A 168,162-nucleotide genomic window follows, 5' to 3' on the forward strand; every position below is an offset into this window, starting at 1 on the left:
CGTCGCGCCCCCGGAGGACACGACCGGGGACGTCGACCGGGAGGCCCGTCCCACCTCCGCCGCCCACCCGTCGGCCGCCGACACGGTCGCCAGCGGCCCCGCACCCGCCGCCGTCGCGACGGTCGCGCCCGCCGGCACGCTGCCCGGGGTCCTGACCGGTCCGCTGCCCGACGGCGACGTCGTCGTGCCCGACTACCCGCCGCAGGAGCACCTGCTCCCGCCGGCCCCCACGTCCCCCGCCGTGCAGGTCGCACCGTTCGACACCGCCCCGCTGCCCGTGTCGCCCGCCGAGGCCACCGGAGCACCGCTGACGCCCCCGACCGACCCGACCCACCCCGCCGTCACGCACCCGGTCGCGGCACGACCCGCTCCGCCGGCCGCCCCGGTCGTCGGGCAGCCGCGCTTCTCGGTGCCCGGTCTCGAGCACGTCGTCGTCGAGGGCACCGAGCCGGAGCCCTCGGGACCGATCGGATACCGGACGCCCGCGCGCTTCGCCCGGCAGCAGGCACCGCAGCCCGTCGTGACCGACCCCGCGACGACGCCGTTCGACGCGATCATCGCTCCGCTGGCACCGACTCCGCAGTCACAGTCGCCGAGCACCGCGGACGGCTCCGCCGCCCCCGCGGACACCGCCACGGCCGACGACGCAACCGAGACGCCGTCCAAGGCCCCGACCGAGGCCGAGGCGGAGGCGAGCGAACCCGACCAGGGTGCGACGGGCCTCCCGGCCGCGGGGCGTGCGTCCCGTGACCGCGGCCGGACCGCGATCGGTGCCGCTCCGGCCGCCGTCCTCGGTGCGGTGACCGGCGGGGGTGCCCTCGGGCTGGCCGCCTGGTGGTCCACCGCCCCGGCGACCCTGCACGCCACCGGGCTGGTGCTCGGTGTGCTGGCCCTGATGCTCTCCGGGACGGCGCTGCGCAGTTCCTCGGCGGCGTGGCAGCGACCGGTCGCCCTGCTCGGCGCCGTGCTCGGCGGGGTGGGCACGCTCGTGCTGCTCTGGGCGCTCGCGACGGCGCTCCTGCCGCTCGCCGGCGTGACGCTGCCGGACCTCACCGGGACCGGCGTCGTGCCGACCGTCGCGCCGTAGGGCGCGGACGGATCCGCGTACGACACCGCGCGTCACACCGCGTATCAGACCGCGCGGACGACCCCGCGCGACAGGATCGCGCTCGTCAGGGCGTCGATCGGCTCCCGCTGCACCGTCGGGTTGGCGATGAGCACGTAGTCGACGGCGGGCAGGTCCGGCAGCGACAGGCGCTGCGAGACCTTGACGAGGTCGGCCGGGATGAGCGAGTGCGGGAAGACCGCGACGCCGATGCCGGCCCGCACGGCGGCGAGCACCCCGTTGACGTCGCGCGTGTTGCAGGTGATCCGCCACGTGCGCCCCGCGGCCTCGAGGGCGTCGATCGCCATCTGCCGGCTGATGCTCGGCGCCTGGTAGGCGATGAGCGGGACGGGTTCGTCCCGCTCGAGGGCGATGCCGTCCTGTGCCATCCACACCATCTGGTCGGTGGCCACGCGCGTGCCCTCGGCGGACTCCCCCGCGGTCTGCTTGATGAACACCAGATCGAGCTGGCCCGCGTGCACCCGGCGGAGCAGCGGCGCGGACTGGTTCACCGTGAGCTCGAGGTTCACCTGCGGGTGCAGGCGGCGGAAGTCGCGCAGGATCCGCGGCAGCTGGGTGATCGCGAGGTCGTCCGCCGCCCCGAAGCGCAGGCGCCCCCGGGTCGCCGCACCCGAGAAGTAGGCGTCGGCCGTCGCGTGCGCCGCGAGGATCGACCGCGCGAAACCGGCCATGGCGTCGCCGTTGTCGGTGAGCGCGACCCCGCGGGTGTCCCGGGCGACGAGGGTGCGGGCGACCGCCGTCTCGAGCCGCCGGACGTGCTGCGAGACCGTCGGCTGGCTGATGCCGAGGCGCTGACCGGCGAGCGTGAAGCTGCCGGTCTCGGCGACCGCGAGGAACGTGCGGAGCAGGACCGGGTCGAGCACGGTGGACCTCCCGTCGGGACCCGGTCGTCCGACCGGCCATTCGACTTCGCAATGGACTGATAGCCACCATAGGGGTGTCGAATGGGTCGGCACCACGTAGTTTCGCAGGGGAACGAAACCGCCCCCGACGATCCGGAGCCCCACCACCGTGAGTGCGTCACCGACGACCCTCCCCCCACCCACCGAACCGCTCCCGATCCAGGCCGACCGACCGCCGTGGCGCCACACGCTCATCGCCCTGTCCGTGCCGAACTTCCGCCTGTTCACCGCGACGAACCTCGTCGCGATGACCGCCGGGTGGATGCAGCGCATCGCCCAGGACTGGCTCGTCCTGCAGCTCACCGGGTCGGTGGCGCAGGTCGGCATCACCGTCGCCTGCCAGTTCGCGCCGATGCTGCTGTTCGGGCTCTGGGGCGGGGTGCTCGTCGACCGGTTCTCGAAGCGGGCGCTCATGATGATCACGCAGGGCGCCTTCGCCCTGCTCTCGGCGCTGCTCGCCGTGCTCACGCTGACCGGGGTGGTCGAGGCGTGGCACATCTGGGTCATCGCGTTCCTGGTCGGCGTGGTCACCGTGATCGACAACCCCGCCCGCCAGGTCTTCGTCACCGAGATCGTCGGGCACCAGCACCTGCGGAACGCCATCAGCGTGAACTCGAGCGTGTTCCAGCTCGGCGGCATGATCGGCCCGGCCCTCTCGGGTGCCCTCCTCGTCGCCGTCGGCGCCGGGTGGTCCTTCGGGGTGAACGCCGTCGCCTGCGTCGCGGTGGTCGTGACGCTCGGGTTCCTCCGCACCGCCGACCTGCACCGGACACCGCCCGCGCCGCGCTCGAAGGGCCAGCTCGTCGAGGGGCTGCGCTACGCCGTGCGGAAGCCGACGATCCTGGTGCCGGTCGTCCTCATGGCGTTCTTCTCGGTCTTCGCGCTGACGATGCCGGTGCTGCTGTCCGCCTTCGCCTCGGAGGTGTACGACGTCGGCGCGGGCGGCTACGGCGTCTTCAACTCCGCGGTCGCCGTCGGTGCGCTGGCCGGGGCGCTGCTGTCGACCCGGCGCGCGGTCGTCCGGCTGCGGACCATCGTCGGCGGGGTCTTCTGGACGGGCGTGCTGCTCGTGCTGTCCGGCTCGATCCCGGTGATCGCACCGTTCACGGCCGCCCTGGTGGCCGTCGGCATGTCGCAGCTGCTCTTCATGACGGCGTCGAACTCGCTCGTGCAGCTGTCGTCGAACGTGGCGATCCGCGGTCGGGTGATGTCGCTCTACGTGCTGGTGCTGCTCGGCGGCCAGGCGATCGGCGGTCCGGTCATGGGCCAGGTCGTCGACCACTTCGGGGCGCACGTCGGGATGGTCGTCGCCGGTGGCGTGCCCGCGGTGGCGGCGGTCGTCGTCGGGCTCGTGCTCGCGCGGCGCGGCGGGCTGCACCTGGCGGTCCGGATGCGGCACCACCTGCCGGTCCCCGCGATCGTCGGGCACCGGTAGCGCAGCGCGGCGCGCTGCGCGCCGCGCGCTGTGGCGGCAGGACCAACGGGAGGTACGTCGCGCCACGGAAGGACGTGACGCGACGTGCCTTCCGTGGTGCGGGAGCACGCCGCACCACCCGCCGGACGGGAGGCGCGGTGCCGGGCCGCCCCGCGCCTCCCGTCCGTCAGCGGTGCGGCCGCGACGTCGCTCTGCCCCGGACCGGACCGAACCACGGAACCGACGTTGAACCAGCCGCGGAGACTGGTTCGACGTCGGTTCCGTGGTTCGACGACGCCGCTGGCGGGGCGGCGCCGGGGGCGTCAGTACGCGACGCCGAAGCGGGCGCGGTGGTGCGCCGGGCGCTCGACCTCGTCGACGACGGCGATCGCGTAGTCCGCGCCGGAGATGTCCGAGTTGCCCTCGGCGTCGGTGAGGAGCAGGTCGTCCGTCGTGCGGTAGGTGCCCTTCCGCTCGCCGGGGTTCCAGCTGCCGAAGGCCGCGGCCGGGCTCACGTAGAACCAGTCGACGTCGCCGGCGTAGTCACCCGCGCGGAGCGCCTCGAGGATCTTGCCGTGGCTCTTCGCCTCGGGCTTGACCTCGTCCGGGAACTCGGCCGTGTCGACGAGCGCCGGGCCGCCCTCGGCGACGAGCAGCGAGCCCGCGCCGCCGACGATGCCGAGCCGTGCTCCGGCAGCGGTCGCCGCGTCGACGAAGTGCTGGAACTTGTCCTTGAGCTCACTGCCGTCCGCCTGGACCGCCGACAGCGAGACGATGACGACGTCGGCGTCCTTCGTGACGTCGGCGACGAAGGAGGCGTCGAAGGCGTCGCCCTGCGCGAGGGTGAGGCCCTCGGCGGCGTCGAGCTTGGAGGTGTCGCGGGCGACGGCGGTGACGGCGATGCCGCGGGCCAGGGCCTCGCGGACGATGGCGGAGCCGGCGTACCCGGTGCCGCCGAAGACGACGATGCTGGTCATGTGGGGTCCTCTCGTGACTGGTGCACCCGACCGTACTCGCGTTACTCTCTCCGGGGAAGTAGGCACCTGTCGGTGCGTAGCGGAGGTCACGATGTCAGCGCTCGAGTACAGCCCCTACGCGGCGGACTGCCCCTCGCGGCAGCTGCTCGACCGCATCGGTGACCGGTGGAGCGTGCTGACGATCGGCTCGCTCGTCGACGGACCCCGGCGCTACTCGGCGATCGCGACCCGGGTGCAGGGCGTCTCGCAGAAGATGCTGACGCAGACGCTCCGTGCGCTCGAGCGCGATGGGATCGTGACGCGGACCGTCTTCCCCGAGATCCCGCCGCACGTCGAGTACGAGCTGACCGAGCGCGGCCGGTCGCTCCGCGCCGTGCTCGCGCCGCTCGAGGACTGGGCGACGTCGCACATGTCGGACGTGCAGGACAGCCGCGACGCCTACGACGCACGCTGACGACGCACGCTGACGACGCCCGCTGACACCGCCCGGCCGACGACGCGCGCGGCCGTCGTCCGCTGACCGTCCCCCGGAAGACACGTCGACGCCCGATGGTTGCCTGGTGGCATGCGATCGATCGTCTACACGAAGCCCGGTGACAGCAGCGTCCTCGACCTGGTCGAGCGGGAGGTCCCGCGGCCCGGCCCCGGCGAGGTCCGCGTCCGCGTCGTGGTCTCCGGCGTGAACCCCACCGACTGGAAGGCCCGCGCCGGCGGCACCTACGGCGACGGCCTGCCCTTCCCCGAGATCACGCCGAACCAGGACGGCGCCGGCGTGGTCGACGCGGTCGGCGAGGGCGTCGACACCCTGCACGAGGGCGACCGCGTCTGGCTGTACATGGCCGCCGCGAGCCGCCCGACCGGCACCGCGCAGGAGTACACCGTCGTCCCGGCGTCTCGTACCGTCACGCTGCCGGACGGCACGAGCTTCGACGTCGGCGCCTCGCTGGGCGTCCCGGCGATGACCGCCCACCGCGCGCTCACCACCCACGAGGACGGCCCGAGCCGACTGGCCCCCGGTGCGCTCGCAGGCCGGACGGTGCTCGTCGCCGGCGGCGCCGGAGCCGTCGGGCACGCCGCGATCCAGCTCGCCCGTTGGGCCGGTGCCACCGTCGTCTCGACGATCAGCTCCGACGCCAAGGCCGCCCTCGCCACCGCCGCCGGCGCGCACCACACGGTGAACTACCGCGACGAGGACGCCGCCGCCCGCATCCGCGAGATCGCCCCCGACGGCGTGGACATCGTCGTCGAGGTCTCGATCCCGCAGAACGCGCAGCTCGTCGCCGACGTCCTGGCGAACCACGGCGTGGTCTCGATCTACGCGAACAACGGCGGTGACGACGCGACGCTGCCGATCCGTCCGAACATGTCGGTCAACGCCCGCTACCAGTTCCTGCTGCTCTACACGATCGGCGACCGCGCGCTGTCCGCAGCGGCCGAGGACGTCACGGCCGCGCTCCGCGACGGCGTGCTGCCCGTCGGCGAGGATGCGGGGCTTCCCCTCGTCCGCTTCGCGCTCGAGGACACCGCCACCGCGCACGACGCCGTCGAGGGCGACGCGGTGGGCAAGGTGCTCATCGACGTCCAGGGCGAGTAGCGCGTCGGACGGGAGGCGCGTGGCGGGATCGCCACGCGCCTCCCGTCCGTCTGCCGGTCACCTGGTAAGCAGGACCCATGACCGACGTCGCCACGCCCACGCCCGGAACCAGAGCACTCGTCCTCGGCGGAGGCGGCGTCGCCGGCATCGCGTGGGAGGTCGGGGTGCTCTCGGCCCTGCAGGACGCGGGCGTCGACCTCGACGCCGCCGACCTGGTCGTCGGCTCGAGCGCCGGCAGCGTCGTGGGCGCCTTCGTCCGCGGCGGCGGCATCGCCCGTGCGTACGAGCAGCAACACGCGCCCGTGCCGAGCACCTACGTCGAGCCGGAGCGGATCGGCGGCGAGGACTTCCAGCAGCGCCTGGCCGCGGTGCTCGCCGGGGCCACCTCGGAGCAGGACGCCCGGGCCCGCCTCGGCGCGGTCGCGCAGCAGGTCGTCACCGGGCAGACCGACGACGAGCGCACGGCGACGTTCAGCGAGACGCTGCCCTCGCCCGAGTGGCCGGAGAAGCCGCTCGGCGTCACGACCATCGACGCGGTCGACGGCACGTTCAAGGTGCTCACCGCGACAACGGGCGTGCCGCTCCCCCGCGCCGTGGCCGCGAGCTGCTCGGTGCCGTTCGTGTGGTCCCCGGTCCGGATCGACGGCGTACCGCACATCGACGGCGGCCTCCGCTCGGCCACGAACGCCGACGTCGTCGCCGGACACGAGCGGGTGCTCATCGTCGCCTGCGGGCCCGAGGGACCGTCGCCCCTCGGCCCGTGGCTCGACCTCGCCGTCGAGTCGCTCCGCGCGGGCGGGAGCTCGGTGGAGGTCGTCGTGGCGGACAGCGGGGCGCAGCACGCCTTCGGCGACAACTCGCTGTCGCTGTCGACGCAGGCGCCCGCGGCGACCGAGGGACGCCGGCAGGGTGAGGCCGTGGCCGAGGCGATCGCCGCGTTCTGGGCCTGAACCGCTCCTGGACCGGTCCCGGACCACTCGCCCACCGATCCGGTCCGGGGCTGTTGCAGGGTGCACGTCGCCCCGTAGCGTGAGGTCATGACGACGCCGTTCTCAGACCTGGACCAGTTCATCGCACTCCCCCGCGTGGACGGGATCGCGCTCAGTCCGGACGGGCAGCGGATCGCGCTGACGGTGAGCACGCTCGCTCCCGACGCCACCGGGTACCGGCGCGCGGTGTGGTCCGTCGCCTCGAGCCGCGACGGCGTACCCGTCCGGCTCACGCGGAGCGCGAAGGGCGAGTCCGGCGCGTCGTTCACCCGGAACGGCGACCTGCTCTTCGTCTCCGGCCGGCCCGACGCCGACTCCGAGGACGACACCGCGCAGCTGTGGCTGCTGCCGGCCGCGGGCGGTGACGCCCGCCCGGTCACCCGTCTGGCCGGCGGCGCCGACGGCGTCGTCGCGACCGCCAGCGACGCCGATGTCGTCGCGATCACCGCCGACCTGCTGCCCACCGCCGCCGCCGGAGAGCGCGTGGGCGTCGTGACGCGGGACGCCGCGCTGCGGAAGCGCCGTGACGACGCGGGGGTGCACGCGATCCTGCACGAGACGTACCCGGTCCGCTTCTGGGACCACGACCTCGGGCCGGCCGAGCCGCACGTCCTCGCGCTCGACCTGGGCGACCTCACGGAACCGATCGCGGCCGAGCCCGCGACCGGCGTCACCACCGACGCCAGCGCCGGACGTCCGTCCGACGCTCCCGCGCCCTACCCGGCACACCTGCCGGAACCGCTCGACGTCACGCCGGCGCCGGGTCGCTCGCTCGACCACGTGTCCGGTGCGCTCACGCCGGACGGCCGGACGCTCCTCGCCGCCGTCGGGGTGCAGACCGAGCGCGGCCACCGGAGCGTCATCGTGTCGATCGACGTCGACACCGCGGCGCGCACCGTGCTGTTCGACGAGCCGGACACCGACCACGAACTCCCCACGCTCTCGCACGACGGCACCACGATCGCCTGGGTCCGCACGGTCCGCTCCACCCCCGCGGGCGCGAACAAGCAGGAGGTGTGGACCGCCGGCATCGACGGCTCCGGTGCCCGCCGGATCGCCGAGGGCTGGGACCGCTGGCCGTCCGAGCTCGTGTTCGCGCCCGACGACGGTGCGCTCCTGGCGGTGGCGGACCAGGACGGCCGCGCGCCGGTCTTCCGCATCCCGCTCGACGGCGGCGCCGTCGTGCAGTTGACCACCGACGACTGGGCGTACTCGGGTCTCCGCGTGTCGGCCGCGAGCGGTGTCGTGGTGGCGCTCCGGGCCTCCTGGGCGGCACCGCTGCACCCGGTCCGGATCGACGCCGACGGCACGGTGACCGCCCTGCCGACCCCGGCGCCGCTGCCCACGGTCCCCGGACGGCTGGAGGAGGTCGAGACGACCGCCGCCGACGGCGCTCGCGTCCGCGGGTGGCTCGTGCTGCCCGAGGGCGACGGTCCGCACCCGCTGCTGCTCTGGATCCACGGCGGCCCCCTCAACTCGTGGAACCAGTGGTCGTGGCGCTGGACCCCGATGCTCGCGGCGGCGCAGGGGTACGCGGTGCTCCTGCCCGACCCGGCGCTGTCGACGGGCTACGGACTCGAATTCGTCAACCGCGGGTGGAACGCCTGGGGTCAGGCGCCGTACACCGACCTGATGGCGATCACCGACGCCGTGGTCGCCAGGCCCGACGTCGACGAGACCCGGACCGCGGCGATGGGCGGATCGTTCGGCGGGTACATGGCGAACTGGATCGCCGGGCACACCGACCGCTTCCGAGCGGTCGTCACGCACGCGAGCCTGTGGGCGCTCGAGCAGTTCGTGGGTACCACGGACACGTCGCAGTACTGGCAGTCGATCTTCGACGAGCAGGGGATGCGGGACAACGACCCGCACCGGTTCGTGGCGGACATCACGTCACCGATGCTCGTCATCCACGGTGACCGCGACCACCGGGTGCCGATCGGCGAGGGACTCCGGCTGTGGTCCGAGCTCGCCGAGCACCACGCGGCGGCGGACGGCACGATGCCGCACCGGTTCCTGTACTTCCCGGACGAGAACCACTGGGTCCTCAAGCCGCAGCACGCGGTGGTCTGGTACCAGACGGTGTTCGCGTTCCTCGGGCAGCACGTGCTCGGTGAGGAGTGGGAGCGGCCGGAGCTGCTCGGCTGAGCAGAGCTCGGGCAGGCGGACCACTGTCCCCCGCGCCCCGTCCGCGACATCGCACGTGTCGATCGACACGTGCGATGTCGCGGGAGCGGACCTCCGCCTCAGACGAACGCGGCCTCGCCCGTGATCGCGCGCCCGACGATGAGCGTGTTCACCTCGCGCGTGCCCTCGTACGAGTAGATCGCCTCGGCGTCCGAGAAGAACCGCGCGACGCCCTTGTCGAGGACGATGCCGTTGCCGCCCTGCACCTCGCGGCACCACGCGACGGTCTCGCGCATCTTCGCCGTCGCGAACGCCTTCGCCATCGCCGAGTGCTCGTCCGCGCCGACGCCCTGGTCCTGCATTGCCGAGGCCTGCGTGCACAGGGCGATCGAGGCGGTGATGTTCATGAGCGACCGCACGAGCAGGTCCTGCACCATCTGGTGCGCCGCGATCGGCTTGCCGAACTGGATCCGGTTCCGCGCGTAGTCGAGCGCCGCCTCGTACGCGCCGATGGCGATGCCGATCGCCTGCCACGCGACCTCGGTCCGGGTCAGGCGGAGCACGGCGGCCGTCGTGCGGAACGAGTCGGCGCGCTGCAGCCGGCGCGACTCCGGCACGCGGACGCCGTCGAGGACGATGTCGGCGTTCTGCACGGTCCGCAGCGCGATCTTGTCCTCGATCTTCGTCGCGGTGAACCCGGGGGTGTCCGTCGTGACGAGGAAGCCCTTGACCTGCTCGTCGGCGACGTCCTTCGCCCAGATCACGACGACGTCGGCAAAGGTCGCGTTGCCGATCCAGCGCTTCTCGCCGTCGAGCACCCACGTGTCGCCGTCGCGACGAGCGGTCGTCCGGAGCCCGCGCGCCGAGTCGCTGCCCGACAGCGGCTCCGTCAGGCCGAAGGCACCGACGACCTCGCCGCGCGCCATCCGCGGCAGCCACTCCTGCTGCTGCTCGTCGCTGCCGCCCACGGCGATCGAGTTCATGGCGAGCCCCGACTGCACGCCGATGAACGTCGAGACGCCCGCGTCGATGCGGCCGAGCTCGAGTGCGGCCCAGCCGCGGTACACGGCCGAGTTCTCGAACTGCCGCACGAGCGGGATGCTCGGGCCGTACATGCCGAGCTCTGCGAGCGGAGCGATCGTCTGCACCGGGAACTCGGCCCGGGCCCAGTACTGGTCGGCGATCGGTCGGACCTCGGCCTCGAGGTACGCGCGCAGCTGCCCGAGCGACTCCCGCTCACGGGCCGTGAGCCCCTCCTGGAACCGGTAGAAGTCGGACTCGAGCAGGGGCGTGTCAGTGATCGACGTTGACATGGGAGCAACGATGCATCATTCTCGAAAACGTTGCAAGACCGGCAGCGGCACTCAGGGGGAACGGTGAGCAACCAGGCACTCGGCACACTCGGATCGGCGCTCGTCCCGAGCGCGCTCGCGGCCAGACTGGAGGCCCACGGCGACTCCCAGCGCGCCTTCCGGTCGGCGCGACGTGCGTTCATCGACGGGGCCAGGATCGACATGGGTTCGCTCGCGTCGTCACTCGGCGTGGACCGGACGTCGCTGTTCCGGTGGGTCGGCAACCGGGATCAGCTCCTGTCGGAGATCCTCTGGTCGTTGGCCGTCCCCACGCTCGACGCCGCGGGTCGCGCGGCGTCGCCCGCAGGCGCCGCCCGCATCGTCGACGTCCTCGACCACTTCACGGCGGACCTCATCCGGGCGCCGTACTTCCGCGCGTTCCTCACGCGGGAGCCCAGCCGTGCCCTCCGGCTCCTGACGACCACCGACAGCGACGTGCAGCGGCGGTTCGTGGCCGTGGTCGCGACCGTCATCAGCGCGGAGCAGGAGGCCGGCACCTTCGCCCCGGCACCGCTGTCCGCGGAGGAACTCGCGCGGTTGCTCGTCCGGGTCTCGGAGTCCTTCACGTACGCCGACCTGATCTCGGGCGACACCCCCGACCCGGCTCGCGCGCGGGCGACCTTCGAGTACATCCTGCGGCCCTGACCGGGTCCGCAGCGCAAGGACCGGCGCTGCGGACGCGGTCGGGAACGTCACTTCTGCGCGGCGAGCTCCAGGTTGATGTCGTCCGGGTCCTGGACCGACAGGATGACCATGCCCGCATCGCCGAGGTCGGTGACCTCGCCGTGCTCGATGCCCGCGGCGTCGAGTCGCTCGGCGGCTGCGTGGAGCTCGTCGACGGAGCCGACCACGAAGCTCACGTGGTCGAGGCCGACCGTGTCCGGGTCGAAACGCTGACCGCTCGGTGCGACGGGGCGCAGGCCGAACAGCTGCTCGCCGACCGGGAAGATCGCACCGCCGTACAGCCGCTCGCGGTCCTCGGTGATGCCGGGCTCGTCGATGTGCTCGCTGAAGTCCATCGCCGGTGCCGTGCCGAACAGCTGCTCGTAGAAGGCCTTGCTGCGGTGGATGTCGGTGACGGTGACCCGCACGTGTGCGAGGCCGAGGGGCTTGACGATCTGTTCGCTCATGCCGTCGAGCCAACGCCGGGCACCTGGGCGGCGGCGGGAGTCGTGCGGCTACCGGCCAGCGTGCTCAGTCGTCCTGGCGAGCGGGGTCCGGACGGGGCGCTGCGAGTTCGAGGTTGATGTCGTCCGGGTCCTGCAGCGAGAGGATCACGAGGCCGAACGGTTCGAGGTCCGTGACCTCGCCGTGCACGATGCCCGCGGCGTCGAGCCGTCCGACGGCCCGGTGGAGGTCGTCGACGGACGCCACGCGGAGGCTCAGGTGATCGAGGCCGACGCGGTCGGGGTCGAAGCGGTCCCCGGCCGGGGCGACCGGTCGGAGCCCGAGCGTCTGCCCGTGGAAGGTGAAGGAGCAGCCGCCGTAGGTGCGCCACGGGTCGTCGCGGACCGTCGGATCGTCGATCTGGTCGCTGAAGTCACTTCCGGGGGCCGTGCCGAACAGCTGCTCGTAGAACGCCTTGCTCCGCGCGATGTCGGTCACCGTGAGTCGCACGTGGGAGAAGCCCCGCGGCTCGACGATGCCGTCACCCGTTGTCTCCGACGCGCTCACCGGAAGCCCGCGGTGTCGAACACGTGGCGCGGGAGTCCGTGGCCCGTACAGCGGTCACGACGGCGGACGCCGCGGAGGACGTCCCGCACGTGGTCGCCGCAACCGGTCCACGAGGTCTTGCCGCACACCGGGCACTGGACGGACTCGCACATGCCCGCCACGGTACGCAGCGGCCTACCGGAGCGACCGGCGGAGGCGCCCCCTGCACCGCTGACGGTCCGGAACACGCACTCGGCGCCGTGGGCGTCGCGCAACGAACCAGGAAGCCGACATCGAACCAGCGGGCGGTGCTGGTTCGATGTCGGGTCCGTGGTTCGACGCCCGCTGCGGACCGTGTCCGATGCGGACCGTGTCAGATGAGCGCGTCGGTGAGGTGGTTCGGCGTGCCGAAGCGGTGCGCGGTGATCGACACCGCCTGCTCGCGGAGGAACGGCAGCAGCTCGATCCGGCCGGCCTCGGTGACGGGCTCGCCGTACACCGCGACGTCGGGACGCCCACCGATCGCCGTCATCAGCGCCGCGTTGTCCCCGCCGACGAGACGCACCCGCGTGGACTCGCCGCGCGCGATGCGGCGGGCGAACGCGTCGTCGGTCTGCCCCTCGGCGACCGAGCGGACGTTCGGCAGCGCGCGGATCGCGGACGCGACGGACGACGGCAGGGACGCGGCCGTCGAGACGTCCACGGTCGTGCCGGCGCGGAGCGCCGCCGCGACCACCCGGACCAGGTCGGCGGCCGAGGACTCCTCCGCCGACGCGAGCCGCACGTGGACGCCGGGGTACGGCAGGTACCGGGCGATGTTCCGCTCGGCACTCAGGGCCGACACGTCGACCGCGGCGCCGAACAGCGTCGACCAGGCCTGCTCGTCGGACGCCGTGGCGCGGTCGAGCACCTCGGACGAGACGCCGGTCGCGCGGACGAAGGACCGCACCGGCGACGACACCGCAGCGCCGCTCGACGCCGTCGCGGACGTCCAGGACCCGAGCCCGAGCAGGTAGTTGAGGCCACCGGCCTTGGTGCCGGCACCGACGGCCGACTTCTTCCACCCGCCGAACGGCTGGCGACGGACGATCGCGCCGGTGATGCCGCGGTTGACGTAGAGGTTGCCCGCCTGGATGCGGTCGAGCCACGTGCCGATCTCCGAGGCGTCGAGCGAGTGCAGGCCCGAGGTCAAGCCGTAGTCGACCTCGTTGACGATGTCGATCGCCTCGTCGAGGGTCGACGCGGTCATGATGCCGAGGATCGGGCCGAAGTACTCCGTGCGGTGGAAGGCGGACCCGCGGCGCACGCCGTCGCGGACACCGGGGCTCCAGAGCGTGCCGGAGTCGTCGAGCCGCTCGGGCTTGACGGCCCAGGTCTCCCCCGTACCGAGCGTCGTGAGCCCCTCGAGCAGCTTGCCGGTCGCGGGCTCGATCACCGGGCCCATCTGCGTGGTGGGGTCGGTCGGGTACCCGACCGTGAGCGACGAGACGGCGTCGAGCAGCTGGGACCGGAAGCGGCGCGAGGTCGCGACGGACCCGACGAGCACGACGAGCGACGCCGCCGAGCACTTCTGCCCCGCGTGCCCGAACGCCGACGCGACGACGTCCTTCACGGCGAGGTCGAGGTCGGCCGACGGGGTGACGATGATCGCGTTCTTGCCCGAGGTCTCCGCGAGCAGCGGCAGGTCGGGGCGGAACGACCGGAAGAGCTCGGCGGTCTCGTACGCACCGGTCAGGATCACGCGGTCGACCTGCGGCGCGGCGATCAGCTGCTTGCCGAGGTCGTCCTCTGCCACCTGCACGAAGGCCAGGACGTCGGCAGGTGCCCCGGCAGCGTCGAGTGCGGTCTCGATGACCGACGCCAGGACGGCACCGCAGCGCTCGGCGGGCGGCGCGGGCTTGAGGACCACCGCGGATCCGGCGGCGAGCGCAGCCAGCGTCGACCCGGCGGGGATCGCGACCGGAAAGTTCCACGGGGGCGTCACCAGGGTCAGGGCGGCGGGCGAGAAGGCGGCGCCGTCCACCTCGTCGAGCTGCGCGGCGAGCTCACCGTAGAAGTGCGCGAAGTCGATCGCCTCGGACACCTCGGGGTCGGCCTGGTCGATGGTCTTGCCCGCTTCGGCCGCCATGACCTCGACGAGTGCGGCGCGGTTCGCCTCGAGTGCGTCGCCGATGGCGTGCAGCACTGCGCCCCGCGCGCTGCCGGACCACTCTGCCCAGGACGTGCCGGCGGTGCGGACGCGGTCGAGGACCGTGGTGAGCTGCGTGGCGGAGGTGAGCCGGGCCTCCCGGACGCCGCGCTCACCGAGCGTCGACGACGCGACGCGGGCGGTGATCGCCGCGCCCCACTCCCGCACCTCGGCGACCGACGGGTCGCTGTCCGGGGTGTTGTCGAAGTGTCCGGGGCGCGGTCGCTCGACGGCCGCGTAGCGGTCGGCCACACGGTGCGCGGGCGGGGCGTCGAGGCCACCCGGCTGCGCGAGCGGCGCGAGGGAGTCGCGGAAGCGCGCTTCCTCACGCGCGAAGAGCCGCGGCGAGGACGCCAGCGAGAACACCGCGGACATGAAGTTCTCCTGCGACGCGCCTTCTTCGAGGCGGCGGATCAGGTAGGCGATCGCCACGTCGAACTCGCCCGGGTGCACGACCGGCGTGTAGAGGAGCAGCGAGCCGACGGTGCGGCGGACGGCCTCGGCCTGTCCCTGCGCCATGCCGAGCAGCATCTCGAACTCGATGCCGTCGCGGACGCCGCGCTCCCCGGCGAGCAGCCAGGCGTGGGCGACGTCGAACAGGTTGTGCCCGGCGACCCCGACGCGCACGTTCGCCACGCGCTCCGGCGTGAGTGCCCAGTCGAGCACGCGCTTGTAGTTCGTGTCCGAGTCCTGCTTGGTGTGCCAGGTGGCGAGCGGCCAGCCGTGCACCGACGCCTCGACCTGCTCCATCGGCAGGTTCGCGCCCTTGACGAGCCGCACCTTGATGTCGGCACCACCCCGTGCACGACGGGCCGCGGACCACTCCTGCAGCTGCTGCATCGCGGCGAGCGCGTCGGGTAGGTACGCCTGCAGGACGATCCCGGCCTCGAGGTCGGTGAACTCGGGCTCGTCGAGGAGCTTCGTGAAGACCGCGATGGTGAGGTCGAGGTCCTTGTACTCCTCCATGTCGAGGTTGATGAACTTGCGTGGGGTGCTCTGTACCGCACGACGGAAGAGCGGCCGGAGCTTCGCGATGATGTCCTCGACCGCATGGTCGAAGGCCCACGGTGAGTGCGGGTGCACGGTCGACGAGACCTTGATCGACACGTAGTCGACGTCGGGGCGGGCGAGCAGGCGCTCGGTGCCCTCGAGACGACGCGACGCCTCCTTCTCACCGAGGACGGCCTCGCCGAGCAGGTTGACGTTGAGCCGGACGCCGTCGCGCTTGATCTTCGCGATCGCCGGGCCGAGCTTGGCGTCGGTGGCGTCGACGATGAGGTGCCCGACCATCTCGCGGAGCACGCGTCGGGCGATCGGCACCACGACGTTCGGCAGCACCGGCGCCATGCCACCGCCGAGGCGGACGAGACCGCGGAGCGCCGCGGGCAGGAACCCCGGGGCGTCCGGGGCGATGGCACGGAGCTTGCGTGCGGCGACCCCGAGGTCCTCCGGCCGCACGACGCCGTCGACGAAGCCGACCGCGAAGGCGAGGCCCTTCGGATCCGCGAGCACGCCCGCGAGCTGCTTCGCCGAGCCGTCGACCGGGTAGGTCTCGGCCTCTGCCAGCCACTGCCGCACCAGGGCGACGGTCTGGTCGGCGAGGCGGTCGGGGACGCCGGCCCCGGCGTCGGTGACGGGGTGCTCGTGCAGGTCGGTCATGGCATCAGTGTGGAGCGGGAGACCATGAAGCGGAAGCGACTCTTCCTGATGCATACCGTGCAGCTGGGCTATCGTTTCGGCATGCTCGACGTCCGTCGCCTCGTCCTCCTCCGCGAACTGTCGATCCGGGGCACCGTGGCAGCCGTGGCAGAGGCGATGAACTTCACCCCCTCGGCGGTGTCGCAACAGCTCGCGGTGCTCGAGCGCGAGGCCGGCGTCCCCCTGCTCCGGAAGGCCGGGCGGCGCCTGCAGCTCACTCCCCAGGCCGAGGTGCTCGTGCAGGCCGCCGGCCACGTGCTCGACGTGCTCGACACCGCCCAGGCACAGGTCGAGTCGTCGCTGCCGACCGTCCAGGGCCGCGTGCGGGTGGCCGTCTTCCAGTCCGCGGCACTCGCCCTCATGCCGCACGCCCTCCACGAGATGGCCGTCGATCACCCGGACGTCCGCGTGGAGATGGTGCAACGGGAACCCGAGACGGCACTGCACGAGACGTGGGCACGCGAGTTCGACATGGTCATCGCCGAGCAGTACCCCGCACACACGGCACCACACCTGCCCGGGCTCGAGCGAGCCGACCTGACGACGGACGAGGTGCGACTCGCGCTGCCGCCGGTGGACACGGCCCTCGCCCCGGTGTCGTCGATCGAGGACGCCGAGGCGATGCCGTGGGTGATGGAGCCGCGCGGGACCGCCTCGCGGCACTTCGCCGAGCAGGTCTGTCGGCGCTGGGGCTTCGAGCCGGACGTCCGCTACGAGACCGCGGACCTGCAGACCCAGATCCGGCTCGTCGAGTCGGGCAACGCGGTCAGCCTGATGCCCGACCTGATGTGGACCGGGCGGACGACGACGTGCCGGCTGGTCGACCTGCCCGACCGGCCGCGACGGACCATCTTCACGGTGGTCCGGACGGCAGGGTCGTCGTCACCGGCGGTCCGCGAGCTCCGGGGTGCGCTCGAGCGCGCTGCGGCAGAGGTGGAGCGGTGACGTGCCCTGCAGGACGACGGCACTGACACGCCCTCCGGAGCCGTGACCGATCCGTGACCTCACGACCTGTCAGGTCCGGGCCACCACGGACACCTCGTCAGTGAGGGCACGTGCGTGCTCGTCCACAACGAGGGGGATCCCATGAAGCAGTCCTGCAGGTACACGCTCCGTCGCCACGCGGCGATCGGAGCCGCCGTCGCGATCGTCACCGCGTCGTCGGCGTTCGGGATCGGCGCCACGGCCGCGACCGCCGCCACCGCGGTCGCCGCTCCCGCCGCGAACTCGACCATCGCTGCGCCCGTCGCAGCATCCGCCGCGAGCCCCGCCGCCGCCGCAACCACGAGCTCTGCCACGGCCGCGGACCCTGCCGACAGCACACCGGAGACCGCGGCACCCGCCGACACGACCGGCGCCGGCACCGACACCGCTGCGCCCGACGCCGACCCCGCCGCCACCACCCCGATCACCTGGGCGGAACCCTCCTCCGAGGCAGCCCCGATCGTCCTCACCGCGACCGCCGGCCAGCCGTTCTCGCACACCTTCGTCGCCCAGGGCGGCGACGGCCCCCTCACCTACCGGTTCGAGCCGCGTCAGCAGGACACCGGCTGGCAGTGGGACGAGCAGACCGGCGTCCTGAGCGGCACCCCGACGAGCGCGCTCTCGTCGTCGGTGCTCTTCGAGGTCACTGCGACCGACCAGCACCGGAGCGCGGTCCAGTACGCGCAGGTGGAGGTCCAGCCGGCCGCCGCCGCGGGGGTGGCACTGACCATCGCCCCGCAGGACGACCGCTTCGTGTGGAGCGTCTACCTGGACGGCGTCGTCCACCAGTCGACACCGGGCGTGGGCGACGACACCGTCGTGCCCGCGATCACTGTGCGCGACGGCGAGACGCTCTCGTTTGCGGGCCTCGCCGTGGACGAGTACGGCAACCCGACCACCCCTGGTGACGACTACCCGCGGTCGACCGGCACGAGCACGGACGCCGCCGACAGCATCGTCTGGGACGACCAGTGGAAGGCGAACCGGGTCACCTTCTCCGGCGCCGGCAGCCGGACCGTGACCATCTCCGAGGGCGGCGTCTCGACCTCGGTCCCCGTCGTCGTCTCCGCTGCTGCCGAGGACGCGCAGGTCGCCGGCTTCGCGATCGGCGTCCTGCCCGACGACGGGTCCGACGACCGCTACGGCATCGTCGACGGCGTCGTGACGCGCTACGCCGAGGACGGCACCGCCGAGCAGGTCGATGCGATCCCGGCACGGCAGGGCGACCGCGTGCAGGTGCGTGCGATCGCGCTCGACACCGAGGGCAACCCGGTCGGCGACCACTCCGACCTCACGTTCACCAGCAGCGTCGCGAGCGACCGGATCGCGTACGACCCCGACGAGGCCGCGACCTGGATCACCTTCGACCACGCCTCGCCGCACGTCGTCACCGTCGCGTACCAGGGGGTCTCGGCAACGATCCCGTTCGAGGTCACCCCGGTCACGGCACCCGCCGCCAGCACGACGCCGACCGTGGGGTCCTCGACCCCGACCGCGTCGGGTCACCTCGCCTTCACCGGCGCCGACGAGTCCGGGCCGCTCGCCTGGGCGCTCGGTCTGCTGGCCGCGGGAGCCGGCCTGCTGGTCCACCGCATGCGCCGCCGTCGCGCCTGACCGACGCCATCCGTGACGGACGGGAGGCGCGGTGCACGCCCGCCCCGCGCCTCCCGCCCGTCGCGCCACCACGGAATCAACAGACCTGTGATAAACCCCAGGTCAGACCGCAGTTTCCGTCACCGCATCGCAATCGTGTACTCGTTCCACAGCGGGCCTTCCGGTCGTAGCGTCGTCCTCGGCGGCACCGCTCGCGACCCCGGCGGCGGTCAGCACCGCCGGCCCGGCCACCACCTCCGCTCCGTCCTCGACGTCGACGACGGCTCCCGACCAGGCGACGACGGACACGCCGTCCGCGATCGAGACAAGCCAGGCCACCACGGCGCCCGCTGCGGCTGACTCGCCGACCACGACGGACCCCGAAGCCGGCACCGACACCGCGAGTGCCGCGACCGGGACCTCCGCCACTCCGAGCGCCACCACCGGAACGTCCGGCACCACCGGGACGACGACCGGCACGGTCGCCGCCGCCCCACTCGCCTTCACCGACCCCGGCACGAAGGACGCACCCGTCGAGCTCACCGCGACCGTCGGCACCCCCTTCAGCCACACCTTCACCACGACCGGCGGCAACGGCACCGTCGCCTACGCCATCGGCGCGAACCCGCACACCGAGTACTCCGTGAACGTCGAGACCGGCGTCCTGAGCGGCACCCCGACCACGGCGGGCACGATCGACCTCGAGGTCGTCGCCCTCAGTGGCGGCACCCAGGTCAGCGACTTCGTCCGGCTCACCGTGGCGCCGTCACCGCTGGCGTTCACCGAGCCGTCGAGCGCCACCTCCCCGCTGCACCTCACCGCCACCGCCGGGACGCCGTTCTCGCACCGCTTCACCGCGACGGGCGGCTCCGGCCCGCTGGCGTACGCGATCCAGGACGCGCCGTCCCAGGACCTCAGCGTGAACGTCGAGACCGGTGTCCTCACGAGCACCGTCACGGAGGCCGGTACCTACTCGTTCGAGGTCGTCGCCCTCCGCGGCACGGCGACCGCGACCGCGTACGTCGAGCTCACCGTGCAGCCCGGCGCCCCGGCCGGTGTCGTCACCATCGTGGCGACCGGGAACGCCGACGGACAGGCGTGGTCCGTCGTGCCGGACGGGACGATCGAGCAGTACCCCGGCGGTTCCGACACGCCCCCGAAGCTGTCCTCGATCCCGGTGGACCAGGGCGGCTCGCTGTACGTCAGCGGCCTGGCGGTCGGCCGGTTCGGCAACCGCACCACGTCGGCCGAGGCCGCCGGTGGTGCGGTGCCGCGCTCGACGCTCACCAGCTCGGTCGCCTCGGACGTGATCACGTGGATCCCCTCGGAGCACGCGTCGAAGATCACCTTCCCGCACGCATCGGACCACCGTCTGACGATCAGCGAGGGCGGAGCGTCCACCTCGTTCACCGTCGCCGTCCGTTCGACGGCGACGCCGGCCACCGCGGTGTCCCACACGACGGGGACGACGACCACCGGCACGCCGGCCACGGGGACCCTCGCGTTCACCGGCGCCGACGAGACCGTGCCGCTCGCGTGGGCGATCGGCCTGCTCGTGTCGGGCGCTGCGCTCTTGCTGCGCCGACTGCGTCGCCGTCGAGCCTGACGACCCCGTCCCTGACGGACGCCGGGTCCGGTGCACCTCCCGCACCGGACCCGGCGTCCGTGCGGGAGACGGCAGCGCCCGTCACGTCCGCCACTTGCGGTCAGGTCTCTTCTCGCGCATGCGCTGCGCGCGCCACCCCTTCGATCCGAGGACACCCCACCTGACGGACGGGAGGCTCCCCACCAGCCGGTGGGGAGCCTCCCGTCCGTCCCGGCGCCGTCGCCCACACGCGCTGCGGGGCCGCGCAGACGGCCCCCAACACAGGTCACAATCCGGGCACGGAGCCCCCTGGAGGTCACCTGAACCTCTACGATCCGAGAACGCCGTGGATTCACGGCAGATTCTCACGATCCGGCACCCGACCGGACCTGATCCCTGGGGGACCCGTGCACCGCAGCACCTCCACGACCCGACGCGCCTGCGCGCTCGGCACGACCGTGGCACTCATCGGCCTGACGACCGGCCTGGGCGTCTTCACCTCGACGGCCGCCTTCGCCGTCGAGGGCGACGCACCGACGCCCGTCGTCGCCTCGGCGGACCCGACGCAGCCCGCCGCGCCGACCGACGCCGCCCAGCCGACGGACACCGCCACGACGCCGGCCCCCACGGACGCCGCGACCGCGCCGACGGACACCGACACCGCTGCGCCGGCACCCACCGGCGAGCCCACCGCCCCGGCGACCACGGCCCCCGCGGGGACGGTCGCCCCCGCCGGCGGTCCGGCCACGACGAAGGCCGCCCCGAGCGCCGTCGCCGCCACCGTGACGATCGTCGGCGACGCGAAGGTCGGCACGACCCTCCGCTACGACTCCACCGGGATCGGCAACCCGTCGAGCGCCGTCTGGACCGTCGACGGCGCCACCGTCGCCGAGGGCTCCTCGTACCTCGTCCCGAAGGAGATCGTCGGCAAGACGATCACCCTGACGGTGACGGGCGCGACCCCCGACCAGACCGCGACCGCCACCACGAAGGCCGTCACCGAGGACGTGCAGTCCGCCGACGAGACCGCCGCGGACGCACCGCTCACGCTGTCCCTCACGGCCGGCGAGGACCTCTCGCGCTCGTTCGCCGTCACCGCCGGCAGCGGCGACGTGACGTACTCGGTCGGGTACACCGACCCGTCGTACGCCGACCCGGACGACCCGGAGACGACGCCGGAGTCCTTCCTGCCGGACGGCGTCACGCTCGACCCGACCACCGGCCTGCTCAGCGGCACGCCGTACTTCGCCACCGACTCCGACTTCACGATCATCGCCTCGAACGGGACGTCGACCGCGACCGAGTACGTCCAGATCACGGTCGAGCCGGCTGCGGCCGTCGGCATCCTCGCCTGGGCCACCGACACCTCGAGCTCGGAGATCTTCGACGCGATCGACATCAACGGTGAGGTCAAGCTCGACCACCCGATCCACTCCTGGATCATCATGCCCGACGGCAGCATCACCACGATCACCCAGCCCGGCGACCTCGCCGCGGAGCCCACCTTCACCGACGGCGGTACCCCGACCGTGAAGCAGGGCGGGTCGCTCTTGATCGACGGTTCGCCCGTCGACGAGTTCGGCAACGCGACGGTGCAGCCCGACGAGGACGGCAACACGCCCGCGCCGACCGTCACGAGCGACGTCGCGAGCGACCAGATCGGCTTCGACCAGGAGGACCTCGTGGCGCGCGTCACGTTCCCGCACGCCTCGACCCACCACCTGACGGTGGCGCAGTCCGGCCTCTCGGTCTCCTTCCCCGTGACGGTCCTCCCGACCGCCGCGACGGTCGGCACCACGCCGACCGTCGTGACCCCCACCACGGGCCAGCTCGCCTTCACGGGTACGGACGCGACCGGCGCACTCCCCTGGGCCCTCGGCTTCGTCGCTGCCGGTGCCGGCCTGCTCGGCGCGGGCGTCCTGCGTCGCCGCCGCGCCCAGCGCTGATCCACCCGCTCCCGTCCGGTCCGTCCCTCGGCGCCGGACGGGAGGCTCCTCCCGCGGCCCCGTCGCGTCCCTCCCGGACGCGGCGGGGCCGTCCCGCGTCCGTGCGGCACGACCGGTCGGCCGCACGTCCGGTACGCCGGTCGCGCGACCGGTCCACATCGGTAGCGTGGGCGCATGCCCTCCCTGCTGCACATCGACTCCTCCGCCGACCTCACCCACTCGCGCTCCCGCGCGCTGACCGCCGCGTTCGCCGACGCGTGGCGCGCCCGCGGTCCGGAGTACACGGTGGTGCGCCGCGACCTGCACGTCGACCAGCTCCCGCACCTGGAGAGCTCCGCGCTGCACTGGGCGGTCGCCGACCGGACCGCAGAGGAACAGGTCGACCCGCAGGCCGACGCACTCCGGCAGGAGGTCATCGACGAGCTCCTCGCCGCCGACGTCGTCGTGGTCGGCGCGCCGCTGTACAACTACACGGTTCCCTCGACCCTCAAGGCCTGGATCGACCGCGTCCACGTGCCGGGGGTGCTCGCCGGTGGCGTCCAGCCCCTCGCCGGCCGACCGGTCGTGACGGTGGTCAGCCGCGGCGCGACCTACGACGCCGGCACCCCGACCGAGACGTGGGACCACGGCTCCCCCGTGCTGCACCTGATCCTCGGCACCACGCTCGGCATGAAGCTGTACCCGGTCACCGTCAGCGCCACCCTGGCCGACCGGATCCCGGACCTCGCGGCCCTCGCCGAGCACGCCTCGGCCGAGTTCGCCGACGCGCGCACGACGCTCGAGCGCCTCGCGACCACGGTCGTCTGACCCGACGAGCGGCACCGCCCGGCGTCAGGCCGGGCGGACCTCGTCACCGCGGCCGAGCAGGTCCACGTGGAAGGCCGTCTGCGTGAGGGCGCTCGCGAGCAGGAAGCCCGACATCGAGTCGATCCCGCCGCTGAACGGCACGCGGGACGCCACCTCGAACAACGTCGGCGACGACAGGTCGTCGAGCGCACCGGCCACATGACAGGTGCGCTCCTCACGGTGCCGGACGAGTGCGCGCACCCGGGTCACGACGTCGCGGAAGCGGTACTCGTGCCCCGGGCAGACCTCGAGGTCGCCGTAGCCCTCGAGTCGCACGAGCGAGTCGAGGTACTGCCCGAGCGGGTTCGCACCGGTCCGGCCACCCAGACCGATCCCGGAGTTGATCCGCGGCAGCACGTGGTCGCCGGTGAAGAGCAGACCGTCCTCCACGTCGACGAAGCACAGGTGGCCGGCGGTGTGCCCGGGGGTCCAGAGCGCCCGGAGCCCGCGGCCGGCGACCGGCAGGAGGTCGCCGTCCTCGACGAGCAGGTCGGCGAGGGGTTCCTCCGTCCGGCCGAGCCCGATGCGCCGCCCGCTCCCCCAGGCGGCGACCACGCCCGCGCGCAGGTCGTCCGGCAGGCCCCAGGTCGCGATGTCCGCGTCGTTCGCGACGGCGTCGTCGTGCTCGCGGCGCAGGGCCTCGACCTCGAGCCGGTGCATCGCGACCCGGGCGCCACTGGCACGCCGGATCGCTGCTGCCGCCCCGAGGTGGTCGGCGTGCAGGTGCGTCACGACCACGAGTCCGATGTCGTCGACCGACCGGCCGATGTCGCGCAGGCCGGCCCGGAGCACCTCCGGTCCGTCTTCGGACGCCCACCCGGGGTCGATCACCGTGAGCACGCCGTCCGCGCCCTCGACCACGTACGCCAGGGTCGCGTCCGCGACGCCGGAGCGGAAGGGCACCGCGATCGTCCAGATGCCGGGCCGGACCTCCTCGACGGGCGGCAGCACGCCGTCGTGGAGCGCGGCGGCCTGCACGGGACTGATCGGGTCCGGAGCCGGCGCTGCCGGAGGGGGCACGGTCGTCACGGCACCACCGTAGCGACCGCCGGTGACGCTGCGCAGGCGGCACCGCGCCTCCCGGCCCGACCCGGTGGGGACGGCCGAGTAGACAGGACCCATGGAGATCGCACCGATGCTCGCCAAGGCCGTCGCCACCGTCCCCGATCCCGACAGCGTTCGGGGCGGCCTGCGGTACGAGCCGAAGTGGGACGGCTTCCGCGGCATCGTCACCGTCGACGGCGACGACGTCGAGATCGGCAGCCGCGGCGCGAAGCCCCTCACCCGGTACTTCCCGGAGCTCGTCGACGCGTTCCGCGAGCAGTTCGGCGGACGCGACCACCCAGTCGTGCTCGACGGCGAGGTCGTCCTCCGATCCGGCGAGCGCGGCGCCGAGCACCTCGACTGGGAGGCCCTGTCGCAGCGCATCCACCCCGCCGAGTCCCGCATCCGCAAGCTCAGCGTCGAGACGCCCGCGCAGTTCGTCGCGTTCGACCTGCTCGCCGTCGACGGATCGGAGCTGGTCGACCTGCCCTTCGACGAGCGGCGGCAGCAGCTCGAGACCCTCGCCGAGGGCATGCGCGCCCCGCTCTTCGTGACGCAGACCACCCTCGACGTCGACCTCGCCCGCGAGTGGCTCACCACCTTCGAGGGCGCCGGCCTGGACGGCGTCGTCGCGAAGCCACGCGCGAAGCCCTACGAGCCGAACAAGCGCACGATGCTCAAGGTGAAGCACCACCGCACCGCGGACGTCGTCGCGATCGGGTACCGCGTGCACAAGAGCGGCTCCGGCGTCGGGTCGCTGCTCGTGGGGCTGTACGACGACGGGGGCGAGCTCCGGCAGGTCGGCGGGGTCTCGGCGTTCACGGACAAGCGACGGCGCGAGCTGGTCGAGGAGCTCGACCCCGTCGTGCTCCGGGATGCGGACGGGAGGCCCGTCACCGGTGACGGGGAACGCTCACGGTTCTCGTCGGGTCGCGACACGTCGTTCGTCCGGCTGGCGCCGGAGCGGGTGCTCGAGGTGCGGTACGACCAGATGGAGGGCGACCGCTTCCGACACACCGTGCAGTTCGAGCGCTGGCGGCCCGACCGGGACGCCCGATCGTGCGGGTTCGAGCAGCTGGATGTCCCATCTGCGTACGACCTGCGCGACGTGCTCCGCTGACGGTTGCACCGTTCACCTGTCGACCAATATGCTCACAGTAGTTAGGCTAACTAGCGACATCGAGGACGCGGCCTTCGGGTGCGGGGAACGGGAGCGGGACATGATCATCGACGGCATCAGCGACGCACACCGCGGCACCTGGTCCCGCCTCACCCGCCTGCACACGGCGAGCGTGACCCTCCCGATGCACACCTCGCGCGTGGCCGAGACCGACCGGCGCAGCGAGGACCTCACCGCGGCCTGACGGCTCAGGCGGGCGGGCGCGCTCAGGCCTTCTTGGCCCGTGACGGCTGCACGCGGGGCGGCTCCCCCGGCATCTTCGGGAAGTCGGGCGGGAACGGCAGCTCACCGAGGCCGTCGCCGAGGTCGCGCTCCCACCACGCGAGCAGCGGCGCGATGTCCCCGGGCTCGTCGTGCATCGTCTCCCAGGGGTCTCCGGTCGCCGCGAGGCGTTCCGGGACCGACCGGATCGTGAAGGTGGTCGGGTCAGCGGTGTCCAGTTCGTCCCACGTGATCGGCGTCGAGACGCTGGCGTGGGCGAGCGCACGCGGGCTGTACGCGCCCGCCATCGTCCGGTCGCGGTTCGCCTGGTTGAAGTCGACGAAGACGCGCTGGCCGCGCTCCTCCTTCCACCACGCCGTCGTCACCTGGTCGGGCATGCGCCGCTCGAGCTCGCGGGCGGCGGCGATCACGGCGTGCCGGACGTCGAGGAACTCGTGCTCCGGCTCGATCGGCGCGAACACGTGCAGCCCGCGGTTGCCGCTCGTCTTGATCCACGCCGACAGGCCGACGTCGGCGAGAACCCGGCGGAGCTCGTGCGCGACCGGCACCGTGTCGTGGAAGTCGGTGCCCGGCTGCGGGTCGAGGTCGATGCGGAGCTGGTCCGGGTGGTCGGGGTCACCGGCACGGCTGGCCCACGGGTGGAAGACGACGGTGTTCATCTGCGCCGCCCACACGGCGACCGCGGGCTCGTCGATCACCAGCTGCGGGTGCGAACGGGCGCTCGGGTACGTCACCACGACGTCGCGGACGTAGTCGGGCGCACCCTTCGGCGGGTTCTTCGAGAAGAACGAGTCGCCGTCGATCCCGGCGCCGTAGCGCTGCAGGGAGATCGGGCGGTCGCCGTTGGCCCGGACGAACGCGTCCCCGACGGTCACGAGGTACTGCGCGAGTTCGAGCTTCGTGATCCCGGGCTCCGGGAAGAGCACCCGCGACGGGCTGCTGATCCGGACCTCCCGGTCGCCGTGCGGCCCCGGGACCGTCAGCGTCGTCGCCTCGCTCGCCATGCAGCGGACGATACACGCCGGCGCCCTCCCCCGCCCCCTGCGCCTTCCCCCGCCTTCCCCCGCCTTCCCCCGCCCTCCCCCGCCGAGCGGGCCACATCCGTCACGCTCACCGCCGCCGACCGACGGATCACGCCCGGTCGGCGCACCACGGACGGCGCGTCCTGCCCGCTCGGCGACGGCTGTGGAACGGCGAGCGAGCGCAACCGTGCACGATGGAGGAGTGACGGCGTACCTCGGGGTGGACCTGGCGTGGGGCCTCGGCTCAGAACGGAAGCCCGCGAACGAGACCGGTCTCGTCGCGATGGACGCTGACGGAGCGATCACGGACGCCGGGTGGGCCCGCGGGGTCGACGCCGTCACCGACTGGATCGCGGAGCACCTCGGGCCGCGGACCCTGGTTGCCGTCGACGCGTCCCTCGTGGTGACGAACCCGACCGGGATCCGCGAGGCCGAGCGGCAGGTCGGGCAGCGCTACGGCCGGTGGAAGGTCGCGGCGAACCCGACGAACCTCGCGTCCGCAGCGAGCGCCGGCGCCCGGCTGCTCGACCGGCTGACGGACCTCGGCGTCGGGTACGTGTCGGACACCGCGGGAATGCACGCGCGGACCGGCCCGGCCGCGTTCGAGTGCTACCCGTACACGACGCTCGTCGGCGTCGAGGAGCTCGGCTACGACGTGGAGCGACCCCGCTACAAGCGCCTCGACCCGAAGGTGCCCGCCGCGGAGGCCCGAGCAGCGCGCGCCGCGGCCTTCGACGACCTCGTGCACCGGCTCCGGACGACGCCGCTCGACCCGCCGCTGTCGCTCGACTCCCACCCGCTCACCGCCGAGCTCGCCGACCCTTCGGTGCTGCACGGGCCGACGCACAAGCACCGGGAGGACCTGCTCGACGGCGCCCTGTGCGCGTGGACCGCCGCGTTCTGGGAGCGGCACGGCGACCGACGGGTGCAGGTGCTGGGAGGTGATCCGGCCCTCCCGTCCGACCCGGTCGACGACGCGGGCCGGAAGCCCGTCGTGGTGGCACCCGCCCGCCCGTCCCAGCGGCGACCCGCTGAGTAGGCTGACGACGTGAGCACCACCCCTGAACCCCTGCGCATCGGGCTGGTGTCGCTGCACACCTCCCCCGGCGACGAACCCGGCTCCGGCGAGGTCGGCGGCATGAACGTCGTCGTCCGTCACCAGGCCGAGGCACTCGCGGACCGCGGACACCACGTCGAGATCATCACGCGGCGCTCCGACCCGACGCAGCCGGACAGCGTGTCGCTCGTGCCCGGCGTCTGCCTGCGGTTCCTGTCCGCCGGCCCCGCGCAGCCCGTGCCGAAGGGCGAGCACGACGCGTTCATCGAGCCGTTCCGCCGCGGGCTCGAGGCACTGGGACCCTACGACGTGCTGCACTCGCACCACTGGTTCTCCGGCGCGGCCGCACTGCCGGTCGCCCGCGAGCGCGGCGTCCCGCACGTACAGTCCTTCCACTCGATCGCCGCCGACTCGGACACCCCGCTGTCCGAGGGCGAGCGCCCGGAGTCGGCCGGCCGGCCCGCCGGCGAACGGCTGCTGGCGCAGGAGTCCGACGCGGTCGTCGTGGTCTCGGCGGCCGAGGCGTCGACCGTCCGGGACCGCCTCGGCGGCCGCGACGACCGGGTCTGGATCGTCCCGCCGGGCGTCGACGGGTCCGTCTTCCGACCGGCGGCCGTCGGCGCGCGTCGTGCTGCCTCGCCGTACGTCGTCGCCGCGGCGCGCGTGCAGCCGCTGAAGGGCCTGGACCTCGCCATCGAGGCGGTCGCGGGCATCAGCCGGGAGGCACGCCCCACCCTCGTCATCGCGGGCGACGCCTCGAGCGAGGCGGGCGACCACGTGGCGGAGCTGCGTCGGCTCGCCGCCGCGCACGGCATCGCCGACCGCGTCACCTTCATCGGTCCGCAGTCGCGGGCCGACCTGGCGTTCCTGTTCCGGGGCGCGGCAGCCGTGCTCGTGCCGTCGCACTCCGAGACGTACGGCCTCGTGGCGCTGGAGGGTTCCGCTTCCGGCGTGCCCGTCGTCGCCGCGGCCGCCGGCGGGCTGCGCGAGGCCGTGGTCGACGGCGAGACCGGGGTGGTGCTCGAGTCGCGCGACCCGGCCGTGTGGGCAGCCGAGATCGAGCGCATCCTGACGGACACCGACTACGCCGCCGGCCTCGCCGCGGCCGGGCGGGAGCACGCCGAGCGCCTGAGCTGGGAGCAGTCGGCGGCCGGGCTCGAGGACGTCTACCGCCGGGTGCTCGGGCGGGCCTGATGGCCGACGGGAGCCCGTCGACGGCGGACGGTCGGTTCGACGGGTTCTGGGCGGCGCTCGACGCGGTGCCGGTGGCCGACGACGCCGAGGCGCTCTACGACCCCGGCACCCCGGACGGTCGGCTCCGTCGCGCGAACCTCGCGGCCTACCTCGAGCACGTCGGGACCACGGCGGACACGCTGCTCGTCGCCGAGGCCCCCGGCTGGCGTGGGATGACGAACACGGGCGTCCCGTTCACGAGCATGCGGGAGCTCGACGCGCTCGGGTTCCCGGTGCAGGCCCCGCCCGCGCCGACGGCTCCGTGGGAGGCGTCCTCGCGCGTCGTGCACGCCGCACTGTCGGACTGGTCGGGGCCGCTCCCCCTGGCGTGGGCGATCTTCCCGCACCACCCGTTCGTCGCGCCGGACCGGCTGACGAACCGGACGCCGCGGCCGGCCGAGGTCCGCGACGGCGCGCCGGTCGCGCTCGCGCTGCTGCGGACGCTCGAGGCCGACCGCGCCGTCCGCGTGGTCGCCGTCGGGCGGAAGGCGCAGGGGGCGCTCGCGCTGGCCGGCATCGAGGCCGAGGCCGTGCGGCACCCCGCACAGGGCGGCGCCGCGCAGTTCACCGAGCAGGTGCGGGCGCTGCGGCGGTAGCGGGCGCGGTCGCGGGCGCGGCGGGCTCGCGCCGGCCGTTCTGCGGCGCGGTCGCACACGACCTGCGACATCGCACGCGTCGTTCGACGAGCGCGATGTCGGACGATGCGCCGGCATCCGGTGCGGACGCACGGAGCGACATCACCCGTGTCGATCGACGCGTGGAACGTCGCAACCCCGCCGCCGACGACGACCGGGACACGGGCCGGTCAGGCGGACTGCACCTCGACGCCCTTCGCGGCGAGCCGATCGGCGACGTGCGCGGGCAGCGGTGCCGCGGCGTAGACGGTGGCCAGGGCCGGGAGGTCGAGCAGGTCGTCCCAGTTCTGCGGGTCGTACCGGTCGTCGGAGCCGTCCCAGCCGGGGTGCACGTCCTGCAGGACCTCGAGGTCGGTGTCGACGGTCAGCTCGGTCACCAGGGCCAGGTGCGACGGCAGGAGGTCGAGCTCGTCGTAGTACTGGCGCGCGCGGTCGTCCTGGCCCTCGACGTCCAGGTCCTCGCCGGTGTCCTCGTCCTCGTCGGGGGCGTACGGCTCGAGCACGTCGAGGTCGTAGCAGAGGACGTCGAGCACCAGCAGCTTCGCGTTGAAGTCGGCGAACTCGACGGGTTCTTCAGTGGTGTCGGAATCGTCGTACATGGCTCGGAGCGTAGCCACCGCCCCCTCGGAAGCGCTCGGCTGCCGCGCTACGGGCGTGTTGCGACCTCCGGGGAGGAGTCTGAGGAAGTTGACAGCGAGCCTCGAACCGGGAAAGGGTGACGCATGGCCACCACCAACACGGACCGCCAGCAGCAGGAACAGCCGACGCTCAAGCGCGTGCTCGGCCCCAAGCTGCTGCTGCTCTTCATCGTCGGCGACATCCTCGGCACCGGCGTCTACGCACTGACCGGGCAGGTCGCGGCCGAGGTCGGCGGAGCAGCGTGGCTCCCCTTCCTCATCGCGTTCGCGGTCGCACTGCTCACCGCGTTCTCGTACCTGGAGCTCGTCACCAAGTACCCGCAGACGGCGGGTGCCGCGCTCTACGTGCACAAGGCGTTCGGCATCCACTTCGTCACGTTCATCGTGACCTTCATCGTGATGTGCTCCGGCATCACGTCGGCGTCCACGGCGTCACGTGCGTTCGCCGCGAACCTCGGCGTCGGGTTCGGGCTCGAACTGCCGAACGCGGTCGTGATGCTGATCGCGATGGGCTTCATGCTCGCCGTGATGGCGGTGAACTTCCGCGGTGTCAGCGAGAGCGTGAAGACGAACGTCGTGCTCACCCTCGTGGAGCTGTCCGGGCTCGTGATGGTGATCCTCATCGGCTTCTGGGCGATCGCGGGCGGCAACGCGGACTTCTCGCGGGTCGTGATGTTCGACACCCCCGAGGACAAGTCGCTGCTGCTGTCGGTGTCCACCGCGACGTCGCTGGCGTTCTTCGCGATGGTCGGTTTCGAGGACTCGGTGAACATGGCCGAGGAGACCAAGGACCCGTCGCGGATCTTCCCGAAGGTGATGCTGACCGGCCTGGGCATCACCGCGGTCATCTACGTGCTCGTGTCGATCTGCGCCGTGGCGATCGTGCCCATCGGCGAGCTCGCGGGCAACGAGACGCCGCTCGTGACCACCGTGCAGACCGCCGCCCCGGACTTCCCGATCGCCGACCTGCTGCCCTTCATCTCGATGTTCGCCGTCGCCAACACCGCGCTGATCAACATGATGATGGCGTCGCGCCTGCTGTACGGCATGAGCAAGCAGGGTGTCCTGCCCGGCTTCCTGTCGCGGGTGTCGCCGACCCGTCGCACGCCGTCGACGGCCATCGTCTTCACGACGGCCATCTCGCTGCTGCTCATCGGCTGGGTCTCGCTCGACCCCGACTCCCCCATCGTCGTCGTCCTCGGCGGCACGACGTCGCTGCTCCTGCTGTCGGTGTTCGCCGTCGTCAACGCCGCGGTGCTCGTGCTCCGGCGCGACCGCGTGGAGCACAAGCACTTCCGCGCCGGGGTCGTGATCCCCGTCATCGGTGTCGTGACCTGCGTGTGGCTCGTGGCGCCGTTCTCGTCCGGACGCGACCCGCAGCAGTACCAGATCGCGGGCGCACTCCTGGCCCTCGGCGTGCTGCTCTGGGTCGTCACGTGGTTCACGCACGGCCGGAAGCAGGCCGAGAAGGCCCCGACCGGGTTGGTCACGGAGCCCACGGCGGTCGTGCACCGGGACGACGACCGCGATCCCGGCGGCTCCCGCGACTGACCGGCGGCGCGACCGCCCGACGGCGCGACACCCCCGATCGGGCGGGTGCGGTTCCCAGACGGTGCACCTACGCTCGTCGTGCTCTGCACTCGACGGGCCGCGGCACCACCGCCGGTCCGCCTCGCCCGGAAGGACCCCCGCATGCGCCGCGCCGGCATCACGATCGCCTCGGTGTTCGGCGCCGGCGTGGTCGCCGCCGTCATCGGCGTGGTCGTGGTCGTCGTCATCGCGGTGCACTCGCTCACCGGCGCCGCCCGCGAGGTCACGGCGGCCCCGGCGTGCCCCGAGAAGCCGTCGGTCACGATCGGCGGCATCGTGGTCCCCGCCGGTCCGGTCGGCGGCTTCTGCCAGGACCGCCTGGTGAACGCCGCCCACGTCATCGACGCCGCGCAGGCACTCGGCATCGGCCCGCACACCCAGGCGGTCGGGGTGATGACCGCGATCGGCGAGTCGAGCCTCGTGAACCTCGACCACGGCGACGCCGCCGGACCCGACAGCCGCGGACTGTTCCAGCAGCGCGACAACGGCGCGTGGGGCACCTACGAGCAGCGGATGGACCCGTACACCGCGGCGACGATGTTCTACACGAAGCTCGTGAAGACCCCCGGCTGGAAGACGATGTCGCCGACCGAGATGGCGCACGCGGTGCAGATCAACGCGGACCCCGACCACTACGCGAAGTTCTGGCCGGAGGCGAAGGCCGTCGTCGAGGGCCTCACCGGGCAGACCGTCCCGGACACGGCCCCGCAGGGCTGAGCTCGAGGTCGTCGGGCTCGTCGGCATCGAACACGCGGGTACCCCCGGCGTGCACGACAACCTGCGCACGCAGCCGCACGGCACGTTCCGCGAAGGCGCGGTCGCACGCCTCGACCCACTCCCGGTCGACGGGGAAGAGCCGGGTGGCGCCGGGGCGTTCCCAGACGAGCACGACCTCCGTCGCGGACTCGTCCACGCAGACCTCGGCCACGAGCGTCGCGAAGTCCTCGACGTGGTCGTCCGGCTGCAGCGGCAGGTCCGACACCGGCAGCAGGAACGGCACCGGGAGCGCCCGTTCGTCGAGGAACAGCACCCAGCACTGTCGTCGGAGCGGCTTCCCGACGACGCCCGTCACGAGGGCGACGACGTCGGCGTCGGTGCGGGCGGGTGTGGTGAAGAGGTGGTCGAGCACGTCGGTTCCGGTCATGCTCCGAGCATCGCGCCGACGCAGCCCCCGCCCAGCACACCGGCACCCGGTTGTGGACCGACGCCCTCAGCAGTCGGACTGTGCAGGAGGACGCCCGTCAGACACCGTGCTGCACGGCGCTGTCGACGAGCAGCAGGGCCCCCGAGAACACGACGACCTGTGCCGCGATGCCGACGAGCGCGACGGGCCACGCCCACCGACGCCGCACCAGTCGCAGCACGCACGCGACCGTCACCGTCACGAAGACGAGGGCCACGACGACCGGCCCCGCGTACACCACGGCACCGCCCAGCCCGACGTCGCAGGCGTTGCCCGGGGCCGAGCACGAGTGGAAGGCCATCGACAGGAAGACGATGCCGCCCGCGGCGGCCACCGACTCGACCGCCGACAGCACCAGCAGGACGACCGTCGTGACCACGTCGACGACGTGCCGGCGCCCCTGGAGGGTGTGCCGCGCCTCCCGTCCGACCGTCGGCGACCCCGGGTCGTCCCGCACGGCCGTCCCGACCGCGGTCCGCCGCCCGGACGCGACGTCCGGGTCGTGCGGCGCGGCCGGCCGGACCATCAGCGACGGGCGCCGGCGGAGCCGCGCGTCGACCAGAGGGCGGCCCAGATGAGGAGGGGCTGCCCGAACAGCCGGGCGACGCGCTTCTCGTCCGTGTCGAGGCCGAACGCGCTGCGGCGGTTGACCCACTGCGAGAGGTTGCCCGGGAAGATCACCGTGAAGAACAGCGCCGCGATGCTGCCGACGGCCTTCCGCCGACGGCGCGGCGCGAGCAGGATCGCGCTCCCGAGACCGATCTCCGCCACCCCGGAGGCGAGCACGGTCGTGTCCGTGTCGAGCGGCACGAAGTCCGGGACCTGTGCCCGGAAGTCGCGGCGGGCGAAGGTGAGGTGGCTCGTGCCGGCGAAGACGAGCGCGAGGCCGAGGAGGACACGGACGAAGGTACGCATGCGTCCACTGTGCTCGCTCGCACCGCCGCCGTCCGGCGTGGCGGCTGGGCCGGCTCCCCCGGCAGTCCCCCACGCTGGGACGCGCAGGTGCGCCCGCAGGTCGGTACATTCGGACGCATGGGAGCCGTCGCTCGGGACCACGAGCCACCCGCCGCGCTGGCGACGGTCTCCGTCCTGCTCGCCCCGCTGTCGCTCTGGATGGGCATCATCGTCCCCGCCGCGGACATGGCCCGGCACGTGTTCCTCGGTGCGGTCTTCGGCATCGTCGGCGTGCTGTGCGGCCTGCGGGCGGCCCGCATCGCCGGCCGGCGTCGGGCCGTGCGGGTGTGGGCCTGGGTGGGTCTGGTGCTCGCCGCGATCGGCCTGGTGATGATGGCCTGGCAGCTGCTCACCTTCGCCACGGGCGGCGGGTTCCCGCCGCCGTTCTGGTCGCCCTACGCGCGACGCTGAGCCGGACGGGAGGCGCGGGTCGTGCCCGCCACGGCCCTCACCACCCGAGGGTGCCCGGGCCGCCCTTGAACGGTCCGACCACGCGTGAGGTGATCCACCCGCCGTAGAAGTCGCCCTCCTGCGCCTGCACCACCTCGCCGCCGACCTCGCACGAGTCCATCGCCGACGGGTAGATCGCGACCTTGTCGCGGAGGTCCTCGTACCCCGGCTCCGGGGTCGGGTAGTTCCACGCGGCACGGGGTGCGACGACGCCGTCCCCGCCGACGACGTCGAAGTAGCGTGCTCGGCCCTTGAACTCGCACATGCTCGAGCCGTCCGCCGGGCGGAGCTCGACGCCCGCCATCGGCACGTAGTACACCGGCGGGTGCGAGGTCTCGAGCACGCGGACGGCGTCGGTGGTGTCGACGACGACCGATCCGCCGAGGCGGACGACGACCCGTTCGGGCACGGCCTCGACGGCGGGCGGGCGGGGGTAGTCCCAGACGGACTCCTGGCCGGGTCCGGGTTGGGTCCTCGATGTGGGGCGCATGGGGACGGGTCTACCACCGCCGCCGCAGGAGGAGCAGAGTGGGCGCGTGACGACGACGACACAGGGCATCTTCCGACGGAAGCCGATCGACACGATCGACGACGGCGCCGAGGGCGAGGGCGGCGAGGGCGGCCTGAAACGGCACCTCGGCCTCTGGCAGCTCACCGCGATCGGCATCGGCGGCATCATCGGCGCCGGCATCTTCACGCTCGCGGGCACCGTGGCGAACGGGGTCGCCGGCCCGGCGGTCCTCATCAGCTTCCTGGTCGCCGGCGTCGCCAGTGCTGCCGCCGCCCTGTCGTACGCCGAGTTCGCCGGGCTCATCCCGAAGGCCGGCAGCGCCTACACGTACGGGTACGCCGTGCTCGGCGAGGTCGTCGGCTGGTTCATCGGCTGGGACCTGCTGCTCGAGTACACCGCGATCGTGGCCGTCGTCGCGATCGGCATCTCCGGGTACGTCGGCTTCCTCGTCGGCCAGTTCGGCATCGACCTGCCCGCCTGGATGCTCGGCGCGCCCGGCACCGGTGACGGCCACGTGGTCGACGTCTTCGCGATCGTGCTCTGCCTGCTCACGGCCTTCGTGCTCACCCGTGGCATCCGCAGCGCCGCCCGCTTCGAACTCGTCGCGGTCGCCATCAAGGTCGCGCTCGTGGTGCTCATCGTCGTGCTCGGGGTGTTCCACATCAACAGCGCCAACTACTCGCCGTACTTCCCGTTCGGGTTCGGCGGCGTGATGACCGGCGCCGCGACGGTGTTCTTCGCCGTGTTCGGCTACGACGCCATGTCCACCGCCGCCGAGGAGTCCACCGACGCGCGGAAGCACATGCCGAAGGCGATCCTGCTGTCGCTCGGCATCGCGATGGTCCTCTACGTCCTGGCGACCCTCGTCCTCACCGGGATGCAGAAGTACACCGACATCGACCCGGCCTCGGGCTTCTCGTCGGCGTTCGCGTCGGTCGGGCTCGGCGGCGTCGCGAACGTCATCGCGATCGGGGCCATCGTCGGCATCGTGACCGTCCTCGTGACCTTCATGCTCGGAGCGTCGCGCGTCTGGTTCTCGATGAGCCGCGACGGGCTCATGCCGGCCTGGTTCGCGAAGACCGACCCGAAGCGCCACGTGCCGACCCGGGTCACGTGGATCCTCGGCATCGCGTCGGCCGTGCTGGCCGGCCTGCTGCCGATCGGCATCGTCGCCGAGCTGACGAACATCGGCATCCTGCTCGCGTTCGTGGTGGTGTGCTCGGCGGTGATCGTGCTGCGCTACCGCCAGCCCGATCTCGACCGGCAGTTCCGGCTGCCGTTCATGCCGGTGGTGCCGATCATCGGGGTGGTCGCGTCGCTGTGGCTCGTGACGTTCCTGCAGTGGGAGACGTGGGTGCGCTTCGCGATCTGGTTCGCGATCGGGCTCGGCGTGTACTTCGGGTACTCGCGGAAGCACAGCAAGCTGGCGGCGCCGGAGGGCTGAGCGGCTGGGGCGGCTACTCCGCGACGACCCACACGTGCTGCGCCTCCCACCCGTCCGGCACTGAGTCGCGGTACGCCGCGAGCGCCGCCGTGTAGTTCGGACCCGACGCCCCGTGCTCCCGCGTGGCCGTCGACCGCGCCGTCGCCCGGATCGTGGTCTCCCCCGTGGCCTTGCTCTCGACGGCGTTCGTCTGCGTCAGCGCGAACCCGTCGAGGTCGAGCGCGGCGACCGCCGCCTCCTTCGCTGCGACCACCGAGGTCGCGTACCCCTCGGCCTCGCGCGTCTCGGTCGAGCGGATCGTGCCTCGCAGTGTCGTCACCGGACCAGTATGACCGGCCCGAGCGACCGCTCGGCGACCGGCCCGGTCGCGCTCAGGCGTCGCGCCGGTGCTTGCCCCTCGACGCCGTCGGGTCCGCCATCGGGTGGTTCCGGAACCAGCGGAGCAGCTCCCGCGGACGGCTGGCGTCGGCGCTGTGGTCACCCTGGTCGAGGAACGTGCTGAACCCCTCCGGCACCGCGACGCCGTCCGACTCACGGTCGTACGCCATCGACCACTCCGGGAAGCGCCGCGTGTGGATCGACTCCTCGACGAGCAGCCGGACCTCGTCGTGCCGGGGGTCCTCGACGATGCGTGAGTAGGTCGCCATCACCGCGTCGTACGGGCCCTCGAGCAGCTGCATGAAACGGCCACCGCGGTGCACGAGCATCCCGGACAGGCCGTCCTCGGTGTTCCGCGCGCGCGCGTGCTCGAGCACCGCCTCGAGTGCGTCCTCGTCGAACGGCTCGGTGGCGGAACTCATGTACACCAGTGACTGCAGCACGCCTCGATCCTGCCCCTTCCCGGCCGTTCGCGACGCCCCCAGATGACGGGCCGTGCCTGTCGGTCCCACCTGGCACGATGGGTCCGTGCCCGCCGCCCCGATGATCGACGCCGTCGACGTCATCCGCTTCGTCGGCCCGCAGACCTTCGGTCGGGCCCGTGACGTCGTCCGAGCGGGGCTGGTCGAGGACGCCACCTGGCACGACGACGACGGGACGGTCACGGCGTCCGTGTCAGGTTCCGCCGACGAACCGTACGAGCTCCGCGTCGAGACGACAGCCGCCCGCGGCGAGTTCGTCCGCCCGGTCCGCAGCACCTGCTCGTGCCCCCTCGGCGGCGACTGCAAGCACGTCGCCGCCGCGCTCCTCACCGTCAACGCCCGCGCCCTCGCGGCCGCTGCCGGACCCCGGACGAGCGCACCGGTCACCGCACCGGCAGCCCCGGACTGGAGGCACGACCTCGCCCGCCTCGCCGGTGACGACGACCGGGTGGTCACCCCGCAGGGCACGCCCATCGGGCTCCAGTTCGAGTTGCGTGACGCGGTCCCCGCCGCGCTCGCCTCGCGCGCACGGGCGGCCGGCCGAGCGCTGCCCACCCGCTCGCGGAGCGTCCGGCTCGGCGTCCGCCCCGTCACGCGCAGCGCCGCCGGCAACTGGGTGCGCGGGCAGCTCACCTGGGGCACGCTCCCTTACTCGATGAACCGGCTCGGCATCGCGCCGGAGCAGCATGCCTGGTTCCTGCAGTTCTCGGCGCTGCACCGGGCCGGACAGCTCGCCGGGCTGCCGGGCGAGAGCGACTGGGTGCACCTGGACGACTTCGGCAGTCCGCTGCTCTGGCCGCTGCTGCAGCAGGCACCGGGGCTCGGCATCGGGTTCGTCACGGGCAAGCGTGACGGCGGGGCCGTCCTCGGCGCCGAGGCCCGCGTGCTCCTCGACGCCGCCCGCCACGACGGTGCGCTCGTCATCGGGGCGAGTGCGGTCGTCGACGGCCGTCCGGTCCCCGAGGGTGCCGCCCGGACGATCGGCGACCACGGGGTCTACGCCTTCCGCGAGAGCCCCGAGTTCCACGTCACGCTGGCCCCGACGCCGTCGCCGGTCCCCGAGGACCAGCGTCGGATGCTCGTCGAGGGCACTCGCATCACCGTCCCGAGCGAGGCCGTCGACGAGTTCCTGGCGGACTGGTCGCCGCGCCTCCGCGGGGCGCTGGGGCTGGTCAGCTCCGACGGGTCGGTCGAGCTGCCCGAGCGCACCCCGCCGGAGCTCGTGCTCACGGTGACGTTCGAACCCGCACGGGCCCCGCGCACCGACGACCGCGTGCACCTGCAGTGGCGCTGGCACGTCGACGGGCGGAAGGACCCGGTCGCCCTGCACGGTCCGCTGCCCGACCTGTCCGCACTGCACGCCGCCGACGAGACCGAGTCGTCCGGACCCGGCGGCGGTCTGGCGTGGTTCGAGGACGGCACCGTCGAGGACGCCGACGCCGCCGTGTTCGTGAACGAGCTCCTGCCGGCCCTGCCCGGGCTCGGTGTCCGCACCGTCGTGCAGGGCGAGCCGACCGAGCACGAGCGGCTCAGCGGTCGACCGCACATCCGCGTCACGACGATGCCGTCCACCAAGCACGACTGGTTCGACCTCGGCATCTTCGTCACGGTCAACGGTCGGCAGCTCCCCTTCACGCCGCTGCTCCGGGCGCTCGCGAAGCGCGACCGGCGGATGAAGCTCGTCGACGGCTCCTACCTGTCGCTCGCCGACCCGGCGTTCGACCGGCTCAAGGAGGTCATCGAGGAGGCCCGCGAGCTCGACGAGTGGGAGCCCGACCAGCCGCTCACCGTGACACCGCTGCAGGCCGGCATCTGGTCGGAGTTCGACCAGCTCGCCGACGAGTCCGAGCACGACGACCGGTGGCACCGGATCGCAGCGGGCCTGCTCGACGCCACGCCCCCCGGTGCCGTCCCCGTGCCCGACACCGTGCACGCGGAGCTGCGGCCGTACCAGCACGCCGGGTACGCGTGGCTGCGGTTCCTGCGCGAGCACGGCATCGGTGGGGTGCTCGCCGACGACATGGGCCTCGGCAAGACGCTGCAGGTGCTCGCGATGGTCGCCGCCGCACGCGCCTCCGAACCGGACGGAGCACCGTTCCTCGTGGTCGCCCCGACCTCGGTCGTCGGCAACTGGGCGGACGAGGCGGCACGCTTCACCCCCTCACTGCGCGTGACGACGATCACGGCGACCTCGCTGAAGGACCACGCTCGCATCGCCCGCGCCGCCGCGGCCTCGGACGTCGTCGTGACGTCGTACGCGCTCCTCCGGCTCGACGCGACCGAGTACGCCGAGCTGCCGTGGTCGGCCCTCGTGCTCGACGAGGCGCAGTTCGTGAAGAACCCGCAGTCGCAGACGCACCGGGCCGCGGTCGACCTGCCCGCGCCGGTGAAGTTCGCGATCACCGGCACCCCGCTCGAGAACGGCCTCACCGACCTCTGGGCGCTGTTCCACGTCGTCGCTCCCGGGCTGCTGTCCTCGTGGTCGCGGTTCGGCGACGACTACGTCAAGCCGCTCGGCTCGCCGGACCTGCGGGGCGAGGCCCGCGCGGAGCTCACCGCCCGGCTCCGTCGGCGGATCCGACCGCTCATGCTCCGACGGACGAAGGAGAGCGTCGCCGCGGACCTCCCGCCGAAGCAGGAGCAGGTCGTCCGCGTGACGCTGGACCCGGCGCACCGCGCGCTGTACGAGCGGACGCTGAACCGGGAGCGCCTCAAGGTCCTCGACCTCATCGACGACCTGGCGCGGAACCGGATGATCGTCTTCCGGTCGCTCACCCTGCTGCGCATGCTCGCCCTGTCCCCGGCACTCGTGCAGGACGCCTCCGAGCCCGGCGACCCGGTCCCCTCGGCCAAGCTCGACCTGCTGCTCGACGAACTCGAGCAGCTCGCCGCCGAGGGCCGACGGGCCCTCGTCTTCAGCCAGTTCACGACGTTCCTGCGCATGGTCGCCGATGCCCTCGACGCCCGCGGGATCGGCTACGAGTACCTCGACGGCTCGACCCGGAAGCGCCCGCAGGTCATCGACCGCTTCCGCACCGGAACGGCGCCGGCGTTCCTCATCTCGCTCAAGGCCGGGGGCTTCGGGCTGACCCTCACCGAGGCCGACACCGTGTTCGTGCTCGACCCGTGGTGGAACCCCGCCGCCGAGTCCCAGGCGGTGGACCGGACGCACCGGATCGGCCAGACCCGCTCCGTGAACGTGCAGCGCTTCATCGCGGAGGACACGATCGAGGAGAAGGTCCTGGCCCTGGCCGCGAAGAAGGCCGAGCTGTTCGCCACGATGATCGACGACGACGCCCTGTTCGCCGACGACCTGACCGCCGAGGACATCCGCTCCCTGCTCACCTGACGCCCGGTCCGGGTTTGCACATGCGACATACGAATGCCTTGGTGACCGGCCGAGGACCTCGGTACCGTCGCGCCATGCTCGTCGAACCGATCCTGAACGTCGTCCCGCCGCCCGTCGATCCGCGCCACGGCCCGAGCGCGGACCCGCTGATCGACCTCCGCCGGTCGGGCGTCGTCGGACACGATCCAGCTCGCGGCGTCTCCGTCTTCCGACTCCTCAACGGCAACGAAGTCCTGCTCGGCGGTTCCTCCGGTGGGAGCCGTGGCACCTGGTCCCACGGGCCGGAGGGCGATCGCACCGACGAGCCGGCGCCGTGATCGTCCTCGACGCGAACGTCGTCATCGCCCTCCTCGACGAGGACGACGGATCGCACGAGCGGGCTCACGACCTGATCGACGACCACGAGTGGGACGAGTTCTGCACCTCCGCTCTGACGCTCGGCGAGATGCTCGTGCGGCCCGCCGAGCGCGGCCACGCAGACCGTGAGCACGGGGCCGTCGAACGGCTCGGCGTCACCGTCCTCCCGGTCACGAGCAGTACCGCCGTCGCGGCTGCACGAGTCCGAGCCGGGCGGCGGCTGCAGATGCCCGACGCGATCATCCTCGCGACGGCACGCGCCGCGGGCGGGCAGCTCGCGACGTTCGATCGGAAGCTGCGTCGCATCGCCCGCTCCGAGGGGGTCGTCATCGCCGAGCTGTACGACGACGGCGGGCCCGGACCGTTCCCGGTCTGAGCCCGCCGTCGTTCGGATCGTCAGCCGGCGAGGCCGTCGATGCGCGTCACCTCGTCGCTCGAGAGCTCGAGGTGTGCGCCCGCGGCGTTCGACCGGATGCGCTCCGGGTTCGACGACTTCGGGATCACGACGAACTCGTGCGCCACGTGCCACGCCACGATGACCTGCGCCGTGTCGGCGTCGTGCGCCCGGGCGATCTCGACGAGCGTCGGGTCCTGCAGGTTGCTCGCCTTGAACGGGCTGTAGCCCTCGAGCACCACACCGCGCTGCTGCAGACCCGCGGCGACCTCGGCGTCGTACTCGGCCGGGCTCCAGCGGATCTGGTTGACGGCCGGGGTGGTCCCGGTGGCCTCGGTCAGCTCGTCGATCTGCGCCAGCGAGTAGTTGCTCACGCCGACGGCGCGGGTGAGCCCGTCGGCCTGCGCCTGCACGACCTGCTCCCATACGTCCGGACGGGCCTCGCCGTCCGGCGGCCAGTGCACGAGCCACAGGTCCAGGTGGTCGAGGCCGAGCTGGTCGAGGCTCTCCTCGATGGTCTGGCGCACGCGGTCGGCGTTGTCCGGCGGCAGCTTCGTCGTGACGAAGACGTCGTCGCGCGCCAGACCGGCCGCGGCGAGCGCCTTGCCCACGCCGCGCTGGTTCGAGTAGCCCGTGGCGGTGTCGATGTGCCGGTAGCCGGCCTCGAGCGCAGCGCCCACGGCGGCGGGCGCATCGGCGTCGGGGATCTGCCAGGTGCCGAAGCCCAGGAGCGGCATCGACCCACCGGCGACGGACACGGAGGGGTTCGCATGATCGGTCATGCCCCGTGTCTACGCCGCACGGCCCCCGGTGCTCGGAGGCACGTCCCGGAGCGGACAACCGGGTCCGGTGCGCCGTGTCCCGCCCGGCTCCGTCGGTGCTCGACGGCAGGATCGAGGGCGGTCCGTCAGGACCGGTCCCACCGCACCGCCGCACCACCGCATCAACGAAGGCTCCATCCATGACGTCGAACCGACGCCGCACTCGCACCCGCTCCCGCACCCGCACCACCCTCGGCACGCTCAGCGTCGTCGTGGCCGTCGTCGTCCTCGGCGCGGTCCTCCACGCCGCCGGTCCGGTCGACACCGACGCCGACGCCGCGCAGGACGCGACCCGCACACCGGCGGCCGCCCTGACGAGCAGCGGCGACCCGTCGGTCGGCGCGGGCGGCGGGGCGGGGGCGAGCAGTGCCTCCCGGCCGGCGACCGACGCGACCCGCACGACCGGCGCGACCGGTACCACCGCCACTGCCGCGGCAGCGGACGCCGCTCGACGACAGCTCGCGCTCCTGCCCGTCAAGGGGAAGGCGCCCGGGACCGGCTACGACCGCGAGGAACGGTTCGGTACCGCGTGGCTCGACGTCGACCACAACGGGTGCGACACCCGCAACGACGTCCTCGCCCGCGACCTGAGCGGCGTCGAGCGGCAGGGGCCGTGCAAGGTCCTGCGCGGGACGCTCGTGTCGCCGTACACCGGCGAGCGGGTGGACTTCGTGCGCGGCAACCGCACCTCGACCCTCGTGCAGATCGACCACGTCGTCGCGCTCGAGAACGCCTGGCGCACCGGCGCGCAACAGCTGTCCCAGACCGAACGCGAGGCCCTGGCGAACGACCCCGCGAACCTCTTCGCCGTCGACGGTCACTCGAACGCGCAGAAGCGCTCGGGCGACGCCGCGACCTGGCTCCCCGCGGCCACCGCGTTCCGCTGCACCTACGTCGAGCACCAGGTCGCCGTGAAGACCACCTACCGGCTCTGGGTCGCACCGGCGGAGCGGGACGCGATGGAACGGGTCCTCGCGCGCTGCTGACATCGGGCCTCCTGGACGACAGGTGTAGCGTAGATAACAAGCTGATGCAGACGCATCGACTTCACCGTCGAAGACCGCAGGAGGCCATCACCGTGCCCGACACCACCCGCTTCACCGACCGCGTCGCCCTCATCACCGGCGGCGGCTCCGGCCTCGGCCGCGCGACCGCAGTCCGCCTCGCCGCCGAAGGCGCGGCACTCTCCCTCGTCGACGTCTCCGCCGACGGACTCGCCGCCACCGAGGCCGCCGTCCGCGAGGCGACGCCCGACGCGCAGGTCCTCACCACCGTCGCCGACGTCTCCGACGAGGCCCAGGTCGACGCCTACGTCACCGCGACCACGGAGCGCTTCGGCCGCATCGACGGCTTCTTCAACAACGCCGGCATCGAGGGCAAGCAGAACCTCACCGAGGACTTCACCGCCGCCGAGTTCGACCGCGTCGTGTCGATCAACCTGCGCGGGGTGTTCCTCGGCCTCGAGAAGGTCCTCAAGATCATGCGCGAGCAGGGCTCCGGCATGGTCGTGAACACCGCCAGCGTCGGCGGCATCCGCGGCATCGGCAACCAGTCCGGGTACGCCGCCGCCAAGCACGGTGTGGTCGGCCTCACCCGCAACTCCGCCGTCGAGTACGGCCGGTACGGCATCCGCATCAACGCCATCGCCCCCGGTGCGATCTGGACGCCGATGGTCGAGAACTCGATGAAGCAGATCGACGCCGAGAACCCGCGCAAGGCCGCCGAGGAGTTCATCCAGGTGAACCCGACGAAGCGCTACGGCGAGGCGCCCGAGATCGCTGCGGTCGTCGCCTTCCTGCTGTCCGACGACGCCTCGTACGTGAACGCGACGGTCGTGCCGATCGACGGCGGGCAGTCCGCCGCCTACTGAGCGAACCCGGTCCGGCGGCGGACACGGACGGCTGACACGGACGTCAGGCCGCCTCGGCCGCCAGAGCCTCCCGCAGCCGGTCCTCGACGAGCGATGCGGGTCCGGTCGGTGCGAGGATCCCGGTGAAGACCCGGAGTTCCTCGTCCCGCTCGGCTCCGCCGCTCGTGAGCGCCGCGGTCATCGTCGCCGTCAGGTCCTCGAGCGCCCGGATGCAGGCGTAGCGGACCAACCGGCGCTCGTCGAGCTCCACCGGCCCGTACCCCTGGCGGAAGGCGGCGAGCTGCGCCGCGGTCGCGGGCTTGAACAGCACGCTGAACTCCACCAGGTGCAGGTCGATCTCGCGCGGACCGACGACCGCCTCGTCCCAGTCGACCAGCCGCAGCGAGCCGTCCGGCTCGACGAGCACGTTGCCGAGGTGCGGGTCGCCGTGGCACGGCACGGGCTCCCCGGGCGTCCTCGATGCCAGATCGGTCCCGCGCAGCAGCAGGTCGATCCGGGGGCGTGCCGCACGCCAGAGGTCGAGCACCGGATCCGTCCCGCCGACGGCTGCGGCGTCGAGCGTGCGGATCTCCGCGCGGTATCGACGCCGGCGACGGCGGATGCCCCGACGCGCGCCCTGCTGACGCGGCGGCACGGGGAAGGCGTGTGCGTGCACGTCGGCGAGCAGCGCGCCGTAGGCGACCCACGCCTCCAGTCCGAGCCCGACGGTGGCGGCGTCCTCGCCCTCCGACCAGCGGGTCAGTGCGAGCTTCCCGCCGGCCCGACGGCTGCGTGCGCGCCCGTCGGTCGTCGGCAGGACGGTCGGGGTGCCCTCGATGCCCGCGATGGCCATCGACGTGACGAGTCGCGTGCCGGTCCCCGTGCGGCGGGTGGTCCACTTCGCCGCCCAGGCCGTCCCCGCGTCGTCGACCACGCGCCAGACGACGGCCGAGGTGTCGGTGCCGCCGGTGACCTCCTCGATGTCGGCGACCTGCACGGCGAAGTCCTCGGCGAGCCAGTGCCGGGCGTCCTCGACCGTCGGGCGCGAGCCGGACGAGCCCTGTCCGGTGGAGCCCGAGCTCACCGGAGGCCGCTCCGCGACAGGCCCTCGACGAAGTAGCGCTGGAAGGCGAGGAAGAGCGCGACGATCGGCAGGATCATGAGCAGGTTGACCGCCATGATCGCACCGTAGTCCGACGTGTACTGCCCCTGCAGCGTGCCGACGATGCCGATCGGCACCGTGAACAGGTCCTGGTTGCCGGAGAGCGCGACGAGCGGCCAGCCGAAGGCGTTCCACTCCCCCATGAACGTCAGCAGCACGAGGACCGCGAGCAGCGGGCGGCAGAGCGGCAGCACCACCGACACGAACGTGCGGAAGCGGCCGGCGCCGTCGAGCTGTGCCGCCTCGATGAGCTCGTCGGGGACGGCGAGGAAGAACTGTCGCGCCAGGAACACCCCGAAGATCGCCGCGGCCTCGGGCAGGATGACCGCCCAGAGCCCGCCGTACAGGTGCAGGCCGATCGAGATGAAGAACTGCGGCACGATGATCGCCTGCGGCGGGATCATGAGCGTCGACAGCAGCACGAGGAACAGCGCGTTCCGCCCGCGGAACTTGAGCTTGGCGAAGGCGTACCCGGCGAGCAGGTTGCAGACCACCGTGATGACGGTCACGACGACCGACACGAGCAGCGAGTTCGCGAACCATCGCCACACCGGGAACTCCGCGAACGGGCGCACGAAGTTCTGCAGCGTGAAGTGCTGCGGCCACAGGTGCAGTCCGGGCGCGTAGAGGTCCGCGCGGGTCGAGAACGCGGTGAGCAGCATCCAGTACAGCGGGAAGGCCATCACCACGGTGACGATCACCGCGACGGTCAGGCGCAGCCAGAGCAGGCGGCCGCGACGCTTCCGCGGGGATCGGGTCGCGGTCGTGGTGGCCGCGGCGGCGGACCGGCCGGAGGCTGCGGCGCCGGTGTCCCAGGTCGAGGAGGTCATCAGTCCGTCTGGTCCCGTCCAGCGTTGAAGCGCCACTGCAGTCCGGTGATGAGGAGCGTCACGAGGTAGATCACGATGCCGACCGCGGCGCCGTAGCCGAGCAGCTGCGGGCCGTGCTCGTCGAACGCCACCCGGTAGGCGTACGACACCACCGTGGTCGTGCCGTAGCCGGGGCCACCGCGGGTCATCGCCCACACGGTGTCGAACACCTGGAACGAGTAGATGAGGTTCATCACGAGCAGGAAGAACGTCGAGGGACCGAGCAGCGGGAACGTGATGAGTCGGAAGCGCTGCCAGCCGCTCGCGCCGTCGGTCGTCGCAGCCTCCTGCACGGCGGGGTCGACGCCCTGCAGCCCCGCCAGGTAGATGAGCATGTCGAAGCCGATGCGCTGCCAGAGCGTCATGAGGATGACCGCGGTCATCGCCCACCCGCCGCTCGACTGCCAGTCGATCTGCGGCAGTCCGAGCGTCGCGAGGAACTTGTCGATGAACCCGTTGTTCTGGTCGAACATCCACGCGCCGAGCACGCCCGTCGCGACACCGGACACGACGAGCGGCAGGAAGATGATCGTCCGGAACACGGCCCGGCCGGGCAGCACCCCGTTGAGCAGCACCGCGATGCCGAGCCCGATCGCCATGCCGACCGGCACGGTGAAGAGCGTGAAGACGCCGGTGTTCCACACCGACTGCCAGAACACCGGGTCGGTGACGAGCTTGGCGTAGTTGCCGAGACCGGCCCAGCTCGTCCCGCCCAGCGAGTCGAGGTCCTGGAAGCTGATCACCAGCGCGTAGACGAGCGGCAGCAGCGTGAAGATCACGATGAGCACGACGTTCGGCAGCACGAAGGCCGAGGCGGCGGCCGTACTGGAGGCACGGAACCGCCCGGCGGACAGCCGCGGTCCGCGCCGCACGGCTCCGCCCGCCGTGGCACCGCCGATGCGCTCCGCTGCGCCCGTCATGCGGCCACCGCCTCGTCGATCGCGGTGCTGATCGATCGGATCGCCTGGTTGGTGCTCCGCCCGTGGAAGGCGAGCTCCAGCTGGTCCTGCAGCGCGGTGTTCACGCTCGCGAAGCCCGGCACCACCGTCTCGCGCACGGCCGTCTCGGTGATCGTCGTCGCCTGCTGCGTGAAGACGCCCATGACGTCGGGGCGCACCGCGTAGTCGAGCGGGGTGTCCGCAAGGCTCAGCAGCGTCGGCAGCTCGTTGGCCCGCTGGCAGAAGTCACGCATCTGGTCCTCCTCGACGAGGAACTTGAGGAACGCCGCGGCGAGCTCCGGGTTCTCGGTGTCCCGCGTCGCGACGATCGCGTTGCCGCCCAGGTCGGACGCCGCTGCCCGGTCCTGCGGCATGTACGTGGTGGTCCACTCGCCGCCCTGGTACCCGTTCGTGCCGTCTGCCAGCTCGGGCACCAGGAAGTCGCCGACGAAGGTCATGGCGACCGTCTGGTTGAGGAAGAAGTTGTCCGAGTAGACCGTCGTCTTGATCGTGTTGTTCGCCGGCACCCAGCGCTCGTCGAAGAACCGCTGCGTGAACGCCATCGCCTTCTTGCCGGCGTCGCTGTCCACCGCCGAGCGGGTCAGCTCGGGTGTCAGGAGCGAGCCGCCCGCCTGGTACAGGAAGCTCGCCCAGCGGTAGGCGCCGGCCGCCGTCCAGTCGTAGGCGAACGGGTACTTGTCGTCGGGCAGGCTCTTCCGGAGCTTCGTGCTGACGTCGGCGAACTCCTCCCACGTCCAGGCGTCCTCGAGCCGGTCCGGCACCGCACCGATGCCCGCTTCGTCGAGGGCCTTGCGGCTGAACGCGATCGCCGACGTGTCCGTCTGGTGCGGGACGCCGTACGTGCGGCCCTCGAACCGGACCGCGTCGTACAGTGCCGGCAGGAACGCCTTCGACTCCGCGGCGCTGAGGTACGGCGTCATGTCGAGGAGCACCCCGTGCGAGGTGTACTTGCCGATGCTCGTGTAGTCGACGCGGAAGACGTCCGGTGCCGTGCGCGACAGGATGCCCCGGTCGATGCCGGAGAAGAACCCGTCGTACGGCAGGGTCTGCAGCTCGATCGTCGCCTTCGGGTGCCGCTTCTCGAAGCCCGCCTTGGCCCGGGCGAACCCGGTGTTCTCGCCGTCGCTGCCGCCCCAGAACGCGAAGCGCAGGGTGCCCTCGACCTCACCGATGTCGGCCTTCGACCCGGGCGCCGCCGTACTCGGTTGCGGTCCGTTGTTCGCGACGCACCCGCTCAGGACGGAGGCGGCACCGAGCCCGAGTGCTCCTGCGAGGAGCGATCGTCGGGTCAATTGCGATGGTGACACGGTGCTCCTGACTCGGGGCGTGGACACTTGCTCGGACTGTAGACGCCCGCACCGACACCGGTGCCGCCAGTGCGCATTCGGCCTGCGCGCCGGTGCATGGGAGCATGGCGGGACATCACCTCGGAGGGATCGCGATGAGCAGCAACGAGACGACCGGGTCGGCCTTCGGGCGCGGCGTTGACAACACGGCGTCCACCGCGGCCGGCGAGCTGCGGAAGCGCATGGCCGCTTCGGCCCAGGGCTTCCTCGGGAGCGCGGCGTGGGTGCCGTGGAAGTCGGCGGACGACCCCGAGGGCGGCAGCATCGCGCACGTCATGATCCGCGAGCTGCCCTTCGTGCCGGTCTTCACCGACCCCGCCGAGCTCACCGAGGGCGTCCCCGGCACCGAGGCGCGGCCCGTCCGGATGGCCGAGCTCGTGACTGCGGTGCCGGAGGAGTTCGGCATCGTGGTGGACCCGACGAGCGCCGAGGCGGCGAACTTCCTGCACGCCGACGTCCTCGCGGGGATCCGGGCACAGCTGCGGGGCGACGTCCCCGTTGACGACGAGGACTGACGGCGGCCGCTCGGGCTGCTCGCTAGGCTGACGGCTTCGCACCGAGTTGGGGAGGAACTCCGATGCTGCTGCTCGTCGCACTCATGGTCGCCGTCGTCTACGTCGTGGGGGTGGCGGTCGTCGCGGCCGTCCTGATCCGCCGGCGGAACCGCGTGCCCGCTGCCGAACGGTCGTCGCCGGGGCTGCTCTTCGGCGTGCTGATCGCCGCGGTCCTCGTCGCGCCGCTCGTGTGGGCCGTCGCGAGCGTGACGATCACGGGGATCGCGGACGTGCTCAGCGACGTCACGTCCTGATCGGCGCGTGATCGTACCGGTCTCCCGCAGGCGGACCGGGATGCTCGACGAGCCCAGTTCTGGGGATTCTTCACCATCCGCTCGATCGGCACGATGGGAGCGTTGCCGAGACGAGGGGGCGCACGTGCCGTTGGGTGGACCCGGACCACGAGACTGGTCGCCGAACGAACCGACCACGCCGCCGTCGAGGACCCGCTGGGGTACCCCGCCGTTGTACGCGCCGTCCCCGCTCCTCACTGCCACGTCGACATCATCGGCGGGACGCCGACGGACCCGCCCGTGGGCGTTCGCCTCGCTCTCGATGCTGCTCGGCGCCGGGAGCGTCGTGCTCGCGCTCGTCGAGCCGCAGCACCAGGGTGTGCCGTCCGGCTTCATCGTCAGCACCATCGGCGTGACCGCGATCGCGACCGGCGTGCAGGCAGTCCGTAGAGCGCGGTGGGGCTCCGCCGTGTCGCGCACCTTCGGTCGTGTCGGCGCGATCCTCGGCGCTGGCGGATCCGCGCTCATGCTCTACGCGCTGCTCGCCTACGGCCTGACGACCCTGGGGGTCCAGCTGCCCGCGCTCTCCCTGCCGGCGCTCTCGTCGATAAGTGAGCCCGCGCCTCCCGACATCGCGGCCGATGCCGAGGAGGAGGTGTCGACCGAGCCCGACACCGCCGCCGCTGCTCCCGTCCCGGCAGCGGAGCCGACCATCGACGAGGTTCCGGCCTTGACCGTCGAGGGAGAACGCAACGTGCTCACGCAGAGCGCCGGGACCTTGTCGTACGTCATGCGACAGCACTTCCCCACGGGCCTCTACCCGACCGAGCTCGTCGTGATGCAGCAACCGAGCGGGCTCGCCCTCACCGACGGGACCGGACTGGCTCCGCTGCCCGAGGGCACAGAGGTGCTCTACTCGGTCGCCGCCGACCGCACCGCCTGGTCGGTCACGCTCGTCGGCGCGCAACACGGCTCCGTCGTCACGTACAGCTCGGCGGTCGGGACCGTGCAGGTCGGCTGACCGAACGATCCGGGCGTCAGCGCCTCGGCTGGACCAGCTCGATGAACCGCGACAGCAACGACAGCCCGCTGATCGACGGCGGCAACCCCGTGGTGAGCGCCGGCGAGTACACGAGGTACGCCGCCCACTGCGCCCGCGAGAGCGCCACGTTCAACCGGTTTGGCATGAGCAGGAAGTCGAGCCCCCGAGGGATGTCCGCCGCACTCGACGCGGCGAGCGACGTGATCGACACCACGGCCTCCCGCCCCTGGAACATGTCGACCGTCCCGACCTGCGTCCCGCGGAGGCCGGCGCGGTCGAGGGCCTCGCGGATGAGCGCCCCTTGCGCGTTGTACGGCGCGACGACGATGACGTCCTCGTCCGTCATCGGTCGCGAGACGTCCCCGTCGACCCACCGACGGCCGATCAGGCTCTGCGCGAGCTCGACGACCCGCGCGGCCTCTTCCTCGGACGACGTCGTGTTGCCGCTGTGCACCACGGGCACCGGGTGGACGCCCGGCTCGAGGTCGTCGAGGTGCCGCCCGCTGACGATCGATGTCAGCTGCCCGTCGTAGGACAGCCCCGACACCGCCGCGGTCAGCGCGGGCTCCATCCGCCGGGTGTGCGCGAGGAAGTAGCCGAACTCCGGCGGCAGCACGTGCTCCCCGTCCGCCAGCCACCCGAGCGCCGACTCGTCGACCGGCTCCGGGTGGGACCCCTGCGACACCTGCGGGAGCTGCTGCGGATCACCGAGCAGGAGCAGGCGCTGCGCGGCGATCGAGGACGCGATGGTCGGCGCGAGCGAGAACTGCCCGGCCTCGTCGACCACGAGCAGGTCGAGGGACCGTCGCTGGATCGTGCCCTCGTTCGCGAACGTCCACGCGGTCCCGCCGACGACTCCCCCGGTACCGGTCTCGGCGCACGACGACAGGAACGCCGAGACGGCGGCGTTGTTCTTCACCGGCGTCCAGGCGGCGGCCTCGAGCTCGTCCTCGGTCGCGCCGGACTTCGGCACCTTCACGACGCGGTCGGCGGACACACCGGCGCGCACCACGGACGACAGGAAGTTCTCCGAGGTGGCGTGGGACTGTCCGACGACTCCGACGCGCCAGCCGTGCTCGCGCACGAGCCGGGCGACGACGTTCGACCCGACGTAGGTCTTGCCCGTGCCGGGAGGGCCCTGGATCGCCAGGTACGACCGATCGAGCCCGAGCAGCGTCCTGACGACCGCGGAGACGGTGTCGTCACCGGCGGCCTGAGCGAGCGCCCCCCGCGGCGGGACCCGACGGAGCAGGTCGAGCGCCGGGTCGGGCAGCATCGACGGCAGGGCGTCGAGGACCTCCTGCCCCCACTCGGCGATCGCCTCGGGCTGCGGCTTCGCCCGGGGTGGGGCGGCCGGCGCGAGGGCGACCGGGAAGTCGTGGTGGGGCTCGCCGCCGCCGACCGGCAGGCTCTCCTTCACCATGACCTCGAACGCATCGCCGTTCTGCTCGGCGTCCAGCACGACCGCGCGAGCCGACGCGCCCTTCGAACCCGGCGCCGGAGCGGTGATCGACGGCGGGAGCGGGTCGTCGTAGACGAGGTGGGGCGTGCCTCCCGGCCGGATGCGCGAGCCGGGCGCGAGCGTCCCGGACAACCGGATCTCTCGTGACTGCGAGCGGGCGCGCGGCAGCGTGTCCCAGTCCCGCTCGATGGAGGCGCGCTCGACGACCAGGACGTCACGCGTGTCCGCCCAGTCGTCGACGGGGTTGCGGAGGCGGTCGAAGTGGTCCTGCCAGAAGGTCTTGGCCTCGCGGCGGTGGTAGTCGATCGCGGCGGCCGCGAGCGCCAGGGCCGTCTGGTCCGCGTCGCGGTCGAGGGGGTCGACGTCCGCGATCTCCGCGGCGAGGGCCGTGTACACGGGGTTCGGCTCGCGCTCGACGGGGATCGGCGGGAGGAGTTCGGCCTCGACGGTCGCGGGCTCGGACTGCGGCGGACGGAGCGACAGCAGCCAGTCGCGGAGCCGCAGGGTCGAGCGGCAGTCGTAGGCGTTGTAGTCGGCGACCTGGTCGAGCATCCGCTGGCCGGTTGCGGGGTCGCCGTTCCGGAGTTCCTCGATCGCATCGACGTACGCGGTGATGCTGTCGGCGGCGTTCGTGACGTCACTGAGGCGGAGGTCCTCGCCCATGTACAGCGGCTCGAGCTTCTTGATCGAGTAGCTGCGGCTGCCGACCACCAGGGCCTTGCGGACGATCGGGTACAGGTCGACGAGGACGCCGGCGCGGAGCAGGTCGTCGACGTCGTCCTCCCCCACGCCGTGCCGGGCGGCGAGGGACAGCAGGTGCGTCCGCTCGTACGCCGCGTAGTGGTAAATGTGCATGCCCGGGTGCTGCGCGCGGCGTTCCTTGACGAAGGCGAGGAAGTCGACCAGCGCCTGGCGCTCGTCGCGGATGGTGTGCGCCCAGAACGCGGTGAAGTCGGCGCGGTCGTCGACCAGGCCGAACAGGTAGTCGAGGCCCCAGTGCACGCCGTCCTCGGTGTGCAGGGGGTCGCCCTCGAAGTCGAAGAAGACGTCACCCGGATCGGGCTCCGGGATCGCGTCGAGGGCGCGGGGGTCGTGGAGTTCGAAGCGCGGCTTGGTCGCGTGGTTGCTTGCGTCGCTCGCGTCAGGTGCGGCCGCTCGGTTCTGCTCGGCTTCGGTCTCGGTCTGGAGGCGCGCCTGACGCACCAGCCGATCTTGCGTCGACCGCGACATGCCGGGCACGGCCGCGGTGCGGTCCGCCAGGTCGTCGATCGTCCGCACCCCCTGCCGGATCAGCTTCGTCCGCTGGTCGAGGCGCATGCCGGCGACGAGGACCAGGTCGCGGTGCTGCTGCACCTGGGTCTGGCAGATCGTGCAGCGGCCGCAGCTGGAGTAGCGGGAGTCGCCCCACTGCAGCTCCTCGTGCTCCTGCATCCGCTCGGCGATGACCCGTTCGAGCTCGGCGCGCTGCGTGCGGTACACCGGGGCGATGTCGGCCAGGTCGTGCGTGGTGGTCGTGCGGTCGCCGAGGACGAGGTGGACCTGTTCGCCGGTGGGGATGCCGTGCGCCTGCATCTGCTCGGCGTAGGCGGCGAGCTGGAGCAGGGCACTGATCTTGGCGTGGCGGGCGAGCTTGGTGTCGTAGACCTCGTATGCGCCGTGGTCGTTGCGGAGGATGAAGTCGGCGAAGCCGATGAAGCCCGGGTGCTCGGGGGTGGGCGGCTCGTGGAAGGTGGGTTGGTAGAGGACGTCGGCGCCCTTGTTGAAGGCGTCTCGCGCTTCGGCTGCTGCTCTGGCATAGCCTGCTGGGGCCGGTCGCTCGAACTCGACCACCTGGCGTGTCTGCTTGAGGATCTCGAGGTAGTCCAGCTCGTGCTGGTCACCCAGGCGTGCAGTGCGCTCGAGCATGTCGTCGTGCTCGTCGGGCAGCGGGCTGCCGCGATCGAGCTTGGCGTCGAGGCGGCGGAGGAACGCCCACTCGCAGGTCGCCCACGTGCTGAGGTCGCTCGGGCTGAGCAGGACCTGGCGGTCGGTGGTGATCTGCATGCGCTCCCCCTCGTCAGTTGCCGCGAGGAAAGCCTAGGGTCGGGCGCCGACACCGCCCATCCTCACGAATTTGACCCCGTCGAACCCGTCGCGGGAGGCGTGCAAGGTGCAGTCGACGGGCGAGCGGGCCCGATGTCAGCGCTCCCCCTCTCGGCGCCTGGCAGACGACGAGCGGCTCCTCAATCTCGACGTAGCGCGCGACGAGCACGACCTCGTACTCCCCGCCTTCGCTGTGTCGGTACCGCCCGAGACACATCCCTCACGCTTCAGCTAGTGGGCCGTCACCACGAGCACCGGATGCTCGCACCAGCCACGCCTCCCGGTTCAACCGCTCCGCCCGCACGTGCCGCCCCGTGACGTCGGATCGACGAGTTCGCCGTCGTGCACCACCACTGCACCCCGGACGAGCACGGTCTCCGGCCGCCCGGTGACCTCCATCCCCTCGTACGGCGTGTAGTCGGGGGCCCGGTGCAGCGCGTCGGCCGTGATCGTCCACGTCGCCGTGGCTCCCAGATCGCGATGTCTGCGTCCGACCCCGGCATAAGCGCGCCTTTTCCGCTGGTGCAGCCCTGTCTGGACTACAGAAATTTTCGACGCCGGCCGTCGACGCGGCTTAGCAGGCCAGTCTCTCTCCTCTGGTGGAGCCTCAGTAGAAAGGCAACGCGCTCACTTTCGCCCGTGAACGCCTGGGGCCGGTAGAGGCTGTCCACGTACTGATCGATGGCACGATGTGCCGCGCGAAGGTCCGCGGGCATGGTCCCCTCGTCGTACATCCAAGCCAGCGTTCGATCGTCATATCGGTGTCGGACCTCAAGTACGTCGTGCCCCAACTGCGCAAGTTGCACACGAGCAGCATCGTCCACGTCAGGGAAGACGAAGTTGTTGTAGACCACGTCCTTCGAGTAGCGGTAGCGGCTCTCAAGCCGACCTCCGATCGTTCGCATCCAGTCCATGTGGATCTCACTTGTCATGAGTGCGAAATCGGCCGGACTGGCGTCCGGAACAACGAGACAGCCATCCGACGCCACAACGCCGGCCTCGAAGAATCCCATCGGGACGTAACGACGGCGCTCCGATGATGTTCTGGGCACGAGGAGGAAACTCTCACTCGGTCGCTGGGTGATCTGCGCGAAGAGATGAGGGATTGCAGCAAGCCGCGGACGCGCAGAATCCGCCCGCGTGACGCGATTGGCTTCCACTCGCTGCACAATTTCGGGAACCGCGCGCCATGCGTGCTGCTCAACGCCGTCAAGCCAAAGGCAGTAGCGAAGCCTCCCATTAATGTACTCGCGGGAACCATAAAACGGGAGTAGCCAACCTTCTGCCTCCGGGTAGGCCCCTATCAATTGCTCCCGCTCGGCGACGCTAAAGATCAGGTTGCCATCGTCGGCCGCCATGTTTCCGAAGGCCATTCCGCGATGCCCAGAAATCTGCGTGTGTCGGTTCCCAACCACATATTCCGACCCCTCAAGCAGGTAGGGACTAATGGCGGTCACCTTCAGCTCAATTGGCTCGGCACCGTCGCCCCCATACGTGAAGAGTCGCTTCGGCTTCTCATCTCGGGCGGAAAATCCTACGATCACACAATCGACTGCGGCCTGGTCTGGAGCCTCGTTCTGCCAGTCGAACGTCTGGTGCGCGAAGTCGATGTGCACTCCGGCGTTGTAGAGCGGTCGCCACAAAATCGCTGGCTGCTCTCCCTGCGCAATTGAGTTCGTCGAGACGAGAGCGGCACGAATCTTTGGGTTCGCCGCCATCATTCGCGCGGCTAAGAGATACCACGCGGCGACAAAATCGAGAAAGCCTGCCTCGCGAATTCCATGCGCAACCGCCCGCAGCTCCGCCTTCTGCGTCTTGTCCATTTTCCGCGACCCGTAGAATGGAGGGTTTCCAACGATGAATGTGAGTTCATCAGCGGGAACCACATCATGCCAGCCGATGGTCAGCGCACTGCCGAGGTGGATAGTCGGAGCGATCCGGATCGGCAGACGGTCCGGTGCGAGTCCGAAGTCCTCTGCCATTCGCTGGTTGGCCAGGTGGTCGACGAGCAGCATCGCGGTGCCCGCGATGCGGGCCGGCCACTCTTCGATTTCAATGCCGTAGAAGTGATCGAGACGGACCTTGAGATCGCCCGTGACGTCGAACGAGAGCTGCGCGTAATCCTTGCCCTTATCCTGCAGGTCGAGCTCGCGCTGCCGAAGCAGCAGCTCAAGCTCCAGCGCGCGAAGCTCTCGGTAGGCGACGATCAGGAAGTTGCCACAGCCGCACGCCGGATCGAGTATACGGATCTTGCCGAGCTCGTTGTGCAGCCGAGTCAACTGGGCACGATCGTTCCAGGCGCGTTCAAGTCGATCGCGCAGCCCGTCCATAAACAGCGGATTGATCGTCCGCAGGATGTTGGTCTCGGTCGTGTAATGCTCGCCGCCGCCTCGACGGTCGGAGCGATTCTTGACGGTTTGGAACATCGACCCGAAGACGGCTGGCGAGATGACAGACCAGTCGAAGTCGCCGGCATCGATCAACTCGGCGCGGAAGGCCTCGGTAAGCCGACCCATCGTAAACTCGTCCGTAAACAGGCCGCCGTTGACGTAACGGAACGCGCGAACTGCTTCCGGCAGGTCCGCTCGACGCTTCTCGTGGCTGAGCGCTTCGAACAGCGCGCTCAAGTCGTCCGCGAGCGTCTCGTTTGTGGTGTCGTCGACCAGGAATGCCTGGAACTGGTCCGGCCGCCCCGAGTGCTTCCACATGCCAGAGTCATCGGCGAAATAGAGAAACAACAGGCGAGCGAGAAGAAGCGTCGAATTGTGCTGGTCCCATCCCGCCGCCTCGAGCTCGGCGTACAGCGTGCTCATGAGGCGGGCTGCCTGGGCAGCGGTTGTCTCGGCTTCGTGATCGAATGCCCCGCGCATCCGCGTCAGGAGGTCAACGAGGGTGATTTCCTCGTCGAAACCGACGGCGATCGCCTCAAGTTGACGGACGAGGCGCGCATCGCGGTCGCCGACTCGGCGCTCGTGGAGTACGAGCTTCGCGTTCGCGCCGCCCATCTGGGCCCGCCTCGGCCAGCGCCACGCCTGGCTGTGCTTGTCGGCGAAGATGAGAAGTCGCTCAAAGTTCTTCGTCCCAACAGCCTGATCAATCTGCCGTTGAATTGACCGCGACGGCAGCCCGTCGTGGAACCAGACACGAAGCCCTTTGAAGCCCGCGACCTGTGTCAACGAGTGCGCGCCGTCCTCGACCTCGACACTGAGTTCGCCCTGGTCTGGATTGCCCCAGCCGAGATGGTCCACGAAGAGGTCGCGGAACTCACGGCGGTCGACGAGACCGAGCAGCACTGCGCTGTCCACTATTGGCTCACCCCCATGGTGCTGACGATGCGGATCGAGTCGCTGCCGGAACGGTGCTCGATGACCAGCTTGCCCTCGCGCGCCAACGCTGCAACGCGGTTGGCCAGCTCGTCGTCTGAGGCGCCGTTGCGGAGCGCATTCCGCAGCCTACGGTCGGCTTCATTCGTGAGCGGGTGCTGGTAGAGCAGGTCAAGCGCTGCCGAGGCCTCGGGGCCGAAATCGAAGACGCTCTCGCCGAGGCGCTTCCAGATCTGGCGTCGCACTCCGCGAAGTCGACCCGCGGCGATGGCCGGATTGGCCAACGGTCCGCGCACCAGCGCCCCCAGAAGTTCGTCATGATTCGCGAGGCGCTCAATGGGCGGCTCGTCGGGAGTGCTCTCAAACAAGCGCAGTGTCTCGAAGCCCGTGAGCAGTCGCATTTCGCCGTTCGACGTCGTCCAGCCAAATCCGTCAATACCTGCCTCCGTACGCACATAGCAGGCGACGCCGTCTTCGACGTCGCTGATGCGGCGCGTCCGGGTCGCATCGATGAGGTCGGGCAGCCGGCGTGCGCGCTCGGCAGCTTCCGGCGTCTGCTGCAAGGCGTTGCTCCAGTACTGGAACGCGAGGCTCGCGGCGTCGATGTCCTCGACATCGTCCACTTCCTCGAGTGTGCCATCGTAAAGGTCAGTTATTGTCCGCACTTCGTCCTCCGAACCGAAGAACTGCTCGTCCGACCCGAAGGCCTGTGCGTTCTGCTGCAACCGATCGGCGATGCGCTTACGAAGCGACAGGACGTCATTCAGCGAGCCGTGGAAAATCGAGTAGAGCAGCACCTCAGGCGCTTCCTGGCCGACACGGTCGACACGACCGGCCCGCTGAATTAGACGCACGATCGCCCACGGCAGGTCGTAGTTGACCACGATGTGGGCGTCCTGCAGGTTCTGACCTTCACTCAAGACGTCGGTCGAAATCAACACCCGCAGCTCGTCACCAGCGCCCAGGGCGTCGGACTTGCCGCGGAGCTTGTTAGACTGCGGCGAGAAGCGGCGCGCAAGCTGTGTCGGGTCCTCCTCACCACCCGTTGCCGCCTCCACCGCATCGACGCCGAACGATCGAAGAGCGGCGGCAAGGTAGTTCGCGGTGTCCTTGTACTCCGTGAAGACCAACACCTTCTCGTTCGGGTGATCCTCAGTGATCAGCTGCGCGAGCGCTGCAAGCTTTGAGTCGCGCTCAATTGCCCACGGGCCGTAACTATCGAGCAGCGCAGCCAGCGCCTCTGTGTCAGCCGCCAATGCGTCGCGGAGCGCTGGCGTGAACAGCTCCGGTCGCACCCACGTGATGTACCCGGAATCCGCGTCGACCAGCGCTTGGTAGCGCTGCGCTACAGCGTCTCCGAGCCGCTCGGTGGCATCGACCTCGTGCTCGATGACGTCGTCGTCATCGAGCAGGTCTTTTTCTTGGATCGTGCCTGCGGGAAGCGGCAGCCCGTTGTCAATCGCTAACAGAAAGAGCTCGTTGCGGGCGATGTGGCGGCGGAGCGACAACGTGAAGGCGTAGCCGCCCGACGACAAGCGCTTGTAGAGCGTGGTTCGCACGAACCCCGCAACCTGCCCACGCGCCCGACGCAGGTTCTCGACCACTTGCTTGTCATCGTCCGACCACTCAGACTTTCGCTTCTCATCGACGTAAGCGATCAGGGAGTACCGCGGCAAGATGAGGTTCTGGAGCGTGTTCAGCGTGACGTCGCTGACCATCAGCGCGGCCGGGTCCTGGCCTTCGAATGGATGATCGATGGGTCGCGCCACGCGGTCCGGGAACCGGAACTTCGTGCCATCGGCGAAGCGCAGGAACTTCAATCCATCGTCGTCAGTCTCGGAGTAGTTGTTCTTGATGAATGACCTCGTGCGGCGCACGAGATGCTCACTCATGAGGCGCTTCCAGTCGTCCGGATCCTCAGAGCGCTTGAACGCTTGCAGTGTCGTCACCTTGCCATCAACGCGGTCGGCGAGCTTCGGATCCGCAACGAGGGCATTCACCGGAGAGATACCGAGATCTTCGTCGGGCTGGATGAAGAGGCCGAGCTGATTCGCCACATCCTCGAAGCGGCGGTTGTACGGCGTCGCCGTCAGGAGCAAGGCTTTCGCACCCACACGATTGAGGTACTCGAGCACCGCCTGGTAGTCCCGGCGCTTGTCGTTCCGAAGCGTGTGCGACTCGTCGACAATGACGAAGCGGTAGCGACTCATCGTCGGCAGCACCGTGTGCGCCTCGGTGTAGGAGACAACCCTACCCGCCACCTCGTAAGCGTCGAAGTAGTCCTCCCACATCTGCTTCAGGTTCTTCGGGCAGACCACGAGCGGCAGGTAGCCGTGCTCCTCGCGAAGCATCAGCGCGACAGCCACCGCAGTGATGGTCTTGCCGAGCCCCACGACATCCCCGAGCATTGTGCCGCCGCGGGTCACGATCCGGCGGGCGAGCGTGCGCACCGCAGTCGCCTGGTAGTCCAGCAGCTCGGATTGCACCTCGAGCGGCACCGAGTATTCGTCCTGACCTTCGCGCACGTCGCGTGACAAGTCGTAGCAGAGTTTGAGGAACACCTCATAGGGCGGTTTGGGCTGCACCGATGCCCACGACTCATCGAGGAGCGTCAGCAAATCAGCGGTGACGACCCGGCTCTGCGGGTCATTCCAGCGAGCTTGGAACCAGGCTGCCAGGTCCTGACCGCCGCCGAACGAGTCCGGTACGTCGACGTTCAGTTCGAGGTTGGAGTTGAGTCCGGGCGCTGTCAGGTTGCTGCTGCCGACAAACCCCATGATCGGCGAGTTGAGATCGTGCCGATGGAAGATGAACGTCTTGCCGTGGAGCGGACGCCGGGTGAATACCTTCACCTCGACCTTTCCGGACTCGAGATGCTCACGGAGCGCGGCGAGCGTCTGGCGGTCCGTTGCTGTCGGAGCACCGCGCATGAGCTGAACTCGGAGATGCTCAAGAAGCTGCGTCTTACGCTCCTTCGAGATTTGCGCGTCGGCATCGGGACGAGGCTGCCCGTCGACTGTCGCCTGGAGCTGATCGAGGGTCTCCTCTTCCGGGCCGGCGAACACCATGCCGATGAGGATGCGCGCAACGGGCGCCCCCATCGCTCGCTTCGCCGCGACGATCTCGTCGAACTCGCTCCAACCCCGAAGGTTGAAATACCCGACAGCTACGTCCATACGGTCGAAGTCCTGGAGTGTCGCTTGGAGGTGCTCACCGAGCCGAAGCTCGATGTTGTCAAAAATCCGGGTCAAGGCGCTCCTCATTACTCCCCGGCGTTCCGAGAAGGTGGTCGTTCCTCACGATACCGATGCCCACGGCCACCTCTGGGATTTACTTGAGCGTGGCGCCGTCGTAACTGCCCGACAACGCCAAGCGCTGCACCCTAGGCCCGGCAACCAGCAGGACCGCTGGCGCGCATCTGATGCTGAGCGGGTACCACGTGACTCAACGTCGGGCGTCAACGCGTAGGGCGACACCAGCTCATATCTGGTACGTCCGGCACGGCTCCCGCAACGCAACGGTCACGAAGCACCCGAACACCGCGACCACATGTCGACGAGTAACCCGGCCCCCGCGAGCGACCGACCACACTGCTCGATTGAAGCGCCCGACAACACGAACGCCGCCAACGGCAGGACCGCCGAGTACCAGTCGGTCCGGCGACTAGGGCAAACGACGGGCACGGGCGCTCCGACTGGGATCACCGTCACCCCGTCGAGCAGCCTCACCACTCGTCACAATCTCCCGACGACGTCCGCCGGCACTGCCGGTAGTCGCAGCGGGTCGTAGCGATCAGCACGAGCCTATTCTCTGCGATGTCCTCGACGTAGTCGTCGAACGAGATCTTGACCGGCGGCGGCTGCCCGCCCCGCCGCGTGAGTTGGTCACCGATCCGCCACCGACCGCGCACGAGCGGTAGCGCGTCGTTTGGCGTCTCGTGCCCCCGCAGCGCACCACCAGCGAGCGCCCGCGAAGCCTGCCGCTCGAACGCATGCGCCAGCGCGGGTACGAGGTCCTCGTCGTCCGCGAAGCCGAAGTCCTCGTCCCCTCAGATCGCGCTTCACGCTCGCGCATAGCCGAACTTCGAGCAAAGCCGCCGCAACAGTGTCTTCGGCCGGATCCACAGGTCGAGACCTGCGATCCAGAGGACGCCGACTGGTCGCACGCCGCTGACGCGGTACACGTCGGCGAAGAAGGCCGGTGCGATGTCCGCGATCCGCGAAGCGACCAGGCCGGTTGCGACCTCGCGCGCCATCCGGTGCGGCGTCAGTTGGTCGGCGTCCCGCAACTCAAACCGGCGGGGTCGACATCTGCGGCCCCGTCGGCGACGGAGGGCGTCGCCTGGCGATACAGCGCTGCCTATCCTTAAGGAGGCTACAGGTCCACGCCCTCGCCGTAGTACTGCACCGTCACGAGCGACAGGATCTCGTACCGCCACGCGTCGGCGATGCCGCCGTTGTTGAGTTCGCGCGTCAGGAAAGACGGGTCCACCTTGGCGCCGTGGTCCGAGATGGCTGCGTCGGGACCGCGCCGCAGTTCAGCGCGGTCATCCTGGAGGCGCTGAGTCGCGACTCCGCCAGCCAGCACCTGGTCGACGGGGCTGCGCTCCGGGTGCCGCGCTCAGCAGCGTGACCGGCTGTGTGCGACCGCTACTCACCACCCTCGCGCTTCTCCGGCAACCTCCGCTCTCCCCCGTCCCTCTCCCGAAGCGCCCGCTCTGCGATGTCCGCAGCGATCTTCCCCGTGGCGAGCCGAGCGCGACCGATCGCCGACGACCCGAAAGCCTTCGCGGCGTCCAGGCCTTCGGAGCTCTCCTCGACAGCGCGGTCACGGAACTCCCCGACGGCCTGCAGCCAGCGTTTGGCATCCGTACCCTTGTGCCCCTGCCCAACCCCGATCCGCTCGTGAAACATGCCGACAACAGCCCCGACCTCGTTGCTCGCTCGCACCACGGCCCGAGCCGGGATCGGCTGCAGCAGCACCTTCGAATTGGCCCGCGACACCGCGGCGTCCATCCGCTCGATCAGCTGGCTAGTGGTCCCGGCGATCCGCTCGATGCGGTTCTCGCGGATCGCCTTGAGCGCGAGGCGCTTCTGGGTCGCATCCTTTGGTGCCGCGTCGAGCACGCGGTCGAGTTCGAGCACGTCGAGAGTGTCCTGCAGCTGCAGGCAGTGTGCGATCACGGCGAGCCACTCACGCACCTTCGGCTCGATGGCCTCTGTCGCGTCCGCCAACTCCCCCAACTTCATCTTCTTCTCAAGCTTCTGCGCCAACCCGTCGAGTTGTCTCAGCGCGTAGGCCTGGGTCCTAGCAAGCGTCGCGGAGGTCCCCTGCACCTTCGACCAGGTGACCTCGTCCACGCGACCGGCGGAGGTTCGGCCGGTCATCGCGTCCTCGATGACGAAGTCCACCCCGATCATGTCGGCGAGGACTGCGTCCTGCTGGTTGCGTAGGACGTCCTCGACCTTCTCGTCGATCACCTCGAGGTACTCGCCGAGCCGGTCGATCGACTTCTGGAGTGCCATCTGGTTCATCATCGTGCCGATGCTGGCAATCGTCGTGGGATTGAGCATCGAGCCGACCGACGCGAATTGGAGATTGGCGACGAACTTGCCGTCAGCCGCCTTGGCCATGCCCATGCTCAGACCGGTCTGAAGGTTCTTCGTCAGGCCGAACTTCTTGGCGATGGCAGCGGATTCGTCGGTGAGTTGCACCCACTTCCCGGAGCTGGCCATGCCAGCGGCGGTGATCTGCCCGAGGCTGCCGAGTGTGGTGAGCGGCAGGTCCGACACCGCTGGCGAGCCGGTGTCGCCGAGTCCTTCGGTGCGCAAGAACTGTTCGACGGCGGAGGGCGCACCGATCACGGCGATCCCGTCTCCGTCGCCGACGAGCTCGATCTGGTCGGACATCGTGGGCTCCTTGTCGTTCTCGGTCACGCTGCGTGCTCCTCCTCGGTCGTGCGATCGAGCACTTGGTCGACGAACCAGCGGAGCGCCTCGACTACACCATCTCTCGCCGCTTCGTCGGTCAGTACCTCGAGCGGGAAGGACGGCCGCTTGTCGATCCTGTTGTCCGGCAGATCGATCCCTGGGACGGCGTTCAGGTGATTCCGGAACTCCTGACGGAGCACGACGTCGTCGAACGGCGGCCGGACCCGGAGGTGCTGGAAGACGACCTCGACGCTGCCCGCGATCGGGTACACCGCGAAGGGCCAGTGCGACGGTCCGGTGGCGGTTCGTCGGGGAGCGACCACGAAGGCGCTGCTCTCTCGACCCCCGCCGAAGTCGATCGTGCCGCCGAGTTCGCGCCACGCGGCGATGAGCGCGTTGACAGCGTTCACGACGGCGGGCGGGTTCGCGCTCGCGAGTTGCCCGTGGAACGTCCCGTCGGCCACCGAGTCGGTCGTCGCCTCGTCCACGACGAGGCCGATGCGTTCGGCGAGCTCGGCGGTCGAGAGCCGGGCAGTTTCATCAGCGGCACCGTTCGCCCCGAAATGGAGTCCCTCTTCCTCGAGCACAGCCCGGGGATCGCGATCGTCGTCCGGATCGGGCCAGCGGAAGCCCGACGAGATCGTGCCGCCGCCCTGCAGAACGCGGTGCGCTCCGGAGATCGGCGTGCTGGCGAGGTGCACGCCGAGTGGGACCGGATGCGTCCCGACCAGCGACGCAACGTCGCCGTAGGAGGACCACCGTCCGGCCGGGATGGCCATGATTGCCTGGTGCACGAGGGTCCAGTCGCGTCCGGTGGCGACCGGCTCTGCGTGCTCGTTCGGACCGACCCACTGTTCGATGATTCGGTCTGCGAACCACTCACCGCGTGCGGTGATCTCCGGTCGTCCCCATCGCCCGGCCTCGAGGACCAGCTCGTTGAGGGCGGTGAAGCTGCTTCGTCGGTAGTCGGTCTGCTTCGCGGGGAATGGTCGATTGCTCAGCTGTGAGTTGTACCCGGTGAGCGTGAGGTTGCCGAGGGAGTGCACGAGCTGTTCGTGGAGCGCCTCGACCGTCTCGCCGTCCTCGAGGTCGGCCTCGAGTTCGGCGCGCCACTCGGGCGTGATCGTCTGCGGGAGGATGTGCTCGATTGTCGCCTGTTCGACGTCGACCTCTTCCCGCGGGTTGATCGACTGGCTGATCCACTTGAGGATGAGCTTCTGCTGTGTGCGGAGCCCGCGGAGGTAGAACGGCTGGGAGCGGACGGCATCGCGGACCTGCTCGTCGGTCGCGAAGTACTTCCGCCCCGTCGAGAAGTAGTCGAGCAGCACCCGGTCGACCGGCCGGTCGTCCAGCTCGCCGCAGGCCTGAAGGATCGTCCGGTTCAGACCCTGCCCCGGACGCCCGCCGATGGTCCGACGCACGATGTAGGACTCGATTGCGGCGAGCGCGCCGGCCACCTCCTCCGAGGAGCTGGTGCCGGCGGCACGGCGCGCGAGGAGACGCAACGTCAGGGGAACAGTGGTGGCGGAGCCCCACTCGGCGAGGTGCTGCAGGTGACGACGGACGGAAGGGTCCATCTCGCGAGACGGGTCGCGAACGAGGTCGAGGTACTCGGACAGGCGACTGAACCGCTCGATCTCGCGCAGGACGGATTCGTCGTCCATCTTGGCGAGGCGCGCCTGCTGGTAGCTGTAGATGTCGCCCTGCTTGAGCAGCGGCTCGTCGGCGACCGCGTCGAGCCAGAAGATCAGCTCCAGGTCGTTCACGCTCAGACGCTGCTGCATCGGGAGCCACCACGACGAGTACACCGACTCGCCCCGGGAGCCGAGTCGCATGAACAGGTAGTTCCGGACGAGGTCGCCCTGGGTGAGACGGAGCCCCGTGTTGTTCAGCGACTCGAAGATCCGGTAGACGTTGTCCTCGTCCCGAGCCGTGATCGAGACGAAGGATAGGCCACCGAGCACGGCTTCGCGAATGCGCTCGATGTCGTGTGGATCGTCTGGGTCGTCTGCAAGCTCGAGTTCACGTCGGAAGAACGAGTACGCATCTCCGACTCCGGAGAAGGAATCAGCGCCGACGGCGTTGTCGACGATTGCACGGAATGCGTCCCGATCCGCCTGCGTCGGCAGGAGCTTGAGGCGCGCGTCACCCGGCTTGAAGCGGTCGGCTATGTACTGCTCGTGGATGCTCTCGGCCAGCATCGGCTGATCGGGCTGGTGGGCCCGCAGGTAGTCGCGGAGCGCACACAGCAAGATCGTCAGCGTTGTCAGGCGTTGCTGGCCGTCAACGACGAGGAACTCCATGCCGGTCGGCACGATCGCACCAGTCGAGAGCACGAGTGATCCCATGAAGTGTGTGGCGCTTGGGTTGCTGCGACGCGTCTCTGCCAGCTCCAGGATGTCGCTCCAGAGGCGCTTCCGCTGGCGGACCTCCCAGGCGTAGGGCCGCTGGTACAGCGGCACCAGGTACTGCTTCGGACCGCCGAGCAGTTCCTGCAGCGTCGTCTCACGCACGTCCATGTGTATCCCCTCAGTCAGGGCGATCCTAGAGGCGAGGCAGAGAGTGCTCGTCCAAGCGCAGGCGGAACGTGACAAAACCGCAAACGTCGTGCGGAAGCCCGCTCGCACACACCTCGCCGTGGGGGCACCGCTTCGAGAACGACCCGACCGGTGTTGAGGCCCCATGGCATCTGCGCCCCGAACGGGTACTGCCGCTCCTCGTCACGACTCACGAGGATGTTTCAGTACCGCGCGCCCAGGGGAAGACGCCCGGTGCCACGAGCAAGATCCCCGTGGGAACCACCATGACGCTCGCCGGAGAATCGGCAGGTACCGAGGCCCGCCGCCAACGAGGCCTCGCAGCAGAGCACCGCCGCCGCGCCGACGACGCCGAGCGGACCGCCGCCCGCTACGAGATCGCCGAACGCACCGAGAGCGAGACCGCGCGCGTCCTCGCCCCGCTCGCCGGCATCGGCTATCACCTCCTCGCCGACCGCCGCTGGCCCGGCAGCCGCACCGCGCAGGTCGACATGGTCGTCGTCGGCCGTGCCGGTGTCTTCATCGTCGACACGAAGGCCTGGCGTGACGTCGCCGTCCACGACGACCGCATCACGCGCGGCCAGGAGGACGTCACCGATGACATCGCCCGTCTCGCCGACCTCGCGTACAGCACCGAGGCCGCCCTCGTCGACATCGGTCTCGCGCCCGGCGAGGTCCACGCGGTCGCCGCACTCGCCGGCCAGAAGAAGATGCACGCCAGGGTCGCCTCCACCGACATAGTCGGCGTGCACGACCTGATCGGACACCTCACGAAGCGCGGCGCACGGCTCTCCGCGAAGCGCGTCGACGAGGTGCTCGCCGCGCTCCTCGAGCACTTTCCCGTCATCGGCGAGGCACCGGCGGCACCGCAGCAGCTCGTCGTCCCCGCCCCGGTACTCCCCCGTGAACCGGCGCCGGTGCTCGACGACGAAACAGTCGACCACCTCCTCGACGGTGTCCTCGAAGCACCCATCGAGGACTGGATGGCGTTCCTCGATCCGGCACAGGCCAGGCTCGTCCGACGCAGCTTCAACGGCCCGGCACGTATCCGCGGCGCCGCGGGCACCGGTAAGACCGTCGTCGGCCTGCATCGCGCCGCGTACCTCGCACGCGCGACCGGCGGTCGCGTGCTGTTCACGACGTACATCAGCACCCTGCCGAAGGTCCTCGAGTCACTCCTCGAACGCCTCGCACCCGACATGGTCGGTCGTGTCGACTTCATGGGCGTCCATGCGATCGCGTCTCGCCTCCTGAAGGAACGCGGCATCGCGTTCCGCGCTCCTGGCCGGGAGGCCCAGCTTGCGTTCGACGACGCGTGGAACGCAATCCGCGCCTCTAGTCCGTTGCGGTCGTCGCGATTCTCGCGCTCGTACTGGGAAGACGAGATCAAGCACGTCATCAAGGGCCGCGGCCTGACGCGGTTCGACGAGTATGCGGACCTGGCGCGCGTCGGGCGCAGACACGGGCTCCCGCTGGAGACGCGACAGGCCGTCTGGGACCTGTACGAAGCGTACACGCGAGGGCTGCGCGACCGCCGGGCGCACGATTGGGAGGACATCGTGTTGCTCGCCCTCGACGCGTTGCGCGCGGTGCCGCTCGAGCGGTACGACGCGGTCATCGTGGACGAGGCGCAGGACCTGTCGTGTGCGATGGTCGAGCTGGTGCACCAGCTCGTGGGCGACCGCGCGGACGGGTTGACGCTCATCGGCGACGGGCAGCAGACGATCTACCCCGGCGGGTACACGCTCGGCGAGGTCGGCATCAATCTGTCGGGACGAGGCGTGGTGCTCGACGTCAACCACCGGAACACCGCCGAGATCCTCGAGTTCGCGAAGGACATGGTGGCGGACGACCAGTTCGTGGACATCGAGGGTCTGGACGGGGTCGGGGACGCGGTGTCCGACGTCTCGCGTTCCGGTGCTGCTCCGACGATGACGCACTTCACCAGTCGTGCGGATCACGATAGGGCGATGCTCGACCGACTGACCGAGGTCCTCCGGCTCGTCGGGACCGGCCACGGTGACATCGGCATCCTCACGGCGACGAACCGGCAGGCGAACGACGTCATCGAGGCGCTCGGGCGAGCCGGCGTCCCGACCGTCTCCCTGCAGCAGTACGCGGGTCGGACCTCCGACGCGATTCGCGTGGGGACCGTGAAGCGGGCGAAGGGGCTCGAGTTCAAGCAGGTGCTGCTCGCGCACGTCGACCCCCGGCTGCTCGACGCTGCCCCGGCCGAACCATCGGAGACCGAACGGGAGCGGCGGGAGCGTGGTCGCCGGGAGCTCTACGTCGGCATGACACGGGCACGAGACGGCTTGTGGGTGGGTGTCCGCACCGGAACGGGGAACAACCGATGACCAACAGGGGTTTCGCAGTGGTCGACCTCGAGACGACGGGGCTGTCTCCCAAGACAGGCCACCGAGTGATCGAGATCGCCGTCGTCCTCGTCGACGAACGCGGGCGGATCGAGCGCGAGTTCGAGACAGTCGTCAACCCGAACCGAGACCTCGGGCCCACGCACATCCACCGTCTTCGCGGAGCGGACGTCATCGGTGCGCCGACGTTCGCTGACATCGTCGGCGACCTGACCGATCTCCTTCAGGGACGGACGCTCGTCGCCCACAACGTGCGCTTCGAGGTCTCCTTCCTGCAGGCGGAGTTCGCTCGCGCCGGCGCGCCGTTCCCGTGTACGACGGACAACTCGGTGTGCACGATGCGACTCGCGAGCACTTTCCTGCCCGGTGCCGCGCGGAATCTCGCCGACTGCTGCTCCGCGTTCGACATCGACCTGGTCGACGCGCACGAAGCACTCGCAGATGCCCGCGCGACCGCTCGGCTCCTCGGCGCCTACATACAGGACCCCGCGGAGGACCGGCGACGCTGGGACGAACGTCTCGAAACCGGCGTGACACTCACGTGGGGACGCCCCCGAGCGAGTGGACCGGAGTGGCTGCCCCGACGCCGCGCCTCGGCCGCCCCAGCCACGAGCGCGTTGGACCGCGCGGTCGAACTCCTGCCGGCGCGCACCGACCACACCGAACAGGAGTACCTCGCTCTCGTCGACCGTGCCGTCGCGGACGGGTTCCTCACCATCGACGAATCAGTCGCGCTCGACGATCTCGCCCAACACCTCGGGATGCCGGCGGATCAGCGCGCCCGACTTCACCAGGAGTACGTGCACACACTCGCCCACGCCGCCCTACGCGACGGCGTGCTCGATCCCTCCGAACGGGCGCAAGTCGACCGTGTGGCCGAGCTGCTGCGGGTCCCGTCCGACGTCGTGCGGGCGGCGCTCGCAGGGTCCGCCGGTAGCCCGACGCAGTTCGGCACACCGGCCGCTGAGCGGCCGCTGCAGCTCGACGCAGCGACGATCGTCGTGCTGACGGGCGAGATGCGTCGCCCCCGAGCGGACATCGAAGGCGAGCTGCGCGCGCTCGGTGTCACCGTAGGCGCGGCGGTGACGAAGAAGACGACCCTCCTCGTAGCGGCAGACCCGGACAGCCTGAGCGGCAAGGCGAGGAAGGCGCGGCAGTACGGCGTTCCGATGATCGACGAGGCGACGCTCGACTCAGCGCTTCTTTCGGCCCGTGCCAGTGATGACGGCGGCTCATGGCAAGGTGAGTCGGTGTCGGCGGGGGTTTCCGTACAACCGTCGGCTGCTCCGGAGGCGCCGTTCACCGAACCGCGCTCACGACCCGCAAGAGAGGACGCTGCGATGACGAACGGCCCCGAGGACGTCGAGTACGTCGGAGCAGCGCTACGAGTCGCGGTCGCCGGCCTGCAGCCGTTCGTCAGTGACGTCCTGCAGCCCCGCATCTCGTCCGGAGCGCGGTGGCCCCAACTCATCCAGCTGCTCGACCAGCAGAAGCACGGCCGGTCGAACAGCCAGTACGACGAACACGACCTGCTGGTCGTCCTCCGTGCCCTGACCGAGAAGTTGCCGCAGCTCGGGTTCCCCTTCGACCTCGACCACAACGGGCGACGACTCGCAGGCGAGCTGCGCGATGTCCGGAACCGGTGGGCACACAACGCCGTGTTCGACGAAGCAGACACCTACCGGGCCCTCGACACGACCGTGCGTCTCCTCGAGGCCGTGGGAGCCGATGAGCAAGCAGCGGAGGCGACGGAGCTCCGGCGGACGTTCCAGTCGTCGATGGCCGAGCGGACCGCGACGCGCACGAACACCGCGTCCGTGGAAGCAACGCACGCAGCTTCGGCGACCGACTCGGCCTCGGCCGCCTCGGCATCGGGCGCGGCAGGTACGGCGACGGGGTCCACGGAACTCGTGATCGAGTGTGCTCCGCTCATCAGCTACGCGATGGCCCACAACCGGATCGCGGTGGTGAACGCCGTCCGCATCAGACACGAAGGCGCGAACGTTCGAGACGCGCGGCTCACGATCGAGGTCTCCTCAGCCGGGCTCTCGCTCGGCGAGCCGAGGGAGCACTTCTTCGACCTGGCGCCGCAGTCCGAGATCGAGAAGCACGACCTCGGGTTCCGGCTCGATCCGGCAGTCACCGCGACGGTCGAGGCCGCTCGTCCGGCCGTCGTCACGGCCACGCTTCGCGACGGCGACGGGCTTCTCGCCACAGCCGCCGCGGAGGTCCACCTCGTTGCCGCCCACCAATGGGTCGACGGCGGCACCCAGCTGTCGGAGGAGATGCTCGCGGCGCACGTGCAGCCGAACCATCCGGCGCTGACCTCGCTCCTCGACGAGGCGTCGACGATCTTGGCGGCCGAGACGGGGCGAGGAAGCCTGAGCGGCTATCAGGAGGGGCCTGAGCGCGTCGATGAGACGGTCGCTGCGATCGTGCGGGCGATGCGCGACCGCCAGGTTCGCTACAGCATGCCGCCCGCGAGCTGGGCCGGCGCGGGCCAGCAGGTGAGGACCCCGGCAGAAGTGCTCGAAGGCCGGTTCGGCACCTGTCTCGACACGACGGTGGTGCTGGCTGCTGCGCTGGAGTGGGCAGGGATTCGCCCGCTGCTGATCGTCATGCGCCGGCATGCCTTCCTCGCCTACACGCGCTTCGACACACCGATGCCGTCACTCGTCTCCCCCGGGGTCACGCTGAAGAACCTGGTCGACATCGGGGCCGTGACCCCGATAGAGACCACGATGCTCACCACGGACGGCTCGGCGGCTTCGCTCGCCGACGTGATCGCTGCCGGGGCACGTCACCTGTCGGAGGAGCTCCACGACATCCAGGGTGTCGTCGACGTCTTCCTCGCACGCCGGAGCGAAATACTCCCGTTGCCGGCGAGGACCGTCACCGAGGACGGAGAGGTGCGAGTCGTCGAGTACCAGGTCGAACATGCGCGTCTCGCTGAGTACATCCCAGCGGACTCCGGTGCAGCGACCGAGTCCGCAGAGGACTCCACACCCCCTCGCGTGAAGCAGTGGAAGAACAACCTGCTCGACCTGAGCCTGCGGAACCGCTTGATCAACTTCACGGACCGGGCCCGCTTCGAGCTGTACCTGGCGTCGAACGGACTCGCCGAGTTCGAGGACTACCTGAACTCCGGTAAGCCCTTCACGATCCGGGCTTCGAACGATCTCCCCGAGGTGCTCCTGCAACGCGGCGTGCGGACAGCGGCGTCCCTCCCCGACGATGACAAGACCGAGCTGTTCCGAGGCAACAAGACGGTCTACGGGGACGTCTCCGTCGACCGCTACTCACGCCACTTCCAGACGCTCGCGCACAAGGCGAAGACCGTCGTCGAGGAGACCGGATCCAACAACCTGTACATCGCACTCGGGTCGATGGTCTGGACGGTCAAGAGCAAGCAGGTCCGTTCTCCGCTCATCCTCGTGCCCGTCACGCTGAAGGCCAGGACGCGCGGCGGCGCGTACGAGGTCGTCCTCGACGAATCCGGCATGTCCACGCCGAACTACTGCCTCCTCGAGAAGATCTGGGCGGAGCATCGCATCCGGATCCCTGCGCTCGCCGACCCGAAGTCCGACGCGTCGGGTATCGACGTGGAGCAGGTCTTGGCGGGCACCCGAGCGGCGATCCTCCGTGCCGGCATCGACGCCGTCGTCGAACCCACAGTCGACCTCGCCATCCTGCAGTTCGCGAAGTTCCGCCTCTGGAAGGACCTCGACGAGAACTGGGCGGCTCTGTCGACCAATCCGCTCGTGCAGCACCTGATCGAGTCACCGACCGAGCGCTTCGTCGGCGACCAGGTCGACCTCGAACACGCCTCGGCCGGGACGGACGAGCTCGACGAGCTGTTGTCCGACCTCCCTGTGCCGGCTGACTCCTCGCAACTCGAGGCGGTCGCTGCTGCGATGGCCGGGCGCACGTTCGTGCTCGAGGGCCCGCCCGGTACGGGGAAGTCGCAGACCATCACGAATCTGCTTGCGAAGTCGATCGCCGACGGCAGGCGCGTGCTGTTCGTCGCAGAGAAGCGCGCCGCCCTCCAGGTCGTTCAACGTCGACTCGACGCGGTCGGACTCGCGCCCTTCACCCTCGACCTGCACGACAAGGGAGCAAAGCCCGCTGAAGTGCGCGCTCGTCTCCGGGAGGCGCTCGCGCAACGGCCGCGGGTCGACCACGAAGCGGTGGTCCGCACGGGCGACGCAGTCTCGCAGAACCGCCGTGGCCTCAGCAGGTACGCCCGGAGGCTGCATGAGACGAACGAATCTGGCCGCTCGTTCTACATGGCACGCAACTCGGAGCTCGCGACCGCCGACATCACACGGACGCTCGAGATCCCGGTCGACGTCGCGGCACGCATCACGGAGTCGGACATCAACTCGATCCGTCGAGCACTCAGAGAAGCGCCGGACGTCGCACTGCGGGCGCGCCCGGTCGCCGATCACCCATGGGCCTTCGCCTCGGCCGGTACCGATCCTGAAGTCCTGCGTGCCCGCGCCGTCGAGTTCGATCGTGTGGTCGACCTGGTTCCGGCCCGCGATGACCCGACGCTCGGCTCCTACGCCGAAGCCCTGACCAATGCCACGAGGCCAGAGCACTTCCGAGCCCTCGCCTCGATCGTCGAGGCACCGCCTGTCGCCGCTGCCGTGCTCATCGAAGCCGGGACACCGCGATGGCGTGATGCGACAGCCGCCGCTCAGGACCTGGTCCAGACGTTCTCGCAGCGCTACGCCGACGTGCTCGCCGTGATCCGCCCGGAAGCGCTTCGAGCGGATCTCGCTGCGATCGCCAGGGAGGCCGCCACCGCCGCGACGTCGAGCATCTTCGGTCGCAAGAAACGCCTTCAGAGTGTTTCCGACGAACTCGCTCCACACACGGTTCCGGGTGTGGTCATCGATCCTGACCGGCTCGTGGCACTGACGGCGCGGGCTGCGGACATGCAGCAGGCTGCTCGGGACCTCGCCAGCAGCATCGCGGTGATCCCGGGTCTCGTCATCCGCGCGGGGTGGAGTCCGCTCGACCAGGACGCACGTGTGTCGCTCGCGGCCGAAGTCCGGTGGTTGAGCTGGCTGGCCGATGTGACCGGCGGTACAAGCGAGGATGCGGAAGGCCGACGGTTCCGTCGAGCGTTGTTCGCCTACGCGACCCGTTCCCGTGCTCCGCAGCCCGAGCTCCGCGACCAGGTCGTCGCATTCTCGTCCGCTCTCGAAGGGCTCGCCTCGAGCGCGGCGTGGCTTCCCTGGCTCGGCGAAGAGCTGCCGACCATCCGCTGGAACGCGACCCGTGACGGCCGTTCGGGCGCATCTCGTGACGGGTGCACTCCCGAGTCCTGGATGGACTGGCTGTCGGTCCTCGAGCCACTCCGCGCCGCGGGACTGCATGACGCGTACGAGGTGCTGCTCACCGGCTCCCAGGGATCCGAGGACGCGCTCGAGGCTTTCGACCGGGGGCTCGCGACCGCCATTCGACTTGAACGGGCACGCGCCACGGGGCTCGACCAGTTCGACCCTGCATCCCACGAACACAAGATCGGACGGTACGTCGACGCCGCTCGTGATCTGCGGGAGCACCTCCCGCGCGTCATTCCCGAGAAGGTCGTCGCCCGGCGGACGTTCAACGAGACCACCGCGTCCGGCGGCGCCGGGCAGTTCCTCGCCGAGGTGCGCTCGTCGAAGGTGCGCAAGCTCATGCCGGTCCGCGAGCTTATGTCGCGATACGGCCAGTACGTGACCGAACTGACCCCCTGCGTCCTGGTGAGCCCCGACTCAGTCGCACGGTTCTTCGAAGCGACACCGGGCCTGTTCGACCTCGTCGTCTTCGACGAAGCCTCCCAAGTACGGGTGGCGGATGCGATCGGTGCCATGGGGCGGGCGAAGGCGGTGGTCGTGGTCGGTGACTCGAAGCAGATGCCACCGACCTCGTTCGCGGAGACCTCGGTCGACGACTCGGACGACGACGAGAACGGCGCTGCCGAACAGGTGGCGGTCGACGAGGAGTCGATCCTCGCTCAGTGTGTGCAGGCCCGCGTGGACCGTTTCCAGTTGACTTGGCACTACCGCAGCCAGGACGAGTCGCTCATCGCGTTCAGCAACCGGTACTACTACGACGACCAGCTCACGTCCTTCCCCGCACCTGCTCTCGGTGAGGCATCCGCGGGCGTCGACGGTCATGGGGTGTCCCTCCGACGTGTCGACGGCCAGTTCATGCGCGCAGGGCAGGAAGGTACGACCCGACAGAACCTCCGTACAAACCCGGTCGAGGCCCGCGCGATCGTCGCGGAGATCCAGCGACGATTCGCGGCCTCGCCCGACCTCGTCCCGTCGCTCGGTGTCGTGACCTTCAACGCGCAGCAGCGGTCCCTGGTGGAGGAGCTCCTGCGTGCGCTCGAAGACCCACGCATCAACGAGGCGCTCGATTCGGCCGTGGACGGCTTGTTCGTGAAGAACCTCGAGAACGTGCAGGGGGACGAGCGCGACACAATCCTGTTCTCCACCGCCTTCAGCAAGAACTCAAGGGGCATCCTCCCGCTCAACTTCGGGCCGCTCACGAGCCCTGGCGGTGAGCGGAGACTGAACGTGGCGGTGACCCGTGCACGACGGCAGGTGGTGCTGTTCTCGAGTTTCGACCCGCAGGACCTCCGCGCTGACGAGACGACCTCGTTGGGCATCAAGCACCTGCGCGCTTACCTCGAGCTGGCGCAGCGCGGTGCCCGAGCAGCCCTCGGCGCACGGGACGACGCCATCTTGACGGATCGGCACCGCGACGAAATTGCCTCGGAGCTGGCTGCGCGCGGGCTCGCCGTCCAGACGGACGTGGGACTGTCCGACTTCAAGGTCGACATCGCTGTGGCCCACCCGTCGAACCCGACGGAGCCGCTGCTCGCAGTGTTGCTCGACACCCCCGCCTGGGCAGCACGCGCTACGGTCGCTGACCGGGACGCGCTCCCGCTGGAGGTCCTCAAGAACCTGATGCACTGGCCGAGCGTCCGACGGGTGTGGATGCCGCAGTGGCTGGCGGACCACGGCGTCGTGGTCGACTCGATCGTCGACTCGCTGCAGAAGGCGCATGAGGAGCGAGTCGTTGCCGCTGATGCGACAACCGCCGTCTCGACGGCGATCGACGACGTGCTCGACGAGCTGCCAGGGGCGTCGGCGTCCTCGGGGGGTTCGAACGGGTCCACGGTTGATCACTCGCTCCCGGTGTCGCCGATCGACTTCGCAGCCCGGACAGACCTCTTCGAACCAACTCCCGAGCCCTCGGACGACCCAGTCGACGTCCGCCACAACGCTCGCGCGGTGGGCGGAGGCCCCGATGAGCCAGGCACGTCGCGCTTGCACGTCTCCCCTGCCTCGCAGGTCGGGCAAGACGCATCCACTCGTGAAGTGGCCGCAATCGGAGAGATCGAACGGTTCCGTCCGTGGTCGCAGGCTGATCTGTACGGGGACGTCTCCGTCCTCGACGCGATCAATCTCCCGCAGAACGCTGCTCGTGTCCAGGCGCTGTTGGTCGAGGTGGTCCAGGCGGAAGGGCCGATCGCCGAGGAGCGTTTGGTGCGCCTGGTCGCGAACTCGTTCGGCCTGGATCGCGTGCACGCCGCTCGGGCACAGGCGATCTCGGCGCTCGTGCCACCCATGCTGCGCTGGAGTGCGCTGGAGCGCTTCGTCTGGCCGATCGGCGTCGACCCCGAATGCTGGTCGGGCTTCCGGGCATCCACTCCTCAGGACTTCCGGCCGGTCGAAGTCGTCGCACTCCGGGAGATCGGCAACGCGATGGTCCATCTCATCCGTCACGGCGGGCCTCGGTCCGAGACGTCACTCTTGCGCGAGACGCTCGCGCTCTTCGGTGGAACGAGGATGACGCAGAACGTCAGCGACCGTATGACGATGGCGTTGATGGTTGCGCTGACCTCGCAGCGAGTTGCTCGAACTGCTCAAGGCGATCTCGAGCTGGGCCGGATGGCGGACCGATGAGGAGAAACGTGGCAACGCAGGAAGTCGCCGGGAGCGCCGGCGCGTCAGCCGCGCAGGCAGCAGTGCTCGACCACGCAGTCGGCTACCGGGCAGTGCTTCGTCTGCCAGAGGACGTCTCTGCGCTGGACTTGTCCGATGAGGAGCTGCGGCAGTGGCTGCGCTCCAAGCTTCGCTCAAAGCGCCGCGGAACTCTCGAATCTGCGGACTGGGACGGCGAAGGCGACGTCCGGCTCGGAAAGAGTGCAGTTGTATCGGTCACCATCGACGACGATGCTCACGGGGCCCGGAGGCGCCTGACGCGTTTCGTCGAGACCAACGATCGTGGTACCTGGCTCATCTCGGTGTTCGCGCTGTCGTCTCGGTCGAACGGCGAGGCGGTGGTGATCGAGGCGGGCATGCTCGACGTTGAGCCGGAGCGAGCGATACGGGACGTCGCACCTCCTCGCATCGTCAGGAACCTCCTCGCTCGGACCGTCGTGCGCGACGGGGCGGCTCACCTCACATCGGCGCCAGTCCGTGTCGATGTTGATGACGTCGCAGCGCTCGTGGCCGTGATCAACGACGCAGAACGCCGAGTACCGGTGGTCGTGGCAACCTCGCTGAGCCGCGACACGGACGAGGTCTGGCAACGGACGATCGCCGACTTGACCGCGATGAGCGTCGGCGTGGCTGCCACGTACGTCGTGACAGATGCTGCCGCTGTTGCTCTCGCTGCAATGCTCCCGCCGTCACATCGTGTCCCACCGGGACGGGTCCGCACCTTCGTGACGGACGTCGACCTCGGACTTCCCGCCGACGGTGCTCGACACCGTGTCCTCGGCCCGGCGACTTTTGCTCGCTCGATACGTGGCGGCCGAGTGGCTTTGCCCCTCCAGTCTTTGCACGCGGAAGGCATCCGAAAACACTTCCTCGGCCACGAACTCCCGAAGGACGTTCGACGTGGAATGCGCCTGCTCATCGACGCCGAAAGTCGGAGGATTCGGGACGCTCGGATCAGTACGATCGTCGCGGAGCGCGGCGAGATAACGCTCGCGACGGGCGAGGCCGTCGAGACGCGCTCGGTCACGGACACGGGGACGACCGAGGCGACGGTCAGTTCTTCCTTTGAGTCGCCAGAACCCGGCGCCCTCTCCATCGGACTGAAAGACCGGATCGCCCGATTCGTGCGACGCTGGCTCGGTGCCTCGAACTTGGAGGACGGCCACTTCGATGCTCTGGATTCGCTCCTCGCGAAGGCCGCCGGCGAGAAGTCAGCCTACGAAGAGCTGTTCGCTGAAGCCGGCGCTCGGGAGACACGGCTCGCCGATCAGCTTCTCGCACTCAACGAGCGCATCGATGAGCTCGAGTTGGTAGCGGCCAGCGAAGCGCAAGATGCTCTTGACCTGAGGCGGGAACGGGATTGGCTCCGCACTTCGATGACCAGCGAGCAGCGTGCCGCCCTGGCGATCGTGCCGGATGAAAGCGCCTGGGCGGGTCCCGAAAGCGTGAGGGAGCTGGTTGCGCGGCTGACGCCCGGTGATGAAGAACACGCGGCGTTTGCGAGAGTTCAGTTCACCGGCAACGACGCTGGTCCCCTGTCCGTCGACGAGCGAGATCCCATCGGGCGCTACGCTTCCGCGCTGTGGTTGTACGTTCGCGTTCTTCACGACTACGCCGAGGCGAAGGCGGGCGGCTGGAGCGGGAACATGCACATGTACCTCACCAATGACGATGGACCGATGGGAACCCGATGCCCACGTGATCGTCACGCCTCGACGGAGAGTGATTCAGTTCTGCAGAACAAGGGTTGGCGTCAAGAACGCATCTTCACCATCCCCGACTCCACGGGCACCCTGGTCCCCAAGGAGATGTTCGCGCACTTCAAACCAACACATCGCGACACGTTCGCTCCGCGCATGCACTACTTCGATGACACGGACCGGAGTGGCAAGGTGTTCATCGGCTACATCGGCCCGCACCTCACGAACACGAGAACCAACTAGCGCGCGCTCGCGGATGGCAAGCACGCCATGATCTCTCCGCGAAGGACACGGACCCGTTGTCCGAAGCACGGCTCAGATCGCTACACCGAAGCTGACGAACCCCGCCGCGAGCGCCCGCGAGGCCGCCCGCAACTCCGCCACCCGCCGACGCTGGCTCGCGAGGCGCAGACCTCAGAGGACTTCGCTGAAGTGAGCGAGACGGCGACCGCGACGGCTCAGGCGATCGAAGTGTCGGACTCGAAGCTGATCGCACAGGTACTAACGGAGGAGCGGGAGCGGCTGGCGCTGGCCCACAACTGCATACACGGCCCACTGGCCACTCTTCGCAACGCTTCGTGAAGGTACTTGCGAGCATGCTTCCGCGCCGGAAGATGATCGTCGTCGGCAAGGCGAGCGACCGATTGCGGTTCCGCTACGCTCGCCCCGTGCCCGAGCGCATCATGTACGTCCAGCTGAAGACCGGCCACGCACTCGACGCCGGCCCCGCCTGGATCAGCCGCGTGCGCTTCACGAAGACCTGGAAGACGGCGTACTTCCACGGCCGCACCCTCGCCCGCGAGCAGTCGTGGGACGCCAACTTCCGCGATGTCGACACCGACGAGTGCTTCTGGCTCTCCGGACCGAAGCGCGACCGCACCGACGCCCGGTACGGCCACGGTGCCCCCACCATCGACGACGACGCCCGCGCCGACTGAGAGGCGTTCCTCGACGGCGCCTTGCTCCCCGGCCGCGAGGACGGCTAACCTTCCTGCACACGCGTGGTCGCGGAGCGACGAGGTTCATCGACCACCCACCGGGCGGGAGTCGCCCCACCACCCCGCCCCGCGCCTCCGGTCCGTCCCGCCCCACCCTGCGCGACTACACCGCCGTTGCCAGCGCGAGCTGCGCTCTCGCCACCACCGCGTCCGCCGCCGGCGGCCTCCCGGTAGTCCCGCGAGAAGTGCGACGCACTCCGGAACCCCACCGCAGCCGCAGCCCGCGCCGCAGTGTCCCCGTGCACCACCATCCGCCGCCGCGCCTCCCCCAACCGCGTCCGCTTGAGGTACTGCGCCGGCGTCATCCCCGTCGCCTCCTTGAACCGCGCGAACAACGTCGACTCGCTCACCCGCAGCTCCCGCGCGAGCCGCTCCATCGACCATGACTCCGCCATCCGCCCGGTGAGCAGCGCCGTCGCCCCGGCGACCACCGACGGCCCGGTCCCGTCGAGCGCCGCCGTGATCCGCGGCGCCTGCTCGGTGTGCAGCAGCCGCAGCACGATCTCCCGCGACACGAGCGGGAACAGCACGGGGATGTCCTCCGGCGCATCGAGCAGTGCGAGCAGCCGGGCGAACGCGTCCGCCAGGGGCTCCGTCCAGCTCCCGAGCCGAGGCAGCGGGGCAGCGGCGACCCCGGACGCCGACACCGGCACGGACATCGAGGCGATGACCTCCCCGACCACCACCGGGTCCAGTCGCCAGACGACCGCGACGAACCCGTCATCCCCCGCTGCGTCCACGACTCCGGCGACGACCGGCAGGTCCACCGGTGTGATGATGAACCGCTCCCGCCCCCACACCTGGTCGTCGTCCCCGACGATCGAGCGCTTCCGCCCGCGCAGCACGACCGACAACGACGGCTCGTACCGCCGGTCGAACAGCCCGGTCGGCTCGTGCACCTTCGACACGGTCAGCCCGAGGGTCTCAGCGTGGTGCGCCGATCCTGCTCGGGCGACGGCGTCCTGCCGGTCCTTCCCGGGGACCGCCGCATGCGCGGACGCGATCCCCGCCGCACGGTCGAGGTGCTGCGCGATCCGGTCGTCCACGTCGCCACGCTACCCACGGGACGGAGACTGCGACAGCGCTCCGGGGTCCTGCTGCGGGATCCGGCAACGTCCTCGTGGATCCGGGCAAGCCGCGGCAACCGGAGACGCCGGACCATCGACCCATGACCACCGCACCGAACGACCAGACCACACCCCGCACCGCCCTCGTCACCGGCGCCTCGAGCGGCATCGGCGAGGCCATCGCCCGCGAACTCGCCGCCGCCGGCCTGACCGTCGCCGTCCACGGCCGCGACGAGCAGCGCACCCGCGCCGTCGCCGAGGACATCGAGCGCCAGGGCGGTCGCGCCGTCGCCCTCACCGCCGACCTGTCGCAGGGGCCGGACGTGGTCCGCGCCCTCGCCGCCGAGGCCCGCGACCAGCTCGGCGGCCACGTCGACGTCCTCGTCAACAACGCCGGCGTCTACCCCGGCGGCCCGACCGAGTCCCTCGACGACGACACCGTCGACGCCCTCCTCGCCACGAACATCCGCGCGCCGCACGTCCTCGTCGCCGCCATCGCTCCCGGCATGGCGGAGCGCGGCAGCGGCCACATCGTCAACATCGGCTCGTGGATGGCCCGCGTCGGCGTCCCGTTCATGGCCCTCTACCCCGCCACGAAGGCCGCCGTCGAACAGCTCACCCGCGCCTGGGCCGCCGAGTACGGGCACCGCGGCATCCGGGTCGTCACGGTCGCGCCCGGTGCGACGGCGACCCCGGGCAACGCCGACGCGGCCGACGTCCTCGCCGCGATGACGCGGCGCACCCCCGCCGGCGTCCCGGTGCAGCCGGTCGACATCGCGCGGGCGGTCCGATGGGTGGTCTCCGACCAGGCCGCGTTCGTCACCGGCGGCACGATCGACGTCGACGGCGGGATCGCGTCAACTCGGCTCGGTTGAGCAGAGTCCGGAACCACGTGACGGACGGGAGGCGCGGTGCCAGCTGGCACCGCGCCTCCCGTCCGTCATTCCTCAGGTCGCCGATCGATCGCAACCGTCGGTCCTGTGGGGTTCGAGCCACGGCTCGATCCGGACGAGTTGCTCCCGCCCTGCGCCGAGCACCGCGTCGATGACCTCGACCGGCACCGGGAACAGCGTGCCGACGAACGCTTCCCGACCATGCGTGTCCAGCTCGCCGAAGCGCACCTCGTACGGCTGCCATCCGTCGGGTACGAGCTCGAGCAGATCCATCGCGTCGTCGCGCCGGGCCTGCCAGAGCCCCTTCGACGACTCGATGGCGTCAGCCGCCGGCGAGAGCCGCACGACTCGGCCGATCACCCCGCTGTCGGGAACCGGGCTCAGGAGTTCGATCTCGGCGGAGACCCTGCCGCTGCTGTTCAGCGGAAGGCCTGCGGTCTCGTCGTCGATGGTCGCGAACCACGACTGTGGAGGAGCATCCGCATCCCGTCGCGCCAGGCCACCGGTCGGCTCAGCGACGAGAACGCCCTCGCGGCGGACGACGAACACGTCTCCCACGCAGCGGCTCATCACACCCATTGTTGCGCGGGGAGCAGTACTGCCGTTCAGTCCAGGCGAGTGAAGCGCGGCCCGTCGTACCCGTCGCGCGAGACATGTGCCGTGAAGTCGGCGAGCGACCGGACCCAGTGCCCCCGCTCCCCGTACAGCGCCTGGTAGACGACGACCGGCTCCTCGGTCTCGACGTCCTTGGCCACGAGGACCACCTCGTACTCCCCGCCCTTGAAGTGCCGGTACCGTCCGGGCGTCACGTCGCTGCTCACGCGGCCGATGGTAGCCGGACGTGGTCGCGCGCCGGGCCCTACTGTTGCCCCTGTGGAGACGCAGTTGCAGGACGCCGTCCGTCGAGCCGCACGCCGGGCGGTCTGGATCGCGATTGCCGGTGCCGTCGCGGGGATCGCGATCGGGGTGTGGCTGAGCCATGGCGGGAGTCCGCTCGAGGTGTTCCTCACCAGCCTCGGCTGCGCGATGGCCCTCGGCGGCCTCGGTGCCGCACTGTCGACGCTGGTGTCGCAGTTCCGCCTGAAGCACCTCGTGAGCGCCGCGACCGGGGGTCTCGACGCCGCCGAGCAGCGCGACGTGCAGCGGGCGGTCCTGTCGGCAGCATCGATTCCCCCTGCCCTCGAGTCACGAGCCGTCGCCCATGCGCACGTGCTCGAAGTGACCCTCCCGCTCGTCACGGCGCAGCAACTCTTCCTCTTCTGCGGTATCGCGGGGTCGCAGGTCAACGGCCTCGCATCGGACGTCACGTCGTGGTTCCGGATCGTCCTCGTCGGGGTGCTGGTCGTCGTCGGGGCGATCACGGTCGTGCAGCTTCGGCGCAGCCTCGCCCGCGTCCGACGCTTCCTCGCAGCGCATGACGACGTTGCGGCGGAGACCGCGTCCACTCCCCCTGCACAGCGCTAGCGCAGCGGCAGGCCGTCCACCGATCGCTCGTTCGGCGTACCGCGACCTGAACCCGTCTGTGACGCTCGACGCATGGAACAGCGGGAAGCCGAAGACGCACGCCGCCGCCACATGGCCCGCTTCGGCCGTCGTGACACGGCACCCGAGCTCGCGCTGCGCCGCGAGCTGCACCGCCGCGGCCGCCGGTTCTTCGTCGACCGGCAGGTGAGCCGCCGGTGCCGCGTCCGTCCCGACCTCGTGTTCCCACGCGCTCGGGTGGCGGTCTTCGTCGACGGCTGCTTCTGGCACCACTGCGAGGAGCACACGCACCTCCCGAAGGCGAACGCCGAGCTGTGGCGACGGAAGGTCCTCGCGAACCGGCAGCGCGACGCTCGGAACCAGGCGATCCTGACGTCGGAAGGCTGGCGCGTCATCCGCTCGTGGGAGCACGACGATCCCGCGGCCGTCGCAGATCGCGTCGAGGACGAGCTCGACCGCTGGACCGCCATCCTCAGACGAAGACCGGAGCGCGTGGGCCGGCACCGCAACCGACGGGGGGCGCGGTGCCAGCTGGCACCGCGCCTCCAGTCCGTCACCTCGTCAGGTTCGGAACCCGCACTCACCAGGTGAGCACGAACCGCCCCCGGGTCCCGCCTGCCTCGAGCCGCTCGTGCGCCTCCGACGCCCGCTCCGCGGGCAGCACCTCGGCAACGCGCGGCACGAGGATCCCGTCCTCCACCGCCTGGCGCAGCTCCTCGAGCAGGTCGAACGACGTGTACTCCGAGTACACCATGATCCGCTCGAACCGGATGCCGCGAGCGCCGTTGCCCTCCCAGCCACGCACGTCCGCGAAGAACCCGCCGTCGCGCACGGCGTCGACGACCTCGTCCCGCTGCACGGCGGCGTCGGCGAGCGCGTCGACCCCGTCCGGCACGATCCCGCGCACGGCGGCCGCGAAGCCGTCACCACGTCGGACCAGGTGGTCGGGCCCGAGGGAGCGGACGAGGTCCTCGTCCTTGGGCGCGGCGTCGGCGATGACCGTGATGCCCCGCTGCTTTGCGAGCTGCACGACGTAGTTCCCGAGCAGGCCCGCGGCTCCGGTCACGGCGAGCGTGTCCCCGGTGCCGAGCCCCGACCGCGCGAGGATCTGCAGCGCGGTGAGGCCGTTCATCGGGACGGTGGCGGCCTCCTCGATCGACAGCCCGGCCGGGATCCGCGTGAACGAGCCGACCGGCGCGACGAGGTGCTCGACGTACGCGCCGCCGTGCTCCGACAACGGGAGCGCCATGGCCATGACCTGGTCGCCGACCTGCCAGCCCTCGACACCGTCGCCGACCTCGTCGATCACCCCGGCGGCGTCCATCCCGGGCACGTACGGCGGCGCGGCTTCCGAAGAATCCCGCTGCCCCGCACGGACCCCGGTGTCGGTGGGGTTCACGGCGAACGCCTGCACCCTGATGCGGACGGTCCCGGAGCCGGCCTGCGGCTCCGGGACCTCGTGGACGGCGAGGGCCTCGGGCCCTCCGAACGTTTCGACTCCGACGACCTTCATGTCCTCCGGTCTACGCGCGGGCGCTGCATTCCACTCAGCGGACGTTGCAGGAGGGAACACGCGGACGGCCCGGACCGGACACCGCAGGGTGTCGCCGCCTACGCTCGAACGGATGCCCGCCTCGCACCACCCCACGGACCACACCATCCCTGCAGACGGCTTCATCCGCGTCCGCGGCGCCCGCGAGCACAACCTCCGCGACGTGGACGTCGACATCCCGCGCGACCGCATCGTCGCCTTCACGGGCGTCTCCGGCTCCGGCAAGTCGAGCCTCGCCTTCGGCACCGTCTTCGCCGAGGCCCAGCGCCGCTTCCTCGAGTCCGTCGCCCCGTACGCCCGACGCCTCATCGCCCAGGGCAGCACCCCGCACGTCGACGAGATCACGGGTCTGCCCCCGGCGGTCGCCCTGCAGCAGCGCCGCGGTGCCCCGAGCACCCGGTCGACCGTCGGCACCCTGACGACGCTGAGCAACTCCGTCCGGATGCTCTACTCCCGCGCCGGCACCTACCCCGCGGATGCCGAGCAGCTGTACTCCGACTCGTTCTCCCCGAACACCGCGGTCGGTGCGTGCCCCCGGTGCCACGGTCTCGGCACGGCGCACGAGGTGACCGAGGCCTCGGCGGTGCACGACCCGTCGCTGTCGATCCGCGACGGCGCGATCACCGCGTGGCCCGGTGCCTGGCAGGGCAAGAACCTCCGCGACGTGACTGCCGTGCTCGGCTACGACATCGAGCGTCCGTGGCGGGAGCTGCCGCAGGCGGACCGCGACTGGCTGCTCTTCACCGAGGAACAGCCCGTCGTCGAGGTCCACCCGAAGCGCGACCGCGTGGCGAAGCCGTACAAGGGTCGCTTCTGGAGCGCCCGCCAGTACACGCTGCACACCCTCGCCGACTCGCAGAGCGAGGCCCAGCGGAACAAGGCGATGCGCTTCGTCGAGTCCGGCCCGTGCCAGCTCTGCCACGGCTCCGGTCTGACCCGCGCGGCCCTCGCGGTGACGTTCGGCGGATTGGACATCGCGGCGTTCAACGCGCTGCCGCTGTCCGAGGTCGCCGAGGTCCTGCGCCCCACCGCCGAGCTGGCGGAACCGTCGGCGGCGCAGAGCCGGGTGACCTCCGGCGAACGGTCCGAGGTGGCGAAGTCGATCGCCGCGGACCTGCTGAGCCGCGTCGAGGTCCTCACCGGCCTCGGGCTCGGGTACCTCGGTCTCGACCGGGCCACGCCGACGCTCTCCCCCGGCGAGATGCAGCGCCTCCGCATCGCGACGCAGCTCCGCTCGGGGCTGTTCGGGGTCGTCTACGTGCTCGACGAGCCGTCCGCGGGCCTGCACCCGGCCGACGCGGAACCGCTCGTGCAGGTCCTCGAGGACCTCCGCGCGAGCGGCAACAGCGTGTTCGTCGTCGAGCACAACATGGACATCGTCCGTCGGGCCGACTGGATCCTGGACGTCGGCCCCGGTGCCGGGACCGGCGGCGGTCGCGTGCTCTACAGCGGGCCACCCGAGGGACTCGCCGACGTGTCGGAGAGCGTGACGCGCCGCTACCTGGCGCCCCGAGCACCACGCGACCCGCGCGATCCGCGCGAGCCCGTCGGCACCCTCGAGATCCGGGACGCCACCCTGCACAACCTGCGTGGACCGACCGGAGGCGGTGCGGACGCTGGCGGCCTCGACGTCGACCTGCCCCTCGGTGTCATGACCGCCGTGACCGGGGTGTCCGGCTCCGGCAAGTCCTCGCTCGTCGGCGGGGTCCTCCCCGCGATCGCGACGTCGCACCCGATCGTCAGCCGCGTCGTCGAGGTCGACCAGAAGCCGATCGGACGGACGCCCCGGTCGAACCTCGCGACCTACACGGGCATGTTCGACGCCGTCCGCCAGGCCTTCGCCGCGACCGATGACGCCCGCGAGCGCGGGTGGACCGCCGGCCGGTTCTCGTTCAACGTCGAGGGCGGCCGGTGCGAGGTCTGCCAGGGCGAGGGCTCCGTCTCGGTCGAACTCCTCTTCCTGCCCGGCAGCTGGGCGCCGTGCCCGGAGTGCCACGGCGCCCGCTACAACGCCGAGACCCTCGAGGTCCGCCGGGGCGGTGCGACCATCGCCGACGTGCTTGGCATGACCGTGGACGACGCGGCCGAGGCCCTCGCCGACCTCCCCGCCGCCGCCCGCGCTCTCGACGCCCTGCGGAGCGTCGGCCTCGGCTACCTCCGCCTCGGGCAACCCGCACCGGAGCTCTCCGGCGGCGAGGCCCAGCGGATCAAGCTCGCCACCGAACTCCAGCGGGCGCGCTCCGGCCACACGCTCTACCTGCTCGACGAGCCGACGACGGGGCTGCACCCCGCCGACGTCGAACTCCTCACGGCACAGCTCGCCCGCCTCACCGATGCGGGCAACACCGTCGTCGTGGTCGAGCACACGATGTCCGTCGTCGCCCAGGCCGACCACGTGATCGACATGGGTCCGGCGGGCGGTGACGAGGGCGGCCGCGTGGTCGCCGCCGGAACGCCGGCTGCGGTCGCCGCCGCACCGGACAGCAGGACGGCTCCCTTCCTGCGGGCGGCGCTCGGTTCCTGACGCGCGTCGGACGGGAGGCGCGGCCCACGCCCGCCACGACCGCGGCGGTCAGCAGCATCCTCCGATCGGAGGATGCTGCTCCACCCGACCCCCCGATCCACCGCCCGCCCGGCGCGAGCAGGCTGGGACCATGCCGAACAGCCCCGCCATCCAGGTCGAGCGCCTCACGAAGCAGTACCCGAACGGCAAGCGCGCCGTGTCCGACGTCTCGTTCACCATCGAGCGCGGCGAGACCTTCGCGCTGCTCGGCCCGAACGGTGCCGGCAAGTCAACGACGGTCGAGATCCTCGAGGGCTACCGCTCCCGGACCGCCGGCGAGGTCCGCGTCCTCGGCCACGACCCGGCCCGCACGAGCCGCGGCCACAACGCCCGGGTCGGCATCGTCCTGCAGACCAGCGGCGAGTCCCCGAACGTCACCGTCGCCGAGCAACTCGCCCACTTCCGGCACCTGTACCCGCGGAGCCGGTCGGTCGAGGACCTCCTCGCCGTCACCGGGCTCGAGGCCCAGCGCAACACCCGCATCAGCCGCCTCTCCGGTGGGCAGCGGCGCCGGGTGGACGTGGCGCTCGGCATCATCGGCCGGCCCGAGGTGCTGTTCCTCGACGAGCCCACGACCGGCTTCGACCCGGAGGCCCGCCGGCAGTTCTGGCAGCTCATCGACGACGTCAAGCGCGAGGGCACGACGATCCTGCTCACGACGCACTACCTCGACGAGGCCGCACACCTGGCGGACCGGGCGGCGGTGATCGCCGACGGCAGCCTCATCGACATCGCCCCCATCGACGAGATCGGTGGGACCGAGGCCCGGACCCCGGTCGTCCGGTGGCGCGACGACGCGGGCATCGAGCACGAACGGCGGACCACCGACCCGACCGCACTCGTCCGCAGCACGGCGACGGCGATGCACGACCTCGAGGTGATCCGCCCCGCGCTCGAGGACGTCTACCTCGCGATGATCGCCGAGCACGGCGCCGGGCACGGCGCCGGGCACGGCGCCGGGCACGACACACCGCAGACCGCGCAGCACACGATCACGGAGGACGCAGCATGAACGCCGCAGCACTCGGCCTGCACCGCATCGGCTACGAGGTCCGCTCCTACTTCCGCGCCCCCGACGCCGTGTTCTTCACCTTCCTCTTCCCGGTCATCATGCTGGCGCTGTTCTCGGTCGCCTTCAGCGGTTCGCCCGACATCCAGGCCGGCCCCGGCGTGAGCGTCGACTACGCCACCTACTACCTGCCCGGCCTCGTCGCCACGGCCCTCCTGCTCTCCGGCACCCAGTCGCTCGGCGTCGACATCGCCGGCGAGCGGAGCGACGGCACGCTGAAGCGCCTCGGCGGCACCCCGCTGCCGGTCCTGTCGTACTTCGTCGGCAAGATCGGCATGGTACTGGTCACCGTCACCGCCCAGGTCGTGCTCCTGCTCCTGATCGCCGCCCTCGTGTTCGGCGTCGACCTGCCGACCGACGGTGGCGCGTGGGCCCGCTTCGCCGGCATCGTGCTCCTCGGCGTCGCCACGAGCTGCGTCCTCGGCATCGCGATCTCGGCGCTCCCCCGCGAGGGCCGCCGTGCCACCGCGACCATCGTGCCGATCGTCCTGGTCCTGCAGTTCATCTCCGGTGTCTACCTCCCCTTCACACAGCTCCCCGACTGGTTGCAGACCGTCGCCGGAGTCTTCCCCCTCCGCTGGATGGCGTCGGGCATGCGGTCGGTGTTCCTGCCCGAGGGCTTCGCGTCCGCCGAGCCGGGAGGCGCGTGGCACCTCGGTCTCGGCACCCTCGTCCTGGCAGCGTGGCTGGTCCTCGGTGTGGTCGCCTGCCTGCTCACGTTCCGGTGGAACCGTCGGGATGCCTGACAGGCCTGTGGAGAACCGCCGGACGAGCGCAGATCGATGGGAGGCTGGCCGCATGGACCGCATCACGACGCAGCGCAACATGGGACTCCACGTCGCCTTCGGCGTGACGGTCGCGCTCATCGCGGTGATCGCGGCCTTCGGCTGGTCACCGTGGTCGACCCGGTGGCCCGCGTTCGCGATGCTCGGCGTCCTCGCCGTCGCCTACGTCGCCTACGGCCGGCGCGGGTACGACGACCCCCGGGTCGGGGCCGCGTTCGTACCGCTCCTCGTCGTCGCGGCCCTCGTCCTGCCGGCCGTCGTGCCGAGCAGCGCGTTCGTGCAGTGCATCCTGTTCCCGGTCGCCTGGTGCCAGATCGAACGCGCCCGGACGTCGATCGCCGTCTCGGTCGTCATCGGCATCGCGTCGGGCACCGGGCTGCAGATCGCCTCCGGGCCCGACGAGCTGCTCTCGACGCTCCTCATCGAGAGCATCAGCGTCGTCGGAGCGTGCGCGCTCGGCCTCTGGATCACCCGCATCGGCCAGCTCTCCGACGAGCGACGGCTGCTCCTCGAACAGCTCCAGTCCGCACAGGCGTCCCTGGCCGAGGCACACCGCACCGCCGGCGTGACGAGCGAACGGGAGCGTCTGGCGCGCGAGATCCACGACACCGTCGCGCAGGACCTCGCGGGCATCGTCATGCTCACCGAGCGGGCGCGCGGCGACCTCGACGCGGACCGGCCCGACCGACTGCGCGACCGACTCGCCGTGCTCGAGGAGTCCGCCCGCACCGCGCTCGAGGACTCCCGCACCCTCGTCGCCGCCGGTGCCGCCGGGGTGTCGAGCGACGGCCTCGGCGCAGCGCTCCACCGCCTCGGCGAACGGTGCACCCGCGAGACCGGGATCACCGTCACCGTCGACGCCCCCGACGTCCCGCTCGACCGGGACACGCAGGTGGTCCTGCTCCGCGTCGGCCAGGAGGCCCTGGCGAACGTCCGCAGGCACGCCCGGGCCGCCTCGGCGCGGGTCGCACTGCTCGTCGACGGCCCGCACGTCACCCTGCGGATCGCTGACGACGGCGCCGGCTTCGACGCGTCCGTCCCGTCCGCCGGGCACGGCCTGCGCGGCCTGCGCGACCGCCTCGCCCTGGCCGGCGGGACCTGCGTGGTGACCTCGTCGCCCGGAGCCGGCACCGTCGTCGAGGCGACCGTCCCCACCGGGCCCGCGCCGCGCCTCCCGTCCGCACCCGCACCGCTGTCGGCGGTGACCCGGTGATCCGCGTCGTCGTGGCGGACGACCACCCGATCGTCCGCGCCGGGATCGTCGCGCTCCTGCAGGACGCCGACGACGTGTCGGTGGTCGGGCAGGCGAGCGACGGCGAGACCGCGGTCTCGATCGCCCTCGCCGAGCGTCCCGACGTCGTCCTGATGGACCTGCGGATGCCCGGCATCGACGGGGACGAGGCAACGGCGCGGATCATCGCCCGCGAACCAGGCATCCGGGTCCTCATCCTCACCACGTACGAGTCCGACGACCAGATCCTGGCCGCGATCGAAGCCGGGGCCGCCGGATACCTGCTCAAGGCGGCACCGGAGTCCGAGATCCTCGCCGGCCTCCGCGCCACCGCGCGGGGCGAGACCGCACTCGCACCCTCGGCGGCCGCGGCCCTCGTCCGCCGGGCCACGACGAAGGCTCCCGCCGGCCCGACGCTGTCCCCGCGCGAGCTCGAGGTGCTGCAGCTCGTCGCGCAGGGTGGGTCGAACCCGGCGATCGGGCGCGCGCTGTTCCTCAGCGAGACGACGGTGAAGACGCACCTCGGGCACGTGTTCGAGAAGCTCGGCGTGAACGACCGCACCCGGGCGGTCACCCGCGCGATGGAGCTCGGGCTGCTTCGCTGACACCCGTCATGCGAGACCTGACGACCGCGATCCGAGCCCGCTGTCAGCCGGAGCCCGACCGGTCTACCGCGCAGTCACGGCCATCAGCCCGACCGCGGCGGACACGGCGTTCCGGACGACCGATGCGTTCCGCGCCGGCTGCAACGTCACCTCGTGTTCGCCGCGCTCCCACCGCAGGGCCCCGACGCCCGGGACGAGGAGCCCGGACACCCCGGTCCCCGACTCGTGACTCCACCCGCTGACGAACCTCCACGTCGGTGCCGCCCACGCCGTCCGGAACCACTCGACGTCACTCGGGCAGGGCCCGGAGCGGTCCTCGTACTGTGCCGTGGAGATCGTGACCGGTTCCCCCGCACCGACGGAGCCGACCGGGTCGAGGTCGAGCCAACCGAGGAGGTGCACCGGGATCGTGCCGACGGCGATGATGCCGAGCGCGTCGGTCCCGTCACTCCTCGAGGCCCGGACCACGCACCGCTGTCCCTGCACCCAGCACGTCCACCGGCCGGTGACGGCGGCGGTGCCGGGGTCGGACACCTTCACGGTGAGGACGGCGTCGTGGTCGAGCACCGGGCCGATCACCTCATCGCCCTTGTCGGTGACGCCGCCGAACCGCCCGACGAACCCGAGCTCGCGGGCGGAGGTTCCGGCCTCCGACCGGCGCGCTGCTCCGGGTACGAGGCCACGGTCACGGAACCGCACGAGGTGGTCCAGCACGTCGGGGTGCGCCTTCCATTGCAAGGACGGCGCGGCGCGATCGCGTCCGGCAGACTCGGCGATCGGGACCACGGGTCGGTGCTCCACCCGGTGCCACCGCGAGTCCAGGACGTCGTCGACGATCCGCGACGTCGCCGGCCAGTGCTCCACCGAGCACTCGACGCCGATGCGGACCAGCACACCTCGGTCGGCCACGAGTCGGTCGTCGCGGATGCGGACGTGGTCGACCGCAGGCAGTGCGACGAGCAGCCGGTCCTCGCTCGCTTCGAGCAGGAGTGCGTCGGCGGGCACACGGATGAGGTCGTCGGCGAGGGGTTCGCCGGCCGCCCGGAACACGATCGAGACGACGCCATCCCTGCGGTCGAGCACGACACCTGCTTCGTCGGACCGTGCTGTCCATCCGTCCGGGACCTCGACGACGAGTCCGCCGACGATCATCAACGACCCCCACCGCACGTCCGGCCACGGGTCCCACGGCACGTGCTGGGTCATCGTCGCATCGCCCGTCGGTACCAGCCCGGCGTCGCCCACCGCGCACCGTCCAGCGCCATCCACAAGCCGAGCGCGCCGCAGAGGACGAACGCCGGCATCAGGACGAGGGGCACCCAGACGAACGGTCCGTTCATGCAGAGGAGGGCGACGCCCAGGCACACGAGCGCTACTCCCAACCAGAACAAGGCGAACCACTGCCCCGGATACCTCGACCGTGTCCACGACCGCCAGAGCCCTGCGTAGGCGAGCCCTCCCAGGATGACGAGCACGCCGCCCACCACGATCAAGCAGACCAGCGTCCCCACGTACGACCCCCGCTTTGCTCCCGTCGTGCCCCCATCGTAGGGTCGTGTCGCACAGTCACAGAACCGGGGGACGACATGACGAGCTGGCAGATCGAGCCGGGGCAGGCCCGCGCGATCCTCGCGCAGGCCGAAACGGACGCAGCGAGCATTGGTACGGCGACGCGAACGCTGGAGACCGTGACCGATCAGGCGATCAGTGCTGTCCGCGGCGGGACGCAGAGCGCCGCGGCACTGGCGGGCCTCGCCGTCGACCCGATCGGGGTGGACATCCTCGCCGCGAAGCAACAGGTCAGCACGGCGATCGCGGCCACGCGTGCCGCCATCACAGCCTACGAGCACGGCGACCAAGAGATGGCGACGAACGCGAACCGGCACGTCGCCGACGTCGAGTGGGGTGGTGACGAGTGACCATCATCGGCACGCCCGTCACACTCCCGGACGCCGCCGCGGTCAGCGAAGCCTCGGCAGCGTTTTCGTCGATCGCGACCCAGACCACCGAGGCGACCGAGACCGTCGCGACCGGGTGGGCAGGACTCTCCGCGCCCGGTGTCTACCAGGCTCCCGAAGCAGACCGGGTGCACGCCGCCATGGACGCGCCGAAGGCCGTCGCGGAGATCGTCGCGGGCGATGTCCAGCAGGTCCAGCGCGTGCTGGACGCCTACGCCACGGTCCTCGCCGACCTCGCCACGCGTCGGGCGACACTCGTTTCGGACATCAGCTCGCACGACACCGCTGTCCGCGACGCCGCCGATGCCCCCGCCGACTCCGACCTCGACGGCACCGGGGCCGACGCACTCGCGACGGCTGCGACGGACCTCGCCGGACGCGTACGGACGTTCAACGCCGATGTCGAAGCCGCCGACGCCGACTGCGCCAGCGGACTCCGCTCGCTCGCCAAGTACGCGGGCGTGACACAGATCCGGAACGTCGTTGATGCCGCTGCCGGCGACGTCTCGGGCACCGCGATCGGTCTCGCCGAAGAGGCCACGAAGCGCGTCCGGCGGCTCGAGATCGCCGTCGAGACCCGATCGATCGAGACCATCGAGGTCCAACCGGTCCTCGAGTGGAAGGGCTCCTCCTACGCGATGCGTCCGGGCAGTCCGCTCGCACTGCCCGAACACGTAGCGCAGTCCTTCATCACGCAGCCCGAACCGGATGTGAGCACGAAGAACCACCTCTTCATGATCTGGGACGACGGCGCGACGAAGTCCGCGCTGCCGAAGGTCGCTGAGGTGGGCGGCCGAGCACTCGGTGTTGCCGGAACGGTGCTCACCGTCGGTTCGGCGTACGCCGATCAGTACCAGGAGGACTCGCGGACCCACCCGGAGTGGACCGAGGGTGAGAAGCAAGCGAGCGCCACGGAGAACGCCGTGTTCGTCGGCGGTGGCTCGGCGGCGGGCGCTTGGGGCGGGGCAATCGTCGGAGCCGAGATCGGCGCCACGATCGGCAGCATCTTCCCCGGCCCGGGCACGGCGATCGGCGGAATCGTGGGCGGGATCGTCGGCGGTATCGTCGGCAGTGGGATCGGCGAGGACGTCGGTGAAGCGGCCAAGGGACTATGGGACAAGATCACGGGATGACCGACGGAGCTGACGCAACGGAGTGGCGCGTGCGGGAGACGTCGATCGGCGGGTTGCACGTGCCGGCGCACTGGATCGATGACGACCGGACCGGTGCGATCGCCGTGGTCCGGCCCGGATCACCTGCGAACCCGAACGCGACCTTCCGTGAGAACGCGGTGCTCTCGGTGGTCGACTCTGCCGGCGACCTCGTTGCCGACTCCTCGAACGCCATCGCCGAGGCTCGAGCGATGGTGCCGTGGTCACACGTCGTCTCCGTGACGCCGTGGCCACAGGGTCCTTTCGACCGTCGGATGCAGTTCCTCTACGAGCACGAGGGCGTGACGGTCGCCGTCACCAAGTTCACCGGGACGCACGGCGGCCACCGCATCGACCTCACGTGCAGCGCCGGCTTCGACGCCTACCCGGTGCTGTTCGGCACGTTCGATTCGATCGCTGCCCGCAGCACGCTGGAGGACCGCGCGTGAACCACCTCCTCGACCCCTTCGCCACGGAGTACGCGGGGCAGCCGCTCGAGCGCCTGGACCAGGCACACGGGAAACCGCTCCCCGCGCCGGCGTACACGCTGCCGTCGGGTGCCCTCCAGGCGCTCTTCGACCTCCGCGGGCGCGGTCTCGTCTCCGCTGCGAAGCGCAGCACCCCTGCTGCCACGGCGTTGCGCGAGGCAGGCCTCCTCGGTCGGTTCGGCGGTGCGAGTGGAACGGCGACGACCATCACCGGCATCGTCGAGCGCGCGGGTCGCACCCTCGCGGCAGAGCGCGTGGACCGGTCCGGGACGACGACGTGGTCCTGCTGGGCGAGTGGGCCCGACGCGGTCGTCCGCACGGCGTACGACGACACCGAGACGATCGACCTCCTACCGTTCACGGCGGCCCTGGCTCGCCTGGTCGCATGGTCGGGCATCGAGCCGTTCTGGCCCGTGGCCGACCCGGACGACGACGAGTCACGGGTGATCGCGGACGACGTGGTGGACGCGATGGTCGCTGGCCGCGACGCCGCTGCTCCCGTCGACGCCGGCCCCGTCCTCGCGGCACGCTGGCGTGAGCCGTGGTCGACCGTGTCGATCGCGGTGCCCGGGTCCGACGACGGTCTCCCCCTCGTCTTCATGGGCTCGGCGTCGCACCTGCGGACGCGGGTGGAGGGCGGGTCGCAGCTGCAGCTCGTGCCGTCCTACTGGGTCTTCGAGGCGCTCCCACAGCTGCTTGAACGAAGCTGGAGCACGACGTGATCTGGATCATCGGCGCGGCGCTGATGCTCATCGGCTTGCTCGGCTACAGCGGCCTCTGGCGCTCTTGGGCGAAGGGCGGCCTGTCGTACTGGGTCTTCGGCCTGTTCTGGTTCGGCCTCGGCATCGTCCTGGTGAGCATCGTCCTCGCCCTGCCCGCCCGCCCGAGCTGGCTCTTCTGGATCCCGGCGGTGATCGCGCTCCTGGGCGCCGGGTCGACCTGGTACCTCCCGCCGGCGCTCACTCCACGCTGGTTCCGCGCACTCCGCAGCAGCTGGCGCTGAGCGGCGCGACCCGCGCGGCGAGACGGGACGGACAGCGGACTGGAGGCACGGCACCTGCCTGCACCGCGCCTCCCGTCCGTCGACGCGCACCGTCTGCCATCCGGCGCGCGTCCCCTCAGCGCCCCGTGTCCGCCCCCTCGATCCGGACACGGAACACCCGAGCCGTCGGGGTCGCACCGCCGTTGTCGACGTGCAGCACCCCCGCGACCCCGTCCCACGACACCGTCCACGGCGCCACCGCCGTCGGGAACAGCGGCTCGACGACGACACGACCCGGTGCCGGACCCGGATCGAGCGGCAGCGCCACCGTCCGCGAGGTTCCCGGCAACGACCACACCGACAGGTACAGGTCGCCCGACGCCGTCCGGAGGCCGAGCGCGACCCACGGGTCCTCCCACCCGGGCAGCCCGAGCGGCCACACCGGCAGCGCGGTGTCGACGACCTCGAGCACCTGACGGTGCGCGGCGATCGCGGATCCGACGACCGCCCGCTGCTCCGCCGACATCCGTGGCAGGTGCCCCGACAGGTACATCCGCCCGAGCACCCCGTTGACGAGCGACAGCGTGAACAGCTCGTCGGACATCTCCGGCGCCGGGTACGCCCAGTTCCCCGCCTGCTCGGGCAGCATCGCGGCGGGGGCCGCGGCGGCGATCGAGGCGGACAGCACGGGGTCCTGCTGGTCCGAGGTCGACTGCACGTGCAGCCGGGACAGCATCGCCTGGTCAGCGCGCATCGCCCCGGACGCGCAGTTCTCGATGAGCAGCGCCGGGTACCGGTGCTGGACGTCGTCGAGCCAGTCGAGCAACGCACGACCGCCGTCCACCGAACCGGCCCACGGCCCGGTCATGGTGTTGTCGTCCATCTTGAAGAACGTCACACCGAAGGTCCCGACGAGTCGGTCGACCACGGCGTCCAGGTGTGCTCGGGCGTCCGGTGACCGCAGGTCGAGCACGTGCCGTCCGTGCTCGGCGACCCGCACGCCGTGGTGCTGCACGAACGCGGAGTCGGGCAGCGAGGACGCGAGTGGCGAGTGGATGCCGATGACCTCGGGCTCGAGCCAGAGCCCGGCCTGCATGCCGCGGCTCCGGATGTGGTCGACGACCTCGCCGAGCCCGCCCGGGAACCGCGAGGCCGCGGGCTCCCACGCCCCGACGGTGTCCCACCAGTGCCCCTCGGCGTACCAGCCGGCGTCGATGCAGAACAGGTCGGCCCCGGCGTCGGCGGCCGCGTCGATCAGCGGCAGCAGCTGCTCGGTCGTCGGGTCGCCCATGAGCGTGTTCATGTAGTCGTTGAACACGAGCGGCATCGCGGCGTCGGCGGCCCGCGTCCTCCGCGAGGCCCGGCGCTGCGCGGTGAGGACGCCGAACGCCTGGTCGATCGAGCCCGCGATGCCCACCGACACCGGCACCGACGTGAACGGCTGTGTCGGCGTGACCACCGCGGTCCACTGGTGCTCCTGGTCGGTCGGTCCGCTGAGCAGCAGGTACGCGGCGCTCCGCGTCTCCCCGAGCTCGTACAGCCACGGGCCGTTGTGCTCGACCTCCCAGACGAGCGCGTACCCGGGTCCGGTGAGCACCCCGATGGGCAGCGCCTCGCCGGTGGACCACGATCCCCGGTTCTGCACGACGGCGCGGCTGCGGGGCGGGTGGTGCTGCGCCTCGCGGTCGATGCGGGCGAGGCCGATGTCCCGCAGCGGGTCGGTCCGCCACCGGCTCTCGGCCGCCCAGTCGTTCGCCGCGTGCGTCAGCGACAGGTCGTCGACGTCGACGCCCGAGTCGGTCAGCCACGCGCCGCTCGCGAACGAGGACACGGAGTCGACGACGTGCTCGCCCCGCTCGGCCCGGACCTCGGTCCAGGTGCGGAACGCCGGCACGCCGTCGTGCGCCCGGAAGACCGAGACGGTCTGGAGGCCCGTGGCCGCGTCCGCCTGCACGATCCGGATCCCGGGTCCGGTCACCACCACGGCCGCGCTCGCGTCCGTCCCGTCGGGCACACCCGACCCGTCGGTCGCGTCCGTCGCGCCCGTCGCCTCGTGCGCCACGTACCGCAGCCGCGCACCGACGGTGGAGTCGACGTGCCGGAAGCCGCCCGGGAACCGACCGTGCCCGACCGTCGTCAGTTCGACGAGCGGCTGCGGTTCGGCGGTCCCGTCCGACAGCGTCCCGCCGGCCGGCACGAACGACACGAGCGACACCGGCTGCTCGGGACCGGTCCGGAACCGGGCGGTGAAGCCGGTCGTGACCCAGTCGACGAACGGCGCCGTCACCGGGCACCGACGGGCGCCGCCGGCGCGTCCACCCACGCGCCGAGCCCGTGGTCGTAGCAGGTGGTGTTGTCGATCGTCGCCCGGTCGACCACGGGTCCCGCGGTCACGCGCCGGTCGACACGCTCGGGGTCCGGCGCAGCGTCGGCGAGCAGCCGCGTGTAGTCGTGGTGCGGATCGAGGATGACGGCGTCCGACGGTCCCCGCTCGACCACCCGGCCGCGGTAGAGCACGAGGATCTCGTCCGAGAAGTGCCGCGCGGTCGCCAGGTCGTGCGTGATGTAGAGCACGGCGAGGTGGTCCTCGCGCTGCAGCCGTCCCATCAGGTTGAGCACGCTGAGCCGGATCGACACGTCGAGCATCGACACCGGTTCGTCGGCGACGAGCACCTGTGCGCCGGGTGCCAGCGCTCGGGCGATCGCGACCCGCTGCCGCTGGCCACCGGAGAGCTCGTGCGGGCGACGCTCGGCGAAGTCCTCGTCGAGGTTGACGCGGTCGAGCAGTTCGCGGACGCGCTCCCGGGTCTCGTCGGCCCCCCGCGTCCGGTGGTGCAGCTGCAGCGGCCGGGCGATGTGGTGCTCGATGGAGTGGAACGGGTTGAGCGACGCGAACGGGTCCTGGAACACCATCTGCACGTGCCGCCGGTACATGCTCCCGACGACGGGCGTGCCGTCCTCGAGCCGGACGTCGATCGACCCGCTCGTGACGGACTCCAGCTTCGCGAGCATCCGCGCGATCGTGGACTTGCCGGAGCCGGACTCCCCCACGAGCGCGACGGTCCGGCCGGGCAGCAGCTCGAAGGACACGTCGTCGACGGCGCGCAGCGTGTTCCTGCGCAGGCCCTTCCGGACGTGGAAGTCCTTGGTCAGGTGGTTGACGGTCACGCTGGTCACGATGCGACCTCCTCGAAGCCGAGGCCCGTGCGGATGAAGTCACCGCGGGCGCCGGACAGGCTCGGGAACGACCGCAGCAGGCGCTGCGTGTAGGGGTGCTGCGGCTCGTGCTGGATGCGCGCGGCGGTGTCGCACTCGACGACCTCGCCGCGGAGCATGATCGCGATCCGGTCGCTGATCTCGAGCAGCAGCGGCAGGTCGTGCGTGATGAACACGACCGCGAAGCCGAGCTCGTCCCGCAGTCGGACGATCTCCCGCAGGATCTCGCGCTGGACGACGACGTCGAGCGCGGTGGTCGGCTCGTCCATGATCATCACCTGCGGCTCGAGCAGCATCGCCATCGCGATCATGACCCGCTGCCGCATGCCGCCGGACAGCTCGTGCGGGTAGGCGGTGATGCGTGCCGGGTCGACGCCGACCCGTCGGAGTGCGTCCTCGGCGATCGCTCGTCGCTCCCGCTTCGGCATGCCCTTCCGGTGCTCGACGAGGGCGTCGTCGAGCTGCGCCCGGATCGTGGTGACCGGGTTGAGCGCGTTCATCGCGCCCTGGAACACCATGGACAGCTTCGACCAGCGGACCGCGCGGAGCCGCTCGTCGCTCAGTCCGAGCAGGTCGACGTCGCTGCCGTCGCGGTCGTGGAACGTGATGCTGCCGGACGCCACCTTCGCCGGCGGCTTGTGCAGCCGGGTGATGGCGTAGGCGAGCGTCGTCTTGCCGCAGCCGGACTCCCCCGCCAGCCCGAGGATCTCCCCCGGTGCCAGCGAGAGCGAGACGTCCTTGACGGCGTGCACGGGCCGTTCGGTCTCGTAGACGACGTCGAGGTGGTCGATGGTGAGGACGGCGTCCCGGGTCATCGGGTGACCCCCTTCCGGTCGGTGGCGGTCTGCGCGGAGCGGGCCGCGCCCCCAGGGCCGGACGTGCGGCGAGCCGCGCGCCGCGCCTGCCGCTCGCGTCGTCGCTGCGCCCGCACGTTGGCGAGTCGCGGGTTGATGACCTCGTCGATGGAGAAGTTGACGAGGGACAGGCCCATCCCGAGCAGCGCGATGAGCAGCCCCGGCGGCACGAACCACCACCAGGCACCCTGCGCGAGCGCGAACCCGTTCTGCGCGTAGAAGAGCATCGTGCCGAGCGTCGACGAGTTCGATGCGCCGAGGCCCAGGAAGGACAGACCGGCCTCGCCGAGGATCGCCGCGATCACGGCGAACACGAACTGCGACGCGAGCACCGGCAGCAGGTTCGGCAGGATCTCGACCGCGATGACCCGCCACGGTCGTTCGCCGGCGACGCGGGCGGCGGACACGTAGTCGCGGTTGCGGATCGACATCGTCTGCGCCCGCAGGACCCGCGCGGAGCCGGCCCACGACGTGATCGCCAGGACGATCGCGATGGTCCAGAGCCCGCGTGCCTCCTGCGGCACGAGGCCCGAGATGACGATGACGAGCGGCAGTCCCGGGATGACGAGGAAGACGTTGGAGAACAACGAGAACGCCTCGTCCATGATCCCGCCGAGGTACGCGCCGAGGATGCCGAAGAAGGCCGACAGCACCGTCGCGAGCACCCCGACGATGAGCCCGATCTGCAGGCTGCCACGGGTCGCGTACGCCAGCTGGGCGAGGACGTCCTGACCGGTCTGCGTGGTGCCGAGCAGGTTCTCCCCGCTCGGCGCCTGCATCCCGGAGTCGCGGATCGCGTTCGGGTCGCCGACCAGGAACGGGCCGAGCAGCCCGAACGCGGTGACGCCGAGGATGAGCACGATGCCGGTGACGAGCCACGGGGTCATCGTGGGCAGGAAGCGGCGGAGGCCGCCGCGGGGCTTCGCCGAGCGCGCCGTCGCGATGCTGCGCGTCGAGTGGCCGTCGGCCTCCTCGGCGAGCGCTCCGACGGTGGGCTCGGTCTCCTCTTGGATGTTGGTCACGGTCGTGTCCTCCTAGCTCCGGGCCCGGGTGCGCGGGTCGATGAGCCCGTACAGCAGGTCGACGACGAGGTTGGCGCCGAGCACGGCGAGGGTGATGAACAGGAAGATGCCCTGCATGAGCGCGTAGTCGTTGTTCGTGACCGCGGACAGGAGCTTCGACCCGATGCCCGGGTACGAGAACACCTGCTCGGTCACGACCGATCCCGACACGATGAAGCCGAGCGAGATCGCGAACCCGGCGACTGACGGCAGCACGGCGTTGCGGGCGGCGTAGTTGCGGAGGACCTTGCCGGGCGGCAGGCCCTTCGCGAGCGCCGTGGTGATGTAGTCCTCGGACAGCGTCGACACCATCATGTTCCGCATGCCGAGCAGCCAGCCGCCGAGCGAGGCGAGCACGATCGTCGCCGCCGGCAGCACGCCGTACTCGAGTGCCGACATCAGGAACGGGCCGTTGAATCCGGGGTCGAGGACGACGTCGTAGCCGCCCTGGGCCGGGAACAGGTGGAGTCCGGTGGCGAAGAAGTACACCAGGATGAGCGCGAGCCAGAAGTACGGCACGGCGGCGAGCAGCGTGGTGGCCGGCACGAACGAGTCGAGCCAGGTGCCGGGCTTCCAGCCGACGAAGGCACCGAGGGCCACGCCGATCACCGCGGCCAGGATCGTGGCGATCCCGACGAGGGCGATGGTCCACGGCAGCGAGCTCCCGATGACCTCGGTGACGGGTGCCGGGAAGTAGCTCACCGACACCCCGAGGTCACCGCGGAACACGTTGCCGAGGTACTGCCCGTACTGCACGATGAGCGGCTGCGAGGAGTCGCCACCGAGGAGCAGCTGGTACGCCTCCCTGGTCTCCGGGGTGATCTGCCCGCCGCGCTGCTGCAGCTTGGCGAGCAGGATGTCCACGGGGTTCCCGGGCAGGAGCCGGGGGATGATGAAGTTCAGCGTCAGGGCCGCCCACAGGGCGACGACGTAGAAGCCGATCTTGCGCAGGAAGTACTGCATACGAGTGCTCCTCGGTCGCGGTCCGCCGTCAGCCCTTGACGGGCTTCAGGGCCTTGAACACCTCGGCGTTGTCCGGGCTGGCCCAGATCGCCGGGAAGGCGTACAGGTCGTCCTGGGTCGGCCAGCCGGTGAACTTCGCCGTGTGCACCTCGCTCGTCGTGCCGCCGGTGAGGATCGGGATGTACGGCATGTCCTCGACGAGGTGCTGCTGGATCGTGTCGAGTTCGGGCTGGGTCGCCGCGGTGTCCTCGGGGTTGATCGCCTTGAGCTTCGCGAGCGCGGCGTCGACGTCCGGGTTGCTGTAGCGGGACAGGTTCGTCGCGGCACCCTCGCCGACCTTCGCGGTGTTCGAGGTCGCGAGGTTGTTGTTGTAGAGGTAGTACGGGTTCGCGGTCGGGCCCTGGCCGAGCGAGTCGATCGCGAGCTGGAACTGCCCCTTGGTCTTCTTGTCGGTCCACTCGTTCCACGACGACTGCTGCGCCTTGAGCTCGATGCCCGCGGCCTTGAGCTGCTGGGTCATCGTGTCGATGGCGGTGATGTAGTCGGTCCAGCCGGTGACGACCTCGACGGTCAGCGAGAGCTTCTGCCCGTCCTTGGCGTAGATGCCGTCCGAGCCCTTCTCCCACCCGGCGCCCTCGAGCGTCGAGGCGGCCGCATCGGTGTCGGGCGAGTCCGGCATCACCGCCGGCTCGATCTCCTTCGAGATCATGTCCTGCTGCGTGGTGGTGAGGGCGAAGGTCGGCGAGATGTCGCTCGCGGTGTTCGCGAACGCCAGCGAGTTGAGCTGCTTGCGGTTGATCGCGTCGGCGACGGCGTGCCGGACGGCGGGGTCGGTCTGCGGTCCGGAGCACCCGAGGTCGGTGTTCGCGCAGGTGATCAGGGCCATCTGGTTCTGCCCGATCGTGATGCCGTCGTAGCCCGGGTAGTTGCCCTTGATGTCGTCCATGTTCGGGACGGGGCCGGTCTGCCAGTCGATCGAACCCTGCTTGAGCGCGTCGGCGCCGGCGGTGTTGCCGGAGAGCGACAGGTAGCGGACCGTCTTGACCTCCGGGGCACCGCCCCAGTAGTCCTCGTTCGCGGTCAGGGTGAACGCCTGCGCCTTGAAGTTGCCGAGCGTGTACGGGCCGGTGCCGACCGGCTCGCGCATGACGTCGGTGGCGGGGTCGATGTCCTTCCACAGGTGCTCGGGCACGATCCAGGTCTTGCCGAGCAGGTTCGGGCCGAGCACGAACGACGGCTCGTCGAACGAGACGACGACCTTCGAGTCGCCCTCGGCCTTCGCGGTGCCGGTGTAGCCGATCGAGTTGAGCGACTTGTCCTGCTTGAGCATGTCGAGGGTGAACACGACGTCCTTCGCCGTGAAGGGCTTGCCGTCGCTCCACTTCGCACCCTCGCGGAGCTCGATGGTCAGCTGCGTGCCGTCGGCGTTCCACTCGTAGCTCTTGCCGAGGAGCGGCTTGGGGTCCTCGGTGTTCACGTTGGTGATGAAGAAGAGGCTCTCGTAGATGGTGCCGATGCCGCCGATGTTCGACGGGGACCACGGGTTGAAGTTGATCTGGTAGTCGCCGGACTGCCCGGTGTAGGCGACGAGGGTGCTCGCGGAGTCGGACGACGCCGCGGTCCCGCTCGAGCTGCAGCCGGTCAGGGCGAGCCCGGCGGTGGTGACGATGGCCGCGGCTGCGATGGCGAGCCGCCGTGAACGGTTGAGTACTGACATCGTTGTCCTCTCGGTCTGCTCCGTCGCAGTCCAGTTCGTTGACGGCGATTGTTACACGGCTAAACTAACCCGGTCAAGCATCTGCACGACGAACTGAGGAGGCGCGATGAAGCGCACGACACTGGACGGCCCCTGGACCCTCGAGGCGGTGACCGGTCCGGCGGAGTCCGAGCCGTTCCGGACCCCCACCGAGGCGGTGGTGCCGGGATGCGTGCACACCGACCTCCTCCGCGCGGGGCGGATCCCGGACCCGTTCGACGGCGACGGCGAGGCGGCGACCCAGTGGATCGGCGACACCGTGTGGCGCTACCGCCGCACTTTCACCTGGGACAGCACGGACACCGAGCACGTCGTCGGCACGGGTACCGCGGAACGGCACGACCTCGTGGCCGAGGGGCTCGACACCCTCTCGACGATCGAGCTGAACGGGCTGGTCGTCGGCACGACCGCGAACCAGCACCGCTCCTACCGGTTCCCGGTCGGCCACCTCCTCCGACCGGGCGACAACGAGCTCGTGGTCACGTTCGACGCACCGGTGCCGGCCGCCGTCCGGCTGTCCGAGCAGCACGGCGGCGAGCTCCCCCACGTCAACCACCACCCGTACAACGCGCTCCGCAAGAACGCGTCGAACTTCGGCTGGGACTGGGGCGTCGACGTCGCCACGAGCGGCATCTGGCGCTCGATCGGCATCGAGTCCTGGAGCGGTGTGCGGATCGCCGCGGTCCGCCCCCTCGTCGACGTCGACGGCGCCACCGGCGTGCTCACCGCGCACGTCGACGTCGAGGACGCCGGCACCACCGGCGGCTTCCGCCAGCACATCGGCTCGGCTCCGGTGACCGACGGCACCACCGGCACCGGCCTGGAGGCGCGCGTCACCGTTTCCGGACACGGCGCGTCCGTCTCCGGGTCGCGTCCGGTCTCCGGCGGTCGCGCCGCCGGGTCCGCTGCGGTCCGCCTCGAGCTCTCCGACGTCGCGGTCTGGTGGCCGCGGGGCCACGGCGAGCAGCCGCTCTACGACGTCCGCGTCGAGGTCGGTGACGACGTCTGGACCGGCCGCGTCGGCTTCCGGACGGTCACGCTCGACACCGCTGCCGACGCCGGCGGTGCGCCGTTCCTGCTCCGGGTCAACGACGAGCCCGTGATCGTGCGCGGCGCGAACTGGATCCCGGACCATGCGTACCTGACCGAGATGACGCCGGAGCGCTACACCGAGCGCATCGACGACGCGATCGAGGCGAACGTCAACCTGCTCCGCATCTGGGGCGGCGGGATCTACGAGTCCGACGACCTGTACAACCGCTGCGACGAACTCGGCGTGCTCGTGTGGCAGGACTTCCTCTTCGCCTGCGCCGCCTACGCCGAGGAACCCTGGCTCGCCGACGAGGTCGAGCCCGAGGTCCGCGAAGCGGTCACCCGCCTCAGCCCACACCCGTCGCTCGTGGTCTGGAACGGCAACAACGAGAACCTCGTCGCGTACGCCGAGTGGGGCTGGCGGCCGTCGCTCGTCGGGCGGACCTGGGGCAACGGGTACTACCGGTCCCTGCTGCCCGCGGTCGTCGCCGAGCTCGACCCGACCCGGCCGTACACCCCGGGCAGCCCGTTCTCGTTCGACGAGTACCTGCACCCGAACGACGACCGCAACGGCACCGTGCACATCTGGGACGTCTGGAACACGAAGGACTACACCGCCTACGCCGACTGGCACCCCCGGTTCGTGGCCGAGTTCGGGTACCAGGGCCCGCCCACCTGGTCGACGCTCACCGCCGTGGTGCACGACGAGCCCCTCGACCCGGACGGCCACGAGATGCTCGTGCACCAGAAGGCGCACGAGGGCAACCGGAAGCTCGCGGACGGCATGTGCGGACACCTGCCCGAGCCGCGGAACATCGAGGACTGGCACTGGGCGGCGCAGCTGAACCAGGCGCACGCGATCCGGTTCGGCATGGACTGGTTCCGGTCCCGCACGCCCGACAACACCGGCATGGTCGTCTGGCAGCTGAACGACGACTGGCCCGTGGTCTCGTGGGCGCTCGTCGACCACGCCGGGCACCGGAAGCCCGTCTGGTACGCCGTGCGGCAGGCCTACCGTCCGGTCCTCGCCACCGTGCAGCCGTCGGAGGACGGTGCCGGCACGGAGGTCGTCGTCGTGAACGCCGGCGCCGGTGCGGTCACGGACGACCTCGTCGTCGAGCGGCGGTCCTTCGACGGCACGGTGCTCGCGTCGACGAGCGCGTCCGTGACGGTTGCCCCGGCGGACGCGGTACGGGTGCCGCTGCCGGTCGAGGTCGCTCGGTCGGAGGACGCCGCCGGCGAGGTCCTCGTCGTCACCGGCACGTCCTCCGGTCGGCGGGTGCACGACCTCGCCGAGGTGGTGGACCAGCGACTCGCGCGCCGACCGTTCACGACCGAGGTGGAGCCGACCGACGACGGCGCCCGGGTCACGGTCACGGCGACCGGGTACGTCCGCGACCTGTCGCTCTTCCCGGACCGGCTCGTGGCGAGCGCCCGCGTGGACGAGGGTCTGGTGTCCCTGCTGCCGGGCGAGCACGTCGTGTTCACCGTGTCCCGCGTGCCGGGCGTCGACGCCGAGGCGCTCGTCGGCCCGCTGGTCCTCCGGCACGCCGGCGACCTGCTCGACTGACGTGGAACGACGAACGGGGCCCTGCATGTGCAGGGCCCCGTTGGTCGTTGCGTCAGACCGCCTGCGCCTCGAGCACCAGCGCGGTGCCGGGCGCGAGCGACGGCAGCCGGACCCCGAGGTCCTCGAGCACCGCTCCGGACAGCTCGACGCTCCCCCGCTCGAGCCACGGCGTCCGGGTGACGTCCACGCCCTTCGGCACGCGCAGCCCGGTCACCGGCGCCACCCGGTAGCGCCGGCGGCGGTCGAGCCCACGGAAACGCAGCGGCACCGCGAGCGCCCGCGGTCCGGTCTCCGTCCGGACGACCCGCGCGAGCGCGCGGTCCCGGTCGGCGCCGACGACGACGGTCGTCGCAAGCCCCGCGTCCCCGAGGTCCACGTGGTGCACCCGCCCGGAGTGCAGCAGCCCGCGTTCCCGCTTGTAGAGCGCCGTCCACTCCCGCAGCCGGTCGCGCTCGGCGGCCGTGCAGCGCGTGACGTCCGTCTCGATGCCGGCGCTGCCGAACAGCGACACCGCCATCCGGAAGTCCAGGTCGAGGTGTCGGCCCGTGGTGTGGGAGACCTCGGGGCCGACGTGCGAGCCGATCAGCTCCGGCGGCAGCAGCAGCTCCGTCCACCGCTGGATCGCGAGCCGCTCCATCGCGTCGTTCGAGTCCGAGGCCCACACCCGGTCGGTCCGCTCGAGCACCCCGAGGTCGACCCGGGCGCCGCCGGAGGCACAGGCCTCGATCTCGAGCCACGGGTGTCGTCGGCGCAGCTCGTCCATCACGGCGTACACCCCGCGCGTGTGGGCACCGAGGCCGACCCGTCCCGCGTGCACGGTCTGCACGACGTCGCGGTTCTGGTCCCACTTCACGAAGTCCACGTGGTGCTCCTCGATCACCGCGGACATCCGGTCGAGCACGTGCTCGCGGACATCGGCGTGCGCGAAGTCGAGCGTGTACTCGTGCCGCCAGGTCCGCGCCCGGTCGGGGTCCTGCAGGAACCAGTCCGGGTGCGCCTCGGCCAGGGCGGACACCGGGCTGACGCACTCCGGCTCGAACCAGAGCCCGAAGTCCATCCCGAGCGCGCGCACCCCGTCGACCAGCGGGCCGAGCCCGTCCGGCCAGACCTCGGCGTCCACCGTCCAGTCGCCGAGCGACGTCGTGTCGGACCGGCGGCCGGTGAACCAGCCGTCGTCGAGCACGAACCGCTCGACCCCGACGTCGGCCGCCGCTCGGGCCAGCTCGAGCAGCGGTTCCAGCTCCTGCCGGAAGTACACCGCCTCCCACGTGTTGAGGACGACCGGTCGCGGACTGACCGGGTGCCCCGGGCGTGCACGCAACGAGTCGTGCAGTCGCGCCGACAGCCCGTCGAGTCCGCCGTCGCTCCACACGAAGACCGTCTCGGGTGCCGTGAACCCCTCCGCCGGTCGGAGCACCACCTCGCCCGCCCGCAGCAGTTCGCCCGCGCCGAGCAGGGTCCGCGCCTCCGCCAGCCGGTCGATGCGGTGCACGGTGTCCGCACTCCACGCCGGGTGCACCGCCCACAGCTCGCCGAGCGCGTCGTCGAAGCCGGTCGTGCCGAGGATCGTCAGGGTCGGGGCGTCGTGACCCGTCCGACCGCGGCGGCTCTCGCGCACGTGCACCCCGTCGGTCAGGGCCCGTCGCTGCGGGGTCCGCTCGCGCGTCCACTTCCCGGCCAGGTCGAGCACCTCGGTAGCACGCTCCCCCACCGGCAGCACGGCTTCGAGCGCGGTCAGCTCGACGTCCTCGACACCGGTGTTGGTGACCGTCTGCCGCACCCGGAGCACGCCGGCGGCATCGAGGGCGAGGACGATCGACAGCGTCAGCTCGTCCGACACCGCGTCGACCACGAGCTCGGTGTCGGTCCCGGCGACCGCGGCCTCGTGCCAGACGGGGACGAGCGGTCGCCCGCCGACCTGCCCGGCGATCCCCGGTCGCCCCTCCCACCCGTCGTGCTCGGTGGGCAGCAGCGTCAGCGGCCACGCGGCGTCGTAGGCGCTCGGCGAGACCGCACGGTCCTGCGCGAGCACGAGGTCCGCGGCGTCCGCGGCCGCGACCGGTCCGGTGTCCCGACCCCAGTGCAGCACCTCGGGCAGCCCGTCCGGACGACTCGCGAGCACCAGCGCGACGCCGCCCCCGCGCAGCACGTGCACGGTCCGCTCCGGCAGCCCGGCCTCGGTGACGGCGCGCTCCACGACGGTCATGCGGTCACCGCCTCGAGCAGCACGCGGACGCCACCGGCGGGCACGACGGTCTCCGGGCCCTGCCCGGAGCCGTCGAGCAGGTCGGTGCCGGAGGCGACGACCGTGACGTCGTCGTCGCGGTGGTTGAGGAGGAAGAGGACCCCGGAACCGTCGTCTCGGACGCGACGCACCGCCTCCAGGCCGGGAGGCGCGGTGACCGTCCGCGGGACCGCCCGCTCCTCGACGACCCGGTCCACGATCCGCTGCACGCCGTCCTGCTCGAGCATCGCGGAGACGTACCAGGCGCCGCCACCGGCGGCGCGGCGGGTCACCGCCGGACGACCGGCGAGCGGGCCGTCGACGTGCCGGAGCACGACGTCGGCGTCCTCGACCACCAGGTCCTCGGCCCAGTCGGTGACGAGCGTGCCGTCGTCGAGCCGCGCGTGCTGGTCGCGCTGGAGCGGGACGAACTCCTCCGCCCACACGCCCAGGACGTCGCGGAATGCACCCGGGTAGCCGCCGGGCAGCACCCGCGCGGTCTCGTCCACGATGCCCGACGCGTAGGTGACGAGCAGGGTCGCGCCGCGGTCGACCACGGCGCTGATGCGCGCTGCCGACGCCGCGTCGACGACGAACAGCGTCGGCAGGACGACCACGTCGTACCCGCTCAGGTCGGCGTCGAGCGGGACCACGTCCGTGGTGACCTGCCGACGCCAGAACGCGGTGTGCCACGCCCGGACCTCGTGCCCGTACCGGAGCCCCCGGTGCGGCTTGAGCCCGGCCTGCAACGCCCAGCCCGACGCCTCGTCCACGACGATCGCGACCCGGGCGGCTTCGACGGGTGCGCCCTGCACCGGGGCGAGCGCCTCGAGCGCACGGCCGAGGGCGCACACTTCACGCCAGACGCGGGTCCGGGTGCCGGCGTGCGGGACCATCGCGGAGTGGAACTGCTCGGCACCCGCGGTCGAGGCGCGCCACTGGAAGAACAGCGCGCCGTCCGACCCCCGGGCGACGTGCGCCAGGGAGTTCCGGATCAGCTCGCCGGGCTCCTTCGCCCGGTTGCGCTGCTGCCAGCTCGGCCCGCCGGTCGAGTGCTCCATGAGCAGCCACGGGGTGCAACCGCGGGCGATGCCGCGCATCCGGTCGGCGGACGCCGCAAGGTCCTCGGCGCGGTCCGGGTCGTCCACCAACGTGTAGTGGTCGTTCGCGGGGATGGCGACGTGCTCTGCCCACCCGGCGTAGTCGACCACGTGCGAGCCGGCACCGACCATGAAGTTCGTGGTGACCGGCACGTCCGAGTGCCGCTCGATGGCGTCGCGCTCGGCCGTGTAGTGCGCCAGCAGGGCGTCCGAGGAGTACCGCTCGAAGTCGAGGGCCAGGCCCGGGTTCGGCGCGCCGCCGACACCGCGGGGCGGCGAGACCTCCTCGAACGACGTGTAGGTGTGGCCCCAGAAGGCCGCGCCCCAGGCCGCGTTCGCCGCGTCGACGTCCGGGTACCTCGCCCGGAGCCACCGCCGGAAGTCCGCTGCCGACACCTCGCAGAAGCAGCGGGCGTTGCCGCCGCCGAGCTCGTTGCTGACGTGCCACAGCCGCACGGCGGGGTGCCGGCCGTACCGATCGGCCAGCGCGTCGACGATGCGCAGGGCGTGCTCGCGGAACACCGGGGACGCGGGGCACCAACCGAGACGGCCCCCGGGACGTTCGCGCCGCTCGGTGGCGTCGACGGGCAGCACCTCGGGGTGCGCGGTCAGCAGCCAGTTCGGCGGGGCCGCCGTCGGGGTCGCGAGGTCGACCGCGATGCCGTTGGCGTGCAGCAGGTCGAGCACCTCGTCGAGCCAGGACCACGTGAACTCCGCCGGCGACCGCTCGAGCAGCGCCCACGAGAACACCCCGACCGTGACCAGGTTCACGCCGGCCTCCCGCATCAGGCGGACGTCCTCGTCCCACACCTCGCGCGGCCACTGCTCGGGACTGTAGTCACCTCCGAAGGACAGACCCTCGGTGGGCCAGGGCACGGAACGGGCAGCGGTCACGACATCTCCTTCGACGGTGGACCGCACCAGCATCCCGTCCGCATCGGGTCTTTGTCAATTTGTGAAACTAACGCGAGCTCCGTCAGGAGCGCAGGGACCGGCGGATGGCCAGCACGGCCGCTGCACGGGCCCACTCGGAGAACTCGAACGGCTGCACCACGACGGTGACGGCCGCCTCGTACGGGCGGAGCCCCTGCCGGAAGGCCTCCTCGACCTCGGCCCGCGCGATGTCGTGGACCGGCAGCCCGTCGCCCGTGAGCACGATCGACTCCGGGTCGACCAGCGTGACCACCGTCGAGAGCAGCACGCCGAGTGCCGTACCGGCGTCGCGGAACGCCTGCAGGGCACGCGGCTCCCCGTCCCGGGCACGCTCGACCACGGCGGCGTACTCGTCGTCCCCGGCTCCGGCGTTCCTGGCGATGATCGAGCTCGGGAGGTAGCTCGAGACACACCCGTGGTGCCCCACCCCGCAGTCGGGCCCGCCGCCGTAGACCGGCAGGTGCCCGACGCGGCCGAAGCGACCATGCGCCCCCTCGGACACCTCGCCGTTGGTGACGAGCCCGAAGCCCACGCCCGTGCCGACCGTGACGAGCGCCATGGACCGAACCCCTGCGCCCGCGCCGATCCAGTGCTCCTTCGCCGTCAGGGCGTCGACGTCGTTCGCCGTGTGGGTCACGAGTCCGGTCCGCTCCTCGAGCAGGGCCGCGAGCGGCACGTCCCGCCATCCGAGGAACTGCGAGACCTCGACCACGGCGACGTCGTCACGGGTCACGACGTCGCCCGGCACGGACACCCCGAGAGAGCACACCGCCGGCGACGCCCGGCGGAGCACCTGCACCATCGCCGCCAGCTGGTCGACGAGCGCCTGCGGCTCGGTGTCCGGCACCGCTTCTTCATGGAGTGCCAGCACCCGACCGTCCAGGTCGGTCACGGCGGCGTAGAGGCGGTCCGGCGTGAGCTTGACCCCGAGGAACTCCCACCGGCCCGTACTGGCGCGCAGGAGCTCCGAGGGACGGCCGGTGACACCGCGGACCCCCGTGCCGACCTCCGTCACGAACCCGTGCTCCTGCAGGGTGCGGACGGCGCGCGTCAGGCTCGCTCGCGACAACCCGAGCGACCGCGCGATCTCCGCCCGGGAGAGCACACCGTGCACGACGATCTCCCGCAGGGCCGCGCGGGTGGCATCGGTCAACACCGGCCACGAGGCTCCCGGCTCCGGCGGCGTGACCTCGAGCAGATCGGTCATCGCTCTCCTTCGTCGTCGGCCGATCATACTGCCGCGGATCCGTGCTGCCGACGCCAAGAACGCAGGAAACCCCTGACCATGAATGGTCAGGGGTTCCCTGGTGTTGCAAAGGTGAGTCCGGCGGCGTCCTACTCTCCCACAAGGTCCCCCTTGCAGTACCATCGGCGCTGAGAGGCTTAGCTTCCGGGTTCGGAATGTGACCGGGCGTTTCCCTCTCGCTATGACCACCGGAACATGTTCGACCCAAACCTGGATCCGAACCTGTCCTTCAAGCCGTTGCTGAAGTATTCAGTTCGATTCCCGATCGTCTGTCGGGAACCACAAAGTGGACGCGAGCCCGCCACCCACAAGAGGCGACGGTAAAAGTTGTGTTGTCAAGTCTTCGGCTTATTAGTACCGGTCAGCTCCACGGGTCGTTAGTCCCCGCTTCCACATCCGGCCTATCAACCCAGTAGTCTGCTGGGAGCCTCTCACACTCAAGGTGCATGGAAATCTCATCTCGAAGACGGCTTCCCGCTTAGATGCTTTCAGCGGTTATCCGGTCCGAACGTAGCTAATCAGCGGTGCCCTTGGCAGAACAACTGACACACCAGAGGTTCGTCCATCCCGGTCCTCTCGTACTAGGGATAGATCTTCTCAAATTTCCAACGCGCGCAGCGGATAGGGACCGAACTGTCTCACGACGTTCTAAACCCAGCTCGCGTACCGCTTTAATGGGCGAACAGCCCAACCCTTGGGACCTACTCCAGCCCCAGGATGCGACGAGCCGACATCGAGGTGCCAAACCATGCCGTCGATATGGACTCTTGGGCAAGATCAGCCTGTTATCCCCGAGGTACCTTTTATCCGTTGAGCGACAGCGCTTCCACAAGCCACTGCCGGATCACTAGTCCCGACTTTCGTCCCTGCTCGACCTGTCAGTCTCACAGTCAAGCTCCCTTGTGCACTTACACTCGCCACCTGATTGCCAACCAGGTTGAGGGAACCTTTGGGCGCCTCCGTTACTCTTTGGGAGGCAACCGCCCCAGTTAAACTACCCATCAGGCACTGTCCATGAACCCGATCAGGGTCCTACGTTAGACATCCAAAGTGACCAGAGTGGTATTTCAACAATGACTCCACGAACACTAGCGTGCCCGCTTCACAGTCTCCCACCTATCCTACACAAGCCACTCCGAACACCAATACCAAACTGTAGTAAAGGTCACGGGGTCTTTCCGTCCTGCTGCGCGTAACGAGCATCTTTACTCGTAGTGCAATTTCGCCGAGTTCGCGGTTGAGACAGCTGGGAAGTCGTTACGCCATTCGTGCAGGTCGGAACTTACCCGACAAGGAATTTCGCTACCTTAGGATGGTTATAGTTACCACCGCCGTTTACTGGGGCTTAAATTCAGAGCTTCGCCCGAGGGCTAACCCTTCCTCTTAACCTTCCAGCACCGGGCAGGCGTCAGTCCGTATACATCGTCTTGCGACTTCGCACGGACCTGTGTTTTTAGTAAACAGTCGCTTCCCACTGGTCTCTGCGGCCTTCAACGCTCAACGAAGCAAGTCCGTATCACGTGTCCGGCCCCCCTTCTCCCGAAGTTACGGGGGCATTTTGCCGAGTTCCTTAACCACGATTCTCTCGATCTCCTTGGTATTCTCTACCTGACCACCTGAGTCGGTTTCGGGTACGGGCGGCTGCAACCTCGCGTCGATGCTTTTCTCGGCAGCATAGGATCACTGATTTCCCCTCACGGGTACGCGTCGGGTCTCAGGCATGCAGACGACGGATTTGCCTATCGTCAGCCCTACACCCTTACACCAGGTTCACCTTACGGATACCATCGCCTGGCTCAGCTACCTTCCTGCGTCACACCTGTTCATACGCTAGCCGCACCAGCATGGGGTCGAGCGTTAGACCGGACACCATCACCCCGAAGGGATCCGGTGAGCCGGGTTAGGACTCTTAGCACCACTGGATTAGCTTGGGCGGTTGTTCGCCGGTACGGGAATATCAACCCGTTGTCCATCGACTACGCCTGTCGGCCTCGCCTTAGGTCCCGACTTACCCAGGGCGGATTAACCTGGCCCTGGAACCCTTGGTCTTTCGGAGGACGGGTTTCTCACCCGTCTTTCGCTACTCATGCCTGCATTCTCACTCGTGTAGCGTCCACGGCTGGATCACTCCGCCGCTTCACTCGCCACACGACGCTCTCCTACCACTCCGCACGACTGAACCACGAAGGCTTGTCTGTGTGCGAAATCTACAACTTCGGCGGTGTGCTTGAGCCCCGTTACATTGTCGGCGCGGAATCACTTGACCAGTGAGCTATTACGCACTCTTTCAAGGGTGGCTGCTTCTAAGCCAACCTCCTGGTTGTCTGTGCAACTCCACATCCTTTCCCACTTAGCACACGCTTAGGGGCCTTAGTTGGTAGTCTGGGTTGTTTCCCTCTCGACGATGAAGCTTATCCCCCACCGTCTCACTGCTGCGCTCTCACTCACCGGCATTCGGAGTTTGGCTGACGTCAGTAACCTGTTGAGGCCCATCGGCCATCCAGTAGCTCTACCTCCGGCGAGAAACACGCAACGCTGCACCTAAATGCATTTCGGAGAGAACCAGCTATCACGAAGTTTGATTGGCCTTTCACCCCTATCCACAGCTCATCCCCTCCATTTTCAACTGAAGTGGGTTCGGTCCTCCACGACGTCTTACCGTCGCTTCAACCTGGCCATGGATAGATCACTTCGCTTCGGGTCTAGGACATGCGACTCAAATCGCCCTATTCAGACTCGCTTTCGCTACGGCTGCCCCACACGGGTTAACCTCGCCACATATCACTAACTCGCAGGCTCATTCTTCAAAAGGCACGCCGTCACCCCTACAAGGAGGCTCCGACGGTTTGTAAGCAAACGGTTTCAGGTACTATTTCACTCCCCTCCCGGGGTACTTTTCACCTTTCCCTCACGGTACTTGTCCGCTATCGGTCATCTGGGAGTATTTAGGCTTATCAGGTGGTCCTGACAGATTCACACGGGATTTCTCGGGCCCCGTGCTACTTGGGATACACATCCGGCCATGACACCATTTCGTCTACGGGGCTGGCACCCACTACGGCCCGGCTTTCAAACCGGTTCGACTATGATGCGCTGTAACCGCCCCAGTCCGGCAGAACTGAGCGACGTGTCCCACAACCCCGACCATGCAACGCCCGCCGGCTATCACACATGATCGGTTTAGCCTCATCCGCTTTCGCTCGCCACTACTCACGGAATCACATGTTGTTTTCTCTTCCTGTGGGTACTGAGATGTTTCACTTCCCCACGTTCCCTCTACCCGCCCTATATATTCAGGCGGGAGTCACCAGGTCGACAAGTCGCCTGGCGGGGTTTCCCCATTCGGAAATCCTCGGCTCACAGCTCGATTATCAGCTCCCCGAGGCTTATCGCAGATTTCTACGTCCTTCTTCGGCTCCAGATGCCAAGGCATCCACCGTTTGCTCTTAGAAACTTGACCACAAAGATTAAAATTGCGATCGACTCGAACAACAACCACCACGAGGATGATCATCGTCACGAGCGATCTAAGATGCTCGCGTCCACTGTGTAGTTCTCAACATACGATCGGCACCAGCACTCCCCCACCAACCGGTAGGTTCACCCTGGCCCAACGAAGGACCCGTAGGCCCAACCCCCACCAACACTCACGTGTCAACAGGAAGCCTGGTCCCTCAGGACCCAACAACGTGCACCAGCCGACCCGCTCACCCCGACCCGTCCCAACCAGCAAGCTGGCGTACTAGGGCCGGAAGCTTGCGCTCCCGACTGCACTGTCAATGTTCCACCCATGAGCTACCGGCAACCACGTTCGGGTTGCATCGGCGCCTGAACCAAGCACCTGCAAGCAGGGCCGGTCAGATGCTCCTTAGAAAGGAGGTGATCCAGCCGCACCTTCCGGTACGGCTACCTTGTTACGACTTAGTCCTAATCACCGATCCCACCTTCGACGGCTCCTTCCACAAGGGTTAGGCCACCGGCTTCGGGTGTTACCGACTTTCATGACTTGACGGGCGGTGTGTACAAGGCCCGGGAACGTATTCACCGCAGCGTTGCTGATCTGCGATTACTAGCGACTCCGACTTCATGAGGTCGAGTTGCAGACCTCAATCCGAACTGAGACCGGCTTTTTGGGATTCGCTCCACCTTACGGTATCGCAGCCCTTTGTACCGGCCATTGTAGCATGCGTGAAGCCCAAGACATAAGGGGCATGATGATTTGACGTCATCCCCACCTTCCTCCGAGTTGACCCCGGCAGTCTCCTATGAGTCCCCGCCATAACGCGCTGGCAACATAGAACGAGGGTTGCGCTCGTTGCGGGACTTAACCCAACATCTCACGACACGAGCTGACGACAACCATGCACCACCTGTACACCGACCACAAGGGGGCGACCATCTCTGGCCGTTTCCGGTGTATGTCAAGCCTTGGTAAGGTTCTTCGCGTTGCATCGAATTAATCCGCATGCTCCGCCGCTTGTGCGGGCCCCCGTCAATTCCTTTGAGTTTTAGCCTTGCGGCCGTACTCCCCAGGCGGGGCGCTTAATGCGTTAGCTACGACACAGAAACCGTGGAAAGGTCCCTACATCTAGCGCCCAACGTTTACGGCGTGGACTACCAGGGTATCTAATCCTGTTCGCTCCCCACGCTTTCGCTCCTCAGCGTCAGTTACGGCCCAGAGATCTGCCTTCGCCATCGGTGTTCCTCCTGATATCTGCGCATTCCACCGCTACACCAGGAATTCCAATCTCCCCTACCGCACTCTAGTCTGCCCGTACCCACTGCAAGCCCGAGGTTGAGCCTCGGGATTTCACAGCAGACGCGACAAACCGCCTACGAGCTCTTTACGCCCAATAATTCCGGACAACGCTTGCACCCTACGTATTACCGCGGCTGCTGGCACGTAGTTAGCCGGTGCTTTTTCTGCAGGTACCGTCACTTTCGCTTCTTCCCTACTAAAAGAGGTTTACAACCCGAAGGCCGTCATCCCTCACGCGGCGTTGCTGCATCAGGCTTTCGCCCATTGTGCAATATTCCCCACTGCTGCCTCCCGTAGGAGTCTGGGCCGTGTCTCAGTCCCAGTGTGGCCGGTCACCCTCTCAGGCCGGCTACCCGTCGTCGCCTTGGTGAGCCATTACCTCACCAACAAGCTGATAGGCCGCGAGTCCATCCCCAACCAAAAAATCTTTCCACCACCAGACCATGCGGCCGGCAGTCGTATCCAGTATTAGACGTCGTTTCCAACGCTTATCCCAGAGTCAGGGGCAGGTTACTCACGTGTTACTCACCCGTTCGCCACTAATCACAGGAGCAAGCTCCTGATCATCGTTCGACTTGCATGTGTTAAGCACGCCGCCAGCGTTCGTCCTGAGCCAGGATCAAACTCTCCGTAAAAAAATTACAGATCCGACACCCCGAAGTGCGCCGAACCGAGTTGAAACTGACTGTAAAGACTGTCTACTGACAATCAATTCAATCCAAAAGGAATTGTCTCCGTACCTCCACAAGTGAAGGCAACGGGGTCAAAAAATTGGCATTGACAATGTGCACGCTGTTGAGTTCTCAAGGACCAGACGCACCCCCCACTCGACTCCATCAGGAGCTCCGCCAGAGGGGCATTCGTTCTTGGCTGCCACCGGCAACGCGTCGGACCGAGGTCCTGTGGCTCATCCCGAGGGGAGAGGGCCGGTGGAGTAGTCATCCTAAGCGTCGGAGCGATCGAGCACAAGGCCTGATCTGAACTCCGGTGGAGGATGGTCCCGCTTGAGGGCCGGCGTGCTCTGGGCTCTCGCTCCAGCCGCTCCGCCGCACCTTTGGGGTGACGAGTAAGAACTCTACGCAGCGATCCCGGGGAGCGCCAACTGCCCCGCCTCCCGGGCGTGTCGCGTTGTGCAACACGGCGGAGAACGACTCGTGCCCGCTCCCCGGGGACGGGCGAGCGGGCACGAGTGTTGTGCGGGATCCGGTGTCAGACGAGGGTGACGCCGGCGAGGGTCTTCTTCCCCCGTCGGAGCACCACGATGCCACCGGAGAGCGCGAGGTCGGCGAGCAGCGCGGTGCCTTCCTCGACGCGGACGTTGTTCACGGAGACCCCGCCCTGGTCGACTGAGCGCCGGGCCTCGCCCAGCGACTTCACGAGTCCGGTCTCGACGAGTGCGCGAGCGACGTCGGCATCCCCTGCGAGGGTCACCGATCCGGGCAGCTCGGCGATGGCGGACCGGAGGGTGTCGGCGTCGAGGGCACCGAGGTCGCCGTTGCCGAACAGCGCGGCCGCGGCGTCGATCGCCGCACGGGTGGCGGCCTCGCCGTGCACGGTCGCGGTCACGTCGTGGGCCAGGGTCCGCTGGGCCTCGCGTCGGAAGGGTTCCTCCGCCACGGCACGCTCGAGCCGCTCGATCTCCTCGCGGGACAGGAAGGTGAACTCCCGCAGCCGGGCGATCACGTCGGCGTCCGACGTGTTGAGCCAGAACTGGTAGAAGGCGTACGGGGACGTCATCTCCGGGTCGAGCCAGATGGCGTTGCCCTCGCTCTTGCCGAACTTCGTGCCGTCCGAGTTCGTGATGAGGGGCGTCCCGATCGCGTGCACCGATGCACCCTCGGAGCGTCGGATCAGCTCCGTGCCCGAGGTCAGGTTGCCCCACTGGTCGGATCCACCGGTCTGCAGCGTGCAGCCGTACTGCCGGAACAGCTCCCGGTAGTCGAGTCCCTGCAGGATCTGGTAGCTGAACTCGGTGTAGCTGATGCCCGCGTCCGAGTTCAGGCGCGCCGCGACCGCGTCCTTCTTCAGCATCGTGCCGACGCGGAAGTACTTGCCGATGTCGCGGAGGAAGTCGATCGCGGACAGCGGCGACGTCCAGTCGAGGTTGTTCACCAGCCGCACCCCGTTGTCGCCCTCCGGGCTGAGGAAGCGTGACACCTGGGCCTGCAGGCGGCTGACCCACTCGGCCACCGTCTCCGGGGTGTTCAGGGTGCGCTCGGCCGTCGGGCGCGGGTCACCGATGAGCCCGGTGGACCCGCCGACGAGCGCGAGCGGCTTGTGGCCGGCCAGCTGCAGTCGGCGCATCGTCAGCAACTGGAGCAGGTTGCCGCAGTGCAGGGACGGGGCCGTCGGGTCGAAGCCGCAGTAGTAGGTGACCGGCTCGCCGTCGAGGGCCTCCTTGAGCGCCGTCTCGTCGGTGGAGACGTGCACCAGACCGCGCCAGCGCAGTTCGTCCCACACCGAGGCGAAGGTGGGGTCGTTCCGCTGGCGTGTCAGGACGTCGTGATCGGTTGCGCTGGACACACGACGATCGTAGCGGCGCGCGGCGGCGTACCGGGATCCGGCCGGGAGGCGCGGTGCCGGTTCACCGGTCGACCGCACCCTTGTGACGCCGGTAGGTCGAGACCGTCGGGTCGCCCGCCAGCCAGAAGCGCCAGGGGAACGACGCGCCGCCGGCGATGCCGCCGACGCCGGTGCGCGGTCCCCGCGCGATGCGCGGGCCGAGCCCGTCGGCCGGCCCTGTCGGTCCGGACAGGAGCGCGTCGGCGACCGCAGCGGGTCCGTGCTCGGTGATGCGCGCCTCCAGGCCGGGTGCCAGGGTGAGCACGAAGGGACCGGACCCGTCGAGCACCGACGTGCCGTCGTCCGTGCCGAGGACCGCGCCGAGCGCGGTCCCGAGGTTGCCGGGACCGCGTGCGAGCGCGACCTCGGCGGGCCGGTCGCCTCGGCGCGCCCGAGCGGTCGCGACGCCGTCGACGACCTCCGCGGCCCGGAGGAGCGACCCGGACGACGTGCCCTCGGGGCCGCTGACCACGTTCACGCACGTGTGGATCCCGTAGGAGCGGTAGGCGTACAGCGTGCCGGGCGCACCGAACAGGTGCCGGTTCCGCTCGGTCATGCCGCGGTGCCCGTGCGAGCCGGGGTCGGTCGGACCCCAGTAGGCCTCGACCTCGGTGATCCGGAGGGTGACGCCCCGACCCGAGATCGTCGCGCCGAGGAGCGCCGGCGCCGAGGTCGGTGCCGGCAACTCGAGCAGCGCGCGGAGTGCGGACGTCATCGGGTGAAGGGCGCCCCCGCGGCGAGGTCGTGCACCCGACGGGTCACGGACGCGAGCTGCTCGGCGACGCGGTCGGGGGCGGTCCCGCCGACGCCGGCGCGGGACGCGACGCTGCCCTCGATCGTCAGGACACCGCGGACCTCGGGGGTCAGGTGCTCCGACACCGAGCGGTACTCGGCGTCGGTCGGCTCGTCGAGCTCGATGCCGCGTTCCTCGCAGTGTCGGACGAGCGCACCCGAGATCTCGTGCGCGTCGCGGAAGGGCACGCCCTGGCGGACGAGCCACTCGGCGACGTCGGTGGCGAGCGAGAAGCCCTGCGGCGCGAGCTCGGCCATCCGGTCGGTGTCGAAGGACAGCGTCGCGACCATGCCGGTGAACGCGGGCAGCAGGACCTCGAGCTGCGCGACCGAGTCGAAGACGGGCTCCTTGTCCTCCTGGAGGTCGCGGTTGTACGCGAGCGGGAGCCCCTTCAGCGTCGTGAGGAGCCCGGTGAGGTTCCCGACGAGACGCCCGGACTTGCCCCGGGCGAGCTCGGCGATGTCGGGGTTCTTCTTCTGCGGCATGATGCTCGACCCGGTCGAGAACGCGTCGTGGAGGCGGACGAAGCCGAACTCCTTCGTGTTCCAGAGGATGACCTCCTCGGCCAGGCGGGACACGTCGATGCCGACCTGGGCCAGCACGAACGCGAACTCGGCCACGACGTCACGGGCTGCGGTGGCGTCGATCGAGTTGTCCGCCGGCCGGGCGAAGCCGAGTTCGTGGGCGATCGCCGTCGGGTCGAGCCCGAGCGAGCTGCCCGCGAGGGCACCGGCGCCGTACGGGCTGACGCTCGCGCGGTCGGCCCAGTCGCGGAGCCGCTCGAGGTTGCGGACCAGGGGCCACGCGTGCGCGAGCAGGTGGTGCGCGAGGAGCACGGGCTGAGCGTGCTGCAGGTGCGTCCGGCCCGGCATGATCGCCGCCGGGTGCTCGCTCGCCTGCTGGGAGATCGCGTCGACGAGGTCGATGACGAGCCGTCCGATGCGGCGACCGTGGTCGAGCATGTGCATGCGGCCGAGCGTCGCGATCTGGTCGTTGCGGCTCCGTCCCGCCCGGAGCTTGCCGCCGAGCTCGGGGCCGAGGTCCGCGATGAGCAGGCGCTCGAGGGCGCCGTGGACGTCCTCGTCGCCGTCGTCGGGGAGCAGCGAACCGTCGGCGTGGGCGGCCTCGAGCCGGTCGAGGCCGCCGAGCATGCGGTCGAGCTCGTCCGCGGTCAGGTACCCGGCCGTGTGCAGCGCCCGGGCGTGCGCACGCGACCCGGCGATGTCGTACGGGGCGAGCTGCCAGTCGAAGTGCGTCGACCGGGACAGCGCGGCCAGCTCGGCGCTGGGGCCGTCGGCGAAGCGCCCACCCCAGAGGGCGCCGGTGTTCGTGGCGTCGGTCTTGGCGGGCTGGTTCGCGTCGGTCATGTCGTCCTGCCTGGTGGTGGTGTCGGGGTCGGTCGGTTCGGGTGCGTCGGCGCGGAGGTATCGAGTGGCGGGTGCTGCTGGCGGCGGTCGTCTCGGTGCCCGGTCAGTTCGCGCGGTCGCGTCGGGCGGCGATCCGGGCGGGTCGGGCCCACGCCGCGGCGAGGGTCACGGGCTCGTCCGACGGAGCGGCGGCGAGTTCGTAGTCGTAGAGGCTCTGGCCCGACCGGCGCCCCACCACGGTCGCGGTCCCGCCGTGGAGCCGGAGCCGGACGTCGCCGGAGACGTGCTCCTGGGTCTGCTCGACGAAGGCGTCGAGCGCGCGACGGAGACCGCTCCCCCACCGCCCGTCGTGCACGAGGTCGGCCCACTCCTGGTCGACGGACCGCTTGCAGCGGAGCACGTCCCGCTCGAGGGTGAGCCGCTCGAGGTCGCGGTGCGCGGCGACGAGCGTGGTGGCGGCGGGGCTCTCCGCCAGGCGACGGACCTTCCGCCCGTCGAGCAGGTCGTCGATCCCGTCGTGCCGTCCGACGCCGTGCCGGCCGGCGAGGGCGTCGAGTTCGAGCAGCAGCCGCAGGACCGGGAAGCGCTGGCCGTCGAGGGCGACCGGGACACCGTGCTCGAACGTGACCACGACCTCGTCGGGGTCGGGGGCCTCGGTCGGGTCCTGCGACCGCGTCCAGTCGTCCGCGGCGGCACCGGACCAGGGGTCGTCCGCCGCCGACGTCGTGACGAGCCGGCCCCACAGGTCCTGCTCGGTCCCCGAGGACGGGACGGCACTCGTCGGCACGGCGACGACGTCGAGGTCGGGGTCGAGCCCGCCGACCGCGGCGGTCAGGGCCACCTCGTCCGGGGCGACGGTGGCGTGGGCGACCGCAGTCGCGCCGAGCTGCCGGGCGGTGCGTACCAGATGGGTCGCGACGAGGGGGCGGCGGAGTGCCGGTACGAGCACCCGGTCGCCGTCGCCCGCGTTCGCACGGACCGCCGCGACGACGTACTGCTCCGCGAACTCGGCCTTGGCGTCGACGACGATGGCGTCCGCCGCACCCGCTGTGCGGGCACGGTGGCGGACGGCGTCGACCTCGCGCGACCGCCCGCCGACGTCGACCACGAGGGCCAGGACCTCGTGGTCGCCACCGAGTTGCCGGACGGCGGCAGACGGGTCGACGCCGGCGGAGCAGGCCACCACGATGCGATCGGTCACGGTCTGGTCCCCGGTCCGCTCAGACGGCGAGCGGGGCGGGCGCCGCTGGCGCACCCGTGGCGTTCGCCGCGAGGAGCCAGGCGAGCAGGGCCTTCTGCGCGTGCAGTCGGTTCTCCGCCTCGTCCCAGATGATGCTGCGCGGTCCGTCGATCACCTCGGCCGTGACCTCGTAGCCGCGGTCGGCGGGCAGGCAGTGCATGAAGACCGCGTCGTCCGCCGCGTGGCCCATCAGCTCGTCGTCCACGCGGTAGCCGGCGAAGGTGTCGAGCCGCGACTGCTTCTCGTCCTCCTTGCCCATCGACACCCACGTGTCGGTGACGACGACGTCCGCTCCGGCGACCGCCGCGACCGGGTCGGTCACGACGAGGACCGAGCCGCCCGTCTCGGCGGCACGACGCTCGGCGTCGACGACGACCCGGCTGTCCGGGCTGAACGCCGCCGGAGCGGCCACGCGCACGTGCATGCCCGCCGTCGCGCCGGCGAGCAGGTAGGAGTGCGCCATGTTGCTGGCACCGTCGCCGACGAAGGCGACGGTCTGCCCGGCCAGGGTCCCGCGGTGCTCGCGGATGGTGAGCAGGTCGGCGAGGAGCTGGCAGGGATGGAAGTCGTCGGACAGCGCGTTGACGACGGGGACCCGTGTGCCGGCGGCCATCTCCTCGAGCCCGGACTGCGCGTAGGTGCGCCAGACGATCGCCGACACCATGCGCTCGAGCACGCGGGCGGTGTCGGACGGGGTCTCCTTGCCGCCGAGCTGGCTGTTCGCCGTCGTGATGACGAGCGGGCTGCCGCCGAGGTCGGAGATGCCGACGTGGAAGGACACCCGGGTACGGGTCGACGACTTGTCGAAGATCACCGCGACGGTCTGCGGTCCGGCGAGGGGCTGCTCGCCCCAGCGGTCGGCCTTCACCTGCGCGGCGAGGTCGAGGATCGCGGACTGCTCGGCCTGGGTGAGGTCGTCGTCGCGGAGGAAGTGGCGGGTCATGCGGAGGTCTCCTGGGTGGGGGTGCCCTGCTCAGCGGCCACGGCGGCCAGGCTCTCGCCGAGGATCGACACGAACTCGTCGATCTCGTCGTCGGACACGATGAGCGGCGGCGCGATGCGCAGGCTCGACTCGTTCGGGGCGTTGATGATGAGACCGCGCCCGAGGGCGGCGGCGTTGACGGCGGGGCCGACGGGCGCGGTGAGCCCGACGCCGACGAGCAGGCCCGTGCCGCGGACCTCCTGCACCAGCGGCGACCCCAGACCAGCGATGCCGGCACGGATGCGCTCGCCCTTCGTCACCGCTCCGGCGACGAGGTCGGCGCGCTCGATCTCCTCGAGGACCGCGTTCGCGACGCGGGTGCCGAGCGGGTTGCCACCGAACGTCGAACCGTGCTGCCCGGCAGAGAACAGCTCCGACGCCCAGCCGAACGTGACGAGCGCCCCGATCGGGAAGCCGCCGGCGATGCCCTTCGCGATCGTGACGGCGTCGGGCGTGAAGCCGTGCCCCTGGAACGTGAACCAGTTGCCGGTCCGACCGACCCCGGTCTGGATCTCGTCGAGGACGAACAGCGCGCCGTGTTCCTCGGTGAGCCGTCGGGCGGTCTGCAGGAAGCCCTCGGGCAGGTCGACGACGCCGGCCTCGCCCTTGATCGGTTCGACGATGAGCGCGGCGACGGTGTCGTCGATCGCGGCCTCGAGCGCGTCGACCGTCGAGTCGATGTGCTCGACGCCGGGGACCATCGGCAGGAAGTCCTCCTGCAGCGCGGGCTTGCCGGTGAGCGCGAGCGCGCCCATCGTCCGGCCGTGGAAGCCCTGCTTGAGCGCGAGGATGCGGGTCTTGCGGCCGTCGGCGCCCTTGTTCAGACGGGCGAGCTTGAAGGCCGCCTCGTTCGCCTCGGCGCCGGAGTTGCCGAAGTACACGCGGCCGGCCGCGCCGGCCCCGGTGATGCGCTTGAGCCGTTCGGCGAGCTCGAGCTGCGGCGGTGTCGCGAAGTAGTTCGACACGTGGACGAGCTTCGCGGCCTGGTCGGCGACGGCATCGACGAGCGCCGGGTGCGCGTGGCCGAGCGAGTTCACGGCGATGCCGGCGAGGAAGTCGAGGTACTCGTTGCCCTCGACGTCCCACACGCGGCACCCCTTCCCGTGGTCGAGCATGATCTTCGGCGGCGTCAGGGATCGCATGAGCGACGCCCCGAACCGGTCGTTCCAGGTCTGGGTCTGCGTCTCGGTGCTCACTGCTCGTTCCCCTTCTGCGTGGTGCTCGTGGTGTCGGCCATGTGCCGGCCCGGGTCTGCCGCGGACTCCGGGACACGGCGTCCGACCTCGGCGTGGGTGTTCTGGTTCTCCGTGCGACGGCTCGGGTCCGGGATCACCTCGGTGCCCGCACCCCGGAGGGTGAAGACCTCGAGCAGGATCGAGTGCGGGATCCGGCCGTCGATGATGGTCGCGCCGCCGACGCCGCCGACCACGGCGTCGAGGCACGCGGTCATCTTCGGGATCATCCCGGACTCGAGGGTCGGGAGCAGCTCGCGCAGCTCCTCGACCGCGATGAGGTCGATGATCGAGTCGCGGTCCGGCCAGTTGCGGTAGAGCCCGGGGACGTCGGTCAGCATGAGGAGCTTGGCGGCGCCCAGCGCGATCGCCAGGGCACCCGCGGCCGCGTCGGCGTTGACGTTGAGCGCCTGGTCCGGGTGGGCGTCGTCGATCGCGATGCTCGAGACGATCGGGATCCGACCGGCGGCGATCGCGGCGAGGACGCCCGAGGGGTCGACGTGCGTGATGTCGCCGACGTGCCCGAGGTCGAAGTGCTCGCCGTCGACGACGACGCCCTTCTTCTCGCCGGTGAACAGCGAGCCGCCGTCACCGGAGACCCCGACGGCCAGGCCGTCGCCGTGCTCGTTGACCAGGTCGACGATCTCGCGGTTGACCTCGCCGGCCAGGACGTCACGGACCACCGTGATCGCCTCGGTCGTCGTGACCCGGTAGCCGCCGCGGAACTCGGACTCGATGCCCTGCTCCTTGAGCGCGGCCGAGATCTGCGGACCGCCGCCGTGCACGACGACCGGGTGCAGACCGGCGTAGCGCAGGTAGACCATGTCCTCGGCGAACGCCCGCTTGAGGTCGTCGTTCACCATCGCGTTGCCGCCGAACTTGACGACCACGGTCTTGCCCGTGAACCGCTTCAACCACGGCAGGGACTCGATGAGCGTCGCGGCCTTGACGGCGGCGAGCTCGTGCTCTTCTTCCTTGGTGAGGTCGCTCATCAGCTGGAGTACGCGCTGTTCTCGTGGACGTAGTCGTGCGTCAGGTCGTTCGTGAGGATGGTCGCCGCGTGCGTGCCCACCCCCAGCTCGATGAGCACGTGGGTGTCGCGCGGGGTCAGGTCGACCTCGTCGCTCGGCCGGTCGGGGGCGCCGGCGTGGCACACGCGCACCCCGTTCATGCTGACGTCGACCGCGTACGGGTCGAACTCGGCGTCCGTCGTGCCGATCGCGGCGAGCACCCGGCCCCAGTTCGGGTCGTTGCCGAACACCGCGGCCTTGAACAGGTTGTTGCGGGCCACGCTGCGACCGACGGTGACGGCCTCGTCCTCGCTGACCGCGCCGGTGACCGTGATGGTGATGTCGTGGCTCGCGCCCTCGGCGTCCTGCTGGAGCTGCCGGGCGAGGTCCGCACAGACGGCGGTCAGGGCCTCCTGGAAGTCGCCGACCTCCGGGGTCACACCGCTCGCGCCCGAGGACAGCAGCACGACCGTGTCGTTCGTCGACATGCAGCCGTCCGAGTCGACCCGGTCGAACGTGACGCGGGTGGCCGCACGGAGCGCCTGGTCGAGCTGCTCGGGGGTCTGCACGGCGTCGGTCGTGATCACGACGAGCATCGTGGCGAGCCCGGGTGCGAGCATGCCCGCACCCTTCGCCATCCCGCCGACGGTCCAGCCGTCCTCGGTGACGACCGACTGCTTCGGCGTCGTGTCCGTCGTCATGATCGCGGTCGCGGCGTCGGGGCCGCCGTCCGCCGACAGCGCCGTGCTCGCGAGGTCGACCCCACGGAGGACGCCGTCGCGGAACGTCTGGTCGCCGACGCCGATCAGGCCGGTCGAGCACACGACGACGTCGCCCGCGCCGATGCCGAGGGCGACGCCGACGGCCTCGGCCGTCATGTGCGTCGTCTGGAACCCGAACGGGCCGGTGAAGCAGTTCGCGCCACCGGAGTTGAGGACGACGGCGCGGGCCGTGCCGTCACCGACGACCTGGCGCGACCAGATCACCGGGTGCGCCTGCGCGCGGTTGCTCGTGAAGACCGCGGCTGCGGCGGCGTCCGGCCCGTCGTTCACGACGAGGGCGACGTCGGGCTTCCCGCTCGCCTTGAGTCCGGCGGTCACGCCGGCCGCGCGGAACCCCGCGGCGGCGGTCACGCCCTGGAGGCCCGTCCCGGCCTGGTCCGTCGAGGTCACGTCGGTCACGGGGCGACTCCGTCCACGCTGAGGCCGAGGGTCTCGGGGAAGCCCAGGGCGATGTTGGCCGACTGCACGGCCGCGCCGGCGGTGCCCTTGGCCAGGTTGTCGAGGGCGCTCACGGCGACGACGCGACCGGCGGCCTCGTCGACGGCGATGCCGACCAGCGCCGTGTTCGCGCCGACGGTGTCCGCGGTCCGCGGGAACTCGCCCTCCGGCAGCAGGTGCACGAACGGCTCGTCGGCGTACGCCTGCTCCCAGGCGAGCCGGACGTCGCGGGCGCTCACCCCGGGCGACAGCCTCGCCGTCGTTGTCGCCAGGATGCCGCGCGCCATCGGGACCAGCACGGGTGTGAACGAGATCCGGACGTCGCCGGCTCCGGCGGCCACCAGGTTCTGCTGGATCTCCGGGATGTGCCGGTGGGTGCCGCCGACCGCGTAGGCACTCGCGGAACCCATGATCTCCGAGGCGAGGTACGTGGTCGCGAGCTTCTTGCCGGCACCGCTCGGGCCGACGCTCAGCACCGCGACGAGGTCGTCCGTCTCGACGAGTCCGGCCTGGACGCCGGGCTGGATGCCGAGCGTCACCGCGGTGACGTTGCACCCGGGGACGGCGATCCGCTTCGTCGCCGCGAGCTCGGTGCGCTGCCGCCCGAGGCCCTCGATGTCGTCAACGTCCCGCCACTCCTCCGCGGTCCCGGGCGCCGGCGCGGCGTGCAGCAGCTCCGGCAGGCCGTAGGTCCACGCGCCGTGGTACTCGCCGCCGTAGAACGCTTCCCACGCCGCCGGGTCCGTCAGCCGGTGGTCCGCGCCGCAGTCGACGACGAGGGTGTCCTCGTCGAGCTCCGCCGTGATCGCTCCGGACTGCCCGTGCGGCAGCGCGAGGAAGACCACGTCGTGTCCGCGCAGGTGCTCCGCCGTCGTCTCGACCAGGGTCAGGTGGGCCAGCGATCGCAGGTGCGGCTGGGTCGCGACGAGCGGCTGACCGGCGTTGCTGTGCGCGGTCACCGTCCTGACGTCGAACTCCGGGTGGGCGGCGAGCACGCGCAGGAGCTCTCCGCCCGCGTAGCCGGAGGCTCCCGCCACGGCGACGGATACGGACATGGGTTCCACCTTTGGTCGGACTGGTCGTCGAGAGAGTCGGAGGCGGCGGCCCCGGGCGGTGCTGATCCGGTGGATCAGTCGCGCAGGGTCGCCCCGAATCGCTCGCCGGCACGTCGGACGGCGCCGTCACGGGCCTCGGAGGCCTCGGCAGCGGTCAGCGTGCGGTCCGTGGCGCGGAAGCGCAGCGCGAACGTCAGGGACTTCTGTCCCTCGTCCACGCCCGTGCCCCGGTAGTCGTCCACGAGCCGAGCATACTCCAGCAGCTCGCCGGCGCCGGAGCGCACGGTCTCGAGGACGTCGCCCGCGGGTACGTCGACGTCGACCACGAGGGACAGGTCCTGCGTCGCGGCCGGGTACGACACGATCGGCGCGACCGACACGAGGTCCGGTGCCGCGGCGATCAGCGCGTCGAGGTCGAGCTCGACGACGGCGACCACCCGCGGCAGCACCGCGGCCTCGGTGAGGACGGGCAGGAGCTCACCCGCGACGCCGACGACGGTGTCGCCCACGAGCAGCGAGGCCGCGCGCCCCGGGTGCAGGCACGGGTGGCTCGTCTGCGCGACGCGGAGCTCCACGCCGACCGCCCACGCCACCGTGCGGGCCACGTCGAGCGCGTCGGCGACACCGTACGGCTCCGGCTGCACGCCCGGCTGCTTCACCGTGCGGTTGCCGGTGAGGAGGGCCGAGAGGTGGAACGGCTGGGGCGGGAGCGCGGCGTCGAGCGCGGCGAGGGTCTCGGCATCGGGCAGCGCGGCACCCGCCGGTACGGTCTCGGTGCCGAGCTCCACGCCGGTGGTGGGCAGGAACACCCGCGAGGTCTCGTAAAGAGCGACGTCGACGAGCCCGCGGGACACGTTCCGCCGCGCGGCGTCGACGAGTGCCGGCAGCCCGCTGCGACGGAGCAGCGACTGCTCGCTGTCGAGGGCGTTCGCGAGCACGACGCTCGGGCCGCCGTCGCCGTCGATGCCGGGGTACGCGTCCTGCGTCGCGCGGGAGACGAACGGCGCGGTGACGACCTCGACGAGGCCGTCCGCGGCGAGGGCGGCGGCCACCCGACGACGAGCCAGCTGGTGGCGCGTGAGACCGCGCCCGGGCGGGGCGACCGGCAGCACGCTCGGGATGCGGTCGTACCCGACGATGCGTGCCACCTCCTCGACCAGGGTGGTGTCGTCGGTCAGGTCCGGTCGCCAGGACGGCGGCGTGACGACGAGGAGGTCCCCGTCCGCCTCGACCGACGCGCCGATCGCGCGGAGCGTGTCGACGACCTCGGCGTCGGTGTAGTCGACGCCGACCAGCTCGGCCGGACGCGAGAGCCGCATCGTGGTGGTCGGGCGCGGCTCGGTGTCGACGAGCGTCGAGCCGAGGGCGTCCGCCGTGCCACCCGCGAGCTCGACGAGGAGCTCGACGGCGCGGTTCGCCGCGGCCTCGGCGACGAGCGGGTCGACCCCGCGTTCGAAGCGCTTCGAGGCCTCGCTCGGCAGCTTGTGGCGACGGGCGGTCCGGGCGATCGAGACCTGGTCGAAGCCGGCCGCCTCGATGAGGACGTCCGTCGTGGTGCCGGAGATCTCGGTGCGGGCGCCGCCCATGACGCCGGCGAGCCCGACCGGGCCCTCGTCGTCGGTGATGACGAGGTCCTCGGGGTCGAGCGTGCGGGTCGTGTCGTCGAGGGTGACCAGGGTCTCCCCCGCGGTCGCGCGACGGACCCCGAGGGCGCCGACGACCTTCGCGAGGTCGTAGCCGTGCAGGGGCTGCCCGAGCTCGAACATGACGTAGTTCGTGACGTCGACCGGGAGCGAGATGGAGCGCACGCCGGCGAGCGAGAGGCGCGACACCATCCACGCCGGTGTCTTCACGGTCGGGTCGATGCCGCGCACGACGCGCGTGACGAAGGTGTGCGCGCCGACGCGACCGCGGACGGGTGCCCGGTCGTCGATCGTGACGCGGAAGCCCTCGCCGGAGCGGGGCGTGACACGCTCCACGGGGTCGTGGAAGCTCGCGCCCGTCGCGTGGGCGTACTCGCGCGCCACACCGCGCATGCTCATCACGTACCCGCGGTCCGGCGTGACGTTGATCTCCACCGCCGCGTCGTCGAGGCCGAGCAGCGCGATCGCGTCGGCGCCGACCTCCGGGTCCATGCCGAGGTCGGCGAAGCGGAGGATGCCGTCGTGCTCGTCACCGAGGCCGAGCTCGCGCGCCGAGGCGATCATGCCGTCGGACACGTGGCCGTAGGTCTTGCGCGCGGCGATCGGGAACGGTCCGGGCAGCACGGCGCCGGGCAGCGTCACGACGACGAGGTCGCCCACGTCGAAGTTGTGCGCACCGCAGACGATGCCGCGCGGTTCGGGCTCGCCGACGTCGACCTGGCACCAGTTGATCGTCTTGCCGTTCTTCTGCGGCTCAGGCTCGCGCTCGAGCACGCGGCCGACGACGATCGGGCCGGTGAGGTCGTAGGTGTGGACCGCCTCTTCCTCGAAGCCCACCGACACGAGCGCCGCGTGGACGTGCTCGAGGGTGACGTCGTCGGGCAGGTCGACGGACTCGCCGAGCCAACGGAGTGGGACGCGCATCAGACCACCGTTCCGAACTGCTGCGAGAAGCGGACGTCGCCCTCGAGGAAGTCACGCATGTCGTTCAGGCCGTTGCGGAACTGCAGGGTCCGCTCGATGCCCATCCCGAACGCGAAGCCCTGGTACTCGTCCGGGTCGATCCCGGCGGCACGCAGGACGTTGGGGTTCACCATGCCGCAGCCGCCCCACTCGACCCAGCGCGCCCCGCCCTTGGCGTTCGGCTGCCAGACGTCCATCTCGGCGCTCGGCTCGGTGAACGGGAAGTAGTTCGGGCGGAGGCGGATCTGCGCCTCGGCCCCGAAGACCTGGCGCGCGAAGTGCTCGAGCGTGCCGCGCAGGTGCGCCATCGTCAGGCCCTTGTCGATGGCGATGCCCTCGACCTGGGTGAAGACCGGCAGGTGGGTCGCGTCGAGCTCGTCGGCGCGGTAGACCCGCCCCGGGGCGATGACGTAGAGCGGCAGGTCGCGCGACAGGAGCGAGCGGACCTGCACCGGCGAGGTGTGGGTGCGCATCACGAGGTGCCGGTCGACCGGTTCGACGAAGATCGTGTCCGCCATCGCACGGGCGGGGTGGTCCGGGTCGAAGTTCAGGGCGTCGAAGTTGAACCACTCGTGCTCGAGCTCGGGACCCTCCGCCACCTCCCACCCCATGCCGACGAAGATGTCGGCGACGGTCTCGTTGAGGACCGACAGGGGGTGGCGCGAGCCCGGGGTCCTGCGGCTCGGCAGCGCCGTGACGTCGACCCGCTCGGCCTCGAGCCGGGCGCGCTCCTCGGCCTCGGCCAGGACGGACTCCTGCTCGGCGATCGCCTGGTTCACCTGCCCACGGGCCTGCCCGACGAGCTTGCCGGCCGCGGCCTTCTGCTCCTTCGGCACGGTGCGCATCGCGGCGTTCATCCGCGCGAGTGCGGACTGCTCGCCGGTGTGCTCGGTCCTGGCCTGCTTCAGCTCGGCCACGGTCGTCGCGGCACGGACGGCGGCGAGGGCCTCGTCCACGGCGGCGGCGACGGCCGGTTCGCTGATCTCGAGGTGTTCTGACACGAGGCCCAAGCCTACCGGCCCGTGGGATACCGCCGTCCTGCACCGATCGGACGGTGGACGGCGACGCGGACGGGACCGCCCGTGCAGGACTACTTCGTCCGGTGGGCGAACGCCGACTCGTACAGGCAGACCGATGCGGCCGTCGCCAGGTTCATCGACTCCGCCCTGCCGTAGATCGGCACCTTGACGGCCCGGTCGACGAGGGCGAGGTCCTCCGCCGTCAGCCCGCGTGCCTCGTTCCCGAACACCCAGGCCGTCGGCCCGTCGAGCATCCCGTCGGCACGGACGTCCGGCAGGTCGTCGCCCGAGACGTCGGCCGCGAGGATCGTGTACCCGAGGCCGCGTGCCCGGGACACCGCGTCCGCCAGGGTCACGCCGACCGACACCGGGACGTGGAACAGCGAGCCCGTGGTCGAGCGCACCACCTTGGGGTTGTACGGGTCCACCGAGCGCCCGGTCAGCACCACGGCGTCGGCCCCGGCGGCGTCCGCGGCGCGGATGATCGTGCCGGCGTTGCCGGGGTCACGCACCTCCTCGAGGATCGCGACGATCCCCGGGAGGCCGTCCCGTGCCTCCAGGCCGTCGGCCGTGTCGGGGAAGACGTCCTTCACCGACGTCGGGAACTGCTGGCACACCGCCACCACGCCCTGCGGGGTCACGGTGTCGGCCATCGTGTCGAGCACCTGCTCGGTGACGAACCAGGTGTCCACCGGTGCGTCGTCGAGCGCGTAGCGCGCTGCGGCCGTCGGCGTGACGTACAGCTCGCGGAGCAGCTCCGGCCGGTACGCGATCGCCTCGCGCACCGCCTGCGGCCCCTCGAGCAGGAACAGGCCGGTGTCGGCACGGACGTCCTTCTTCGCCAGGGCGGCCACGGCCCGGACACGACCGGACTTCGGGTTCTCGAGGAGATCGCTCACGACACCAGTCTAGGAACGACGAAGCCCCCGCTCCGGAACGGAACGGGGGCTTCGGGTGCAGCGGTGACGACTACGCGGCCTTCGGGGCCGAGGTGTCGGCCGGGAGGGCGCCCTTGGCGGTCTCGACGAGCGCTGCGAACGTCTCGGGGTTGTTCACCGCGAGGTCCGCGAGGATGCGACGGTCGACCTCGACGCCGGCCAGGCCGAGGCCCTGGATGAGGCGGTTGTAGGTCAGGCCGTTCGCGCGCGACGCGGCGTTGATGCGCTGGATCCACAGGCGACGGAACTCGCCCTTCTTCGCGTGACGGTCCCGGTACGCGTAGACGAGGGAGTGGGTGACCTGCTCCTTCGCCTTGCGGTACAGGCGCGAACGCTGACCGCGGTAGCCCTCGGCGCGCTCGAGGATGACGCGGCGCTTCTTGGCGGCGTTGACCGCTCTCTTTACACGTGCCATTGATCTGTTCCTTTACGTTTCCGCCGGCTCAGTGGCCGAGAAGCTTCTTGACGTTCTTCGCGTCGGCCTTCGCGAGGACCTGGTCCTCGTTGAGGCGGGCCTTGCGCTTGGCGCTCTTGACCTCGAGGTTGTGACGCATACCGGCCTGCTGCTTCATGATCTTGCCGCTGCCGGTGACCTTGAAGCGCTTCTTCGACCCGGAGTGGGTCTTCTGCTTGGGCATGGAGGTGCCTTTCCGTGGGATGGGATGGGGGGCCGCGCCGTTGCGGGTGGGTCAGCTGCGCCGAGGGGCAGCTGCGCGGAGTGTCCGGGGAGGACCTACTCGGCCGGAGCCTCGACGGCCGCGGACTCGGTCGACCCGTCGGTCTCCTTGCCCTTCGCGGCGTGCTCCGTCGCGCGACGCTCGGCCTTCTGCGCAGCACGCTTCGCGTTCTGCTCGCCCTTGACGTCGGACTTGTTCTTGAGGGGGGCGATGATCATCGTCATGTTGCGGCCGTCCTGGGTCGGACGCGACTCGACGACACCGAACTCGGCGATCTCCTCGGCGAACTTCTGGAGGAGACGGACACCCTGCTCCGGACGCGACTGCTCGCGGCCACGGAAGAGGATCATCGCCTTCACCTTGTCGCCACCGAGGAGGAAGCCCTCGGCACGCTTGCGCTTGGTCTCGTAGTCGTGCACGTCGATCTTCAGGCGGAACCGGACCTCCTTGAGGTCGGTGTTCACCTGGTTGCGACGCGCTTCCTTGGCCTTCTGAGCGGCCTCGTACTTGAACTTGCCGTAGTCCATGATCTTGGCCACGGGCGGCTTCGAGTTCGGCGCGACCTCGACCAGATCCAGCTCGGCTTCCTGCGCGAGACGCAGGGCCATGGCGATCGGGACGACGCCGACCTGCTCACCCTGCGGTCCGACGAGACGGACTTCAGGGACGCGGATTCGGTCGTTGGTACGGGGATCGGTGATGCGGAGCTCCTTCAATCAGGTGGTGGTCGTCCGGGGCATCTGCCCTGGACGACGGCACGAGAGAGGAGATCTGACGCACGGATCTGGAACCCGTTCGGCAGCCGCCCGACGCCGTTCCGTCCGGAACGGCCAGCCGGCGCGGACGCCGGCGGAGCGGTTGGGACCCGGTAGCCTGTGGTGCACGGCCGCGGGTGGGAGAGACTCCTCTTCTACGACGCCGTCCGGTTGCTCGACCCGCTCGGAGAGCTGGTCGAGGCGCACGGACAGTATCTGCCGCCGATGAGTCTAGCAGAGGAGCACCGTGCCCGACACCCCCGAGAACGACAGCCCTGGGAACGACGTCCCGCAGGAGATCGCCGGCGAGGCGGCCGCCGCCGAGGCCCGCGACATCGCCGAGGTCCCCGCGGTCGAGCTCATCAACACCGTGGCGGTGCACCTGCTGAGCGCGGCGGCCGTCAAGGTCGGCCTGGCCGACGACCCACAGGAGCAGACGGACCTCGACGAGGCCCGGAAGCTCATCACGGCACTCGCCGGGCTCGTGACCGCCGCGGCCACCGAGATCGGCGACCACCACGCGCGCCCGCTGCGCGACGGGCTCCGCTCGGTGCAGCTCGCGTTCCGCGAGGCGTCGACCATCCAGGACGCCCCGGGCAAGGGTCCGGGCGAGAAGTACACCGGGCCCGTCAACTGACGCGACGCACCCGGTGACGGACGGGAGGCGCGTGACCGGCTGGTCACGCGCCTCCCGTCCGTCAGGGGCTGGTGCTGGTGCGGTCAGCGGGCCGGCGCGGTCACGCCGCGTCGCGGGACGCGAGCCGCGCGACAGCGGCGAGCGGGATGCCGGCCCAGTCCGGTCGGTTGCGGGTCTCGTAGACCACCTCGTACAGGGCCTTGTCGAGCTCGAAGGCGTCGAGGAGCGCTCGGTGGCCGCCGAGGTCCGTGCCGGTGCCGCGCTGGTAGCCGTCGAGGAACGCCTCGCGGGCGGCCTGTGCCCACGCGCCCGCGTCGACGAGAGCGTCGTCGTGCGCGAGCGAACCGGCGACGTAGTCGAAGGACCGGAGCATGCCGGCGACGTCGCGCAACGTGACGTCCGGGAGCGAGCGCTCGGTGAGCGGGCGGAGCGGCTCCCCCTCGAAGTCGAGGAACACCCACCCGCGGGGCTCCGGTGCCGCGAGTACCTGGCCGAGGTGCAGGTCGCCGTGGATGCGCTGCAGGGCGGGCCAATCGGCCGCGGCGGCCCGGTCGTACACGGCACGGACGGCGTTGACGTGCGGGGCGACGGTCGGGGCCTCGCGGACCGCGGCGTCGAGCCGCGCGTGCATCGTCGCGACGGCCGCGTTCCGGCGGGCCGCGTCGGCGGGCTCGGTCGGCAGCGCCTCGGCGAGGGTGCGGTGCACCTCGGCGAGCGCCGACCCGAGGGCCGCGGCCTGCGCGTCCCACGGCGTCCCCTCGCGGGCGTCGTGCAACGCCACCCGCCAGGCGTCCTCGAGCCCGGGGAGGAACTCCTGGGCGAAGGCGAGGTGTCCGGTGGCCGTGCCGTCCGGGCGTCCGGAGTCCGGCCACGTGGCCCGCAGTGCGCCGTACACGGTCGGGACCCGGGCGCTGCCCGCGGCCGACAGCGCGAGCTGCGTGGTGACGTCGGGGTTGTCGCCGTGGTGCAGGACGCGGAAGACCTTCACGATGACCTGCGCGCCGTCCGCGGTGTCGCAGATGACCGAGGTGTTCGACTGTTCGCCGGAGAGCACGCGCGACGCAGTCACCCGTCCGATCGGGCGGAGGGACGACGGGTCGGCGTCGATGCGCTCGGCCAGTTCCTGCACCCACGCGGTGTCGGTCGTCGCGTCGACGGGATCCGACCCCGACGCGCCCGCCTCCGGTGCCGGGGTCAGCACCGGCACCTGGTAGAGCACCGGCCCGGTCGGCGCGTCGTCGAGGACGAGCCGGGTGCCGTCCGACTCGGACAGCGTGCGGAGGGACGGCGTGCTGCCCTTCGCCGTGTACCAGCGCTGCCGGGCGATCCAGCCCTCGAGCGTGCGGTCGTGGACGCGGTCGGGTGCCTCGGCGCTCATGGGATGGACGCTACGCGTCGGGACCGGAGTGCGTCCCGGGTGGCGCGTCCTCTGCTCTTTACAACGATGTACAGAGCGACCAGCATGGGGGCATGAGCTCCCTCGACGGCACCGGCGCCGCCCCCTCTCCCCGCGCATCCCTCCCCCTGGCCTCCGAGCAGGACGGCACGTACCCGCGCCCGCAGCTGCTGCGTCGTGCCTGGGCGGACCTCGACGGCACGTGGTCGTTCCGGAACACCGGGGACGACCCGTCGTGGCGGAGCGGTCTCCCCGACGCGCGGGACATCACGGTGCCGTTCCCGCCCGAGTCGCCGGCGTCCGGCATCGACGAACCGGGGTTCCACCCCGTCGTCTGGTACGCCCGCACCCTGACCCGGGCCGAGCTCGACGCCGCCGGGTACGGCCCCGGGGCCGATCGGCTGCGGCTGCACTTCGGCGCCGTCGACCACCGCGCCCGGGTCTGGATCGACGGCCGGTTCGTCGGCGAGCACGAGGGCGGCCACACCCCGTTCTCGTTCGACGTCACCGAGGCGCTCGGCACCGACCCCGACGGCGAGCACGTGCTGGTCGTCCGCGCCGAGGACGACCCGCACGACGTCACGCAGCCCCGCGGCAAGCAGGACTGGCACGAGGAGCCCCACGCCATCTGGTACCGCCGCACCACCGGGATCTGGCAGACCGTGTGGCTCGAGGCCGTGCCGTCGCGGTCGATCGCGGCCCTCCGCTGGACGAACGTCGACCACGCCACGGTTCGCCTGACGGTGCGGCTCGCCGGCGAGCGCAGGGCAGCCGAACGGGTCCGCGTGGAGGCCTGGTGGCAGGGCACGGGCGAGGAGCTCGCGTCGGTCGAGGTCGCCGTGCCCGCCGACGCCGACGAGGTCGTCGTCCCGGTGACCGTCGCCCGCCAGACGAACGGCCAGGCCGAGGACGAGCTGGTGTGGAGCCCGGAGACCCCGCGCCTCGTCGACGCGACGGTGGCACTCGTCGGGGTCGACGCGGTGGCGAGCTACTTCGGCCTGCGGACGGTCGGCACGGACGGCGGCGCGTTCCTGCTGAACGGGCGGGCGTACGACGTCCGCAGCGTGCTCAACCAGGGCTACTGGCCCGAGTCGCACCTCGCGGCCCCGTCCCGCGCGGCCCTCCGGCGCGAGGTCGAGCTCATCAAGGAGCTCGGCTTCACCGCGGCGCGGAACCACCAGAAGATCGAGGACCCGCGCTTCCTCTTCTGGGCGGACCGCCTCGGGCTGCTCGTCTGGGGTGAGGCGCCGGGCGCGTACGCGTTCTCCCCGCTTGCGGTGCAGCGGCTGGTGCGCGAGTGGATGGACGCCGTCGAACGGGACGCCTCCCACCCGTCGATCGTCACGTGGGTCCCCGCGAACGAGAGCTGGGGCGTGCAGCACGTCGCGACCGACCCGGCACAGCAGGCGTACGCCCGGGCGCTCGCCGACCTGACGCGGGCACTCGACCCGACCCGCCCGGTGATCTCGAACGACGGCTGGGAGCACACGAACTCCGACATCGTCACGGTCCACGACTACGAGGGCGACGGCGTCCGGCTCGCGGCGACCTACGCGGACGACGCGGCACGGACGGCGCTGCTCGGCGGCCGCGGACCCGCCGATCGCCGGATCCTGGTCGGTGGGGCGACCGACGAGGGCCAGCCGGTGATGCTGACCGAGTTCGGCGGCGTGGACTTCCAGCCGGGAGCCCGCCGCGAGGACGGCTGGGGCTACACCTCGGCCGTCGACGGCGACGACTGGGTGACCCGGATCACGGCGCTGTACGACGGCGTTCGGGCGAGCTCGTTCCTGGCCGGGTCGTGCTGGACGCAGCTCACGGACACGATGCAGGAGACGAACGGGCTGCTCAACTCCGACCGCAGCCCGAAGGTGCCGATCGAGCGGATCCGGGCGGCCGTCACCGGGCGCTGACGGGCGGCACGTCGGTCCGTTCCCGCAGAACGCAACGTGGGCGGTTCCTCGCAGCGGCATTCCACTGCGAGGAACCGCCCACGTTGCGTGTTGCGGGAGGGTCAGGACGCGAGGAAGCGCAGGACCGTCTCGTTCCACTCGTCCTTGTGCGAGGCGAGCACACCGTGCGGGCCGCCCTCGATGACGTGCGTCTGCGCGTTCGGGATCGCCGCCGCGGTGCGCTGACCGGACGCCTCGAACGGCACGATGCCGTCCGAGTCGCCGTGGATGACGAGCGTCGGGACGTCGATCTTCGTCAGGTCGTCGCGGAAGTCCGTCGTCGCGAAGGCGACCGTGCAGTCGAGCGTGCCCTTCGGCGAGGCGAGCTCGGCGATCGACAGGTCGTACGCACGCTGGTCGTCGCTCACGAGCGGCTTCTTGAGCAGGCCCGGCTCGCCGCCCGCCGTGTAGAACATGTCGACGAACTGGTGCAGGAACGCGGCACGGTCGCCCGTGATGCCGTTCGCGAACCAGTCGGCGAGGTCCTGGTCGACCGCGCCGTCAGGGTTGTCGTCCGACTTCCACAGGTAGGGCGGCACCGCGCTGGCGAAGACGAGCTTCTTGATGTTGCCGGTGCCGTACCGCGAGGCGTAGCGCGCGAGCTCGCCGCCGCCCATCGAGAACCCGATCAGCGTGACGTTCGACAGCCCGAGTTCGGTGATGAGCTTGTCGAGGTCCGCGGCGAAGGTGTCGTAGTCGTACCCGCCCCAGGGCTGCGAGGACTGGCCGAACCCGCGGCGGTCGTAGGCGATGACGCGGTGGCCGGCCTCGACGAGTGCCGGGATCTGGCCCTCCCACGAGCGGCCGGAGAGCGGCCAGCCGTGGATGAGGACGACCGGGTCGCCCGAGCCGAAGTCGTCGTAGTGCAGGTCGATGTCGTGGCCGTTCTCGGCGCCGACGGTGATGAAGGGCATGATTCCTCCTGTCGTGGTTCTTCCAGGGAACGCGGCTGATGCAACTCCCGGCACCCTGGTGCTCCCTGGAGGTGCGGCGACCGGACAGTGGACGTCGGCTGTGGAGGTGGGAAGATCGGTCGGTGACCGACCTGGCGGAGACGACCCGTGCCTCCCGGCAGGTGCCGCCGTCCCGCGCCCGTCGCCTGCTCACGGTCGGCCTGGAGGGACGGCACAGCGGGTGGACCGCTCCCCTCCTCGTGTGGCTGGCTTCCCGCGTGGTCAGCACCGTCCTGCTGCTCAAGGTCTGGCTGCTCGCCACCGCGTACGGCTGGCGGTTCGCGTCGTACCGACGCGAGGGGACCTTCACGGCGTTCCTCGGGTCGTGGGACGCGTCCTTCTACCGGACCATCGCCGAGCACGGCTACCCGACGGCGCTGCCCACCGATGCGGCGGGCCACGTGCTGCCGAACCCGTGGGCCTTCCTGCCGGTCTTCCCGGCGCTGGCGCGGCTGGTCCAGCCACTGGTCGGCGGGTCCTTCTGGGCCGCCGGCGTGCTCGTCGCCACGCTCGCCGGGGCCGGCACGTGCGTCGTGCTCTGGCACCTGGTTCGCGCGGTGACCGACGAGCGGCGGGCGACCCGGGCGACGGCGCTCTTCGCGTTCGCGCCGACCGGGTTCCTGCTGCAGGTGGCGTACGCCGAGAGCACGTTCCTGCTCCTGCTGTTCGGCGGCCTGCTCGCACTGGTGCGCCGGCGGTACTGGCTCGTGCTGCCGCTCGGGCTCGTCGCGGCGTTCACGAAGCCGGGGGTGCTCGCGCTCGCGGTGGCCCTCGCGGTGCACCTGGTCGTGCGGGTCGTCCGGGAGCGCCGGGCGCTGCCGGTGCGCGACGCGGTGGCGATCGTCGTCGCCGGGCTCGGGGTCGCGGCCGCCGGACTCGCGTGGCCCGTCGTCGCGTCGGTGGTGACGGGGCGGCCGGACGCCTACCTCGAGACGGAGACGTCCTGGTGGGTCGGGTTCGTCGGGCTGCAGCACTTCGAACCGCTGACGCCCTGGTTCCGGATGGCGTCGACGTGGCTCGGGCCGCTCGGGGTCGTGCTCGTGGTCGGTGTGCTCGCCGCCGCGGTGTGGTCCTGGACCCGGCGGGGCGTCCGCGCGCTCGGGACGGACGTCGTGGCGTTCACGGCGTCGTACGCGCTGTACCTCGTCGCGGTGTTCCTGCCGCAGCAGAGCCTGCCGCGACTGCTCATGCCGACGGCGCCGCTCCTCGGGGCGGCGGGGTTCACGGGGACGCGGCGGCGGACGGTCGCGTGGCTCGTGGTCGGGGTGTGCCTGCAGCCGGTCGCGGTCGTGCTGCTGTGGTTCCTCGGGTTCCCCTGAGCGCGCCGGCCGGTGGATGCGGTCGAACCACGGTTCCGACGTCGAACCAGGGCGGGCGGCTGGTTCGACGTCGCTTCCGTGGTTCGTCCCACGTCGTGGGGGCCGCCCGGGGCGCGGTTCTACGCGTCGAACGTGTGGAACCAGGCGGTACCGCCCGGGTGCTGCACGGTGATCATCTCGTCGAGGTCGCGGTACGGACCGTCCTGGTTGTGGCTCGCCGACTTGATCCGGACGGTGCCGTCCGGCTCGGTGAAGACCTCGGAGACGATCGTCACGTGGTCGGGCGACTGGTTGTCGTTCCAGTCGTAGAACACGATGTCGCCGACCCTGACCTTGCTCCGCTCGTCGAGGGAGCGTCGGGTCAGCCCGAACTCCGCGGCGTTGGCCGTCATCCACGGGTCCATCGCCGGGCAGTACGTCCACGTGGCGCTGTGCTGGGCGCCGCCGGCCCGGTTGTACCAGTCGGAGCGCTGCTGCCACCCGCGGGCGACCAGGGTCTGCGACACGTAGTTCGCGCAGTCGCCGCCGATCGGGTTCATGGTGCCGTACTCGGCGAGGTTGTAGTCGGACCAGTACCGCATCGCGTACGCGAGCTGCCGGTCGACGTCGGTCAGCGCCGCGTAGGCGACCGTCGTCGTCGCGACCGCCGTCGATGCGTCAGGGACGGGTGCGGCCGTGGGCGTCGGGGTCGCGGTCGCCTGGTCCTGGGTCGCGCCGGCCTGCCCGTCGTTCGCCGCGCTGCCGTTGCCGTCCGAGGACCGGTTGGCGGACGGACTCGGCGCGACCGCCGTCGTGAAGAGCGCCACGTCCGCCGAGCCGGGCGTGTACATCGCCTGGTGCGGAGCCGTGAAGGTCACCTTCGTCGCCGAGGCCCGCACGTCACGCGCCGCGATCCCGCCGACCGTCACCCCACGCACCTCGGCCAGGCCGGTTCCGGCGACCGTGACGGTGACGCCGCCGGCGAGCGGGACCTGTGCGGGCTCGATCGACGAGGCCGCCGGGCGGGCGCTCGACGACGACCCACCGTCCTTGCCACCGGAGGCCGCCTCGGACGACCTCGACGATCCGGACGAGCCCGACGGGCTCGACGTGGCGTCGTCGCCGCGGGAGCAGGCGGCGACGGCGAACCCGATGCCGGCGACGCCGGCGAGGGAGAGCAGGGAGCGGCGGGTGAACGAGGCAGTCATGTCTGCACCAGGGTAGGCGACGGTGCGGCAGGATCACCGGAAGCGCACCACCGACCGGAAGGACCGCCACCCGCATGCCCGAGAGCCACGACTTCTTCGTCGCCGCCGACCCCGACTCCACCCGCCTCCGCGTCCGCGACGCACTCGTCCGTGAGGGCTACACCGTCGAGGACGGCGCGCAGGGCGCCCTGCGTGCGACCCGCGGCAGCCTGGGCGTCACCCTGTTGATCGGGGCGCTCGCGGGCGAGCGGACGTTCCACACCCGGCTCGACGTGCAGCTCATGGTCGCACCGGACGGGAGCACGGTGGCACGGCTCCTCCGCGGGTCCGGGCGGGCGGTGCTGAAGGGCGGGGCGATCGGCGTCGCCCGCGGCACCCGGGCGTTCGAGCAGGCCGCCAACGCGATCCACGCCGAACTCGCACGCGCCGGCGTGCTGACGGACAGCGCTCCGAGCTGACCACGGACCCCGGGAACGAAGAAGGCCACCCGACTGGGTGGCCTTCTTGCATCTGGTGGAGCTAAGGGGATTCGAACCCCTGACCTTCTCATTGCGAACGAGACGCGCTACCAACTGCGCCATAGCCCCGAGTGCTCGACCACAGTAACACCACCGTGAGCGCGATCCGAAATCGGGACGCAGCGGCCGGGCGCGCCGCGGCGTCAGACCGCGCGACGTCGACGCATGACCGCGTCGAGGTCGGTCTGCCGGTAGTCGTCGTCGCCGATGACGCCCATGCCGGCCCAGCGGCTCGGCGTCGCGGGCTGCTCGGGCTCGGGCGCCGCAGCAGCCGGAGCGGTTGCTGCGGCCGGCGAGGCCGGAGCGGTGGACGCGTCAGCCGACGCGGGTGCACGGAGCCCGAGCCGTTCCGCCAGGCGCCCCTGGTCGTGCGAGGACAGCGAGGCCGCGGCCTCCTCGACGTCGGCACGCAGGCGGGACACCCGCGCGAGCGACGGGTCCTGCTCCCCCGCGCGGATCGCCGCCGCCTCGGCGTCGGCCTCGGCCTTCGCCGCGGCGACGCGCTCCCGCAGCCGGGCGGCGAGCTGCGCCGACGACTCCGGCGAGGGCGCCGGCGCCGACGGCCGCTGCACGTAGAGCGGCTTCGGCACACCGGCCGGTGTCCAGCTGCGGTCACGGGCGGGTCCGGCGGGCTGCTCGGTGGACAGCGGCGGCGCCGGGTCCGTCCAGGTGGCGGCCGGACGGGAGGCACGGGTCGCCTCCGCAGCCCCGGCCGCGGCACGCGCCTTCCGCGCCTGCGCCACCTGGTGCAGCTGTGCGAGGACCGCTGCGGACCCGCCCGCGGCGACGAGCCCCGCGACGGCGACGAGCCACGCCCCGGGTGCCGCGACGAGGACGACGAGCGCGACGACGATGCCGAGCGTGCCGAACAGGGTCGCGCCGAGCCGGGACCGACGCATGCGCATGGCGGTGAGCGCGGGGACGGACGAGACGCGCTCGAGGGTCGGCTGCTGCTCGGCGAGACGCCGGGTGATCTCCCGCTGCCGCGCCGCCTCGTGGGCGCGGACGATCGCGGTGCGCTTGGCCTCCTCGGAGCGGGCGACGCGCTGCGCCTCGGCGAGGGACCGTGCGTTCATCTCGACCCGGACCTCGTCGGGGAGCTCGGCGGTCTGGGCGAGGATGCGCAGGGTCTGCTGCAACCGGATCGCGTTCCGCTCGGTGGCGAGGTACTGGCGACGCGCCGCCCAGGACGGCATGAGGTACACGACCCAGAGCACGGCCGCGATGAGCAGGACGATGCCGCCGCCCCAGGAGCCGATACCTGCCATGGGGACACGGTAGGGGCGCGGGTTCCCCCGGCCGCTGATTGCCGGACGCGTGTTGCGCGAGTCGCGACGGAATCCGTCGGAGGAGGCGGTGCCTCCCGTCCGTCAGCGGCGGTGCGTCAGATCCGGGGGCGCGTGTCGAGCGGGACCGCCGCCTCGTCGCGCGCGGCGAGCGGGACGCTGCCGACGCCGGACGGCACCCGGCCGGCGACCCAGCGGTCGAGGACGCCCTCGCGGACCTCCTCGGCCACCAGCGCGAAGCAGAAGTGGTCGCGCCAGTCGCCGTTGATGTGGATGTAGCGGCGGCGCAGGCCCTCGAACCGGAAGCCGAGCTTCTCGACGACGCGGAGGCTCGGGGCGTTCTCCGGTCGGATGCAGATCTCGACGCGGTGGATGCCCACGACGCGGAAGCAGTGGTCGACCGCCATCGCGACCGCGATCGGGGTGACGTTGTGCCCGGCGGCGTCCTCGACGACCCAGTAGCCGATCGACGCGCTGCCGAGGGACCCGTAGGTGATCCCGGAGACGTTGAGCTGCCCGACGAAGCGGCCGTCGAGCTCCATCGCGAACGGGAGCCCGAGCCCCGCACGGGCGTTCGCCTGGAGCGCCCGGATGCTGCCGCGGACGTCGGTGGAGACGTGCCCGGAGGGGTTCGTCGCCTCCCACGTCCGGAGCCACGACCGGTTGGTGGCGAGCGCGACGTCGAGGTCGCGGGTGTCACGGAGCCGGAGGGGCCGGATGGTGACCCGCCCGTGGGACAGGGTCGGGATCGTCGTCATCGCTGTGGTTCCTCCGGTGCCCGGTGATCGACCGGGTGGATGCACGAACGGGCCCGGGGGCGACCCCGGACCCGTTCGTGACGGGGTGGCTACTCTCCCGCGTTGAAGTCCTTCAGCCAGGCCTTGAGGTCCGGGCCGAGGTCGTCGCGGTCCGAGGCGAGCTGCACGATCGCCTTGATGTAGTCCAGCTTGTCACCCGTGTCGTACCGGCGTCCACGGAACACGACGCCGTACACGCCGCCCGTCCACTCCTCGGCGCCCGCCATCTTCATGAGCGCGTCGGTCAGCTGGATCTCGCCGCCCTTGCCCGGCTCCTGCTTCTCGAGGACGTCGAAGACCTCGGGGCGGATGACGTAGCGGCCGATGATGGCGAGGTTCGAGGGGGCTTCGCCCTGCGGGGGCTTCTCGACCAGGCCGGTGATCTTCACGACGTCGTCGGTGTCGGTCTCCTCGACCGTGGCGATGCCGTACATGTGTGTCTGCGACTCGGGGACCTCGAGGAGCGCGACGATCGTCGCGTTCTTCTGGCCCTGCACCTCGATCATGCGCTTGAGCAGCGGGTCACGGGCGTCGATGATGTCGTCGCCGAGCAGGACGGCGAAGGGCTCGCGCCCGACGTGCATCTTGGCGCGGAGCACCGCGTGGCCGAGGCCGAGCGGGTCGCCCTGGCGGACGTAGTGCATGTCGGCGAGGTCGGTCGACTGGTTGACCTTCTGGAGCTTCTCGTGGTCGCCCTTCTTCTTGAGGGTCTCCTCGAGCTCGGCCACGTGGTCGAAGTGGTTCTCGAGCGCGTTCTTGTTGCGTCCGGTGATCATCAGCACGTCGGTGAGTCCGGCGCCGACGGCCTCCTCGACCACGTACTGGATCGCCGGCTTGTCGACGACCGGGAGCATCTCCTTCGGCATCGCCTTGGTCGCGGGGAGGAAGCGCGTGCCCAGGCCTGCGGCCGGGATCACCGCCTTCGAAATCTGGAAGCCCATGCGGATGAACGTACCGGACGACCACTGAGCCGTGGCATGGGCCTTTCGGGGGACACGGCAAGCCGCGTCCTGCGGCGGGAAGCCGCAAACCCGGTCTCGGTAGACTCCCCGCCATGACCGCCGATCTCGGGAACGAGAAGCGCGCCCTGCGAGCCGAGCTCCGGCAGCGGCGGCGCACCCGGACCACGACCGAGCGCGACACGGACACGGTCGGCCTGACCGCAACGCTGCAGCGCTTCGTGGAGGAGCGGCAGGTCCGCTCGCTCGCGCTCTACCTGTCCGCCCCCGACGAGCCCGACGTCCGTCCCTTCCTCGTGTGGGCGCACGAGCACGGCGTCCGGGTGCTGCTGCCGATCACCCGCGAGGACGGCCTGCTCGACTGGGCGGTGGGCGACGGCTCGACCGAGCAGCAGGGCCTGCACGGCATGCCCGAGGTGGTCGGCGAGCTGCTCTCCCCGCTCGCACTCGGCGACGTCGACGCCATCCTCGCGCCGGCCGCCGCGGTCGGGCACGACGGCTGCCGGATGGGCTGGGGGCGGGGCTACTACGACAAGACCCTCGGGTCGATGGCGAACCGCCCGCCCGTCTATGCTGTGATCTTCGACGCGGAGTACCTCGACGAGGTCCCGCGCGAGGCCCACGACGAACCCGTCGACGGCATCATCACGCCGTCGCGCATCATCACCTTCCGGAGCTAGGGTGCCCACCTACTCGTACCGCTGCACCGAGTGCGACAACGCCTTCGACGTCAAGCAGTCGTTCTCCGACGCCACCCTGACCGAGTGCCCCGTGTGCGGCGGCGCCCTGCGCAAGGTGTTCTCGCCGGTGGGCGTCACCTTCAACGGCGGCGGGTTCTACCGCACCGACTCGCGGTCGACGCCGAAGGCCGAGGGGTCGTCGTCGGCGTCCGGCACGTCGTCGACGAGCGAGCCGAAGAAGAGCGAACCGAAGAAGACCGAGTCGAAGCCGGCCGCTCCCAGCGCTTCCTGACGGACGCTCGCCACCGTCGGTACGGTGGGGTCTCCTCGACACGGAAGGAGGCCCGCGTGAAGGGCTTCAAGGAGTTCCTGCTCCGCGGGAACGTCATCGACCTGGCCGTCGCGGTCGTCATCGGTGCCGCGTTCACCGCCATCGTCACGACGATCGTGAACGCGCTCATCAACCCGCTCATCGGCGCGGTCTTCAACGCGTCCTCGCTCGACGAAGCGCTCAAGGTCGACATCCCGACGGTGAGCGGCGGCAAGCCCGCGACCCTCTACTTCGGCGCGATCATCGGCGCCGCGCTGAACTTCGTGATCGTCGCCGCGGTGGTGTACTTCGCCCTGGTCGTCCCGGTCAACCGGCTCAAGAAGATCGCCTTCGAGCGGGTCAAGAACGACGAGCAGCAGACGCCGCAGGACGTCCCGCCGACCGACGTCGAGGTGCTGCTCGAGATCCGCGACCTGCTCCGGACGCAGAACGGCGTCGCGGCGGTCACCGGCGGCGGCGCGCACGTGGCGCCGTCGACCGCGCCCGAGGGCCCCGGCATCGGCGGCTCGACGAAGCTCTAGTCGCGTCGAAGCCCCTCGCAAGACGCAACGTGGGCGGTTCCTCGCAGCGCGGTACCGCTGCGAGGAACCGCCCACGTTGCGTTTCGCGGAAGCGGCGCGGAGGCCCGCCGCCGGCTCAGGCCGTGCGGGACACCGTGCGGTGCTTCGCGGCGAGGGCCGCGGCGTACTGGGCACCCGCGATGACGTGACCGATCGTGCCGAGCCAGACGAACACGAGCGCGAGCACGCGGATCCAGTCGTACTGCGACGCCCACGAGGTCGACGAGAACAGCAGCAGCGGCAGGCCGACGAAGAGCAGCGCGGACCGGATCTTGCCCGTCCACGTGACGTCGAGGTCCGGGTTGCCGCGGAACCACAGCCACGAGAGCACGACGAGCAGCAGGTCGACGAGGACGATGATCGCCACGCTCGGCCACGGCAGCAGGCCGACGAGCACGAGCGAGAGCACGATCGCGATGATCGCGAGCCGGTCGGCGATCGGGTCGAGGGCCTTGCCGAGCTGCGAGCCCTGGTCGAACTTCCGGGCGATGAACCCGTCGGCCCAGTCGCTGACCCCGAGCACGACGAGCGTGACGAGCGCCCACCCCGGGCGACCGGCGACGACGAACCCGATGAACACGGGGATGAGCACGAAGCGCACGAGCGTGATCAGGTTCGGCCACGTCTGCCAGTCGGGTCGCTGTCGCGCGGTGTCAGTCATCGCCCCCAGGCTACCCGTCACCAGTGCGGGGGCACGTCCCCCCGGAGCCGGACGTCGTTCTCGCCCTCGCGGTGGCGGGCCGGTTCCGGCGGCGCAGCAGGGTCGTAGCCCGGCACCGGGCGGGTGGTGACGCGCCTGGTGGGGCGGGGCGCGCCTCCCGTCCGGGCCGCCGGGTCGTCCGCGGGAGGGACGCCGTCATCCGCAGGCGGGACGGCGTCGGCTGCGGGGCGGACGGGAGGCGCGACCTCCGCCGCGTCGTCGGCCCGCGTCCACGTCCCCACCAGCTGGTCGGTCTCCGGCGTCACCGGCCCGGCGGCGCGGGACGCGCGCCGGGACCGGGTCATCGGCGAGCGGGGCCCGGAGCGGGCACGCGGGGATGCATCTCCGGCCTGCTCACCGGCGAGCGGGGATCGGTGGGATGGAGATCTCCTGCGTGGCGCCCCGGTCGACACCGAGGACCGACGCGACCGTGTCCGCGACGCGGTCCGGGTCGGAGAACAGCTGGAAGGCGTGCACGCGCACGTAGTGCCAACCGAGTCGGCGGAGCACCTCGGGCCGGAGCCGCAGCGTCTCGCGCAGGGAACCACGGACCAGCGAGGCGTCCGTCTCGATCGTCACGCAGACACCGCCGTGCGCGGCCACCAGGCCGAGCTTCCCGCGGTGGCCGAGCGCGACCGGGATGCCGCGCATCTCGAGCCGTCGGGCCAGGTCGACGAGCAGCGGGTCGGAGTCGTCTGGCACGTACTCGGCCGCCGTGCGGGCACGGACCTCGGCGAGGATCTCCGCCAGCGCGACGGTGCCGTGGCCCATGCGCTCGGCCTCGATGTCCGAGGGCTGGAAGCAGGTGACGATGATCATCGAGCGGCGCGCCCGGGTCATCGCGACCGCCAGCAGGCGCTCCCCGCCCGGCTTGCCGAGCGGACCGAAGTCGCGGAGCACCCGACCGTGCGGGGTCCGGCCGTAGCCGATCGAGAACACGACCCGGTCGCGGCTCTGGGCCACGGACTGCTCGAGCGTCGCGACGATGAACGGCTCGGCGCGGTCGCCGATGACGAACTCGGTCAGGTCCTTGTGGCCCTGCGCCGCGGTGAGCACGGCCTGCTCGACGCGGACCGCGTGCTTGGCCGAGGCGGTGATCACCATGAGCGACTCGGTCGGCCGGGTGCGGGCGTGGTCGAGCACGAGCCGGACGACGCGGTCGACCTCGGCGTCGACGCTCTCCACGGCACCGGACTCGGGGTCCGGCACGGCCTTGCCGTCGCTGACGTAGTCGATCGCGATCGAGCCGTGCCCGAGGAACGACCCGGCCCACGGCAGCGACTCGATGCGGCCACCGTAGAAGCGGCGGTTCACGAGCTCGGCGAGGTCCTCGCCGCCGGCGCGGTACGAGCGGGTGAGCGACAGCGTCGGCAGGAGCGTCGACAGCTTCGCGAGCGCGGAGTCGGCGTGCAGGGCGTCGAGCGTGCTCTCGTCGACCTGCAGGGCACGGCGGTCGGGGTCGACGGCGATGCCGAACGGCGACGGGGTCTGCGTGACCGGGTCACCGAAGACGACGGTCTGCCGCGCACGACGGACGGCGCCGACGGTCTCGGCGATCGTGACCGCACCGGCGTCGACGAGGATCACCGTGTCGAAGGGCATCGTGTCGGCGATGTCGGGCACCTCGTACGGGCTCGCGAGCCAGACGGGCGCGATCGACCGGGACAGGTGCGGCGCGGAGTCCTGCAGCAGGCGCGAGGTGATCGCGCCCTCCTGCAGCTGCGTCTTCAGCGCGGTCGCCTCGTCCGGCCAGTCGACGAGGCCGACCTTCCAGTTCTCGGCGAGCTGCCACGCCAGGCCCTGCGAGACACCGGCCGCGTGCGCGTCGTCCACCAGGCGGAAGTCGGCCTCCACCCGGTCGAGCATGTCGGTGTTGCCGCCGAGCAGTGCCCGGTCGGACTCGAGCATCGTCTCGAGCGCGGACTGCCACCAGGCGAGCTCGAGCTCGGCCGGCACCTGCAGGTCCGGCACGTGCCGGTTCGCCAGGTCGGTGATGAGCGGCTCGAGCTGCAGGTCGCGGAGGGTCTGCATGAGCTCGGTGCGCTCCTGCAGGTTGTGCAGGACGTCGGACTCGGCGGCGAGCTCGGCGATGGTCGGCACGAGCTCGTCGATCGGCAGGTTCGCGAGCTGCCGGTCACGGTCGGTGCGGCCGAGGGGCTCGTCGAGCCGCGCGAGGTCCTGCACGACGTTCGAGAAGAGCACCTGCACGTCGCCGATGCCCGTGGGCACCTCGGGGTTCACGCCCGCGGCGACGTACCGCTGCCAGAGCACGCGCTGCTGCTGCACGCGGGTCAGGGCCTCGTGGAGGTCGGACACGTGCACGCCGGGGCGGACGTACTCGCGCGCCAGCTTCTTCAGGCGACGACGGTTCGTCGACGACATCGGAGCGCCCTCGCCCCGCGGTGCGGTGGCGGCGACGAGCTCGGAGACCGACCGGTCGAACACGACGGGCAGGAAGCGGTCGAGGGTGTCGCGGATCTCGGTGAGCAGGCGGAGGTAGATGCCGAGCTCGTTGATCGTCGTGAACTGCCGCATCCGGGTCGTCGCGACGAGGTCGTGCGCGCGGCGGAGCAGCGTCGGCAGGCCCTCGGTGTCGAGGTCCTGCGCCGTGCGGTGGGCGCGCTGCGCACCGTCGCTCGAGCCGAACTTCGCGCCGTACCAGGGCGAGTCGTCGGGGCCGTAGCGGAACTCGCCGAGGTTCGCGGCGCTGACCATCGTCTCGGCGACGCGCGAGCGCCCCTCGACCATGCTCGTGACCGACCGCTTCGACAGACGGGCGGTGGTCGACGGCGGTACCGGCAGGAGCGACAGGCGGGACAGCTCGACGAGGCAGTCGAGCACCGAGACGCCGAAGTCCGGGTCGACCCGGGTGAGCGAGCCGCGGTAGTCGGTGAGGACCTTGCGGAGACGGACCAGGGCGTCGTCGACCTCGCGGAGGTTCGGACGCTGCGACTTCTCGTTGCGGGCGATCGCCCGGACGACGTCCCGGCGCAGCGTGGCCGGGGTGACCGCGACGCCGGGCAGCTGGACCTCGGCGAACCGGGCCGCGATCCCGCGGAGCGTCGCCCGGCGCGGGCTGACCACGAGGACGCGCTTGTTCGCCGCCACGAGGCCGCCGAGCGCGTTGACGATGGTCTGCGTCCCGCCGGTGCCCGGCAGCGTCTTCACGACGATCGAGTTGCCGGCCGTGATCTGCGCGATCACGTTCTCCTGCTCGTCGTCGGCGTCGAGGAGCAGCGTGTCCGTCTCCGGGCTGCGCTCGTCCGACGGGGTCTGCTCGACCGGGTGGTAGGACTGCTCGACCTGCCACTTCGCGCTCGGGTTGCCGGCGAGGGCGTCGAGCACGGGGTGCGACAGGTCGCCGGTGTCCTCGACCATGCCGCTGGCGACCTCGGCGAAGGTCGACACGACCAGGCGCGCGTGCACCGAGAAGCCGGGGATGTGCGCGGTCAGGCCACGGAGCCGGTCGATCACCGGGTTCGGCGTGAACGAGCCGTCCTGCTGCGCGAGCGCGACGAAGGACTGCGCGTCGAGGATGACACCGTGCTGCTCGTGCAGCGCGTCCGCGAGGCCGGGGTTGAGGACGGGCTCGCCGAGCAGACGCACCTCGAAGTCGCGGCCGTGGCGACGGATCGCGAGCGGACGCAGGAGCACCGGTCCGCGGAAGTGCTCGTCGCCGTGCTGCCAGTCCGCCATGCCGATGCCGAGCTTCACGGCGTCGATGCCGCGCACGGTCGCGAGCTCGGTGCCCTTCGCCTCGACGCGGGCGGCGGCGATGCGGGCGGCACGCAGGGCCACCTCGTCGCGGATGAGGCTCGACAGCAGCGTGGTCTTGCCCGTGATGAACTGCGCGAGTCCGCCCGGGTGCGTCGTGGACAGCTCGATCCGGGCGCGCGGGTGGTCGCTGAAGTGGGTGAGGGGGCTCGTGCCGCCGACGCCGGTCAGCTGGGTCCGCCACGCGTCCCACGTCGGTTCGGCGGCGTTGCCGGCCTGGAGGCGCGGGTCACCCAGGCTGATCGCCTGCGGGCTCGTGAGCTGCAGCTCGGGCCGCAGGGTGCGGTCCGGCTCGTCCGTCACGACGGTCTCCTGCTGCTGCCCGGCCGCGGGCGTCGGGGCAGCATCGACGGGGACGTCGTCGTTTCCGTCGTCCGCGCCGTCGGTCACCCTGTCTCGCCACACATCGGACACTGTAGGCGGAAGCGGGCGACCTCTCCGGCAATGACCCGAGGTTTCGGGGTTTCCGCGGGCGCCCGATGCCGGTTCGGGAGGGCCGGTGTGGTACCAACGAGGACATGGCCACCGACGACCGCACCGCCCCGTCCGCCCCCGCCACCTCGACGGCGGGCCCGGACCGCCGCCGATCGGTCCCCGCGGAGATCTCCCGCTCCTGGCTCCTCGTGCCGGGCACCGCGGCCGACCGCTTCGAGCGCGCGCAGCGGTCCCGCGCCGACCAGATCATCCTCGACGTCGAGGACGCGGTGGACCCGGCCGCCAAGCCGGGTGCACGGCAGACCGTCGCCTCGTGGCTCGCCGGCGGCGGTGAGGCCTGGGTCCGGATCAACGACGTGACCACCCCGTTCTGGGAGGACGACGTCGAGGAGCTCCGCGGCCTGCCCGGGCTGCAGGGCGTCATGCTCGCGAAGACCGAGTCGCCGGCGCAGGTCACGGACACGTGGCACCGGCTCGGCGGCCACACGCCGGTCATCGCCCTCGTCGAGTCCGCGCTCGGCATCGAGGAGTCCACCTCGATCGCCCGGGCGCAGGGTGCGTTCCGCCTGGCGTTCGGCTCCGGCGACTACCGGCGCGACACCGGTACCTCGGCCGACACGCTCGCGATGGCGTACCCCCGCTCGCGGCTGGTCGTGGCGTCGCGCGTCGGCGACCTGCCCGGGCCGATCGACGGGCCCACCGTGGGCTCGGCGCACGCCATCCTCCGCGAGCAGTCCCAGGTCGCGGTGTCGCTCGGCCTGACCGGCAAGCTCTGCCTGGACACCGAGCAGCTCCCGGTCATCAACGAGGTCATCTCGCCGACGCCGACCGACGTGGCGTGGGCGCAGGACTTCCTCGACGACTTCGACGCCCGCGGGCAGGTCATCCGCGACGGGTCCGACCTGCCGCGGCTCGGCCGTGCGCAGAAGATCCAGCGCCTCGCCCGGGCGTTCGGCGTCGAGGCACGGTAGACCGGTCCCCATGACCTGGTCGCACCCGTCCGGCGGTCCGCCGCAGTCCTCGCCCTCGGGGCCGAGCGGTGCCGAGCGCGCCGCCTGGGAGCGTGGCGGCACGACGCTGTTCCCCGCCGGCCGGGTCGCCGACCGCGTCTCGACCGTCCTGCTGCTCGCGTCGGGCGCCGTGCTGACGGTGCTCGCCGTCGTCATCGGGATCATCGCGGTCGTGTCCGCCGCCGCGAGCTGCGACGCCGCGGCGGGGTGCTCGCCCGGCCGGTTCCTCGGCGGCGCCGCGATCGCGGCCGGCGGGTCCTTCGTGATCGGTGTCGTGACCGTCGTGCTCGCGATCGGCGCCTGGGTGCGCCGTCGCTCGTCCTGGTGGATCGCGGCGATCGGCTTCGTGCTCGCGATCGCCGTCGTCACGTGGGGCGGTGTCGTGTTCGCCGAGGCCACGGACGGCAGCGCGTCCGGGTCGGTGACCGCGTCGGCCGCGAGCGGACCCGCGGATCCGACCGCCGGCTGAGGCGCGACCGACCACCGGACGCACGGCGCGGTGCGGGCCGGCACCGCGCCTCCCGTCCGTGTCGACGCTGGGAGTCGCGGTGTCGCCCCGGCGCATGCTCGGGGCATGAAGCAACGAGTCATCGGAGACGTGTCGGTCAGCGCCATCGGACTGGGCGGCATGCCCATGTCCATCGAGGGGCGTCCCGACGAGCGACAGGCGGTCGCCACCATCCACGCGGCGCTCGAGGCGGGCGTGACGCTCATCGACACCGCCGACGCCTACCACCAGGCGGCCAAGGACGAGGTCGGGCACAACGAGGAACTCATCGCGAAGGCGATCCGCGAGTTCCACGGCGACACCGACGCGGTGCTCGTCGCCACGAAGGGCGGCCATCTGCGGCCGGAACCGGGCGCGTGGGCGCAGGACGGCCGACCGGAGTACCTCAAGGAGGCCGCGAAGGCCTCGGCGAAGCGCCTCGGCGTCGACGCGATCGGGCTGTACCAGTTCCACCGGCCGGACCCCGCGGTGCCGTACGCCGACTCGGTGGGGGCGCTCGCGGAGCTCCTCGACGAGGGCGTCATCCGCATGGCGGGCATCTCGAACGCCGACCCCGACCAGATCCGCACGGCGAACGAGGTCCTCGGCGGCCGACTCGCGTCGGTGCAGAACCAGTACTCGCCGGCGTTCCGCTCCAGCCAGCCGGAACTCGACCTGTGCGACGAGCTCGGCATCGCGTTCCTGCCGTGGAGCCCCCTCGGCGGCATCGCGAAGGCGGCGGACCTCGGCACCGCGTACGAGGACTTCGCCGTGATCGCCCGCGAGCGCGACGTGTCGCCGCAGGTCGTGGCCCTGGCGTGGGAGCTGCAGCAGAGCGACGTCGTGGTCCCGATCCCGGGCGCATCGCGGCCGCAGTCGATCCTCGACTCGGTGGTGGCGGCGACGATCAAGCTCCGCGACGAGGACGTCGAGCGGCTGGACCGGTCGCAGCCCGCCGCCTGACCCGCGGACCCCTCCGCGGCGGGCCGGACGCCGGTCGACTGCGTCCGGTCCTCCGCGGCGCGTACGGTCGAGGGCATGCAGGCGATCACGGCACACGACGGCGGACTCCGACTCGACCACCATGCCGACCCGGTGGCCGGGCCCGGCGAGGTCCTGGTGGAGGTCGCCGGCGCCGGCGTCAACAACGCGGACCTGCAGCAGGTCGCCGGCAACTACCCGCCGCCGCCCGGCGCCTCCGAGGTCCTCGGCCTCGAGGTCTCCGGCACCGTCCGTGCGCTCGGTGACGGCGTCGACGGCTTCGCCGTGGGCGACCGGGTGTGCGCGTTGCTCTCCGGCGGCGGCTACGCGACGCTCGTGGCGGTCCCCGCGGCGCAGGTGCTGCCCGTGCCCGACGGCGTCGACCTCGTCGAGGCCGCCGGTCTGCCGGAGGCGGCGTGCACGGTGTACTCGAACGTGGGGATGATCGCGGGCCTCCGACCGGGGCAGACGCTCCTGGTGCACGGCGGCACCGGCGGCATGGGCTCGCACGCGGTGGTCTGGGCGAGGGCGCTCGGTGCGCGGGTGATCGCGACGAGCGGCGGGGAGCGGAAGGTCCGGGCGTCGCAGGAGCTCGGCGCCGACCTGGTCGTCGACCACCGCACCGAGGACTTCGTCGAGCGCGCCCTGGCGTTCACCGACGGACGCGGGGTCGACGTCGTGCTCGACGTGGTCGGCGCGGACTACCTGGCGAAGCACCTCGAGGTGCTCGCCCCGAACGGGCACATCGCCGTGATCGCCGCGGGCAGCGGCCAGAAGGGCGAGCTCGACTTCGGCGCGATGATGCGCAAGCGCGCGACGATCAGCGCGACCACTCTGCGCGCCCGGCCGGCGGACGAGAAGGCCGCGATCGTCGCCGCCGTGCGCGAGCACGTGTGGCCGCTCGTCGCCGACGGCAGCGTCCGGCCGGTCGTCGACTCGGTCCTGCCCCTGGCCGAGGCAGCCGAGGCCCACCGCCGGGTCCGCGCCGGCGAGGTCATCGGCAAGGTGCTGCTGACGCCCTGACCCGGGCGCCGGCGGCGGCGCCCGGGCCAGGGCCTGACGATCACGTCCAGCGCGTGGCCGAAGCGCAGTCACCGAGCACGGATCCCGTGCCCCCCGCCGTCAGGCAGAGACCGCTCCGTACGTTCTGGAGCGCGCCGTTCGACATCGGACGCCACCCCTGGTTCGAGCCGCCGTTGCACGACCATGCCGTGACCGCTGCCCCGATCGTCGCTCCGTTCGCGTCGAGGCACACCCCGGCGGTGCGCAGGCTCTCGTCGGCACCGGTCTTCCAGTGCTGGTTCTCCCCGTCCGTGCACGACCAGAGGGCGACCGGCGCGCCGTTCCACGTGGCGTGGTCGAGCCGGTCGAGGCAGCGTCCGTCGGCGTGCATGACCTCGAGCGGTTCACCCGGGACAGCGAACCGAGTTGCCTCGTCGCAGTCCTGCAGCGTGAGCCCCGGGGTCGCCGGGGAGCCGGCGGAGAGCGACGTCGACACGCAGAGCCCACTCCGCACGCTCGTGATCCGGCCGTCAGCGGTCGCCCACTGCTGGTTCGTGCCACCGTTGCAGGTCCACAGCGTGACTGCGGAGCCGACGGTCGTCCCGTTCGCGTCGAGGCACTTGTACAGGGAGTGCAGCGACCCGTCCCCCGCGTGCACCCAGTTCTGGTTCGCGCCACCGTTGCAGTCCCACAGGTCGACCTTCGACGCGTTCACGGAGCCGCCCTGCACGTCGAGACAACGACCTCCCGGCTCGGTGATGCGCCCACCGAACGAGTTGCCGAGCCCGTTCTCCTGAACCGTCTCGTTCCCCTGCGCCGTGACGGCGGTCCAGGATGCGCAGGTTCCGCTGGGGCGGGTGCCGGTCCGCGTCGCCGTTCGACCACCGGCCGCCACGGGGTTCGTCACCGTCATCCTCGAGTAGGCCTCGTCCTCGCAGTGGGACTCGTCCGAGTTCCAGTCGAAGTACTCGGTCCAGCTCCCGATGTGGGACTCGACCTCGTTGCCCGCGGTGGTCTGCACGCTCCCGAGCAGGTGGCGACGACCGGCCGTGAGGTCGTCGATCGATCCCGTCGCTCGACCGCCGGCGTCGATCGAGAAGGTGGTCCGGTAGCGGTGTCCGATCTCCGGACGGAGGCCGGCGATGCGGCAGCTCTGTCCGGAGCCGTCCTCGGCGAAGGTGATGCACTCGGCTTCCAGACCCGGGATGCCTGCTGTCGAGTCCCAGATGCTCATCAGGAACAGACCGGACCCGTTCTTGAAGGTCTGCATCCCGATGTACCCGCCGGCGCTCTTGGTGAGGCCGAACTGCGTGGACCAGTAGGCGTTGGCGTCGCCAGGACCGACGTCGAGCCGTTGTTCCTGGGTGAAGCCGCTCGTGGGTCCGCCGAAGTCGTAGTCGACGTAACTCCCCGGGGTCTGGCCGCCAGCGGAGGCCGGCTATGCCACGGCGGGGAGCGCCAGGGCGGTCAGGAGCGCCGCGGATCCGTAGATGCACGTTCGGAGGAAGGAGAATCTGGTATTTCGCACATCGCCAACGTACCGGGAAGAGGGGTCAGGCGTGCACGCGGGACAGGAACGTGACGAGCGCCGGGTGCTGCGGTCGGTCGAGCACGTCCGCCGGGGCGCCCTGCTCGACCACCTCGCCCTCGTGCAGGAACACGATCCGGTCCGCGACGTTCCGCGCGAAGGCCATCTCGTGCGTCGTCATGAGGATCGTCGCCCCCTGCTCCTTGAGCTCCCGCACGAGGTCGAGCACCTCGCCGACCAGCTGCGGGTCGAGCGCGCTCGTCACCTCGTCGAGGAGCAGCAGCTCCGGCGACGTGGCGATCGCACGCACCACGGCGACGCGCTGCTGCTGGCCGCCGGAGAGCCGGTCCGGGTACGCCCCGGCGAAGTCCCCCAGGCCGATCCGGTCGAGCAGCCGTCGGGCGGTCGCCTCGGCCTCGGCCTTCGCGATGCCGTGCACCCGCCGCGACGCGAGGGTCACGTTGTCGAGCACGGTCATGTGCGGGAACAGGTTGAACTGCTGGAACACGACGCCGATCCGAGCGCGGGTGGCGTCCACGTCGATGCGCGGGTCGGCGATGTCGGTGCCCTGCAGCAGGACCTCGCCGTCGTCGATGCCCTCGAGCAGGTTGACGGTCTTCAGGAGCGTCGACTTGCCGGAGCCGGAGGCGCCGATGACGCAGATCACCTCGTGCCGGTGCACGGTCAGGTCGATCCCGCGCAGGACCTCGTGCTCGCCGAACGCCTTGCGCAGGCCGCGCAGTTCCAGCACCACCGACTCGCTCACACCGTCCCCCCGATCTGCTCGCGCTGCTGCTGCCGCCGTGCGATCGCGTCCGTCACACGGATGAGCGGCAGGCTGATCACGACGAACAGCAGCCCCGCGACGAGGTACGGCGTGAAGTTGTAGGTCTCGGCCTGCGCGATCTGGGCGCTCCGGACCGCGTCGACGGCACCGAGGATCGACACGAGCCCGACGTCCTTCTGCATGGACACGAAGTCGTTCATGAGCGCGGGCGTGACCTTCCGGACCGCCTGCGGCAGGACGACCAGGCGCAACGTCCCCGCGTGCGAGAGCCCGAGCGACCGCGCGGCCAGGCGCTGGGAGGGGTGCACCGCCTCCATCCCGGCGCGGAGCACCTCGGCGACGTAGGACGAGTACGTCAGCACGATCGCGATGGTGCCCCAGACCTCCGGGGGCTGGCGCGGGAAGATGCCGAGGCCCGGGACGCCGAACCCGACCAGGTACAGCACGATGATGAGCGGGAGCCCGCGGAACAGGTCGGTGTACGCCGTGGCGAGCATCCGCAGCGGGAAGAACACCGGGTTGCGCAGCCCCCGCACCACGGCGAGCAGGGTGCCGAGCACCGCGACGCCGATCGCGCTGAAGAACAGGATCCGGACGTTGAGCCACAGGCCGAGCAGGACGTCCGGGAAGGTGTCGATCGCGGTCTGCGGGTCGAAGAACGACTGCTGGACCGCGGCCCACCCCGGTGTGTTCACGACACCGAGCCACACCACCACGACGACGACGAGCGTCGAGACGACCGACACCACGACCGAGCGACGGCCGCGCTGCCGGCGGTAGAGCCGACGCTCGGCCTCGACCGGGCTCGGCGCGGGGGCGGCGACCGGGGTGCCGGCGCCTGCTGGGGCGGTCACGCGACTACTTCAGCACGGGGGTGTTCGTCGCCGAGGAGAGCCACTTCGTCTGCAGCTGCTCGAGCGTGCCGTCCTTGCGCAGCGCGGCGAGGGCGTCGTCGACCTTGCTCGTCAGCGCCGAGCCCTTCGGCAGCACGAAGCCGAACTGGTCGCCCGAGCCGTCCTCGGGGAACTGCGCCGAGACCGTGCCGTCGTCGAGCTGCGCGGCGGCCATGTAGAACGCGGTCGGCAGGTCGGTGACGATGGCGTCGATCTGGCCGGACTTGAGCGCGAGGACGGCGTCGTCGTTCGAGTTGAACACCTGCGGGGTGACGCCGAGGACGTCCTTCACGCTGCTGATGCTCGTCGAACCGGACGCGACGCCGATGGTGTCGCCCTTCAGCGCGGCGACGGTCGTGTCGTCGATCGCCTTCGACGACTTCGTGGTCACCACGGCCTGGGTCGTCGTGTAGTACGCCGACGACATGTCGACGGCCTTCTTGCGCTTCGCGTCGATCGAGAACTGCTGGACGTTGAGGTCCCAGTCCTTCGGGCCGGGCGCGATGGCGCTGTCGAACGTGCTGCGCTTCCACACCACGTCGGACTTCGCGTAGCCCATCTCCTCCGCCACGGCGTACGCCACGGCGGACTCGAAGCCCTTGCCGGACTGCGGCGCGTCGTCCTCGACCCAGGGCGAGTAGGCCGGCTGGCCGGTGGCGATGGTGAGCTTGCCGTCGGTGACGGTGTCGCCACCGCTACCGCTGCCACCGGCGGAGCATGCGGCGAGCGCGAGGGCGGCGACCGCGGCGGTCGCGACGGCGAGGGAGAGACGGCGGGTGCGGGTCACGGGCGGGCCTTCGTCAGGAGGGGCGGGGGCAGGACGCAGTGTACCGGCGAGTGGGATACCAGCGCGAAGGCGACGACCGCTCGTGACGCCGGGAGGACGGCACTGCCGGCGCGCCTCACTCCACCATCGTGAAGTCGTCGAACGAGAAGCCCGGCGAGACCAGGCAGCTGAGGAGCACCTCGCCCTCGCCCGGGAGCGTCCGCTGCCAGACGCCGCCGCGGACGAACGCCTGTGCGTCGTGCACCCGGTGCCGGCCGGCGTCGGGTCCGAGGGTGATGCGGTCGCCCGGCTCCGGCTGGTCGCCGGACCCGCCGAGCTCGAGCACGACGGTGTCCGGGCCGTGCCACATCCAGATCTCGTCGCTCGTCACCCGGTGCCAGGCCGAGGCCTCGCCCGGCGGCAGCAGGAAGTGGATGAGCGTCGCGGCGGGACGCTCGCCCGCCGGGGTCTCGACGGTCGCCGGCGAGGTCCAGGTGCGGGTGTACCAGCCGCCCTCCGGGTGCGGGTCCATCCCGAGGGCGACGGCCCGCTGCGGCACGTCGAGCCACTCGATCAACTCGCCGGTGACGGTGCGGCGGGCGACCATGCCGGGGCGGGGTGCGGTGTCGGTCATCGTTCCTCCTGGGGACGGGTGGGGGCGGGGTGCCCCGGGTGGGCTGCGGTCGGACGGACCACGCCGGCGGTGGGGTGGACGACGCCGTCCGTCGCGCGGACCGCGCCGCGCACGACCGTCGCGACGGCCCGACCGGCTCCGTCCTCGACGAGTTCGGCCAGGGCGTCCGGGACGGTGCGCGCGTCGACGTCGAAGACCGCGAGGTCGGCACGGGCACCGACCGCCAGGTGCCCGACGCGGTCCGGCCCGACCGCCGTGCCCATGGCGTGCGCGCCGCCGAGCGTGACGGCAGCGAGCAGCCGTTCGTGCAGGTCGCGGTGGCCGTAGCCCTGCGCGCGGGCGATCCGGTGCAGCGCGGTGACGTCCGCCATCGGGTCGAGGGACGGCGAGGACGACAGCGAGTCCGTCCCGACGGCGATCGGGCTGCCCTCGCGCAGGTAGTCGGCGACCGGCGGCGGGTCGAGGCCGATCACCGCGTTCGACCGCGGGCAGAGCGCGACCGTGGTGCCGCGTGCGCGGAGCAGTGCCCGGTCCGATGCGGTCACGTACACGCCGTGCGCGATGTGGCAGTCGGGGCCGAGGACGCCCAGCCGGTCGACGAACGCGGTGGCGCTCGCCCCGAAGCCGAGCGCACGCATCGCGCGGAAGGACGGCACGTTCGCCAGGTGCCAGTCGGCGGTGTGCCAGTCCGCGGTGCGCGCGACGCCGTCGACCCCCTCGAGCCCGGGGACCGGTCCGAGGGCGATCCGCTCCCCCTCGAAGGCGGCCTCGCCGAGGTGCAGGTGCAGGCGGAGGCCCCGCTGGCGCACGATGTCCGGCAGCTCGAGGAGCGGTGCCACGTCGAGGGAGTACGGCGCGTGCGGGGACAGTCCCGCGCCGGGTGTGGTCGGGATGCGCGCGAGCTCGTCGAGGACCTGGTCGCGCCCGCGGGACTCCCACGCGGCGTTCTCCCAGTCCATCACCTCCCAGTACGCGATCCCGCCCAGGCCGTGCTGCTCGAGGACGTCCGCGGCCTCGATGTCGGTGACGACGTCCGCGACGCTGGTGACCCCGGCCGCGAGCGAGGCGACCGCGCCGGCCGACGCCTCCGTGCGCCAGTCGTGCGGGAGCGCGTAGTCCTCGTTGAACGCGGCTGCCCAGTCCTCGAAGCCGGCGTACTGCCGCTGCCCGACACCGGACATGCCGGTGTACTGCAGGTGCGTGTGCGCGTTGACCAGGCCCGGCAGGAGGGCGCCGCGCCACCGCCGTTCCGACCACGGTCGTCCGACCGAGTCGAGCTGGTCGACGACCCACGAGCGGTCACCGACGTGCAGGATCCGGCCGTCCTGCACCGCGACCGCGCCGTCGGCGATCGGCGGCGCGGTCATCGGGACGACGACGCGCGCCGAGTGCACCACGACGGGTGCCGTGGTCGCGCGCACGACGGAGGTCGCGCTCTCGACGGAGGCCGTGCTCACGACGGGTCCCCGAAACGGTGCGTCCGGACGTCGGGCTCGCGGTCGGCGGGCTGCGCGGCGGGCCGGAGGGGAGGCGCGTGGCGGCTCCCCCAGGCGGCGAGCGCCGCACGGGCAGTCGCCTCGTCCACCGCGGGGTCGACCGGCACGACGGCCCGCTCGAGCTCGTCGCCGCGCTCCAGGAGCATCCGCACCGCGCCGAGCTGCACGGCGAACGACAGGTCCATGACCTCGACGGGGTTGCCCTCGGCGGCGCTGGTGTTCACGCCGTTGCCGCCGGCGAGCACCACCACCTGGTGCCCGTCCGGCCAGGTGAGCCGTTCCACGTGCGAGGCCTCGGCCGCCCGGACCGCACCCGCGGTCGCCGCGTCGACGAGGGCCACCTCGCGGTCCACGCCGCCCGCGACCGACACGACCGCACCGGCGGCGCACGCGCGGAGCACCGCGTGGTCGATCGTGTCCGGCACCCCCGAGGCGCTCACCACGAGGTCCGCCCCGCGCACGGCGTCGACCAGCGGCGCGACGGCGTGCCCGGCGAGCCGTGCCTGCAGGGCACGCACCGGGTCCACGTCGGCGACCGTCACCCGGAGACCCAGCGCCGCGAGCACCTGGGCGACCCCCTCGCCGACCGGACCGTACCCGGCGACGACGGCGGTGCCTCCCGGCCGGACGCGGTGGGCACCGGACGGGAGCCCGTCGACCAGGTCGAGCGTCGCGAACACCGTCGACTGCCCCGTGCCGTACCGGTTGTCCGGGACGGTCTTGGTACGGGCGTCGTTGACCGCGACGACCGGGATGCCGAGCGTGCCGCGTTCCGCCATCACCCGCAGGGGGCGGAGGCCGCTCGTCGTCTCCTCCGCCGCGCCGAGCATCGTCGGCAGCAGGTCCGGCCGCTCCTGGTGCGTGAGCCGGATCAGGTGGGACCCGTCGTCGAGCAGCACGTGCGGCCGGGTGTCGAGCGCGGCGAGCGCGAGCGCATGCTGCTCGGCGAGCGACGCGGTGCTGCTCGCGTGCACGGGCAGGCCGGCCTCGCGGAGCACCGCGGCGACGGCGTCGTCGGTCTCGTCCGCGTGGGCGTACACGACCACGTCGGCGCCCGCGTCGCGGAGCAGCAGGCTGAGCACCGCGGTCTTCGGCTCGAGCACCATCGCGACGAGGACCCGGGTCCCGCGGAGCAGACCGTCGTCGCGGAGGTCGGCGGTCAGGGCGCGGGAGACCGGCATGGACCGGCGGGCCCAGCGGATCCGGGCGGCCGCGGCGGGGTCGTGCTCCGGCTCCCTGCCGGTCGACACGAGGAAGACGTCGTCGGACAGCGCCGGGACGGCGAGGACCCCGGGGCGGGCCGGGGCGACCGGGCCGAAGGCGTCCTCGTCGACGGCCGGAGCGTAGCGACCGGCGTCGACGACGACGAGGGTGGCGCCGCGGGGCCGGTCGGCCGCACGTTCGACGGCCGCGGTCGACTCGTCCGGGTCGCCGAGGCACCAGAGCTGGTCGACCGGCTCGTCGTCCGCTGCGACGCGGGCGCCGAGGGCCGTCAGCAGCCCGGCGAGCGCCGCGGCGTCGCGCGGGTCGCCACCGAGGACCCGGACGGCGCGGCCGGCGACGAGCAGGTTCGTCGCGGCGGCGGAACGACGGACGGCGGCGGAGGCCCAGGCGGCCCGCTCGGGGTCGGGTCGCTGCGGCATGGGGCAATCGTAGGGCGCGCGGCGGTCGGGTCGGTGCCGTGGTGCTGGCCGGTGTGACGGCGGGGTCGGGTGGTCAGGGGGCGTGCGGTGGCGGGGTCGTCGCCCAGACCGGGGCGTCGGCGATCCGCGCGTCCACCCGGGCACGGTCGACGCGGCGGTGGTGGAGCAGGACCCCGACGAGGACCACGACCCCGACGGCCGTCACCACGAGCAGCCCGACGACGTACAGCGTCGTCGCGACGCCGGCGAGCCCCGGCGGCACCGATCCCGAGGCCGCCGCGGAGAACGGCGTCCCCGTGAGCACGAACGCGAGCACGGTCGACAGCGTCCCGTTGCTGTCCCACAGGCCGTGCAGCACCGCGGAGACGACGTAGGCGACCGGGATCCACCACGACCACCGGAACCGGGCACCGCCTCGGGCAGCACCGAACAGGACGGCGCCGATGATCGCCGTCCAGAGCACGTGCCCCACGGGCGAGAGCACGGCACGGACCACCTCGGTCTGCAGCAGCGAGACGAGGTCGATGCCGCGCTGGGTGATCGCCGCGTTGAAGGCGTACCCGGCGGACTCGAACGCGGCGAAGCCGGCTCCGATCGTCGCGCCGAGCAGTGCACCCTGGCGCGCGGACTTCGGTCGCACCCGCCAGCCGACGACGAGCAGCAGCACGGCCTTGACGAACTCCTCCACGAACCCGACCACGACGTAGATGAACGCGCCCTGACGCAGGTCGGCCTCGAGCAGCGACGCCCCGAGCACGCCGAGGATCCCGCCCACGAAGAACGCCGTGACGAGCTGCAGCGTGCTCACCGTGCCGGTCACCCGCTCGATGACGAAGAGCACCACCGTGAACGGCACCAGGAAGCTGCCGAGCAGGATGATCGTCGGCACGAGGTTCGTGTTGCTCGTGACGACGGTGACGACGATCGTCACCACCCAGAGCAGGAACCCGGCGAGCAGGGTCTTCCACCACCAGCCATGGCGGTGGTGCGGGTGGACGGTGCCGTCCGGGATCGCGGTCATGGCGCCATCGTGCTCTCCGCCGCAGCCGCCCGGTGCGGGAATGTCCGGTCCCGGCCGGACGTACTGTTGGGACATGACCGACGCGACGTTCGACAAGGTGACCATGTTCGGTGCGGACTGGTGCCGCGACTGCCGACGCTCGAAGGCGCTGCTCGACCGGCTCGGCGTGGACCACGACTACGTCGACGTCGAGGCGGACACGTCCGCGGCGGACCGTGCGGAGGCGATCAGCGGACGCAAGAACATCCCCGTGGTGGTCCTGCCGGACGGCCGGCACCTCGTCGAGCCGTCGGACGCTGAACTGCAGGCCGCGCTGACCGCCAGCGGCGTCGTCTGACCGGGCCGGTCCGGCACCTCGGGCCTGAACCTCCGCGCAGGCTGGGTACGTGCTGAGGAAAGCCGGTGTTCACTCGGGCACCGACCACGATCGCGGGCACCCCTGACCGCGGCAAGGTCCGACCCCAGGAGGACACCGTGCTCGGTCTCATCATCAGCCTCATCATCATCGGCCTCATCGCGGGTGCCCTCGCGCGGCTGATCATCCCCGGCAAGCAGCAGATGTCGATCCTCATGACGATCGTCCTCGGCATCGTCGGCTCGTTCGTCGGCGGGTTCCTCGGCTTCCTGATCTTCCAGCACGACCCGATGGACGGCTTCTTCCAGCCGGCCGGCATCATCGGCTCGATCATCGGTGCCGTCATCGTCCTGTTCCTCTACACGCGCTTCGCCGGGCGGGGCGCGCGCCGCTGAGGCAGCCTCCCGCACCGCTGACACCCCGGGACCGCACGACGCGGGCCCGGGGTGTCGTCGTCCGCAGCGACGATCCGCCGGGGTGAGCATCGCTGGCGGTGTGGCAGACTGTCGCGGTCGGCGACGTGGCCGGCCGGACGAGGGGTGCGCATGGCACGACGTCGGGCACCGTTCTGGGCGAGGAGCATCCGCCGTCGCCCCGCTGCCGCGTCCGTCCTCGCCGTGCTCGCGCTCGTCGCGACCGTCGTCTCGGTCCTCGCCCCGCTGCTCCTCCGGGCCGCGGAACAGGCCACCCTCGACGACGCCGTCCGGGGCGCCGACCCCCAGGCGGTCTCCGTCGCGGCGTCCGCCGAGGTCGAGATCGGCACGCTGAGCGCTGCGCAGGGCGCGGTCGTCGCCACCACGGCCGCCGCCGGCGACCCGGACCGCTGGCACGACGACGTGGTGGTCGCCGAGACGAAGGCTCCGGTCTCCCGCGGTGACGACGGTGCCGACGCCGGCGAGCGGCTGCCGCGCATCGCGGGCCTGTCGAACGACTGCCGGACCGCCGGGCTCGTCGCAGGGCGGTGCCCCGGCGGACCGGACGAGGTGCTCGTCCCGTCCACCTCGGGCACCGACGTCGGCACCGTCCTCCCGCTCACCGTCCTCGACGTCCCCGAGCAGTCCTTCCGTGTCCGCGTCGTCGGCACGTACGACCCGACCAGCCGCGTCGGACGCGTCGTCGCGGGCCCGAACGTCCGGTTCGGCAGCGGCGGGGACGCCTCCCCCGACTACGTGATGTCGCTCGGCGGGTTCGACGCCCGGGCACTCACGGGGACGATGTGGTCCGTCCGGACGCTCGTGTCCGGACTGCGGCTCGACGACGTCCCGGCGGTCCTCGCCGACGTCGATGAGGCGAAGGACGCCGCGCTGTCCGCCGACGGTGCGGCGTCCTCCGTGTCCGTGCGGGAGGGGGTCGGCGAGCTGCTCGGCGGTGTCGTCGCGGGCAACCGGTCGGCGACGCTCATCGTCGCGGTCGCGGCCCTCCAGGCGATCGTCCTGGCCTGGGCGGCCCAGGGCGTCGTCGCCGGACGCATCGGGCACGCCCGTGCCGCCGAGTGGGGGCTCACCCGGCTCCGTGGCCTGCCCGCGCGGCGCCGCGCCAGCGCGGTGCTCCTCGAACCCGTCGTCGCGACGCTCGTCGGGGCCGCAGCCGGCGCGGCCGTCGGCCTCGGGATCGCGGCGCTCTGCGCTCCGGTCGTGCTCGGTCCCTCCGCACCGCCGCTCGAGCCGTTCCGTGCGCCCGTGCTCCTCGCACTCGCCGCCGCCGTCGTCGGCTCGCTCGTCGCCCTCGTCGTGGCGAGCGTCCGCGCGGCCCGCGTCGACCTCGTCGACCTGCTCCGGCGGGCCACCGAGCCGCGGCGGCTCTCCCGCACCGGAGCCGTGCTGCAGGCCGTGGCGGTCGCCGCAGCCGTCGTCGGGCTGGTCGCGCTCCTGACCGAGCCGGACGTCACCGGCCCCGGCGTCGCACTGCTGGCCCCGTCGCTCGTGGCCCTGCTGCTCGGCGTCGTCGGGCTCCGGGCGGCCGTCGCCGCCGTCCGTCGTCGATCGAGACGGCCCGCTCGCTCCGTCACCGAACTCCTCGTCGTGCGTCGCATCGCCAGGACGCCCTCGCAGCTCACCGTCGCGGTCGTCGTCGTGCTCGGGGTCGCCCTGGCCGTGTCCTCGACGCAGGTCGCCGTCCTGGGCGTCCGGCTCGCCGACGACCGGGCGGCGGCGAGCCTCGGTGCGGCGACCGTCCTCGACGTGCGTGTGCCCGCGGGCCGGACGCTCCTGGCGGCCGTCCGGGCGGCGGACCCGAGCGGTCGGCAGGCCATGGCCGTCGAGACGGCCTCGACCGGATCGGGCGTGGGCCGACTCGTCGCCCTGGACACGACCCGCCTCGGGGCGGTCTCCTCGTGGGACCCCGCGTGGGGCGGCCGCGACCTCGCGGAACTCCGGCGACAGCTGCGCCCGGACACGGGGCCGGCACTGCGGATCACCGGCGACCGGCTCGCCGTCACGCTCGCCGACGTCGGTGCGCCGGACGGGCAGGCCGCCGGGCAGGTGTCGACCGCGGACCCGGACGACGTCGACCTGGTCGCCGTGCTGCAGGCCGCGGACGGGTGGCACCAGGCCGTGCTCGGCGGTCCCCGCGACGGCATGCTGACGACCGGGCCGGGTGCCGTGCCGTGCGACGACGGTTGCCGACTGGTGTGGCTCGGCCTGGCGAACCACGCGACCGACGGCGCACCGTACGGCCTCGCTGCCACCGTCACCGGCATCGCCGTCGGACGGGGGGACTCCGCGGATCGTCCGGTCGATCGCGCGTGGCTCGTGCACGACCGCTGGCGCAACCGGATCGGGGCGGACACGCTGCCGAGCGGTGGCCCGACCGCGACCGTGAGCGACGCCCGGGAGGGCCTCCGCGTGTCCTTCGTCGACCCCAGCGGCTCCGGCACCCCGAGCATCGCGCCGCGGGACGCCCCCGAACCCCTGCCCGCGCTCGTCGGCGCGGACACCGCCGTGGTGCCGCAGCCCGGCGTCGCCGACGGGACGGTGGGCTTCGGCCTCGACGGCGGTCCCCTGCTCCTCGGCGTCGTCGGCACCGCCCCGGCCCTGCCGCGGGTCCTCGCCGACGGCGCGATGGTCGACCTGACGACCGCCGGGCTCGTGTCGGACCCTGCGGGGACCGCGGTCGACCACGAGGTCTGGGTCGCACCCGGTGCCGCCGACCGGGTCCGCACGGCACTGGCACGCCAGGGTGTCCAGGTGGAGCAGACCCGCACCCTCGCCGACGCGCAGCGACGGGCCGAGCGCGCGGCCCCGGTGCTCGGCGCCCTCGTCGGCGTGCCGACCGCGATCGCCGCGCTCGTCCTCACCCTGCTGGTCGTCGGCGGGGTCGGGGTGGTCGGGGCACGCAGCCGGCGGCGTGACGTCGCCACCCTCCGGACGGCGGGCTTCCACCCGAGCGGCCTCCGACTGGCGCTCTTCCTCGAGGTCGCCGCGCCCGCGGCCGTCGCGGCCGTCGCAGGGGCGGTTGCGGGCACCGCCGCGACGCTGCTGACCGCGGCGAAGCTGCCCCTGCGCGACGGCTCGGCACCGCCCATGGGCACCCCGGTCGGCGCCGGCACCGTGGCCGTCGTCCTCCTGGCCACGGTGGTCGTGACCGCGGTCGTCGCCGCCGCCCTCACCTCGTCCGCTACCCGGACACCCTTCGCGGGAGGACGCTCGTGACGGCGCGGCGGAGCCGGTCGGTGGCCACCACGACGACGACCACCACGACGACGACCACGCCGGCCGGACCGGTGTTCCGCGCCGCCGGGCTGGTCCACGTGTACCGCGAGGCCGAGGTCGACGTGGCGGCGCTCCGCGGGGTCGACCTCAGCGTGCCGCGGGGGCAGCGCGTGGCCCTGCTCGGACCGTCCGGCTCCGGCAAGTCGACGCTCCTGTCCTTGGCCGCCGGACTCATGCGTCCGAGCGCGGGGACGGTCACCGTCGGCGACCAGGACATGGGGACCGCCAGCCGGCGCGACCTCGAGCGACTCCGGCGCGACGTCCTCGGTCTGATGCTGCAGGGCTCCGACGTCAACGTGCTCCGCCACGAGTCCGCCCGCGCCAACGTCGCCTGGGCCGTGCGCGGCGTCCCCGGCCGCGACGGCTCCCTCGGCGAGCGCGTCCTCACCGCAGGGGACGTCCCGGACGACGACCGCCCGGTGTCCCGGCTCACCGCGTCACAGCAACAGACGACGGCACTGGCGGTCGCGCTGGCACCGCGACCCCGCCTGCTGCTCGCCGACGAACCCACGAGCAGACTCGACCGCGAGGCCCGGGACGCCCTGCTCGACCTGCTCGTAACGGAGACCGACCGCGAGGGGATCGCCGTCCTGCTCGTCACCCACGACGAGGACGTCGCCCGCCGGATGCAGCGCATGGTGCACCTGCGCGAGGGTCGCATCGGCGAGGAGGACTCGGGACGAGGGCGCCGTGCCGTCGTCGGGGCCGACGGGTCGGTGCCGATCCCGGAACGCCTGCGCGACGGGTGGCCGGCCGGGACCCTGGTGACCGTCGAGCCCGACGGCGACGGCGGGCTGGTCGTGCGCCGGGCGGACGACGGACCGACTGCTGAGGCGACGCCGTGACCCGGCTCGTGTTCGACCGGTTCTCCGTCGAGGTGGACGGACGCGTGGTCCTCCGCGCGGACGGCACGGTGCCGGCCGGGTCGCTCGTCACGCTGTCCGGGAGCAGCGGCGAGGCCGTCACGGCGGTGCTCGACGCGATCGCCCACGCCCTGCTCGACGACGGCACGGCGACCGTCCGGCTCGACGGAGCCGACGCGGGCCGCCCGACGACGGCCTCGATGACCCGCGACCACGCGCTGCTCGGCGCCCTGACCGCGACCGAGAACGTCGCGCTGGGACTCCTCGCCCGCCGGACGGGACGCGGTGCGCCGCCCGGCGACCTCGACGACCGCGTGACCGCCGCCCTCGACGCGGTCGGCGTCCCGGCGGCGGTGCGCCGCAACCTCGCGGAACAGCTGTCCGGTGGCCAGCAGCAACGGGTCGCCCTGGCACGGGCGCTCGTCGTCGACGCCGGCGTCACCCTGCTCGACGACCCGACGAGTGAACTCGACCCGGCGTCGCGATCCCGCGTGGAGGCGACGCTCCGCACCACAGCCGCGGCCGGCGGGATCGTCCTGGTCGGTGGACCCGACGACGGCGTGCCCGCGGACGCCGACCTCCGGCTGCGTGTCGGCACGGACGGCGACGGAGCGGTCCGCCGCGCCGCACGGCACCGCGCCTGACCTCGAGACCCAGGGTGCGGCGCGTACCGTCCCCGCCATGACCGACGACACCGAACGCTCCCGCCCCGAGGACGACGCTGCACGACTCGGACTCGTCGTGGTCGGCGAGGCCGCTGCCCTGCACGCCGGGGACGACGCCGCGCTGGACGCCAGCGAGGCGAACATCCGCGACACCGTCGACAGCATGGTCGACGAACCCCTCACCCCGCGGCAGGAGGAGGTGGTGGAGCGGCTCGCCGCCGCCGGTGGCACGCTCACCGCCGGACTGAGCGGCGCACTCGCGGCGAAGACGGGCGGCAGCGTCGAGGACGTCCTCGGCGGTGCTGCGCGCAGCGTCGTGTGGCAGCAGCGACTGGCGGCGGAGCGCGACGGGCTCGGCGAGCGCGAGGACGCCGGCGGCCAGCAGCGTCGCAACGAGGACGGCAGCGAGCAGGACTGACCGACACCGGGACCGTCCCGCGGCGGGACCATCCGGACGGACGACGACGGGCGCGGCGGGGAGCACCCCGCC

The 168,162-nt window shown here is 71.2% G+C and carries 139 protein-coding genes, 1 tRNA gene, 3 rRNA genes and 2 pseudogenes (1 of these 145 only partly in view); 64 read left to right on the forward strand and 81 right to left on the reverse strand.

Annotated features, from left to right (window positions below; translation table 11 throughout):
* A protein-coding gene (locus tag Cus16_RS03665; protein ID WP_069711200.1) for a hypothetical protein crosses the window boundary here: on the forward strand, positions 1 to 1,087 show its 3' portion. It extends 59 nt beyond the left edge of the window; the window shows 1,087 of its 1,146 coding nt (coding positions 60-1,146); the start codon falls outside the window, past its left edge; it ends in the stop codon at positions 1,085 to 1,087.
* A 44-nt stretch (positions 1,088 to 1,131) separates the two neighbouring features.
* Here the strand turns inward: Cus16_RS03665 and Cus16_RS03670 are convergent, their stop codons facing one another.
* A complete protein-coding gene (locus Cus16_RS03670; protein ID WP_069711201.1) occupies positions 1,132 to 1,989 on the reverse strand; it encodes a LysR substrate-binding domain-containing protein in 858 nt (285 codons plus the stop codon).
* A gap of 148 nt (positions 1,990 to 2,137) precedes the next feature.
* On the opposite strand from Cus16_RS03670, the gene Cus16_RS03675 reads away from it, so the two are divergent.
* Positions 2,138 to 3,463, forward strand: a complete 1,326-nt coding sequence (locus tag Cus16_RS03675; protein ID WP_069711202.1) for an MFS transporter — start codon at positions 2,138 to 2,140, stop codon at positions 3,461 to 3,463.
* Between the two features lie 302 nt (positions 3,464 to 3,765).
* On the opposite strand, the gene Cus16_RS03680 is transcribed toward Cus16_RS03675, so the two are convergent.
* Positions 3,766 to 4,419 (reverse strand): NAD(P)-dependent oxidoreductase, encoded by a 654-nt coding sequence (locus Cus16_RS03680; protein ID WP_069711203.1) that lies wholly within the window; start codon positions 4,417 to 4,419, stop codon positions 3,766 to 3,768.
* Positions 4,420 to 4,510: 91 nt separating this feature from the next.
* On the opposite strand from Cus16_RS03680, the gene Cus16_RS03685 reads away from it, so the two are divergent.
* The 4 genes from Cus16_RS03685 (at position 4,511) to Cus16_RS03700 (ending at position 9,150) form a co-directional block, all read left to right on the forward strand.
* Positions 4,511 to 4,873, forward strand: coding sequence for a winged helix-turn-helix transcriptional regulator (locus Cus16_RS03685; RefSeq protein WP_069711204.1), 363 nt, complete (start codon positions 4,511 to 4,513; stop codon positions 4,871 to 4,873).
* A gap of 111 nt (positions 4,874 to 4,984) precedes the next feature.
* A complete protein-coding gene (locus Cus16_RS03690; RefSeq protein WP_069711205.1) occupies positions 4,985 to 6,013 on the forward strand; it encodes an NADPH:quinone reductase in 1,029 nt (342 codons plus the stop codon).
* 77 nt (positions 6,014 to 6,090) lie between these two features.
* Complete coding sequence (locus Cus16_RS03695; protein WP_069711206.1) at positions 6,091 to 6,963, forward strand: patatin-like phospholipase family protein; 873 nt, start codon at positions 6,091 to 6,093, stop codon at positions 6,961 to 6,963.
* Between the two features lie 87 nt (positions 6,964 to 7,050).
* Complete coding sequence (locus tag Cus16_RS03700) at positions 7,051 to 9,150, forward strand: prolyl oligopeptidase family serine peptidase (protein WP_069711207.1); 2,100 nt, start codon at positions 7,051 to 7,053, stop codon at positions 9,148 to 9,150.
* 98 nt (positions 9,151 to 9,248) lie between these two features.
* Here the strand turns inward: Cus16_RS03700 and Cus16_RS03705 are convergent, their stop codons facing one another.
* Positions 9,249 to 10,442: an acyl-CoA dehydrogenase family protein gene (locus Cus16_RS03705; RefSeq protein ID WP_069711208.1), complete on the reverse strand. Its 1,194-nt coding sequence runs from the start codon at positions 10,440 to 10,442 to the stop codon at positions 9,249 to 9,251.
* A 63-nt stretch (positions 10,443 to 10,505) separates the two neighbouring features.
* Here Cus16_RS03705 and Cus16_RS03710 point away from each other — a divergent pair, with 63 nt between their 5' ends.
* Positions 10,506 to 11,126, forward strand: a complete 621-nt coding sequence (locus tag Cus16_RS03710; protein ID WP_189319516.1) for a QsdR family transcriptional regulator — start codon at positions 10,506 to 10,508, stop codon at positions 11,124 to 11,126.
* A gap of 47 nt (positions 11,127 to 11,173) precedes the next feature.
* Here Cus16_RS03710 and Cus16_RS03715 read toward each other — a convergent pair whose 3' ends face one another.
* The 4 genes from Cus16_RS03715 to Cus16_RS03725 all read right to left on the reverse strand — a co-directional run bounded on the left by Cus16_RS03715 (position 11,174) and on the right by Cus16_RS03725 (position 15,981).
* Positions 11,174 to 11,611, reverse strand: coding sequence for a VOC family protein (locus Cus16_RS03715; RefSeq protein ID WP_069711209.1), 438 nt, complete (start codon positions 11,609 to 11,611; stop codon positions 11,174 to 11,176).
* Between the two features lie 64 nt (positions 11,612 to 11,675).
* Entirely contained in the window at positions 11,676 to 12,155 is a 480-nt protein-coding gene (locus Cus16_RS03720) for a VOC family protein (protein WP_223246503.1), read from the reverse strand.
* A complete protein-coding gene (locus Cus16_RS16550; protein ID WP_182046326.1) occupies positions 12,152 to 12,307 on the reverse strand; it encodes a hypothetical protein in 156 nt (51 codons plus the stop codon). Before Cus16_RS16550 ends, Cus16_RS03720 begins: the two co-directional genes overlap by 4 nt.
* A 200-nt stretch (positions 12,308 to 12,507) precedes the next feature.
* The gene (locus Cus16_RS03725) at positions 12,508 to 15,981 is read right to left on the reverse strand and encodes a proline dehydrogenase family protein (protein WP_069711210.1); all 3,474 of its coding nucleotides are present in this window, start codon (positions 15,979 to 15,981) and stop codon (positions 12,508 to 12,510) included.
* An 81-nt stretch (positions 15,982 to 16,062) separates the two neighbouring features.
* Here Cus16_RS03725 and Cus16_RS03730 point away from each other — a divergent pair, with 81 nt between their 5' ends.
* Complete coding sequence (locus tag Cus16_RS03730) at positions 16,063 to 16,965, forward strand: LysR family transcriptional regulator (protein WP_069711211.1); 903 nt, start codon at positions 16,063 to 16,065, stop codon at positions 16,963 to 16,965.
* Between the two features lie 141 nt (positions 16,966 to 17,106).
* Positions 17,107 to 18,618, forward strand: coding sequence for a putative Ig domain-containing protein (locus Cus16_RS03735; protein ID WP_069711212.1), 1,512 nt, complete (start codon positions 17,107 to 17,109; stop codon positions 18,616 to 18,618).
* Between the two features lie 102 nt (positions 18,619 to 18,720).
* Here Cus16_RS03735 and Cus16_RS03740 read toward each other — a convergent pair whose 3' ends face one another.
* The gene (locus tag Cus16_RS03740; RefSeq protein WP_141718781.1) at positions 18,721 to 19,197 is read right to left on the reverse strand and encodes a hypothetical protein; all 477 of its coding nucleotides are present in this window, start codon (positions 19,195 to 19,197) and stop codon (positions 18,721 to 18,723) included.
* A gap of 43 nt (positions 19,198 to 19,240) precedes the next feature.
* Between Cus16_RS03740 and Cus16_RS03745 the strand changes: the two genes are divergently transcribed.
* The 3 genes from Cus16_RS03745 (at position 19,241) to Cus16_RS03755 (ending at position 22,935) form a co-directional block, all read left to right on the forward strand.
* A complete protein-coding gene (locus Cus16_RS03745) occupies positions 19,241 to 20,203 on the forward strand; it encodes a hypothetical protein (RefSeq protein ID WP_069711214.1) in 963 nt (320 codons plus the stop codon).
* 386 nt (positions 20,204 to 20,589) lie between these two features.
* Positions 20,590 to 22,128, forward strand: a complete 1,539-nt coding sequence (locus Cus16_RS03750; RefSeq protein ID WP_069711215.1) for a putative Ig domain-containing protein — start codon at positions 20,590 to 20,592, stop codon at positions 22,126 to 22,128.
* Between the two features lie 174 nt (positions 22,129 to 22,302).
* The gene (locus tag Cus16_RS03755; RefSeq protein WP_069711216.1) at positions 22,303 to 22,935 is read left to right on the forward strand and encodes an FMN-dependent NADH-azoreductase; all 633 of its coding nucleotides are present in this window, start codon (positions 22,303 to 22,305) and stop codon (positions 22,933 to 22,935) included.
* A 24-nt stretch (positions 22,936 to 22,959) separates the two neighbouring features.
* Here the strand turns inward: Cus16_RS03755 and Cus16_RS03760 are convergent, their stop codons facing one another.
* The gene (locus Cus16_RS03760; protein WP_189319517.1) at positions 22,960 to 24,003 is read right to left on the reverse strand and encodes an MBL fold metallo-hydrolase; all 1,044 of its coding nucleotides are present in this window, start codon (positions 24,001 to 24,003) and stop codon (positions 22,960 to 22,962) included.
* Positions 24,004 to 24,094: 91 nt separating this feature from the next.
* On the opposite strand from Cus16_RS03760, the gene Cus16_RS03765 reads away from it, so the two are divergent.
* Both Cus16_RS03765 and Cus16_RS16185 read left to right on the forward strand, forming a co-directional pair.
* Positions 24,095 to 25,138: an ATP-dependent DNA ligase gene (locus Cus16_RS03765; RefSeq protein WP_069711218.1), complete on the forward strand. Its 1,044-nt coding sequence runs from the start codon at positions 24,095 to 24,097 to the stop codon at positions 25,136 to 25,138.
* A gap of 28 nt (positions 25,139 to 25,166) precedes the next feature.
* Positions 25,167 to 25,382, forward strand: coding sequence for a hypothetical protein (locus Cus16_RS16185; RefSeq protein ID WP_141718782.1), 216 nt, complete (start codon positions 25,167 to 25,169; stop codon positions 25,380 to 25,382).
* Positions 25,383 to 25,404: 22 nt separating this feature from the next.
* On the opposite strand, the gene ligD is transcribed toward Cus16_RS16185, so the two are convergent.
* Positions 25,405 to 26,424: a non-homologous end-joining DNA ligase gene (gene ligD / locus Cus16_RS03770; RefSeq protein ID WP_069711219.1), complete on the reverse strand. Its 1,020-nt coding sequence runs from the start codon at positions 26,422 to 26,424 to the stop codon at positions 25,405 to 25,407.
* Between the two features lie 220 nt (positions 26,425 to 26,644).
* Between ligD and Cus16_RS03775 the strand changes: the two genes are divergently transcribed.
* From Cus16_RS03775 to Cus16_RS03785, 3 genes are read left to right on the forward strand one after another with little or no spacing between them, the layout of a single operon-like run.
* On the forward strand, positions 26,645 to 27,481 hold the full coding sequence (locus Cus16_RS03775) for a DUF429 domain-containing protein (protein ID WP_069711220.1): 837 nt from the start codon (positions 26,645 to 26,647) through the stop codon (positions 27,479 to 27,481).
* A 9-nt stretch (positions 27,482 to 27,490) separates the two neighbouring features.
* Complete coding sequence (locus tag Cus16_RS03780; protein ID WP_069711221.1) at positions 27,491 to 28,693, forward strand: glycosyltransferase; 1,203 nt, start codon at positions 27,491 to 27,493, stop codon at positions 28,691 to 28,693.
* Positions 28,693 to 29,328, forward strand: coding sequence for a uracil-DNA glycosylase (locus Cus16_RS03785; RefSeq protein ID WP_069711222.1), 636 nt, complete (start codon positions 28,693 to 28,695; stop codon positions 29,326 to 29,328). The genes Cus16_RS03780 and Cus16_RS03785 overlap by 1 nt, the downstream gene beginning before the upstream one ends.
* A 209-nt stretch (positions 29,329 to 29,537) precedes the next feature.
* Here the strand turns inward: Cus16_RS03785 and Cus16_RS03790 are convergent, their stop codons facing one another.
* Entirely contained in the window at positions 29,538 to 29,966 is a 429-nt protein-coding gene (locus tag Cus16_RS03790) for a DUF6892 domain-containing protein (RefSeq protein ID WP_069711223.1), read from the reverse strand.
* 123 nt (positions 29,967 to 30,089) lie between these two features.
* Here Cus16_RS03790 and Cus16_RS03795 point away from each other — a divergent pair, with 123 nt between their 5' ends.
* Positions 30,090 to 31,556 (forward strand): APC family permease, encoded by a 1,467-nt coding sequence (locus tag Cus16_RS03795; RefSeq protein WP_069711224.1) that lies wholly within the window; start codon positions 30,090 to 30,092, stop codon positions 31,554 to 31,556.
* A 141-nt stretch (positions 31,557 to 31,697) separates the two neighbouring features.
* A complete protein-coding gene (locus Cus16_RS03800) occupies positions 31,698 to 32,312 on the forward strand; it encodes a hypothetical protein (protein WP_069711225.1) in 615 nt (204 codons plus the stop codon).
* On the opposite strand, the gene Cus16_RS03805 is transcribed toward Cus16_RS03800, so the two are convergent.
* From Cus16_RS03805 to Cus16_RS03815, 3 genes are all read right to left on the reverse strand, one after another.
* Positions 32,272 to 32,739: a hypothetical protein gene (locus Cus16_RS03805; RefSeq protein ID WP_069711226.1), complete on the reverse strand. Its 468-nt coding sequence runs from the start codon at positions 32,737 to 32,739 to the stop codon at positions 32,272 to 32,274. The genes Cus16_RS03800 and Cus16_RS03805 overlap by 41 nt on opposite strands.
* 97 nt (positions 32,740 to 32,836) lie before the next feature.
* Positions 32,837 to 33,235: a DUF6264 family protein gene (locus Cus16_RS03810; protein WP_141718783.1), complete on the reverse strand. Its 399-nt coding sequence runs from the start codon at positions 33,233 to 33,235 to the stop codon at positions 32,837 to 32,839.
* A 68-nt stretch (positions 33,236 to 33,303) separates the two neighbouring features.
* Complete coding sequence (locus Cus16_RS03815; protein ID WP_069711228.1) at positions 33,304 to 33,693, reverse strand: hypothetical protein; 390 nt, start codon at positions 33,691 to 33,693, stop codon at positions 33,304 to 33,306.
* A 117-nt stretch (positions 33,694 to 33,810) separates the two neighbouring features.
* Between Cus16_RS03815 and Cus16_RS03820 the strand changes: the two genes are divergently transcribed.
* The gene (locus tag Cus16_RS03820) at positions 33,811 to 34,143 is read left to right on the forward strand and encodes a hypothetical protein (RefSeq protein ID WP_069711229.1); all 333 of its coding nucleotides are present in this window, start codon (positions 33,811 to 33,813) and stop codon (positions 34,141 to 34,143) included.
* 37 nt (positions 34,144 to 34,180) lie between these two features.
* Here Cus16_RS03820 and Cus16_RS03825 read toward each other — a convergent pair whose 3' ends face one another.
* Positions 34,181 to 34,672, reverse strand: a complete 492-nt coding sequence (locus Cus16_RS03825; protein ID WP_069711230.1) for a DUF427 domain-containing protein — start codon at positions 34,670 to 34,672, stop codon at positions 34,181 to 34,183.
* A gap of 46 nt (positions 34,673 to 34,718) precedes the next feature.
* On the opposite strand from Cus16_RS03825, the gene Cus16_RS03830 reads away from it, so the two are divergent.
* Positions 34,719 to 36,137 (forward strand): amino acid permease, encoded by a 1,419-nt coding sequence (locus Cus16_RS03830; RefSeq protein WP_069711231.1) that lies wholly within the window; start codon positions 34,719 to 34,721, stop codon positions 36,135 to 36,137.
* A gap of 13 nt (positions 36,138 to 36,150) precedes the next feature.
* Here the strand turns inward: Cus16_RS03830 and Cus16_RS03835 are convergent, their stop codons facing one another.
* On the reverse strand, positions 36,151 to 36,456 hold the full coding sequence (locus Cus16_RS03835) for a hypothetical protein (RefSeq protein ID WP_069711232.1): 306 nt from the start codon (positions 36,454 to 36,456) through the stop codon (positions 36,151 to 36,153).
* A gap of 52 nt (positions 36,457 to 36,508) precedes the next feature.
* On the reverse strand, positions 36,509 to 36,958 hold the full coding sequence (locus Cus16_RS03840; protein WP_189319518.1) for a BLUF domain-containing protein: 450 nt from the start codon (positions 36,956 to 36,958) through the stop codon (positions 36,509 to 36,511).
* Positions 36,959 to 37,043: 85 nt separating this feature from the next.
* Between Cus16_RS03840 and Cus16_RS03845 the strand changes: the two genes are divergently transcribed.
* The 3 genes from Cus16_RS03845 (at position 37,044) to Cus16_RS03855 (ending at position 41,079) form a co-directional block, all read left to right on the forward strand.
* A complete protein-coding gene (locus tag Cus16_RS03845) occupies positions 37,044 to 40,346 on the forward strand; it encodes a DEAD/DEAH box helicase (protein ID WP_141718785.1) in 3,303 nt (1,100 codons plus the stop codon).
* Between the two features lie 74 nt (positions 40,347 to 40,420).
* Entirely contained in the window at positions 40,421 to 40,663 is a 243-nt protein-coding gene (locus Cus16_RS03850; protein WP_069711234.1) for a hypothetical protein, read from the forward strand.
* Complete coding sequence (locus Cus16_RS03855) at positions 40,660 to 41,079, forward strand: type II toxin-antitoxin system VapC family toxin (protein ID WP_069711235.1); 420 nt, start codon at positions 40,660 to 40,662, stop codon at positions 41,077 to 41,079. The genes Cus16_RS03850 and Cus16_RS03855 overlap by 4 nt, the downstream gene beginning before the upstream one ends.
* 20 nt (positions 41,080 to 41,099) lie before the next feature.
* On the opposite strand, the gene Cus16_RS03860 is transcribed toward Cus16_RS03855, so the two are convergent.
* On the reverse strand, positions 41,100 to 41,879 hold the full coding sequence (locus Cus16_RS03860; protein WP_069711236.1) for an aldo/keto reductase: 780 nt from the start codon (positions 41,877 to 41,879) through the stop codon (positions 41,100 to 41,102).
* 179 nt (positions 41,880 to 42,058) lie between these two features.
* Between Cus16_RS03860 and Cus16_RS03865 the strand changes: the two genes are divergently transcribed.
* Both Cus16_RS03865 and Cus16_RS03870 read left to right on the forward strand, forming a co-directional pair.
* On the forward strand, positions 42,059 to 42,904 hold the full coding sequence (locus Cus16_RS03865; RefSeq protein ID WP_083263656.1) for an HNH endonuclease family protein: 846 nt from the start codon (positions 42,059 to 42,061) through the stop codon (positions 42,902 to 42,904).
* A gap of 44 nt (positions 42,905 to 42,948) precedes the next feature.
* A complete protein-coding gene (locus Cus16_RS03870; protein WP_411266595.1) occupies positions 42,949 to 43,788 on the forward strand; it encodes an SDR family oxidoreductase in 840 nt (279 codons plus the stop codon).
* A 43-nt stretch (positions 43,789 to 43,831) separates the two neighbouring features.
* Here the strand turns inward: Cus16_RS03870 and Cus16_RS03875 are convergent, their stop codons facing one another.
* From Cus16_RS03875 to Cus16_RS03890, 4 genes are read right to left on the reverse strand one after another with little or no spacing between them, the layout of a single operon-like run.
* Positions 43,832 to 44,851 carry an aminoglycoside phosphotransferase family protein gene (locus Cus16_RS03875; protein ID WP_069711238.1) on the reverse strand — a complete coding sequence of 340 codons (1,020 nt, stop codon included), beginning with the start codon at positions 44,849 to 44,851 and terminating at the stop codon, positions 43,832 to 43,834.
* Positions 44,848 to 45,759 (reverse strand): carbohydrate ABC transporter permease, encoded by a 912-nt coding sequence (locus tag Cus16_RS03880; RefSeq protein ID WP_083263657.1) that lies wholly within the window; start codon positions 45,757 to 45,759, stop codon positions 44,848 to 44,850. Before Cus16_RS03880 ends, Cus16_RS03875 begins: the two co-directional genes overlap by 4 nt.
* The gene (locus tag Cus16_RS03885) at positions 45,759 to 46,718 is read right to left on the reverse strand and encodes a carbohydrate ABC transporter permease (RefSeq protein ID WP_083263658.1); all 960 of its coding nucleotides are present in this window, start codon (positions 46,716 to 46,718) and stop codon (positions 45,759 to 45,761) included. Before Cus16_RS03885 ends, Cus16_RS03880 begins: the two co-directional genes overlap by 1 nt.
* Complete coding sequence (locus Cus16_RS03890; protein ID WP_069711239.1) at positions 46,715 to 48,049, reverse strand: ABC transporter substrate-binding protein; 1,335 nt, start codon at positions 48,047 to 48,049, stop codon at positions 46,715 to 46,717. The genes Cus16_RS03885 and Cus16_RS03890 overlap by 4 nt, the downstream gene beginning before the upstream one ends.
* A 149-nt stretch (positions 48,050 to 48,198) precedes the next feature.
* On the opposite strand from Cus16_RS03890, the gene Cus16_RS03895 reads away from it, so the two are divergent.
* The 3 genes from Cus16_RS03895 to Cus16_RS03905 all read left to right on the forward strand — a co-directional run bounded on the left by Cus16_RS03895 (position 48,199) and on the right by Cus16_RS03905 (position 49,911).
* The gene (locus Cus16_RS03895) at positions 48,199 to 48,618 is read left to right on the forward strand and encodes an SseB family protein (RefSeq protein WP_069711240.1); all 420 of its coding nucleotides are present in this window, start codon (positions 48,199 to 48,201) and stop codon (positions 48,616 to 48,618) included.
* Between the two features lie 62 nt (positions 48,619 to 48,680).
* Positions 48,681 to 48,911, forward strand: coding sequence for a hypothetical protein (locus tag Cus16_RS03900; protein WP_069711241.1), 231 nt, complete (start codon positions 48,681 to 48,683; stop codon positions 48,909 to 48,911).
* Positions 48,912 to 49,212: 301 nt separating this feature from the next.
* Positions 49,213 to 49,911: a hypothetical protein gene (locus Cus16_RS03905; protein WP_069711242.1), complete on the forward strand. Its 699-nt coding sequence runs from the start codon at positions 49,213 to 49,215 to the stop codon at positions 49,909 to 49,911.
* 16 nt (positions 49,912 to 49,927) lie between these two features.
* On the opposite strand, the gene Cus16_RS03910 is transcribed toward Cus16_RS03905, so the two are convergent.
* The 8 genes and pseudogenes from Cus16_RS03910 to Cus16_RS03940 all read right to left on the reverse strand — a co-directional run bounded on the left by Cus16_RS03910 (position 49,928) and on the right by Cus16_RS03940 (position 65,248).
* Positions 49,928 to 53,437, reverse strand: a complete 3,510-nt coding sequence (locus Cus16_RS03910) for a TM0106 family RecB-like putative nuclease (protein ID WP_069711243.1) — start codon at positions 53,435 to 53,437, stop codon at positions 49,928 to 49,930.
* A 13-nt stretch (positions 53,438 to 53,450) separates the two neighbouring features.
* Entirely contained in the window at positions 53,451 to 53,693 is a 243-nt protein-coding gene (locus Cus16_RS17090; protein WP_411266596.1) for a DUF1653 domain-containing protein, read from the reverse strand.
* 322 nt (positions 53,694 to 54,015) lie between these two features.
* A complete protein-coding gene (locus tag Cus16_RS03915; RefSeq protein WP_189319519.1) occupies positions 54,016 to 56,769 on the reverse strand; it encodes a class I SAM-dependent DNA methyltransferase in 2,754 nt (917 codons plus the stop codon).
* An 11-nt stretch (positions 56,770 to 56,780) separates the two neighbouring features.
* Positions 56,781 to 60,050, reverse strand: a complete 3,270-nt coding sequence (locus tag Cus16_RS03920) for a helicase-related protein (protein ID WP_223246504.1) — start codon at positions 60,048 to 60,050, stop codon at positions 56,781 to 56,783.
* Between the two features lie 473 nt (positions 60,051 to 60,523).
* Positions 60,524 to 60,805 (reverse strand): annotated as a pseudogene (locus tag Cus16_RS17095) (5-methylcytosine restriction system specificity protein McrC); the annotation flags it as partial.
* 54 nt (positions 60,806 to 60,859) lie between these two features.
* Entirely contained in the window at positions 60,860 to 61,054 is a 195-nt protein-coding gene (locus tag Cus16_RS03930) for a hypothetical protein (protein WP_141718787.1), read from the reverse strand.
* A gap of 394 nt (positions 61,055 to 61,448) precedes the next feature.
* Complete coding sequence (locus tag Cus16_RS03935; RefSeq protein ID WP_223246505.1) at positions 61,449 to 62,735, reverse strand: hypothetical protein; 1,287 nt, start codon at positions 62,733 to 62,735, stop codon at positions 61,449 to 61,451.
* A complete protein-coding gene (locus Cus16_RS03940; protein ID WP_069711248.1) occupies positions 62,732 to 65,248 on the reverse strand; it encodes a DUF262 domain-containing protein in 2,517 nt (838 codons plus the stop codon). The genes Cus16_RS03935 and Cus16_RS03940 overlap by 4 nt, the downstream gene beginning before the upstream one ends.
* A gap of 272 nt (positions 65,249 to 65,520) precedes the next feature.
* Between Cus16_RS03940 and Cus16_RS03945 the strand changes: the two genes are divergently transcribed.
* From Cus16_RS03945 to Cus16_RS03960, 4 genes are all read left to right on the forward strand, one after another.
* The gene (locus Cus16_RS03945; RefSeq protein ID WP_223246506.1) at positions 65,521 to 67,623 is read left to right on the forward strand and encodes a nuclease-related domain-containing DEAD/DEAH box helicase; all 2,103 of its coding nucleotides are present in this window, start codon (positions 65,521 to 65,523) and stop codon (positions 67,621 to 67,623) included.
* A gap of 17 nt (positions 67,624 to 67,640) precedes the next feature.
* The gene (locus Cus16_RS03950; protein WP_069711250.1) at positions 67,641 to 75,614 is read left to right on the forward strand and encodes a DUF3320 domain-containing protein; all 7,974 of its coding nucleotides are present in this window, start codon (positions 67,641 to 67,643) and stop codon (positions 75,612 to 75,614) included.
* Between the two features lie 8 nt (positions 75,615 to 75,622).
* The gene (locus Cus16_RS03955; RefSeq protein WP_069711251.1) at positions 75,623 to 77,596 is read left to right on the forward strand and encodes a hypothetical protein; all 1,974 of its coding nucleotides are present in this window, start codon (positions 75,623 to 75,625) and stop codon (positions 77,594 to 77,596) included.
* A 425-nt stretch (positions 77,597 to 78,021) separates the two neighbouring features.
* Positions 78,022 to 78,291: a hypothetical protein gene (locus tag Cus16_RS03960; RefSeq protein ID WP_083263695.1), complete on the forward strand. Its 270-nt coding sequence runs from the start codon at positions 78,022 to 78,024 to the stop codon at positions 78,289 to 78,291.
* Between the two features lie 44 nt (positions 78,292 to 78,335).
* Here Cus16_RS03960 and Cus16_RS17100 read toward each other — a convergent pair whose 3' ends face one another.
* Complete coding sequence (locus Cus16_RS17100) at positions 78,336 to 79,397, reverse strand: AraC family transcriptional regulator (protein WP_069711252.1); 1,062 nt, start codon at positions 79,395 to 79,397, stop codon at positions 78,336 to 78,338.
* Positions 79,398 to 79,519: 122 nt separating this feature from the next.
* On the opposite strand from Cus16_RS17100, the gene Cus16_RS03970 reads away from it, so the two are divergent.
* Positions 79,520 to 80,293: an SDR family NAD(P)-dependent oxidoreductase gene (locus Cus16_RS03970; RefSeq protein ID WP_069711253.1), complete on the forward strand. Its 774-nt coding sequence runs from the start codon at positions 79,520 to 79,522 to the stop codon at positions 80,291 to 80,293.
* A 72-nt stretch (positions 80,294 to 80,365) separates the two neighbouring features.
* Here Cus16_RS03970 and Cus16_RS03975 read toward each other — a convergent pair whose 3' ends face one another.
* Positions 80,366 to 80,869: a hypothetical protein gene (locus tag Cus16_RS03975; protein WP_141718788.1), complete on the reverse strand. Its 504-nt coding sequence runs from the start codon at positions 80,867 to 80,869 to the stop codon at positions 80,366 to 80,368.
* Positions 80,870 to 80,916: 47 nt separating this feature from the next.
* On the reverse strand, positions 80,917 to 81,132 hold the full coding sequence (locus Cus16_RS03980) for a DUF1653 domain-containing protein (RefSeq protein WP_223246507.1): 216 nt from the start codon (positions 81,130 to 81,132) through the stop codon (positions 80,917 to 80,919).
* A 52-nt stretch (positions 81,133 to 81,184) separates the two neighbouring features.
* Here Cus16_RS03980 and Cus16_RS03985 point away from each other — a divergent pair, with 52 nt between their 5' ends.
* Together Cus16_RS03985 and vsr are read left to right on the forward strand one after the other, a co-directional pair.
* Positions 81,185 to 81,775 carry a hypothetical protein gene (locus Cus16_RS03985; protein ID WP_069711255.1) on the forward strand — a complete coding sequence of 197 codons (591 nt, stop codon included), beginning with the start codon at positions 81,185 to 81,187 and terminating at the stop codon, positions 81,773 to 81,775.
* A 72-nt stretch (positions 81,776 to 81,847) separates the two neighbouring features.
* The gene (gene vsr, locus Cus16_RS03990; protein ID WP_083263662.1) at positions 81,848 to 82,384 is read left to right on the forward strand and encodes a DNA mismatch endonuclease Vsr; all 537 of its coding nucleotides are present in this window, start codon (positions 81,848 to 81,850) and stop codon (positions 82,382 to 82,384) included.
* On the opposite strand, the gene Cus16_RS03995 is transcribed toward vsr, so the two are convergent.
* Complete coding sequence (locus Cus16_RS03995; protein WP_069711257.1) at positions 82,374 to 83,306, reverse strand: NADP-dependent oxidoreductase; 933 nt, start codon at positions 83,304 to 83,306, stop codon at positions 82,374 to 82,376. The genes vsr and Cus16_RS03995 overlap by 11 nt on opposite strands.
* A gap of 112 nt (positions 83,307 to 83,418) precedes the next feature.
* On the opposite strand from Cus16_RS03995, the gene Cus16_RS04000 reads away from it, so the two are divergent.
* The 5 genes from Cus16_RS04000 to Cus16_RS04020 all read left to right on the forward strand — a co-directional run bounded on the left by Cus16_RS04000 (position 83,419) and on the right by Cus16_RS04020 (position 89,598).
* A complete protein-coding gene (locus Cus16_RS04000) occupies positions 83,419 to 85,869 on the forward strand; it encodes an ATP-binding cassette domain-containing protein (protein WP_069711258.1) in 2,451 nt (816 codons plus the stop codon).
* A 130-nt stretch (positions 85,870 to 85,999) separates the two neighbouring features.
* Entirely contained in the window at positions 86,000 to 86,920 is a 921-nt protein-coding gene (locus Cus16_RS04005; RefSeq protein ID WP_083263663.1) for an ABC transporter ATP-binding protein, read from the forward strand.
* Positions 86,917 to 87,723 (forward strand): ABC transporter permease, encoded by an 807-nt coding sequence (locus Cus16_RS04010; RefSeq protein WP_069711259.1) that lies wholly within the window; start codon positions 86,917 to 86,919, stop codon positions 87,721 to 87,723. The genes Cus16_RS04005 and Cus16_RS04010 overlap by 4 nt, the downstream gene beginning before the upstream one ends.
* A 52-nt stretch (positions 87,724 to 87,775) precedes the next feature.
* Positions 87,776 to 88,975: a sensor histidine kinase gene (locus Cus16_RS04015; protein WP_141718789.1), complete on the forward strand. Its 1,200-nt coding sequence runs from the start codon at positions 87,776 to 87,778 to the stop codon at positions 88,973 to 88,975.
* Complete coding sequence (locus tag Cus16_RS04020) at positions 88,972 to 89,598, forward strand: response regulator transcription factor (protein WP_069711261.1); 627 nt, start codon at positions 88,972 to 88,974, stop codon at positions 89,596 to 89,598. The genes Cus16_RS04015 and Cus16_RS04020 overlap by 4 nt, the downstream gene beginning before the upstream one ends.
* 63 nt (positions 89,599 to 89,661) lie before the next feature.
* On the opposite strand, the gene Cus16_RS04025 is transcribed toward Cus16_RS04020, so the two are convergent.
* Together Cus16_RS04025 and Cus16_RS16555 are read right to left on the reverse strand one after the other, a co-directional pair.
* Entirely contained in the window at positions 89,662 to 90,804 is a 1,143-nt protein-coding gene (locus tag Cus16_RS04025; protein WP_141718790.1) for a hypothetical protein, read from the reverse strand.
* The gene (locus tag Cus16_RS16555) at positions 90,801 to 90,938 is read right to left on the reverse strand and encodes a hypothetical protein (protein ID WP_189319520.1); all 138 of its coding nucleotides are present in this window, start codon (positions 90,936 to 90,938) and stop codon (positions 90,801 to 90,803) included. Before Cus16_RS16555 ends, Cus16_RS04025 begins: the two co-directional genes overlap by 4 nt.
* 246 nt (positions 90,939 to 91,184) lie before the next feature.
* Between Cus16_RS16555 and Cus16_RS04035 the strand changes: the two genes are divergently transcribed.
* From Cus16_RS04035 to Cus16_RS04055, 5 genes are read left to right on the forward strand one after another with little or no spacing between them, the layout of a single operon-like run.
* The gene (locus Cus16_RS04035) at positions 91,185 to 91,517 is read left to right on the forward strand and encodes a DUF6507 family protein (protein WP_069711264.1); all 333 of its coding nucleotides are present in this window, start codon (positions 91,185 to 91,187) and stop codon (positions 91,515 to 91,517) included.
* Complete coding sequence (locus tag Cus16_RS16810) at positions 91,514 to 92,689, forward strand: hypothetical protein (protein ID WP_069711265.1); 1,176 nt, start codon at positions 91,514 to 91,516, stop codon at positions 92,687 to 92,689. Before Cus16_RS04035 ends, Cus16_RS16810 begins: the two co-directional genes overlap by 4 nt.
* The gene (locus Cus16_RS04045; protein ID WP_141718791.1) at positions 92,686 to 93,156 is read left to right on the forward strand and encodes a hypothetical protein; all 471 of its coding nucleotides are present in this window, start codon (positions 92,686 to 92,688) and stop codon (positions 93,154 to 93,156) included. The genes Cus16_RS16810 and Cus16_RS04045 overlap by 4 nt, the downstream gene beginning before the upstream one ends.
* A complete protein-coding gene (locus Cus16_RS04050; RefSeq protein WP_069711267.1) occupies positions 93,153 to 93,917 on the forward strand; it encodes a hypothetical protein in 765 nt (254 codons plus the stop codon). Before Cus16_RS04045 ends, Cus16_RS04050 begins: the two co-directional genes overlap by 4 nt.
* Positions 93,914 to 94,198: a hypothetical protein gene (locus Cus16_RS04055; protein WP_069711268.1), complete on the forward strand. Its 285-nt coding sequence runs from the start codon at positions 93,914 to 93,916 to the stop codon at positions 94,196 to 94,198. The genes Cus16_RS04050 and Cus16_RS04055 overlap by 4 nt, the downstream gene beginning before the upstream one ends.
* Before the next feature lie 115 nt (positions 94,199 to 94,313).
* Here the strand turns inward: Cus16_RS04055 and Cus16_RS04060 are convergent, their stop codons facing one another.
* The 6 genes from Cus16_RS04060 to Cus16_RS04085 are packed head-to-tail and all read right to left on the reverse strand — an operon-like array spanning position 94,314 to position 101,988.
* On the reverse strand, positions 94,314 to 96,464 hold the full coding sequence (locus Cus16_RS04060; protein ID WP_083263696.1) for a glycoside hydrolase family 36 protein: 2,151 nt from the start codon (positions 96,462 to 96,464) through the stop codon (positions 94,314 to 94,316).
* The gene (locus Cus16_RS04065) at positions 96,461 to 97,354 is read right to left on the reverse strand and encodes an ABC transporter ATP-binding protein (protein WP_069711269.1); all 894 of its coding nucleotides are present in this window, start codon (positions 97,352 to 97,354) and stop codon (positions 96,461 to 96,463) included. Before Cus16_RS04065 ends, Cus16_RS04060 begins: the two co-directional genes overlap by 4 nt.
* The gene (locus Cus16_RS04070) at positions 97,351 to 98,208 is read right to left on the reverse strand and encodes an ABC transporter ATP-binding protein (protein ID WP_069711270.1); all 858 of its coding nucleotides are present in this window, start codon (positions 98,206 to 98,208) and stop codon (positions 97,351 to 97,353) included. Before Cus16_RS04070 ends, Cus16_RS04065 begins: the two co-directional genes overlap by 4 nt.
* The gene (locus tag Cus16_RS04075) at positions 98,205 to 99,269 is read right to left on the reverse strand and encodes an ABC transporter permease (RefSeq protein WP_223246508.1); all 1,065 of its coding nucleotides are present in this window, start codon (positions 99,267 to 99,269) and stop codon (positions 98,205 to 98,207) included. Before Cus16_RS04075 ends, Cus16_RS04070 begins: the two co-directional genes overlap by 4 nt.
* 12 nt (positions 99,270 to 99,281) lie before the next feature.
* On the reverse strand, positions 99,282 to 100,271 hold the full coding sequence (locus Cus16_RS04080) for an ABC transporter permease (protein WP_069711271.1): 990 nt from the start codon (positions 100,269 to 100,271) through the stop codon (positions 99,282 to 99,284).
* A gap of 28 nt (positions 100,272 to 100,299) precedes the next feature.
* Positions 100,300 to 101,988, reverse strand: a complete 1,689-nt coding sequence (locus Cus16_RS04085) for an ABC transporter substrate-binding protein (RefSeq protein WP_069711272.1) — start codon at positions 101,986 to 101,988, stop codon at positions 100,300 to 100,302.
* A 106-nt stretch (positions 101,989 to 102,094) separates the two neighbouring features.
* Between Cus16_RS04085 and Cus16_RS04090 the strand changes: the two genes are divergently transcribed.
* On the forward strand, positions 102,095 to 104,629 hold the full coding sequence (locus Cus16_RS04090; RefSeq protein WP_069711273.1) for a glycoside hydrolase family 2 protein: 2,535 nt from the start codon (positions 102,095 to 102,097) through the stop codon (positions 104,627 to 104,629).
* 52 nt (positions 104,630 to 104,681) lie between these two features.
* Here the strand turns inward: Cus16_RS04090 and Cus16_RS04095 are convergent, their stop codons facing one another.
* The 21 genes from Cus16_RS04095 to infC all read right to left on the reverse strand — a co-directional run bounded on the left by Cus16_RS04095 (position 104,682) and on the right by infC (position 132,308).
* The gene (locus tag Cus16_RS04095) at positions 104,682 to 106,835 is read right to left on the reverse strand and encodes an alpha-galactosidase (RefSeq protein WP_069711274.1); all 2,154 of its coding nucleotides are present in this window, start codon (positions 106,833 to 106,835) and stop codon (positions 104,682 to 104,684) included.
* Positions 106,832 to 108,847 carry a beta-galactosidase gene (locus Cus16_RS04100; protein ID WP_223246509.1) on the reverse strand — a complete coding sequence of 672 codons (2,016 nt, stop codon included), beginning with the start codon at positions 108,845 to 108,847 and terminating at the stop codon, positions 106,832 to 106,834. Before Cus16_RS04100 ends, Cus16_RS04095 begins: the two co-directional genes overlap by 4 nt.
* A gap of 82 nt (positions 108,848 to 108,929) precedes the next feature.
* Positions 108,930 to 110,093: an ROK family transcriptional regulator gene (locus tag Cus16_RS04105; RefSeq protein WP_083263665.1), complete on the reverse strand. Its 1,164-nt coding sequence runs from the start codon at positions 110,091 to 110,093 to the stop codon at positions 108,930 to 108,932.
* Between the two features lie 115 nt (positions 110,094 to 110,208).
* Positions 110,209 to 110,325: ribosomal RNA gene (rrf, locus tag Cus16_RS04110) — 5S ribosomal RNA — on the reverse strand.
* A 138-nt stretch (positions 110,326 to 110,463) separates the two neighbouring features.
* Positions 110,464 to 113,592 (reverse strand): 23S ribosomal RNA (locus tag Cus16_RS04115).
* 412 nt (positions 113,593 to 114,004) lie between these two features.
* Positions 114,005 to 115,526, reverse strand: a 16S ribosomal RNA gene (locus Cus16_RS04120).
* Together the 16S, 23S and 5S rRNA genes form the textbook arrangement of a ribosomal RNA operon.
* A gap of 574 nt (positions 115,527 to 116,100) precedes the next feature.
* Positions 116,101 to 117,414 (reverse strand): tyrosine--tRNA ligase, encoded by a 1,314-nt coding sequence (gene tyrS, locus Cus16_RS04125; RefSeq protein ID WP_069711445.1) that lies wholly within the window; start codon positions 117,412 to 117,414, stop codon positions 116,101 to 116,103.
* 61 nt (positions 117,415 to 117,475) lie between these two features.
* Positions 117,476 to 118,168, reverse strand: a complete 693-nt coding sequence (locus Cus16_RS04130; protein WP_069711275.1) for a DNA-3-methyladenine glycosylase — start codon at positions 118,166 to 118,168, stop codon at positions 117,476 to 117,478.
* On the reverse strand, positions 118,165 to 119,613 hold the full coding sequence (gene argH / locus Cus16_RS04135; RefSeq protein ID WP_069711276.1) for an argininosuccinate lyase: 1,449 nt from the start codon (positions 119,611 to 119,613) through the stop codon (positions 118,165 to 118,167). The genes Cus16_RS04130 and argH overlap by 4 nt, the downstream gene beginning before the upstream one ends.
* Positions 119,614 to 119,716: 103 nt before the next feature.
* Positions 119,717 to 120,814, reverse strand: coding sequence for an argininosuccinate synthase domain-containing protein (locus tag Cus16_RS04140; protein WP_069711446.1), 1,098 nt, complete (start codon positions 120,812 to 120,814; stop codon positions 119,717 to 119,719).
* Between the two features lie 19 nt (positions 120,815 to 120,833).
* A complete protein-coding gene (gene argF, locus Cus16_RS04145) occupies positions 120,834 to 121,796 on the reverse strand; it encodes an ornithine carbamoyltransferase (protein WP_069711277.1) in 963 nt (320 codons plus the stop codon).
* Complete coding sequence (locus Cus16_RS04150; RefSeq protein WP_069711278.1) at positions 121,793 to 123,031, reverse strand: acetylornithine transaminase; 1,239 nt, start codon at positions 123,029 to 123,031, stop codon at positions 121,793 to 121,795. The genes argF and Cus16_RS04150 overlap by 4 nt, the downstream gene beginning before the upstream one ends.
* Positions 123,028 to 124,059, reverse strand: coding sequence for an acetylglutamate kinase (gene argB / locus Cus16_RS04155; RefSeq protein ID WP_069711279.1), 1,032 nt, complete (start codon positions 124,057 to 124,059; stop codon positions 123,028 to 123,030). Before argB ends, Cus16_RS04150 begins: the two co-directional genes overlap by 4 nt.
* Positions 124,059 to 125,258: a bifunctional glutamate N-acetyltransferase/amino-acid acetyltransferase ArgJ gene (gene argJ, locus Cus16_RS04160; RefSeq protein ID WP_189319521.1), complete on the reverse strand. Its 1,200-nt coding sequence runs from the start codon at positions 125,256 to 125,258 to the stop codon at positions 124,059 to 124,061. Before argJ ends, argB begins: the two co-directional genes overlap by 1 nt.
* Entirely contained in the window at positions 125,255 to 126,352 is a 1,098-nt protein-coding gene (locus Cus16_RS04165; RefSeq protein ID WP_069711280.1) for an N-acetyl-gamma-glutamyl-phosphate reductase, read from the reverse strand. The genes argJ and Cus16_RS04165 overlap by 4 nt, the downstream gene beginning before the upstream one ends.
* Before the next feature lie 74 nt (positions 126,353 to 126,426).
* Positions 126,427 to 128,919 (reverse strand): phenylalanine--tRNA ligase subunit beta, encoded by a 2,493-nt coding sequence (gene pheT, locus Cus16_RS04170; protein ID WP_069711281.1) that lies wholly within the window; start codon positions 128,917 to 128,919, stop codon positions 126,427 to 126,429.
* Entirely contained in the window at positions 128,919 to 129,959 is a 1,041-nt protein-coding gene (gene pheS / locus Cus16_RS04175; RefSeq protein WP_069711448.1) for a phenylalanine--tRNA ligase subunit alpha, read from the reverse strand. The genes pheT and pheS overlap by 1 nt, the downstream gene beginning before the upstream one ends.
* Before the next feature lie 89 nt (positions 129,960 to 130,048).
* Positions 130,049 to 130,876, reverse strand: a complete 828-nt coding sequence (locus Cus16_RS04180; protein ID WP_069711282.1) for a TrmH family RNA methyltransferase — start codon at positions 130,874 to 130,876, stop codon at positions 130,049 to 130,051.
* A 70-nt stretch (positions 130,877 to 130,946) separates the two neighbouring features.
* Positions 130,947 to 131,330: a 50S ribosomal protein L20 gene (gene rplT, locus Cus16_RS04185; RefSeq protein WP_069711283.1), complete on the reverse strand. Its 384-nt coding sequence runs from the start codon at positions 131,328 to 131,330 to the stop codon at positions 130,947 to 130,949.
* A gap of 28 nt (positions 131,331 to 131,358) precedes the next feature.
* Positions 131,359 to 131,553, reverse strand: a complete 195-nt coding sequence (gene rpmI, locus Cus16_RS04190) for a 50S ribosomal protein L35 (RefSeq protein ID WP_022903519.1) — start codon at positions 131,551 to 131,553, stop codon at positions 131,359 to 131,361.
* A 95-nt stretch (positions 131,554 to 131,648) separates the two neighbouring features.
* The gene (gene infC, locus Cus16_RS04195; RefSeq protein ID WP_083263666.1) at positions 131,649 to 132,308 is read right to left on the reverse strand and encodes a translation initiation factor IF-3; all 660 of its coding nucleotides are present in this window, start codon (positions 132,306 to 132,308) and stop codon (positions 131,649 to 131,651) included.
* Positions 132,309 to 132,645: 337 nt separating this feature from the next.
* Between infC and Cus16_RS04200 the strand changes: the two genes are divergently transcribed.
* Positions 132,646 to 132,984: a DUF1844 domain-containing protein gene (locus Cus16_RS04200; protein WP_069711450.1), complete on the forward strand. Its 339-nt coding sequence runs from the start codon at positions 132,646 to 132,648 to the stop codon at positions 132,982 to 132,984.
* A gap of 100 nt (positions 132,985 to 133,084) precedes the next feature.
* Here Cus16_RS04200 and Cus16_RS04205 read toward each other — a convergent pair whose 3' ends face one another.
* Complete coding sequence (locus Cus16_RS04205) at positions 133,085 to 134,362, reverse strand: phosphotransferase (RefSeq protein ID WP_069711284.1); 1,278 nt, start codon at positions 134,360 to 134,362, stop codon at positions 133,085 to 133,087.
* A gap of 92 nt (positions 134,363 to 134,454) precedes the next feature.
* Between Cus16_RS04205 and Cus16_RS04210 the strand changes: the two genes are divergently transcribed.
* Entirely contained in the window at positions 134,455 to 136,293 is a 1,839-nt protein-coding gene (locus tag Cus16_RS04210) for a glycoside hydrolase family 2 protein (protein WP_069711285.1), read from the forward strand.
* 101 nt (positions 136,294 to 136,394) lie between these two features.
* Here Cus16_RS04210 and Cus16_RS04215 read toward each other — a convergent pair whose 3' ends face one another.
* Positions 136,395 to 137,246 carry an alpha/beta fold hydrolase gene (locus Cus16_RS04215; protein WP_069711286.1) on the reverse strand — a complete coding sequence of 284 codons (852 nt, stop codon included), beginning with the start codon at positions 137,244 to 137,246 and terminating at the stop codon, positions 136,395 to 136,397.
* Between the two features lie 122 nt (positions 137,247 to 137,368).
* Between Cus16_RS04215 and Cus16_RS04220 the strand changes: the two genes are divergently transcribed.
* A complete protein-coding gene (locus Cus16_RS04220; protein ID WP_189319522.1) occupies positions 137,369 to 138,604 on the forward strand; it encodes a hypothetical protein in 1,236 nt (411 codons plus the stop codon).
* A gap of 119 nt (positions 138,605 to 138,723) precedes the next feature.
* On the opposite strand, the gene Cus16_RS04225 is transcribed toward Cus16_RS04220, so the two are convergent.
* A complete protein-coding gene (locus Cus16_RS04225; protein ID WP_069711287.1) occupies positions 138,724 to 139,791 on the reverse strand; it encodes an amidase domain-containing protein in 1,068 nt (355 codons plus the stop codon).
* A 74-nt stretch (positions 139,792 to 139,865) separates the two neighbouring features.
* Between Cus16_RS04225 and Cus16_RS04230 the strand changes: the two genes are divergently transcribed.
* Entirely contained in the window at positions 139,866 to 140,249 is a 384-nt protein-coding gene (locus Cus16_RS04230; RefSeq protein ID WP_069711288.1) for a hypothetical protein, read from the forward strand.
* Positions 140,250 to 140,302: 53 nt separating this feature from the next.
* On the opposite strand, the gene Cus16_RS04235 is transcribed toward Cus16_RS04230, so the two are convergent.
* The 4 genes from Cus16_RS04235 to galU all read right to left on the reverse strand — a co-directional run bounded on the left by Cus16_RS04235 (position 140,303) and on the right by galU (position 143,333).
* Positions 140,303 to 140,378, reverse strand: a tRNA-Ala gene (locus tag Cus16_RS04235).
* 74 nt (positions 140,379 to 140,452) lie between these two features.
* Positions 140,453 to 141,577 (reverse strand): hypothetical protein, encoded by a 1,125-nt coding sequence (locus tag Cus16_RS04240; protein ID WP_069711289.1) that lies wholly within the window; start codon positions 141,575 to 141,577, stop codon positions 140,453 to 140,455.
* Between the two features lie 116 nt (positions 141,578 to 141,693).
* The gene (locus Cus16_RS04245) at positions 141,694 to 142,353 is read right to left on the reverse strand and encodes a GNAT family N-acetyltransferase (protein ID WP_069711290.1); all 660 of its coding nucleotides are present in this window, start codon (positions 142,351 to 142,353) and stop codon (positions 141,694 to 141,696) included.
* An 89-nt stretch (positions 142,354 to 142,442) separates the two neighbouring features.
* Positions 142,443 to 143,333, reverse strand: a complete 891-nt coding sequence (gene galU / locus Cus16_RS04250; RefSeq protein ID WP_069711291.1) for a UTP--glucose-1-phosphate uridylyltransferase GalU — start codon at positions 143,331 to 143,333, stop codon at positions 142,443 to 142,445.
* A gap of 113 nt (positions 143,334 to 143,446) precedes the next feature.
* On the opposite strand from galU, the gene Cus16_RS04255 reads away from it, so the two are divergent.
* The 3 genes from Cus16_RS04255 to mscL are packed head-to-tail and all read left to right on the forward strand — an operon-like array spanning position 143,447 to position 144,883.
* Positions 143,447 to 144,031 (forward strand): 5-formyltetrahydrofolate cyclo-ligase, encoded by a 585-nt coding sequence (locus tag Cus16_RS04255; protein WP_069711292.1) that lies wholly within the window; start codon positions 143,447 to 143,449, stop codon positions 144,029 to 144,031.
* 1 nt (position 144,032) lies between these two features.
* The gene (locus tag Cus16_RS04260) at positions 144,033 to 144,323 is read left to right on the forward strand and encodes an FmdB family zinc ribbon protein (RefSeq protein WP_069711293.1); all 291 of its coding nucleotides are present in this window, start codon (positions 144,033 to 144,035) and stop codon (positions 144,321 to 144,323) included.
* Between the two features lie 56 nt (positions 144,324 to 144,379).
* A complete protein-coding gene (gene mscL, locus Cus16_RS04265; RefSeq protein WP_069711294.1) occupies positions 144,380 to 144,883 on the forward strand; it encodes a large conductance mechanosensitive channel protein MscL in 504 nt (167 codons plus the stop codon).
* A 115-nt stretch (positions 144,884 to 144,998) separates the two neighbouring features.
* On the opposite strand, the gene Cus16_RS04270 is transcribed toward mscL, so the two are convergent.
* On the reverse strand, positions 144,999 to 145,583 hold the full coding sequence (locus Cus16_RS04270) for a CDP-alcohol phosphatidyltransferase family protein (RefSeq protein ID WP_069711295.1): 585 nt from the start codon (positions 145,581 to 145,583) through the stop codon (positions 144,999 to 145,001).
* 393 nt (positions 145,584 to 145,976) lie between these two features.
* Positions 145,977 to 149,801, reverse strand: coding sequence for an AAA family ATPase (locus tag Cus16_RS04280; protein WP_411266597.1), 3,825 nt, complete (start codon positions 149,799 to 149,801; stop codon positions 145,977 to 145,979).
* 113 nt (positions 149,802 to 149,914) lie between these two features.
* On the opposite strand from Cus16_RS04280, the gene Cus16_RS04285 reads away from it, so the two are divergent.
* From Cus16_RS04285 to Cus16_RS04300, 4 genes are all read left to right on the forward strand, one after another.
* The gene (locus Cus16_RS04285; RefSeq protein ID WP_220456195.1) at positions 149,915 to 150,802 is read left to right on the forward strand and encodes an HpcH/HpaI aldolase/citrate lyase family protein; all 888 of its coding nucleotides are present in this window, start codon (positions 149,915 to 149,917) and stop codon (positions 150,800 to 150,802) included.
* Between the two features lie 10 nt (positions 150,803 to 150,812).
* Complete coding sequence (locus tag Cus16_RS04290; protein WP_069711298.1) at positions 150,813 to 151,310, forward strand: DUF6264 family protein; 498 nt, start codon at positions 150,813 to 150,815, stop codon at positions 151,308 to 151,310.
* 105 nt (positions 151,311 to 151,415) lie between these two features.
* Positions 151,416 to 152,291 (forward strand): aldo/keto reductase, encoded by an 876-nt coding sequence (locus Cus16_RS04295; protein WP_069711299.1) that lies wholly within the window; start codon positions 151,416 to 151,418, stop codon positions 152,289 to 152,291.
* Between the two features lie 75 nt (positions 152,292 to 152,366).
* Positions 152,367 to 153,332, forward strand: coding sequence for an NAD(P)H-quinone oxidoreductase (locus Cus16_RS04300; RefSeq protein ID WP_069711300.1), 966 nt, complete (start codon positions 152,367 to 152,369; stop codon positions 153,330 to 153,332).
* A gap of 40 nt (positions 153,333 to 153,372) precedes the next feature.
* Here Cus16_RS04300 and Cus16_RS04305 read toward each other — a convergent pair whose 3' ends face one another.
* The 9 genes and pseudogenes from Cus16_RS04305 to Cus16_RS04340 form a co-directional block, all read right to left on the reverse strand.
* Complete coding sequence (locus tag Cus16_RS04305) at positions 153,373 to 154,224, reverse strand: ricin-type beta-trefoil lectin domain protein (RefSeq protein ID WP_411266600.1); 852 nt, start codon at positions 154,222 to 154,224, stop codon at positions 153,373 to 153,375.
* A 12-nt stretch (positions 154,225 to 154,236) separates the two neighbouring features.
* A pseudogene (locus tag Cus16_RS17105) lies at positions 154,237 to 154,674 on the reverse strand (DUF3472 domain-containing protein); the annotation flags it as partial.
* 190 nt (positions 154,675 to 154,864) lie between these two features.
* On the reverse strand, positions 154,865 to 155,605 hold the full coding sequence (locus tag Cus16_RS04310; RefSeq protein ID WP_069711302.1) for an amino acid ABC transporter ATP-binding protein: 741 nt from the start codon (positions 155,603 to 155,605) through the stop codon (positions 154,865 to 154,867).
* On the reverse strand, positions 155,602 to 156,480 hold the full coding sequence (locus Cus16_RS04315) for an amino acid ABC transporter permease (RefSeq protein WP_069711303.1): 879 nt from the start codon (positions 156,478 to 156,480) through the stop codon (positions 155,602 to 155,604). The genes Cus16_RS04310 and Cus16_RS04315 overlap by 4 nt, the downstream gene beginning before the upstream one ends.
* 4 nt (positions 156,481 to 156,484) lie before the next feature.
* Positions 156,485 to 157,306, reverse strand: coding sequence for an ABC transporter substrate-binding protein (locus Cus16_RS04320; RefSeq protein ID WP_069711304.1), 822 nt, complete (start codon positions 157,304 to 157,306; stop codon positions 156,485 to 156,487).
* 115 nt (positions 157,307 to 157,421) lie between these two features.
* Positions 157,422 to 157,919 carry a cupin domain-containing protein gene (locus Cus16_RS04325; protein ID WP_223246510.1) on the reverse strand — a complete coding sequence of 166 codons (498 nt, stop codon included), beginning with the start codon at positions 157,917 to 157,919 and terminating at the stop codon, positions 157,422 to 157,424.
* Positions 157,916 to 159,376, reverse strand: a complete 1,461-nt coding sequence (locus Cus16_RS04330; RefSeq protein ID WP_317614855.1) for an amidohydrolase family protein — start codon at positions 159,374 to 159,376, stop codon at positions 157,916 to 157,918. Before Cus16_RS04330 ends, Cus16_RS04325 begins: the two co-directional genes overlap by 4 nt.
* A complete protein-coding gene (locus Cus16_RS04335; protein ID WP_069711305.1) occupies positions 159,373 to 161,058 on the reverse strand; it encodes an adenosylhomocysteinase in 1,686 nt (561 codons plus the stop codon). Before Cus16_RS04335 ends, Cus16_RS04330 begins: the two co-directional genes overlap by 4 nt.
* Before the next feature lie 73 nt (positions 161,059 to 161,131).
* The gene (locus Cus16_RS04340) at positions 161,132 to 162,079 is read right to left on the reverse strand and encodes a PrsW family intramembrane metalloprotease (RefSeq protein ID WP_069711306.1); all 948 of its coding nucleotides are present in this window, start codon (positions 162,077 to 162,079) and stop codon (positions 161,132 to 161,134) included.
* Positions 162,080 to 162,152: 73 nt separating this feature from the next.
* On the opposite strand from Cus16_RS04340, the gene Cus16_RS04345 reads away from it, so the two are divergent.
* The 6 genes from Cus16_RS04345 (at position 162,153) to Cus16_RS04370 (ending at position 168,090) form a co-directional block, all read left to right on the forward strand.
* Positions 162,153 to 162,416, forward strand: a complete 264-nt coding sequence (locus tag Cus16_RS04345) for a glutaredoxin family protein (RefSeq protein ID WP_069711307.1) — start codon at positions 162,153 to 162,155, stop codon at positions 162,414 to 162,416.
* Positions 162,417 to 162,553: 137 nt separating this feature from the next.
* Complete coding sequence (locus tag Cus16_RS04350; protein WP_069711455.1) at positions 162,554 to 162,829, forward strand: GlsB/YeaQ/YmgE family stress response membrane protein; 276 nt, start codon at positions 162,554 to 162,556, stop codon at positions 162,827 to 162,829.
* 150 nt (positions 162,830 to 162,979) lie between these two features.
* The gene (locus Cus16_RS04355) at positions 162,980 to 166,084 is read left to right on the forward strand and encodes an FtsX-like permease family protein (RefSeq protein WP_069711308.1); all 3,105 of its coding nucleotides are present in this window, start codon (positions 162,980 to 162,982) and stop codon (positions 166,082 to 166,084) included.
* 20 nt (positions 166,085 to 166,104) lie between these two features.
* Positions 166,105 to 166,989, forward strand: coding sequence for an ABC transporter ATP-binding protein (locus Cus16_RS04360; RefSeq protein ID WP_223246511.1), 885 nt, complete (start codon positions 166,105 to 166,107; stop codon positions 166,987 to 166,989).
* Positions 166,986 to 167,651, forward strand: coding sequence for an ATP-binding cassette domain-containing protein (locus tag Cus16_RS04365; RefSeq protein WP_069711309.1), 666 nt, complete (start codon positions 166,986 to 166,988; stop codon positions 167,649 to 167,651). The genes Cus16_RS04360 and Cus16_RS04365 overlap by 4 nt, the downstream gene beginning before the upstream one ends.
* 37 nt (positions 167,652 to 167,688) lie before the next feature.
* Positions 167,689 to 168,090 (forward strand): hypothetical protein, encoded by a 402-nt coding sequence (locus Cus16_RS04370; protein WP_141718792.1) that lies wholly within the window; start codon positions 167,689 to 167,691, stop codon positions 168,088 to 168,090.
* Positions 168,091 to 168,162: the final 72 nt, after the last annotated feature.

It is taken from the genome of Curtobacterium sp. ER1/6 (genome assembly GCF_001742745.1).
Classification (GTDB): domain Bacteria; phylum Actinomycetota; class Actinomycetes; order Actinomycetales; family Microbacteriaceae; genus Curtobacterium; species Curtobacterium citri.

Coding starts and splice junctions, on each gene's coding strand:
- Cus16_RS03700 (WP_069711207.1), top strand. CDS start 7,051: ATGACGACGCCGTTCTCAGACCTGGACCAGTTCATCGCACTCCCCCGC.
- argB (WP_069711279.1), bottom strand. CDS start 124,059: ATGAGCGACCTCACCAAGGAAGAAGAGCACGAGCTCGCCGCCGTCAAG.
- ligD (WP_069711219.1), bottom strand. CDS start 26,424: ATGGCGAGCGAGGCGACGACGCTGACGGTCCCGGGGCCGCACGGCGAC.
- Cus16_RS03790 (WP_069711223.1), bottom strand. CDS start 29,966: ATGTACGACGATTCCGACACCACTGAAGAACCCGTCGAGTTCGCCGAC.
- Cus16_RS16185 (WP_141718782.1), top strand. CDS start 25,167: ATGCTCACAGTAGTTAGGCTAACTAGCGACATCGAGGACGCGGCCTTC.
- Cus16_RS03895 (WP_069711240.1), top strand. CDS start 48,199: ATGAGCAGCAACGAGACGACCGGGTCGGCCTTCGGGCGCGGCGTTGAC.
- Cus16_RS16555 (WP_189319520.1), bottom strand. CDS start 90,938: ATGAACGGACCGTTCGTCTGGGTGCCCCTCGTCCTGATGCCGGCGTTC.
- Cus16_RS03765 (WP_069711218.1), top strand. CDS start 24,095: ATGGAGATCGCACCGATGCTCGCCAAGGCCGTCGCCACCGTCCCCGAT.
- Cus16_RS16550 (WP_182046326.1), bottom strand. CDS start 12,307: ATGTGCGAGTCCGTCCAGTGCCCGGTGTGCGGCAAGACCTCGTGGACC.
- rpmI (WP_022903519.1), bottom strand. CDS start 131,553: ATGCCCAAGCAGAAGACCCACTCCGGGTCGAAGAAGCGCTTCAAGGTC.
- Cus16_RS04345 (WP_069711307.1), top strand. CDS start 162,153: ATGACCGACGCGACGTTCGACAAGGTGACCATGTTCGGTGCGGACTGG.
- Cus16_RS04070 (WP_069711270.1), bottom strand. CDS start 98,208: ATGACCCGGGACGCCGTCCTCACCATCGACCACCTCGACGTCGTCTAC.
- Cus16_RS03880 (WP_083263657.1), bottom strand. CDS start 45,759: ATGACCTCCTCGACCTGGGACACCGGCGCCGCAGCCTCCGGCCGGTCC.
- Cus16_RS04095 (WP_069711274.1), bottom strand. CDS start 106,835: ATGACCGTCGTGGAGCGCGCCGTCACCGAGGCCGGGCTGCCGGAGCGG.
- Cus16_RS04230 (WP_069711288.1), top strand. CDS start 139,866: ATGCCCGAGAGCCACGACTTCTTCGTCGCCGCCGACCCCGACTCCACC.
- Cus16_RS03860 (WP_069711236.1), bottom strand. CDS start 41,879: ATGACCGATCATGCGAACCCCTCCGTGTCCGTCGCCGGTGGGTCGATG.
- Cus16_RS03705 (WP_069711208.1), bottom strand. CDS start 10,442: ATGTCAACGTCGATCACTGACACGCCCCTGCTCGAGTCCGACTTCTAC.
- Cus16_RS04300 (WP_069711300.1), top strand. CDS start 152,367: ATGCAGGCGATCACGGCACACGACGGCGGACTCCGACTCGACCACCAT.
- Cus16_RS03735 (WP_069711212.1), top strand. CDS start 17,107: ATGAAGCAGTCCTGCAGGTACACGCTCCGTCGCCACGCGGCGATCGGA.
- Cus16_RS03685 (WP_069711204.1), top strand. CDS start 4,511: ATGTCAGCGCTCGAGTACAGCCCCTACGCGGCGGACTGCCCCTCGCGG.
- Cus16_RS03820 (WP_069711229.1), top strand. CDS start 33,811: ATGGGAGCCGTCGCTCGGGACCACGAGCCACCCGCCGCGCTGGCGACG.
- Cus16_RS04015 (WP_141718789.1), top strand. CDS start 87,776: ATGGACCGCATCACGACGCAGCGCAACATGGGACTCCACGTCGCCTTC.
- Cus16_RS04355 (WP_069711308.1), top strand. CDS start 162,980: ATGGCACGACGTCGGGCACCGTTCTGGGCGAGGAGCATCCGCCGTCGC.
- Cus16_RS04370 (WP_141718792.1), top strand. CDS start 167,689: ATGACCGACGACACCGAACGCTCCCGCCCCGAGGACGACGCTGCACGA.
- Cus16_RS04010 (WP_069711259.1), top strand. CDS start 86,917: ATGAACGCCGCAGCACTCGGCCTGCACCGCATCGGCTACGAGGTCCGC.
- Cus16_RS03730 (WP_069711211.1), top strand. CDS start 16,063: ATGCTCGACGTCCGTCGCCTCGTCCTCCTCCGCGAACTGTCGATCCGG.
- Cus16_RS04090 (WP_069711273.1), top strand. CDS start 102,095: ATGAAGCGCACGACACTGGACGGCCCCTGGACCCTCGAGGCGGTGACC.
- Cus16_RS03815 (WP_069711228.1), bottom strand. CDS start 33,693: ATGCGTACCTTCGTCCGTGTCCTCCTCGGCCTCGCGCTCGTCTTCGCC.
- Cus16_RS17090 (WP_411266596.1), bottom strand. CDS start 53,693: ATGTGTCTCGGGCGGTACCGACACAGCGAAGGCGGGGAGTACGAGGTC.
- Cus16_RS04210 (WP_069711285.1), top strand. CDS start 134,455: ATGAGCTCCCTCGACGGCACCGGCGCCGCCCCCTCTCCCCGCGCATCC.
- argH (WP_069711276.1), bottom strand. CDS start 119,613: ATGACCGACGCGAACCAGCCCGCCAAGACCGACGCCACGAACACCGGC.
- Cus16_RS03910 (WP_069711243.1), bottom strand. CDS start 53,437: ATGCAGATCACCACCGACCGCCAGGTCCTGCTCAGCCCGAGCGACCTC.
- Cus16_RS04025 (WP_141718790.1), bottom strand. CDS start 90,804: ATGACCCAGCACGTGCCGTGGGACCCGTGGCCGGACGTGCGGTGGGGG.
- Cus16_RS04205 (WP_069711284.1), bottom strand. CDS start 134,362: ATGAGCGCCGAGGCACCCGACCGCGTCCACGACCGCACGCTCGAGGGC.
- Cus16_RS04005 (WP_083263663.1), top strand. CDS start 86,000: ATGCCGAACAGCCCCGCCATCCAGGTCGAGCGCCTCACGAAGCAGTAC.
- Cus16_RS04290 (WP_069711298.1), top strand. CDS start 150,813: ATGACCTGGTCGCACCCGTCCGGCGGTCCGCCGCAGTCCTCGCCCTCG.
- Cus16_RS03755 (WP_069711216.1), top strand. CDS start 22,303: ATGCCCTCCCTGCTGCACATCGACTCCTCCGCCGACCTCACCCACTCG.
- Cus16_RS04325 (WP_223246510.1), bottom strand. CDS start 157,919: ATGACCGACACCGCACCCCGCCCCGGCATGGTCGCCCGCCGCACCGTC.
- Cus16_RS04085 (WP_069711272.1), bottom strand. CDS start 101,988: ATGTCAGTACTCAACCGTTCACGGCGGCTCGCCATCGCAGCCGCGGCC.
- Cus16_RS04000 (WP_069711258.1), top strand. CDS start 83,419: ATGCCCGCCTCGCACCACCCCACGGACCACACCATCCCTGCAGACGGC.
- Cus16_RS03930 (WP_141718787.1), bottom strand. CDS start 61,054: ATGGCGCGCGAGGTCGCAACCGGCCTGGTCGCTTCGCGGATCGCGGAC.
- Cus16_RS03940 (WP_069711248.1), bottom strand. CDS start 65,248: ATGGACGTGCGTGAGACGACGCTGCAGGAACTGCTCGGCGGTCCGAAG.
- Cus16_RS03795 (WP_069711224.1), top strand. CDS start 30,090: ATGGCCACCACCAACACGGACCGCCAGCAGCAGGAACAGCCGACGCTC.
- Cus16_RS04045 (WP_141718791.1), top strand. CDS start 92,686: ATGACCGACGGAGCTGACGCAACGGAGTGGCGCGTGCGGGAGACGTCG.
- Cus16_RS04340 (WP_069711306.1), bottom strand. CDS start 162,079: ATGACCGCGATCCCGGACGGCACCGTCCACCCGCACCACCGCCATGGC.
- Cus16_RS04285 (WP_220456195.1), top strand. CDS start 149,915: ATGGCCACCGACGACCGCACCGCCCCGTCCGCCCCCGCCACCTCGACG.
- Cus16_RS03725 (WP_069711210.1), bottom strand. CDS start 15,981: ATGACCGACCTGCACGAGCACCCCGTCACCGACGCCGGGGCCGGCGTC.
- Cus16_RS03970 (WP_069711253.1), top strand. CDS start 79,520: ATGACCACCGCACCGAACGACCAGACCACACCCCGCACCGCCCTCGTC.
- Cus16_RS04130 (WP_069711275.1), bottom strand. CDS start 118,168: ATGACGTCCGCACTCCGCGCGCTGCTCGAGTTGCCGGCACCGACCTCG.
- Cus16_RS04035 (WP_069711264.1), top strand. CDS start 91,185: ATGACGAGCTGGCAGATCGAGCCGGGGCAGGCCCGCGCGATCCTCGCG.
- rplT (WP_069711283.1), bottom strand. CDS start 131,330: ATGGCACGTGTAAAGAGAGCGGTCAACGCCGCCAAGAAGCGCCGCGTC.
- Cus16_RS03680 (WP_069711203.1), bottom strand. CDS start 4,419: ATGACCAGCATCGTCGTCTTCGGCGGCACCGGGTACGCCGGCTCCGCC.
- Cus16_RS03715 (WP_069711209.1), bottom strand. CDS start 11,611: ATGAGCGAACAGATCGTCAAGCCCCTCGGCCTCGCACACGTGCGGGTC.
- Cus16_RS04240 (WP_069711289.1), bottom strand. CDS start 141,577: ATGGCAGGTATCGGCTCCTGGGGCGGCGGCATCGTCCTGCTCATCGCG.
- Cus16_RS04295 (WP_069711299.1), top strand. CDS start 151,416: ATGAAGCAACGAGTCATCGGAGACGTGTCGGTCAGCGCCATCGGACTG.
- Cus16_RS03695 (WP_069711206.1), top strand. CDS start 6,091: ATGACCGACGTCGCCACGCCCACGCCCGGAACCAGAGCACTCGTCCTC.
- Cus16_RS04080 (WP_069711271.1), bottom strand. CDS start 100,271: ATGCAGTACTTCCTGCGCAAGATCGGCTTCTACGTCGTCGCCCTGTGG.
- vsr (WP_083263662.1), top strand. CDS start 81,848: ATGGAACAGCGGGAAGCCGAAGACGCACGCCGCCGCCACATGGCCCGC.
- Cus16_RS03690 (WP_069711205.1), top strand. CDS start 4,985: ATGCGATCGATCGTCTACACGAAGCCCGGTGACAGCAGCGTCCTCGAC.
- Cus16_RS03805 (WP_069711226.1), bottom strand. CDS start 32,739: ATGACCGGAACCGACGTGCTCGACCACCTCTTCACCACACCCGCCCGC.
- Cus16_RS03995 (WP_069711257.1), bottom strand. CDS start 83,306: ATGAAGGTCGTCGGAGTCGAAACGTTCGGAGGGCCCGAGGCCCTCGCC.
- Cus16_RS04255 (WP_069711292.1), top strand. CDS start 143,447: ATGACCGCCGATCTCGGGAACGAGAAGCGCGCCCTGCGAGCCGAGCTC.
- Cus16_RS04105 (WP_083263665.1), bottom strand. CDS start 110,093: ATGACCGATCTGCTCGAGGTCACGCCGCCGGAGCCGGGAGCCTCGTGG.
- Cus16_RS04270 (WP_069711295.1), bottom strand. CDS start 145,583: ATGACTGACACCGCGCGACAGCGACCCGACTGGCAGACGTGGCCGAAC.
- Cus16_RS03850 (WP_069711234.1), top strand. CDS start 40,421: ATGCTCGTCGAACCGATCCTGAACGTCGTCCCGCCGCCCGTCGATCCG.
- Cus16_RS03885 (WP_083263658.1), bottom strand. CDS start 46,718: ATGACGGGCGCAGCGGAGCGCATCGGCGGTGCCACGGCGGGCGGAGCC.
- Cus16_RS04335 (WP_069711305.1), bottom strand. CDS start 161,058: ATGCCGCAGCGACCCGACCCCGAGCGGGCCGCCTGGGCCTCCGCCGCC.
- Cus16_RS04305 (WP_411266600.1), bottom strand. CDS start 154,224: ATGACGGTGACGAACCCCGTGGCGGCCGGTGGTCGAACGGCGACGCGG.
- galU (WP_069711291.1), bottom strand. CDS start 143,333: ATGGGCTTCCAGATTTCGAAGGCGGTGATCCCGGCCGCAGGCCTGGGC.
- argF (WP_069711277.1), bottom strand. CDS start 121,796: ATGACCCGCCACTTCCTCCGCGACGACGACCTCACCCAGGCCGAGCAG.
- Cus16_RS03905 (WP_069711242.1), top strand. CDS start 49,213: ATGCTGCTCGGCGCCGGGAGCGTCGTGCTCGCGCTCGTCGAGCCGCAG.
- Cus16_RS04225 (WP_069711287.1), bottom strand. CDS start 139,791: ATGACTGCCTCGTTCACCCGCCGCTCCCTGCTCTCCCTCGCCGGCGTC.
- Cus16_RS03900 (WP_069711241.1), top strand. CDS start 48,681: ATGCTGCTGCTCGTCGCACTCATGGTCGCCGTCGTCTACGTCGTGGGG.
- Cus16_RS04165 (WP_069711280.1), bottom strand. CDS start 126,352: ATGTCCGTATCCGTCGCCGTGGCGGGAGCCTCCGGCTACGCGGGCGGA.
- Cus16_RS04215 (WP_069711286.1), bottom strand. CDS start 137,246: ATGCCCTTCATCACCGTCGGCGCCGAGAACGGCCACGACATCGACCTG.
- Cus16_RS03865 (WP_083263656.1), top strand. CDS start 42,059: ATGACGTCGAACCGACGCCGCACTCGCACCCGCTCCCGCACCCGCACC.
- Cus16_RS03825 (WP_069711230.1), bottom strand. CDS start 34,672: ATGCGCCCCACATCGAGGACCCAACCCGGACCCGGCCAGGAGTCCGTC.
- pheT (WP_069711281.1), bottom strand. CDS start 128,919: ATGCGCGTCCCACTCCGTTGGCTCGGCGAGTCCGTCGACCTGCCCGAC.
- Cus16_RS03785 (WP_069711222.1), top strand. CDS start 28,693: ATGGCCGACGGGAGCCCGTCGACGGCGGACGGTCGGTTCGACGGGTTC.
- Cus16_RS03870 (WP_411266595.1), top strand. CDS start 42,949: ATGCAGACGCATCGACTTCACCGTCGAAGACCGCAGGAGGCCATCACC.
- Cus16_RS04245 (WP_069711290.1), bottom strand. CDS start 142,353: ATGACGACGATCCCGACCCTGTCCCACGGGCGGGTCACCATCCGGCCC.
- Cus16_RS03800 (WP_069711225.1), top strand. CDS start 31,698: ATGCGCCGCGCCGGCATCACGATCGCCTCGGTGTTCGGCGCCGGCGTG.